Source organism: Nocardioides sambongensis (assembly GCF_006494815.1).
Taxonomy (GTDB): Bacteria; Actinomycetota; Actinomycetes; order Propionibacteriales; family Nocardioidaceae; genus Nocardioides; species Nocardioides sambongensis.
Genome location: NZ_CP041091.1, coordinates 1,515,001 through 1,745,686, shown reverse-complemented (window position 1 = coordinate 1,745,686; position 230,686 = coordinate 1,515,001). Strand labels below are relative to the sequence as shown.

215 protein-coding genes, 2 tRNA genes and 11 pseudogenes (2 of these 228 running past the window's edge) are annotated in these 230,686 nt (G+C 69.8%); 126 read left to right on the top strand and 102 right to left on the bottom strand.

All coding sequences use genetic code 11. The annotated features are described in order from the left end of the window. Positions 1-842, bottom strand: the 5' portion of a protein-coding gene (gene cobT / locus FIV43_RS08150) for a nicotinate-nucleotide--dimethylbenzimidazole phosphoribosyltransferase (protein WP_141013721.1). It extends 217 nt beyond the left edge of the window; the window shows 842 of its 1,059 coding nt (coding positions 1-842); it begins with the start codon at positions 840-842; the stop codon falls past the left edge of the window. Between the two features lie 85 nt (positions 843-927). On the opposite strand from cobT, the gene FIV43_RS08145 reads away from it, so the two are divergent. Further along, complete coding sequence (locus FIV43_RS08145; protein WP_196781014.1) at positions 928-1,461, top strand: 2'-5' RNA ligase family protein; 534 nt, start codon at positions 928-930, stop codon at positions 1,459-1,461. Here the strand turns inward: FIV43_RS08145 and FIV43_RS08140 are convergent. From FIV43_RS08140 to FIV43_RS08100, 9 genes are all read right to left on the bottom strand, one after another. Then, the gene (locus FIV43_RS08140; RefSeq protein ID WP_141013720.1) at positions 1,427-1,987 is read right to left on the bottom strand and encodes a GrpB family protein; all 561 of its coding nucleotides are present in this window, start codon (positions 1,985-1,987) and stop codon (positions 1,427-1,429) included. The genes FIV43_RS08145 and FIV43_RS08140 overlap by 35 nt on opposite strands. Before the next feature lie 9 nt (positions 1,988-1,996). After that, entirely contained in the window at positions 1,997-3,538 is a 1,542-nt protein-coding gene (locus FIV43_RS08135) for a succinic semialdehyde dehydrogenase (protein ID WP_141013719.1), read from the bottom strand. Beyond that, positions 3,535-4,221 (bottom strand): TetR family transcriptional regulator, encoded by a 687-nt coding sequence (locus FIV43_RS08130; RefSeq protein ID WP_141013718.1) that lies wholly within the window; start codon positions 4,219-4,221, stop codon positions 3,535-3,537. Before FIV43_RS08130 ends, FIV43_RS08135 begins: the two co-directional genes overlap by 4 nt. Then, on the bottom strand, positions 4,221-5,336 hold the full coding sequence (locus tag FIV43_RS08125) for a thiolase C-terminal domain-containing protein (protein ID WP_231123831.1): 1,116 nt from the start codon (positions 5,334-5,336) through the stop codon (positions 4,221-4,223). The genes FIV43_RS08130 and FIV43_RS08125 overlap by 1 nt, the downstream gene beginning before the upstream one ends. 85 nt (positions 5,337-5,421) lie before the next feature. Next, positions 5,422-6,195 (bottom strand): enoyl-CoA hydratase-related protein, encoded by a 774-nt coding sequence (locus FIV43_RS08120; protein WP_141013717.1) that lies wholly within the window; start codon positions 6,193-6,195, stop codon positions 5,422-5,424. Between the two features lie 25 nt (positions 6,196-6,220). After that, complete coding sequence (locus tag FIV43_RS08115; RefSeq protein WP_141013716.1) at positions 6,221-7,393, bottom strand: thiolase domain-containing protein; 1,173 nt, start codon at positions 7,391-7,393, stop codon at positions 6,221-6,223. 1 nt (position 7,394) lies between these two features. Beyond that, positions 7,395-8,480, bottom strand: coding sequence for a thiolase C-terminal domain-containing protein (locus tag FIV43_RS08110; protein WP_141013715.1), 1,086 nt, complete (start codon positions 8,478-8,480; stop codon positions 7,395-7,397). After that, positions 8,473-8,985 (bottom strand): Zn-ribbon domain-containing OB-fold protein, encoded by a 513-nt coding sequence (locus FIV43_RS08105; RefSeq protein WP_141013714.1) that lies wholly within the window; start codon positions 8,983-8,985, stop codon positions 8,473-8,475. The genes FIV43_RS08110 and FIV43_RS08105 overlap by 8 nt, the downstream gene beginning before the upstream one ends. Next, positions 8,982-9,461 (bottom strand): Zn-ribbon domain-containing OB-fold protein, encoded by a 480-nt coding sequence (locus FIV43_RS08100; protein WP_141013713.1) that lies wholly within the window; start codon positions 9,459-9,461, stop codon positions 8,982-8,984. The genes FIV43_RS08105 and FIV43_RS08100 overlap by 4 nt, the downstream gene beginning before the upstream one ends. A gap of 312 nt (positions 9,462-9,773) precedes the next feature. Between FIV43_RS08100 and FIV43_RS08095 the strand changes: the two genes are divergently transcribed. From FIV43_RS08095 to FIV43_RS08085, 3 genes are read left to right on the top strand one after another with little or no spacing between them, the layout of a single operon-like run. Next, entirely contained in the window at positions 9,774-10,805 is a 1,032-nt protein-coding gene (locus tag FIV43_RS08095) for an MFS transporter (RefSeq protein WP_141013712.1), read from the top strand. Beyond that, positions 10,802-12,124 (top strand): DUF2252 domain-containing protein, encoded by a 1,323-nt coding sequence (locus FIV43_RS08090; protein ID WP_141013711.1) that lies wholly within the window; start codon positions 10,802-10,804, stop codon positions 12,122-12,124. Before FIV43_RS08095 ends, FIV43_RS08090 begins: the two co-directional genes overlap by 4 nt. Further along, a complete protein-coding gene (locus tag FIV43_RS08085; protein WP_141013710.1) occupies positions 12,121-13,122 on the top strand; it encodes an FAD-dependent oxidoreductase in 1,002 nt (333 codons plus the stop codon). Before FIV43_RS08090 ends, FIV43_RS08085 begins: the two co-directional genes overlap by 4 nt. On the opposite strand, the gene FIV43_RS08080 is transcribed toward FIV43_RS08085, so the two are convergent. After that, positions 13,043-14,215, bottom strand: a complete 1,173-nt coding sequence (locus FIV43_RS08080; protein ID WP_196781013.1) for a YibE/F family protein — start codon at positions 14,213-14,215, stop codon at positions 13,043-13,045. The genes FIV43_RS08085 and FIV43_RS08080 overlap by 80 nt on opposite strands. Positions 14,216-14,366: 151 nt before the next feature. On the opposite strand from FIV43_RS08080, the gene FIV43_RS08075 reads away from it, so the two are divergent. After that, positions 14,367-15,068 (top strand): hypothetical protein, encoded by a 702-nt coding sequence (locus FIV43_RS08075; protein ID WP_141013709.1) that lies wholly within the window; start codon positions 14,367-14,369, stop codon positions 15,066-15,068. 21 nt (positions 15,069-15,089) lie between these two features. Here the strand turns inward: FIV43_RS08075 and FIV43_RS08070 are convergent, their stop codons facing one another. Further along, positions 15,090-17,315, bottom strand: a complete 2,226-nt coding sequence (locus FIV43_RS08070; RefSeq protein ID WP_269204071.1) for an arylsulfatase — start codon at positions 17,313-17,315, stop codon at positions 15,090-15,092. A gap of 259 nt (positions 17,316-17,574) precedes the next feature. Here FIV43_RS08070 and FIV43_RS08065 point away from each other — a divergent pair, with 259 nt between their 5' ends. Next, entirely contained in the window at positions 17,575-18,087 is a 513-nt protein-coding gene (locus FIV43_RS08065) for a hypothetical protein (protein ID WP_141013708.1), read from the top strand. Positions 18,088-18,173: 86 nt separating this feature from the next. Beyond that, complete coding sequence (locus tag FIV43_RS08060) at positions 18,174-18,740, top strand: dihydrofolate reductase family protein (RefSeq protein ID WP_141013707.1); 567 nt, start codon at positions 18,174-18,176, stop codon at positions 18,738-18,740. Positions 18,741-18,744: 4 nt separating this feature from the next. Here the strand turns inward: FIV43_RS08060 and FIV43_RS08055 are convergent, their stop codons facing one another. From FIV43_RS08055 to FIV43_RS08035, 5 genes are all read right to left on the bottom strand, one after another. After that, positions 18,745-19,710, bottom strand: coding sequence for a hypothetical protein (locus FIV43_RS08055; RefSeq protein WP_141013706.1), 966 nt, complete (start codon positions 19,708-19,710; stop codon positions 18,745-18,747). 142 nt (positions 19,711-19,852) lie between these two features. Next, positions 19,853-20,338, bottom strand: a complete 486-nt coding sequence (locus FIV43_RS08050; protein WP_141013705.1) for an HNH endonuclease — start codon at positions 20,336-20,338, stop codon at positions 19,853-19,855. After that, positions 20,308-21,288, bottom strand: a complete 981-nt coding sequence (locus FIV43_RS08045) for a DUF222 domain-containing protein (RefSeq protein ID WP_141013704.1) — start codon at positions 21,286-21,288, stop codon at positions 20,308-20,310. The genes FIV43_RS08050 and FIV43_RS08045 overlap by 31 nt, the downstream gene beginning before the upstream one ends. A 90-nt stretch (positions 21,289-21,378) precedes the next feature. Then, positions 21,379-22,578: a pectin acetylesterase-family hydrolase gene (locus FIV43_RS08040; protein WP_181407721.1), complete on the bottom strand. Its 1,200-nt coding sequence runs from the start codon at positions 22,576-22,578 to the stop codon at positions 21,379-21,381. A gap of 90 nt (positions 22,579-22,668) precedes the next feature. Then, the gene (locus tag FIV43_RS08035; protein WP_231123830.1) at positions 22,669-23,955 is read right to left on the bottom strand and encodes an MFS transporter; all 1,287 of its coding nucleotides are present in this window, start codon (positions 23,953-23,955) and stop codon (positions 22,669-22,671) included. A 271-nt stretch (positions 23,956-24,226) separates the two neighbouring features. Between FIV43_RS08035 and FIV43_RS08030 the strand changes: the two genes are divergently transcribed. Further along, on the top strand, positions 24,227-25,036 hold the full coding sequence (locus FIV43_RS08030) for a LuxR C-terminal-related transcriptional regulator (RefSeq protein ID WP_141013701.1): 810 nt from the start codon (positions 24,227-24,229) through the stop codon (positions 25,034-25,036). A gap of 53 nt (positions 25,037-25,089) precedes the next feature. Here the strand turns inward: FIV43_RS08030 and FIV43_RS08025 are convergent, their stop codons facing one another. From FIV43_RS08025 to FIV43_RS24045, 4 genes are all read right to left on the bottom strand, one after another. Continuing rightward, positions 25,090-26,667: an AMP-binding protein gene (locus FIV43_RS08025; protein WP_141013700.1), complete on the bottom strand. Its 1,578-nt coding sequence runs from the start codon at positions 26,665-26,667 to the stop codon at positions 25,090-25,092. 100 nt (positions 26,668-26,767) lie between these two features. Then, positions 26,768-27,517, bottom strand: a complete 750-nt coding sequence (locus FIV43_RS08020) for an SDR family NAD(P)-dependent oxidoreductase (protein WP_141013699.1) — start codon at positions 27,515-27,517, stop codon at positions 26,768-26,770. 81 nt (positions 27,518-27,598) lie between these two features. Continuing rightward, a complete protein-coding gene (locus FIV43_RS24050) occupies positions 27,599-28,330 on the bottom strand; it encodes an acyl-CoA dehydrogenase family protein (RefSeq protein ID WP_456237758.1) in 732 nt (243 codons plus the stop codon). Continuing rightward, a complete protein-coding gene (locus tag FIV43_RS24045) occupies positions 28,288-28,743 on the bottom strand; it encodes an acyl-CoA dehydrogenase family protein (protein ID WP_456237757.1) in 456 nt (151 codons plus the stop codon). Before FIV43_RS24045 ends, FIV43_RS24050 begins: the two co-directional genes overlap by 43 nt. Positions 28,744-28,822: 79 nt before the next feature. On the opposite strand from FIV43_RS24045, the gene FIV43_RS08010 reads away from it, so the two are divergent. Further along, a complete protein-coding gene (locus FIV43_RS08010; protein ID WP_141013698.1) occupies positions 28,823-29,410 on the top strand; it encodes a TetR/AcrR family transcriptional regulator in 588 nt (195 codons plus the stop codon). A 156-nt stretch (positions 29,411-29,566) separates the two neighbouring features. Next, entirely contained in the window at positions 29,567-30,268 is a 702-nt protein-coding gene (locus FIV43_RS08005; protein ID WP_181407720.1) for an MBL fold metallo-hydrolase, read from the top strand. 358 nt (positions 30,269-30,626) lie between these two features. Here the strand turns inward: FIV43_RS08005 and FIV43_RS07995 are convergent, their stop codons facing one another. After that, complete coding sequence (locus FIV43_RS07995) at positions 30,627-31,706, bottom strand: alpha/beta hydrolase (RefSeq protein WP_141013696.1); 1,080 nt, start codon at positions 31,704-31,706, stop codon at positions 30,627-30,629. Positions 31,707-32,293: 587 nt separating this feature from the next. On the opposite strand from FIV43_RS07995, the gene FIV43_RS07990 reads away from it, so the two are divergent. The 3 genes and pseudogenes from FIV43_RS07990 to FIV43_RS22175 all read left to right on the top strand — a co-directional run bounded on the left by FIV43_RS07990 (position 32,294) and on the right by FIV43_RS22175 (position 33,660). Then, a complete protein-coding gene (locus tag FIV43_RS07990) occupies positions 32,294-32,521 on the top strand; it encodes a helix-turn-helix domain-containing protein (RefSeq protein ID WP_141013695.1) in 228 nt (75 codons plus the stop codon). Positions 32,522-32,530: 9 nt separating this feature from the next. After that, a pseudogene (locus tag FIV43_RS23755) lies at positions 32,531-32,983 on the top strand (tyrosine-type recombinase/integrase); the annotation flags it as partial. Between the two features lie 32 nt (positions 32,984-33,015). Beyond that, on the top strand, positions 33,016-33,660 hold the full coding sequence (locus FIV43_RS22175; protein WP_231123829.1) for a tyrosine-type recombinase/integrase: 645 nt from the start codon (positions 33,016-33,018) through the stop codon (positions 33,658-33,660). Positions 33,661-33,688: 28 nt separating this feature from the next. Here FIV43_RS22175 and FIV43_RS07980 read toward each other — a convergent pair whose 3' ends face one another. The 4 genes from FIV43_RS07980 to FIV43_RS07965 all read right to left on the bottom strand — a co-directional run bounded on the left by FIV43_RS07980 (position 33,689) and on the right by FIV43_RS07965 (position 36,459). Beyond that, on the bottom strand, positions 33,689-34,894 hold the full coding sequence (locus FIV43_RS07980) for a hypothetical protein (protein WP_141013694.1): 1,206 nt from the start codon (positions 34,892-34,894) through the stop codon (positions 33,689-33,691). Positions 34,895-35,090: 196 nt separating this feature from the next. After that, on the bottom strand, positions 35,091-35,411 hold the full coding sequence (locus FIV43_RS07975) for a hypothetical protein (RefSeq protein WP_141013693.1): 321 nt from the start codon (positions 35,409-35,411) through the stop codon (positions 35,091-35,093). A gap of 107 nt (positions 35,412-35,518) precedes the next feature. Further along, on the bottom strand, positions 35,519-36,022 hold the full coding sequence (locus FIV43_RS07970; protein ID WP_141013692.1) for a hypothetical protein: 504 nt from the start codon (positions 36,020-36,022) through the stop codon (positions 35,519-35,521). A 5-nt stretch (positions 36,023-36,027) separates the two neighbouring features. After that, entirely contained in the window at positions 36,028-36,459 is a 432-nt protein-coding gene (locus tag FIV43_RS07965; RefSeq protein WP_141013691.1) for a single-stranded DNA-binding protein, read from the bottom strand. Positions 36,460-36,752: 293 nt separating this feature from the next. On the opposite strand from FIV43_RS07965, the gene FIV43_RS07960 reads away from it, so the two are divergent. From FIV43_RS07960 to FIV43_RS20900, 5 genes are all read left to right on the top strand, one after another. Then, positions 36,753-41,492, top strand: coding sequence for a DNRLRE domain-containing protein (locus FIV43_RS07960; RefSeq protein ID WP_141013690.1), 4,740 nt, complete (start codon positions 36,753-36,755; stop codon positions 41,490-41,492). 35 nt (positions 41,493-41,527) lie between these two features. Beyond that, complete coding sequence (locus FIV43_RS07955; RefSeq protein ID WP_141013689.1) at positions 41,528-41,740, top strand: hypothetical protein; 213 nt, start codon at positions 41,528-41,530, stop codon at positions 41,738-41,740. Positions 41,741-41,796: 56 nt separating this feature from the next. Then, on the top strand, positions 41,797-41,940 hold the full coding sequence (locus FIV43_RS20905; protein WP_181407719.1) for a hypothetical protein: 144 nt from the start codon (positions 41,797-41,799) through the stop codon (positions 41,938-41,940). Positions 41,941-43,311: 1,371 nt separating this feature from the next. Beyond that, positions 43,312-43,542, top strand: a complete 231-nt coding sequence (locus tag FIV43_RS07950) for a hypothetical protein (RefSeq protein WP_141013688.1) — start codon at positions 43,312-43,314, stop codon at positions 43,540-43,542. Between the two features lie 358 nt (positions 43,543-43,900). Beyond that, positions 43,901-44,065: a hypothetical protein gene (locus FIV43_RS20900; protein WP_181407718.1), complete on the top strand. Its 165-nt coding sequence runs from the start codon at positions 43,901-43,903 to the stop codon at positions 44,063-44,065. A 15-nt stretch (positions 44,066-44,080) separates the two neighbouring features. Here FIV43_RS20900 and FIV43_RS07945 read toward each other — a convergent pair whose 3' ends face one another. Genes FIV43_RS07945 through FIV43_RS07935 form a run of 3 tightly spaced genes read right to left on the bottom strand, consistent with a single transcriptional unit; the run spans position 44,081 to position 47,279 of the window. Beyond that, on the bottom strand, positions 44,081-45,844 hold the full coding sequence (locus FIV43_RS07945; RefSeq protein WP_141013687.1) for a type IV secretory system conjugative DNA transfer family protein: 1,764 nt from the start codon (positions 45,842-45,844) through the stop codon (positions 44,081-44,083). Beyond that, on the bottom strand, positions 45,841-46,374 hold the full coding sequence (locus tag FIV43_RS07940; protein WP_141013686.1) for a hypothetical protein: 534 nt from the start codon (positions 46,372-46,374) through the stop codon (positions 45,841-45,843). The genes FIV43_RS07945 and FIV43_RS07940 overlap by 4 nt, the downstream gene beginning before the upstream one ends. Next, on the bottom strand, positions 46,371-47,279 hold the full coding sequence (locus FIV43_RS07935) for an ImmA/IrrE family metallo-endopeptidase (protein ID WP_141013685.1): 909 nt from the start codon (positions 47,277-47,279) through the stop codon (positions 46,371-46,373). The genes FIV43_RS07940 and FIV43_RS07935 overlap by 4 nt, the downstream gene beginning before the upstream one ends. A 930-nt stretch (positions 47,280-48,209) precedes the next feature. On the opposite strand from FIV43_RS07935, the gene FIV43_RS07930 reads away from it, so the two are divergent. Beyond that, positions 48,210-50,402, top strand: a complete 2,193-nt coding sequence (locus tag FIV43_RS07930) for a DNRLRE domain-containing protein (RefSeq protein WP_141013684.1) — start codon at positions 48,210-48,212, stop codon at positions 50,400-50,402. Between the two features lie 1,665 nt (positions 50,403-52,067). Here FIV43_RS07930 and FIV43_RS07925 read toward each other — a convergent pair. Together FIV43_RS07925 and FIV43_RS07920 are read right to left on the bottom strand one after the other, a co-directional pair. After that, the gene (locus FIV43_RS07925) at positions 52,068-53,558 is read right to left on the bottom strand and encodes an ATP-binding protein (RefSeq protein ID WP_141013683.1); all 1,491 of its coding nucleotides are present in this window, start codon (positions 53,556-53,558) and stop codon (positions 52,068-52,070) included. Continuing rightward, positions 53,555-53,998, bottom strand: a complete 444-nt coding sequence (locus FIV43_RS07920) for a hypothetical protein (protein ID WP_141013682.1) — start codon at positions 53,996-53,998, stop codon at positions 53,555-53,557. The genes FIV43_RS07925 and FIV43_RS07920 overlap by 4 nt, the downstream gene beginning before the upstream one ends. A gap of 320 nt (positions 53,999-54,318) precedes the next feature. On the opposite strand from FIV43_RS07920, the gene FIV43_RS07915 reads away from it, so the two are divergent. Further along, complete coding sequence (locus FIV43_RS07915; RefSeq protein WP_141013681.1) at positions 54,319-54,579, top strand: hypothetical protein; 261 nt, start codon at positions 54,319-54,321, stop codon at positions 54,577-54,579. 44 nt (positions 54,580-54,623) lie between these two features. Here FIV43_RS07915 and FIV43_RS07910 read toward each other — a convergent pair whose 3' ends face one another. The 5 genes from FIV43_RS07910 to FIV43_RS07895 all read right to left on the bottom strand — a co-directional run bounded on the left by FIV43_RS07910 (position 54,624) and on the right by FIV43_RS07895 (position 58,063). Further along, on the bottom strand, positions 54,624-56,084 hold the full coding sequence (locus FIV43_RS07910) for an SCO6880 family protein (protein WP_141013680.1): 1,461 nt from the start codon (positions 56,082-56,084) through the stop codon (positions 54,624-54,626). Positions 56,085-56,090: 6 nt separating this feature from the next. Next, complete coding sequence (locus FIV43_RS22170; protein ID WP_231123828.1) at positions 56,091-56,597, bottom strand: hypothetical protein; 507 nt, start codon at positions 56,595-56,597, stop codon at positions 56,091-56,093. 35 nt (positions 56,598-56,632) lie between these two features. Beyond that, positions 56,633-57,397 (bottom strand): hypothetical protein, encoded by a 765-nt coding sequence (locus FIV43_RS22165; protein ID WP_231123827.1) that lies wholly within the window; start codon positions 57,395-57,397, stop codon positions 56,633-56,635. A gap of 16 nt (positions 57,398-57,413) precedes the next feature. Continuing rightward, positions 57,414-57,716, bottom strand: a complete 303-nt coding sequence (locus FIV43_RS07900; RefSeq protein ID WP_141013679.1) for a DUF6112 family protein — start codon at positions 57,714-57,716, stop codon at positions 57,414-57,416. 71 nt (positions 57,717-57,787) lie between these two features. Then, the gene (locus FIV43_RS07895; RefSeq protein ID WP_231123826.1) at positions 57,788-58,063 is read right to left on the bottom strand and encodes a DUF6112 family protein; all 276 of its coding nucleotides are present in this window, start codon (positions 58,061-58,063) and stop codon (positions 57,788-57,790) included. Positions 58,064-58,390: 327 nt separating this feature from the next. Between FIV43_RS07895 and FIV43_RS07890 the strand changes: the two genes are divergently transcribed. Both FIV43_RS07890 and FIV43_RS07885 read left to right on the top strand, forming a co-directional pair. Beyond that, positions 58,391-60,424 carry a DNRLRE domain-containing protein gene (locus FIV43_RS07890; RefSeq protein WP_141013677.1) on the top strand — a complete coding sequence of 678 codons (2,034 nt, stop codon included), beginning with the start codon at positions 58,391-58,393 and terminating at the stop codon, positions 60,422-60,424. A gap of 6 nt (positions 60,425-60,430) precedes the next feature. Further along, on the top strand, positions 60,431-60,706 hold the full coding sequence (locus FIV43_RS07885) for a hypothetical protein (protein ID WP_141013676.1): 276 nt from the start codon (positions 60,431-60,433) through the stop codon (positions 60,704-60,706). 7 nt (positions 60,707-60,713) lie between these two features. Here the strand turns inward: FIV43_RS07885 and FIV43_RS07880 are convergent, their stop codons facing one another. The 5 genes from FIV43_RS07880 to FIV43_RS07860 all read right to left on the bottom strand — a co-directional run bounded on the left by FIV43_RS07880 (position 60,714) and on the right by FIV43_RS07860 (position 66,040). Continuing rightward, on the bottom strand, positions 60,714-62,315 hold the full coding sequence (locus tag FIV43_RS07880) for a M23 family metallopeptidase (protein WP_141013675.1): 1,602 nt from the start codon (positions 62,313-62,315) through the stop codon (positions 60,714-60,716). A gap of 3 nt (positions 62,316-62,318) precedes the next feature. Next, complete coding sequence (locus FIV43_RS07875) at positions 62,319-62,678, bottom strand: hypothetical protein (protein WP_141012954.1); 360 nt, start codon at positions 62,676-62,678, stop codon at positions 62,319-62,321. 354 nt (positions 62,679-63,032) lie between these two features. Further along, on the bottom strand, positions 63,033-63,974 hold the full coding sequence (locus FIV43_RS07870) for a ParB N-terminal domain-containing protein (protein WP_231123825.1): 942 nt from the start codon (positions 63,972-63,974) through the stop codon (positions 63,033-63,035). Between the two features lie 52 nt (positions 63,975-64,026). Further along, positions 64,027-64,872 (bottom strand): serine/arginine repetitive matrix protein 2, encoded by an 846-nt coding sequence (locus FIV43_RS07865; protein WP_141012956.1) that lies wholly within the window; start codon positions 64,870-64,872, stop codon positions 64,027-64,029. A gap of 343 nt (positions 64,873-65,215) precedes the next feature. Next, positions 65,216-66,040 (bottom strand): bifunctional DNA primase/polymerase, encoded by an 825-nt coding sequence (locus tag FIV43_RS07860; RefSeq protein WP_231123824.1) that lies wholly within the window; start codon positions 66,038-66,040, stop codon positions 65,216-65,218. 359 nt (positions 66,041-66,399) lie between these two features. Here FIV43_RS07860 and FIV43_RS07855 point away from each other — a divergent pair, with 359 nt between their 5' ends. Then, positions 66,400-66,915 (top strand): hypothetical protein, encoded by a 516-nt coding sequence (locus tag FIV43_RS07855; RefSeq protein WP_141013674.1) that lies wholly within the window; start codon positions 66,400-66,402, stop codon positions 66,913-66,915. Positions 66,916-67,117: 202 nt separating this feature from the next. Here the strand turns inward: FIV43_RS07855 and FIV43_RS07850 are convergent, their stop codons facing one another. From FIV43_RS07850 to FIV43_RS07795, 12 genes are all read right to left on the bottom strand, one after another. Further along, the gene (locus FIV43_RS07850; RefSeq protein ID WP_181407716.1) at positions 67,118-70,021 is read right to left on the bottom strand and encodes a LysM peptidoglycan-binding domain-containing protein; all 2,904 of its coding nucleotides are present in this window, start codon (positions 70,019-70,021) and stop codon (positions 67,118-67,120) included. Positions 70,022-70,182: 161 nt separating this feature from the next. Further along, on the bottom strand, positions 70,183-70,602 hold the full coding sequence (locus tag FIV43_RS07845) for a TadE/TadG family type IV pilus assembly protein (protein WP_231123823.1): 420 nt from the start codon (positions 70,600-70,602) through the stop codon (positions 70,183-70,185). Then, on the bottom strand, positions 70,599-71,033 hold the full coding sequence (locus FIV43_RS07840) for a TadE family protein (RefSeq protein WP_231123822.1): 435 nt from the start codon (positions 71,031-71,033) through the stop codon (positions 70,599-70,601). Before FIV43_RS07840 ends, FIV43_RS07845 begins: the two co-directional genes overlap by 4 nt. After that, complete coding sequence (locus FIV43_RS07835) at positions 71,030-71,434, bottom strand: TadE/TadG family type IV pilus assembly protein (protein WP_141013672.1); 405 nt, start codon at positions 71,432-71,434, stop codon at positions 71,030-71,032. Before FIV43_RS07835 ends, FIV43_RS07840 begins: the two co-directional genes overlap by 4 nt. After that, on the bottom strand, positions 71,403-71,612 hold the full coding sequence (locus FIV43_RS07830; RefSeq protein ID WP_141013671.1) for a hypothetical protein: 210 nt from the start codon (positions 71,610-71,612) through the stop codon (positions 71,403-71,405). Before FIV43_RS07830 ends, FIV43_RS07835 begins: the two co-directional genes overlap by 32 nt. A gap of 52 nt (positions 71,613-71,664) precedes the next feature. After that, entirely contained in the window at positions 71,665-72,567 is a 903-nt protein-coding gene (locus FIV43_RS07825; protein WP_141013670.1) for a type II secretion system F family protein, read from the bottom strand. After that, entirely contained in the window at positions 72,564-73,427 is an 864-nt protein-coding gene (locus FIV43_RS07820; RefSeq protein WP_141013669.1) for a type II secretion system F family protein, read from the bottom strand. Before FIV43_RS07820 ends, FIV43_RS07825 begins: the two co-directional genes overlap by 4 nt. Beyond that, positions 73,424-74,935 carry a CpaF family protein gene (locus tag FIV43_RS07815; protein WP_141013668.1) on the bottom strand — a complete coding sequence of 504 codons (1,512 nt, stop codon included), beginning with the start codon at positions 74,933-74,935 and terminating at the stop codon, positions 73,424-73,426. The genes FIV43_RS07820 and FIV43_RS07815 overlap by 4 nt, the downstream gene beginning before the upstream one ends. Next, a complete protein-coding gene (locus FIV43_RS07810) occupies positions 74,932-75,705 on the bottom strand; it encodes a P-loop NTPase family protein (protein WP_141013667.1) in 774 nt (257 codons plus the stop codon). Before FIV43_RS07810 ends, FIV43_RS07815 begins: the two co-directional genes overlap by 4 nt. Continuing rightward, positions 75,705-76,379: an SAF domain-containing protein gene (locus tag FIV43_RS07805; protein WP_141013666.1), complete on the bottom strand. Its 675-nt coding sequence runs from the start codon at positions 76,377-76,379 to the stop codon at positions 75,705-75,707. The genes FIV43_RS07810 and FIV43_RS07805 overlap by 1 nt, the downstream gene beginning before the upstream one ends. Positions 76,380-76,407: 28 nt before the next feature. After that, the gene (locus tag FIV43_RS07800; protein WP_141013665.1) at positions 76,408-77,367 is read right to left on the bottom strand and encodes a hypothetical protein; all 960 of its coding nucleotides are present in this window, start codon (positions 77,365-77,367) and stop codon (positions 76,408-76,410) included. Then, the gene (locus FIV43_RS07795) at positions 77,352-78,110 is read right to left on the bottom strand and encodes a hypothetical protein (protein WP_231123821.1); all 759 of its coding nucleotides are present in this window, start codon (positions 78,108-78,110) and stop codon (positions 77,352-77,354) included. Before FIV43_RS07795 ends, FIV43_RS07800 begins: the two co-directional genes overlap by 16 nt. On the opposite strand from FIV43_RS07795, the gene mobF reads away from it, so the two are divergent. After that, positions 78,065-81,793 carry a MobF family relaxase gene (gene mobF, locus FIV43_RS07790; RefSeq protein ID WP_231123820.1) on the top strand — a complete coding sequence of 1,243 codons (3,729 nt, stop codon included), beginning with the start codon at positions 78,065-78,067 and terminating at the stop codon, positions 81,791-81,793. The genes FIV43_RS07795 and mobF overlap by 46 nt on opposite strands. Before the next feature lie 99 nt (positions 81,794-81,892). Then, positions 81,893-82,246: a hypothetical protein gene (locus tag FIV43_RS07785; protein ID WP_141012961.1), complete on the top strand. Its 354-nt coding sequence runs from the start codon at positions 81,893-81,895 to the stop codon at positions 82,244-82,246. Positions 82,247-82,729: 483 nt separating this feature from the next. Here FIV43_RS07785 and FIV43_RS07780 read toward each other — a convergent pair whose 3' ends face one another. The 4 genes from FIV43_RS07780 to FIV43_RS07765 form a co-directional block, all read right to left on the bottom strand. After that, positions 82,730-83,827, bottom strand: a complete 1,098-nt coding sequence (locus FIV43_RS07780) for an IS630 family transposase (RefSeq protein WP_141013664.1) — start codon at positions 83,825-83,827, stop codon at positions 82,730-82,732. A 31-nt stretch (positions 83,828-83,858) separates the two neighbouring features. Then, positions 83,859-84,083, bottom strand: a complete 225-nt coding sequence (locus tag FIV43_RS07775; protein WP_141013663.1) for a hypothetical protein — start codon at positions 84,081-84,083, stop codon at positions 83,859-83,861. Between the two features lie 29 nt (positions 84,084-84,112). Beyond that, positions 84,113-84,328 carry a hypothetical protein gene (locus FIV43_RS23750; protein ID WP_407938875.1) on the bottom strand — a complete coding sequence of 72 codons (216 nt, stop codon included), beginning with the start codon at positions 84,326-84,328 and terminating at the stop codon, positions 84,113-84,115. Between the two features lie 488 nt (positions 84,329-84,816). After that, entirely contained in the window at positions 84,817-85,569 is a 753-nt protein-coding gene (locus FIV43_RS07765) for an SDR family NAD(P)-dependent oxidoreductase (RefSeq protein ID WP_181407714.1), read from the bottom strand. Between the two features lie 55 nt (positions 85,570-85,624). Between FIV43_RS07765 and FIV43_RS07760 the strand changes: the two genes are divergently transcribed. The 3 genes from FIV43_RS07760 (at position 85,625) to FIV43_RS07750 (ending at position 88,871) form a co-directional block, all read left to right on the top strand. After that, on the top strand, positions 85,625-86,413 hold the full coding sequence (locus tag FIV43_RS07760; protein WP_141013661.1) for a tyrosine-protein phosphatase: 789 nt from the start codon (positions 85,625-85,627) through the stop codon (positions 86,411-86,413). 87 nt (positions 86,414-86,500) lie between these two features. After that, the gene (locus FIV43_RS07755; protein WP_141013660.1) at positions 86,501-87,829 is read left to right on the top strand and encodes a PucR family transcriptional regulator; all 1,329 of its coding nucleotides are present in this window, start codon (positions 86,501-86,503) and stop codon (positions 87,827-87,829) included. Next, on the top strand, positions 87,798-88,871 hold the full coding sequence (locus tag FIV43_RS07750; protein WP_196781011.1) for an NADPH:quinone oxidoreductase family protein: 1,074 nt from the start codon (positions 87,798-87,800) through the stop codon (positions 88,869-88,871). The genes FIV43_RS07755 and FIV43_RS07750 overlap by 32 nt, the downstream gene beginning before the upstream one ends. Positions 88,872-88,889: 18 nt before the next feature. On the opposite strand, the gene FIV43_RS07745 is transcribed toward FIV43_RS07750, so the two are convergent. Further along, positions 88,890-89,609: an SDR family NAD(P)-dependent oxidoreductase gene (locus tag FIV43_RS07745; RefSeq protein ID WP_196781010.1), complete on the bottom strand. Its 720-nt coding sequence runs from the start codon at positions 89,607-89,609 to the stop codon at positions 88,890-88,892. A gap of 202 nt (positions 89,610-89,811) precedes the next feature. Between FIV43_RS07745 and FIV43_RS07740 the strand changes: the two genes are divergently transcribed. After that, complete coding sequence (locus FIV43_RS07740; RefSeq protein WP_196781009.1) at positions 89,812-90,762, top strand: phosphotransferase family protein; 951 nt, start codon at positions 89,812-89,814, stop codon at positions 90,760-90,762. A gap of 119 nt (positions 90,763-90,881) precedes the next feature. On the opposite strand, the gene FIV43_RS07735 is transcribed toward FIV43_RS07740, so the two are convergent. Together FIV43_RS07735 and FIV43_RS07730 are read right to left on the bottom strand one after the other, a co-directional pair. Further along, the gene (locus FIV43_RS07735; protein ID WP_141013658.1) at positions 90,882-91,865 is read right to left on the bottom strand and encodes an NADPH:quinone oxidoreductase family protein; all 984 of its coding nucleotides are present in this window, start codon (positions 91,863-91,865) and stop codon (positions 90,882-90,884) included. 10 nt (positions 91,866-91,875) lie between these two features. Continuing rightward, on the bottom strand, positions 91,876-92,328 hold the full coding sequence (locus FIV43_RS07730; RefSeq protein ID WP_141013657.1) for a MaoC family dehydratase: 453 nt from the start codon (positions 92,326-92,328) through the stop codon (positions 91,876-91,878). Positions 92,329-92,513: 185 nt separating this feature from the next. On the opposite strand from FIV43_RS07730, the gene FIV43_RS07725 reads away from it, so the two are divergent. Beyond that, positions 92,514-93,755 carry an acyl-CoA dehydrogenase family protein gene (locus tag FIV43_RS07725; protein ID WP_141013656.1) on the top strand — a complete coding sequence of 414 codons (1,242 nt, stop codon included), beginning with the start codon at positions 92,514-92,516 and terminating at the stop codon, positions 93,753-93,755. Here FIV43_RS07725 and FIV43_RS07720 read toward each other — a convergent pair. Continuing rightward, positions 93,744-94,301 carry a TetR/AcrR family transcriptional regulator gene (locus tag FIV43_RS07720; RefSeq protein WP_141013655.1) on the bottom strand — a complete coding sequence of 186 codons (558 nt, stop codon included), beginning with the start codon at positions 94,299-94,301 and terminating at the stop codon, positions 93,744-93,746. The two genes, FIV43_RS07725 and FIV43_RS07720, sit on opposite strands and share 12 nt — an antisense overlap. Before the next feature lie 54 nt (positions 94,302-94,355). On the opposite strand from FIV43_RS07720, the gene FIV43_RS07715 reads away from it, so the two are divergent. The 6 genes and pseudogenes from FIV43_RS07715 to FIV43_RS07695 all read left to right on the top strand — a co-directional run bounded on the left by FIV43_RS07715 (position 94,356) and on the right by FIV43_RS07695 (position 100,505). Next, positions 94,356-95,384: a GAF domain-containing protein gene (locus FIV43_RS07715; protein WP_181407713.1), complete on the top strand. Its 1,029-nt coding sequence runs from the start codon at positions 94,356-94,358 to the stop codon at positions 95,382-95,384. 29 nt (positions 95,385-95,413) lie between these two features. Further along, entirely contained in the window at positions 95,414-95,578 is a 165-nt protein-coding gene (locus tag FIV43_RS07710) for a response regulator transcription factor (protein WP_141013653.1), read from the top strand. 116 nt (positions 95,579-95,694) lie between these two features. Further along, positions 95,695-96,848 (top strand): annotated as a pseudogene (locus FIV43_RS21405) (AMP-binding protein); the annotation flags it as partial. Beyond that, positions 96,837-97,355 (top strand): AMP-binding enzyme, encoded by a 519-nt coding sequence (locus tag FIV43_RS23745; protein ID WP_407938888.1) that lies wholly within the window; start codon positions 96,837-96,839, stop codon positions 97,353-97,355. The pseudogene FIV43_RS21405 and the gene FIV43_RS23745, both read left to right, overlap by 12 nt. Next, the gene (locus FIV43_RS07700; protein ID WP_141013652.1) at positions 97,355-98,551 is read left to right on the top strand and encodes an acyl-CoA dehydrogenase family protein; all 1,197 of its coding nucleotides are present in this window, start codon (positions 97,355-97,357) and stop codon (positions 98,549-98,551) included. The genes FIV43_RS23745 and FIV43_RS07700 overlap by 1 nt, the downstream gene beginning before the upstream one ends. A gap of 16 nt (positions 98,552-98,567) precedes the next feature. Next, entirely contained in the window at positions 98,568-100,505 is a 1,938-nt protein-coding gene (locus FIV43_RS07695) for an AMP-binding protein (protein ID WP_141013651.1), read from the top strand. A gap of 34 nt (positions 100,506-100,539) precedes the next feature. Here the strand turns inward: FIV43_RS07695 and FIV43_RS07690 are convergent, their stop codons facing one another. Then, a complete protein-coding gene (locus FIV43_RS07690) occupies positions 100,540-101,319 on the bottom strand; it encodes a FadR/GntR family transcriptional regulator (RefSeq protein ID WP_196781006.1) in 780 nt (259 codons plus the stop codon). Between the two features lie 125 nt (positions 101,320-101,444). Between FIV43_RS07690 and FIV43_RS07685 the strand changes: the two genes are divergently transcribed. From FIV43_RS07685 to FIV43_RS07590, 20 genes and pseudogenes are all read left to right on the top strand, one after another. After that, positions 101,445-102,539 (top strand): acyl-CoA dehydrogenase family protein, encoded by a 1,095-nt coding sequence (locus FIV43_RS07685; RefSeq protein WP_141013650.1) that lies wholly within the window; start codon positions 101,445-101,447, stop codon positions 102,537-102,539. Positions 102,540-102,624: 85 nt separating this feature from the next. Further along, complete coding sequence (locus FIV43_RS07680) at positions 102,625-103,791, top strand: acyl-CoA dehydrogenase family protein (protein ID WP_141013649.1); 1,167 nt, start codon at positions 102,625-102,627, stop codon at positions 103,789-103,791. Beyond that, positions 103,791-104,549, top strand: coding sequence for an SDR family oxidoreductase (locus FIV43_RS07675; RefSeq protein WP_141013648.1), 759 nt, complete (start codon positions 103,791-103,793; stop codon positions 104,547-104,549). The genes FIV43_RS07680 and FIV43_RS07675 overlap by 1 nt, the downstream gene beginning before the upstream one ends. 1 nt (position 104,550) lies before the next feature. Beyond that, entirely contained in the window at positions 104,551-105,723 is a 1,173-nt protein-coding gene (locus FIV43_RS07670; protein ID WP_141013647.1) for a thiolase family protein, read from the top strand. 7 nt (positions 105,724-105,730) lie between these two features. Then, complete coding sequence (locus tag FIV43_RS07665) at positions 105,731-106,978, top strand: acetyl-CoA hydrolase/transferase family protein (protein ID WP_141013646.1); 1,248 nt, start codon at positions 105,731-105,733, stop codon at positions 106,976-106,978. Then, entirely contained in the window at positions 106,975-107,937 is a 963-nt protein-coding gene (locus tag FIV43_RS07660) for a hydroxymethylglutaryl-CoA lyase (RefSeq protein WP_141013645.1), read from the top strand. Before FIV43_RS07665 ends, FIV43_RS07660 begins: the two co-directional genes overlap by 4 nt. A 27-nt stretch (positions 107,938-107,964) precedes the next feature. After that, positions 107,965-108,726: an SDR family NAD(P)-dependent oxidoreductase gene (locus FIV43_RS07655; RefSeq protein WP_141013644.1), complete on the top strand. Its 762-nt coding sequence runs from the start codon at positions 107,965-107,967 to the stop codon at positions 108,724-108,726. Between the two features lies 1 nt (position 108,727). Then, positions 108,728-109,576: a 1,4-dihydroxy-2-naphthoyl-CoA synthase gene (gene menB / locus FIV43_RS07650; protein WP_141013643.1), complete on the top strand. Its 849-nt coding sequence runs from the start codon at positions 108,728-108,730 to the stop codon at positions 109,574-109,576. Positions 109,577-109,619: 43 nt separating this feature from the next. After that, positions 109,620-110,396, top strand: a complete 777-nt coding sequence (locus FIV43_RS07645) for an enoyl-CoA hydratase/isomerase family protein (RefSeq protein WP_141013642.1) — start codon at positions 109,620-109,622, stop codon at positions 110,394-110,396. Then, a complete protein-coding gene (locus FIV43_RS07640; RefSeq protein WP_141013641.1) occupies positions 110,393-111,352 on the top strand; it encodes an EamA family transporter in 960 nt (319 codons plus the stop codon). Before FIV43_RS07645 ends, FIV43_RS07640 begins: the two co-directional genes overlap by 4 nt. A 130-nt stretch (positions 111,353-111,482) precedes the next feature. Beyond that, complete coding sequence (locus tag FIV43_RS07635; RefSeq protein WP_141013640.1) at positions 111,483-112,760, top strand: ABC transporter substrate-binding protein; 1,278 nt, start codon at positions 111,483-111,485, stop codon at positions 112,758-112,760. A gap of 37 nt (positions 112,761-112,797) precedes the next feature. Then, a complete protein-coding gene (locus FIV43_RS07630) occupies positions 112,798-113,652 on the top strand; it encodes a branched-chain amino acid ABC transporter permease (RefSeq protein WP_141013639.1) in 855 nt (284 codons plus the stop codon). Continuing rightward, the gene (locus FIV43_RS07625; RefSeq protein WP_141013638.1) at positions 113,649-114,689 is read left to right on the top strand and encodes a branched-chain amino acid ABC transporter permease; all 1,041 of its coding nucleotides are present in this window, start codon (positions 113,649-113,651) and stop codon (positions 114,687-114,689) included. The genes FIV43_RS07630 and FIV43_RS07625 overlap by 4 nt, the downstream gene beginning before the upstream one ends. Then, complete coding sequence (locus tag FIV43_RS07620) at positions 114,686-115,387, top strand: ABC transporter ATP-binding protein (protein ID WP_141013637.1); 702 nt, start codon at positions 114,686-114,688, stop codon at positions 115,385-115,387. The genes FIV43_RS07625 and FIV43_RS07620 overlap by 4 nt, the downstream gene beginning before the upstream one ends. Before the next feature lie 95 nt (positions 115,388-115,482). Beyond that, positions 115,483-116,085: pseudogene (locus tag FIV43_RS07615) on the top strand (ABC transporter ATP-binding protein); the annotation flags it as partial. Between the two features lie 49 nt (positions 116,086-116,134). Beyond that, positions 116,135-117,420: pseudogene (locus FIV43_RS07610) on the top strand (CaiB/BaiF CoA transferase family protein). Beyond that, positions 117,407-118,219, top strand: coding sequence for an enoyl-CoA hydratase/isomerase family protein (locus FIV43_RS07605; RefSeq protein ID WP_141013635.1), 813 nt, complete (start codon positions 117,407-117,409; stop codon positions 118,217-118,219). Before FIV43_RS07610 ends, FIV43_RS07605 begins: the two are co-directional and overlap by 14 nt. Before the next feature lie 5 nt (positions 118,220-118,224). Then, complete coding sequence (locus FIV43_RS07600; protein ID WP_181407776.1) at positions 118,225-119,064, top strand: enoyl-CoA hydratase/isomerase family protein; 840 nt, start codon at positions 118,225-118,227, stop codon at positions 119,062-119,064. Positions 119,065-119,068: 4 nt separating this feature from the next. Beyond that, positions 119,069-120,130 (top strand): phosphotransferase family protein, encoded by a 1,062-nt coding sequence (locus FIV43_RS07595; protein WP_141013634.1) that lies wholly within the window; start codon positions 119,069-119,071, stop codon positions 120,128-120,130. Then, the gene (locus FIV43_RS07590) at positions 120,127-121,155 is read left to right on the top strand and encodes a DUF7064 domain-containing protein (RefSeq protein WP_141013633.1); all 1,029 of its coding nucleotides are present in this window, start codon (positions 120,127-120,129) and stop codon (positions 121,153-121,155) included. The genes FIV43_RS07595 and FIV43_RS07590 overlap by 4 nt, the downstream gene beginning before the upstream one ends. A 57-nt stretch (positions 121,156-121,212) precedes the next feature. Here the strand turns inward: FIV43_RS07590 and FIV43_RS22155 are convergent, their stop codons facing one another. From FIV43_RS22155 to FIV43_RS07575, 4 genes are read right to left on the bottom strand one after another with little or no spacing between them, the layout of a single operon-like run. After that, a complete protein-coding gene (locus FIV43_RS22155) occupies positions 121,213-121,356 on the bottom strand; it encodes a hypothetical protein (RefSeq protein WP_231123819.1) in 144 nt (47 codons plus the stop codon). Between the two features lie 5 nt (positions 121,357-121,361). Next, the gene (locus tag FIV43_RS07585; protein ID WP_231123818.1) at positions 121,362-122,072 is read right to left on the bottom strand and encodes an alpha/beta fold hydrolase; all 711 of its coding nucleotides are present in this window, start codon (positions 122,070-122,072) and stop codon (positions 121,362-121,364) included. Continuing rightward, the gene (locus FIV43_RS07580; protein ID WP_196781004.1) at positions 122,002-123,339 is read right to left on the bottom strand and encodes an acyl-CoA dehydrogenase family protein; all 1,338 of its coding nucleotides are present in this window, start codon (positions 123,337-123,339) and stop codon (positions 122,002-122,004) included. The genes FIV43_RS07585 and FIV43_RS07580 overlap by 71 nt, the downstream gene beginning before the upstream one ends. A gap of 10 nt (positions 123,340-123,349) precedes the next feature. Next, positions 123,350-124,144 carry an enoyl-CoA hydratase-related protein gene (locus FIV43_RS07575; protein WP_141013632.1) on the bottom strand — a complete coding sequence of 265 codons (795 nt, stop codon included), beginning with the start codon at positions 124,142-124,144 and terminating at the stop codon, positions 123,350-123,352. Positions 124,145-124,254: 110 nt separating this feature from the next. On the opposite strand from FIV43_RS07575, the gene FIV43_RS07570 reads away from it, so the two are divergent. Both FIV43_RS07570 and FIV43_RS23740 read left to right on the top strand, forming a co-directional pair. Then, on the top strand, positions 124,255-125,019 hold the full coding sequence (locus FIV43_RS07570) for a PaaI family thioesterase (protein ID WP_141013631.1): 765 nt from the start codon (positions 124,255-124,257) through the stop codon (positions 125,017-125,019). Between the two features lie 137 nt (positions 125,020-125,156). Then, a pseudogene (locus tag FIV43_RS23740) lies at positions 125,157-126,596 on the top strand (class I adenylate-forming enzyme family protein); the annotation flags it as partial. Positions 126,597-126,770: 174 nt separating this feature from the next. Here the strand turns inward: FIV43_RS23740 and FIV43_RS23735 are convergent. Further along, the gene (locus tag FIV43_RS23735; RefSeq protein WP_407938887.1) at positions 126,771-127,181 is read right to left on the bottom strand and encodes a thioesterase family protein; all 411 of its coding nucleotides are present in this window, start codon (positions 127,179-127,181) and stop codon (positions 126,771-126,773) included. Between the two features lie 251 nt (positions 127,182-127,432). Between FIV43_RS23735 and FIV43_RS07555 the strand changes: the two genes are divergently transcribed. Further along, the gene (locus FIV43_RS07555; protein ID WP_269204070.1) at positions 127,433-127,819 is read left to right on the top strand and encodes a MaoC family dehydratase; all 387 of its coding nucleotides are present in this window, start codon (positions 127,433-127,435) and stop codon (positions 127,817-127,819) included. Between the two features lie 93 nt (positions 127,820-127,912). Here the strand turns inward: FIV43_RS07555 and FIV43_RS07550 are convergent, their stop codons facing one another. Next, entirely contained in the window at positions 127,913-128,674 is a 762-nt protein-coding gene (locus FIV43_RS07550) for an SDR family oxidoreductase (RefSeq protein ID WP_231123817.1), read from the bottom strand. Further along, positions 128,671-129,684, bottom strand: a complete 1,014-nt coding sequence (locus FIV43_RS07545; RefSeq protein ID WP_141013629.1) for an LLM class flavin-dependent oxidoreductase — start codon at positions 129,682-129,684, stop codon at positions 128,671-128,673. Before FIV43_RS07545 ends, FIV43_RS07550 begins: the two co-directional genes overlap by 4 nt. Before the next feature lie 171 nt (positions 129,685-129,855). Between FIV43_RS07545 and FIV43_RS07540 the strand changes: the two genes are divergently transcribed. From FIV43_RS07540 to FIV43_RS07485, 12 genes are all read left to right on the top strand, one after another. Next, complete coding sequence (locus tag FIV43_RS07540) at positions 129,856-131,523, top strand: AMP-binding protein (RefSeq protein WP_141013628.1); 1,668 nt, start codon at positions 129,856-129,858, stop codon at positions 131,521-131,523. An 82-nt stretch (positions 131,524-131,605) separates the two neighbouring features. Next, positions 131,606-132,541, top strand: a complete 936-nt coding sequence (locus FIV43_RS07535) for an LLM class flavin-dependent oxidoreductase (RefSeq protein WP_196781002.1) — start codon at positions 131,606-131,608, stop codon at positions 132,539-132,541. Then, on the top strand, positions 132,538-133,521 hold the full coding sequence (locus FIV43_RS07530) for a quinone oxidoreductase family protein (RefSeq protein WP_141013627.1): 984 nt from the start codon (positions 132,538-132,540) through the stop codon (positions 133,519-133,521). The genes FIV43_RS07535 and FIV43_RS07530 overlap by 4 nt, the downstream gene beginning before the upstream one ends. 15 nt (positions 133,522-133,536) lie before the next feature. After that, complete coding sequence (locus FIV43_RS07525) at positions 133,537-134,316, top strand: enoyl-CoA hydratase/isomerase family protein (protein ID WP_141013626.1); 780 nt, start codon at positions 133,537-133,539, stop codon at positions 134,314-134,316. Between the two features lie 10 nt (positions 134,317-134,326). Further along, entirely contained in the window at positions 134,327-134,617 is a 291-nt protein-coding gene (locus FIV43_RS07520; protein WP_141013625.1) for a hypothetical protein, read from the top strand. Further along, on the top strand, positions 134,614-135,792 hold the full coding sequence (locus FIV43_RS07515) for a thiolase family protein (protein WP_141013624.1): 1,179 nt from the start codon (positions 134,614-134,616) through the stop codon (positions 135,790-135,792). Before FIV43_RS07520 ends, FIV43_RS07515 begins: the two co-directional genes overlap by 4 nt. An 81-nt stretch (positions 135,793-135,873) precedes the next feature. After that, positions 135,874-136,935, top strand: coding sequence for a LuxR C-terminal-related transcriptional regulator (locus FIV43_RS07510; protein ID WP_141013623.1), 1,062 nt, complete (start codon positions 135,874-135,876; stop codon positions 136,933-136,935). 103 nt (positions 136,936-137,038) lie between these two features. After that, positions 137,039-138,370: a cytochrome P450 gene (locus FIV43_RS07505; protein ID WP_141013622.1), complete on the top strand. Its 1,332-nt coding sequence runs from the start codon at positions 137,039-137,041 to the stop codon at positions 138,368-138,370. Further along, positions 138,367-139,599, top strand: a complete 1,233-nt coding sequence (locus FIV43_RS07500) for an NAD(P)/FAD-dependent oxidoreductase (RefSeq protein WP_141013621.1) — start codon at positions 138,367-138,369, stop codon at positions 139,597-139,599. The genes FIV43_RS07505 and FIV43_RS07500 overlap by 4 nt, the downstream gene beginning before the upstream one ends. A gap of 18 nt (positions 139,600-139,617) precedes the next feature. Continuing rightward, positions 139,618-139,938: a 2Fe-2S iron-sulfur cluster-binding protein gene (locus FIV43_RS07495; protein WP_141013620.1), complete on the top strand. Its 321-nt coding sequence runs from the start codon at positions 139,618-139,620 to the stop codon at positions 139,936-139,938. Positions 139,939-139,965: 27 nt separating this feature from the next. After that, positions 139,966-141,069: an NAD(P)-dependent alcohol dehydrogenase gene (locus tag FIV43_RS07490; RefSeq protein WP_141013619.1), complete on the top strand. Its 1,104-nt coding sequence runs from the start codon at positions 139,966-139,968 to the stop codon at positions 141,067-141,069. Positions 141,070-141,083: 14 nt separating this feature from the next. Continuing rightward, the gene (locus FIV43_RS07485) at positions 141,084-142,544 is read left to right on the top strand and encodes an aldehyde dehydrogenase (RefSeq protein ID WP_141013618.1); all 1,461 of its coding nucleotides are present in this window, start codon (positions 141,084-141,086) and stop codon (positions 142,542-142,544) included. Positions 142,545-143,327: 783 nt separating this feature from the next. On the opposite strand, the gene FIV43_RS07480 is transcribed toward FIV43_RS07485, so the two are convergent. From FIV43_RS07480 to FIV43_RS07450, 7 genes are all read right to left on the bottom strand, one after another. Continuing rightward, a complete protein-coding gene (locus FIV43_RS07480; RefSeq protein ID WP_141013617.1) occupies positions 143,328-144,173 on the bottom strand; it encodes an ABC transporter ATP-binding protein in 846 nt (281 codons plus the stop codon). 1 nt (position 144,174) lies between these two features. After that, the gene (locus tag FIV43_RS07475) at positions 144,175-144,951 is read right to left on the bottom strand and encodes an ABC transporter permease (RefSeq protein WP_196781001.1); all 777 of its coding nucleotides are present in this window, start codon (positions 144,949-144,951) and stop codon (positions 144,175-144,177) included. Positions 144,952-144,956: 5 nt separating this feature from the next. After that, positions 144,957-145,778: an ABC transporter permease gene (locus FIV43_RS07470; protein ID WP_141013615.1), complete on the bottom strand. Its 822-nt coding sequence runs from the start codon at positions 145,776-145,778 to the stop codon at positions 144,957-144,959. Further along, positions 145,778-146,734, bottom strand: a complete 957-nt coding sequence (locus FIV43_RS07465; RefSeq protein WP_141013614.1) for an ABC transporter substrate-binding protein — start codon at positions 146,732-146,734, stop codon at positions 145,778-145,780. Before FIV43_RS07465 ends, FIV43_RS07470 begins: the two co-directional genes overlap by 1 nt. A 65-nt stretch (positions 146,735-146,799) precedes the next feature. After that, positions 146,800-147,426, bottom strand: coding sequence for a cytochrome P450 (locus FIV43_RS21395; protein WP_196781000.1), 627 nt, complete (start codon positions 147,424-147,426; stop codon positions 146,800-146,802). Positions 147,427-148,023: 597 nt separating this feature from the next. Continuing rightward, the gene (locus FIV43_RS07455; RefSeq protein ID WP_231123816.1) at positions 148,024-149,010 is read right to left on the bottom strand and encodes a PDR/VanB family oxidoreductase; all 987 of its coding nucleotides are present in this window, start codon (positions 149,008-149,010) and stop codon (positions 148,024-148,026) included. Between the two features lie 75 nt (positions 149,011-149,085). Next, complete coding sequence (locus FIV43_RS07450; protein ID WP_141013613.1) at positions 149,086-149,844, bottom strand: IclR family transcriptional regulator; 759 nt, start codon at positions 149,842-149,844, stop codon at positions 149,086-149,088. 152 nt (positions 149,845-149,996) lie between these two features. Between FIV43_RS07450 and FIV43_RS07445 the strand changes: the two genes are divergently transcribed. The 5 genes from FIV43_RS07445 (at position 149,997) to FIV43_RS07425 (ending at position 155,663) form a co-directional block, all read left to right on the top strand. After that, complete coding sequence (locus FIV43_RS07445; protein ID WP_141012569.1) at positions 149,997-151,118, top strand: S-(hydroxymethyl)mycothiol dehydrogenase; 1,122 nt, start codon at positions 149,997-149,999, stop codon at positions 151,116-151,118. A 290-nt stretch (positions 151,119-151,408) separates the two neighbouring features. Beyond that, positions 151,409-152,140, top strand: a complete 732-nt coding sequence (locus tag FIV43_RS07440; protein WP_181407712.1) for a hypothetical protein — start codon at positions 151,409-151,411, stop codon at positions 152,138-152,140. After that, on the top strand, positions 152,137-153,501 hold the full coding sequence (locus FIV43_RS07435; RefSeq protein ID WP_141013612.1) for a glutamate decarboxylase: 1,365 nt from the start codon (positions 152,137-152,139) through the stop codon (positions 153,499-153,501). Before FIV43_RS07440 ends, FIV43_RS07435 begins: the two co-directional genes overlap by 4 nt. Before the next feature lie 329 nt (positions 153,502-153,830). Further along, on the top strand, positions 153,831-154,589 hold the full coding sequence (locus FIV43_RS07430; RefSeq protein ID WP_231123815.1) for an alpha/beta fold hydrolase: 759 nt from the start codon (positions 153,831-153,833) through the stop codon (positions 154,587-154,589). 108 nt (positions 154,590-154,697) lie between these two features. Next, entirely contained in the window at positions 154,698-155,663 is a 966-nt protein-coding gene (locus FIV43_RS07425) for an AraC family transcriptional regulator (RefSeq protein ID WP_141013611.1), read from the top strand. Between the two features lie 15 nt (positions 155,664-155,678). Here the strand turns inward: FIV43_RS07425 and FIV43_RS07420 are convergent, their stop codons facing one another. After that, the gene (locus FIV43_RS07420; RefSeq protein ID WP_231123814.1) at positions 155,679-156,173 is read right to left on the bottom strand and encodes an Lrp/AsnC family transcriptional regulator; all 495 of its coding nucleotides are present in this window, start codon (positions 156,171-156,173) and stop codon (positions 155,679-155,681) included. Between the two features lie 162 nt (positions 156,174-156,335). Between FIV43_RS07420 and hppD the strand changes: the two genes are divergently transcribed. From hppD to FIV43_RS23125, 4 genes and pseudogenes are all read left to right on the top strand, one after another. Then, the gene (hppD, locus tag FIV43_RS07415) at positions 156,336-157,553 is read left to right on the top strand and encodes a 4-hydroxyphenylpyruvate dioxygenase (RefSeq protein ID WP_141013609.1); all 1,218 of its coding nucleotides are present in this window, start codon (positions 156,336-156,338) and stop codon (positions 157,551-157,553) included. Positions 157,554-157,636: 83 nt separating this feature from the next. Further along, positions 157,637-158,653 (top strand): annotated as a pseudogene (locus FIV43_RS07410) (cupin domain-containing protein); the annotation flags it as partial. 196 nt (positions 158,654-158,849) lie between these two features. Further along, the gene (locus tag FIV43_RS23130; protein ID WP_269204069.1) at positions 158,850-159,716 is read left to right on the top strand and encodes a fumarylacetoacetate hydrolase family protein; all 867 of its coding nucleotides are present in this window, start codon (positions 158,850-158,852) and stop codon (positions 159,714-159,716) included. Further along, the gene (locus FIV43_RS23125) at positions 159,713-160,045 is read left to right on the top strand and encodes a fumarylacetoacetate hydrolase family protein (RefSeq protein ID WP_269204083.1); all 333 of its coding nucleotides are present in this window, start codon (positions 159,713-159,715) and stop codon (positions 160,043-160,045) included. Before FIV43_RS23130 ends, FIV43_RS23125 begins: the two co-directional genes overlap by 4 nt. 10 nt (positions 160,046-160,055) lie before the next feature. Here FIV43_RS23125 and FIV43_RS07400 read toward each other — a convergent pair whose 3' ends face one another. Beyond that, entirely contained in the window at positions 160,056-160,589 is a 534-nt protein-coding gene (locus tag FIV43_RS07400; protein WP_141013608.1) for a chromate transporter, read from the bottom strand. Positions 160,590-160,721: 132 nt separating this feature from the next. On the opposite strand from FIV43_RS07400, the gene FIV43_RS07395 reads away from it, so the two are divergent. Continuing rightward, entirely contained in the window at positions 160,722-162,851 is a 2,130-nt protein-coding gene (locus FIV43_RS07395) for a PhoX family protein (RefSeq protein WP_141013607.1), read from the top strand. A gap of 74 nt (positions 162,852-162,925) precedes the next feature. On the opposite strand, the gene FIV43_RS07390 is transcribed toward FIV43_RS07395, so the two are convergent. Next, positions 162,926-163,696 carry an SDR family NAD(P)-dependent oxidoreductase gene (locus FIV43_RS07390; protein WP_141013606.1) on the bottom strand — a complete coding sequence of 257 codons (771 nt, stop codon included), beginning with the start codon at positions 163,694-163,696 and terminating at the stop codon, positions 162,926-162,928. Between the two features lie 156 nt (positions 163,697-163,852). Here FIV43_RS07390 and leuS point away from each other — a divergent pair, with 156 nt between their 5' ends. The 5 genes from leuS to holA all read left to right on the top strand — a co-directional run bounded on the left by leuS (position 163,853) and on the right by holA (position 171,746). Then, the gene (leuS, locus tag FIV43_RS07385; protein WP_141015801.1) at positions 163,853-166,399 is read left to right on the top strand and encodes a leucine--tRNA ligase; all 2,547 of its coding nucleotides are present in this window, start codon (positions 163,853-163,855) and stop codon (positions 166,397-166,399) included. Positions 166,400-166,417: 18 nt separating this feature from the next. After that, positions 166,418-167,266, top strand: coding sequence for a DegV family protein (locus tag FIV43_RS07380; RefSeq protein WP_231123812.1), 849 nt, complete (start codon positions 166,418-166,420; stop codon positions 167,264-167,266). 109 nt (positions 167,267-167,375) lie between these two features. Then, complete coding sequence (locus FIV43_RS20895; RefSeq protein ID WP_181407711.1) at positions 167,376-168,311, top strand: ComEA family DNA-binding protein; 936 nt, start codon at positions 167,376-167,378, stop codon at positions 168,309-168,311. A 53-nt stretch (positions 168,312-168,364) separates the two neighbouring features. Then, entirely contained in the window at positions 168,365-170,725 is a 2,361-nt protein-coding gene (locus tag FIV43_RS07370; RefSeq protein WP_141013604.1) for a ComEC/Rec2 family competence protein, read from the top strand. Positions 170,726-170,798: 73 nt separating this feature from the next. Beyond that, complete coding sequence (gene holA / locus FIV43_RS07365; RefSeq protein ID WP_141013603.1) at positions 170,799-171,746, top strand: DNA polymerase III subunit delta; 948 nt, start codon at positions 170,799-170,801, stop codon at positions 171,744-171,746. Between the two features lie 114 nt (positions 171,747-171,860). Here holA and rpsT read toward each other — a convergent pair whose 3' ends face one another. Both rpsT and FIV43_RS07355 read right to left on the bottom strand, forming a co-directional pair. Next, the gene (rpsT, locus tag FIV43_RS07360; RefSeq protein WP_141013602.1) at positions 171,861-172,121 is read right to left on the bottom strand and encodes a 30S ribosomal protein S20; all 261 of its coding nucleotides are present in this window, start codon (positions 172,119-172,121) and stop codon (positions 171,861-171,863) included. A gap of 192 nt (positions 172,122-172,313) precedes the next feature. Continuing rightward, a complete protein-coding gene (locus FIV43_RS07355; RefSeq protein ID WP_141013601.1) occupies positions 172,314-173,243 on the bottom strand; it encodes a protein kinase family protein in 930 nt (309 codons plus the stop codon). 83 nt (positions 173,244-173,326) lie between these two features. Between FIV43_RS07355 and lepA the strand changes: the two genes are divergently transcribed. The 6 genes from lepA (at position 173,327) to FIV43_RS07325 (ending at position 180,656) form a co-directional block, all read left to right on the top strand. After that, positions 173,327-175,213: a translation elongation factor 4 gene (lepA, locus tag FIV43_RS07350; protein ID WP_141013600.1), complete on the top strand. Its 1,887-nt coding sequence runs from the start codon at positions 173,327-173,329 to the stop codon at positions 175,211-175,213. After that, positions 175,213-176,103, top strand: a complete 891-nt coding sequence (locus FIV43_RS07345; protein ID WP_141013599.1) for an aminoglycoside phosphotransferase family protein — start codon at positions 175,213-175,215, stop codon at positions 176,101-176,103. Before lepA ends, FIV43_RS07345 begins: the two co-directional genes overlap by 1 nt. Positions 176,104-176,213: 110 nt before the next feature. Next, complete coding sequence (locus FIV43_RS07340) at positions 176,214-176,915, top strand: MOSC domain-containing protein (protein WP_141013598.1); 702 nt, start codon at positions 176,214-176,216, stop codon at positions 176,913-176,915. A 59-nt stretch (positions 176,916-176,974) separates the two neighbouring features. Next, positions 176,975-178,804, top strand: a complete 1,830-nt coding sequence (locus tag FIV43_RS07335) for an AMP-dependent synthetase/ligase (RefSeq protein ID WP_141013597.1) — start codon at positions 176,975-176,977, stop codon at positions 178,802-178,804. 156 nt (positions 178,805-178,960) lie between these two features. Then, complete coding sequence (hemW, locus tag FIV43_RS07330; protein WP_141013596.1) at positions 178,961-180,175, top strand: radical SAM family heme chaperone HemW; 1,215 nt, start codon at positions 178,961-178,963, stop codon at positions 180,173-180,175. A 58-nt stretch (positions 180,176-180,233) separates the two neighbouring features. Beyond that, positions 180,234-180,656, top strand: a complete 423-nt coding sequence (locus FIV43_RS07325; RefSeq protein WP_141013595.1) for a TM2 domain-containing protein — start codon at positions 180,234-180,236, stop codon at positions 180,654-180,656. A gap of 23 nt (positions 180,657-180,679) precedes the next feature. Here FIV43_RS07325 and FIV43_RS07320 read toward each other — a convergent pair whose 3' ends face one another. The 3 genes from FIV43_RS07320 to FIV43_RS07310 are packed head-to-tail and all read right to left on the bottom strand — an operon-like array spanning position 180,680 to position 183,211. Then, positions 180,680-181,543: a DUF3097 domain-containing protein gene (locus FIV43_RS07320; RefSeq protein WP_196780998.1), complete on the bottom strand. Its 864-nt coding sequence runs from the start codon at positions 181,541-181,543 to the stop codon at positions 180,680-180,682. A 53-nt stretch (positions 181,544-181,596) separates the two neighbouring features. Continuing rightward, entirely contained in the window at positions 181,597-182,442 is an 846-nt protein-coding gene (locus tag FIV43_RS07315) for an MBL fold metallo-hydrolase (RefSeq protein WP_141013593.1), read from the bottom strand. A 31-nt stretch (positions 182,443-182,473) separates the two neighbouring features. Next, positions 182,474-183,211 carry a hypothetical protein gene (locus FIV43_RS07310; protein WP_141013592.1) on the bottom strand — a complete coding sequence of 246 codons (738 nt, stop codon included), beginning with the start codon at positions 183,209-183,211 and terminating at the stop codon, positions 182,474-182,476. A gap of 168 nt (positions 183,212-183,379) precedes the next feature. On the opposite strand from FIV43_RS07310, the gene hrcA reads away from it, so the two are divergent. From hrcA to FIV43_RS07295, 3 genes are read left to right on the top strand one after another with little or no spacing between them, the layout of a single operon-like run. Continuing rightward, positions 183,380-184,396 carry a heat-inducible transcriptional repressor HrcA gene (gene hrcA / locus FIV43_RS07305; protein ID WP_141013591.1) on the top strand — a complete coding sequence of 339 codons (1,017 nt, stop codon included), beginning with the start codon at positions 183,380-183,382 and terminating at the stop codon, positions 184,394-184,396. Between the two features lie 17 nt (positions 184,397-184,413). Further along, entirely contained in the window at positions 184,414-185,580 is a 1,167-nt protein-coding gene (dnaJ, locus tag FIV43_RS07300; RefSeq protein WP_141013590.1) for a molecular chaperone DnaJ, read from the top strand. A 34-nt stretch (positions 185,581-185,614) separates the two neighbouring features. Continuing rightward, complete coding sequence (locus tag FIV43_RS07295) at positions 185,615-186,358, top strand: 16S rRNA (uracil(1498)-N(3))-methyltransferase (protein ID WP_141013589.1); 744 nt, start codon at positions 185,615-185,617, stop codon at positions 186,356-186,358. Positions 186,359-186,382: 24 nt separating this feature from the next. On the opposite strand, the gene FIV43_RS07290 is transcribed toward FIV43_RS07295, so the two are convergent. The 3 genes from FIV43_RS07290 to FIV43_RS07280 all read right to left on the bottom strand — a co-directional run bounded on the left by FIV43_RS07290 (position 186,383) and on the right by FIV43_RS07280 (position 189,086). Beyond that, positions 186,383-187,363, bottom strand: coding sequence for a Gmad2 immunoglobulin-like domain-containing protein (locus FIV43_RS07290; protein ID WP_141013588.1), 981 nt, complete (start codon positions 187,361-187,363; stop codon positions 186,383-186,385). Between the two features lie 55 nt (positions 187,364-187,418). Then, positions 187,419-188,303, bottom strand: a complete 885-nt coding sequence (locus tag FIV43_RS07285; protein ID WP_141013587.1) for a Gmad2 immunoglobulin-like domain-containing protein — start codon at positions 188,301-188,303, stop codon at positions 187,419-187,421. 153 nt (positions 188,304-188,456) lie between these two features. Continuing rightward, a complete protein-coding gene (locus FIV43_RS07280) occupies positions 188,457-189,086 on the bottom strand; it encodes an RNA polymerase sigma factor (RefSeq protein ID WP_231123811.1) in 630 nt (209 codons plus the stop codon). A 75-nt stretch (positions 189,087-189,161) separates the two neighbouring features. Between FIV43_RS07280 and FIV43_RS07275 the strand changes: the two genes are divergently transcribed. From FIV43_RS07275 to FIV43_RS07255, 5 genes and pseudogenes are all read left to right on the top strand, one after another. Then, on the top strand, positions 189,162-189,509 hold the full coding sequence (locus FIV43_RS07275) for a histidine triad nucleotide-binding protein (protein WP_141013586.1): 348 nt from the start codon (positions 189,162-189,164) through the stop codon (positions 189,507-189,509). Between the two features lie 174 nt (positions 189,510-189,683). Then, positions 189,684-190,739, top strand: coding sequence for a PhoH family protein (locus tag FIV43_RS07270; RefSeq protein WP_141013585.1), 1,056 nt, complete (start codon positions 189,684-189,686; stop codon positions 190,737-190,739). Beyond that, a pseudogene (gene ybeY, locus FIV43_RS23730) lies at positions 190,736-191,193 on the top strand (rRNA maturation RNase YbeY). Before FIV43_RS07270 ends, ybeY begins: the two are co-directional and overlap by 4 nt. Positions 191,194-191,200: 7 nt before the next feature. Next, entirely contained in the window at positions 191,201-192,487 is a 1,287-nt protein-coding gene (locus tag FIV43_RS07260; RefSeq protein WP_141013584.1) for a hemolysin family protein, read from the top strand. After that, positions 192,487-192,831 (top strand): cytidine deaminase, encoded by a 345-nt coding sequence (locus tag FIV43_RS07255; RefSeq protein ID WP_141013583.1) that lies wholly within the window; start codon positions 192,487-192,489, stop codon positions 192,829-192,831. Before FIV43_RS07260 ends, FIV43_RS07255 begins: the two co-directional genes overlap by 1 nt. Here FIV43_RS07255 and FIV43_RS07250 read toward each other — a convergent pair. Beyond that, positions 192,816-193,877: an ECF transporter S component gene (locus FIV43_RS07250; RefSeq protein ID WP_141013582.1), complete on the bottom strand. Its 1,062-nt coding sequence runs from the start codon at positions 193,875-193,877 to the stop codon at positions 192,816-192,818. The genes FIV43_RS07255 and FIV43_RS07250 overlap by 16 nt on opposite strands. A 131-nt stretch (positions 193,878-194,008) precedes the next feature. On the opposite strand from FIV43_RS07250, the gene FIV43_RS07245 reads away from it, so the two are divergent. The 5 genes and pseudogenes from FIV43_RS07245 (at position 194,009) to FIV43_RS20890 (ending at position 199,384) form a co-directional block, all read left to right on the top strand. Further along, positions 194,009-195,391, top strand: a complete 1,383-nt coding sequence (locus FIV43_RS07245) for an FAD-binding oxidoreductase (RefSeq protein WP_141013581.1) — start codon at positions 194,009-194,011, stop codon at positions 195,389-195,391. Further along, positions 195,388-196,682: pseudogene (locus FIV43_RS23725) on the top strand (class I SAM-dependent methyltransferase). The gene FIV43_RS07245 and the pseudogene FIV43_RS23725 overlap by 4 nt, the downstream one beginning before the upstream one ends. Positions 196,683-196,707: 25 nt before the next feature. Continuing rightward, entirely contained in the window at positions 196,708-197,505 is a 798-nt protein-coding gene (locus tag FIV43_RS07235) for a siderophore-interacting protein (RefSeq protein ID WP_141013580.1), read from the top strand. Then, positions 197,502-198,590: a GTPase Era gene (era, locus tag FIV43_RS07230; RefSeq protein WP_181407710.1), complete on the top strand. Its 1,089-nt coding sequence runs from the start codon at positions 197,502-197,504 to the stop codon at positions 198,588-198,590. The genes FIV43_RS07235 and era overlap by 4 nt, the downstream gene beginning before the upstream one ends. A gap of 269 nt (positions 198,591-198,859) precedes the next feature. Next, the gene (locus tag FIV43_RS20890) at positions 198,860-199,384 is read left to right on the top strand and encodes an endo alpha-1,4 polygalactosaminidase (RefSeq protein WP_181407709.1); all 525 of its coding nucleotides are present in this window, start codon (positions 198,860-198,862) and stop codon (positions 199,382-199,384) included. 30 nt (positions 199,385-199,414) lie between these two features. Here FIV43_RS20890 and FIV43_RS07220 read toward each other — a convergent pair whose 3' ends face one another. Genes FIV43_RS07220 through FIV43_RS07210 form a run of 4 tightly spaced genes read right to left on the bottom strand, consistent with a single transcriptional unit; the run spans position 199,415 to position 201,624 of the window. Beyond that, positions 199,415-200,272 carry a septum formation family protein gene (locus FIV43_RS07220; protein WP_141013579.1) on the bottom strand — a complete coding sequence of 286 codons (858 nt, stop codon included), beginning with the start codon at positions 200,270-200,272 and terminating at the stop codon, positions 199,415-199,417. Further along, positions 200,265-201,083 (bottom strand): septum formation family protein, encoded by an 819-nt coding sequence (locus tag FIV43_RS07215; protein ID WP_141013578.1) that lies wholly within the window; start codon positions 201,081-201,083, stop codon positions 200,265-200,267. The genes FIV43_RS07220 and FIV43_RS07215 overlap by 8 nt, the downstream gene beginning before the upstream one ends. Before the next feature lie 50 nt (positions 201,084-201,133). Next, complete coding sequence (locus tag FIV43_RS22135; protein ID WP_231123809.1) at positions 201,134-201,304, bottom strand: hypothetical protein; 171 nt, start codon at positions 201,302-201,304, stop codon at positions 201,134-201,136. After that, complete coding sequence (locus tag FIV43_RS07210) at positions 201,283-201,624, bottom strand: flavodoxin family protein (RefSeq protein ID WP_231123808.1); 342 nt, start codon at positions 201,622-201,624, stop codon at positions 201,283-201,285. The genes FIV43_RS22135 and FIV43_RS07210 overlap by 22 nt, the downstream gene beginning before the upstream one ends. A 174-nt stretch (positions 201,625-201,798) precedes the next feature. On the opposite strand from FIV43_RS07210, the gene leuA reads away from it, so the two are divergent. The 4 genes from leuA (at position 201,799) to FIV43_RS07190 (ending at position 206,097) form a co-directional block, all read left to right on the top strand. Beyond that, positions 201,799-203,538, top strand: coding sequence for a 2-isopropylmalate synthase (gene leuA, locus FIV43_RS07205; RefSeq protein ID WP_141013577.1), 1,740 nt, complete (start codon positions 201,799-201,801; stop codon positions 203,536-203,538). A gap of 180 nt (positions 203,539-203,718) precedes the next feature. Beyond that, positions 203,719-204,462: an alpha/beta fold hydrolase gene (locus tag FIV43_RS07200; RefSeq protein WP_181407708.1), complete on the top strand. Its 744-nt coding sequence runs from the start codon at positions 203,719-203,721 to the stop codon at positions 204,460-204,462. A 49-nt stretch (positions 204,463-204,511) separates the two neighbouring features. Beyond that, positions 204,512-205,264: a DNA repair protein RecO gene (gene recO / locus FIV43_RS07195; RefSeq protein ID WP_141013575.1), complete on the top strand. Its 753-nt coding sequence runs from the start codon at positions 204,512-204,514 to the stop codon at positions 205,262-205,264. A gap of 14 nt (positions 205,265-205,278) precedes the next feature. Further along, the gene (locus FIV43_RS07190) at positions 205,279-206,097 is read left to right on the top strand and encodes an isoprenyl transferase (protein WP_231123807.1); all 819 of its coding nucleotides are present in this window, start codon (positions 205,279-205,281) and stop codon (positions 206,095-206,097) included. 52 nt (positions 206,098-206,149) lie between these two features. Here FIV43_RS07190 and FIV43_RS07185 read toward each other — a convergent pair whose 3' ends face one another. The 3 genes and pseudogenes from FIV43_RS07185 to FIV43_RS07175 all read right to left on the bottom strand — a co-directional run bounded on the left by FIV43_RS07185 (position 206,150) and on the right by FIV43_RS07175 (position 208,924). After that, entirely contained in the window at positions 206,150-207,154 is a 1,005-nt protein-coding gene (locus FIV43_RS07185) for a metal ABC transporter permease (protein WP_141013574.1), read from the bottom strand. Continuing rightward, positions 207,154-207,957, bottom strand: coding sequence for a metal ABC transporter ATP-binding protein (locus tag FIV43_RS07180; protein WP_141013573.1), 804 nt, complete (start codon positions 207,955-207,957; stop codon positions 207,154-207,156). Before FIV43_RS07180 ends, FIV43_RS07185 begins: the two co-directional genes overlap by 1 nt. Beyond that, positions 207,954-208,924, bottom strand: a pseudogene (locus FIV43_RS07175) (metal ABC transporter substrate-binding protein). Before FIV43_RS07175 ends, FIV43_RS07180 begins: the two are co-directional and overlap by 4 nt. Before the next feature lie 70 nt (positions 208,925-208,994). Between FIV43_RS07175 and FIV43_RS07170 the strand changes: the two are divergent. From FIV43_RS07170 to FIV43_RS07140, 7 genes are all read left to right on the top strand, one after another. After that, positions 208,995-209,309 carry an antibiotic biosynthesis monooxygenase family protein gene (locus tag FIV43_RS07170; RefSeq protein WP_231123806.1) on the top strand — a complete coding sequence of 105 codons (315 nt, stop codon included), beginning with the start codon at positions 208,995-208,997 and terminating at the stop codon, positions 209,307-209,309. Between the two features lie 59 nt (positions 209,310-209,368). Then, a complete protein-coding gene (locus tag FIV43_RS07165) occupies positions 209,369-210,766 on the top strand; it encodes a glycine--tRNA ligase (protein ID WP_141013572.1) in 1,398 nt (465 codons plus the stop codon). A gap of 19 nt (positions 210,767-210,785) precedes the next feature. Further along, the gene (locus FIV43_RS07160; protein WP_141013571.1) at positions 210,786-211,532 is read left to right on the top strand and encodes a hypothetical protein; all 747 of its coding nucleotides are present in this window, start codon (positions 210,786-210,788) and stop codon (positions 211,530-211,532) included. Further along, positions 211,529-212,653, top strand: a complete 1,125-nt coding sequence (dusB, locus tag FIV43_RS07155; RefSeq protein ID WP_269204068.1) for a tRNA dihydrouridine synthase DusB — start codon at positions 211,529-211,531, stop codon at positions 212,651-212,653. Before FIV43_RS07160 ends, dusB begins: the two co-directional genes overlap by 4 nt. Positions 212,654-212,785: 132 nt before the next feature. Further along, a complete protein-coding gene (locus FIV43_RS07150) occupies positions 212,786-213,484 on the top strand; it encodes a hypothetical protein (protein ID WP_141013570.1) in 699 nt (232 codons plus the stop codon). After that, the gene (locus FIV43_RS07145; protein ID WP_141013569.1) at positions 213,481-213,675 is read left to right on the top strand and encodes a hypothetical protein; all 195 of its coding nucleotides are present in this window, start codon (positions 213,481-213,483) and stop codon (positions 213,673-213,675) included. Before FIV43_RS07150 ends, FIV43_RS07145 begins: the two co-directional genes overlap by 4 nt. Before the next feature lie 47 nt (positions 213,676-213,722). Then, positions 213,723-215,006: a deoxyguanosinetriphosphate triphosphohydrolase gene (locus tag FIV43_RS07140; protein ID WP_141013568.1), complete on the top strand. Its 1,284-nt coding sequence runs from the start codon at positions 213,723-213,725 to the stop codon at positions 215,004-215,006. A 47-nt stretch (positions 215,007-215,053) separates the two neighbouring features. Here FIV43_RS07140 and FIV43_RS07135 read toward each other — a convergent pair whose 3' ends face one another. Next, on the bottom strand, positions 215,054-215,995 hold the full coding sequence (locus FIV43_RS07135; RefSeq protein WP_141013567.1) for a choice-of-anchor P family protein: 942 nt from the start codon (positions 215,993-215,995) through the stop codon (positions 215,054-215,056). 70 nt (positions 215,996-216,065) lie between these two features. Then, complete coding sequence (locus FIV43_RS07130) at positions 216,066-216,875, bottom strand: L,D-transpeptidase (RefSeq protein WP_141013566.1); 810 nt, start codon at positions 216,873-216,875, stop codon at positions 216,066-216,068. A 158-nt stretch (positions 216,876-217,033) separates the two neighbouring features. Here FIV43_RS07130 and dnaG point away from each other — a divergent pair, with 158 nt between their 5' ends. The 3 genes from dnaG (at position 217,034) to FIV43_RS07115 (ending at position 219,679) form a co-directional block, all read left to right on the top strand. Then, positions 217,034-219,010 (top strand): DNA primase, encoded by a 1,977-nt coding sequence (gene dnaG / locus FIV43_RS07125; RefSeq protein WP_141013565.1) that lies wholly within the window; start codon positions 217,034-217,036, stop codon positions 219,008-219,010. Positions 219,011-219,230: 220 nt separating this feature from the next. Further along, positions 219,231-219,509: a hypothetical protein gene (locus tag FIV43_RS07120; protein ID WP_141013564.1), complete on the top strand. Its 279-nt coding sequence runs from the start codon at positions 219,231-219,233 to the stop codon at positions 219,507-219,509. A gap of 97 nt (positions 219,510-219,606) precedes the next feature. Further along, a tRNA-Asn gene (locus tag FIV43_RS07115) sits at positions 219,607-219,679 on the top strand. A gap of 64 nt (positions 219,680-219,743) precedes the next feature. Here the strand turns inward: FIV43_RS07115 and FIV43_RS07110 are convergent. Continuing rightward, positions 219,744-220,286 carry a GNAT family N-acetyltransferase gene (locus FIV43_RS07110; protein WP_181407707.1) on the bottom strand — a complete coding sequence of 181 codons (543 nt, stop codon included), beginning with the start codon at positions 220,284-220,286 and terminating at the stop codon, positions 219,744-219,746. Between the two features lie 142 nt (positions 220,287-220,428). Between FIV43_RS07110 and FIV43_RS07105 the strand changes: the two genes are divergently transcribed. The 6 genes and pseudogenes from FIV43_RS07105 to FIV43_RS07080 all read left to right on the top strand — a co-directional run bounded on the left by FIV43_RS07105 (position 220,429) and on the right by FIV43_RS07080 (position 226,481). Continuing rightward, on the top strand, positions 220,429-221,151 hold the full coding sequence (locus tag FIV43_RS07105; protein ID WP_141013562.1) for a response regulator transcription factor: 723 nt from the start codon (positions 220,429-220,431) through the stop codon (positions 221,149-221,151). Positions 221,152-221,280: 129 nt separating this feature from the next. Beyond that, a pseudogene (locus FIV43_RS07100) lies at positions 221,281-222,620 on the top strand (sensor histidine kinase). Between the two features lie 242 nt (positions 222,621-222,862). Continuing rightward, positions 222,863-223,762, top strand: coding sequence for a hypothetical protein (locus tag FIV43_RS07095; protein ID WP_141013561.1), 900 nt, complete (start codon positions 222,863-222,865; stop codon positions 223,760-223,762). After that, positions 223,756-224,502, top strand: a complete 747-nt coding sequence (locus tag FIV43_RS07090; protein WP_141013560.1) for an LCP family protein — start codon at positions 223,756-223,758, stop codon at positions 224,500-224,502. Before FIV43_RS07095 ends, FIV43_RS07090 begins: the two co-directional genes overlap by 7 nt. Positions 224,503-224,552: 50 nt before the next feature. Then, positions 224,553-224,626: transfer RNA gene (locus FIV43_RS07085), tRNA-Ile, on the top strand. Between the two features lie 19 nt (positions 224,627-224,645). After that, the gene (locus FIV43_RS07080) at positions 224,646-226,481 is read left to right on the top strand and encodes a sensor domain-containing diguanylate cyclase (protein ID WP_141013559.1); all 1,836 of its coding nucleotides are present in this window, start codon (positions 224,646-224,648) and stop codon (positions 226,479-226,481) included. 18 nt (positions 226,482-226,499) lie between these two features. Here the strand turns inward: FIV43_RS07080 and FIV43_RS07075 are convergent, their stop codons facing one another. The 4 genes and pseudogenes from FIV43_RS07075 to FIV43_RS23720 form a co-directional block, all read right to left on the bottom strand. After that, on the bottom strand, positions 226,500-227,246 hold the full coding sequence (locus tag FIV43_RS07075) for a PIG-L deacetylase family protein (RefSeq protein WP_141013558.1): 747 nt from the start codon (positions 227,244-227,246) through the stop codon (positions 226,500-226,502). Between the two features lie 24 nt (positions 227,247-227,270). After that, complete coding sequence (locus FIV43_RS22130) at positions 227,271-228,776, bottom strand: family 43 glycosylhydrolase (protein WP_231123804.1); 1,506 nt, start codon at positions 228,774-228,776, stop codon at positions 227,271-227,273. A gap of 212 nt (positions 228,777-228,988) precedes the next feature. Further along, positions 228,989-229,600, bottom strand: a complete 612-nt coding sequence (locus FIV43_RS22125; protein ID WP_231123803.1) for a hypothetical protein — start codon at positions 229,598-229,600, stop codon at positions 228,989-228,991. A gap of 73 nt (positions 229,601-229,673) precedes the next feature. Next, positions 229,674-230,393, bottom strand: a pseudogene (locus tag FIV43_RS23720) (serine/threonine-protein kinase); the annotation flags it as partial. Between the two features lie 81 nt (positions 230,394-230,474). Here FIV43_RS23720 and tyrS point away from each other — a divergent pair. Beyond that, positions 230,475-230,686, top strand: partial view of a tyrosine--tRNA ligase gene (tyrS, locus tag FIV43_RS07065; protein ID WP_141013556.1) — the 5' end (the start) only. The gene runs 1,057 nt beyond the window's last position; only the first 212 of its 1,269 coding nucleotides appear in the window; it begins with the start codon at positions 230,475-230,477; the stop codon falls past the right edge of the window.

Sequence of the window (230,686 nt, the reverse complement as noted above, 5' to 3'; positions counted from 1 at the left end):
GCGATCCGCTCCGCGGTGAGCGCGCAGGCCACCGACATCAGCCCGTCCAGCAGCACCGGTACGCCGCGCTCGGCGGACTCCAGCAGGTAGCCCACCGTCGCCGCGAGGTCGGCGCTGCCGACCGCGGTCAGGGTCTCCACCGGGTCGACGAGCCGGTCGCCGGCCCGGTCCAGGGCCTGCTGCACGACGGCGGTCTTGTGGGCCAGCGCTGCGTCGTCGACGCCGGTGCCCCGGCCGACCACGTCGGCGGCCGGAAGTCCCAGCGCGGCCGCGATCATCGCCGAGGCGGGCGAGGTGTTCCCGATCCCCATGTCGCCGCTGATCAGGACCTGTGCGCCGGCGGCGATCTCGGCTTCCGCGACCTCCCGGCCCGCGGCCAGCGCCTGCGCGGTCTGCTCCGGCGCCAGCGCGTCCTCCAGGTGGATCGCGCCGCTGCTGCGCCGGACCTTGTAGGCACCGACCTCCGCCGGCACCCCGTCGGTGCCGGCCAGGTCGGCATCCACCGCGATGTCCAACACCCGGACCCGCACGTCGTGCGCCGCGGCCAGCGCTGACACCCCGGCCTTGCCGGCCACGAAGGTGCGCACCATCGCGGCAGTGATCTCCGGTGGATAGGCCGACACCCCGTGCCGCGCGACCCCGTGGTCGCCGGCGAAGATCGCCAGCCGCACATCGGTGAGCGGCGGCGGGACGACGGCCCCACGCGCCGCCGCCAGCCACACCCCGAGATCGCCCAGTCGCCCGAGCGCACCGGCCGGCGTGGCCAGGCCGGCCAGCCGCTCCTCGGCGGCGGCCCGGATCGCGGGGTCGGGGGGAGCGAGGGGGGAGGACGCGGTGCTCATGGCTCGAAAACTAGTCCGGGTCGCCGGCGCACCGGGCATCCGCCCCGGTGTCGTCGACGCCGGGACCGCACTAGCCTGCACGCCCGTGGGACATTCCGTGCTCGTCGTACCGGTGCCGGAGCTGGAGCAGGTGGTGCGTGCGCACTGGCAGCGGCACGAGCCGACGTGGGTCTCCGCCGACCCCGGGTTCACCCACGCCCACATCACGGTGCTGGCGCCGTGGCGCGCGGCGCCGACGCCGGGCCAGCTCGACGAGGTCGCGGCGATCGCCGGCACGGTTCCACCGTTCGACTACGACCTGGCCGAGGTGGCCCAGTTCCCGAACGGGACGCTGCACGCCCCTCCGACGCCGGCCGCGCCGTTCCGCACACTGACCGGCGCCGTGCTCACCGCGTTCTCCGACTGCGTCCCCTACGACGGTCAGTTCGGAGCGGTGGACGACCTGGTGCCGCACCTGACCCTGGACCACCGCCTCACCGGTGCCACCGTCGCCTCGGTGCGCGCCGACCTGGCCGACACCCTGCCGCGACGTTGCCGCGCCGAGCGCCTCGAGTGGCACTGGTACGACGAGGGCGGCTGCGCCCTCAAAGGCCGCTGGCCGCTCGGGCGCGGCTCTTGATCGCCTCGATGACGTCGGTCTTGGCGTCGGCGTAGGCGTTCATGTCCGGCCAGTCCTCGGCGATCAGCCGCCGCTTGGTCGACTCGTAGAGGGCCCGGTCGTCGGCGTCGGTGCGCAGCCGGTCGCGCAGCAGGAAGTAGTCGGTCACCGCGGGGTGGTCCGGCTCGAAGACGTGCACGTGCACGTCCCGCTCCGGGGTGCGCACCATCCGGTGCCCTGGCTCGCGGACCCGGAGCGGGTAGCCGGCCTCGACCAGGGGCCCGAGGTAGTCCTCCTCGGCGGTGATGTCGGGGACCGTGACCAGGATGTCGATGATCGGCTTGGCCGCCAGGCCGGGCACCGAGGTCGACCCGATGTGCGCGATGGCGACGGCGGCGTCACCGAGCGCTGTGCCGATCCGGCCTGCGTGCTCGGCGTAGCGGTCGGCCCAGGCGGGGTCGTGGTCGGCGAGCGCGAGGTCGCGTTTCTCGACGCCCCCGATCAGCTCGGTCTCGGTCACGTCGGGGCGGTGCGGGGGTGCGGGCACCGCGCGACGCTAACGCAGCCGCAGCCGCCGCATCCAGCGCAACGAGGTGACGGTCCGCGACACGAAGTCCGCATAGGGCGCGTCGGGCGGCGCCCCGAGCACCTGCTTCTTCAGCGTCGCGACCGTGGTGGGGTAGGTGAACTTCAACAGCCCCTCGTCGCCGTTGCGGACGCCGAGCCCCGACGCCTTGGCGCCACCGGAGGGCGCCGACTTGGTGGCGTAGCCGAGGGCCGCGCTGTCGTTGATGTTCACGTGCCCGGTCTCGAGTCGCTCGGCGATCCGCATCGCGGCCGCCGGGTCGGCGGTCCAGACGCTGGCGTTCAGCCCGTACTCGGTGTCGTTGGCGAGCCGCACCGCCTCCTCCACCCCGGACACCCGGTAGAGGCAGGCGACCGGGCCGAAGGTCTCCTCGTGGTGTACCCGCATCGCCGGGGTGACGTCCGCCAGGACCGTCGGCTCGTAGAAGGTCGGCCCCAGGTCCGGGCGGGCGCGCCCGCCGGTCAGCAGCGTCGCCCCGGCGGCGACGGCCTCGTCGACGTGCGCGGACACCCGGGCGAGGTGGGCCGCGTCGGCCAGAGCACCCATCTCGGTCTCCAGGCCGTAGTCGGCGCCGAGCCGCAGCCGTCGTACCCGGTCCAGGAACCGGGCGCGGAAGTCGTCGTGGACCTCCGCGTGCACCAGCAGGCGCTCCATGTGCAGGCAGAGCTGGCCGGCGTTGCCGAAGACGCCGAGCACGGCACTGGCCACGACGGCGTCCAGGTCGGCGTCGGGCAGCACGATCATCGGGTTCTTGCCGCCCAGCTCGAGGCAGCTGGGCACCATCCGCTCGGCGGCGCGGGCCGCCACCGTGCGGCCGGTGGCCAGCGACCCGGTGAACATCACGAAGTCGGCGGCGTCCACCACGGCGGGTCCGGTCACCGGCCCGTCGTCACACACCAGCTGGACCAGGTCGTGGGGGAGACCCGCCTCGCGGAGCAAGCGCAGCCCCAGCGCCGCCGAGAGCGGCGTGTGCGGGTCGGGCTTCACCACCACGGCGTTGCCGGCCATCAGCGCCGGGACGGCGTCGCAGAAGGCGATCGCGAACGGGAAGTTCCACGGGGAGATCACCCCGACCACGCCGAGCGGCTTGCGCAGCTCGACCGCGCTGGTCACCCCGGGGATCGCGCCGGGGCGCCGGCGCGGCGCCAGCAGTCGCGCGGCGCGGCGCAGGTAGTGGCTGGTGAGGATCGGCAGGTCGCACATCTCCTCGAACGCCATCCGCCGGGCCTTGCCGGTCTCCACCTGGATCACGTCGGCGATCTCCTCGTGGTGGTCGAGCAGCGCGGCGTGGAACCGCTCGAAGACGGCGAGGCGCTCCTTCACCGGGCGCGACGCCCACTCCCGTTGGGCCGCCCGGGCGCGGCCGAACGCCGCGGTCACGTGCGCGGGGCCGGCCCGCGGCACGCGTGCCACCACCTCTCCGGTGAACACCTCGACCACGTCGAAGCGGTCCTCGCGATCACCGTTGAAGAGCGCCGCGAGCGCGGCGAGATCACGGTCGGGCCGGCTCATCGCGGGCCCTCCGCGCCGACCGGATCGCTGAGGATCGTGGTGACCAGGTCCAACAGCTCGGCGACCACCTCGTCGCGCTCCATCGCCGCCGACGAGAGCTCCTGCAGGTCCTGCACCCCCTCGATGTCGCCGAGCACGGCGAACGTGGTGGTCATCGCCTGCGCCAGCCGGAACCGCACCTTCGCCGGCGACCAGTCGGGATGCAGCTCCTGCAGCAGGTCGGTGAAGGTGATCGCCTGCGTCCGGAACCCGTCGACGACCACGCTCAGCGAGGGGTGCCGACTGGTCATGATCTGGCCGATCAGGCGCACCCAGTGCCGCCCGTCGGAGAGCGCCATCGCGGCGACCGGCTCCACGAACGCGCGGGCCAGCGCGCCGGCGGTCAACGCGCCGGGTCGTGCGGCGTCGGCGAGCAGTGCGGTACGACGCGCCGCCACCTCGCCGCTGCGCTCGGTGATCAGGGCGGCGACGAGTGCGTCCTTGGAGCCGAAGTGGTAGTGCACGGACGCCACGTTGGTGCCCGCGGCGGCCATCACCGCCCGCAGCGAGACGGCGTCGATGCCCTTCGCGGCGAAGAGTCGCTCGGCGGCCAGCAGGATCCGGCGGCCGGTGTCCGCGGTGTCGCCGCCGTTGCCGGTGCCGGTGCCCGTGGAGATGGCCGCGGGAGCCTTGTCGCCGGCCATCAGGTCCCCGGTGCGCCGTAGACGGTGACCACGCAGGCGCCGCCCAGGCCGAGGTTGTGGGCCAGCGCGCGGGCGGCGCCGTCGACCTGACGCGGACCGGCGTCGCCGCGCAGCTGCCAGGTCAGCTCGGCGCACTGGGCGAGGCCGGTCGCCCCCAGCGGGTGGCCCTTGGAGATCAGGCCGCCCGAGGGGTTGACCACCCAGCTCCCGCCGTAGCTGGTGACCCCGTCGGCGACCAGCGCACCCGCCTCGCCCGGGTCGCAGAGGCCGAGTGCCTCGTAGGTGATCAGCTCGTTGATCGAGAAGCAGTCGTGCAGCTCGATGACGTCGATCTCCTCGATCCTCACCCCGGCGGCGCCCATCGCCCGGCGCCCGGCCTCCGCGGTCATCGGCGCCCCGACCACGTCGATCATCGAGCGAGAGGAGAAGCCGGCGTCGGTGTCGGTTCTCAGCGCCTGGCCCAGGATCGGCACCGCCCGCGCGGCCAGGCCGTGCGCCGCGACGAACTCCGGGCTCGCGATCACCGCGGCCGCGGCGCCGTCCGACATCGGGGAGCACTGGGACCGGGTCAGCGGCCCGTGCACCGGCTTGTCGGCGAGCACCTGGTCCAGGGTGTAGGCATCGGTGAACTGGGCCAGCGGGTTGCGGGTGGAGTGCTCGTGGTTCTTCACCGCGACCGCGGCGATCTGCTCGACCGTGGTGCCGTAGCGCCGCTGGTGCTCGAGGGCGGCGCTGCCGAAGAACTGGGTGGTCACCGGAGCCGCGGCGAGGCGGTGCTCGGACAGCATCACCTCGAGGTGGTGGTCGATCGTGGTCACCTTCGGCGAGGCCCCGTCGCCGCTCATCGCGGCCCTGGTCATCTGCTCGAACCCGACCGCGAGCACCACGTCGGCCACTCCGGTGGCGACCCACTCCTGCGCCAGCGCGAGCGCGGTGGAGCCGGTGGCACAGTTGTTGTTGACGTTGACCATCGGGATGCCGGTCAGGCCCACGTCGTACAGCACGCGTTGGCCGGCGGCGGAGGGCTGGAACACGTAGCCGACGGCTGCCCGCTGCACCTCGGAATAGTCGATCCCGGCGTCGGTGAGGGCGGCCCGGACCGCCTCGCCCGCCATCTGGGGTAGGTCCAGGGCTCGGTCTCGATCCGGGTGAACCGGGTCATCCCGACGCCGACGACGTACGGCGTCCTCAGGTCGGCCATCAGCGTCCCTCGAAGTTCGGCGTCCGCTTCTCGCGGAACGCGGTGATGCCCTCACGTGCGTCGGCCGACCCGATCACCTCGGTGACCAGTCGGCGTTCGACCGCGCGCGCGGTCTCCTCCTCGAGCCAGCCGGAGGCGATCACGGCGGCCTTGGCGTTGCGGACCGCGAGCGGTCCGTTGGCGGCGACCCGCTCGGCCAGGGCGCGGGCCCGGTCCATCCCGCGACCGTCCTCGACGAGGTGGCCGACCAGGCCGAAGTGGTAGGCCTCCTGCGCGGTGAGCGGCTCGCCGGTCAGGATCATCTCCATCGCCTTCGTGTAGGGGATCTGGCGCTTGAGCCGGACGGTCGACCCGGCTCCGGCGATCAGTCCGATCTTCGCCTCGGGGAGACCGAAGGTGGCGCTCCGCTCGGCGACGCGGATGTCGGTCTGCTGCAGCATCTCGCAGCCACCGCCGAGGCAGGGTCCGTTGACCGCGGCGATCAGGGGCTTGCTGACCGACCGGGTCATCAGCAGCGCCTCGGTGACCTGCACCTTGCGCTCACCCTCGCCGGGCACCCGCACCATCCAGCCGTCGGAGAGGTCGCCACCGACCGAGTAGTCGCTGCCCGCCCCGGTCAGGATCGCGACCCGGATCGCGTCGTTGCGGTCGATCTCGTCCCACGCCTCGTGGAACCCGCGCAGCATCTCCAGGGTGAGCGCGTTCTTGCGCTCGGGGCGGTTCATGGTGAGCACGGCGGTGGGTCCCTCGCGCTCGAACAGCAGGTCGCTCATCGGTGGTCCTCTCTGCCGGGTGGGGTCATGGTCGTTCGGCTCCGACGACCCAGATGGCGTGGAACTGGGAGGCTCCGCCCATCGCGTGGCCGACCGCCCGCCGTGCCCCGTCCACCTGGTGACCGCCGGCCAGGCCGCGCACCTGCTGGGCGGCCTCCGCGAAGCGCACCAGCCCGGTGGCACCGGTCGGGTTGCCCGACAGCACGCCGCCGGACGGGTTCACCGGGAGGTCGCCGTCGAACGCGGTGCGGCCGTCGTCGACCATCCGCCACCCGTGCCCGATCCCGGCGATGCCGATGTTCTCCAGCCAGATCGGCTCGTACCAGCTGAACGGGATGTAGAGCTCGGCGAGATCGAGCTCGTCGGCGGGCCGGGTGATGCCGGCCTGTGCGTAGGCGTCGGCGGCGGCGTCGGCCCCGGCCTGCGGGTTCACCTCGTCCCGGCCGGCGAAGTGGCCGGTCTCGGTGCGCCAGGCCATGCCGTGCACCCACGCCGGCGGGCGTCCGGTGCCGGCGCTGATCCGATCCGCCTCGTCCTCACCGGTGACCACGACGGCGGCGGACCCGTCCGAGGTCGGGCAGGATTCCAGGAAACGCACGGGGTCCCAGAGCATGGGGGAGTCGCGGACCTTCTCGACGGTGATGTCGGGCATCTGGACGTGGGCGAGCGGGTTGCGGGTGGCGTTCAGCCGGTGGTTGACCGCGACCTGCCAGCCGATGTGCTCCGGTGCCCCGGAGCGGTGGATGTACTCGCGGATCACGGGCGAGAAGTGCCCGCCGGCACCGGCGCCGAGCGAGACGTGGAACGGCAGCGGCCGGGAGAGTGCCCAGGTGAAGTCGCCCTCGGACTCCTTGCTGTAGGCGACCACGAGCACCCGCTCGGCGAGGCCCGCCTGGACCAGGTGGGCGGCGTAGATCGCGGCGTGCCCGCCGACGCTGCCGCCGGTGAAGACCCGGGTGACCGGCAGGTTGACCGCGCCCATCGCGTCGGCGAGGTAGAGCTCGGGCTGCATCACGCCGTCGAAGAGGTCGGGGGTCTTGGACAGCACCACCGCGTCGATGTCGCCGAAGCCGAGGCCGGCGTCGGCCAGGGCGGCGTCCACCGACTCCCGGACCAGCCCGGCGATCGAGGTCTGCCGCTGCTTGGCCTGCTGGGACTGGCCGACGCCGACCACCGCGATGCGTTCGTGACGGCTCATCTCACTCCTCGCCCTCGAGCAGGCTGACCATGTTGTGCTGCAGCGCCGGGCCGGAGGTGGCGTGCGCCAGCGCGCGACGCGCCGAGCCGTCGGCGATGCGGTCGGCCGCCTCACCCAGCCGGATCAGCCCGGTGGCCGTGGTCGGGTTGCCGGCCAGCGGCCCGCCGGACGGATTGAGCGTGGTGCCGACGGGCAGGCCGAGCGCCTGCACCAGCATCGGCTCGGCGTGGCTGTACTCGGTGTGCAGTTCGGCCACGTCGACGTCGGCCGGCGCGAAGCCCGCCATCCGGGTCGCGCGCTGCGCGGCGACCTCCACCGTCTCCAGGCGGGTCAGGTCCCGGGAGCCGGGGTAGTGGGTCGCCATCCGGTGGTCCATCGCCCGGATCCAGGCCGGTCGTCGACCCGCCCGTGCGGCCAGCTCCCGGGCCCGGTCGCCGGCCGCCAGCACCAGCACGGCGGCCGCGTCGCCCAGCGGGGCCGCGTCGTGTGCGCGCAGCGGGCTGGCGACGTAGGGCTGGGCCAGCAGGTCGTGCACGGCGTGGCTGCCGGACCGTTGCGCGTGCGGGTTGCCGAGGGCCGCGGCGAGGCTGCGTGCCACCACCTGGGCCAGGGCGGCCTCGGTGGTCACGCCGGCGGCGAGCAGTGCCTGCGCCTGCAGCCCGGCGATGGCGTGCCGGTGGGGGTGCAACGGCGCCAGGTAGTAGGGGTCCAGCAAGGTGTGGCTGACCTGGTCCGGGTCGGTGGCCAGCGAGCCCCGGCCGATCCCGTAGACCAGCGCGACGTCGCCCTCGCCGAGCTGGAGCCACGACCACGCCTCGTTGACCGCCCACGCGGCGTCCATCTCGACGTGGGACTCCGAGATCGGTGGCCAGGCACCCACCGAGTCGAGGGACTCGATGTAGGCGAAGGTCCGGCCCTCGTGGAAGTCGTGGCTGCCGGAGCAGAAGAAGTCGATGTCGCTGCGCTCGATGCCCAGCGAGGCGACCGCCTCCGCGATCACCGGCGCCAGGATGTCGGCCATGTCGTCGCCCCGGTTGGCGGCCAGGCAGTCTGACTGGGCGAAGGCGACCACACCCACCTCACGCATCGTGGCCCCCGTCCCGCAGCGCCGGGTCGGCCGGCCGGAAGTAGCGCACGCTGGCCAGGGACGGCTCGAGTCGGTCGTCGTCGGTCCAGACCGGCTCGACCTGCATCCCGACGGCGACGTCGCCGGGCGCGACCTCCAGGACCCGGTGCTGCAGCTTGTTCCCGGTGCCGTCCAGGTTGATGTAGGCGACCACGTAGGGCGGCTCGACGAGCTGACCGGGAAAGGGCAGGTTGACGATGCAGAAGGTCGAGACGGCGCCCGTGCCGGGGATCTCGAAGGGCGGGTCGAGGACCTGGAGGCAGCGTGCGCAGTGCTGGGGGGCCGGGAAGTAGACCTGGCCGCACCCGGGGCAGCGCCGGGCCAGGAACCTCCGCTCGGCCATCCCGCGCAGGTAGACCGATCGGCCCACCCCGGCCACGTAGGTGTAGTCGACGTGGAACGGTGCGCTGATCGTGCGCACCGGGGCCGGCAGGTCGGTCGCGGTCGACGGGCGGACGCTGCTCACGGTGCGCTCCCGCTCGGTGCGCTCCCGGACGGCTCGTCGTCCGTGACCGGCTCGAAGCAGACGATGTCCTCGATCGATCCCACCGTCTCGGCGGCCCAGCGCACCCGCACCCGCAGGCCGGACGACAGCAGGCTCGGGTCGCCGCCGGTGTCGACCCGGTGGAAGAAGGAGTCGTCCGCCCCGTCGATGCGGACCAGCGCCCAGGCGAAGGGGGAGTCGAGTGGATCGGCGGGACGCGGATCCACCCAGGTCCAGGCGGTGACGGTGCCGACCGGGTCGAGCTCGACGTAGTCCCCGGTCGCCTCGGCCGTCACCGGGTCGAACTCCGCGACCGGGCAGAGGACGCGACCCCGGGAGCCGCGCACCCCCAGCAGCCGCCGCTCTCGCAGGCCCGCCAGGAAGACCCCGATCCGCGGTCCGACGGTCCGCTCGAAGTCGAACGCGGTCGTGTACGGCGCGGTCAGACTCGTGCTCATGGCCGCGGAATCTATCAGGTGATTCTATCGAGTGATAGAGCCGCGACGGAGCGAGCGGTCGAGCCCCGGGCGCACTTCCGCCCGCTCCGCCGCGACCGGGTAGGTTCACCCGGTGCTGCGCTCCCACCCGACCCCCGGACGCGCCCGCGTCGGGGTCTCGCTGATGTTCTTCACCAACGGGGTGCTGTGCGCGATGCTCCTGCCGCGCTACCCGGAGATCAAGGCGGCCTTCGACCTCAGCAACAGCCAGTTCGGCCTGCTGGTGATCTCCGTGCCACTGGGCGCGGTCGTCGCGGCACCGGCTGCGGGGCCGTGGTCCGCCGGTACGGCGCGGTGGTGGTCACCGCCGCCGGCTCGGTCGCGATCGCCGCGGCGCTGGCGGTGGCCGGTGCGCTGGGGACCGCGGGCGGCGCGCTGGTCTGGCTGTTCGCGGCGACGATGGTCCTGGTGGGTGCGTTCGACGCGATCGTGGACACTGCGCAGAACGTCCAGGGTGTGGTGGTCGAGCAGTGGCGCGGGCGGTCGATCATGAACTCGCTGCACGCGGTGTGGAGCATCGGTGCCGCCAGCGGCGGCCTGATCGGGGCCGGCTGCGCGGCCGCCGACGTCGGGCTGGGCGCCCAGATGCTGGTCAACGGCGTGGTCTGGGGTGCGCTGGCCGTGGTCAGCAGCGCGCTCGCCGTGGTGCCGAACGCCGTGCGCGACGACCTGCGCGACCGGCACCAGCAGGAGCACGCCGACGCCCACCCGGCGGGCAGCCGCCAGGCCCGGCGCCGGGCCTGGCGACTGCTCGCCCCGCTGGTGCTGCTGGCGATCTGCGGCGCGCTGGTCGAGGACGTCGCCAACAACTGGGTGGTGCTCTTCCTCGGGCAGGAGGCGGGTGCACCGGCCGAGCTGGCCGGGTTGGGACTCACCGTGGTGCTCGGTGCCCAGTTCGTCGGGCGCCTCCTGGGCGATCCGATGACCGACCGGTGGGGTCGCGACGTGGTCGCTCGCGCCGGCGGGTTGCTGATCGCCGCCGGCTCGGCGCTGGTCATCGTGGCGCCGGTCTATCCGCTGGCGTTCCTCGGCTTCGCGCTGGCCGGTCTCGGCTGCGCCACCCTGGTCCCCGCCGCCTTCGCCGCGGCAGCCCGGATCCCCGGTCTGCCGGAGGGCACCGGGATCGCGGTGATCGGCTGGCTGATGCGTCTGGGCTTCCTGTTCACCTCGCCCGCCATCGGGGCGCTCTCCGACGCCACCAGCCTCACCGCGGCGATGGCGGTGCCGCTGGTCGCCGGCCTGGTCGCCGCCGTCCTGGCGCACGCGGCGGCGCGGACTCCGCGCCCGACTAGGGTCGGAGCATGAGCACGGCAGACGTCGAGCGTCGGCGCCGGGTGGTCGACGCCCTGACCGAGGCCTTCGCGGATCTCCTGGAGGCCGATCCTCGCGGGTTCCGCACCAAGTTCCGCAAGATGGCCGCCGATCCGTTCGCCTTCTTCCGCGGCTCCGCCTGCGTCTTCTTCGCCGACGTCGCCGCGGAGGAGGACCCCTGGGCCGACGACCGGACCGGCCGGGTCTGGATCCACGGAGACCTGCACACGGAGAACTTCGGCACCTACATGAACTCCGAGGGCGTCCTGGTCTTCGACGTCAACGACTTCGACGAGGCCTACCTCGGCCACTTCTCCTGGGACCTGCGCCGGTTCGTGGCCAGCCTCGCGCTGATGTGCTGGCAGAAGGCCTTCCCGGAGGACCGGATCCGGCGGCTGGCCACCGACTATGTGGAGGCCTACATGGACCAGGTCGACCGCTACGCCCGCACCGACGACGACCTCGGCGAGTTCGCGCTGCGCCTGGACAACACGGACGGACCGGTGCACCGGCTGCTGCAGCAGGCGCGCGGGCGCACCCGGTTCGCGCTCCTGGACCAGATGACCGAGGTGCACGACCACGAGCGTCGCTTCAGGGACAGTGACAAGGCGCGGCACCTCGACGCCGCGCAGCGTTCGAAGGTGGTGGCGGCGTTCCAGCGCTACCTGGAGACGATCCCGCCGGCCCGACGCTCCACCCGGGCGGTGTTCTACGACGTCAAGGACGTGGTGGCCACCACCGGGTTCGGCATCGGCAGCGCCGGCCTGCCCGCCTACAACGTGCTGATCGAGGGGTTCGACCAGGCGCTGGAGAACGACATCGTGCTGAGCCTCAAGCAGGGCAACCGGCCCGCGGCCAGCCGGGTGGTCGACGACCCGCGCGCCGCCGGCCTCTTCGAGCACGACGGACACCGCACGGTGGTCAGCCCGCGGGCGCTGCAGGCACACACCGACCAGTTCCTGGGATGGACCACGATCGACGACGTGGGCTTCGTGGTGGCCGAGCTGTCGCCGTACGAGAGCGACCTGGAGTGGGCCGAGATCACCGAGCCCGAGCAGATGGCCCCGCTGCTGGCTGATCTCGGTCGTGCCACGGCGAAGGTGCACTGTGCCTCGGACGAGGACAGCGACGAGGACCTGGTCGACTTCCAGGTCGAGGAGGCGATCCTCGCCGTGATCGGCGACCGGCGTGCGGAGTTCGTCGCCGATGTCGTCGACTTCGGCGTGGCCTACGCCGAGACCGCTCGCCACGACCACGCGCTCTTCGTCGAGGCGTTCCGGGCGGGAGAGATCGCCGGGCTGGCGGCGACGTGACCACCGGCCCGGGCGAGCGTGTCTGCGTCGTGGGCGGGGGAGTCGTCGGACTCAGCGTCGCGCACGAGCTCGCGCAGCGGGGCGTCCCGGTCGTGCTCGTCGCCCGGGAGTCGGCCGCCGACACGGTCTCCGCCGTCGCCGGCGGGCTCTGGTTCCCCTACCGGGTCGACGGCGCCGCGGACGGCGAGCGCCTGCTGGAGCGGTCACTGCGCCGGTTCGAGGAGGTGGCGGCGGCCGAGCCGAGTGCCGGGGTCGACCTGCGCGAGGGGCTGGTCGTGGAGCGCACCGCCGAGCCCGACCGCGCGTGGACCCGCGTCGTCACCGAGCACCGCGAGGTCGCTGAGCGCGACCTTCCGGCCGGGGCCAGCGGCGCGGTCCGCACCCGGCTGCCCCTGGTCACGATGCCGGTCTACCTGGCCTGGCTCACCGGGCAGGTACGACGAGCCGGCGTCGAGATGCGCACGGCGGAAGTGGACTCCCCGCACGCTGCGGCCGAGCTCACCGGTGCCGGCACGGTGGTCGTCGCGGCCGGGGGCGGCTCGGGCCGGATCCTCGGCGACGACGCCTCGGTGGTGCCGGTGCGCGGCCAGGTGGTCCGGCTGCGCAATCCCGGGCTGCGGGAGTGGATCGTCGACGACGACCATCCCGACGGCCTCACCTACGTGCTGCCGCGCCGGACGGACGTGGTCTGCGGCGGCACCGCCGAGGAGGGGCTCACCGACCTGCACTGCGACCCGGAGACGGAGGCCGCCATCCTGCGCCGGGCGGTCGAACTGGTCCCCGGGCTCACCGGAGCGGAGGTGATCGGGCGCTCGGCCGGGCTGCGCCCGACCCGGCCCACGCTGCGGGTCGGGCCGGTCGCCGCCGAGGGGAGCCGGCTGCGGGTGTACGCCTGCTACGGCCACGGCGGTGCCGGCGTCACGCTCTCCTGGGGGAGTGCCGAGCGGGTCGCGGAGCTGATCGTCCGCGCAGCGCGACCGCGGCGAGACCGGTCGTGATCGGCACCGCCGCGATCAGCCCGATCGTCGCCACCACGCTGCGCACCATCTCCTGCGCGACGTACTGGTCGGTCACCATCGAGCCGAGCGAGTCGTTGCTGGCGATGGTGAGCACCAGCAGCGGCAACGAGGCGCCGGCGTAGGCCAGCACGATCGTGTTCACCACGGAGCCGATGTGGGAGCGGCCGATCCGGATCGCTGCGGCGTAGACCTGGCGCGGCCGGTACTCCTGGTGGGCCTCGGCGAGCTCGGCGACGGTGACGGCCTGGGTGACGGTGACGTCGTCGAGGACGCCCAGGGATCCGATGATGATCCCGGCGAGCAGGAGCCCGGTCATGTCCACGCCATAGCTGCTCCCGACCGAGGAGGAGACGTCGTCGGTGATGCCGGTGAGGTGGAGCCCGACGGTGGCCGCCGCGCCGAGCAGCCCGGTGAGCACCAGACTCGTCAGCGTGCCGAGCACGGCCAGGGTGGTGGTCAGCGAGAACCCGTGGGTCAGGTAGAGGACGGAGAGCACGATCGCGGACGACCCCACGATCGCCACCGCCACGGGCGGGTCGCCGGAGAGGATCGCCGGCACCACGAAGAGGAGCAGGATCACGAAGCTGACGCCGAGGCCGATGAGTGCGGTCAGGCCACGCCACCGGCCGAACGCGAGCAGCGCCAGCACGAAGGCGAGCAGCAGCAGCCACAGGCCCGCACCCCGCTGGTGGTCCACGATCCCGTACGTCGCCCCGTCGGGCGACTCGCTGTGCACCAGGACCACGTCGTCGCCCTCGGCGATCTCGGGCGCGCCCGACCCGTTGGGCAGCGGGACCTCGACGTCGTCGCCGTCGTCGAGCCGCACGGTCGCTGCGCCGCAGCCGTTCACGTCGTCGGGCAGCTGCTCCGCGCAGGGCTCCGGGTCGATCGACGCGACGGTGCCGGTCACCTCGTCGGCGGAGGTGGGCGCGTCGGTGCGGAAGTCCTGGGACGGCCACATCCAGATCAGTGCCACCAGGGTCAGCACGGCGACCGGTGCGATCACGGCCAGCGCGGCTCGTCGTACCGCCCTGGACTCCGGGGCCGGCTGTCGGTGATGACCCGCTCCCACGCGCGCTCCTCCCGACGTCGACGGTGTCCCCAGACTGCCACGCTGCTCGACCCGCCGGAGAAGTGCGTGCGCGCCGGGGCCCGGAGGAGTCATCATGTCCTTCCCGCAGCTGCACAGCCACGGGCTTGTCGTGTCGATGCGAGGAGGACCCGTGACCACTGCAGATGCCCCTGCCGAGCCCCCGGCCGGCGGTCCCGGGGCGACCGTCCACGCACCGGCTCCGGTGGAGAAGCCGGCCAGCACCACCGACTGGCGCGAGTTCACCGCCGTCGTCCTGCTCGCGGTGACCGCGATCGTCACCGCCTGGACCGGGTTCCAGGCCAGCAAGTGGGGCGGGGCCATGTCGATCTCGTTCTCGCAGGCTTCGACGGCCCGGATCGAGGCCGCGCGGCTGGAGGCGGTCGCCAACCGCAAGCAGTCGGTGCAGGTCTCGTTGTTCGGGCAGTGGCTGGCGGCCTACCAGGCCGACGACGAGGTGCTGGCCGACTTCCTCGCCGCACGCTTCCCGGAGCCGCTGGCGACCACGTTCCCGGTGTGGCTGGAGTCCAAGCCGCTGAAGAACCCCGACGCGCCCTCCACGCCGTTCGAGATGGAGGAGTACGCGATCCCCGAGCTGGCGGACTCCGCCGCCGCCGACGCCCGCGCCGACTCCAAGTACGCCGAGGCGCTGCGCAACAACCAGCGGGGCGACAACTACACGGTGCTGACCGTCGCCTTCGCCACCATCCTGTTCTTCGGCGCGATGTCGGGTCGGATGCGGAACCCGCGGGCGCAGTGGGGCTTCATCATCATCGGCGCGATCGGGTTCGTGATCTGCGCCGGGCTGCTGCTCTTCTACCCCAAACTCGTCTGACCTGCCCCTTGCTCCGAGAGCTCACTGGCGCGACAGCGCGACGCGCAGCCGCTCGGCCGGGTCGATGTAGTGGTCGTGGTCGTCGGCGCCGACGTCGAGCTGCACCCAGTGCAGCCGGCCGGTGAATCGGCTGCTGGCCGAGGTGTAGTCCGCGGTCACCGTGGTGCCGGACTCGTAGCCGATGTCGGTGGTCTCGTCGGCGGAGAAGACCATCGGCTGGGTCGCCCCGATCCGGCCGGAGCCGACCGGGTCGCCGTCGTGGAAGAGCGTCAGCGTGCCGCCCTTGGCGAGCCCGCCTCCGTCGTAGGCGAACTCGGCCCGCAGTTGGTGCCGGCCCGCCGCCACCGGCTGCTCGGCCGCGACGCTGAACTCCTGGATGCCGAGGACGTTGTAGACGAACGTCGTGCACCCGTCCTTGACGTAGAACGTCCATCCGCCGAAGCGGCCACCCTGTGCGATCAGGACCCCGTTCAGCGGCCCGTCCGGCACGTCGACCTCCGCGGTGACCGCGAACGAGCGGTTCTTGATGCTGATCACGCTGTTCTCCGAGAGGCGTCCCATGCCCGGGAAGAACAGTTGGGAGTCGCCCCGGATCAGCGTGGGGCGCCCGGCCATCGACGGCTCGAGACGCTCGGAGGTCCGGTCGTCCATCGGCAGCACCTGGTACTTGGTGGCCTCGATCAGCCACAGCCGCTGCAGCTTCGCCAGCAGCTCGGGGTGCTCGGCGGCGAGGTCGTGCGCCTGGCTGTAGTCGGTGGAGCCGTCGTAGAGCTCCCAGACGTCGTCGTCGAAGGCGGGCAGGGCACCGCCGACCATCACCCACGGGGTCCGGTGCTTGGTGACCGCGCTCCAACCGCGGTGGTAGATGCCCCGGTTGCCGAACATCTCGAAGTACTGCAGGTCATGGGCCTCCGGCGCGGCGGCGTCCCGGAACGTCGGGAGCATCGAGGTGCCCTCGATCGGGGACTGCTGGACGCCGTTGACCATGGTCGGCTCGGGCAGGCCGGCCGCCTCGAGGATGGTGGGTGCGACGTCGATGACGTGGCTGAACTGCGACCGTACGGCGCCGGGCTCGTCGATCCCGTTCGGCCAGTGCACGATCGTCCCGTTGCGGGTGCCGCCCCAGTGCGAGGCGACCTGCTTGGTCCACTGGAACGGGGTGTTCATCGCCCAGGCCCAGCCGACCGAGTAGTGGTTGTAGGAGGTCGGTGACCCGAACTCGTCCATCTTGCCCAGCATGAACTCGGTGGTCTCCAGCGCGGCCATGCCGTTGAAGTTCGCCATCTCGTTGAAGGCGCCGTTGACGGTGCCCTCGGCGGAGGCGCCGTTGTCGCCGACGATGTAGTAGATGAGCGTGTCGTCGAGGATCTCGAGTTCGGCGAGGGTGTCGATCAGACGTCCGACGTGGTGGTCGGTGTGCTCGAGGAATCCGGCGTAGACCTCCATCTGCCGGGCGAGCACCGGCTTCAACGCGTCGTCGATCTCGTCCCAGGCGGGGATCTCGTCGTGGCGTGGGGTCAGGTCGGCGTCGGCGGGGATCACGCCCAGCTCCTTCTGACGCGCGAAGGTCCGCTCCCGCTGGACGTCCCAGCCGTCGTCGAACGCGCCGGCGTAGGGCGCGATCCACTCCGGCGGCACGTGGTGGGGCGCGTGCGTCGCACCCGGCGCGAAGTAGACGAAGAACGGCTTGTCCGGCATCAGCGCCTTCTGCTGGCGCATCCAGCCCACCGCGTGGTCGGCCAGGTCCTCGGTGAGGTGGTAGCCCTCCTCGGGGGTCGCCGGCGGCTCGATCGGTGTGGTGCCCTGGTAGAGCGCTGGGTCCCACTGGTTGTTCTCCCCGCCGATGAACCCGTAGAAGGTCTCGAACCCGCCGCCGGCCGAGGGCCAGGCGTCGAACGGTCCCATCGGTGAGGTCTGCCAGACCGGCACCTCGTGGCACTTGCCGAACTGGGCGGTCGAATAGCCGTTGAGCTTGAGCGTCATCGCCAGCGGAGCCTTGGTGTTCGGCCGCAACGAGCTGTTGCCGGGGGCCGACGTGGCGGTCTCGGTGATGCTGCCCATCCCCACGGAGTGGTGGTTGCGCCCGGTCAGCAGCGCCTGACGGGTGGGTGCGCAGAGCGCGGTGGTGTGGAACCGGTTGTAGCGCAGCCCATCGCCGGCCAGGCGTTCCGCGGTCGGGGTCCGGCACGGTCCGCCGAACGCGCTCGCCGCGCCGAAGCCGACGTCGTCGAGCAGGATCACCAGCACGTTCGGGGCACCCGCAGGCGGAGTGAGTGGCTCGATCGGGGGTACCGGGTGTCCGGGTCCTTGGCGTCGTACGTCGTCAGGCCGGCCGGGGGCCGGTCGGGGATCGGCAGCATGGAACGGGAGTGACGATCGACGGGCATGGGGTACCTCCCGGATGGGGGCCGATCGGGTTCGTCACACTACGACCCGGTGGCCATCCGCGCCATCCCTCATCTGGGAGACGTATCGCGACGCCGGGCGGTCGCACTAGCCTGAGCCGGTGACCGACAGCCGCGACCTCAGGCGTACCCGCTTCTCGGCCTGGATCGCACGCTCCGGTGCCGGCGGCCTCCTCTACGGCGCGGTGGTGACCGCCGCCGTCCTGGTGGCCGCGGGCGGACACGACTCCTCGACCCGTCGGGTGGTGGCGACCTGGGCCTTCGTCCTGGGCACCTACTGGCTCACCCACGTCTACGTCCACGCTGCTGCCGCCCAGTTCCACGGCGACGACCGCAACCTGCTGCGCCGCACCCTCACCAGCGGCCGCGGGGAGAGCAGCGTCCTCCTCGGCGGGGTTCCGGCGATGGTGGTGTTCGTGATCGCCGCCACCGCCGCGGACGGGACGCTCGCCGCCGAGCGGATCGCGCTGTACGCCACCGTCGTCCTGCTGGCGGGAGTCGGCTTCCTCGGCGGCCGCGCCGCGGGCCGGACGGTGCCGGCGTCGTTGGGGGAGGCGTTCGGAGCCGGGATGCTCGGGGTCATCATGGTCGCCGCGAAGACCCTGCTCCACTGAGTCGCGAGCGATGAGTTCGCGGGTCGTTGCCGGTCTGCATCAGCGTGTCCGGACGAGGGCCGGACCGCGACCGAACGGAGCGCATGATGCCTGAGCTTGTCGTCGACTTCATCACCTCGCTCGACGGGTACGCCTCCGCCGAGGGGTGGCCGGGCTGGTGGGGACTGGAGGGCCCGGAGTATCTCGCCTGGCTGGGCGAGAGCCCCGAGGCCGACCACCTGGTCCTGATGGGCGCCACCACCTACCGGCTGATGCATGGGTTCACCGAGGACGGCGAGCCGGGCACCGACGTGCTGGGCGGCATGGACAAGGTGGTCTTCTCGCGCACGCTGACCGGGCCGCTGGAGTGGCAGAACTCGACGCTCGTCGCCGGGGACGCCGCCACCGCCGTCCGGGAGATGAAGTCCCAGGGCGACCGTTCGATGCGCACCATCGGCAGCCTCACCCTCTGCCGCTCGCTCTTGGAGGCCGGCCTGGTCGACCGCTTCCGGGTGGTGATGTTCCCGGTGATCACCGGTGCGACCGGTGCCGAGCGCATCTACGACGGCTATCCGGACGTCGGCCTGGACATGGTCGACAGTCGCACGTTCGACGGACAAATCCAGCTCGTCGAGTACGTCCCGACGATCCTGGACGGCCCTCCGGGGACCTAGGGCGTCAGCAGCCGTCGAACGCGTAGCCGAGCCGGGGCCTGAACGAGCGGGTGACCCAGAGCGCCTTGACCGGGGTACTGGCTGAGGGCCGCTGCTTCGGGTGCTGTGTCTCCAGGAGCAGGATCAGGCTGCCGCGCTTGTCGCGGACCCGGACGACGTACGCCCGGGCGCCGGCGACCAGGTCCTTGGTGCGCACGATCTCGGAGGTGCGATAGCGCCCCCGTACGTCGCGCAGCATCGACCCGACCCCGACGCCGCGGGTGCTCTGGCTGTCGGTGTGGACGTTCGCGAGGACGCTGGCCAGCCGCCGCTTGTGCCAGGTCAGGTAGATGCTCCTCCCGTAGCGCGGTTTCAGCTGGGGGTTGCCGCAGACCGGCTTCCCGAGGTGGCCGGTCCGCTTGGCGCGCTTCACGGTCATGCCGATCCGGACCTTTCCGATGCCGGACGGGCTGATGGTCCTCCTGGCCGGTGGTCGCAGATAGGTCAGCGTCGCCGGCGTCAGCCGGAAACCGCGCTTGGAGCTGGTGTCGCGGCAGGCGACGCCCGGGTCGAGCACGGTGCAGTGGATCGTCCCGCCGCTGACCTGGGTGCCAGGCTCGAGATCGTTGCCGGAGTCGAGGGTCGCGCCGACGCAGGCACCCCACGCCGGCACGTCGTCCCTGATCATGGTCGCGGACTTCGCCCACGTCCGATGGCACCCCGGCGGACGCGGCGGAAGTGCCACCGGAGTCGCCGCAGTGAGCAGGTCGCAGCGCACCTCGTCGTAGTAGGCCGTGCCCTCGCCGGCAGGGACGATCCGGCACGCGACGGTGCCGCCGGCATCGGTGAACCGGACGGTCGCCAACGCTGTTGCCGGCGATGTGGCGGAGACCAGGATCAGCACCGAGGCCAGCGCACCGACCACGGTGACCACCGCGATGGCCGTCCTGGTCCGTCCGCGGCGGTGGTGGGGGATCACGGGTGTGGTCATCGGGACTCCCTCGTGGCGCGCCAGCGTGGCGGAGCTCGGACGGTTGGGGTGACCGACCCTTGCTCACCGGGGGAGACGGCGGTGCCGGTGAGCCCGGAATCGCCCGATTTGGCGAGGGCCGAGGTGCAGCCGCGTGGTCCGGTCAGACGGCGGGGGTGAGGTCCCAGGTCTGGTGGCCGTGGGTGTGGAAGTGCTGGCCGTGGGGGCTTCGCCAGAAGTAGTGGCCGGGGTCTGGTCCGGGGGTGTAGGTCCAGCCTCCGGTGGTCTTGGCGCGGTGGTGGCCGCGACACAACGGAGCCAGGTTGGCCGAGCTGGTCGGTCCACCGCGGATGCGGTGGTCGGTCGGTGCGCCGGGGTCGGCTGGTGTGGCGCCGTCGACGGGGGAGTAGGGGCGGATGTGGTCCAGGTCGGCCGCCCCGGCGGGGCGGGCGCAGTAGGGGAAGGCGCAGACGCCGTCGCGGAGCCGGATCTGTTCTCGGACCCGTGGTGGGATGGCGTAGCCGTGTGCGGTGAGGGTGGTGCGGGTGTCGATGACCGGGGTGACCCGGACGCTGGTGCCGGGGGTCTGGCACCACTCGGCGACCTGGTCGGTCGCGATCAGCGTTGCAGGTTTGCGGCCGTGGACCACTTCAGCCCATTGGGTGGTGTCGAGCTGCCCGACGGCGTCGGCGTGGAGGTGGACGTAGATCTGGATCTGCCGCGTCGGTGGTGTCGGAGTCGTCGGTGCGGGTGCTGGGTCGTCGGTCGTGGCGGTCCCGGTGGGGAGTGGGTCTCGCCGCGGGCGAGCAGTCCCAGTGCGGTAGCGCGGCGTTCGTCGAGACTGTCGGGTGAGCCTGCGTGGCGGAGCTGTTCGGCGATCTGGGCGATCGTGTCCTCGAGTGCGGTGGCGTCGGCGTGGTCGAGGGTGGCGTCGACGAAGACGAGTCCGTTGAGGCTGTTGAGGCTGTTGAGTGCGTTGAGGCCGGTGGCGGCGTCGTGGAGGCGGATGTCGACGTGGCGCGAGGGTAGGGAGGCGAGGCGGCGTTCCTCGGCCTGGTCGGGGTCGAACGCCGCGAGGGCTTGGGCGATCAGCCGGTCGAGCTGGACCGGGCCGATGGAGTCGGCGAACGGGGCGACCTGCCGGTCCACCCAGGTCGCGCCGTCGGGTGGCAGGCACAAGGTGGCGTGCGCGATACGGCGGGCGCGCCAGGCCAGCACCTCGCCGGCCACCAGGCGGGCGTAGGTGCGGGGCAGGCGGTAGCGCAGCTCGATGGCGTCGGAGAGGAATGCCCGGCCGGAGGCGGTGGAGACGCCGAGCGCGGCGGCGAGCTCGGTGACCGCGAACTCCGCGACCGCCGGTGCGCCCTCCCCACCCATGGGGAGCTCCTGTTCGTGCCAGGTGTCGCTGGGGCCGACGATCGTGTCGGAGGAGTGGATCGCGGCCCAGTCCACGCACGCGACCAGGGTCTCGCGCGCCGCCCGGGCCTCGGCCTGCTTCGCCGATCGCACGCGGTCGAGCACCGTGGGTGCGGTCAGCGTCTCGGTGGCGGGCGGGCTGGCGTCGTACGCAACCGTGGGCTGGTCACCGGTCCGGAGCATCCGCACCCTCCACCTCTTGGACGACGTCGATGCCCCGACCTTGCCAACCACCTCCGACAGAAATCTTCCTGCGGCGAGGCTCTCGCGGCATCAAGCTGCGTGTGGATCGAGCAGCTCGAGCCCGTGGCTGGTCACGTTGCCGGAGACGGCCTCGCTGACCCACTCCATCGGTGTGATGTTCCCGGCGAGCCTGTCGGCGGTGTCGTCGCCGATGGTGTGCTGGGTCAGCCCGGTGTCCTCGTCGGTCTCGCCCTGGAAGATGTAGAGGCCGATCTCCGGTACTTGCTCCTGGAGTTGGTGCGTCATCCGGGTCAGGTCGGCCTGATATTGCACGCCATCCTGGGGTGTCACCTCGAACTCCCCGCCGTCGAGGTAGGACTGCATCCGTGCCAGGGACTCGTCTCTGATCGAGCTGGCGAACAGGACCTTGACCGAGGGGCGGTCCGCTTTCAGGGCCGTCAGGGCGTCGAGCGTGAAGTCATCGGTGGTCAGCACGTTCGAGATCTCCGCGGGTGATTTCCACACGTTCCTGCTGGCGGCGTTCCAGTCGTAGAGCAGCAGCGAGCTGTCGACCATCGTGGTGACGTTGGGCGTGTCGGGAAAGAAGTCCATCACCCGGTCGGCGTTGATCGCCGCGCCGAAGCCGCCCGCTGAGCCGCCGGTGATCAGGAGCTGGCTCGGAGTACCGGTGACCTCTTTCACGCTGTCGAGCACGAGCTCGAGGTTGGTGTAGCCGGCGTGGTGGACGGTCATGGGTTCGCCGTCCAGCCCCGTCACTTCGTTGATACCGGCCCCGGCGTGGAAGTCTCCGGTCGAGTAGGGCAGCTGAACAACCGTCCAGTTTCTGAACGGGTTCGCCTTGTCATCGGAGGCGAAGCCGGTCCTGGCGAGCTGGTCGAGACCGTCGATCACGGTGTAGAAGCCGTCGGAGAGGATGCCCGTGGCAGGGCGTGCCTCGGTGTAGTCGTCGACGCTGACTCCGCCCCCGCTGAAGACCACCATGACCTTGTTCTCCGAGCCCACGCGGACGTTCGCGTGGTACGGCTTGCCCTCGGCGTCGACCGCGCCGACTGGTTGGACGCGGTACCACTCGCCGGCTTCTGCGGTCGCCAGGTCGAGGGCGGGAACTCGGACGTGAGCCAGTGGCGGACGACGAAGAAGCCCGTTGTCCCCACGATCAGGAGCGCCCCGGCCACGACCCCTGCGATGGTCACGATCCGCCTGCGCCGGGACCATCGTTTCTTCTCGGTGCCGACGGCTGGGGCACTGGCATTGTTCATCACTGCTCAAGCCAATCGCTGAAGGTGTTCGTTGTCGACCCGACCTGCGGCAGAGGTGCGGCACAGCCCGCGCCTCTGCCGCAGGATCGTCCATGCGTGGTCAGAGGTCGGTTCGGGCCATCCGGCTCCGGCTGCCCAGCGCCACTGTGCATCCGATGCTGATCGTCGCGAGCACGGCGAGCATCACGCCGACGGCGATGCTGCCATAGGCATCGGTCAGTCCGGGCGCGATCAGCGGTGGCACAGCGCCACCGATGACGCCCCCCAGGTTGTAGCCCGCGCCGGCGCCGGTGTAGCGGAATCGCGTCTCGAAGAGCTCCGGCAGGTAGGCGCCGACGGGACCGAAGGCGAGGCCGAAGATCGAGAGCGTGACGACGACGCCCGCGCTGAAGGCCAGCGGAGTGCCAAGGTCGAGGATCGGGAACAGCGCGAGCGCCCAGATCAACGCCGCGATCCCGGAGGTCACGATCACAGGGCGTCGGCCGACTCGGTCGGACCAGATGCCGCCGAGCACGGTCGTGGCGCCGAGGGCGAGTGCGCCCACGATTCCGGTCTGCAGCACGAACGAACGCTCCAGCCCGGCACCGTCGGGGTTGGTGCCGTAGGAGGTCAGGTAGGCGGTGCCCATGTAGAAGAAGCCGAACAGCACGCTCATCAGGCCGGCGGAGAGCAGGATCTCCAGCGGCTGCTGCCGCACGACGTCCACGAAGGGCATCGAACGGCGCTGACCCTCGGCAGGGGTGGCGGCGTCGACCTCCGCGGTGAACGCCGGTGTCTCCTCGATGTTCATCCGGATGTAGAGCCCGACGATGACCATGAGCGCGCTGGCGATGAAGGGGATCCGCCAGCCGTAGTCCATGAACGCGGAGTCCGAGGTGCCCAGGATCGCGTCGCTGGCGAGGAAGGTGGCGCTGGAGAGCGCGAAGGCGAGGGCGGGGCCGAGTTGCGGGAACACGGCGTAGAAACCGCGCTTGTCGGCCGGTGCGTATTCGGCCGTCAGCAGGTTGGCGCCTGCCCATTCGCCGCCCACGGCGAGCCCCTGCAGGAAGCGGAGCACGACCAGTGCGATCGGAGCGAGCACGCCGATCGCGGCGGCGGTGGGCAACAGACCGATGGCGACCGTCGTCAGCCCCATCAGCAGCAGCGTGCTCACCAGGGTGCGCTTGCGCCCGAGGCGGTCGCCGTAGTGACCAAAGAGGATCGCGCCGATCGGACGGGCGATGAAGGCGACTGCGAAGGTCGCGAAGGAGGCCACGGTGCCGGCTGTGGATCCCAGGGCGGGGAAGAAGACAGTCGGGAACACCAGGGCCGCCGCAGTCCCGTAGATGAAGAAGTCGTAGTACTCGATCGTGGTGCCGATGCAGCTGGCGATCGCGACGCGACGCATCGTCGGTTGCGGCGTCTCTGTGGGGGGTGGTCCGACTGGACTCGTCGACATGGTGGTCATCAGGTGCCTCTCGATCTGCTCTGCGCGGCGGGTCGCCGCTCGAGGAAAGGCTGTGGCCCAGAACACATCTCGCCTACCCCCGGAAGTGGGTGGGGCGGTTCGACGGGTGGGCGCTCGGCGACCTACCCTCTTTGGAGGGTGGTGACCTCGATCACTCGGGCGCAGGATCGGGGATCCATACTCGTACCCGATCTGACCAGAGGAGCCCGTCATGGGGACAGCCACCACTGTGAGTCCGGGCGCCGTGCTGGACCGCGGGCTCGCGGACACCCTCCGACTCACCGGCGTCCCGGTGGGCTTCGCCGGACTGGTCCATCCGGACCAGCAGCGTTTCCAGATCACCACCCTGCGCGGAACGCTCACCAACTCGCTGTCGAACCTGACGGTGCGCGCGGGCGAGGGACTCGGCGGCAAGGCGCTCGCATTGCTGCGGCCCGCCACGGTGAGTGACTACCACTCCGCGCGTGGGATCACCCGGCGCTACGACCACGCGGTCAGCCCGGAACGGCTGCGCTCGATCATCTGCATGCCGGTGGCGCTGCCGGGCCGCCCGCCGCTCGCCGTCCTCTACCTGGCGGAGCGGGACCTGGCCGACTTCGGCAACGTCATCAGCGAGCGTCTCCGCCCGGCCGTCTCGCGGCTCGCGCACGACCTCTCGGTCGAGCTCGAGATGCAGCGCAGGGCGGTGGATGCCGAGCCCGGGCCTGGTCTGGACCCGGCGGTGCGCGCCGAACTGGCAGCGCTGATGTCGGCCACGACCGATGAGGCGACCCGGGAGGGTCTGGCCCGACTGCTCGGCGAGGGGCGGCCCGAGCCCGCGGACGACTGCCCGCTCACGCCGCGTGAGCTGCAGGTCGTCGGCGGCGCGGCCGACGGGGCGAGCAACGCGGAGATCGGGGTCGCGCTGGGCCTGACCGAGGGCACGGTGAAGTCGTACCTGAAGGCCGCGATGGCCAAGCTCGAGGCGAAGAACCGCGTCCAGGCGGGCCTGATAGCGCGCCGCCGCGGCTATCTCGCCTGACCCGCCGGCACCCCATCGGGTCCTGCCGGCTCCCCGGCAGGACCCGATCGCGGTCAGGGCTGACGCAGCAGGAACCGCTGCACCTTGCCGCTCGGCGTCTTGGGCAGCGCGTCGACGAAGTGGACCGTGCGCGGATAGGCGTGCTTGGAGTAGCCGTCGCGCACCAGGCGCTGCAGCTCGGCCGCCAGGTCGGGGTCGCCGTCGACGCCGTCGGCCAGTACGACGAACGCCTCGACGACCTCGCCGCGGATGCCTTCGGGGTCCGGCCGGCCGACCACCGCCACGTCCACGACGGCGTCGTGCGTGATCAGCACGCTCTCCACGTCGAACGGCCCGATCCGATAGCCGGCGGCCAGGATCACGTCGTCGTCGCGTGCGGTGAAGTAGAAGAACCCGTCCTCGTCGACGCGACCGGTGTCCGCGGTGAGGTACCACCGGTGGTCGGGGGTGAACCGCTCAGCGGACTTGACCGGGTCGTCGGAGTAGCCGGTGAACCACAGCAGGGGGCTGTTGGGGACGTCGATGGCGATCTGCCCGTCGACGATCCCGGCGGCGTAGCCGGGCATGGGGCGGCCCATGGACCCGTCCCGCAGCGGTTCGCGGACCGCGTCCGCCCAGTGGTTGTTGATCACCATGCCGAGCTCCGTCTGGCCGTAGTGATCGCGCACCTCGGTGTCGAGGTGCTCGCGCGCCCACGCGACGACGTCCGGGGTCAGCGGTTCGCCCGCTGAGGAGGCGCGCCGCAGCCGGATCCCCTCGACCAGGCCGCTCTTGCTCATCGCGCGGTACATCGTCGGGGCGCCGGCGAAGTTGGTGACACCGAAGGCGCGCATCACGGCGACGGTCGACTCGGGGGTGAACCCTGCGCCGAGCATCAGGTTGCGCCGCCCGGCGGACATCGGGCCGATGATCCCGTAGTAGAGCCCGTAGGCCCAGCCGGGGTCGGCGGCGTTCCAGAAGACGTCGTCGTCGGAGACGTCCATGCCGAGCTCGACGTAGCAGCGGAAGGCCGCCATCGCCCGCGCGGGCACCGGGACGCCCTTGGGCTTGCCGGTGGTGCCGGAGGTGAAGAGCTGCAGCATGGTGCCGTCAGCGCCGACCGCGACGGAAGATGTCACCGGCGTCGCCGCAGCGATGCGCGCCTCGAGCTCGGTGCCGACCTCCAGGACGCTGAAGCCGCTCAGCGCGTCCAGCTTCACCCGCTGATCGGGCTCGGTGATCACGAGCCGGGCTCCCGACCCCTCGACCCGGACCTGGATCGCCCCGGTCGCGAAGGCGGTGAACAGCGGCACGTGCACGGCGCCGAGTCGCCAGATCGCCACCAGGGTGACCACCAGCTCGGGCCGCTTGCCCATCAGCACCGGGACGCGGTCGCCACGCCGTACGCCCTCCTCGGCCAGGACCGCGGCCATCCGACGGGAGCGCTCGGCGAGCTCGCCGTAGCTGAGGTCGTGCGCGTTCAGGTCGGCGTCGATGAAGGTGAAGGCGATCGCTTCGGGGTCGTGTCGGTCGCACAGGAGGTGGGCGACGTCCGCGTCCTCGCCGCCGAAGGTGGTCAGCCACTCGTCGACCAGTCGTTGCACCTCGGGGGCGATGTCCGCGCGCTCGGCCGTGGTCACGATGCTGGTCATGGTTCTCCTCCAGGTACGCCGGCTGTCCGCCGGACAGTTGTGGTCCACGCCACTGTGTGGGGAGGGCGCCGGTGCCGGTACCCCCGAAAGTGGGGGGGGCTCAGCGAGGGGCCATACGCAGCGCGCCATCCATCCGGATCGTCTCGCCGTTGAGGTAGTCGTGCTCGGCGAGCATGGTGACCAGCTGGGCGTACTCGGCCGGGTCGGCGAGGCGCTGCGGGAACGGCACCCCCGCCGCGAGGCCGGCACGGAACTCCTCGGAGACAGTGGCCAGCATGGCCGTGTCCACGATCCCCGGAGCGATCGTGTTGACCCGGATGCCGTGCTGGGCGAGATCGCGCGCCGCGGGCAGGGTGAGGCCGACGACCCCGCCCTTGGACGAAGCGTATGCGGCCTGGCCGATCTGTCCGTCGTAGGCGGCGATGGAGGCGGTGTTGACCACCAGGCCCCGCTGGCCGTCCCGGAGCGGTTCGGTACGCGCAATGGCCTCGGCCGCGAGCGCCATCACGGTGAACGTACCGACGAGGTTGACATGGACCACCTTGGCGTAGAGCGACAGGTCGTGCACGCCGCCTCGACCGAGGATGCGCGAGGACGGTGCGACCCCAGCGCAGTTGACCGCCAGGCGCAGCGGCCCCTGGTCGGCGGCGACCGCGACCGCAGCCCGCACCTGAGCCTCGTCGGTGACGTCTGCGGCGATGTACGTGATCCCGTCGACATCCGCCGCGGTATCGACGGCGAGATCGATGCCGACGACGCGGGCCCCGCGCTCGACAAGGGTGCGCGCGGTGGCGGCGCCGAGGCCGGACCCAGCGCCGGTGACGACGGCCGAGATGTTGGTGAGCTGCATGAGGTCTCCTGGTGGGTGACGGGTGGGCGCGTCCTTCGGTCTGGTGACACGCCGTGGGTGGGATGGGCGGGCGGCCAGCCCTCAGCCGCGGGCGAGGTGGCGCCCGATCACCATCCGCTGGATCTGGTTGGTGCCCTCGAAGATCTGCATCACCTTGACCTCGCGCATGAAGCGCTCGACCGGGAAGTCCCTGGTGTAGCCGGCGCCGCCGAGGACCTGCACGGCGTCGGTGGTCACCTTCATGGCGTTGTCGGTGGCGACCAGCTTGGCGATGGAGGCCTGGCGGCCGTAGGGGCGGCCGGCGTCCTTGAGCCGGGCGGCCGCGAGGTAGGTCGCCCGGGCCGACTCGACCGCGGCGGCCATGTCGGCGAGGAGGAACCCGAGGCCCTGGTGGTCGATGATCGCCTTGCCGAAGGCCTCGCGCTCCTTGGCGTAGGCGACGGCATGGTCGAGGGCGGCCTGCGCGACACCGGTGGCGACCGCGGCGATCCCCAAGCGGCCGGCGTCGAGGCCGGCGAGTGCGATCGGCAGCCCCTGGCCCTCCGCGCCCAGACGTCGCTCGGCGGGCACCCGGACGTCGTTGAGCAGCATGGTCGCCGTGGTCGACGACATCAGCCCCATCTTGTCCTCGGGGTTGTCCGCGACGAGCCCGGGGGTGTCCGCGGGGATGAGGAAGCAGGAGATGCCTCGCCCACCGTCGTCGGAGGTGCGGGCCATCACCTTGTAGAAGTCGGCCTCGCCGCCGTGGGTGGTCCACGCCTTCGCCCCGTTCAGGACGTACTCGTCGCCCTCGCGGACCGCACGGGTGCGCATCGCCGCGGGGTCGGAGCCCGCGTGGGCCTCGGACAGGCAGTAGGCGCCGAGCAGGTCACCCCGAGCATGTCGGGGAGCCACTGCTGCTTCTGCTCCTCGGTGCCGGCATGGAAGAGTCCGAAGCAGCTCAACGCGTGCACGCTGGTGCCCACCCCGACCGCCGCCCAGGCGGTGGCGATCTCCTCGACCACCTGCAGGTAGACCTCGTAGGGCTGGTCGCCGCCGCCGTACTCCTCCGGGTAGGGCAGCCCGAGGAGGCCCGAGCGGCCCAGCGTGCGGAACGCCTCGCGGGGGAACGCGTGGTCGCGCTCGGCCTGCGCCACCAACGGCAGCAGCTCCCTCTCGGTGATCGCGCGGGTGAGCTCGATCAGGTCCTCCGACTCCGGGGTCGGCATCAGGCGCTCAGCAGGCATCGGACATCTCCTTCTCGACGGCGATACCGATCACAGTACGCAAGTTGCGTGAAAAGTACATTCGACTACCGTTGGTGCCGTGCCCACGTCTCGCGCCCGCCGACCGTCCTCCCGGCGCGAGGGCATCGTCGAGTCCTTGATCGACCTCTATCTCGAGGAAGGATTCGCCGCTCTCGGCGTGGGTGACCTGGCCGTTCGGCTGCGCTGCTCCAAGTCGACGCTCTACGCCGTCGCTCCGAGCAAGGAGCAGTTGATCGCCACGGTCGTGCGCGCCTTCTTCCGCCGCTCGACGGAGCGGGTCGAGGCCGTGCTGGCAGCCGAGTCCGACCCGGTACGACGCATCCGGGCCTACCTCGACGCCATCGCCACCGAGCTGGCGCCCGCCTCGACCGACTTCTACCGCGACGTCGAGGAGTTCGGTCCCACCCGCGAGATCTACGCGACCAACACCGCGGTCGCCGCGGCCCGCGTCCGCGACCTGGTCGCGGACGCGGAACTGCCGGGGCGGCCGGTCGATGCGGCTTTCGTCGGCGTCGTCGCGGCCGAGACGATGGCCGCGATCCAGCAGGGCCGGGTGCAGTCGCTCACCGGGCGCGACGACGCTTCCGCCTACCGCTCGCTCGCAGACCTGATCACCGCGGGCCTCGCAGGAGCCTCCGCGCGCTGACTGGCGGGCGGAACCAAGCGACCTAGTTGCCGACACGTCGAGAATCAAGCCCGGAAGGCAACATGAAGAAACCTGCCATCACTGCAATTTTCTTCGCCTGTCTGATCGCAGCAGGCTCCATTCGGACTGAACGCCTGGCGTCATTCGCTCGGTGAGGTGAAGATCCCGGAGGCCACCCAGCTGAACGAGTCGACCTACCGATTCTCGAACGGCCTGAACGTCGCGCAGCAGTACCTGATCGTCGGCGCTACCGGAGCGCTGCTGATCGATACAGGAAACGGCCTGAACGACCTTCCGGCCGCGATCACCCGGATCACCGACCTTCCTGTCACTGTCGTCAACACGCACGGACGCTACGACCACACCCACGGGAATCACTACGTCGAAGAGGTCTATCTCTCCGAGCAGGAGGCGGAGGTCTATCGCGACTACAACCGGCCGGAGACGATCGAGTCGGTCCTCGCAGACTTGCCTGCGCCGGTGCGCTGGCTCAACAAGTACGCCGACGACACCACCATGTCCATGCCGACCAGCGACGACTTGCTCCCGCTCCCGGAGGCCGGCTACTTCGACCTGGGCGACCGCCTTATCAGCATCGTGCCGATCCCGGGCCATACGCCGGGGTCCATCGGGCTGGTCGATGAGAAGGAGAAAGTGCTCTTCGCCGGCGACATGGTGGCGAAGGCAGGTGTGCTGCTGAATCTTCCCGAGAGCCTCAGCGTGAGCATCCTCCGGGACTCGATCCGCCACCTCGAGCGATTGGCCGACGAGGGCAGGGTGAGCGACGAGGTCATCGACAGCGGTCGCTATGCACTCGACGGCGCCACCCTGTCGTTCCGCCCATCGAGTATCGACTGAGAGCATCACGATGGTCGTTCAGCAGTCCGTTGTTCACCATCGACCGGGGTGACTGGGACTGCCACGAGTTCGGTTGACACCTTGACCTGCCGCGCTCGAGCTCGTTGATCCGCTGCGCCTCGCTCCTGACGACGCCCGGCTGCGGTAGTCGCGACCTTCACGACCTGCCCGGTCCCCGAGACCGCGTGGCTCGGAAGCACGTTGAGGCGCTGGTCGACGGCGTTCCTCGCCTACTTCGACACCGGCCGCTCGAACAACGGTGGCTCCGAGGGTCGACGCGACGCGCGACTTCCCGTCTGCGAGTGGACGAGGCCCCTCAGGGCCGGCAGTCCGAACGTGAGGGCTCTTGCGGCGCAGGTCAGGGATCTGGCGACGTGGCCGGGACCGAGTCGAGGAACGCCATCATGTCGTCGAAAGCGTGCTTCGCGATGGGGTCGCCGGAGGACAGCCCGCCGAGAAGTCCGTGATGCGGCTCGCTGCCGTCGTTGTAGCGCTCGTAGAAGAAGTCGTGTTCCACGCCCTTCGCTTCAAGCGCCGTGCTCAGCAGTCCCATGTCGTGTGCGTATCCATCGCCGTCGTAGTTGCTGCCGATCAGGAAGGACGGCGGATACGAGCCCGTGACATCGTCAATGGGGTCGTATCGCGCCCGGTCCTCCGCGCTGGGATGCATCGTGCCGTCGATGTAGTTGCCGACCAGAAGCATGATCGAGAAGCCGAAGTCGTCAATCGCGAGGGGAGCGTCGTCAATGATCAGGGCGCGCACGCTGTCGATGTCGAGTGACGGCATCACGCCGAGATCCTTCGCGTAGTCGACATTCGAGAGCGCCGCTCCATACTGCGCTGTCATGATGGCACCTGCCGACGATCCCATGATGATGACGTTGTCCATGTCGAGCTGATAGTCGGCCGCGTTCTCCTTCAGGAATGCGAGTGCCTGGTCGAGTTGCTCGACGGGGGTCGGGAAGTGGTACTCGGGAACGAGGGCGTAGTTCACGTTGACGAACGCGAATCCCTGCTCCAGAAAGCGGTCGAAGAGGAAGTTGACGTCGCTGTCGATCGCCAGTGGGTCTGCGAGCACTTTGTCGCCAGCGAAGAATCCTCCTCCGTGGGTGAAGACGATTGTCGGAAGCGGTCCGTCGGGAGCGTCTGCGGGATAGGAGATATCGAGGTGGCTGTTCGGGTACTCCGTGCCGTATTCGAGGTCGTTGACGTACCTCACACCGTCGGCGCGCATCTGGTCGGACGGGGGGTTGCGTGGCTCAAACGAGTTCTTCGACTGGTATCCCTGGAATGCCCCGACGAGGATCTGCGTGTTGTAGGACAGGACAGCGCCTGCAGCCACGACCACTGCGACAGCAATCGCTGCGCCGATGAGTAGCCTGCGGAGCCACCGGCGTCGGGGCTCAGGACGCGAGTTGGGCGCCTGAGTCTCACTCATGAATCCATGACATCACATAGATGTCCCTCCCATGGGCGCCCCCGGTTTTCTGGTCCAGGCGTTGTGAGAATGGGCCGGCCGCACGAACTGACCTGCCCTACAGACTGGGCTCACGCTCAGCATCGTGGGCCTCTTCCCGATGACCCACCGAGTCGACTGCCGTTGCATCGGGGCAGCGTCCGCGTGGGTCCACCTCGACGTCGCGACTGTTCTTGCGGATTGTGTGCGGACTGTTCTGAACAGAAAAGTGAGAGTCCGCAGGTCAGCGTGTCGGGGCGGACGGGCTGGCCTGTAAGCCGGGGACCCATCTCGCAGGACTGGCAGTGAGCGACCGGTTGCGGTAAATGCGGGCTGACCTGCGAAGACAGTGTCATTCGGCGTCAGTCGGTGGCAGTCGTCGCGGGCTTCTTGCGGACTGTGTGCGGACTGGAGCGCGCGGGATCCGAGGGTCTCGCAAGCCGCTTCTGAACGAACGCGGGTTCTCTCTCACACCTCGGAGTGGGTGCCGTGGCGCTAGCAACGACCGTGAACAGGCGAATCGTGCTCGTGCCGACGCGGTGCTCTCCGACCAAGTGAAGGAGAACCGTATGTCCATGATGAACCATGCCGGCCTGACCGACCTGGGCGATGACGATCTGCTGACTTTGATGGAGGTCGCCGAGATCCTCCGTGTTCCTGTCAGCACTGTGCGGTGGTGGCGCCAGATGGGGGAGGGCCCGGAGTTCTTCAAGCTCGGGCGTCACCTGCTGACGACTGCCGCCGACGTGCGTCGCTACATCGAATCGGCGCGCGGCGACGCGATGCCGTCCAACTGAGCCAGGGCGATGGCCAGCATTCAGCGCCGCCCGAACAAGCTCTGGCGTGCGCGCTATCGAGACGCCGCGGGCAAGGAGCACTCGCGGCATTTCCAGAAGAAGATCGACGCGCAGCGATGGCTCGACGAGGTCACCGCGTCGATCGTCACCGGGCAGTACGTCGATCCGAATGCAGGGAAGATCCGGTTCCGGGAGTACGCCGAGCAATGGCGCACTGCGCAGGTTCACCGCCCCAGCAGCGTGGCGCACGTCGAGACCATGCTGCGGCGTCACGCGTATCCCTACCTGGGGGATCGTCAGATCGCCAGCATCCTGCCCTCCGAGGTCCAAGCGTGGGTCAAGCGGTTGGGGACGGACGACAAGGTGCACAAACGCAAGGCGCTGGCTCCCGCCACGGTGGGGGTCATCCACGGCATCGTGTCTGGGATTCTGCGAGCCGCTGTCCGAGATCGGAAGATCATGGCGAACCCGTGCGAGGGACACGGCTACCACGCGTGGAGAAGAAGCGGGTTGTTCCCATCACGACGGAGCAGGTCGAGGCATTGCGCGATGCGATGCCGACCGAGTTGCGGGCGCTCGTCGTCTTCACGGCAGGCACCGGCCTCCGGCAGGGCGAGGTGTTCGGGGTCACCAGAGACCGGCTGCGGCTCCTTGGGCGGAATCCGGTTGTCACTGTCGATCGTCAACTGGTCTATCGGCACCGCCGGCCGCCTGATTTCGGACCATTGAAGACGAGAGCCAGCCACCGCACTGTGCCTTTGCCTCAAGTGGTTGTGGCCGCATTGAACGAGCATCTCGCGCGTTTCGAGGTGGCCGAGGACGGCCTGGTGTTCACCCTCAATGGAGAGCCGCTCGCGAGGGGCGCGTTCGGGCACATCTTTCGGCCAGCGGCGCTCAAGGTGGGGATGAACGTGGCGACCGGAACGGGCATGCATGCCCTGCGTCACTACTACGCCTCGCTCCTGATTCGGTACGGCGAGTCGGTCAAGACTGTCCAAGTCCGGTTGGGCCACGCGACAGCAGCAGAGACGCTGGACACCTACTCCCACATCTGGCCCGACTCTGACGATCGGACGCGCGACGCGATCGATGCGGTGCTGGGAACGAACAACGCTGGCGAGCAGCCGATCGCTCGCTGACGGCCTACGGAGACTCGCGTGTCGCGCTCTACATACCCGGGACGGGTGGCGCCGTCTGACCGAGGCGGCGGGTGAGCGCGGTGCCGAGGGCGGCTCTGCTCGGGTCGTGGGAGTCACGTACCGCGGGTGGAGAGGTCTCGGGTCGAAGTTGTTCGCGCACGATCTTGACGGCTTCGACCGTGGCGGGGTCGTTGATGGGGGTGTAGCGCTCGCGGGGTCGGTGGACGGGCCCACCTGTGGGCTCGAGTTGGTCGAGGGTGGTGCGTTGCAGGAAGGTGCCGCCGGCGACGGCTTGTTCGACGATTTCGGCGACGCGGGCGTCGAAGCGGGCGAAGAGGGTGTGGAACGCGGCGAGGCGGCGGGGCTCGACGGTTTCGTGGCCGGTGAGGTTCTTGGTTCGTGCGGTGAGGGTGGCGGCTTGGGCGACGGCTGCGCTGCCGTGGCCGAGGAGGCCTCCGATGTCACGCAGTGCGCGGTGGAGGTCGGCGTAGGTGCCGGCGCGTTGGGTGAAGGTGTCGTGGAGGCGTTGGCCGACGGGGACGGCGAGTGCGGCGAGGGCGCTGGAGACGCGGCGTTGGGAGTCGACGATGAGGCGGAGGTCGGTGGCGGTGGGGAGTGCTTTGAGGGTGTACAGCAGGTTGTGTTCGGCTTGTAGTACACCGAGGAGCCCGGGTTTCGCGGGGCCGCGCATGAGCCGGGCGTGGGGGCGCCAGCCGAGGTCGTCGATGGTGTAGTCGGGTTGTCCGAGGCTGGTGTCGAGTGCGGAGGCGAGTGCGGTCCACCCGAGTTGGTGGGGGTTGGTCAGGGTGGGCCAGCCGGGGGCGCGGTGGTAGCGGCGGTCGAGTACGACGAGGGCTTGGGTGATCGTGGCGACGTCGCCGACGAGTGCTTGGGCTTGGGGTGTGGTGAGGGTGCCGTGGGTGTCGGTGCCGCCGATGTCGTGCTCGGCGAGTGCGGCGGCGCGGGCGGCGGTGCGCCAGTGCTCGACGACCGGGTTGGGGTGCTCGGTGGTGAGTTCCTCGAGGGTCGGCAGCCGCACAGCCCGGTCGCTGCGCTGGTCGTTGCTCTGGGCGTTGGTCGGGTGGCGGGTCTGGTGCTCGTGGGCGTTGTGGAGCGCGGTGCGGAGGGCGTGGACGACGGCTCCTGCGGTGGGGTCGTCGCGGAACGGGTTGGTCTGGGCGGGGGTTGGTTGCTGAACGCGACGGGTTGGGCCGCGGTGGTGGCTTCGATGCACCAGGTCAGGATCGAGAGCCGGTATCTGGCGATCAGCTCGCAGGCCTGGGTGACCTGGGTGACCTGGGTGACCTGGCTGGTTTGTACGGCATGACTGGCTGGTTCGGTGGCTGGGCTGCGGAGGCGGTGCTGGATGCGGTACTGCTGAAGCAGGGCGGTGAGCTCGTTGCGGAGCATGGTCCCGGTCTCGCCGTACATCAGCACTCGGGGCTCGTGTCGGAGCTGGATTCGTGGGCGCGGGCCTCGTTGAGTAGGGCGTGGAGCAGTTCGACCTGCAGTGGGTCGAGGCCGTGGTCGGCGAGGTCGGTGATCGCGTCTGTGGCTTGGTTGTGGAGTGTTTCGGGGTTGACGGGCTGGAACGCGGTGTCGAGGGCGGGGACGTTGTCGGCGTAGGCGGTGTCGAGGTAGAGCAGTGTGTGTTCGTAGGCCAGGGATGCGTCGAGGTTGGTGGCGGTGTCGGCGAGCGTGGCGAGGTGGGTTCTGGCGTTGCTGATGGCGGCGGCGTCGGCGGTGTGCATGAAGGGCTCCTCTCGGCGCGTAGGACGGGTTCTCAGCCTCTGCGCTTAATGCAGAGGCGGTGGGGCGTGGTCGTGGTGGTGTGGAGAACGCGCGGGGATCGGGTGGTTCAGGCCCGCGTTTGGTGACGGGCGAGGCGTTGGGCGTGGTCTTCGGTGAGGAAGGCCTGGAAGTCGGCTGCGCGGTCGGTGATGGCGACCTCGGGGCTGACTGGTGGGGTGGGTTCGCCGGGCCAGGTGGTGGTTCGGGTGGGGCGGTCGCGGTCGAGGCGGGTGCCGTTGAGGGCGACCCAGTCGCGGAGCCGGGTGCGGGCGAGGGTGAAGTCGTGGTGCCAGTTGATCGGCGCGGACAGCGGGGCGTCGGGGGCGTAGCTGTTGAGCCAGTGCAGGTGGAGTGCGGACAGTTCCCAGATCAGTTCGTCGTGGCGGTGCCAGTAGGGCGGCAGGATCGTGGGTGGCAGTCCGTAGGTGATGCGGAGGAAGTCGACCCAGCGGTCGAGGTCGATGAGCTCGTTGCGCGCCTCGTCGGGGGTGAGGGTGAGCCAATTGACCGGGCTGGCCGGTGTTTCGACCTCGTCGGGGTGGTACTCGGCTCGCGGGCTTGCCGGTGGCATGACGGTCAGAGACCGACGGCCGGTCTCTGCTGCGCCGGATGGTGGGGTGTCCGTGTGGGTTGGGGTGCTTGGCGGTCGGTGGTTCGCCGTTGCACGTCGTACCGAGTGCGGTTGGTGTCGTGTCCGATCTTGTGGGCGACGAACTGTTCCTTGATCCGGGTGGTGTCGCCGGCGGGGACTTCGTATTCGTGGATGTAGCCAGAGGCGAGGAACGCGTCGCCCTTGCGGAAGCGTTCGTAGGCCTTCAGGGCGGTGTCGCCGAAGACGACGAGGTCGTGGAAGGTCGGGTCGAGCTTGGTGAACGACCCGTCGGTCTCTTTGCGGTAGTGCTCGCACCCGATGCGGGCGTGCATCCGGGCGGTGCCGGATTCGGAGAAGTGGATCTCGGGCGGGCTGGCGATGAAGCCGGTCAGGCTCATCTGGGTGGGGATCGACATCGGCGGGCTCCCAAGGAGGTTAGCGGCAGCTGGGTGCTGGCCGCTTCGTGCCTTGCAGGTGTCGAATCGGCACCGGGTCGTAGCGAGTTTTGTTCAAAGCGCTGCGGGGTGCCGGGTCGTCGTGTTTGGGTGCGGGGACGAGTGGTCGTCTTGCATCGGGCAGGGCGGGGTTCGACGGGGCCTGGGAGCTGGCCGTGTCCGGCTTTGGGGGCACTCGTTCTGGGGGTCTCGTGGTGTCTGTTCCTACCCGTTTTCGCGCCGGCGGTCGTGTTCGTCGTGGTGCAGGTGTGGCCGTGTGCGCCGCGGCCGTTGTGGTCTCGCAGTTCGTGGGCCTGCCGGGGCAGGCTGGCGCCGCTCCGAGCCCGGTGCAGGCACCGGGTTCCGTTCCGGCGGGTGAGCCGTCGGAGGAGGCTGTTGCGTTGGCCGAGTCGCGGGCAACCGGCGAGCCGGTGGAGGTCGAGGAGGCGGCGACGCCGACGGAGACGGTGACAGCGAATCCGGATGGGTCGTTGACGGTCTCGGTTGCGCCGGCGCCGGTGCGGACCGTGGACGAGTCCGGTGACCTGGTGCCGATCGACACCACGCTGCAAGACACCCAGGGTGATCTGGAGACGGCGGCGACGACGAACGAGGTCACGCTGGACGGCGACGGCACCGTTGCCGGTGACGGGGTTCTGGCACGGGTCAGCGACCCCGAGTCCGGCGTGTCGGTCGGGTTGTCCTACGACGGTGACCTGGCTGCTCCGACGGTGGCGGGCGCGACCGCGGTCTATGAGCAGCAGGACGAGCCTGGTCTGACGTCGGTGCGCGTGTCTGCCACCGACTCCGGTTTCGCAGCACATGTGCTGCTGGACGCCAACCCCATCGCCACCGACCCGACCGAGCCGACCGAGCCGACCGAGCTGACCGAGCCTGAGGACCCGGTGTATCGGTTCCCGATCTCGGTGGGTGAGGGCTCGGTGCGGCTGGTCGACGGCGTCTTGGAGGTGCTGGACGCTGCGGGCAATGTCGTGGGGTTCTCCTCCACGTTGCGGATGTGGGACTCCCAGACCGATGTCTTCGGGGACCCCTCGAACATTCGGTCGGTTGACGCCGTACTGGACGACACGCCGAGCGGTCCGGTGCTGGAGCTGCGCCCGGACCCGGCGTTCCTCTCCGACCCGTCCACGGTGTACCCGGTGACGGTGGACCCGGACATTCAGGTGCCGCCGTTGGCGCCGATGATGGCGACCTACGTCACCAACCAGACCCCGAACTCCCAGTACGTGGGTGACTGGAGCCTGCGGGTCGGCTCGAACGACGGCACGTATCAGAACGAGTCGTTCGTGAACTTCGGCACCGACGCCTTGGCTGGGTCGACGGTGACGGATGCGAAGCTGCGGCTCTACCAGTACGGGTCGGGGGTCTGCGCGGCGCGGCAGATCCAGGCGCGGATGGCGACCAGCGAATGGGTGGACGGTCCGGGTGTGATCCGGACGTGGGCCAAGCGGGGGACGCGGTCGGGCGAGGGGTCGCGGTACACGACCTCGGCGTCCTTCAACGCCGGTACGTCGGGTGGTGGGACTCCGGACTGCGGGGGCTCGGCCTGGCAGAGCATCGATGTGACCGGGCAGGTCTCGTCTTGGTCCGGGATGAACGCCAAGCGGTATGGGATCTATCTCCAGACTCCGTGGGACCAGCGGCTCAACACGGCGTTCGAGAAGCGGTTCTGCTCCGATGACCGCAACACCACCGGCGCCGGCCGCTGTCAGGACGCCGGCCTGGGGCCTGAGCTTCGGGTGACCTATGTTCCGCAGATCGGGGATCAGAGCTGGTACTCGGTCAGCGAGCACTCCCTCGATGAGCGCACAACGTTGAAGGTCAACCACTTCTCCGGCAACACCTACCTGGCCGCGAACGACGTCCAGGTCAGCTCGCTTGGGATGAACCTGCAGCTGGGGCGCCGCTACAACTCGCGCTCGGAGAACCCCGGCCAGTTCGGCCCGCGGTGGAGCCTGACCGGCGGTCCGGACGTGTGGTTGGAGAAGATTGATCAGTGGCGCTACGTCTACCACGCGCCGGACGGGACCGCGTTTGGTCCGTTCGTCCGCAAGGACGACTCTCCCGGCAGTGGCGGCAGCAGTGGTGAGGACTATCGGAGGTTCTTCACCCCGGCCAGCGGCGTCGGTGCCCGGTTGAAGGACAACGCGACCGGCAGCGGTACCGGAGGTGGGAGCACGTTCACCCTGACGTTCAACGCCTCCCAGACCAAGTACGAGTTCACCCAGATGGGCACGGCGGGTCACCTGTACCAGACCAAGCAGACCGACCGGTCGGGCAACGCGATCACGTATCGCTACGTGTCCGGTACGCGTCGGCTTGCCTCGGTCGAGGACACCGCCGGCCGCACATATCAGATCGGGTACGGCAGCGGAACGACAGCGGACGTGATCACCCAGATCACCGACACCAACGGGCCCACCACTCGGACCTGGAACTATGACTACACCGGTGAAGATGCTGGTGGCCTGCTGAGCGGCTACACCGATCCCGAGGGCGATGTCACGACCTATGAGTGGGCTGATGCGGAGCAGACCCAGGGCAAGGTGATCGAGAGGATCATCGACCCGGTCAACGCATCGGGCCAGGCGCCGACGACCCGTCTGGTCACCCGTGCCGCGGAGACCACCAGGGTCACCTACGGCGAGGACACGACCGCGGGTGACGCCTCCTACTCCTTCACCTACCAGGACTCCCCGGTCACGACCTGTACCAATCGGGTCAGCGGCACCGACCGGTCCGCGGTGGTGACCAGCAGCGAACCCTCGATGGGTGTGACCACCTACTGCTTCAAGGACCGCGACAACGGCGACCTGAACCACAATCCCAACAACGTGTCGACGACCGTCATCGACGGGAAGGGCGACAAGAACTCCACCTCCTACTCACCCGACAACCAGCCCGAGGAGTCCACCAACGACGCCGGCACCACCGTGAACACCTACGGCGACCCGGGTGCCGAACTCGGCGATCGGTTGGAGTCGACCGAGCAGCCCGACGGCAGCGGTAATGGGTCGGGGGTGCAGACCCACTACAGGTACGGCAACAACTCCTCGATCCAGGGACATGACTACCTGCCGTCCTCGGTCACCGATGGCGAGGGCAACTGCACCTTCTACCAGTACGACGGGCATGGGCGCCTGACAGATTCCTGGATCGGTCGCGCCGCGGGCAGCAACAACCGCTGCGACCAGCCCAGCGACAACGGCGGCTTCCACTACAGCGCCGAGTACAACAGCGACGGCACCCTTGCGTGGGTCGCCGACCCCAACGCCACGGCCAATGTGGACGCGCAACGGACTGCCTACACCTATTGGGCGGCTGGGCAGCCTGGGTTCGTGCCCGGCACCAAGGGTCAGTTGAAGTCGGTTCGCCGTCCCGGCGGCGACTGCAGCAGCGACACGGGTGGTGCTGGTCGCAGCCTGTGCACCTCCTACACCTACGACGGGCTGTCGCGCACCCTGACCGCGACCGATGGTCGTGGTGAGACCACCACCTCGGTCTATGACGTGATGGACCGCACCATCGAGTCCCGCGTCGAGGGCGACACCAGCTGTGACACCGCGGCCGGGACGTGCATCAGCTATGACTACGACGCTGCCGGCAACCTGGTCGAACGAGTCGACGCGCTCGGGATCACCAGCTTCGGCTACGACCGGCTCAACCGGCAGACCAGCCAGGGCACCCCCGACGGGGTCGAGGTGGACTACGGGTACAACCGCGACAGCCGGCTGGCCAACTTGACTCAGACCCTGCCCGGTATCGCCGCGGACACCGTGGCCTATCACTACGACACCGCCGGGCTGCTCAATGCCGTGGTCGACGCGGCGGGCACCATCAACCTGACGCACGACTCCAACCAGCGGCTCACCCAGACCGTGTTCCCCACCAGTCCCGCCTCGAGCATCATCGAACGCGGCTACACCGCCTCGGGACGCACGAAGTCGATCACGGTCTGGTCCGGAGTCTCGGTCAACGACCAGATGACCGACTACACCTACACCTGGACCAAGGACGGCAAGGACACCAAGCACCTCCGCAAGATCCAGGCCACCAACTCACCCGCCGCGGTCACCTACCAAGGCGAGTTCAGCTACAACAGCCGTGGCCAGCTCACCGGCGAGGACCGCAGCAACGGCGGCGGACCCGACGTCTCCTACACCTACGACGACGCCGGCAACATCGCCACCGCTCAGACCGGCACCGGAACCGGGAGTACGGCACGGTTCGGCTACGACTACGCCAACCAGCTGTGCTGGACCGGCACAGCGGCCGGCACCACACCGGTCGCGTCGTGTCCGAGCAACCCGCCCGGCCCGCCGGTGCGAACCAGGTCGTGCCCCGCGACCAGGCCGGCAACAGCCAAGGCGACCCCAACAGTCCGATCGACTACAACAGCCGCAGCCAGGCCACCAGCATCGACGGCCAAGCCCAGGACTACCACGACCAAGGCAACGACCTGCGTGTCCAAGCCGGACCCAGCCACCTGGTCAACACCAAACCCGGCATCACCGCCCGCACTACCAACAACGGTGGCGGGAGCGGTGGTGGGTCGGAGACCACGTTCTTCACCCGGATGCCCAACGGACGATTGCTCTCGATGCGCACCACTCCATCCGGTGGCAGCGCTGGGAGCGTGCACTACTACGTCACCGACCACAACAAGACCGTCCTCGGACTCATCAACAACAACGGTCAACGCGCCGGGACCTACCGCTACACCCCTACGGCCAACCCACACTGGTCGAGAACACCCCGGCCGAGCACGCCAACCCGTTCCGCTGGCTCGGCGCCTACCAACATCCCGACGACCAGCCCGGCGGCTACATCCACCTCGCCGCCCGCTACCACAACCCACCACCGGCGCCTTCACCCAACCCGACCCCCAACCCGGCAACATGCGCGAACCGCTGCGCCTCAACCCTACCTCTACGCAGCCGGCGACCCCATCAACAACACCGACGCGACCGGACGAAGTTGGGAGGAAGCGCTAACGGAATGCGCGGTCGGCGCAGCTTTCGATGCAGCGGTGACGCTCGCAGTGGGGGGCATCATTACAAGGGGAAGCCCGGCTGTTGTTCCGGCCGCCGCGATCAACGGAGGTGTCGGTTGTATAGAGAGCGTCACGGTGTACTACGTTGGGGAACTGGTCAGTTCTACCGCCGGTGACGTGTTAGAGCAGGTTGGGTTGAGCGTCGGATTTACGACCGAAGCGCTTAAATGGGTGGGGTATGCCTTATGAGTGCCGCCCTTCCCTTTGTCGTGATACTTATTGGGGTCGCCACTATCGTCGCCTCAATGCTCGGCAAGCCGAAGTTCAACGTTGGAATCACCGAGATTCTGCTGGCGAAACTTCCGGACGGCGTCTGGCGTGTGGTGATGTTACTGATCGGCATGTCCATCATTGCCCTGGGCGTGGTTGGCTTCGTTGAGACTCGATGACAAGTTCACGGACGACGGCTCGCCAGTCGAATGATGCGCGTCCAAGCCGGACCCAGCCACCTGGTCAACACCAAACCCGGCATCACCGCCCGCACTACCAACAACGGTGGCGGGAGCGGTGGTGGGTCGGAGACCACGTTCTTCACCCGGATGCCCAACGGACGATTGCTCTCGATGCGCACCACTCCATCCGGTGGCAGCGCTGGGAGCGTGCACTACTACGTCACCGACCACAACAAGACCGTCCTCGGACTCATCAACAACAACGGTCAACGCGCCGGGACCTACCGCTACACCCCTACGGCCAACCCACACTGGTCGAGAACACCCCGGCCGAGCACGCCAACCCGTTCCGCTGGCTCGGCGCCTACCAACATCCCGACGACCAGCCCGGCGGCTACATCCACCTCGCCGCCCGCTACCACAACCCACCACCGGCGCCTTCACCCAACCCGACCCCAACCCGGCAACATGCGCGAACCGCTGCGCCTCAACCCCTACCTCTACGCAGCCGGCGACCCCATCAACAACACTGACCCAAGCGGTCGTTACTGGGGAGAGGATGTCGTTGACTCGGTCACTGAATGGGAAGGCTGGGACGAAGTTTGGGAGACTGTCGGCTTGCTCGGGTCATGCGTTGGGAGCGGAGCATTCGGTCTGGCCTACGGAGGAGCCGTTGGCAGCGCTATTCCGGGGGTTGGCACTGCCGCCGGAGCGGCAGTCGGTGCCAGTTACGGCTGCATGGTCGGAATGGTTTTCGAAGGGGTAGCCGGATATAATCCGATCGGCGACCCGCAAGGAGTTTACTAGCATGTTTGACAGCGCTGCGAACTGGTCACGGTTCAGGTTTCTCGCGACAGTTACGTTCGTTCTGCTTGGTGCATACATTTCCTTCTCTGCAGCGCGTACGGCCGACTTGCCAACCCTTGTGCGGATAGGCGCAGGATTACTGTGGCTGTTGTTGGTCTCGTCTGGGATTGCCATTGCGCTCAAATGGATCCGTGCCAACTGAATCGCGACTCGATCGTGGCGTAGGCGACGCGTTATGGCGGCAGTCGGATGCGGCGCAGTGGGTGAGCTTTCAGGCGATGGGTCTCGAGGCAAGGGTAGTCAAGTGTTGCGCATCGCATATATTTCCGGACTGATCGTCGGGATCATTGTACTGTTGGTTGCGGGATCTTTTCGACGAAGTTCCGCGGATGCGCCGGCCTGGTTTTTGGTTGGCGGCCTAGTTGGGGCCTTGTTTCTAATATGGTTCGACATTTGGGTACAAGGAAAGTGGGAAGGAATGAGCGACAGTCGGGGCTCCGGGCCGCGTAGGAATAGCCTCCGTTGCCGGGGCTAGCGTGCCTAGCACTACTGATGGAATGAATGTCGGATGAGGAACTTGGGCTTGTGAGTGCCGCGCTTACAATCTTCGTGATTCTAATTGGATTGATCGGCATTGCTGCGGCGGCATTCGACAAGCCCAAGCTCAATGTTGGGCTAACGGAGATCTTGTTGTCCAAGTTGCCAGACCTTGTGTGGCGCGTGGTGATGTTGGTGATCGGGATCGCTGTAATTGCGCTCGGTGTTGGTGGACTCCTCGCGGGTCAGAGATGACCTCACGAAGTGTCAGTTCCGTTCGAGACAGAGGCCGCTGGAGTATTGATGAAGGACAAGCATCGCAACAAGTTGGTGGGTCTGTTCATCGGACTCTGTGCGCTCGGGTGGGTGGTGTTGACCTGGGCTCGGCGAGTGGTCGATGTCCACATACCGCTGTGGGTGAGCCTCCTGCTGTTAGTCCTCGTTGTTGGCGGGCTGGTCATGATGCTCCGAAGCATGCGACGTCGCTAGGACCTCAGAATGTTGGTGTTGGGATGACGTCGTTACCGACGCGAGCCTGGCGGGCACCTTGAGTAGGGCACCTGGGCTGGGTCCTGACCCGCGGCGCCGCCTGGTCGCGGGAGGGGTTGTCGTCGTGCTGGTGTCGATCGCCTTCTTGGGCGCGTTTCTGTTGGATGACGGCCCGGCGGCTCCGCTGGCACTTTTGGCGGCGATCTTCGGGTTCGGTCTTGCCGGGTTCTTGTTCTACCTGGGCGCGCTTCGGCGCAGCGGTTCCAGCGGTGGTTCCGGACGGGGGTAGTGGCGGCGAACGCGACTAGCCTGCCCGCCGCCCCGACCTCACCGTTGAAGTCCGAGCGGCATGGGTGCTCGGAGTGGAGCGGGTGGTCCAGGGCCGCAACGTGGTGATGATCGGCGGCGTGCTCCTCAGCAGCGTGAGCCCTGTGCCGAACGGCAGGGTCCGGATGGTTTCGGGGGTCATGATCGGTACCCGTCGGAGGGAGCGTTGGTGGGTGTGGGTGCCGTGGCCGTCGGTGGAGCTGCTGTGGGTGGGTTCGTCGCGTTCGCCGATGAGGGTGGTGAGGTCTTGGAGGTCGCGGGTGGCGGTGGAGCCGCCGAGGATGATCTTGACGATGGCGGCGTCCCAGATGGCGTTGGCGGCGTGGTTGCCCCATTTGTCGCGTGCCTGGGCGAGGGATTGCAGGACGGGCATGGTGGTGATGCCGGTGCCGCCTCCTTCGGCCATGAGGACGGGTAGTGAGGGGAGTGGGGCGAGGTTGCCGATCTCGTCGAGCGCCAGGAGTAGGGGTGGGTCGAGCCGGGAGCCGGGGGATGCGGCGGCGAGGTGGCGGGCGGTTTCGACGAGGTCTTCGATGAGCGCGGCGACCAGGGACCAGGACGCTCCGGCTCCGGCGCCGGTGGCGAGGAGGTAGAGGGTGCCGTTGTTGGTGAGGAACTCGGTGGGGTCGAAGGCTTCGTCGGGTGCGGGGCTGACGGCGGTGAGGACGCGGGGGTCGGCGAGGCTGGCCAGGGCGAGGGAGATGCCCATCCAGATGGAGTCGCGGGTGCGGGGGTCGGCGTGGACCATCGATTCCAGGGCGTCGCTCCAGCCGGGTGCTGCGTCGGGGTGGCTGGCGAGGATGGCGACGGCGTCGACGGCGGCGGTGGGGTTGAGGGTCCAGTCGAGGAGTTCGCGGGGGCTGCGGTGGTCGAGGGCTGCGGCGTGGAGGAGTGCTTGGAGGGCGGTGCGGGTCTTGCCTTCCCAGAAGCTGCCGGACTCGACGCCGCCTTGGCCGAGTCCGGTGGCGGAGGCGAGGCCGGTGGCGCGGATCATCGCGGTGAGGGGTTCTTGGCAGCCGCGGATGGGGGACCAGCGCAAGCCGGCGGGGGTGTTGCCGGCGAGGTGTTGGGGGTCGAAGACCGCGACGGGGCCGCGTTGTTGGCGCGCGTGGAGGGTGGCGTGGAGGTTGTCGGGTCGGGTGGAGGTCGTGATGGCCGGGCCGGGGGCGTCGAGGATGGCGTTGATGACCAGGTGCAGCCCTTTGCCGGACCGGGGTGGGCCGATGATGAGGGTGGAGTCTTCGACCGAGGACCAGACCTCGATGCCGTGGGCGTTCCCGAGCAGGTAGCCCACATCGGCTGGGCGTGGTTGCTCGAGGCTGGGCCGGAGGGTGCGGGCGCGTGCGAGGAGTGCCTTCTTGGAGGCTGTCTGTACGACGTCGCGGCGGGTCGCGGTCCCTGGGATGCGCCGCGGGTCGCGTGAGCGGTGATGGCGGCTCCGGTCGATGACCCGCCAGGCCCCGTAGGCGATGCCGGCGACGAGCCCGAGTGCTGTGGCCACGATGAGCCAGTAGGTGATGGGCGGGAGGCCCGGTGTGCCGAGAGCCGTGCCGGGGTCGGTTGGTTCGAGCAGGACGCGGACGGTGCTGTCGGGTCCTCGGGTTGGTTGGGGGTGGCCGGTGAGCCAGGCGGTCGCCTGGCCGGCGACGTGCAGCAGCATCGCGAGCGTTCCGAGGGCGCTGATGGTGGCGAGTGTGAGGTTGATGAGGTGGTCGTTGACCGGTGCCCCGCGCGGGTTCATCTGCGTGCTCTTGGGCGGGAACAGACTGCGGTGCGGCCAGAGGTCGTTCCGACCAGGAGGAGGTGCGCGTCGGGCCGGGTGAGGACCGAGGCGGGCAGACGCATCTGGACCGAGCCGTCGCAGTCGGCGGTGTCGGTTGCGATGACCAGGGCGAGGTGGACTTCCTCCTCGGGCAGCAGTCCGCTCCCGGTGATCCCGGCAGCCAACGCTTGGCCGGTTGGTGGCGTCGGGCCTGGCGCGTGGTCTTCCTCATCGACGTCCTGCGTGTCGGTGTTCTCGCCGGAGGGATCGGGGGGATGGGGGAGGAGGATGTCGGTGAACTCGGTGCCGTCGTTCTCGGTGACGTGGACCCGCACTGGTCCGTGGTCGGCGGCGATGTCGCCGACCACCTGTTGGATGCCGCTGCGATCGAGGTCAGTGGCGTCGCCGTACGGCTGACCATCGAGGGTGAGGTTGGCGTGCCCCTCCTCGTCGACGGTGACCTCGATGAGGGGGAGGACGACCGGGACCTGCATTGCTGCGGTGTTCATAGGTGCACCACGTCGGGCGTGGCGACGGCGGCTGCCCGGCTTGAGATCTGTCCCGTGCGGGGAGGCTGGCGGTGGAGTCCGGGTGGGTCGCCGCCACCGGCTTGGAGGGTGTCGAGGGCGTCAAGGATCCGTATCGCGGTCGACCGGACTCGTTCGGCGGTGGACTGGACGACCTCGGTGGGGGTCTTGTCGGGAACGCTGTGCGCCCAGGTCGAGACGTAGGGGACGGTGTAGGTGGTGGTGTCCATGCCGTGGGCGGCACCGACCATGAGTGCGACACTCTCGGCCTCGACTTCCGCGATACCTCGATGCAGACGTCCATCGCTGTTGCCGTTGCTGATGGTCAGGTTGGCTGGGTCGTGCAGCAGGACGTGGGCAAGTTCGTGCGCGAGCGTCTTGGTTCGCGCTGCTGGATCCATGTCGGTGCGGACAGAAACCACCCGGTGGGCGTGGTCGGTGAGCCCGTTGGCACCGCCGATCGGCTGCGCCTCGGGAACGCGGCGCAGTTCGAAGCCCGCTGCCGAGATCTGCGCCGCCAAGCTCTCCAGTAGACCCTCGGGCGCGGCCCCGTTCAGGACGCGTGGTCTCGGCCGCTTCGGGATCGGCTCACCACTGGTCTGCGAAACGTCCCACACGTACGCCGGCCGCAGACCGACCAGCTTCAACCGGACTGTCTCACCCAGGCCCAGTCGCTCGCCCCTCCTGAGCCGGCGCCAGGAACCGCCAGCATCCGGCTGACCTGAGGCGTAGCGGGCGGTGACCGGGGCGAGGATCCGGTAGCCGGACTGCCTCTCGTCCACGGTCCGGCCCAGGCTCTTCCACTGCTTGAACCCCGCGACGTAAGACGGCACCGGATCCGGGAGCTTCGTGGGGCGGTCCGTCGGTGTGGCCTGCAGCTTGCGCATGCGGCATCGCCTCCTCGGTCACCACGGAGGTGCGTCTGCACGCCCAGCGCTGCCGGGTCTCCAGTCCGGTGTTCGTACGTTCGGCTGCGGCCCGGGGCCAGCCGATAGCAGAATGCGGCGTGCCGACGGAGCCAGAACAGGGGCAGATGGACGAACGCGGACGTACGTGGTTGCCCGCGGCCTCTGGGGTCGCGCTGGTGATATCGGCAACCCGCCGCGTGGACGGCCTCCTCAGTTGTGACGATCTCATCCCGGACAGCCTGAGTTTGCTGAGATTGTGGTGGTCCGGGTCGAGCAGTCGCCGCGGCCGGCGGCACGGGTGCTGACCGTGTCAAGGCCGGTTCTGCGGTCGGCTGCCCACGTCGACGTCGTCCTGGCCTAAGTAGGTCAGTGATGTTGGCGTAGTCCCCGTCGACGAAGGTCTGGAGTCCTGGGGGCGGTTCGGTGCCCGGTAGGTGGGCAGCGAACCGCGCGTTTGGGCAGCCTGAGGTCGTCGACCTCGACCGAAGCATCCCTCCAGCTTCGAGACTTACACACTTGCTGAAGCCGATGGACCTGATGTCAGCCAGATCCGTCGCATTGTTGCGGACCGTCGGTGGGACTGGACGCTGTTTGCGCGTTCCGAGGACAACGAGCATAGGGACCTGTCATGCTCCGGCGACTCAGTAACTGGAAAGAGGGGGACGAGCTATGGCGACATGGCGAAGGATGGGTGGGCGGCGCAGGTGGGCCGGTTTGGCTGCGGTGGCGTTGGCCACGATGGCAGCCGCGAGTCTGAGCGTGGGGGGTGAGTCTGCGAAGGCAGCGCCAGCGGCTCCCGCTTCGCCGCCAGGTGCAGCCACGGGTCGGGTTGCGGAGTTGTCGACGGCGACCTCTGATGTGTTCACGCAATCGGATGGTTCCTATTAGTACGTCGGGTATGCCGCGCCGGTGAACTACCGGGATGCCGATGGTGTGTGGCAGCCGATCGACAACGATCTGATCGACGCGGCCGGGCAGGCCTTTGCTGTGGAGAATGCGGCGAACAGCTACACCGTCAAGCTCCCGGAAGACGCCTCCGCGGATCCGGTGAAGGTGGTTGACGGCGGCCATTCGGTGTCGTTCTCGATGGCCGGTCTGGAGGGTGACCCGTCGGTCGACGGTGCGATCGCCACCTACGAGGTCAGCGACGACGCCGAGGCCACCGCCGCCGAGGTGACGTATGAGGCCACCGGCCAGGGCGTCAAGGAGTCGATCATCCTCGACAAGGCACCCGCCGAGCCCGTGGTCTATGAGTTCGAACTCGAGATGAGTGCGGGGCTGAGCCCAGAACTTCGGGCGACCGGTGAGATCGAGATCCTCGACTCCAACAACCGGGTTGCTTTCACGATGCCGGCGCCGTTCATGACGGATGCAAACGAGGCCTTGTCGACCGCGGTCACCTACGATCTCGAGCAGAGCACCGGGCGCGGGTGGTCGTTGAGCGTCACCCCGGACCTCGCGTGGCTCCAGAGCACCGACCGCGCCTACCCGGTCGTCGTCGATCCGACGCTGAACACCAGCCCCACCAGCGACGCATGGATCAGGGAGGAGGAGCCCACCACGAACTCCTCGACCGGGGCCCACATGCGGGTCGGCGGCATCGCCGGCCGGCAACGACGAGCGCTGCTGAAGTTCGATGTCTCCAACCTGCCCGCTACGGCAACCGTAGACAGTGCGAGCCTTGACCTCTACGTCGATTCCACCCAGACCACCGGGTCCGGAAACCACGACTTCACCGCCCGTCGAGTGAGCGAGGCGTGGAACGACTCGGCCGTCACGTGGAACAAGAGGACCGCCTCGCAGACCTGGAGCACCCCGGGTGGCGTGTGGAACAGTTCGAGCCCGGTGGTGAACATGAACGGCGGCACCAGCGGCTACCGGTCCTTCGAGGTCGACGGCATCGTCAAGAGCTGGGTCAACAACGGGGTCGCGAACCACGGATTCCTCGTCAAGCAGAACGAGGCATCCGACCGCGTCATCTGGTTCCGATCCGTTGACAACGCCACCAATCAACCCCGCCTTAAGATCCAGTACTCGCTCCTGAGCAACTCTGACGCTCCTGTGATCGGTATCGAACCGTCCGCCGGTACCACGATCAACGACGTGGATTCAGTCCTGGCATCTGCATTATCTCCGGTTGACATTGTCACGCAAGTCCGCAATGGCGACGACTGGCTGACCATCGGGACCACCTGGAATCCAGGCGACGACCTGAGTTCCGTGGTGCAAGGGGTATTCGACAAGGTAGCGGCCGATCCTGACAACTCAACCGCCACCCTTGGCATGTTTCAGACTGGGCTGACCAACGGCGACTTGGCTGTCGTTGGACTTCAGTCCTCGGGCTCCGATGAGGATGTTCTTTTGCCGCTATCAGACGGTCCATCGGTTGATCTCGCGTCGGTCGCTGACGACAATGTGCTAAGCCCGAGCGACGACGGCCTGTCGACGCCTGCTGATCCAGACGACGCAAATCAAGGGAACCTTGAGGATCCAGACTATTCGGCTGCGCCCATCACGTTGGACGGAACGCTGGTTGGCGACACTGAGAGCGCTGATGCTGCATGCAATCCTAATGGGTGGTTCTCACCGCGCTCGCGTATGATTAAGGGCTACCTCTATTGGTCCACGCCAGATTACAGAAGTGGCTACATCGGACTTCGGTTGACCTGGACCAAGAAGCATCTGGCAAATCTGAAATGTCAGAGGTCCAACGTCACCTACGAGCATGACTTCAAGACCAACAACTACGACAACAAGCACATGTTCAAGAAAGGGGGCGCTGCGGACTGGGCTTCAAACTTGCCGAACGCATACCGGGACACAACCTTCGGCGATGGTGACGATGAACTGTACTATACGATCGGCACCAGTGACGCGCTCAAGTTAAAGGCGGGCAAGCTGTATCGTATCCGCATGTGGACAGATCCAGGAAACTCTGAAACAGACACGGCGGCGCTCTATGGGCAGCGCGGGCATCGCTCGCCTTCGATTTGTCACTCGACGTGGTGCATCTTCAGTGATGGCTCCTCCAACAAGATCGTGAAGGCGTGGAAGATTAGTTTGCCAAAGGGTGTGCCAGGCACGGTCGAAACCGGCGGATAGATTTGTCGCTCCCGCCCAAGCGCCGCAAAGGTTGCAGCTTTGCGGCGCTTGGCGGACCTTGCAAGCGCAGTAGCGACAGGTGGCTAACTCGAGTATGCGTGGGCGAAGGATTGCGAGGGCCACGTATTCAGCGAGGTCCAATCTGTCGGCCCTGGCGTGAGACCGACACGCGCCAGGGAGGCGTGAGTTCTTCCCAGGCGGCGCCTCAGTCGCTGAGTGCAGGTTCTGGTGGGCGTCGCGGCGTTGGTAGAGGCTCTGACCGACCGATACCTTCCCGAGAAGTCAGTCGTTGCGGTCGGTTAGCGGTGTGCCTTTGCTCGGATCAGGCGCGGGATCTGCCCATTGGTGCTGTCCCTCCATCGTGGAACTACGATTGCCGAACGCGACGGCCCAGCTCCTTTGGATGGGCCCGTGACTGGGACGGACTAAGTCCTGTTGTTGTGAGTCACCGGGAAAAGTGTTTGACGTGGGCCATTGAATCTTGTCAGGGCAGTTCGTGAGAAGTGACGAAGGATTAGTTCGAGTTCCGGTTGTCCGGTTCGGGTTGGGCTCAACTCCCTCCACGCGCCTGGTATTAAGTCAACACAATAGTCACCGGGAAGCCTAGGGTGGGTGGTATTGCGGCATTAATTGCGCAGGCGAAATTTGTGAAGAGTATCGCGTTCGCCTACGCCCGTGGCCACCTCAACGTAGCCCGGATGGTTGCGTGCGTTGGCCCTGATGCCGCCGGCTGCCGAGGTTTGAATGAGTATCTCCTCGATAACCACAGGTCCCGGAACGCCGTTCGATTCTTGCGCGAAGAACTCCCGTTTCGATGTCTCGCCGCTTCGGCTATGTTACTCGGCGGATGATATCTGACCTTCACGGGTTTGGAAGCGGGCCAACAACTGCCGCGATATTGGGCTCTCGCGAACGGCTTGGGACATAGTGACGCTCGGCGTGGAAACGGGCAGGTCGCTCCCGATTTGATTAATGTCATGTGAACCCGGCGGCCCTGAACGCCGCATGGGATAGCCGAACCCCTGTATATAAGGGATAGGTGTGGACCGCAGTTCTGTTACATGAGTTGCATTGAAGCTCAATAGGTGCGTCGCCGTCGGTGAGCGCTGTCTAGGAGGAAGAGGAGAATTCCGGCGGCCAGAACGGCGAGGGCAACTGTTGCAAGTGCTTCTGGCCAATGAATCGACACGGGAAACTCCCAAGGCGACAGCAGTTTGACCGGCTCATTTTCAGGAGGGTCTAGTGATCTCTGATCTTGGGTGAGCCAATGAAATGGCCAGCCAAACTGAATGAATTCCCCATCGCGAGATCTTGAGTCATGTCTCCCGAGCGTGAAAAGAGGAACAATGAGGAACAGGATAGCGAGTATTGCGCTAACGCGAGCGAGTCTTGCCACGCGGCGCCGACCGTTCCGTTGGAACAGTGTCTGCGCTTCACTGTCGAACCCGCTCAACGGGACCTCAGCTTCGCTCTTTGACTCGAAGCTGTCGTGCTATATCGAGATGTTGACAAAAAGCAGGTCATTTCTCTAAAGTTTCCGATCCGTATTTGGGCCTAGCGTGGGTAGATATTCTGCATTTGGTGCGTTCTGGGAGCGCTTACGAGAAGATCCCAGTGGAACCGATGGAGCAAGCATACTGCGGCTGGATCGCTGCCTTGGTTGGATCAGGCGAATGTCGACATGCGAGCTCCGGTGTCGAACAGTTCGAGTTCTGCGGGGTGGAGCTGGTGCTGTACGACGAAGGATCGGTGCTTGATCCGCCAGAGTCCCTGGCCCGTGCCGAGGGCCGGAAGCAGATCCTGCTCGGTACGGGTCAGCCCGAGGGCTGTCGCGGTGGTGCCGAGTTGGTCGGATTCTTGGCGGTAGACGATGCGGGTTTCGGCGTTGGCGAGTAGGGATGTGGCGAGGGCGCGCATGGCGGAGCCTTGGTCTCCGACGTTGTCGAGGTCGGTGAGCTTGTGGAAGATCAGCATGTTGGCGATGCCGTAGGTGCGGGCGAGGCGCCAGTGGGCGTCCATGCGTCGTAGTAGTGCGGGGTGGGACATGAGGCGCCAGGCTTCGTCGTACACGACCCATCGTTGGCCGCCGTTGGTGTCGAGAAGCGCGGACTCCATCCAGGCGGATGCGCACGTCATCAGCACGGAGATGAGGGTGGCGTTCTCGGTGACGCGGGAGAGGTCGAGGGAGATCATCGGCAGGGTGGGGTCGAACCGGACGGTGGAGGGTCCGTCGAAGAGGCCTGCGAGGTCGCCGGCGACGAGCCGTCGCAAAGCGTGGCCGACGAGCCTGCCGTCCTCGGCGAGGCGTTTGTCGGGGTCGTCGGCGGGGTCGGGTGTGAGGAGGCGGTCGACGACGAGGGGGAGGACTGGTATGTCGCTGGCGTGGACGACGCCGGCAAGTGCGATGTCGATGGCGGTGTGTTCGAGTGGAGTGAGTGGTCGGTCGAGGACGGTTTCGGTGAGTGCTCCGATGAGGTCGCGTCGTCGTGCGGTGACTTGGGCTGTCCATTGTGTGTCGTCGAGTCCGCTGGGTCGGTGGCCTTCGTCGAGTGGGTTGAGTCGTGCGGTGAGGCCGTGGCCCAGCGCGATGGCTTTGCCGCCGACGGCTTCGGCGACGGCGGTGTGTTCGCCTTTGGGGTCGCCGGGGACGTAGACGCGGCGGCCGAACGGGATGGAGCGGCTGTAGAGGCTCTTGGCGAGTGCGGACTTGCCGGAGCCGACGATGCCGGCGAGGACGACGTTGGGGGCGGTGATGGTGCCGCGGGTGTAGAGGACCCAGGGGTCGTAGACGAACGAGCTGCCTGAGTAGAGGTCTTGGCCGACGAAGACGCCGTCGCTGCCGAGTCCGCCTTCGGCGAGGAAGGGGTAGGCGCCGGCGAGGGTGGCTGAGGTGTCTTGGTGGCGGGGGAGCTGGAGTCGGCCGGGCGTGCGGAGAGCAGCCGGGCCGTGTTCGCCTGCGCGGGGGAGTAGTGGTGTGGCGCGGCGTTCGGCTTTGAGGAGGTCGGCTTTCGCCTTGGCCGTGGCGCGTTGGTCTGCCTGGTCGGCGCGCACCAATTGGCGTGCGGCGGCGCGTCGTGTCTTGCGGTCGCGTCTGCTTTCTCGCCCGGGTGAGACCAGGACGGTGGAGTGCAGGCGACTGTCTGGTCGGTTGCTCACAGCGACAGGTTCGGCGTGGGCGGTTCGCCGGCGGGTGTGCGGTAGGCGCTGAGGATCGGGTGGACGTCGTAGGTCACTCCTGCTTGGAGCTCGTGGGCGCGTTCGACGACTGCGGTGATCTGGTGTGTCATTTCGGCGGCGCGGTGGAGTTCCCACGCGACGCGGTACGACGCAGCCCGACCAGTTCGATCAGCCTGCAGATGCTGGCCGAGTCGACCGCCACGGTCCGTGACGGCTTTGTCAGTGGAGGGTTTGTCGGAGTCGTGGAGGGAGCCGAGTTGGTGGAGGGTCTGTTCGATCGAGGCCAGACCACGGCAGAGTTCGCCCAGGATCGGATAGACGTCGTCTGGCGCGTCGAATCTGCCGACGGCGGTAGCCAGGTTGCGTAGGGCATCTGCGGCGTCGTCGGCGTGGCCGACGGCATCGGTGTACGTGGGCATCGGAGTTCTCCTCGCCGGTGGGATGCCGGTGAGGTGCGCGGGATAGCCCGTGTTGCCGTCTTAGGCTTGGGGTATGGCGGATCTGACGGAGCCGTGCCCGAACTGCGGAACCATGTTGCGGTGGGAGACCTCCCACGAGCGGTGCGACGGGTGCGGCTGGATCCGACCGTGCTGCGAAGGTGCACCCTGCAACTGACGCCCCTCGCCCCTCGCTCTGTGCCGCCCGGCGAGAGCGGCCGAGGATGCCGTACCGCCGCCCCGGGTGCACCGGAACTCACGAACCACGCAACGCCGAGCACTAGCAGTGGTTTCATTGCCGGATGGCTCCAGCGTTGGTCGCGAAGCTCACGGCTCGCATGCTGTTGTTCGGTGTCGGAACTGTGGCGATGTCGTTCGGCGCGCTCGAGTTCGTGTGGTACGTGTTCATGGAGATGGACCCGCAGAACGACCGATCGTTCTGGCCCTATCTCTGGCTCGCGCTCGCTGGCTGGGTCGTTGTGCTCTCCGCATGTGTGCCGTGGCGCTGGCCGAGCTTCGACGGGGTGGCGGAGGACTTCTGGACCCCGACTGACAGCACCTGACAGTTCTTGTCAGAGCGCTGTGCGGACCTCGCCGACCCGAGGTGTCAGGTCGGCCGGCACAGCGGTAGCGCCGCCGTGGCGAATGCTTGTGCCTGCTGGCCCCACAGCCGTCGTGTCTCGCATGAGGCTTGGATCGCGGCTTGTTCGATGGCGGCCACGTTGCGTTCGAGTTCGTCGGGGTCTTTGGCGCTGACGGTGATCAGTCCGGTGACGCGGAGGAGGCCGTGGCCGGCGGTGAGGTCGGCTTCTTGCTGCAGCACGTCGTTGTACTCGGCCGATTGTTGGGCGTCTTCGATCTGTCCCATCCGTTGGCGTTGGGCGGCGTCGGAGATGTACTCGGTCTTCTTCCTCCGGATGTCTCGTGCGGCGTGGTCGGCTCGGAGCGGGGTGTAGAGCAGGGTGAAGGTTCGCCGGATCCCGGACGAGAGGAGGACGGGTGCGAGGAAGCCGGGGAAGACGGGCGAGCGTGGCCATTCGCTGATCCACAGGACGCAGTGGTGGGCCGAGTCGCTGCGCAGGCTGCCCCATTGTTCGTTGACGGCGACGGGCCCGGCGGTGGCGAGGTCGTGGCCGAGGTTGCCGTGGCGGTCGAGTGCTCCGGCGACGGCGGGGTCGTAGGCAGAGCGGAGCAGCAGGGCGAGTTCCCCGGACCCGAGCCAGTCGGTGGGGGCGAGGTCAGCGGACCTGAGTGCGGCCTCCAGTGTGGTCATCTCCTGGCGCAGTACGGCGGCAGCACCGCTGTTGCCACCGCCGGCGGCACGGATCGCCCGTCCGCCTGCCTTCATGTCGAGCGTGATGGAGATCGTGCTGGCGTGCCGCTCACCGGCGGGACCGGCACGTTCAACGAGCTCCCCGTACGTCGTGGATACCCACGACTTGTCCTGGATGCCGTGTTGGTCCCACCACTCGGCGAGTCCCTTCCCCGAGTCGGGCAGAGTGCGTTCGAGGACCTGGAACGATGCGATCCGTCCCGACCGGCACGCGGTGGCGAGCACGCGGCCCCAGCCGAGAACACGACGTTCCTGCTCGGCGGGGTCGAGCAGGATGAACGCGGGGTGGGCGACCGCGATGACCGCCGTCAACGTTGCCGCGTGCGGATCGTGCACCATCACCGCGTTTGTCTCAGGATCGAGCCACTGACGCAGCCGCGCGGCGTCCCCGGGCAGCGCCAGCGTCCCGGCAGGGCGCGGACGCAGGAGTCGCCGGCGATAGATGAGCTGTCCCGCCAACCAGCGGCGCACCCACCGACCCGCGACCGGAACCCACTCGACCAAAGTTCTGCCCGCGACCCGCAGCCAGACGAGCACCGCGCACACCGCGACAACCGGGAATGCCACGAGGAGCGCCGAGCCGCCGCCGACGTACAAGCCGACCACCAGCACACCGGCGGCGATCCCGACGACCACGAGCTGCGCACCAGACAGCCCGAGGATCACGCCCCTCCTTGCCAGCCGCGAGAACTTCACCGGCCGCAGCTCGTGCTCGCCCCGGTCAACAGCCGCCATGCGGGATCACCGTTCCCGCGAGCCAGTGCCGGTCAGCGTGGGATCGCTGGACTTGGGCAGCGGCATCTCCGGTGCCGACCTGCTGCCCTCCGGCGATCCGCTGGCACCGTCGGACTGTGCGGCGGCCGCGCCGGCGACGTACCCACCAACCTTGGGGCCAGCGGCAGCTGCCTTCCTTGCGACCATCGCAGCAGCCGCAGCCCCACCTGCCGCCGCAGCGGCCCCGACGCCCGCGCCGCCGGAGCCGGCGCCACCACTGCTGCTGGACGGCGCCGCCACACCCGGCGTCGAAGCGCCTCGACCGGACGTTCCACCGCCCTTCCCGCCGCTGCCACCGGCGAGTCCGTCGAGGACCTTGCTCGGCTGCGTGCGGCCACGGCCGTTGGGGATCGGCATCGGCCGGTTGAGGGCGCTCTTGGCCTCCTGCTCGGTCGACATGGCGTGGTACATGTCGAACCCCATGAAGCTGATCGCCTTGTAGGCGATGTACGGCGCGAAGCCGGCGATCAGCATCAGGACCACCCCGGCAAGCGGCTCACTGACCGACTTCAGATCCGCATCGATGGGGCGGAGACCTGGGCGGTGGCAAGCAGGAAGATCACCACGATCACGACCTTGGACAGGATCATCGCGAGCACGAACGATGCCCACCGGCTCACCCATGTCCGGGTGTGGTCCCAGCTCGCGCCGGCGAGCGCGATCGGAGCGAACACGATCGCGATCAGCAGCAGTGCCTTGCGCACCAGCAGGCTGATCCACACCAGGACCGCGGCGCCGATGGCGAGTCCGGCGATGAAGATCGTCACGATCGCGCCCGCGCCGGGTTGGGCGATGGTGAGCGCGGTGAGGCTGGCCGCGAGCAGAGCGATCCGGTCGCCCATCTCGTCCATGTTCGTGCCGGCGGCCTTCACGATCCCGATGCAGAGCTGGTCGGTGATCTCGAGTGCCGCGGCCAGCAGCGTGAGCGCCACGCACGAACCCAGGATCGACTTGGCAAGACCGAGCGCAGCACGGGTCAGGGCGGCGGGCTCGCGGCGGATCATGCCTCCGATGACCTGCAGGATGAAGAAGCCCAGCATGATGAGGACCGCGACGCCGAACAGGATGCTGTAGACCATTCGGAACTCCCCGCTGGCGACGTCGACGAACGTGGTGGAGTCGAACACCTGCCACACGCTGATGAACATCCACTCCGCAGCGTTGCCCATCGCCTCGGCCAGCCAGTCGAACGGCGCCTTCACCAGGCTGCCAGCCGCGTCGCCAGCCGAGCTGCACACCTTGGAGATGACCGGAAGGTCACACACGTCAGCCATGTCGATGCCCCGGTGGTCAGACGGCCTGGCCGACGTTCCAGAAGAAGTTCACCAACGCCACCGACGCGCCACACACGATCGCAGCGACCAACCCGGCGAGTACGCCGACCTTCCCCCGGCCCGCCAGGTGCGGGTTGGAGGAGTTCGCGCCCAACGCCCACACGATCGCCGAGATCACCAGAGCCAGGACCGCGAGGATCAGCCCGACCGTCATCGAAGCACCGACGATCGAACGCAACTGGCTGATCCCCGGCAACCCACTGCCGTTCGGCTTGATCTTGATGTCCAGCGGCAGAAGCCAGACGAAACGCGTGATCATGACGGACTCCTCGGCAGCGGGGCGGTCGTACGACATCCCTCAGGTACGACGACCCGCCCGGACGCGGGTCGTCAGAGAGAAGCGCCGAGGTCGAGCAGCCAGTTCGCCCAGATCAACGCTCCACCGAGCAGTACGACGCCGCCCAGCGCCACGATCAGACCCGTCTTCGCGCGAGCGGCCGTCTGCCAGCTGCCGTGGGCGGACGCTACCGCCCAGGTGCTGGCGCAGATGATGAGCATCAGTACCGCGATCAACAGCCCAAAGGTCAGCAGAGCGCCGACGATCTCGCGCAGCTCCGGAGAGCCGTAAACCGCGTCCAAGTTGGGACGGATATCGAGGCTGTCCACGACCGGTTCCATGCGAACGAGGTGCCTACGGCACCCCTGACTGGAGTTCACCGCGTGAAGTCACCCTGCCGGTATGTGGCAGGGACCCGAATACGTCAAAACAGATCCGCGTCTGGCGATGCCGCGCTACGTCAGCCTCAGAGCAGTGTCGGCGAACCAAGCTGAACCTGCGCACCGTCGCCTCTGGTCGCGTGCCCGGTCAACCACCGTCGGCTCTTTGGGACTATGTCCCGATTCTGCATGGGGGGATTCCGAACTGGAGCCAGTGCGGTCCACTATCAGCATGTCGGACTCCGCCGATGCTGAGTCGAAGCTACTGGAGTGTCGATGACCAACCGAGGCAACCCGCTATTGAATGGGCGCAACACGTGCCTCCTGCTACTCATCGCCGCTGCGTTGGTTCTCCCGTTAAGAAGCGCACAAGGCGCGCCCCGTGACGGCGTGGTCTCCGACGCTGCCCCTGGAGGGCAGACGGCTGCCCTGGTTCAGCACTTAACCACAGAAACTGTTAGTGCGTACGAGACTTCGGATGGCAGTTATCGACTGATATCGGACGGCACACGGGCAAACTACAACGACAGTGGTACCTGGAGGCCGATCGACAGCTCGTTTGTTCGGTCGGGAGAGAACGGTGTAGCGGTCGAGAATGCCGGAAACTCGTTCGACCTTGAACTCCCTGAAGATGGCGGCGAAGAGCCGGTAAGGATAGCCTCCGGCAGTTCGCAGGTTGAGTTTCAAATGGATGACCTTCTCGGTGCCCCTTCGGTCGACTACAACATCGCCACCTATGAAACTGCCCGAGATGCGCAGGCTGTATACGAAGTGACGCCAGACGGCCTCAAGGAGTCAATAACACTGCAGTCCGTTCCAAGTCGGGCTGCGTCTATCTGGTCCTTCTCCTTGGAGCTAAGTGACGACCTTCACCCAGAACTGACTGAAAATGGTGCCGTCGATATTCTCAGCGGGTCTGGTCAGTTGCGGTTCTCGATACCGCCGCCGTACATGGTCGACTCTGCATCACCCAGGCCAGGGACGAGTAGCGCCATCAAGTATGACCTCGATAGGACCGAGGATGGCTGGAGCCTGCGTGTTGTTCCCGAGTATTCATGGCTGGTCGATCCTGATCGCGTCTATCCGGTGTTGATTGATCCGTCTGTGACGTTACCGGCGCCATCCGCTGACAGCTGGATTGGGGAGAACAGCCCAACCGAAAACTTCGCCGGTGGCGACTATGTCCGGGTCGGTGGCGCAACTGGTCAGCAGAAGCGAGCGGTTCTTCGGTTCGCGCTCCCTGCCCTTCCGTCAGATGCGTGGGTCACGAATGCGACGTTGCAACTCTACTTGGACTCAGCTCACTCTGCGGGATCTGGTAGTGGGGAGTTCGTCGCTAGGCGTCTCACAGAGAACTGGACTCCGGCCGAAGTCAGCTGGAATCGGAGAGTTGCCGGCGCTACTGGATTGTGGTCGTCGCCGGGCGGGTCCTGGCAGACCTCTGGACAGGCGGGACTTAGCCTTTCGGGCAGCTCGTCTGGATATAAGACGTTCGACGTGACAGCCATTGCTGCAGAGTGGGTGCAGGGCGGCAAGGCAAATCATGGCGTTCTTGTTCGTAAGAAGACCGACGGCGTCAATCGAACTGTGCGTTTCTATACGTTGAATGCCTCCGTGGCGAAGCGTCCGGTACTCGACATCACGTTCGACGTGGGTGTGTCCGAGGATCCGTGTGCGTCCGATCCAGCCGGCCCGTCGTGCGCCGACGGCGTGTTGCTCAGTGAGAATGCCCAGATCGCATACGAGGACCTTCCGGTCGATGTGGTTGCGACGAGTTTCAGTGCCGATGGTTCAGTTGATATCGAGGAGACTATCGCTGACTTGGAGACCTTGTATGAGACGGACGCCAACTATCAGGACCTCAGTGCAGAGGACGTGCAGGGAGCCCTCTCGGCGGCCGAGCAGATGCTGCAAGATCCACCGCCCGCTTCGTTGCCAGAACTCGATCCTGCGGGTTCTGCCGACGAGGTTGCTGCGGCCTGGCGCTGCTCATATTCGACAAAAGTTAGCTGGATTCGAAAGAAGAGACTCGGATTCTGGCCCTATGCGGCCGATATTCACGTTTCCGCGGCGTCTTCCTGCTCAGGTGTTAGACTTGCGGCCTGCAGTGTGATTGCAGCTGTTGCCACGGGATCGCCGCCGTACATTACCGATTTTAGCTGGCGAGGCCCGTCGGGTGGATGCTTCAACGACACAAATTCTGCTTTCAGTCCAGTTCGTCCCACGGGCGGGTACTTCATGGTTCAACTACTGGGTCCAGGTAGGATTCATCTGGTCACGACCCGTCCGCGGTACTTCACGGTGAGCTGACACTTCATGTTTCGTCGTCGTAAGGCTCGCGCGGCTCAAGCGTCCAGATTGATTTCGGGCAATCTGGATGATGCCATCAGTACGCAGATGCACGTGGATTCCGATGGCTTGGTCGATGTCGAAGCCACCTTCGTGGCATTTCGCAAGGAATTCAGAAAACAGGTCCGATGGTTTCCGGGTCGCGGAAGGTTGCTGCGGGGCGTGCACGCGAATCTGGTCTTAATGAGGGCGCGGCAGTCGGGCCGCGACGTTGTCGAATCGGACTCGGGTGACGAAGTCTGAGGTGTCGTCAGCTCACGGAGAGGTGCAGGTGGTCCCAGTGGCCGCCGGTGACGTCGGCTGGGTTGTACCGCCCGCCGCCGTCGTAGCTGCGCCAGCCTTCGTCGGCTCGGGCGACCGACCAGATCTTTCCTTGCCAGATGAGGTAGGCGACGCCGAGTGTGCGGGCGTTGGTTTGGAGCCAGTTCGTGACGCGCCAGCCGAGGTCGAGGGCGGGGCCGGTGGCGCGGGTGCCGATGGGGTTGCCGAAGGTACCGTCGCAGGCCCGGCCGTGGGGGTGGTCGGAGACGGGGTTGTCGGAGCGCCAGCATGACCACTGCGAGGTCGGGAACTGACGTCGGGCCTGGCCGAGGACGTAGGCCATGCGGGCGGTGATCCGACCGCCGGTAGTGGGGTCGTCGACGAGGCGGTTGGGGTTGCCGCCGGGGAAAGGTAGTGCAGGGCGTGCGGGGGAGTCGGGGGCGCACTCTGCCGTGTCGCCAGATGACGCGGGTGGTCCTTCGGCGGCGTCGTGGTGGGCGAGCCAGGGCTCCGGATTGATGGTCGAACCGTTGGGGCCGCCGACCCGGATCTCGAAGTGGAGATGAGGGCCGGTGGCCTTGCCGTCTGCGCCGACGACGCCGATCCGTTGACCTGCGGTGATGGTCTGGCCTTTCCGTACGTCGATGCCGTCGGCGTACATGTGGGCGTAGCCAGAGACCAGCTGACGCCCGCCGATCCGGTGTTGGATCAGGATCAGGTGTGCGTAGCCGGAGGAGACGGCGCCGGCGAAGAGCACGGTGCCGTCGGCGATGGCGAGGATGGGTGTGCCGGCGGGCGCGGCGTAGTCGACGCCGGTGTGGACGGAGCGGTCGCCGGTGATCGGGTCGATCCGTGGGCCGTAGGTGGATGTCTTGTGCCAGGTGCCTTGGGGGAGTGGGAAGACGACGCGTGAGGTGGGCGGCAGGTTGGTGGCCCGTGGTGATGTGGATGTCAGCCGGTCGAGGATCGTGAGGGCGAGGGGCATCGTGTTCGTGTAGCGGTCGGGGTACGCCGAGACCTCGACTGCCTGCGCTGCCGCGCCCTTGGACATTGCTCGCCATCCGGGGATATCGAGGAGGCCGCGCGGAGAGCCGTGGTTCGGGCCGTTGGCTCCGCCGTAGAAGGCGCGTGCCTGGTAGGTCGGGTCCATCAGTTCCGGAACGGTGCCCCATCCGGCAGTGGGGCGCATCTGGAAGATGCCGAGCGAGTCGCTGTCGGCGCCGCTGCCGTCGTTGGGATAGCGCGTGGACTCGGGGTACGCCGTGGGGTTGGCGAGCATCCTGAGCCAGGACTCGGTCAGCCCGGCCATCAGCGCGACGGTGATGCCGTCGGAACCGACGCCGGCAGTCTGGCTGCCGATAGCGATGATGATGGCCGCGTGCCGTAGCTGTTGGCGGCCGAGCGTGACGCGGGTGCCGTCGGCGAGGCGGCCGGTGAACTGGTTGGGTACCGGGCCGATCGAGACATTGCCGACCGGAGTGGGGCAGGTGGCCTGCGCAGCGGGGTTGAGGAGCACCCCGATCCCGATCAGGACTGCCGCCGGCCCCAACAGCAGCCCGGTCAGGCTGAGCCCGACCACGACCTTGATCACCGCTCACTCCAGCGGCTCGTCGAGTCGAGACAGCCGCAGCAGGTGACACTCGGGATAGCTGGGTCCGCAGACGACGAAGACGGTGAAGGCCACCGAATGCTCACTGCTCACTGCTGCGCCCTCCCAGACGCCGCTGCGGTGGCGGATGCCCTGGATCGTGTAGGCGACGGTGCCCGGTGCCAGCCCGCTCGGGCCGGCCTCCTCGAGCGCCTGCGCCCATAGCGAGGGGACCTCGGAGGAGGTGATCTCGAGCCATTGCCGCGTCGCGTAGGCGCGCAGCATCGCCCACGCCTCGTCGGTCGGCAAGTACGCCGCCACGTCGGCCACCAGACCGGGTGCAGACTCACCGGTGGGGTCGGCCACCCCAACCAGCCGCCCCGCGTACCTCGCCGGGGGCACCTGCGAGGTGGTGTCCCACGAGAACAACGCTTCGGCCACGGAGCGCGCAAAGACTTCCGGGTCACTGGTCGAGTCCAACGGCGGAAGCTCATCAGCCGTCGCGTGCGGTGGCCCCTCCCCGTGGTTGTCGCCAACCTCCGGCGCGGACGCTGTCGGTTGACTGCCCACCTGGCCCGGCGGGTTCGACCCACCCCCGTGTGTGGGGGTGAGGAAGATCCACGCACCGATAGCCACCAGCAAGAGGAGTCCGCTGACCACGGCGATGACCAGGCGCCGGCGTACGAGCGACTCCGGGCGTTGCACGAGCATGACGATCTCTCAGCTCGCCGCGACGGTACTCGTCACCCGCGCCGACCGCGCGTCCGCGGCCGCACGGTGAAACGCAGCGGTCTCGTCGACAACGCGCTCGAACAGCGCCCACTGTTCGTCATCGAGCAGGACGCCGATCTCCTCGGCGTCGTACCTGGCAGACCATCCGTTCATGTCGGTCCAGGTGTGAACGAAACCCCGGACCGATCGCTTGCGCTGGGCCACCTCCTTGGAGACCTTGCGACGAGACCGCGGCTGTTTGACCCGTTCGAGCGCCTCCCGCGCGAGCCGGTCGAGCTCGGCCTCGTCCTCCTCCCGCTTCAACGCCATGACGTGTTCGTAGATCGGGGCGACGGGCTTGCCGGCATCGATCTCGTCCAGCCCGGCCTGGGCCACCTCTCGGATCTTGAGCGCCACGGCGGTGTCGCTGGCGAGGTCGGCGAGGTCGTTGATGCGCTCCAGCCGCTGATGGGAATCCACTCCGGTGACCGCCCGAGCCGCCTGGGAGCGTGTCTTCCCGGCCAGCGACGACGGTGGTGTTGACTCAACACCACCGTCACCTCTGCCGCTTTCAGTTTCACCTTCGGAGGTCGCATCGGTCCGGTCTTCGGTGTCCATGGAGCCTTTGAACTGGGTGGCTTCCTGGCGGCGCTGGCTGTCCTCCTTCATGGCCGCGTTGAGCTCTCGGAAGAGTCGAGCTGCTTCGAGCTCGGTCAGCGGCTTGTGCAGGGTGTTCTCGTCCTGCCACGCCAGCAGGCTGTGCAGCCGGTCGGAGAGCCCGGTGCGCACCCAGACCTTCACCGTCGTCCATCCGAGTTCGCGGATGGCTTCGAGGCGTCGTCGACCGCAGATGAGCGTGCCGTCGGGCGCGATGGTGATCGGCTGGAGGAGGCCCAGTCGCTCGATCGACGCCTTCAGCGGCTCGAGGTCTCCGATGTCGGTGCGGTGCACGACCCCGACAACGATCGAGGCCACCGCGCGTTGAAGCTCGATGTGACCCTTGTCAGGCATGGGAGCTCCGGGCCCGACCGGGGATGGCTCTGATGATCGCGAGCACGAGGTCGTCATCGCGCAGGAGCTCTGCCTGCCGCTCGTCGCACAGGATTCGCTGCAGTACGCCGTGCCCGACGCGGGTGTGAGCGAGGTGGGGCTCGGGGCTGCCGAGGACCACCCGCAGGAGCGCGGCCCATCCGCGGCGGTCGAGGTCGAGCTGTGCCAGCGCGTGGTAGTCGCGGCGGAGGTACTCGTGCGCAGTGGAGCGGCTGCCCGCCAGCACCAGGCGGGTGCAGATGTACTCCAGCGCGAAGCGAGCGGTCTGCGGGGGCCACCCGAGACGGACGAACAGAGCGACTGCGATGTCGATCGCCTGGAAGGCGTTGGTCGGCTCGTCTGCCGTGCTTGCAGGTGTGTCGTCGGGGTCGAGTTCGGCCTCGTCTTCGGCGGCAGGCAGCTGGAAGACGGGGTGGTAGTTGCACAGCAGGTCGTCGCGGTCGAAGATCCGTCGGGCGTCGTGGCAGTCGTGATGGACCAGGTGGCGCGCGGCCGCGGTGGAGCACACCAGTCCAGCGGCGCGTTCGTCCGCGATCAGCGTCACCTGCACCGCACGGGTGACCACGGCCCACGGGTCCTCGGCCCGTCGGACGGCCGGAGTGCGCAATACCTCGAACGCTGCATAGGCGGCGTCCTCGGCCTCCATGCCGTGGCGGTGCGCCAGGGCGCCGTACTTCTCCATTGCGAAGCACATCAGGTCGCGTGCCTCCCGGTCGTCGCGCCACGCGTCCGCGCCGTCGGCGTCGAGGCGCATTAGCAGCGCTCGGAGGCCTTCAGAGGTTCGGTAGTCGGTGCTCAACGTTCCAGACCTTCCTGTCGTGGGGTGGTATGACGACGCGCGATCGCGGCGCGGGCGATGTGTGAGGGAGCGCGGCGCACTCCACGGATGGCCGCCTCCTCGACGGCTGCGCCGCGTGCCACCGCCGGCGAGCCGACCGTGGTCGGCAACTCGCTCGGTCGGACCCATGCGATCGACCGCCCGCCCGGGGACGACTGGGTGGGCTGGGTGGGCAGGCCAGGTGAGAGATGCAATGACGGATCGCGGTGGCGCGCCAGACGATCGGAGTCGGCGTCGAGAGCGGTCGACTCAGCAGGGTCGGACGCTGGAGTCGCAGACCTGCGCTCGTAGTGGGCGTCGGTGTTCACAGCGTCACCGCCGTCGACTGAGGCGCGACGGTGCGACTCGTGGAACCTGGTTGGGCGATTCGGTACGCCGACCGAATCGTCGACTCGGTCTCGCGCTCGGGCAGCCCCGCAGACCGCGCGGCATCACCGAGGATCGAGCGGGTCGTGTCGAACCCGTGGCCCTCCTCCACCATCCGGCATGCCGCCCAGAACAACCCTCGGTTGCGTTCGCCCTCGGGACGTGAGGCGACGTAGTTCGCCAGACCCTCCGGACTACCCAACGCCCGGGTAGGCGCTCGCGGGGGAGCCGGTCGTGGCGGTTCGAGAAGATTCCGCAGACGTTGAGCGTCGAGCGGACGGGCCTCGTGGGTCGCGGTCGCGATCACCGCATAGGCGGTTCGGACGCCGTCGATACTCAGGCGCGACGGCGGGGCGACGACGTATCCACCGTCGCCTCGGAAGTCGACGTGAGCCGACGGCGCTTGCCACGACCTCTGCTCGCCGCCTCTGACAGCGTCACCCCGGGCGGAGCGGAGGTAGTACGCATGCATTCCGCCCGACGGAGTCCGAACCAGCCAGGCCCACCCATCAGAAATCCCCGCCGCACGAGCACGCTCGAACGCCGGATACCCACTTCCGGATCCATGAACATCGACATCCACCACATCCATTCCCGACAGCCGTCCCGTCGGGATGCCGATGTTCGCCTCGGGCGTACGACGCCACCACTCGGCTACCGTTCGTGCAGATGTGGTTGCGTCGTGGAATCCGCTCTTCGTAAGCGGCCGTTTGGCTCCAGGCGCACAAGGAAAGACCGGGAGATCGGCGGTTGCGTATCGCATGGCGGCCGTCGACAGATCTAGTCCGGCCGCCATCGTGGGCGTTCCCCATGTTGTATCCATGCCAGCCACGCTGGCGGGAGAACGTGTCTGAGATCGTTCCCCCTACCGTCTGGTAACTGAATGGCAAGCCGTGTCCTTGCAGGTCAGGCCCGTTCCCTAGTCCAGACCTTCTGGACGCGCTGGGTGTCTCGCTCACAGTGAGCCGGGTGGGCGTTCCTGCTGTCCGTCACTCCCTGGCAACGCCGTCCCCTCCGGTGGCAAGAGATTGGTGGGCGCGGTCGATTTGCCGTGAATCACGGAGAATGGTTGGCAGAGCCCAGTGGGCGACCGCGATGACAGACAGCACACGGAGGCTAGAGATGGATGTTCGCGATGTGATCTCACTTGGGTTGCTGGTTGTTGCATTGGCGGCGGCCGCGGCTAGCTGGACCTCGGCAATCGCAGCGAACCGATCGGCCAACGAGGCACGGCGCCAGCGGAACGAAGCCGCCGAAGACCGTCGAATCGAGCGAGGTCGCGGCCTGTCCATCGGGGTGACCTGGACCGTGCTTGGTGAGGAGGGGTTCGCGCAGCGGTACGTCGAGCCCGTTCTCGAATGCATCAACGCGAGCGCTGCCTCTGTATACCGAGACATCGAGGTGGTTCTGAGGGAGTTCCAGCCCGATCCGCTCAACTTGCTTACAGCCGAACGGACCTTCCGCGTACGGGAGTTGCTACCCATGGGCTCGCAGAGGTGGGCACTTGCTCCTCGTGGCACCGAAGTGATCTATACCCCAGACGACGTAGGGCGGTTGACGCCGGTCTGGGAGGCACGCTTCTCCGATGGACATGGCGAGCGCTGGACGTTGACATCGTCCGGTGAGTTGAGCGGTTGAACATCGACACGAAGCCATTCCGGGCATTGCGGCCACTAGGTAAATCGGGTGACCTTGGCCGGAGACTCCCATGCGTCAGGTCAGCTCCGCAGGACAGCACCCTTAGGGAGTGGGGGGTCTGCTCCTGGGTCGACGTCGATGAGGAGTTGAACCGGCCGAACGAGTTGCGCTGCGGTGGCTTCGCATCGATTCTCGCCACGCCTCAGGATGCGGAAGCAGCGCCTGGGTGTTCCAGCACGGCGCGAGTGCGTGAGGACGTCTCAACCGCGCCGAGTATGTCGTCAGCTCGGTTGAGGATGCGCTCCGCGACCACCCGGTCTGCGATGTCGACACGCCCGGACGCTCGGGCGACTTCGATCCGGTCGAGCTGGGCGACCTCGTCGTCCGGCGCGGCAAGGTGAGATACGTCCGTAGCGAACCGGGCGAGTTGGAGGTCGTTGGTGGCGAGGGCATGGGTGGTGACGATGTGGGCGACGTCGACGATGGCGCAGGTCATGATGTGGTCGAGGCGGTCTTCGTCGAGGAGCCAGCTCCATCCGGCGGGGCGGGTGGCGGTGAATGGTTCGCCGGAGACCAGGCGGAGGGCGGTGGCGAGGTCCTCGATCCCGGCTCCACCACGGGCCTGGCCGCGGGCGCGGAGGCGGCGGAAGATGTCGACGTCGGTGAGGACGCCTTCGAGCCGGTAGATCGCGCCGCCTGCAGCGCCGCGTCGTTGCTGTGATCGTGCACTTGGTAGGAACTGCGTACCGGTGGTGGGGTTGGTGCCGAGCCAGCGGCGGATCATGGCGAGGTCGGTGCGGGCGCGGTCCGGGCGGATGCCGAAGGCATCGCCGACTTGGCTGCTGGTGACGCCGTGCGGGTGGAGGGCGAGGTAGGCGAGGAGTTCGACGTAGTAGGGCTTGCGTCGTGCGACGGCTTTGGCGTCGCCGGTCCCGCGGGCGTTGACGGGGCCGAGGAGCATGAGCCGCGGCACTGGCTCGCCCGCGTCGAACCAGCGGGACACGGCTGCATCCAGAGTCGGGTCCTTTTCGAGGACTACTTTCTTGACCGCTGCGGGGACGACGGGAGCGAGCCTTTCGATGTCGTCGGAGGTGGTGGCTGCCTTTTGTACGTAGGCCTCGGTGGTGTCGGGCAGCAGTGATTCATCGCCCGGCGGTTCGTGGGTCCGTGGTTCGGTGACTTCGTTGCGTAGCGCGCCGGATTGGTCGGTGAGTCTGCCGCTGTCGTTGGTGTCGACGGGGATGGGTGCGTCGTCGACATCGCGCGTGAGGTCGACGATGGCGGCGCATGCGGCGGCTTCGTCAGCGCTCAGTCCGGCCGCGGTGAAGGTGAGGTCGAGCCGGGGGAGTGAGGCTCGTCCTTCGCTGTCGACCGTCAGCTGTACGTCGTCCACGAGCGGCACACGTCCGATGGCCATCACCGCGGTTGCGGGGCGACCGTCGCGGTTGCTGACGATCTTGGCGATGCGTCGTACGCGGTCGGGGTCGTTGTGGGAAGTGGTGGCGACGAGGGCGCGGAAGCGGTCGGGTTCGATGTCGGTCGCCTCGGACTCGAGCTCTGCGGTGAGTTGTTCGAGGAAGTGTGCGTCCTCGGCTTCGTGGGTGTGGAGGCGTAGCGGGTCGATGGTGGCGAGTTCGGTGCCCAGGCCGAGTGTGTCGATCTCCACGAGGGTCGCCCAGGGGTTGAGGGACAGTTCGGCGGCGATGTGGCGTCCGAGGTCGAGGCAGCGCGACGGCTGGCCGGTGAGGGAGGTGCAGCGCAGTTCCTCGAGGTTCACCAACACCAGCCGACCTTCTGCGGCGCCGACGCTGACGAGCAGTGGATACGGCGGGTCTGTGCCGTCGGCGCGCGTGAAGTCCGCGGTGAGCGGCACCTTCCAGGACCGTCCGGCCCCAGTCCAGGGTGGTGGCAGGGCCTGTTCCTGGGCGAGGGACAGCGAGATCAGGTCGTCGTCGAGGAACGCGATCTCGACCCGTGGGGCAGGACCTGCGGCTGCGAGATCGCGCAGCGCGCGGTCGAGGACGTCGACCTTCGGTGCGCTGACGCTTCCGGTGACCTGGGCCGTCTTCTCCGCTGGTCTGAGTTCGTCGGGCGGCGGGGCGACGATGCGGCCGGGGCGTCGGTAGCGGAGTTGGGTACGGCGGTGCTGGCGCAAGACGAGGAGGAGCGAGCCGGCGAGGACGGCGCCGGTGCCGGTGAGGCCTGGCAACACCCAGCCCGGTACGACGTCGGAAGTGGCCTCCGACGACGACGGCGGCGATGTCGGCGCATCGGCAGGATGAGCGCCAGGAGCAGGGGGCGGGGCTGGAGTTCGGGTGGCGTCGCCGCGGCCTGGCCGGGGAGGCACGTTCTGTGTGGCTGATCCGCCATCAGGCTCCGTCGTCGATGGTGGCCCGTGGTGCGGGATGGTGAGGTTCCATCCAGGTCTGATCAGGTCCGGATCACGGAGTCGTGCGCCGTCCGGTTGCACGGTGTCGTCGGAGGCCTCCACGATCCGCGGGTAGGCAGCCGCGTCTCCGATGCGCTCTTCGGCGATCTCGGAGAGGGTGTCGCCCTGCTGCACCACGTAGGTGCTGCCGTCTGGCTGCTCGGCGGCGGGGAGCCGGAGGACGGTGCCCGGTGTGATGAAGTCGGGTTCGCCGTTGAGGAGCTGGCCATTGAGGGCGACGATCTCGTCGTATCTGCGGCCGTTGCCGAGGTGCTGTTCGGCGATGCGCCACAGGCTGTCGCCGCGCTTGACGACGTAGGTCTGGGTGGGTCGGGTGGGTCGGGTGGGTCGGGTGTCGGGCGCAGCGCTCGGGGCAACCTCCGCGGTGGACGGCTTCGACACAGGCACGGGGGCCTTGGTCGGTGCGGCAGCCGGGGCGGCAGTTGCTGCGGAAGTGGTGAGGTCGGTCGGGGGCACTGACGCTCGGTTCGCAATGGGCGCGGGGAGCGATATGAACAGCAGCGCGGAGAGCGTGATGAGGCGTCCGGCGGTGAGTTGCGGGAGCAGGAGACCTGGGATGCGACGGACCGATGTCCCGTTGATGCGGGCACCCAGGTCGAGGACGACGCAAGCAGCGATCACCGCCCACGCGCACCATGCCACGATCCCGAGCACCACCACGGCGAGGCTGCCGTCGTCGGGGCCGCTCAGAGTCTCGACGGTGAAGTCGTCACTAGCGGGCACCGCGCCGAGACGCCACAGCGTGACGGGCGGCCCGATCAGGATCAGGGCGAGGGTGACGACGGCGGCGAGGCCGATGGTGCGTTGCCGGATTGTCCTCATTGTTCGGACCCTCCAAGGGTGCGAACCAGACGTGCAGAGGCGGTCGCGCCGACCTCGAGGCGACGGACGCCGATGATCGGGAGGAACTGCGTGTCGTAGGTGTCGCGGACGGTGACCGTGATGGTGTCGCCGGCGGTGATGGTGACGGTGCCGCTCACGCCGGCGGCGCGGAGGTACTCCTGAGCGGCGGACCGTGCCGATCCGGCGTCGATCCTCACGTATCGACCTTGGACCGCTGGTGCTGCCTGCACCTGCTCGCCGCCGGCGCGGGCGGCCTGGGCGGCGACGTCGTGGACTCGCTGGCGGGTGTGGACCTGTCCGCCGAGATCAACGGCCAGGCCGACGAGCACGATCATCGCGACCGTGGCGGTCGCTACCCACACGCTCACCGAGCCGCGCTCGTCGTCGCGGTTCACGACCGTTCCCGCCAGGTGTCGATGGGGCTGGATATCGATGCGGTCAGCACCCGGCTGCCGGGCACCCCGGGGACCGCGAGGTCGGAGAGGTCGAGGCGGCAGGAGACGGTGACGTCGAACGTCGCGTCGGTGCCGACCGGGGTGCGGAACCCGGACAGGTCGGAGGTGACGTGAACGGTGACGCAGGGGATGTCTTGCTTCGCGATGCTCGTGCGGGCGGCCGCCTCCGCCGCTCTGGCGGCTTCAGGGGCGGATCGTTCGATGGAGCCCGAGCGTGCGGCATTGCTCGCGGCGGTTTCGAGGGACTGATGGGTGATGGCGGTGCGTCCGCCGTACACGATCAGACCGACCAGCAGGAGGAAGGCCGGTACGACGAGCGCCGCCTCGACTGCCGCGGAGCCCCGCGCGGGACGTGTTCCGATACGGCTCACGGCGCGGTGACCTGTTCGATCGGCGCGCTGGCGCTCTGCCGGATCAGGGGGTTCCAGCCGGGGATCACGCTGAGGCTTCTCCCGGTGACGGTCACGGTGACGGTCGTGGGTGTGCGTGAGGCGGATGCTGAGGAGTGGGGCAGTACGTCGTTCCCGCCGGCTTCGGCGATGAAGGACTTCGCGTCGCGCACGCCGTTCGTGGCGGTTCCGTGCTCGGCTGCCGCCGCGCGGGCACCTTCTTGGGCCGCCGCGATGGCGACGGTGCGGGCGTGGTGGTAGAGCGCGGCCTGCATGCCCAGGAAAAGGATGCCGAACAGTGCCGGGAGCAGGATGACGAGCTGGATCGACGCGGAGCCGCGCTCGTACCGCCTACTCCAGCGCCCCGGCCTGAGCTTTGACATAGGCCCGGACGGCTGCGATCACGATCCCGGCGATGGCCAGGACAGCGACTGCCCACAGGACGTGTTCGGTGGTGACCGATCCGCGTTGACTGGCGGCTCGGGCGGCTCGGGCGGTTCGTCGGCCGCGTGACTCGAGCGCGAGTCTTGCCGCCAGCAGGACGGCGAAGAGGCGGGTCATGTGCGTTCCTTTCGGCTGGGGCTCGTAGAGCCGGTGTGGAGTTGGTGGGTGGTCAGGTGTGTCCGAACATCCGGAGGAGCGAAGGCGCGACGAGGAGCGCCATGAAGATCACGCCGAGCAGTGATCCGGGCAGCGTCATGCGCTCGCCGACAGCGTTGGCTTCGGCGATCTCGTCGGTCAGCATGGCCGTGCGCATCGCGCTCGCTCGGGCGCGCAGGCTGTTGTAGACCCCGGCGCCTTCCTCCCCGGAGAGGCGCATGATGTCGGCGAAGTCGTCGAGCTCGGGGAGTCCGAGCTCGTCCGCGAGCGTGTGGAGCGCGTCCCAGGGCGGCAAGCCCGACCAGCGCGATCGGGCGAGTTCCTCGCTGAGGCGGGTGAAGACCCAGGAGTCGCCGCTGGCTGCCGCGGCCTCCATCGCCTGGCGTGCACCGGACCCGTTGTTGCGTTCCAGTGCAACGAGCTCGATGTAGGCGCTCAGCGCGCGGCTGAACTCGACGCGGGCTCGCCGGGCGTCGTCGATCGCGTTGTAGTTGGGCACGAAGAACATGACCGCGGCCAGCGCCAACGACCCGAACGCCGGTACGACGAAGGGGAACCCCAGGCCGAGCAGGCCGAAGAACCACGCCAGCAGGGGTGGGATGAGGAGCCCGAGCGCCGCGAACGTCAGTTTGTCGCCGTAGAAGTGGGCCAGCGGAATCCGGAGCAGGGCGAGCTCGCGATGGGGAGTGCGGAACCACAGGCCGGGCGGCAGCACCTGCATCGCCCACCTGCCCACGCGCTCCTTGCCGTGAACTTTGGTAGCAGGCGGGCGTATCGGTGTCTGATGGGAGGCCCCCAGCCTGGCCAGCGCATCGACGAGGTCGGGCTGTGCCGGCGCCAGTCGCACGATCAGGAGCGCGACGCCGAGGCCCACGAGACCGCCGGCGAGGAGCATGAGCTGGAGGCCGGTGGTCATGGCGTTGCCTCAGCGGCAGTGCGGAGGAAGCGGGGGAGAGGACGCCCAGCTGCCATTCGGCGCATCCAGACGAGCGTGGCGACGTACATGGTCAGGAGAAGGACCAGGACGATCTGTCCGAGCGGGTCGCGGTAGGGGTCCACGTAGGACCCGGACAGTGCGAGCACCACCAGTACCGAGGCGCTGATCAGCGTCACCCACCGTGCGGTGGCTCGTGGCTTGGCCCAGTCGGCCTCGATCTGACGGCGTGCCCGCACATCGGCCGAGACCGACTCGGCGAGCCCTTCCAGCACGCTGGAGAGGCCGGACCCGCGCCGCCGCGCGCCGAGGATCAGGTTCGCGGCGATCAGATCGCCGGTGGCGTCGTCGAGGTCGTCGGCGAAGGCGCGGAGCGCGTCCTCGGTCGACCAGCGCGCCCGAATCCGCGCGACGAGGGTGGTCACCTCGGTGGCGATGGGTGCTGGGCAGGAGCGCAGGGTGGCGATGAGTGCTTGTTCGAGTCCGACGCCGACGGTGAGCACGCCGGAGAGTGCACGTGTCCACTCCTCCATCGCTTCGAGCCGTTCGATGCGGGCTGCGCCGTTGGGCGGCGCGAGGAGCGCGGGTATCCCGACGGCGGCGATCGGGCCGAGGACCACCGCGAGGGGGATGCCGGTGATGGTCCAGGCGAGGACGCCGCCGGCGACGCCACCGATCAGCATCAAGCGGGTACGACGCGACATGGACCGCCAACTCGCACGTCGCGGGGTCGAGCGTCGTGGGGTGCCTTCGTCGACGGGTGTGCGGCGTAGACCCGCGACCAGACCGAGCAGTCCTGCGACGAGGAGTGCTCCCGCGAGTGCCGGGATGAGCGGGATCACGACGCACGCTCCTGTCCGGCCTCTCCGCCCCGTCCGGTCAGGTAGCCGGAGAGGTCGAAACCGTGGCGTGCGAGCTGGCGATAGGAGTCGGGGAGCACACCGGGTGTCGCGGGACCGTCGTCGAGGGCTCGGAAGACGTGGGTAGTGGCGAACCCGGTCTCCTGCTCGCCGGGTTCGAGGGCGACGATCTCGGAGACTCGGCGCCGGCGTTGGGATGCGTTGTCCTCGCGCGTGGTGCTCATCTCGAGGTGGACGATGAGGTCGACCGTGGCAGCGAGTTTGCTGGTGGCGAGCCCGTGGGTGACGTGGGGGCCTGCCTCCATGGCGCAGGTGACGAGCTTGCGGACGGCGGCGATGGCGTCGGATGCGTGGGTGGTGGAGATCGAGCCGGTGCCGGACTCCATCGCCTTGATCATGGCCCAGATCTCCTTGCCACGGACCTCGCCGACGATCTGGCGCGACAGGTTGAAGCGGAAGGAGTCGACCAGGGCTTCGTCGAGGGTGAACTCCCCGGCCTGGCGTCCGTCGGGTCCTCGTTCACCGGTGCCGGGGCGCGCCTCCCAGGCGTGGATGATCTCGTGGTGGCCGAGCTGGTCGAGGTGCAGCTCGTACTCGGTCTCGAAGGTGCCGAGCGCTTCGTGGCTGTCGATCTCCGCGCACAGTGCTCGCACCAGCGTGGTCTTCCCGGCTCCCTGGCTTCCGGAGACGACGATGGAGCGACGTGCGCGAACGGCTGCTCGGAGGAACGAGGCTGCGACGGGGGTGAGGAGGTCGCGTCGTACGAGGTCCTCCAGGCTCACCTGCATCAGCCGGTGTCGACGGATGACGACCGAGGGCCGCGGCGTCACCCAGGCGGCGGCCGCGAGGCGGGCACCGCCGTCGAGCCGGAGATGAAGGCGTGGCTGGGACTCGGAGAACCCACGGGCGTTCACCTCACTGCGCGAGGCGAGGAAGATGAGGAAGTCGATGAGCTCCTCGTCCGACTCCGCCACCGGTGGACCCGGGATCACCGAGCCGTCGACGAGCTCGAGACGCACCTTGTCGTGCCCGGCGATGATGATGTTCTCGACACGGTCGTCATCGACCAGCGGTTGGAGTCGGCCGAGCCGGAACAATGCATCGAACACCGCGCGTGCCAGCCGTTGCTGGTCGGCGACCGACCAGGTGCCGTGCCCGTCGTTGACCGAGTCCGCCATCGCGGTCTCGACCAGGTCCAGCACGATCGAGCGGCCGAGTTCTTGCTGGGCGGTGCGGTCGAGGCGGCCGTGGTCAGCGGCGACGGCCTGGCTGAGCTGCTCCGAAGCCTGCGCTCGGAGGGCGGCGACCAGCGTCCAATCCAACGCATCGTCAGTCGTCGCGGACTCGACCCGCGGGTCCTCCGCGAGAGTTCTCGGGGTTGCGGGTGGCTGTTGGCGAGGGTCCTCTCTGGCGAACAGCGGCAGCTGGCGAAGGTCGGTGGGCTCGCCCCACTTCTCACTGTCGACCCACGTACCTTGCTCGAGCCTCATCGCGCCGCCTCCGCCGTCAATGCGGTCAGTGCGAGACGGCTGCGGCCGACCTGTGCCCGCAGTCCCGCGATCGTCGCCTGCAGCGATCGCAGGAGCGGGCCGGTGTCGAACCCGCGGCCCGGCGCGACGCCGCGCGAGAACACCGAGGCGTGGTCGGGGGCGTCGGCGATGGTGGCGATCACCGGCAGCTCAAGGGCTCGGCTGACGTCGGGTGTGCGGTAGGGCTCGCCTTCCCCGACCAGGACCACCGCCGGGTTCGACCACGCCCGGTCCCGTCGTACGGCGTCGACGTGGGAGCGTGCGGCCGCCAGCGCAGGCAGCGTGGTGCGCGTGAGCAGCGCGGTGACATCGGCACGGCCCAACAGGGGGAGGGGAGAGCCGAGCAGGCCCAGTCGGCCGGCATCGATGATGACGTCCTGGCCCTGTTCGTCGAACTCAGCGAGCACGTCCGCGAGTGGTTCCCACAGATCCCGCAGTGCCGGCGCCTGGGTAGTGGAGCGCGGTCCGGCGACGAACGAGACCGTCGTACCGGGCCAGGGCACGACCACCTCGCGTAGCGCTTCGCGCGTGTCGGCGGGGGAGAGGGCGACCTCGATCAGACCGCGGGGCGTGTCGAGGGTGCCGCGAAGGTACCCGGCCAACACCCCGGCTGCGCCCGTCGGGTCGGCGTCGACCAGCACCACGGGCCGCGGCCACAGCAGAGCCAGACCGACTGCCGTCGTGGTGACGCCCGGGGAAGCGGAAGCGGAGGTGAGCGCGATGACGGCCATCACTCAGCACCCGAATCGAGCACCAACGCGACGTTCCCGGTCGCCACGCGTGCCGCCAGGACAGCGGCGTCCGCATGGGGCACGAGCAGATCGACCACCAACGCACCGGTGAGGTCGTCTACATGGGTTCCCACCACGTCGGCCTCGTTGGTCTGGGGCGCACCCGACGGCGGACCTTCGCCACCGGCGGGGGTGACCACGATCCGCACACGGTCACCGCTCTGGAGCTGCACCCCGGGGACCTGCGCCGCGGTGAGCGCGACTCCGACCACGGACATGCCCTCAGAGGGCAGGACGTCAGTGGCCGTCGAGTCCGAGGTCAACAGGCTGCCGGAGGCGATGTCGAGCGCCGCGCGCTGGCCGACGACCTCATCGATGGCACTCGCCGCGACAGGTGTCAGTGCAGGGTCGGCGTTCACGCGTACGCGCTGAAGGTCGTCGGCCGAAATCACCGCACCGCGCGGGATCGTGCCGCGCGCCGCCAGGACCTCTTGGGTGCTCGTGGTCGTCGTCCATGCCCACGCTCCCAACAAGGCGCCAAGGCAGATGGCGAGGACCGCGGCCGCGACGAGCGCAGGCCGGCGCCGCAGCTTGGGTGGCGGCAGGAGCGGGCGGGCGGCGGGGTTCGGCTCGTGGTCGGTTGCCCTGTCGTCTCGCGTGGGTGTGTACGTCATCTCTGCCGCTCTCACGCCGTGGTGCTCGCTATCGGCCGAGCACCTGCGCTTCTCCGACGGCGATCTCGACCGAGCGGACCAGCCCGTCGAGTCGGATCGTGCCGGTCTGTCCCGCCCCGGACCAGGTGACCACCCAGTCCGAGGTCGCTGTGACGGTGTAGGTACCGCCTTGGTTGTGCGCGCTCGAGAGCGCATACGTGTGCCCGCAATCGGGAGAGTCCTGGGCGCCGAACCTCGGCGCGTACGGCGTCCCGGCCGTAGCGCAGATGACCTTGGTGCCATCACCCATCGACCAGGTGACCTGCTCGACCTTGGCCGTTGCCGTGACCGTGATGCCGCCTGCACTCGCCGACGCCGTGTTGGGGCCAAAGGTCTGCTCGTCGGGATGATCAGCCCACATCCACACCGGCATGCCCACGAGTCCGACGCTGTCCGGTCCGGGCTCGGGTGCGATGCCGATGTCGATCGCCTCAAGGTTCATCGAGTCGATCGCGATCTGCGCGACCTCGCGCGGGGATGGCCCGGCTGCGGCTCCAGGCGGAGCGTCCTGCGCCCAGAACCAGAGCAGGATGCCGGTCTGCGGCTGATAGCAGTGGTAGACCGCACCATCGCCCGGCTCGTGACCCTCCCACGCCGGATCGCCCGCCGGCGGTTGCGGCTTCGCGAGCTCGACGTAGCAGTTGTAGGCGTTGGACCAGTAACCCTCAGCCGAGGTGCACGGCACCGGACCGGCCGGTGGCCGGTCGACGCCCTGCTTACGGGGATCCCAATAGCAGGAGACGCCGGAACCCGTGTCGTCCGGCAGGTCGCCGACCGGACTGTCTCCACCGCTGCCGCCCGGTGCTGGGACCTGGACCCACACCACACACTTCCCGGTCAGAGGGTCGGTGACCTGGCACGTCGTGTCGGCGCTCGCTGTCGGCGCGCTCCCGGCGACGCTGGCGCCGATCAGGACCAGACCGAGGATCAGCGTCACGAGAGGTCGCACGGCGCCTTCTCCAGGTCACGGCTGGTGGCGACACGCCACCCGTGTTCGGGGTCCTTCTTCCACCGGTAGTTCGCCACCGTGTACTGGGTCCAGCCGGCGTCGGGACGATCCGGGCTGATGACGGACTGGCCAGAACGGTCGAGCACGTCGGCGTCTCGAACGTCCCAGCAGACGTTGACCAGGACGGTCGGCACCTTGCCTGCCTTGGGGTCGGAGTTGTCGAGGTTGACCGACTCGATCTCCAACTCAGCGAGCGCGATCTCGCCCTCCTGGTGCTGTCCCTGTTCTCTTTCGGCTTCGATGAACTTGGTCTGGGCCGTGAGTTCGCCGCTCGTCGCCACCGTCTTGAGCTCCGACAGCGGTACGTCGGAGTCCTGCCGCAACTCGTCCCGGACGGCGTAGTAGTCCCGGACGAGACGCTCCCCCTGCGCGGCCGCGCTCTCCGTCGGGCTGGTCGCCGACTCCGTGGCATCGGGGCTCGACGTTGCAGTCGACGAACTCTCGGCTGAGGGCTCAGGATCGCCCGCCGCGCCCTCGTCGGCGCACCCGGTGCCTGCGGCCAGCAGGAGTGCTGCAGTCGCCGAGATCAGCAGTCGTCGTACGTTCGTCATGCCCGAGTCTTCCCTCTCCGACCGGGCTGGCCAGGTTGGGACGCGAACGACGATCGAGAACAGCCCCCGAGCGCCGTACCTGCCTATTGAGTCACCGATCACCAACTTCCGCAACGTCCTCTCCACAGCCACGACACATCACCGTCCTTCCGACAACCCAGGTACGCAGCCGTCCCCAGGCCAGGTTCCGACCACCTGCGTATGCCTCTGCCTACCTCCCCTCGGCGCTCACACGGGGTGCAGATCGAGGGGTCTGTGGAGAACGGCGCACACCTGAGCCCTGTGGAACGGAAACGGCAATGACCGTGTCGATGCGCCGGATGTCCGCAGGCAGTGGATACCGGTATCTGCTGCGCAGCGTCGCCGCGGGCGACGGGCAGCGTGCGCTGTCGACGCCGCTCACCCGCTACTACGCCGAAGTCGGTACCCCACCTGGCCGGTGGATGGGGTCGGGTGTCGGTTTGTTCGGGGACGGTCAGATCGAGTCCGGGATGCGCGTCACGGAGGAACAGCTCGCCCTGCTGATCGGGATGGGCCGGGACCCGATCACCGGCGACCAACTGGGCCGGGCCTATCCCGCCTACAAGAGGCTCGCGGACCGCATCGACACGCGGATCGCGGCCCTCACCCCCGACATGACCGCAGACGACTGCGCAGCCGAGACCGCCCGGATCGAGGCCGAGGAAACCGCCACAGGGATGCGGCACGCGGTGGCGGGGTTTGACCTGACGTTCAGTGTGCCGAAGTCGGTGTCGGTGTTGTGGGGTCTGGCCGACGCCGCGATGCAGGAGCGGATCGTGGCCGCGCACCACGGCGCGGTGGCGGATGTGATCGGGGTGTTCGAGCGTGAGGTCGCCGCCACCCGTGCTGGTTTCTCCGATTCCGATGGTGCGGTGGCCCAGGTCGACGTGGTCGGGGTGGCGGCGGTGGCGTATGACCATTTCGACTCCCGCGCCGGGGACCCGCAGCTCCACACGCACGTGGTGGTCGCGAACAAGGTCCGCACCGTGATGGATGGTCGGTGGCGCAGCCTGGACGGCCGTCCGGTGTTCGCCTCGCGCACCGGGTTGTCGGCGCTATATGACGCGCTGCTCGCGGACCGGCTGTCGCGCGACCTCGGCATCGAGTGGGAGTTGCGGCAGAGGGGGCCGGATCGGAACCCGCGGTGGGAGATCACCGGCGTGACCGATGACCTGATCACGGAGTTCTCCAGCCGAACGCGCGAGATCGAGGTGAAAAAGGACGAGCTCATCGCCGACTACCTCACCCGCCACGGACGCCGACCCTCAGCCAAAACCATTGTGGAGTTGCGGGCGCAAGCCACGCTGGCTACGCGTCCGGCGAAGGAGGTCCGGTCGCTCGCCGACCTGACCACCGAGTGGCGTCAGCGGGCTGCCGAACGGTTGGGCACCGACCCCACGAGGTGGGCACAGACCCTGGTCGGGCGCGACCCCGATGCGTTGACGGTGGACGACGTCCCACCGACCGCGATCCAGACGATCGCCGATGACGTGGTCGCGGCGGTGTCGGTGAAGCGGGCGGTGTGGACGCATTGGAATCTGGTGGCCGAGGCGGCGAAGCAGACCATGGACCTACGGTTCGCCACCACCACCGACCGCGAGGCCGTCGCCGGCCTCATCGTGGACGCGGCCCAGGCACGCTCAGTAGTCCTCACGCCGCCGGAGCTCGCGAGCACCCCGACAAGGCTCCAGCGCGAGGACGGCACGAGCCGGTTCCGACCCCGGCATGGCGAGAAGTACTCCTCGACCGCAGCGCTTGAGGCCGAGGCGCGATTGTTGGCACGCGCCGAGAAGGTGACTGCGCCAACGGTGGCAGCCAGGGCCGCGGGGCGAGCAGGTGGTGGTGGCACGGTCCCGCTGACTGACGAGCAGCGGCGTGCGGCTGAGAGCATCTGTCGCTCAGGGCGCCAAGTGGACGTGTTGGTCGGGCCCGCTGGGGCTGGGAAGACCACCACGATGAGGGCGCTCCGCGCGGCCTGGGTCAGCGAGCACGGGCGGGGGAGTGTGGTCGGCCTGGCGCCGTCTGCCGCCGCAGCCCAGGCGCTGGCCGATGACCTCGGCGTCGCCTGCGAGAACACCTCGAAGTGGCTTCACGAGTACGACCACGGCCGAACCGAACTGCGCCGCGGTCAGCTGGTGATCGTCGACGAGGCGACTCTGGCTGACACGGTGACGATCGATCGGCTCACGGGAATCGCCGCTGGCGCGGGCGCCAAGGTCCTGCTGGTCGGTGACCCTCACCAGCTTCAGTCCGTCGATGTCGGCGGAGCCTTCGCACTCCTGGTCGATCGGCGTACGGACGCTCCGCGGTTGAACGAGATCCACCGGTTCGCCAACGAGTGGGAGAAGGAAGCCTCACTCGCGCTGAGCCGCGGAGACGTCCAGGTCATCTCGACTTACGGCCGCCACCAGCGGATCCGCGAAGGGCTCACTGAGGAGATGGTCGACGCCGCATACGGCGCCTGGCGCTCCGACTGCGCCGCCGGGCGCGCCAGCATCCTCGTGACGGAGTCGGCTCGCGACGTCCGCTTGCTCAACGAACGCGCCCGGGCCGAGCGGCTGCTCTTGGAGGGTGCGGTCGACCACCGCGAGGTCGACCTGATCGACGGCTGCCGAGCCTCGGTCGGCGACGTCGTCATCACGCGCCAGAACGACCGCCGGATCCGGACCACGCGAGGCGGGTGGGTGAAGAACGGCGACCGGTGGCTGATCACCGACATACGGCGGGACAGCTCTGTCGTCGTCAAGCGCCTCGGAGGCGACGGCCGGCGAACAGTCCTGCCGCCGCAGTATGTTGCCGAACACCTCGACCTCGGGTTCGCCGTCACCGCGCATAGAGCCCAGGGCGTCACCGTCGACACCGCGCACGTCGTCGTGACCGCATCCACGACCCGCGAGAACCTCTACGTCTCGATGACCCGCGGCCGCGAGTCCAACATCGCGTACGTCGCCCTCGATCAGCCCGACGACAGCCACTCCACCCCCGGGGCGGATGACGTCACTGCCAGGACGGTTCTGTATGGCGTCCTGCAGCACAGTGGCGCCGACCTGTCGGCCACCCAAACGATCGAGGCCGAGTACGAGCTCCACGGGGGCATCGACCGTCTCGCGGCCGAACTCGAGACGATTGCCGCCGAAGCTCAGCACGACCGCTTCGCCGACCTGCTCAGCCGCTCCGGGCTGACCGCCGGGCAGCACGCCGCGGTCGTCGAGTCGACAGCCTTCGGCCCCCTCGCTGCGGCACTTCGTCGCGCCGAGGCATACCACCACGACCTTGAGCGTCTTCTGCCTCGAGTCGTCGGGCGGCACGGTCTCGAGGACGCCGACGACATCGCCGCGGTGCTCCGCTACCGAGTCGACAAGCTTGCAGCGACTCCGCCGCGCGGCTGCCGGCTCCGTCCACGACTGATCGCCGGCCTGATCCCCGAGCCGCTCGGCCCGATGTCAGCTGAGGACCGGGAGGCGATCGACGAACGGAAGGAGCTGATCGAGTCGCGTGCTCGCGCCCTCGCCAACGACGCAGTCTCCAGCAATGAGGCGTGGACGCGGCGGCTCGGATCTCGTCCGCGTGGCCCGGGTCCTGACGAAGCCTGGCTCAATGCGGTGTCGACGGTCGCGGCATACCGGGACCGCTACAAGATCATCGCTGATCCGCCGGTGGGCGGCAGCACCAAAAATGACGCCCAACGGGCGGATCGTCAGCGTGTGTTGGCCGCCCTCCGTCGGGCTGGGTCGGCGTTCGAGCGCCCCGCTGCGTCGCCGTCGATGGAGTCTCGAGCCATTCCGGTTCCATAGGCGGCCGCGGGGTGTTGTTGTCCACAAGGGACATGGGACGTCCTCCGCGCAATGGGTGGCGCGGCGTATCGAGAAGGTCTCGACCACCTGGAGGGACCTGTGCTGATCTTGATCGCGTTGCCCGTCCTCGTCGCCGTCGCGGCGGTCCATCGCTACCTGCAGTTCTACGCGCCCACGAACGTGCTCGCGCGTCGAGTCCGCACGGCGTTCCCGACGTTTCGCATGGTCTTGGCGCTGTTGGCGTTCGCCGCCGTGCTGCTGGTGCTGATGCACGTCATCGCTGGGTCCATCGCGGCCGGTGCCCCTGGTTGGCTCAACCTGGTCGTGCTCGTTCTCGCATGGGACACGCTCAAGGTCGGATGCCTTGCCCTGGCCGTCGGTCTCCGTAGGATCTCCGTCGCTGCGCGGCGGGCCGCGGGCGCACGTCACCGGGTCGCGCTGCCCGCTTCGTAGGATTGCCCCGTGTCTGACGATCTCTCCCTCTTCGGCGATGACCCAGCGCCGACGCCCGCTGCGTGCGGGTGGGGCACGTCGCCGTCGCGACTCGCTCGGTGCCGACTGCCGTGGCTGGTTGGCCGCAGTCGGTGACGACCGTAGCGACTTTTCTTGCGGACTGTGTGCGGACTACACTCAACAGAAAAGTGAGAACCCGCAGGTCAGAAGTGGTTTTGTGGACGGGCTGGCCTGTAAGCCGGGCAAGATTCCCGCGGGGATGCCATTGACGGTAGTTGGTGGCAAGTGCGGTCTGACCTGCGGTTATGCGATTTCAGAGAACGGTCACCAACGGCAAAGAGTGAAAATCTTGGGCACAGTATGGGCACAGTAAACCGGTGCTGGACCGTCTCCCGCGGCTCGTCCCGCGGTCGGTCTGGCCGGTCGATCCGGACTCGCGGGCGGGTCAATTGCCGTGGCCAACATTGTGGCGCCATGAGCGGCCTAGTGGCGCGCATTTGAAGTAGTTGGACGGTTGGCCTTTGCGAGGATCTGGTCAGCTGTCTTGGTCCAGACGAACGGGTGGGAGCGGTCGTTCCAGCTGTCGATGAAGGCGCGGATCTTGGCGTTGAGGTCCTTGACGGACTTGAAGACGCCGCGGCGGATGGCTTGTCGCTCGACGATGCCGAACCAGACCTCGACGAGGTTCATCCACGAGGCGTGGGTTGGGGTGAAGTGCACGACGAACCGCGGGTGCTCGGCCAGCCAGGCGCGGACGTTCGCGTGCTTGTGCGCGGCGTAGTTGTCCATCACCAGATGCAACTCCACCGGGACGCCGTCGGCGTCGACCACGTGGCGGTAGGTCCGCTCGATCTGGCGCAGGAACGCCAGGAACTCTTGGTGGCGGTGTCGCTTCTTGAGCGCCGCGGCGACCTGTCCGGTGGCGATGTCGAGAGCGGCGAACAGCGTCGAGGTGCCGTGGCGATAGTAGTCGTGCGACCTGCGTTCGATCCGGCCCTCTTGCATGGGCAGTATCGGCACGGTTCGGTCCAGCGCCTGGATCTGGGACTTCTCATCGACGCACAACACGATCGCGTTCTCCGGCGGGGCCAGGTACAAGCCGCAGATGTCGGTGACCTTCCCGACCAGTTCGGGGTCGGTGGAGAACCGGAACGACTCGGCCTTCCACGGCTTGATCCCGTACGAGCGCCAGGCCCGCTGGATCGTCGAGGCGCTGACCTTGATCCTGGCTGCAAGCAGGCTGCTCGACCAGTGCGTCACGCCGAGCTTTTTCGGCGGCGGCTTCAACGTCTCGGCCACGATCGCTCGGTGGTCGAGCTCGCGCGGGCGGCCGGGCTTGGGTGCGTTCGCCAAGCCGGCAATCCCACGCTCCTCGTAGCGACCGCGCCAGTTCAGCACCGTCGTCACTGTCGCGTCGGTGAGCTCCGCGATCCTCGTGTTCGCCTCGCCATCGGCCGCGAGCAACACGATCCGCGCCCGCTTCGCGGCCGCGGCTCCGAACCGGTCCGATCGAGTCCTCTGCTCGAGCTCTTCCCGATCACCATCACGTAGGACCAAAGCCGGAGCAGCACGATTCGCCATACCGCATGATTTCAGATCACGAACCATCTAACTACATACGACGCGCGACACTAGCCACCACGTTGCTGATGGCGACTATGTCGATGAACTGCACCCCGTAGACCGCCACGAAGACGGCAGCGTCGCGGACGTCGGGGAGGGGCACCCAGGTCGTGGGCAGGGGCAGGCTCCAGTCCCAGCCCATGCCGTCCGTGCCCTCGTTGACCACGATCGCGATTGGTGCGGCGATGTCCCACATTAGGTGCAGGGCCGCCACGCCGGCCCAAGTGAGCACTACGGGCGCGGTCAGGTAGCGGCCGGTCCGGGTCGCGGAGGCGAAGAGCGCTCCGCCGAAGGATGGCTGACCAGGTGATGTGGGCCAGGGGTGCGATGCATGCGCGGGCGATGGTGACGGTTGCGGCGGCCAGGAGGGGCTTGTCGCTGCCGTCCACCAGGGCCGTTGAACGCGTAGCCCATGCTCTCGAACGCCGTGAACCCGGCGCCGACGACCGCGCCGAGCACGACCCGGACGCTGGGCTCTCGCGTCGCCACGTGGCGGGCGAGGAGGACGATGAGGATCGCTTGACGAGCTCCTCGATCGTCGCGACGCCGAGGCTGGAGTGGGCTTCGGGAAGCAGGGAGAACCGAACATGGCTGCGGTCAGGAGGCCGATCATGGCGCCGTCCAGGAAGCCTGTGAGCACGGTCAATCCGTCGAGGCTCTTCGGATCGACCAGGTCGAGAGCGAAGGCGACCGACGCGACGGCACGGTGAAGGCCCCCAGCACAAGCACCGACGGCACGAGGTACTCGTTGCGGTTGACGGCGCCGGCGGCCAGGTCAGGGCCCAGAGGCCGGACCCGACCAGCAGGTCGCGGAGCCAGCAACGGCGACCGCGCGGTACGCCGGCTGCAGTTGCCGCAACGCCCGGCCGGGCGTCGACCAGATGTCATCCGACCAACTCCCGTCCGTTGGTCGTGTCAGCGGTCGAGGCCGACCCGCTCAGGCAGCATCAGGATGGTAGATGGACGAGCATTCCGCCGTCGACTGGAAGCACTTGCCCGGTGATGAAGGAGGAACGCGCGGAGGCCAGGAAGAGGTAGGCATCGGCCAGTTCCTCGGGGCGGCCGAAGCGGCGCAGCGGGGTGTTGTTCCGGACCGCGGTCGCTCGGTCTTCGGGGAACCGTTCGAGGGCGCGCGGTGTCGCAGTGACCCCGGGGGCGACGCAGTTGCACCGCACGCCCTGCGGGCCGTACTGCGTTGCGACGTAGCGGGTGAGCGCCTCGACGCCCGCCTTGGCCACGCCGTACGACGCCCAGGCCTCGTCGGCGGCACGAGCCTGTGTAGACGACGTCATCACCACCGCACCTGATCCGGACGCGGCCAAGTGGGGGAGCGCGCGCGCTGTCAGGTGGGTGCTGGCGCGCAGGTTGACGTCGAGGGTCAGGTCCCACGTCTTGCGGGTGCTGTCCTCGACGCGGCCCTCGGACCCGACGAACACGCCGGCGATGTTGACCACGACGTCGATCCGACCGTGGTCGGCGACGACCGAGTCGACGAGCGCGTCGATGGCAGTTTCGTCTCGCAGATCAAGAGCGCGTGCGTCGCCGCCGATCTCGTCGGCAATCGCACGGAGAGGTCCTTCGTCCCGGTCGACGAGGATCAAGGATGCTCCCTCTTGGGCGAACCGTCGCGCGGTTGCACTGCCGATGCCGCCTCCTGCGCCGGTGATGATGGCGATCTTGTTCTCGAGCTCTAGGGCCATTGTCCGAAGGTAGGTCGCGATCGGTCCCGCCGCGCGTCGGGCCGACCGCGTGGATGTGGACATCGACATCTTGCGCGCCGACCGTCACCGAGCTGCGGCCGGCGCGCTGGGGCATCGTTGCGCCATGAACTCCCTGTCGCCCGCCGAGCGAGTCCGGATCCACGACTATCCGAGAGCGCACAACCTGCGTGATCTCGGTGGGCTGGTGACAGCGGGCGGTCAGCGAGTCCGCACCGGAAGGATCTACCGCAGTGACTACCCGGCGTTCGTCGAATCACACGCGGACCCTGCCGGTCAACTCGGGATCGTCTCGGTCGTGGACCTGCGTCGCGGCAATGAATCTGAAGTGGAGTGTGTCGACTGGCGCGCGCGCGGCATCGCCTATCGCCGTTGGCCGCTGACTGCTGGACGGGAGGACTCTTGGCACGCGCGCTACACGTCCTACCTCACCGGCAAGCCCGAGACTGTCGTGGGTGCGGTGCGTGAGGTGATGCGTCCGGAGGGGCATGCCGTGCTCTTCCACTGCGCGGCCGGCAAGGACCGCACGGGTGTGGTGGCGGCCCTGTTGTTATCCGTCCTCGGAGTTTCCGTCGAGGACATCGTGGCCGACTACATGCTGTCGGCCGACAGCGTCGAGCCGGTGATCACGCGCCTTCGCGCGATGGCGCTGTACGCCGAGATGCTGGCCGACAGCACGATCCTGGACCAGGCGCCTCGGCCCGAGCACGTCGCCCTGCTGCTCGATTGGCTGGGGCAGCAGGGCGGGGCGCAGGCGTGGCTCCTGGCGCGCGGCGTCCCGGGGGAGGAGTTCGACGCGTTCCGCGCAGCGATGCTGGAGGACTGAACAGCCCGGCGCGCCCTCTTGTGCAAACGGTCAGACCATTCTAATCTCGGATTGATGTGACCGTCATCTCCAGCGAGAGGGAGCAAGATGACTGCGCCCACCACACTCACGGCTGATCCACGCCACAGGCTCGAGGAGCTGAATCGACGCTACGCCGTCGAACTGCGGTTCTCCGAGGTGTCGGCCGCAGGCGGAGGCATCAGTGGTCTGGTCGCTGCGATCGCGGACCTCACGGCCAATCCGGTCTGGCTCATCGACCCGCAGCGTCGGGTGGTGTCGCGCTCGATGCACGCGCGAGGTTCTGACTTCCGACCGCCTGCGGTGGACGAGCTCCTTGCCCACTACGGCCCGGTTGACCTCGCCGGCGCCCAGCCGATCCTCGTGCCGGCCCAGCCCGCGCTGGGCGTGGTACGCCGCCACCTCCTCATGCCCGTGCGCCGTGACGACTGCCTGTTCGCGTGGCTGGTGATGGCCGAGGTTTCGGGGCGCTTCGGGCGCGATGAGACAGCGCTGGTGAACCGAGCAGGTTTCCATCTGGCAAGTGAGTACGCCGTGCAACGCCGCGTCGCACGCGCCTCGTGGAATGCCCGCGCCACGCTCGCCCGCCAGCTGGTGCGAGGCCACAGCCGGGACGACGACATCGCGGATGCTGCCGACTACCTCGGAGTACAGGCCGACGCCGACCGGGTGCTCGTCTACATCGGGGACAGCCCCGGCGTCGCGGCGCACGACGAGGAGGTGCTGGCGTCGCAGGTGGCGACCGATCTGGGCGTCGAGGTCCTTGCCACCAGGGGTCGCGAGGGCATGATCCTCCTGATCGAGGCACCCGACTCAGAGGTGCCGGTCGCGTTTGTTCACCACGTCAAGAGGGCCATGCGCCGGCTGCTGGCCAGTGTGGGCCAACCTGACACCACGGTGGGTGTGTCCGGGGTGACACGTCCGGCGGGCCTGCAGCGCGCCTACCGTGAGACACGGGAGGTCGTCCTGTGCGTCGACCGGTTCGCACGCACGACCGAGCGTGTGATCGCAGTCGACGACCTCGGCCCGGCTCGCCTCTTCGTGGCTAATGGGGACCTGGGCGCCGTACGTCGTTACGTGCAGGATGTCGTCGGCGCGCTCCTCGACGGCGGGCCCGGAACCTCAGATCTCCTGCGAACCCTCCAGTGCTTCTTCGACACCGGACGTAGCGTCCGCGAGTCGGCGGCCCGATTGGGAATCCACGAGAACACGGTCCGCCTGCGGATGGCCAAGGTCCACGACCTCACCGGACTCGACGTCGCGTCCGACGCCAACGACCAACTCTCTGCGCAGACTGCCCTCCTCGTTCTGAGGTTGGAGGGCCACCCCGCCATCCCGGCCTTCGACGAGCGCCACGCCTTCGTCGTTGGCGCCGACCGGGGGAAGGACTCGGCATGAACACGACGCTGCAGGCAGTCGCAGCGCGGGCATCGGCGACGGTTCGACGCTGATGCGCGGACTGGTCGTCTCCGAAACCACCGGTCCCGACGCAGTCGAGCTGCGTGACGGACTTCCCGAGCCGGCGGGGGCCCACCCGTGGGCTGAGGGGGAACGGCTCCTGGTCGATGTCCGGGCAGCGGCAGTTGCCTTTCCTGACCTCTTGCAGAGCCGCGGTGCGTACCAGCACGGCACGCCGGCACCGTACATCACCGGAGGCGAGTACGCCGGTGTGGTTCTCGAGGCGCCCAAGGGTTCGCGCTTCTCTGCGGGTGACCGGGTCGCCGGGCTGAGTGTGTGGGGCTCAGCAGCCGAGCGGGTCCTCGCCATCCCTCGCTACACAGTCCGGATCCCCGACCAGATGAGCTGGGCCGACGGGGCAGCCTTCTTCCTCAACTACGCCACGGCATGCTTCACGCTGCACCGCGCCGGGTTCGCCGATGGGGAGTCCGTGTTGGTGCACGGCGCTGCCGGCGGCGTGGGCACCGCCGCGCTCGACCTGTTGCGCGGGCGGGCCAAGCCGGTGATCGCTGTGGTGTCCTCCGACGACAAGGCGGCCGTGGCCGAGGCATGTGGCGCCGACGTGGTGCTGAGGACCAGCGAAGGCTGGGCGGAGCAGGCTCGGGAGGCGACCGGCCACGGGGTGGAGATCGTCATCGACCCAGTCGGTGGAGGCCGCTTCACCGACTCGCTGCGAACCCTCGACGTCGGTGGCCGCCTCATGGTCGTGGGGTTCGCCGAGGGCTCGATCCCCGAGGTCAAGGTCAACAGGCTCCTGCTGCGCAATCTCAGCGTCGTGGGTGTGGCGCTCGACCCGTGGGAGCAGCGGTTCCCGGGCTACGCGCCCGAACTCGTCGCCGGACTGGAGGCCGCGGCTGTTGAAGGTCGGGTGCGGCCCTACATCGGTCACCGACTGGCGATGTCCGAGGCCACGGATGCGCTCGGCATCCTAGATCGCCGCGAGGCTCAGGGCAAGGTCGTGATCGAGGTCGCGGGGGGCTGATTTTGCGCGACCGGGGGGTCAGAGCAGCAGCACGCCGCCGTCGACCGGGATGCCGACCCCGGTGACGTACGACGCGGCATCGGAGGCAAGGAAGACCGCCGTGCTGGCGATCTCCACGGGGTCACCCAAGCGACCTGCCGGGACACGGGCGTCGATGATCTTCTGCTGGTAGCGCGGGCTGTAGTTCGCCGTGGCTTCGGTGAGGAAGACGCCCGGGAGGATCGCGTTCACGCGGATGCCTCGGCCGCCCCACTGCGCGGCGAGATCCCGGGTCATGCCGAGCACGCCGGCCTTGGCAGCACTGTAGCCAGCAGCGGGCATCTTGGCGGTCGTCACCGCCATGACGCTGGAGATGTTGACCACCGCGCTACCGGGAGGCATGACCCGACCGGCGGCCTGCGCCATCCAGTAGGAGCCGAAGAGGTTGACGTCGACGACCGACCGAAAGTGCTCAGGCGGGTCCTCGGTGGCAGGGTTGTAGTCGCCGCCGATGCCGGCGTTGTTGACCAGGACGTCACAGCCGCCGAGCTCGCGGACCGCTGTGGCAACCAAGCGGTTGCAGGACTCCACATCGGTCACGTCGGTCTCGACCGCGACGCACCTGCGGCCCAGGCTCTCCACCAGTGCCTTGGTGTCGTCGAGCATCCCGAGGCGGCGCGCACCGATCGCGACATCGGCCCCGGCCGCAGCCATGCCTTGCGCGATGGCGACCCCGAGTCCGCTCGAAGCTCCGGTCACGACAACCACCTTGCCGTCGAGGCGGAAGCGCTGGCGCCATCCGGCGCCTGAGTACGGGTTGTCCGCGAGGTCTGTCACAGAGGGGAGTCTTCTCGGGATGTGCCCGCACATCGACTGCCGAGTGTGGTGGTGCTGTGGGTCTCTCCAGCAGTTGCCGGTCGGTCCGTTGTCACGTCTGCCGAGCAGCCGCAGAGTGGGTGTCGTGCAACCCATCGACACTGATCACCTGTTGGACCGCGCGACCGCGGCCGCGCGTCGACGGACGCCGGATGCGGAGTTGCGCGGGCTGCGGCGCCTCGAGGGGGGAGTGTCGAGCCTGACCTTCGCCTCGACACTGGTCGGTGACCGTGAGGACAAGCCGATTGTGCTGAAGGTCGCGCCCGCTGGCCTCGCCCCGGTGCGCAATCGCGACGTCCTGCGCCAGGTGCAAGCCTTGCGGGCGGTGGGTCGATTGCCCGGCTTCCCGGTCCCTGACGTGCTGTTCAGCGACAACGGGAACCCACCGGAGGAGCCGCCGCTGTTCGCGATGACGTTGTGTCCGGGTGAGTCCTACGAGCCGCTCCTCGACGTCTCCGACAATCCACCCGATGCCTCGACGGTCGCTGAGCGCGCGCGTGCAGCAACTCGCGCACTGGCCCGCCTCCAGGCCTTGACGCCGCATGCGTTGGGACTGGGCGGAGAACCGGTCGCGGCGGTCGATGACGAGCTCGAGCGTTGGCGACGACTCTTCGAGACGGTGGACCCCGACATCGCACCCGGTCAGGAGAAGTTGCACGCCAGACTGGTCGAGCGGGTCCCGCGGAGCCTGGCTCCGCGCCTTCTCCATGGTGACTACCGGTTGGCCAACATGCTGTTCGAGGGCCCCGAACTGGCCGCCGTCATCGACTGGGAGATCTGGTCGGTGGGGGACCCCAGGTCCGACCTCGCCTGGATGCTGATGCATCTGGAGCCCGCCACGTTTTCCACGAGGAACGTTCGGCCGCCAACCGGCAAGCTGGGGCCCTGCTACCGAGCCGTGATGACCTCCTGCAGGAGTATGCCGCCGTGCGGCGAGCAGCAGGAGCCGACGAGCGGGCCCTGGCGGCGATGGGGAAGGACCTCGCCTGGTTCCTCGGGGTCTGCTACTACAAGACGGCCTCGACCATCTCCGTGATCTGGAAGCGCGAGCGGAAGCTCGACGTGCCGGACCCGAAGCTCGTGACCGCCGCCCGCCATCTCGATGAGGTGCTGGCGGCGGGTCACGCAGCTCTCGACCGCGGCTGAGCCTCGAGGTCAGCGGACCTCGACCACGACCTTGCCGACTGCCGTGCGCTCGTCCAGGGCGGCCAGTGCGTCGGCGGCCTGCTCCAGCGGATACACCGCGCCGATCGCCGGTGTGAGTCGTCCCTCGTCGAGCAACTTCTGCACGCCGTGCCGGACTCGCTCGAGTGTCCCCGGATGCTCGGTCTCCATGACGTCCATCGTGATGCCGGTCAGCGTGAGGTTGCGGAGCAGGAGTCGGTTCATCTTGAGCTCGGGGATCGAGCCGCCGGCAAATCCGACGATCACGCCACGGCCGCCGATGCGCAGTGAACGGACGGTGTCGAGGAACTGCTCGCCACCGACCATGTCGACGAAGACCTCGACGCCGCGGCCTCCGGTGAGGTCGCGGACCGCAGTGAGCCAGTCCGTGTCGGTCCGGACCGCGTGCGTGGCGCCGGCCGCCTTGGCCATCTGCTCCTTGGCAGTGCTGGAGACCAAGGCGATGGTCTCGACGCCGAAGGCTGGGCCGAGGTCGAGGACGCAGGTGCCGACCCCGCCAGCCGCGCCGGTCACGAGGACGGTCTCGCCGGGCTGGGCGCCAGCCCTGTCGAGGGCATACCAAGCCGTCGCGTAGTTCATGTAGATCCCGGCGCCCTCGGCATACGACATCGTGTCGGGCAGCTTGACCACGAAGTCGTCAAGAGCGAGGGCCTGTTCAGCCATCGCGCCCTGCCAGACGATGCCGGAGATCCGGTCGCCGGGGATGAGCCACGAGTCATCGGGTGCCTCGGCGACGACCCCGGACACCTCGGACCCGCAGACGTAAGGGGCGGCGACCCCGCCCTGGTAGCGTCCCCAGGTCTGCAGGGGGTCGATGAAGGACAGACCTACCGCGTGGACGTCGACCAGCACGCGGCGCCCGCCGGCGCGGGGATGGGCACCGGTCGGCGCGGGGATGTCCCTGACCACCGCCGAGCGGGGCCCGTCGAGACTCTCGACCACAACAGCACGCATGGAAATCTCCTCAGTCGAAGTAGGCGAAGAGGGACTCGGCGACACACGCCGGCTCGTCCTGTCCCTCGATCTCGAAGGTCTGGCGGGTCCGGAACTTGGAGCCACCGTCGAGCGGTTCGGCCGCGATCAGGTCCAGGGTCATCCGCAGCCTGGAGCCGACCTTGACCGGCGTTATCCAGCGGACCTTGTCGTAGCCGTAGTTCAGGGCGAGCGAGTGCCCGTTCATCTCGAAGATCTCGTACTGGAACTTGGGCCCCAGGGAGAGCGTGTAGAGACCGTGGGCGATGGTGGCGCCGAAGGGCGACGCCGCGGCGCGGACCGGGTCGACATGGATGCGCTCCCAGTCTTCGGTCGCGTCGGCGAACCCCTGGATCCGTCCCTGGGTGATGTCGTGCCACGAACTCGTGCCGAGCCGTTCGCCGACCAGGGCACGGAGTTCGTCGACGCCGTTGAGGATCTTCATGCTGCCATCGTCGGCGGCCGAACTGGTGAAGGCGATGCGCCTCAGTCAGACGGCTGGAGATCTCCACAGCCCACACGGTCCGGGGCGTCCGCGATGGCCGGAACTCGGACCTAGCGTCAAGGTCAGCGTGCACCGCCTCCCGCGTTGCACCCACACCCGCCCGCGGGCCCACCCCAGGAGACGACATGGACTGGACCATCCCCGAGGACGTGGCAACCTTCCTCACCAACCTCGATGACTTCATCGACACCAAGATCAAGCCGATCGAGGAAGCCAACCCCGAGTACTTCGACCACCGGCGCGAGTTCGCCCGCACAGACGTCGAGCGCGGCGGCATCCCGACCCGCCGCTGGCGGGAGATCATGCACGAAGCCCGCGTCCTCGCCGACCAAGCCGGCTTCTACCGCTACCCGCTCCCCAAGGCTCTCGGCGGAAAGGACGGCACGAACGTCGCCATGGCCATCATCCGCGAGCACCTGGCCCACCGCGGACCGGGCCTGCACGCAGAGCTCAGCCACGAGGCGTCGATGGTTGCGAACCTGCCGCTGGCACTGGTCCTCCACGAGTACGGCACGCCAGAACAGAAGGAGCAGTACCTCGAGCGCCTGGTGTCCGGTGACATGGAGATGGCCTTCGGGCTGACCGAGCCGAACCACGGCAGCGACGCCACCTGGCTGGAGACCCGCGCCGTGCGCGACGGCGATGACTGGATCATCACGGGCGCGAAGCGGTGGAACAGCGTGGTCGACGTCTCGGAGATCGACCTCGTCTTCGCCCGCACCAGCGGCGAGGACGGCAAGGCCGAAGGCATCTCGGCCTTCCTCGTGCCGACGGACGCCACGGGATTCGAGGTGCCGTTCTACTGGTGGACCTTCAACATGCCGACCGACCATGCCGAGGTCCGGCTCAACGGCGTGCGTGTGCCTGCCTCGGCGATGATCGGTGAGGAGGGCCGCGGCCTGGACTGCGCCCAGCTCTTCGTCCACGAGAACCGCATCCGCCAGGCAGCCAGCTCGCTGGGAGCTGCACAGTTCTGCATCGACAAGGCCATCGACTACACCGAGGAGCGCTCGCTCTTCGGCAAGGCGATGCGCGACTACCAGGGCGTCCAGTGGCAGCTGGTCGAGCTCCAGACCGAGGCGGAGCTGGTCCGCAACACCATTGCCAAGGTCGCGTGGGAGATGGACGTGCACGGGAAGACGGCCGTGAGTGACAAGGTGGCGATGGTCAATGTGCGCGGCAACCGACTCGCCTGCGACGCGGCCGACCGGGCCATGCAGGTGCATGGGGGAGTCGGCTACAGCCGGCACTACCCGTTCGAGCACATCTACCGCCACCACCGGCGCTACCGGATCACCGAGGGCTCCGACGAGCTGCAGTACCGGCGCATCGCTGCTGGGATGTGGAACTTCCGCTCAGGGAGCTGAGTCTACCCCGACCAGTCCGTGCAGGACGAGGTCCACGATCGCGTCGGCGGCGCGCGGGACGGCCAGGGTCCGTTCCGGCCAGCCTGGGACCGAGAAGACCAGTCCAAGGCAGCCTTGGGTGACCGCGCCGATCGTGGCCTCGTCGAGGGCTGGCCTGGCTCGTGAGACCAGTCGCTCCCACGCTTTCGTGTACTCCTTGCGGCGTACGGCGAAGGGGGCGGCCCACGGGTCGGCCAGCGACCGGACCTCCCGCTGGTAGAGCGCGACGAGCGGCCGATTGACCAGGGCGAAGTCCACGTGGTGGCGCAGCGCACGCTCGAGATCGCCGCGGGGGTCGGGATCGGTCGGCTCCGTCGCGGTCAGCAACTCGTCCATCGCCTCGTCCAGCAGCTTGGCAAGGATCTCGTCCTTGCCCGAGAAGTAGCGGTAGAGCGACGGACCACTGAGCCCGGCGCGGGATCCGAGCTCGTCCATCCCGACACCATGGAACCCCTTCTCGTGGAAGGCGACCGCGGCGGCGTCGAGAATCCGTCGGTCGCGTGCCACGGCGTGAGACTATCATCGACCGGAACGATCGTTCACGGATAGGTGATGAGGTTCATGGAGCCTGGCAGTGCCGCCTCCGCGCGACGACGCGCGGAACTCCTTGCTCGCGGAATCGAGGTCCACGGCGCCGCCGTCGCGCTGCTTCGTGGCCTTCCCGCCCCCGACCGGGACGTGGACACCACCGACGACGTCGCGGAGATCAACCAGCCGGCCTCGAGTGAGCTGCGCCTGCTCGACGGTCAGTTGGCCATCCTGGGCGGCATGATGCGCGAGTGCCTGGTGACGCCCGAGACCGCTGTTCGCCCGCAGGACGTCGTGGCGGTGAGCCAAGCCCTCCACGACATCCACGCCGTTCGGTTCGCGATCCACGACCACCTTGGGCACGACCGGTTGCGACGCCTCGGTCACCTCGACCACGGACTCAGCGAGCTGCGTCAGGTGACCGACCAGGACAAGCTCCTCGACGAGGTCTGCGAGGCCGCCGGCCGTGCCGGTGGATTCGAGCGCGTGATGCTGTCCCGTGTCGACGGCGACACCTGGCGCCCGTGGAGGAGCTGGGCCCACGAGGTCGGCTCCACGGAGCTCACCTTCCGCGACTGGATCCGCGAGGTGCCTGCGATCGAACTGTCACAGATGCTTCTCGAGAGCGAGATGGTCAGGGACCGGCAGCCCGCCCTCGTGGCGGACGCTGGTGAGGATCCCCGCGTCCACGCGCCCATGGCTCACGCGTCTGGCCTCACCTCGTACGCCGCCGCGCCTATCCTCGCTGGAGATCGAGTCATCGGCTTGCTGCACGCCGACAACGCGGGCGCCGAGATGGTCGACCTCGATCGCGACATCTTGTGGTTCTTCGCGATCGGCTTCGCCCAGATCTTCGAACGCGCCGTCCTCCTCGACAGGCTGGGGGAGCAGCGGTCGCGGGTTCTGGAGGCGATGCGCGACATCGAGGCCGCGCTCGACGATCTCGCGACCAGCACGATCGACCTGACCCACCGTGACGACGCCACGGCCGTCGGAGTCAGCCGGACCTTCGGCCCCGCCCCGTCGACAGCGAGCGCTCGCGGGCGCTCGAGGAGCTCCTGACGGCCCGCGAGCTGGAGGTGCTCGCACTGATGGCCACCGGTGCCACCAACGATCGGATCGCGCAGGCGTTGGTGATCGCGACCGGCACCGTCAAGTCCCACGTGAAGCAGGTCCTGCGCAAGCTGCGCGTCGAGAACCGCGCCGAGGCGATCTCGCAGTACCTGCGGCTCACCATCGGCTCCCGGGAGGACTGACGGCCACCGCCACCTCCGTTGCCTAATCGGTCTGACCATTGTAATGTGGGGACCAGTATCGAGCGACGTGCGTCACGCTCTCGATCTCCTGGAGCAGACCGACCTGAGGAGTTGCCATGGCGTTGGCCACGGTGCACGACCGTTACAGCGACGACGAGATCGCCCGCTTCTACGACGAGGGCCTGTGGACGTCCGACACCCTCTTCGGACTCGTCGAGAAGCAGGCGGCCACGCACCTCGACAAGGTCTTCGGCACCGACGCGGTCACCTCGGTGACCTATACGGAGCTCCGTGACCGGGGGCGGGCCTTGGCGGTCGGGCTGAGGCGCCGAGGCATCGGTCCCGGCGACAGGGTTGTCGTGCAGATGCCCAGCTGGACCGAGTTCTTCGTCATCGCAGCCGCGGTCGCCCGGATCGGTGCGATCCTCGTCCCGGTCATGCCGATCTACCGTGACGACGAGGTCGGCTTCATCGTCGAGACTGCCGGCGCGAAGGCAGCCTTCACTGCGCTGGACTACCGCCGCTTTGACCACGCACGGATGTTCACAGAGCTCGCGGCGGCCAGCCCGACGCTCGACCTGGTGATCGTGGTGCGTCCCGACGGCGAGCTGCCGGCCGGCGCCGTCGCCTTCGACGAGATCCCGGTCGAACGTGCCGCTGACGAAGCGGACGCAGAGATCGGCCCGGGTGTCGGTCCGGACGAACCCTTCGTCATCGTGTTCAGCTCGGGCACCACGTCACGGCCGAAGGGGTGCCTGCACACCTTCAACACCATGGCCTGCGGTGCGAGGCTCCTCGGCCGCGGTTGGGGCTACACCGAGGACGACGTGCAGTTCGGCCCTCGCCCGTCACGCACACGACAGGACTGGTCACCAGCTTCATCCTGCCGATGGCACATGGCGCGGCAACTCACCTGATGGAGCAGTGGGAGCCGAGGGAGGGGCTGGAGCGGATTCGGAAGTTCGGTTGCACGGCCTGTGTCAGCGCCACGACCTTCCTCCAGATGCTGATCGACGTCTACGACCCGTCGGTCCATGACGCCAGCACGATGCGGTTCTGGACCGCGGCTGGAGCACCGATCCCGGCAAGCTTCGTCGAGGCGGCCCGTTCGGCGCTGCCGAACATGGCCGTCCTCAGCCTCTACGGACGCACCGAGAACATCACCACCACGATGTGCACCATCGACGAGGATCCCCAACGGTCGATGACATCTGACGGCAGGGCCCTTCCCCTGCAGGAGGTCCGCATCGTCGACGGGATGGGCAACGAGGTGCCGCGCGGCGAGGAGGGCGACATTGCCTACCGAGGCGCGATGAACTGCCTGGAGTACATCGGCCAGCCCGAACTGACCGCCGCCGGGTACACCCATGACGGGTTCCACCTCTCCGGCGACCTCGGTCGAATGGACGACGACGGTTTCGTCCGCGTGACCGGCCGGACCAAGGACATCGTGATCCGAGGCGGGATGAACATCAGCGTCCGACAGGTCGAGGACGCGCTCACAGGACACCCGGCCGTCGCCGCCGTCGCCCTGGTCGGCATGCCCGATCGCCAGTTGGGCGAGCGCGTCTGCTGCTACCTCGTCCTGCGTGAGGGCCACGACCTCACCCTGGAGGCGATCCGCGAGTTCCTGCTCGGTCAAGGCCTCGCCATCCAGAAGGTGCCCGAGCGGCTCGAGATCGTCACCGAACTGCCCATGACCGCGACCGGCAAGGTGCAGAAGCACGTCCTCCGGGCGGAGATCGCCGAGAAGCTGGAGAAGGCGGGGGCAGCCTGATGGAGCTGGCCGACGCACCCGACGAAGCCGACTTCCGCGCTCGAGTGCGGACGTGGCTGGCCGAGGCCTTGCCTCAGCTGCCGTGGCCGGAGCCCGAGGTCCTCGAGGCGAAGGCGCCGTTCTGGCGCGAGTGGCAGCGCATGCTGTTCGACGCAGGCCTGGCCGGTCTGACCTGGCCGGTGGAGTACGGCGGGCAGGGGCTCGACGAGCGGATGCGGGCCATCTTCGGCGAGGAGTGCGACCTGGCGGGTGCGCCGGAACGGCTCAACATCATCGGTGAGGACTTCTGCGGTCCGACGATCGCGCACTTCGGCACGCCTGACCAGAAGGAGCGGCTCCTGGAGCCGATCCTGACCGGCGCTGAGATCTGGTGCCAGCTGTTCTCCGAGCCCGGCGCTGGCTCCGACCTCGCGAGCCTGCGCACCAAGGCCGTCAAGGTCGACGGCGGTTGGCGGATCACCGGGCAGAAAATCTGGACCAGCCGGGCCCAGATCGCCGCCCACGCCATTCTCCTGGCCCGCACCGGTGGTGCGGACCCTGCCAAGGCCCGACACCGCGGCATCACGTTCTTCCTGCTCCCGATGGACAGCGAGGGCGTCACCGTCCGGCCACTGCAGCACATGCTGGGGGAGGCCGAGTTCAACGAGGTGTTCCTCGACGACGTCTTCGTCCCCGACGCCAACGTGGTCGGCGAGGTCGACGGCGGCTGGGCCGTGACGATGGGGACCCTCGCCTTCGAGCGGGTCGCCATCGCGACGGGCCGGGTCAACACCACGAAGGCCGTCACCGACATCATCGATGACGTCCGTTCCATGACAGATGGCGACGGGCAGCCGCTCGGCGCCGACCCGAAGGTCCGCCAGAGAATCGCCGACCTGTGGGCGCGGGCGTTGATCCACAAGACGATCAGTCAACGCGTCATCACGGGCGCCGCGGCCGGTGCGCCGCCGGGGCCTGTGACATCGATCGGCAAGCTCTACTTCTGCCCCCTGGTTGAGGACCTCGCTGACTTCCGGCTCTCACTCGCACCCCTCGGAGGGCAGTTCGACCCGGCCGAGGACGATGACGAACTCGCCGCAACGCGGTCCTGGCTTCGCCTGGCCAACCAGAGCCGAGGCACCGCCATCGCCGGCGGGTCGACCTTCATCCAACGCAACATCGCGGCCGAGCGCATCCTCGGCATGCCGCGCTCATGACCCAGGAGCCACCGAGATGACCTACGTCTGGCGCCCCGACGCCGACTACCTGCACAACTCCAATGTCTCCCGGCTGATGCGAACGCTCGAGGTCGACTCCATCGACGCCCTCCGGGCTCGTTCGGTCGAGGACATCGGCACCTTCTGGGGCGCCGTGGTCGACGACCTCGCCATCCCCTTCCGCCGACCGTTCACCGCCGTGGTTGACCAGAGCCGCGGCGTGAAGTGGCCGGAGTGGTTCGTCGACGGCGGGCTCAACGCCGTCGATGCCTGTCTGGGTGCGTGGGCCGAGCGCACGCCGGACGCGGTCGCCGTCGTCCATGAGGCCGAGAACGGAGCCGTCACCCGGCTCAGCTACGGCGAGCTGGCCGACCGCGTCGCACGGGTTCGCGCCGGGTTGCGCGCCCGAGGGATCGCCAAGGGCGATGCCGTCGCGATCTACCTGCCGATGACACCCGAGGCCGTCGTCGCGACGTACGCCGTGGCCAGCATCGGCGCCATGCTGGTGCCGCTCTTCTCCGGCTTCGCTGCCCCTGCCATCGCCAGCCGGGTGCAGGACGCCGCTGCCAAGGCGGTCATCACCGCCGACGGCACGATCCGTCGACGGAAGCAGGCGACCATGCTGCCTGCGCTCCGAACGGCGCTCGCGGAGTGCCCGACCGTCGAGACCGTGGTCGTCGTGGACAACCTCGGAGGGGTCCTCGATCTCACGGATGGGGAGGTCGCCTGGAGCGACCTTCTCGCTCACGAACCCGACCCGGTCGTCGAGGACACCAACGCCAGCGACGTGCTGCTGCTCGCCTACACCTCCGGCACGACCGGCAAGCCCAAGGGCGCCGTGCACACCCATGCGGGCTTCGTGACCAAAACCGCCTCCGAGGTCGCCTACGGATTCGAGATGGCCCCGGGACGGACCTTCTGCTGGATCACCGATATGGGCTGGATCATGGGTCCGCTGTCGATCTTCGGCACGCACGGGACCGGCGGCACCCTCCTGCTCTACGAAGGCTCCCCGGACGTGCCCGACACCGGCCGCCTGTGGGAACTGGTCGAACGGCACGGCGTCTCGATGCTCGGGGTCAGCCCCACGCTGATCCGCACCCTCCGTGCCGCCGGCGACCTCCCCTCAGAGGACCTGGGCAGCGTCCGGGTCCTCGGCTCCACCGGCGAGCCGTGGGACCCGGAATCCTACGAGTGGCTGGCGCGCGACGTGTTCGGCGGTCGCGTCCCGATCATCAACTTCTCCGGAGGCACCGAGGTCGGCGGCTCGTTCCTGTGCCCCTACCCGGTCGAGGAGATCCGCAGCTGCTCCCTGGGCGGCCCCGCGCTGGGCATGGACGTCGACGTCGTCGATGACCAGGCGTCCTCGGTGCGCGACCAGATCGGCGAGCTCGTGTGTCGCCAGCCCTGGCCGTCGATGACGCGAGGGATCTGGAACGACGACGCCGAAGGGTCGCGCTACCACGAGGCGTACTGGTCGACGTTCGACGGGATCTGGCGCCATGGCGACTTCGCGCTCGTCGACGACGCGGGTGACTGGTTCATCCTGGGGCGCTCGGACGATGTCATGAACGTCGCTGGAAAGCGCGTCGCACCCGCAGAGATCGAGTCGGTCGTAGCGATCGACGCCGATGTGGCCGAATCGGCCGTCGTCGGGATCCCCGACGCCACCAAGGGCGAGGCGGTGTGGGTTTTCTACGTTGCCCGGGACTCCGCGGCCGATCCAGTGGAGGTCGCGACGCGTGTGCGGGGCCTCGTGGCGTCAGGTGTGGGCAAGCCGTTCGCTCCCAGTCAGGTCGTCCGCGTCGAGCGACTGCCGAAGACCCGCTCTGCGAAGATCCTGCGTCGCGCGATCCGGGCCGCAGTCCTCGACGCCGACCCCGGCGACCTCTCGGGAGCCGAGAACCCGCAGGCGGTCGAGGAGATCCGGGAGCTCGTCAAGGAGCTGCGGTGAACTCGACCACTCGCTCCGCGGCTGAGGTCCCGGCTCAGTCGCCCGGGACCTCGATCTCGGTCCGCTCCTCGACCTCGAGCACGGCGGATGCGTACTCGTGGACGTGCCGGGTCATCCGGCGTACGGCGGCCGCACCGTCCCGCTTGCGGATGGCGTCGGTGATGTTGCGGTGGGCGCGCGCCGTCGTCTCGCGGACGACCGCGTCGATGAACCCCTGGTTGTCGGTGGAGGCGTAGATGGCGCGCGACAAGGCACCCATGAAGCCGATCAGCAGCTCGTTGTGCGACGCCATCGCCACCCCGACGTGCCAGTCGACGTTCGCCTGCAGGAAGTCGGCCAGCGACCCCTCCGCCTCGATCGCGGCATTGGCCCGGTCCAGGACTGCGAGGTCGATGTCTGTGCGGTATTTGGCAGCGAGCTGCGCGCACGCGGGCTCAATGGCCTCGCGGGTCTCGAGCAATGCGGCCAGGCGGACCTGTCGCCCGCGGATGATCAGGCTGACCGTGCTCGCGATCGACTCCTCGCCGGGGCGCTGCACAAACGCTCCTCCGGCACGACCCGTCCGAATCTGTACGAGCCCCTGCACCTCAAGGATGCGCAACGCCTCGCGCACGGTGGTCCGACTCATCCGGGTCTGGGCGACCAGTTCGCGCTCGGGCGGAAGGGCAGTGCCCTCGGGGAACTCGCCGCGGAGGATGCGTTCGCGCAGGTCGTCAGCCAGGACGTCCGAGGCCTTCGGGACCTGCATCGGAGTGAGCTGGACCGGGTGCCGGATGCTGCCCGAGGTGGCCTCGGCGCCGATCGATTCAGTCATGTCATCCCGTTTCCTCGCGGATGGATCCGCACATTTGGTCATACCCAATCTAACAGCCGGAAGCTCGGCGGTGCGGTCTCACGCGCACCGCCGGCTGGACGAATACACAGTGGAAGGGCAGCAGCATGCACTGGAAGTTCTCTGAGGAGCAGGACGCCTATCGCGAGACGTTGCGTGGCTGGTTGGGTGATGTGGCCGGCTCGGACCAGGTTCGAGCGTGGCTCGGCCTCGACCCAGCCGGGCCCGGACGCCCTGCGGCGGACCCGACGGAGTTCGAGGACCGCTGGGTCGCCGACGGCTTGTGCGGGGTCGGATTCCCCGAGGAACTCGGTGGTCAGGGCGGGGGCGTCGTCGAGCTCGCCATCACGGCTGAGGAACTGGCGAGGGTTGCGGCGCCCAGCGCGGCCTGGCTCGCCACGACACTGGCGATGCCCGCCCTCGAGACGCGACCGGATCTCGCGAAGGCCGCCCTCGAGGGCAGTCACGCCGCGGTCGCCATCGCCGCCGAGTCGCTGCCAGCGGCGCCGGGCCACGTCACTGCTGATGCAGACGGTGCGCTCACCGGTGTCGTGCCACGGGTCCTCGGCGCTGATCGCGCGGGCCTGCTCGTCGTGCCGGCCGGCGGGGCGAGCGGACCACGGTTGTACGCCGTCGACACCGCGCAGCCGGGCGTCGAGATCACGCCCCGGAGGCTCCTCGACCGGTCACGATCGGTCGCCGACGTCCGGTTGTCCGGAGTGGTCGGCCAACCGCTCGACGTCGACGCGGCGACCGTGCTCAGCGCGACGACCGACCTGGCCGGCGTACTCCTCGGGGCCGACGCGCTGGGGGCGATGGAGCGAATGCTGGAGCTGGCGGTCGACTACAGCGCACAGCGACAGCAGTTCGGGGTGCCGATCGGCTCGTTCCAAGCGGTCAAGCACGCAGCCGCGACCATTCTCGTCGACGTCGAGGCCGGACGGTCCGGCCTCTACTACGCCGCCGCATCGGTCGCCGAGCGCCACGCTGAATCGTCCCTGCACTCCGCCGCGGTGAAGGCACAGGTCACCGCGGCAGCTGGGCGAGCGGCCGACAGTGCGCTGACGATGCACGGCGCGATCGGCTACACGTGGGAGCACGACCTGCACCTCTTCTTCAAGCGCGCGCGCCTCGACGAACAGCTCTTCGGCTCGGTCGAGGATTGGAACGAGCGCATCTCGAGCGGCCTGACCTTGGCCTAGGTATTGGTCGTACCATTTGTTATAGTCGCTCCATTACGCCTCTCTCCGAGCATCTCGGACCAAACCGATCAGGACGGACCAGACCGTGGATTTCGAGCTCACCGAGGACCAGCAGACCATCCGCAAGGCGGTGGCGGAGCTGGCAGCCCGGTTCGACGACCAGTACTGGATGGACAAGGACGCCGACCACGAGTTCCCGACCGAGTTCTACAACGCCTTCGCCGAGGGCGGCTGGCTCGGGATCACGACCCCCGAGGAGTACGGCGGGCACGGCTTCGGCATCACCGAGGCATCGATCCTCCTCGAGGAGGTGGCCGCATCCGGCGCGGGCATGAACGGTGCGAGCTCGATGCACCTGTCCATCTTCGGGATGCACCCGGTGATCGTGCACGGTTCGGAGGAGATGAAGAAGGAGAACCTGCCCCGCATCGTCAACGGTGACCTGCACGTCTGCTTCGGTGTGACCGAGCCGGGCGCCGGTCTCGACACCACGCGCATCACGACCTTCGCCAAGCGGGACGGATCCGACTACGTCGTCAACGGACGCAAGGTGTGGATCTCCAAGGCCGTCGAGTCCGAGAAGATCCTGCTGCTCACCAGGACGGCCAAGTTCGATGACTCGCCCAAGAAGACCGAGGGACTCACCCTCTTCCTCACCGACCTGGACAGGGCCCAGGTCGACATCCGGCCCATCAAGAAGATGGGCCGCAACGCGGTCACCTCGAACGAGCTCTTCATCGATGACCTCCGCATTCCTGAGGAGCACCGCATCGGCGAGGAGGGCCAGGGCTTCAAGTACATCCTGGACGGACTCAACCCGGAGCGAATGCTCGTGGCATCGGAGGCGCTCGGCATCGGCCGGGCCGCGCTCCGGCGGGCCGTCAGGTACGCCAACGAGCGCGAGGTCTTCGGCCGGCCCATCGGCAAGAACCAGGGCCTGCAGTTCCCGCTCGCGGACTCCCTGGCCCGGCTGGACGCCGCCGAACTGGTGCTGCGCAAGGCGACGTGGCTCTACGACAACGGCCGCCCCTGCGCCCGCGAGGCCAACATGGCCAAGTACCTGTGCGCCGACGCTGGCTTCGATGTCGCCGACCGGGCGCTGCAGACGCACGGGGGGATGGGGTACTCCGAGGAATACCACGTCGCCCGCTACTTCCGTGAGGCCCGCCTGACCCGGATCGCACCGCTCTCGCAGGAGATGGTCCTCAACTACATCGGCGAGCACGTTCTCGGACTTCCCAGGAGCTACTGATGACCACACCCTTCGACCTGACCGGGCGAGCCGCCCTCGTCACCGGCGCCGGTAACGGGATCGGCGCCGCGGTGGCGCGGGCTTTCGCGCGAGCCGGTGCCGCAGTGCTCGTCACCGACCTCGACAAGGACGCCGCGGCCGCCGTCGCGGAGCAGATCGTGCAGGCCGGCGGCCGAGCCGAGTCGGCAGCGCTCGACGTCCGCGACGGCGACGGGGCCGCCGCTGCCGCCCAGCAGGCCGCCAACCTCGCCGGCGGCACCCTCCACGTCGTGGTGAACAACGCCGGCGCGATCTCGCCGGCGATGTTCCCGAAGATGACCGCCGAGCAGTTCCGATTCGTCGTCGACGTACACCTCGGCGGAACCTTCACCGTCAGCCAGGCCTCAGCACCCTTCCTCGCCGAGGACGGAACGGGACGGATCATCAACGTGACCTCGGCGGCAGGCCTCGTCGGCACCATCGGCCAGGTCAACTACAGCGCCGCCAAGTCCGGCATCATCGGCGTCACCAAGTCACTGGCCAAGGAGCTCGCCCGCCGCAAGATCACCGTCAACGCCGTCGCGCCGCTCGCTGCGACGAACATGACGGAGAACATCCGAAGCAACGAGAAGCTGGCCGAGATGACCCTCGCGCGGATCCCGCTGGGCAGGTGGGCAGATCCCGACGAGATCGCGAGCACCTTCGTCTTCTTCGCTTCCGATGCCGCGTCCTACGTCACCGGCCAGATACTGGCCGTCGACGGCGGGACGGTGATCTGAGATGGCGCTGACCGGCCGTGACGCATGGATCGTGGAGGCACTGCGGACACCGATGGGCAAGGCCCATCCCGACCGCGGCTGGTTCCGCGACGTTCATCCCAACGTGATGCTCGGCGCGGTCTACACCGCGCTGCTCGACGCGACCGGGATCGCGCCGGGCGACGTCGAGGACCTCGTCGTCGGCTGCACCGCACCGTTCGGCGAGCAGTCTCGCAACGTCGCCCGCAACGCCTGGCTCCAGGCCGGCTACCCAGCCGAGGTCCCCGCCACCGTACTCGACCGACGGTGCGGCTCCGCACAGACAGCCGTCGAGATGGCCGCGGCGCTGATCGCCTCCGGCACCCACGACCTCGTCCTCGCCGGCGGCGTGGAGAACATGGGCCACGTCCCGATGGACGCCGTGGTCAAGATCGAGGAGCTGTACGGCGCCGCGTGGCCCGCCGAACTCAAGGAGCTCTACGACTTCCCGACGATGGGGGAGAGCGCCGAACGCATCGCGGAGCAGTGGGGCATCAGTCGACACGAGATGGACGACTTCGCCGTCCGCTCCCACACGCTGGCCGCGGCTGCCATCGAGGCGGGACGGTTCGACCGCGAGATCATCGCCATGGAGCTCGACGGTGCCGTACGCACCAGCGACCAGAGCGTCCGCCCCGGAACGAGCCTCGAGAGCCTTGCAGAGCTGAAGACCATCTTCCGCCCGGACACCGGCGTCGTCACTGCCGGCTCGTCCTCGCCGCTGACGGACGGGGCCGCCGGAGTGCTGCTCGCCTCAAGTGAGGCTGTCGAGCGCCACGACCTCACGAAGCGGGCGCGAGTCCTCGACCAGACCACCGTTGGCGTCGATCCCTTGATCATGCTGACCGGCCCGATCCCGGCCACCCGCAAGCTGCTCGAGCGCAACGGGATGGCCATCGACGACATCGATCTGTTCGAGGTCAACGAGGCGTTCAGCTCGGTGGCGCTGGCCTGGGAGCGCGAACTGAAGCCGGACATGGACCGCGTCAACGTCAACGGCGGCGCCATCGCACTCGGCCACCCGGTCGGAGCCTCCGGCTCCCGACTGTTCGCGACCCTGCTCGCCGAGATGGAGCGCCGCGACGTCGAGATCGGTCTGGTGACCATGTGCTGCGGTGGCGGGCTGGGCACCGCGACCCTGGTCCAGCGGGTGTGAGGCCGCCATGTTCGACGTGGCCGACTTCCTGGATCCAGGAGACGGCGTGTGGTGGGGACAGGGCAGCGCCGAGCCGGAGCCCCTCGTCAACCAGGTCCTCGATGCCGTGGACCGGGTCGGCCCGATCCGGGCATTCTCCGGACTCACCTGGAACGAGCGCCTCGCAGGCGACCTCCCCGAGAAGCTGACCGTCCTCTCCTACGGCGGACTCGGCCAGCTCCGCTCCCTCAGCCGACACGGACGGCTCGACGTCGTCCCGTGCCACTACTCCGCGATCCCGCGGATGTTCGCCACGGGCCAACTGCCCAACGACCTGGGTCTGGTCCAGGTCTCTGCGCCGGGCCCGGACGGTCTGGTCTCCCTCGGCACGGGCGTGGAGTACGTCGCCGACGCACTGCGCCACACCCGCACCCTCATCGCCGAGATCAACCACCAGATGCCCCGAACGGTCGGCGGCCCGCAGCTCCCGATCTCGACCTTCGCCGCCGTGGTGGAGACCGACCGACCCCTGCGCGAAGCTCCCTCCAGGCCCGCCGACGCCGTCGACCGGGCGATCGCGGCCAACGTGGCCAGCATCGTGCGCGACAGGTCGACGATCCAGATCGGAGTCGGCTCACTCCCGGCCGCCGTACTCGACGCGCTGGCCGGCCACACCGACCTGGGCTTCCACAGCGGCATGCTCACCGACGGGGTGCTGACCCTGGTGGAGAAGGGCGTCATCACCGGCGCCCACAAGGAGATCGATCCTGGAATCGCCGTCACGGGCGCCGCGCTGTGCAGCACCGAGGGCTACCAGCGCATCGCAGACCAGCCCGTCGAGTTCCGACCGGCCAGCTACACCCACGCCCCAGCGGTTCTGTCTCGCCTCGGGTCACTCGTCTCGATCAACTCCGCCATCGAGGTCGACCTGCTCGGCCAGGTCGGCGCCGAACTCGCCCGCGGCGTCCACATCGGCGCGGTCGGCGGACAGGTCGACTTCAGTCGTGCCGCCTCGCTGACCGGTGCCCGGTCGATCATCGCGCTCCGATCGACGGTTGGAACGGGGGAGAGGTGCCACTCCACCATCGTTCCGACGCTCGCCAGCGGCGTCGTGACGACCGCGCGCGTCGACGTCGACGCCGTCGTCACCGAGCACGGCGTCGCCATGCTGACCGGCTGCACGGTGGCCGAACGTGCCCTGCGCCTCATCGAGGTGGCGGCCCCCGAACACCGTGAGCACCTCCAACGAAGCATCGCAGAGCAGGAGACCCCATGAACCACCCCACGACCAACGCGGCGTTCCCGAACAGCTCGGAGGGCGAGGCACGCACCGTCCACATCCGTGAAGTCGGGCCACGCGACGGCTTCCAGAACGAGCCCGAGACCATCGCCACCGACGACAAGATCCGCCTCATCAACGCTCTGGGCCGCGCGGGCCTGAAGCGGATCGAGGTCGCCAGCTTCGTGCGTCCTGACGTCATCCCGCAACTCGCCGACGGCGTGGCCGTGCTCCAAGGGATCGACGTCCCCGACGACGTCGCACGCATGGTCCTGGTCCCCAACAGCCGGGGCCTCGACAACGCCCTCACCCATCGCGACCTCTTCGAGGAGGTCGCCCTCTTCGTCAGCGCCAGCGAGACCCACAACAAGCGCAACATCAACCGCACCGTCCAGGAGACCATGGACGACGTGCGTCAGATGGGCAAGCGCATCGTCGACGAAGGACTCACCTACTGCGCCGTTGTCGCGACGTCCTTCGGCTGTCCGTTCGAGGGCGCCGTACCGATGGACCGGGTGCTCGACCTCGCCGAGCAGTTCGCCGAGTCCGGGGCCACCGAGATCGGCTTCGGCGACACGACCGGCATGTGCAATCCGTCGTACGCCTCGCGGTTCTTCGCCGCCGCCGTCGCGCGCCTCCCCGAGGTCGAGATCACTGCCCACTTCCACAACACCCGGGGCCAAGGCCTGGCCAACGCGTACGCCGCCCTCGAGGCCGGTTGCCGCAGCTTCGAGTCCAGCTTCGGTGAGCTCGGTGGATGCCCGGTCCCAGCAGGTTCCACCGGCAACATCGCGACCGAGGACCTCGTGTCCATGTTCCACGAGATGGGCGTCGACACCGGCCTCGACCTCTACGTCCTCATCGAAGCGGCCAGGGACGCCCAGAGCACGCTCGGACGCAAGCTGACCAGCCACTCGATCGTCGCCGGGCCCGTCATCTGGTCCCCGAGCGTCTGACCACCACCCACCAAGGAGAGAACAACCATGAGCAACCGCGTCGCACTCGTCACCGGCGGTGCCCAGGGCATCGGCAAGGGCATCGCCACCACCCTCGGCCGCGACGGATTCCGCGTCGCCGTCGCCGACCTCAACCTCTCGGTGGCGGAGGAGACCGCCAAGGAGATCAGCGCCGCGGGCGGCGAGGCCATCGCTGTCCAGATCGACGTGACCTCGACCGAGTCGGTCAAGGCGGCCGTCACTGCGATCGAGAACGAGCTCGGCCCGATCGAGGTCGTCGTCAACAACGCCGGGTGGGACGACTTCATGCCGTTCGTGAAGACCACCGAGGACTTCTGGGACAAGATCCTCGACATCAACTACAAGGGTGCGCTCCGCGTCATCCACGCCGTCGTTCCCGGCATGATGGAACGAGGTTTCGGCCGCGTCATCAACATCGGCTCCGACGCCGGTCGTGTCGGCTCCTCCATGGAGGCGGTCTACTCAGGCGCCAAGGGCGGCATCATCGCGTTCACCAAGACGCTGGCCCGTGAGGTCGCTCGCAAGGGCGTCACGGCCAACACCGTGTGCCCCGGCCCGACCGACACGCCGGCCCTGCGCAAGTTCGCGGACGGCGCGGGCGGCGGAGACGCCGAGAAGGTGATCGCGGGGATGACGAGCGCGGTCCCGATGAAGCGCCTGGGCACCCCCGAGGACGTCGGCCCCGCCGTGTCGTTCTTCGCCTCCGACGGCGCCGGGTTCGTCACTGGCCAGACGCTGTCGGTCAGCGGCGGCCTCACGATGGCCTGACGTGGCCCTCACGAGCACTCCCGCCGCGGCCGTCGACTGGACCGCGAGCGGCAGCTACGACGACATCGTCTATGAGACGAGCCCCGACGGCATCGCCAAGATCACGATCAACCGGCCCGAGGTGCACAACGCCTTCCGGCCACAGACCCTGGTCGACGTCGACCGTGCCCTGATGGCAGCGCGTGAGGACGAGTCCGTGGGCGCGATCATCCTGACCGGGGCCGGCGACCGCGCCTTCTGCTCCGGCGGTGACCAGCGCGTCCGCGGGGACTCCGGCTACAAGCTCGACGACGCCGCGACCGGCCGCTTCCACGTCACCGACCTGCACGTCGCGATGCGCCGTTGCCCCAAACCGATCGTCGCGATGGTGGCGGGGTGGGCGATCGGGGGTGGCCACGTGCTGCACCTGGTGTGCGACCTGACGATCGCCGCCGACAACGCGGTCTTCGGACAGGTCGGGCCCAAGGTCGGCTCCTTCGACGGCGGATACGGATCGAGCATCCTGTCCGACCTCGTGGGCCCGAAGAAGGCCAAGGAGATCTGGTTCCTGTGCCGTCAGTACGACGCCCACGAGGCGCTCGCAATGGGACTGGTCAACACGGTCGTGCCGCTGGCCGACCTGGAAGCAGAGACGGTCCGGTGGTGCCGGGAGATGCTCGAGCTGTCTCCCCGCGCCCTGCGAATGTCGAAGCTGAGCTTCCATGCCCACGAGGACGGCTACGCGGGGATCCAGCAGCTGGCCCACGATGCGAACCTCCTCTTCTACGGCACCGAGGAGGCCCAGGAGGGGCGGGAGTCCTTCAAGGCCCGTCGAACTCCCGACTTCACCCGCTTCCCTCGGCGCCCCTGACCTGGCGTCACGATCCATCACCCACTCTCCGAAATGAGCACCCATGTCTGAGACCTCTGTCGTCACCTGGACCACCGAATCGCCCGGCGTCGTCGTGGTGACGATGGACCGCCCGCCCGCGAACGCCCTCGGCATCCCCCTGCTGGACGGCCTGCATGCCGCCATCGACGCCGCCGAGACGGCCGGCGACGTGAAGGTCATGGTCCTCACGTCGGGCCGAGAAGGCTTCTTCGCAGCTGGAGCCGACATCAAGCACATGTCGACTATCGACGCTGGCTCCTTCCTCGCCTACGGCGACAAGATGCGCGCCGTCAACGACCGGCTCGCAGCGGCGGGGTGGATCTCGATCGCTGCGGTCGACGGCGTGGCGCTCGGCGGCGGACTCGAACTCGCGATGGCCTGCACGATGCGGGTGGCCGGTCCCCGCGCCCGGCTCGGCCTGCCAGAGGTGAAGCTCGGTCTGATCCCTGGCGCGGGTGGCACCCAGCGGCTCCCGCAGTTGGTGGGACGCGGCCGCGCGCTCGACATCATGCTGACCGCCCGCCAGGTCGAGCCCGAAGAAGCGCTCCGCATCGGCCTCGTCGACCGACTCACGGACGGCGACGCCCTCAAGGCCGCCCTCGACCTGGCGGCTGACCTCGCCGGCTCCTCGCTCCCGGCCCAGTTGGCCGTCGTACGCACCGTCGACGCTGCGTTCGAGATGCCGCTCGAGGAGGGCTTCGCGTTCGAGGCCAAGCAGGAGCAGGGCCTCTTCGAGACGGGGGAGGCGGCCGAGGGGATCGCGGCCTTCGTGGCGAAGCGCCCGCCGAACTTCGCGTGAGCGGCCGGCACTCCCTCGCGCCCTCGCGCAGCGGTGGGCGTGCCACCCTCGTGTTCTGCCTCGGCGCCGTCTGGCTGCTCTGGGGCTCGGTGTACCTCGCGATCCGACTGGTGGTCAACGAGGTGGACCCGTTCCAGGCCATGGCCCAGCGCTATGTCGTCGCAGGGCTCGCGCTCGCCGGCCTCGCCGTCGCGATGCGCGGCCCGGCCGCCTTGCGGGTGACCCGCGCCGAGGGCCTCGGGCTGCTGGTCACCGGCGTCCTGCTCCTCGGCTTCGGCAACGGGTTCCAGGCGCTCGCCCAGGTCGGCGGCCTGCCCTCGGGCGTTGCTGCACTCATCGTCGCCACCGTGCCTGCGTGGGCGGTCCTCATCAGGCTCGCCACCGGCGACCATCCGCCGAGGTTGACCCTGTGCGGGGTGGCCGTCGGCTTTGCTGGCCTGGTCGCTCTGGTGGGGCTCGGTCAGCGGACCGGCGAGGCGGTGCCGCTGCTGGCCGCCTTCTGCTGCCTGCTCGCCAGCCTCAGCTGGACGGTCGGATCCTTCCTCCAGGGGCGGATGGCCATCCCGAGCGACATCGTGGTGGTGGCTGCCTACCAGCAGCTGGTTGCTGCCGGAACGTCGACGACCCTCGCCCTGTCGACGGGCGAGACCTTCAGCATGGACTACTCGACCCGAGGCTGGCTCGCGCTTGCGTGGCTGGTGGTGGCGTGCTCGATCGTCGCGTTCCTCGCCTTCGCATGGCTGCTGGCCAACGTGCCGATCTCACTGACCGCGACCCACGCCTACGTCAACCCGGTCGTGGCCGTCTTGCTGGGCTGGTTGGTGCTCGCGGAGCCCGTCGGGGCCGGGGTGCTCGTCGGCGGCGGTGCGGTGGTCGGCGCGGTGGTGCTCATCATCAGCTCAGAGCGGCGCGCTGTCGTCGAGGAGCGCGTCCCGGAGAACGTCGCACCGGGCTGAGCGAGCCAGCCGCTTCTCCGGCCCAAGTGTGGCGGGCACCACTATCTCCAAAGGGGTAGGCCGAAACCCCCCTAAGTAGGGTCGTATTGATCTAACTGTCGGACCATAATCAGTGACGTGAGACACACCGATGGTCGGTGTTCCCGACACCCGAGGGATCATTCGCATGAAGCGACGACTGCTGGCGGCCACGAGTGCCGTCGCCTTGGCAACAACGATGGCCGCCTGTGGCTCGGCCAGTGACAGCTCGGGGGGAGAGGGTGAGGGCGGCACGATCAAGGTCGCGCTCATCCCGCCGACCAGCGGCGCCCTGGCCCAGTTCGGCACGGATGCAGTCAAGGGCTGGGAGACCGCCGTCCGACTTGTCAATGAGGACGGCGGCATCGACGGCCGCGAGGTGGAGCTGGTCGTGAAGTCGACCGACGCCGACCCTGCGACGACACTTCGCGTCGCTCGCGAGGCAGTGACCCAGGATGGTGCGCAGTACATCGGCGCTGTGATGACATCGCCCGAGCATGCGGCGCTCAATGCACAGCTCGAAGGCCTCGGCGCGATGTCGTTCAACTCGCTCGGCAAGGACGACGCTCTCATTGGAGAGCAGTGCTCGCCATACGCGGTGCACGTCGTGCAGAGCAGCAGCATGGACATCAACGGCCTGGCCAACTCCCTCGACGAGCTGCCCGGTGAGAAGTGGGCGATCCAGGCGGTCGACTACGCCACCGGACATAGTGCCGCCGAGAAGTTCCGCGACGCGGCTGAGGCGGCCGGCAAAGAGATCGTCCTCGAGCAGTTCGCGCCGCTCAACACGACTGACTTCGGCTCCTACATCACTAAGATCAAGAGCAGTGGTGCAGACGCCGTCTTCGCCGTCGAGTACGGCGCCGACGGCGTGGCCTTCGTCCAGCAAGCCGACCAGTTCAACCTCGACAAGCAGCTCGAGACCGTCCTCGGGTTCAACATGGTCTCGGAGCCGCTTTTCGAGACCCTGGGCGACACCATCGTGGGTTATTACAACAACGTGGGCTACGACGTGGCCGGTGACAACGAGTCGAACCAGGAGTTCGTCGAGGCCTACACGGCGGATCACAGTGAAGCGCCGTACTACGTGCCGGCCGACAACTACCTCGCCGCCCAGACTCTGTTCGCCGCCATCGAGGAGGCGGGGTCGGCCGATCCCGCGGACGTCTCCGAGGCGATCGCTGACCTGAGCCTCGACAGCATCGTCGGCGAGGTCACCGTGCGGGCCGAGGATCACCAGGTCCTGCGCGATTCCTACCTCGGACAGGTCGCCGAGGGCGACGGCGGACTGGCATTCGACGTGCTGTCGAACTCCACGCCCGACGTCACGACCCCCAGTCCAGCTCGGACTGCTCCTTCTGAGTCGTCCACGGTGCGGGCGGCGCCCTGAGCGCGCCCGCACTGTGGACCCCACGAGAAGAGGAAACGTGGACGCAGCGCAACTGCTCAATGGAGTCGCTCTCGGCTCCCTGCTAATGGTGCTCAGCTCCGGACTGGCGATGATCTATGGCCTTCGGGGCGTGGCCAACTTTGCCCACGGAGCCCTTTACATGTCGGGGGCGTACATCGCCTATTCCGTCTCTGACAAGGTCAGCTTCTGGCTGGCGCTGATCGTCGCACCGCTCGTGCTCGCGGCAGTCGGCGCGGTGCTTGAGCTGGTGTTCTTTCGCCCGCTGCAGCACCGGTCTCACATCGAGCTCGGGTTGATCACCTTCGGTGTCGCCCTAGTGCTTGAGCGGGTCGTCGTTCTGATCTGGGGCGAGCGGACGCACCGCGTCACGCCACCTGAGTTTCTGCAGGGCACAACGTCTCTCTTCGGCATCGAGTATCCCAGCTACCGGTTGGCGATCATCGTGATCGCGCTCTGCCTGGCAGCGGGCCTTGTGTTCTGGCTCCGGAACACTGAGACCGGCCTGCACATCCGTGCGGCCAGTCAGGATATCGAGACCGCCTCGATCATGGGCATCAATGTGGACCGGGTCAGCACGGTCGTCGTGACCTTGGGGTCGGCGCTTGCCGGACTCGCCGGAACCCTCGCAGCGCCGTATGTCGCGCTCGACCCGGGGATGGGCAACGCGTTCTTGATCGTCGTCCTGATCGTCGTCGTCGTCGGCGGCATCGGCAGCATCGGCGGGGCGATGATCGCCGGCATGGGCCTCGGCGTGATCCAGACCGTCGCAACCGTGTGGTCCCCGGCCTTTGCGGTCATCGTGCCCTACGCCGCCTTGACCATCGTCCTGCTGTGGCGGCCTACCGGACTCGCCGGAAAGAGAGTGTCATGACCATGACGACCACCACAGACGACGTCACCGAGACGATGATGGAGGCTCCGCTCACCAAGCCACGGCTGCGTGGCACCCTGATCGGTGCTGGCGTGGGCGTACTTGTCCTCCTAGCCGGCCTTGCTGTGCCCTACATCGTCACCGACACCTACCGGATGGGCATCCTGGTCGAGGCCACGATCTTGAGCCTGATGGCAATCGGCATCGGCTTCCTTGCTCGGCACCTTGGTCTGATCAGTCTGGGCCACGGTGCGTTCTTCGGGGCATCGGCCTACGGCGTGGCGATTGCCACGACCAACTGGGGGTGGGCGCCGGGCGCCGCTGTCGGGTTCGGCATCGCAGTCGGAACCGGGTTCGCCCTCGTGATGGGGATCCTCGTCGTGCGTGCCTCGGGATTCGGGTTTCTGATGCTCACGCTGGCGCTGTCTCAGGCTCTCTACGCCCTCAACGTGCTCACCTCGATGCGTTCGCTGACCGGCGCCCACGATGGAAAGCTGCTCACCTACGACCGCGATGCGACCTTCCTCGGCCTCACCCAGGCAGACGTGATGAACCCTGGGCTGTTCTGGCCGATCGCCTGGATCGCGCTGACTGCCTGCACGACCTTGCTGTGGGTTATCGGCCGCTCACGATTCGGCACCACCTTGGAGGGCATCCGCGAGAACGAGGAGCGTATGCGCTTCTCTGGCTACGACACGTTCCTGCCGCGCCTCCTGGCCTTCGTACTGTCTGGTGCGGTCGCCGCGCTGGGCGGAGCGCTCTTCGCCATCAACGCGGGCTACGTCTCGCCCGACATCCTGGGCTTCGGGCGTGCTGGCGACTCGCTGATCGCCGCCCTGATCGGCGGGTTCGGCATCGTCATCGGTCCGATCGTCGGCACCTTCCTTTTCGTCTACGCCCAGGCCAACTTCAACTTCGGCGGCAACCTGCACCTCTACACGGGCCTAACCCTGATCCTGGTCCTGGTGTTCATGCCGGGCGGGATTACGGGTGCGATCCAGAAGCTCTATCACCGCATCAGAAAGGCACGCCGATGACGATCTTCGAGGGCCGCGGCTTGACTGTCAGGTACGGCGCCCACGTGGCGCTGGACACGGTCGACATCGAACTCTTACCCGGGGTAGTGCATGGGGTGATCGGCCCCAACGGCGCCGGGAAGTCCACCTTCATCGATGCGCTGTCGGGCAGGAAGCGTCCGACCACCGGGACCGTTACCTTCGAGGGGGACGACATCACCCGCCGCTCGGCGCGGTGGCGCCGGCGCAGGGGGCTGGCGCGGTCGTTCCAGCGCACCAGTGTGTTCGGGTCCATGACAGTAGGGGACCAGTTGGAGATGGTCGCGCGTCGCAATGATGAGCCCGATCTGGGCGGAATCATCTCGACCCTTGGCCTGGACGCCGTCCGTGGCCAGGTCTGCTCGGAGATCGCCTACGGCACGCAACGCTCCGTCGACCTCGCGATCGCCCTCATCGGAAAGCCGAAGGTCGTCCTGCTCGACGAGCCGTGCGCGGGCCTTGTCCACGACGAGTCGGTCCGGATGCTCCAGCACGTTCGCGACATCTGCCAGGAGCGGGACGTCGCCGTCCTCCTCGTCGAGCACGACGTCGAGGGCGTGTTCAGGACGTGCGACACCATCACGGTGCTGGACCTCGGCAAGGTCCTCGCCAGCGGCACGCCCGACGACGTGCGCGCCGACGAGAACGTCATCCGTGCCTACCTGGGGAGTGCAGCATGACCTCCACCGTGCCCGTCCTCGAGTTCCGTGGGGTCACCGCCGGCTACGCCGGATCGGTCATCCTCCAAGACGTCTCCTTCTCGATCGCAGCCGGTGAGACCGTCGGCCTGGTCGGCCGCAACGGCGCCGGCAAGACCACCACGCTGATGTCGGTCTACGCGGTGCCGACCGTCACGGGTGAGATCCTGGTCGACGGCGAACCGATCGGTCGCAAGGCACACGTACCGACCGCCCGCGGGGTCTCGCTGGTGCCGCAGGGCAAGCGGATCTTCAGCAATCTCACCGTGGAGGAGAACATCCTGCTCGGACGGGCATCCGGCCGGGAAGCGTCGTGGACCCTGCCGGACCTCTACGAGCTGTTCCCGAACCTCGCGCGCGGCCGCAAACGCCACGGGACCTCGCTCTCGGGAGGCGAGCAGCAGATGCTCGCGATTGCGCGGGCGCTGATGTCAGGGCCGTCCCTGCTCATGCTCGACGAGCCGACCGAGGGTCTGGCCCCAGTGATCATCGACGCCATCATCGACGCACTCAAGGAGATCCGGTCCCGCGGGACGGCCCTCCTGCTGGTCGAGCAGCACATCGGCATGATCCAGAAACTCGCCGACCGCTACCTGGCCCTGCGCAAGGGCCGTGTCGTGGGCGAGGGGCCGGTCTCCCAACTTGGTGACCGGGCTGTGCAGGAGCTGATCGCACTCTAGGAACGACAGGAGCGGGTTCGCTGGAGATCTCTCCAGCGAACCCGCTCCTATGTTATGGTCAGACCATTCAACCGATGTTTGGATTCCCGTGGAGGTGGTGGAGATGACGTCGACAACGACGGAACGGACGCTCACGGGACCCTTGGTCGGTCTCAAAGTGGTGGAGATCGGCAGTATCGGTCCGGGACCGTTCTGCGCGATGCTGCTCGCAGACCTGGGCGCGGACGTGGTGCGCATCGACCGCACGAGCGGTGCTGCGCTGGTCGGCCCGAATGCCGACTTCCGCACGGAAGTCATGCACAGGGGACGACACTCGATTGCGGTGGACCTCAAGAATCCCGCGGGGCAGAGGTCGTCCTCGATCTCGTCGCGAGCGCCGACATACTGATCGAGGGCTTCCGGCCCGGCGTCACCGAACGACTCGGCATCGGCCCCGACGACTGTGCGGCCGTCAACCCACGACTCGTCTACGGCCGGATGACCGGCTATGGGCAGGACGGGCCGCTGGCCCAAGCGGTCGGGCACGACATCAACTACATCGCCCAGAGCGGACTCCTCGCCCTGGTCGGCCGCCACGGACAGCCGCCGACCCCGCCGCTGAGCCTCGCCGGTGACTTCGGCGGCGGCGGCATGATCCTCGCACTCGGTGTGCTCGCGGCGGTCTGGGAGGCACAGCGCACCGGGCGGGGGCAGGTGGTCGACGCAGCGATGGTGGACGGCTCCGCCCTGCTGGCCGCAGCCTTCCACGGCTTCGTCAGCAACGGGACCTGGGACACCGAGCGTGGCACGAACATCGTGGACTCGGGCGCTCCGTTCTACGACACCTACGAGACCGCCGACAACAAGTGGCTCGCGGTCGGCGCGATGGAGCCCCACTTCTACACCGACCTCCTCGAGATCCTCGAACTCGACCCCACGACGCTGCCGGACCAGAACGACCGCAGCGCATGGCCGCAGACCAAGAAGGTCATCGCGGACGTCGTCCGCTCACGCACCCGGGACGAGTGGGTGGAGCGCGCGGCAGGACGCGGCTGCATCTCGCCCGTGCTCGACGTGCGCGAGGCGTGGACCGATACCCACAACACCGCGCGACGCACGTTCGTCGAGATCGCCGGTGTCGTCCAGCCGGCGCCGCAACCACGATTCAGCAGGAGTCCCGCAGAGGTCGACGGCCCACCCCGGCACCCGGTGAGCACACCAGACACGCCCTCGCGGCGTGGGGCGTCACGACCGACCGCATCGTCGAGTGGGAGGCGGTCGGTGCGATCGCCCAGATCGACCCGACCCGTTCCGAGGAACCACAGAAAGGCAGCCAGGCCCGATGAAGAGCCTTGATCGACAGTTCGAGACCCTGACACTCGAGGAGGTGACTCCGGGGGTCGTGGTGATGACCCTCAACCGCCCCGATCGCTACAACGCGATGACGAACCAGATGTTCGACGAGCTGGAGCGTGCCGCCCTGGACCTCGACCAGGAGGACGACCTCCGGGTGATCGTGATGACCGGTGCCGGCGCGGCATTCTGCGGCGGTTACGACCTCGCCGACGCGGACCACCTCGCTGACCTCGGGGCAGTGGAAATGCTCAACCAGCAGGAGCGCGCAGCTCGAGCGTTGCAGGCCATCCGGGCCGTCCGCGTCCCGGTCATCGCCGCGATCAACGGTGCGGCCGCCGGCGGTGGCCTGGCGCTCGCGCTCCAGGCAGACATCCGCCTTGCCGCGCCCGAGGCGAAGTTCAACGCCGCCTTCGTCCGGATCGGGCTCACCGCAGGCGACCTCGGCACCTCATGGCTGCTCACCCGGCTGGTGGGCCCCGCCGTCGCCAGCGACATCGCCTTCACCGGCCGGATGATCCACGCCGAGGAGGCGGTGCGCATCGGCCTGGCCAACGACCTCAGCGCACCCGGCGAGCTGATGGACGACGCCCTCGCGCTGGCCCGCCGCATCGTCGACAACAGTCCTGGCGGCGTACAGCTCTCGAAGCGGGCCCTGCACGCCAACATGGAGGTCGGCTCCTATGCCGCCGCCATCGAGCTGGAGAACCGCGGCCAGGCGCTGCTCACCCGCAGCAGCGACATGCCCGAAGCTCTGGCGGCCTTCAAGGAGAAGCGCCGCCCCGTCTTCAAGGGGGAGTGACCACGATGACCGTGACCGAGGAGAGCCCGACCGTGCAGATCGACTTCCCCGAGCTCGAGGAGCTCACCTTCGAGGTGCTGCCCGGCGACATCGGCGTGCTGCGGATCAACCGTCCCGACCGGATGAACAGTCAGACCATCCGGATGTTCAGCGAGTACGGCGAGGCCGCCTTCGCGCTGCGCGACGCGCCCTTGCGGGCACTGATCGTCACCGGCACCGGCACCCGGGCCTTCTGCGCCGGATTCGACCTCGACGAGATCCACCAGATCACCGAGATGGGCGTGCGCGAGTTCCTCAAGTTCCAAGAGACCGCGACCGGCGGCATCCAGGGAATCCACTTCCTCCCCTTCCCCGTCATCGCCGCCATTCACGGTCCCGCGACCGGAGGTGGCCTGGCACTCGCGCTGGCCGCCGACATCCGGCTCTGCGATCCAGCCGCGAAGTTCAGTGCCGCCTTCGTCAAGGTCGGCCTGTCCGTCGGCGAGCTCGGCACCTCCTACCACCTGACCCGCCTCGTCGGGCCCGCCAAGGCGGCGGAGATCGGCTACACCGCCCGGATCGTCGGCGCAGACGAGGCCGAGCAGATCGGCCTCGTCAACCGCGTCGTGCCGACCGACGAGCTGTTCGAGGCCGCCCTCGAGCTGGCCCAGCAGATCTCCCGCAACTCACCGGCTGGCGTCCGGATGTCGAAGCGTGCCATCCAGCGCAACATGGAGATCACCTCCTATGCGGCGGCCCTCGAGCTGGAGAACCGCGGCCAGGCGCTGATGACCCGCACGGCCGACATGCCCGAGGCGCTGGCTGCCTTCAAGGAGAAGCGCGCGCCACGCTTCACGGGGGAGTGACCTCATGAGTGACTGGGACTGGAGCCCGGAGGAACGCGCTCGGCTCGGCGCGTTCCTCGAGCAGCGAGGGATCACGTCTGGTGACATCGTCACCAAGGCCATCGGCGACGGGCACTCGAACCTGACATTCCTCGTCTCGGACGCCGAGGGCAGTCAAGTCGTCGTACGTCGTCCACCGCCGCCGCCCACGCCGCCGGGTGCACACGACATGCTCCGCGAGGCACGTCTCATCGGCGCGCTCGGGGACACGGCCGTGCCGGTCGCCGACTTGCTGGCAACCGCAGAGGCGGGCGAGGTCATCGACGTCCACTTCTACGTCATGAGCTTTGCGTCTGGCCCCGTGGTCACGACCTCGACCCCGGCGCCACTCGACGCGTCCACGACGCGCCGCGCCATCGGCGAGATGCTCGTCGACACCCTCGCCGACCTCCATGCCGTCGACTGGGTCGCCGCCGGACTGTCCGACATTGGCAGGCCCGAGGGCTTCAACACCCGGCACCGCGCTCGGATGGCGCGTCTGGTGGCCGATGCGGACGGCAACCCGCCACCACACTTCGCGGTCGTCGACGCCTGGTTGCAGGAGAACGTCCCGGCCGAGTCGGGCGCGACGATCGTGCACAACGACTTCCGGATCGGCAACGTCGTCCTTTCCGCCGACCGACCGGGTGGGGTCGAGGCGGTCCTCGACTGGGAGTTGGCGACGCTCGGCGACCCACTGTTCGACCTCGGCTACTTCCTCGCGTCGGTCCCAGGCCTAGCGCCGTACAACCCGACCCAGCGCTTCGGACTGGCCATGCTGGAAGAGGGATATCCGAGCCGCGACGAGCTCGCAGCGCGGTACGCCGCCCGCACGGGGGCCGACCTCAGGAACCTGGACTGGTACACCACCCTTGCGCTGTGGAAGCTCGCCGTGCTCTACGAGTACGGCCGTCGCCGCGCGGTGCGCGGCGTCGGTGATCCCTACTACGCCGACCAACGTCTCGTGCAGGCCTTCCTGGACGACGCGCACCGATCGGCGGGCCTCCCGCCGCCACCTCCAGCACCACAATCCGAGGAGTCCCGTTGAGCAACCGTTCCTACGAAGAGTTCCACGACGAGGTCATCCGGCCCGAGGAGGCCGACGGCCTGCCGGAGCGCTTCTTCGACCGCTTCGTCTTCAACGTCCACCGCACCGACGCGACCACGCCATCCATCATCTTCGGACTGGGACTCCACCCGGTGCGCGACACCGTCGACGGATTCACGATCCTCTCCACGGCCACCGAGCAACGCAACGTCCGCTACTCGACCGAGCTCTCAGCCACCGAGCGGGGCACGTGCGGCCCGTTCAGCTATGCCGTGCTTGAGCCCAACAAGACCTGGCGCGTGTCGCTGGCGGACAACCCCACCGGCCTGACCTTCGACCTGCAGTGGGAGGCCCGCACACCCGCCTGGTGGGGCGACATCGACGTCACCAACAGCTCCGGGGAGACCACCTCCTTCTCCCACCTCTTTCAGTCCGGCTGGGTGTCCGGAACTGTCAACATCGACGGCGAGGAGCAGAAGGTCGAGCGCTGGTACAGCCAGCGCGACCGATCGCGTGGTGTGCGCACCATGGCGGGCGGACAGGGGCTCCACATCTGGTACCAGGCCCAGTTCGAGGACCGCTCCGTCGGCTTCCTACTGGTCGAGTCGCGCGATGGTGGCCGGATCCTCCTCGAAGGAGCCGTCATGCACGCCGACGGCACGCTCGACGAGATCGTCGACGTGCGCCACGCCCTCGCCTTCGACGACCAACTCGACCTCCGCTCCGGCCGGGTCCAGGTGACCACGGCGTCGGGGGCGGTCTACCCGATCGACACCGACGCCTCGGCCGGCGGCGGCTACATGGCCGGTGGCGGCTACGGCGGCCACCACGGCAAGGCCCTGGGCCGCGACCACATGGAGAGCGACGTCTACCCGCTCGACGGCACCGTCACCCAGCGAACGCTCGACTCCTCGCTCACCGACCGTTTGTGTGCGTTCGACTGGGACGGCCGCCCGGGCTCGGGGATCTTCGAGTTCGCGCTGACCCGTTCGTCGTCGTACGCCTATCGGGCGACGCTCGACTGACCCGTTGGGGGCCAGCGGGAGGCGTTCTGCGGGCCCCCAGCTGTGGGCCCAGCGACCCTAGGAACGCGCCTCGAGCCAGGCGATGACGTCGCCGGTCACGGCATCGCGGTTGGTCTCGTTGAAGATCTCGTGGCGTGCCTCGGGGTAGAGCGTGACCGTGACATCGACCAACCCCGCCTCCCGGTAGCGCTGGCCCAGCAACTCGATCAGCTGCCCGCGCCGGAGATCGGGTCTGCGTCCCCTGAGACCAGCAACACTGGCAGGTCCCTGCGGATGCCGGCCAGAGCCTCCGGGTCGCCGAGCCGGGAGGCGCCGCCGAACAGCTGGGGGACAGCGCTGTCCGGCAGCTCGAACCCCGACAGCGGATCGGCAACGTAGGCATCGACCTCCGCCTCGTCGCGCGAGAGCCACTCATACCCGGTGCGGTGCTCGAAACCGGCGTTGAAGGCATCGAGACCCACCGGTCCCTCGGCCTTGGCGAGCTCGGCACCGAGGACGTCGAGCGCCGTCGAACCGGACAGCACCGCGCCGGCGTACTGGTCGGAGTGGTCCAGGATGACCTCCTGTGCGGCGAACGACCCCATCGAGTGGGCGATGAGGAAGAGTGGAAGGTCGGGTGATCGGTCGGCCAGGTCCTTGCCGAATGCCGCGACATCCGCCACCAGGGCAGCAAAGTCGAAGTTGCCGAGTTGGTCGGCCGAGTCGACGGACTGGCCATGTCCACGGTGGTCCACCGCATGGACACGGTAGCCGGCGGCGACCAGCGCCTCGGCGAGGCGGCGATAGCGGAGGCCGTGCTCCGCAATGCCATGGGCAATCTGGACAACGCCACGAGGGGCGGACAGATCATCGCCCCAAGTGTGAGTAGCGATAGACGTGGCGTCGACTGGCGAGATGAACGGGGCGGTGGTCGGCATGTGGGCCTCCTCGTCGGTGAGTGCGGCTCATGCTCCCACTGTCGACGTCCTTGGTGCGGACGCGGAACTGGAGAATGCGACAGTGCCGGCGGACCTCCGAGGTCCGCCGGCACTCGTGTGTACGGCGCCGATCAGAAGATCGACTTGGCGATGATCTCGCGCTGGATCTCGTTCGTCCCGCCGAAGATCGGCGGCGCCAGGGCCCGACGGACCTGGAACTCCATGCCGTACTCGCGGGCGTAGCCTGCACCCCCATGAGTTGCATGGCCTCGAGTGCGGCGTTCTTCGCGACCTCGGTGGCGCGCATCTTGGCCATGGCGGACTCCCTATTGAGGGTGTCCTCGCGGCCCTCGTCGATGGCCTGGGCCACGTCGTAGACGAATGACCGGGTCACGGCGATGTCGGTGGCGAGGTCGGCGACGCGGTGCCGGAGCGCCTGGAAGCCGCTGATCGACTGGCCGAACGCGTCGCGCTGCTGCATGTAGGCGATCGCATCCTCGACCGAGCGCCGTGCGGCACCGATGCTGAAGGCGGCAATGATCATCCGCTCCACACTGAGGCCGCGCATGAGCTGCTTCCAACCCTGCCCGGCTTCGCCGACCACGGAGGACGCAGGCACCCGCGCCTGGCTGAAGAAGACGTCGTTGCAGGTGCGGGCCTCCATCGTCCGCACCTCCCGCATCTCGATGCCCGGGGTGTCGGTGGGCACCATCAGCAGGGTGAGGCCGTCGTGCTTCGGGCCGGAGGCGTCCTCCCGCACCAGGACCAGCATGTGCTCGGCGATGTGAGCGACCGAGATCCACGTCTTCTGGCCGTCGATCACGTAGGCGTCGCCGTCACGGACGCCCTTGGTGCGCACTGCGCCGAGGTCTGAGCCCGTGCCTGGCTCGGACAGCGCGATGGCCTCGGTTCGGCCGGCGACGAGGTTGGAGACGATTGTCTTCTTCTGCTCGTCGCTGCCCCACTTGAGGTAGGTCTGTGCGGCAGTCAGGCCCGTCGTGTAGGCGAGGATCCCCGGGGTCAAGCCACGGTGTGCCTCCTCGATGAACACGCACTCGTCGACGAATCCGGCACCCCCGCCGCCGTACTCCTCGGGCAGCGAGACGCCGAGCCAGCCGAGGTCGGCCATCTTGTCCAGGATCACCTGGTTGGTCGCGACGGTGTCGTTCTCCGTCAGTTCGTTCCACTGGGCGGGGGTGCCGTACTCGCGCTGGCAGAACGCCTCGATGGCGTGGGCGAACTCGACCCGGTCGTCGTCCAGGTGCATCGGAGTTGCCTCAGTTGCCGCGGTACTGGGAGAAGTCGGGCTGACGCTTCTCGTTGAAGGCGGTGATCCCCTCCTGGGCCTCTGGGGTCTCGCCGAACATCTTGAGCGTGGTGATCGCCATCTGCCCGACAGCGACGAAGTGCTCGGTGTCGCTATTGAAGGACTGCTTGAGGACCTTCAAAGCGGTGGGGGAGTAGGAGTTCATGGTGTCGGCCCACCGCCGGACCTCGTCCTTGAGCTCGGCCGCGGGCACCACCTTGTTGACCAGACCCCAGTCCTCGGCCTCCTTCGCCGAGAGGCGGCGCAGCATGAACCAGATCTCACGCGCGCGCTTCTCGCCAACGACGCGAGCGAGGTAGCCCGATCCGAGACCGGCGTCGAAGCTGCCGACGCGGGGGCCGTTCTGGCCGAAGCTGGCGGTGTCCGCGGCGATCGTCAGGTCGGCGAGCACGTGGAGTACGTGGCCGCCACCGATGGCGAGGCCGTTGACCGCAGCGATGACGGGCTTGGGCACGTCACGCATGACGCGGTGGAGGGCCTCGACCTCGAACAGTCCGCTCTGCGAGGGACCGTAGTCGCCGGTCTCCATCCGCTGCTTCTGGTCGCCGCCGGCGCAGAACGCCTTGTCGCCGGCGCCGGTCAGGCAGATGGTGCCGACCTCGGGGCTCGCCCACGCACGCTTGAAGGCCAGCACCAGCTCGTCGACCGTCTGGGCACGGAAGGCATTGAAGCGCTCCGGGCGGTTGATGGTGATCCAGGCGAGGCCGTTCTCGACCTCGTAGGTGATGTCGGTGAAGTTGTCCATGCTGGGTTCCTCGTCGTCGTGCCGTCATTGGCGGGTATACGTGATCATTGGCCTGACCATTTGTAACAATAGGCCCGTGAACGATCGTTCACAACCCCTGAGGAGACAGAGTGCAGCAACTCCAGATCCAGGCGAGTCGGCCGGAAGCGATGTTTCGGGTCGACGGCATGCGCCAGTGCTCCGACGGCGTGGGTGGCCGGATGACCCTGGGAGCCTGGGCGACGGGCCCGGACGGGCGTCCGGCGCTGGGCGCCACGGCCGTGCTGGCCGACGAGGTGCTCGGCTATGCCCTGATGGCGTCGCTGCCCCATGGGTCGTGGTCGATCAGCACGGAGATCTGGCTCGACCTGGTCGGCGAACTTCCGCGCGCAGGTGAGAGCGTCGTCGGGCATGCGGTCCCCGTCCAGGCCGGGTCGTATGCAGCGGGGGAACTGCGCGACGGCGCCGGGCGCCTGCTCGTGACGTGTCGCCAGCGCGGTAGGCACGCCGCTCCGCCCGATCGCCACGTGGCGTCGCCGGCAGCATCGGGCGCGCCGCCGGGACATGACCTCGAGTCGGTCCTCGGGATGCGGCGGGCCGACGGCGGCTGGGTGCTCGCCGTCACCGACGACATCGCCAATCCCCTCGGCATGCTGCATGGCGGCGTGTCGCTTGCCGCCTCCGAGGTCGTCGCGATCCGCAGCCGGCTGGCCGCAGACTCCGATCTGCGCACGACCTCCGTACACATCGTCCACACCCGCGGCGTACCAGTGGGCGCGGACATCGCCTTCAGGTTCGACACTCGGTACGCCGGCCGTAGCCTGTGGGTCACCGACGTCGTGGGCGCGGTGGAGGGCAAGGTCTGCACGACGGCGACCATCACGGCTGAGGCATAGCCGTGCGGCTCGCTGTCGAAGTCCACAGTGCGGCCGGCGCTGAGCCTTCTCGCCCGTTCGCCGTCGATGAACACTCGCACGGTGACTGCGTTCGAGTTCGACGTCGAGACCCTCCGCGGCCGCCGTGCCGACCGGCGATGGAACCGGATGTCCGTCGGCGACATCTGGGAGCGCGTCACCTGGGCCACCCCGACAAGGTGGCTCTGGTGGGCTGGGAAGGTGCCTTCTCGTCGCCGCGCTTCGAGCGCATGACCTACCTCGAGGCAGATCTCGCAGCCAATCAGGTCGCGCATGCCCTCCTTGCCGCCGGGCGACAGCCGGGAGACCGGATTCTTCTCTACTGCGACAACTCGGTCGAGGCCGTGGTCGCCATGGTCGGCATCGCGAAAGCGGGCATGGTGGTGGTGCCCGTGAACTCGCTGCTGGCCCCGGACGTGCTGGCCTGGGCCGTCGAGCACGTCGGCGCGTCGTACGTGATCGCCGACGCTGCGCTCGCCCCACGCGGAGCCGAGGTGTTCGCAGCCGCGGACCTCGAGCCGGACGTGGTCATCGAGATCGGCGGCACCGCCAGTGGCGGGGCCGCCGCCTTCGACCGCTGGATCGATGAGATGCCAACCCACGAGGTGGACGTCCGGATCCACAGTGACGACATCTGGGCACTGCTGTTCACCTCGGGCACGACCTCGATGCCCAAGGCCTCGATGACCGCGCACTCGTACTCCTACCTCAGCGGCTACACGTACGCGATGTCGTTCTCCCGCGGCTTGTCCTACGAGACCGACCTCGTCGTCGGCACGTTCCTGCCGATCGTCTATCACTGCGGCCACAACGCCACCGTGGTGCCGGCGGCACTGAGCGGGGGAACGTGTGTGATCGGGCGGCGCCCTGATGACGTCGCGCTCGCCGAGGCGATCACCAGAGAGCGGATCACGACCGTCTGGGCCGGATCGCCACTGTGGGTGCGCAAGCTCGTCGAGGTGGCCGAGGAGCGACCGGCTGACATCGACCTCACCTCGGTGACCGTGGCTCTCTTCTCCTGGGGTGCGATCACCCCCGACCTGTTCCCACGTCTTCGAGCCGTCGCTGGCGGCGATGTCCAGCCGGTCGAGGTGTTCGGGCAGACGGAGTCGCAGTGCTGCTTCCGGTTCTGGCCGGATGCACACCCCGACCGCGCGACCGAGTCGTACCGGGGCGTCAACCACGTGGGCCTCCCGGTCCCGCTCCTGGCCGCCGACATCCACGCACCCGACGGGCGGAGTCTCGCCGGGACCGTGGGGGAGGCGGGCGAGGCGGTGTACCGCAGCCCGGTGATCACGCAGGGCTACTACCGCAACCCAGAGGCGACCGCCGAGGCCTTCCGCGACGGCTGGTTCCACTCTGGCGACAGCTGCGCGTACGTCGGCGGACCGGATCGATCGCAGGTGATGCTCGATCGCCTCAAGGACGTGGTGAAGACGGGCGGGGAGAACGTGTCGAGTGTCCGCGTGGAAGGCGTGATCGCCGCCCACCCATCGGTGGAGAAGGTCGCGGTGATCGGACTGCCGGACGACGCCTGGGGCGAGTTGGTCACTGCAGTCGTGCTCCCTGTGCCCGGCGCCGAGGTCGTCGAGTCGGAGTTGATCGGCTGGGCCGCGAACGCCTCGCGGGATTCGAGACGCCGAAGCGGGTCGTTGTGGTCGATGCGATGCCGGAAACTGTTGGTGGCAAGATCCGCAAGCATGAGCTTCGCGAGAAGCTCGGGTGAGTTGAAGTCAGCTGCGCCGGATCCCCATCGCCCCGGACAGGGGGAGTTCCCAGGTGAGCTCGTTGGTCGCGTCGATCAGCTCGTCGAACTTGGCGGCGATGTCGTCCGGAAACGGGGCCGGACGGCGCGTGTCCATTCCGACGCCGACGAGCACGATCTCGACAGTGCACGCCAAGCGTTGGTCGGTCCGGTCGAGGATGAAGGACAGCACGTGGCCAGCCTTGGCGGAACGCTCGACGACGACCGTGTGCGTCGAGTACTTCCCGCCCAGGTGCATCTCGGAGAAGTAGCGGATGTGGTGCTCTGCCGTGAACACGCCCAACCTGCGCATCGCACGGTAGTCGTCGTCGATGCCGATCCGTCGGCAGATCACGTCGGCGCCCATCGCACCGGCATCCAAGTAGTGGCGGATGTTCATGTGACCGTTCGCGTCGATGAAGTCCGGCGTCACCTCGCCCTCGAGAACGCAGGGCAGCGCGAGAACCTGGTCGTACGACGGAAGGGTCGTGGAGCTCATGTCGGAAACCTAGGCCGTGGCTCGAGTACGGGGGAGTCGGCCGGCCGGGACCACTGTGGGCCGCGACAGTGGGGCCTCGTCGCTGCGTTGACCGGCGACGTGACGATCGGCGACGTTGGGGCTCCACGGTCGAAGGATGAGAAGGAGTGTCGATGACGCTGGAGATCACGGTCGCTGAGTTGGCCGATGCGAAGGACCTGGATCTCGGCTCGTCGCCGTGGCAGCCGGTCGAGCAGGTGCGGATCGACACCTTCGCCGACGCCACTGACGACCACCAGTGGATCCACGTCGACCCCGAGCGTGCTGCCGATGGGCCCTTCGGCCGCACCATCGCCCACGGCTACCTGACCCTCTCACTGGTGCCCTCGATGCTGAAGAAGCTGATGGTCATCACCGACCACGGCCGCGGCACGAACTACGGCCTGGAGAAGGTGCGGTTCACCGCACCCGTTCCGGTCGACGCCGAGATCCGGTTGAGCGCCTCGATCCCGAGGGCGTGCGTCGTGAGGACGGTGGTGTGCAGTACCGCGTCGCCCTGAAGGTCGAGATCCGTGGGCAGAACCGACCCGCGATGGTGGGGGAGTCGATCTACCTGACCTATGCTCGGGCCTGACCCGGTTGCCCGGAGTTCGTCAGACCTGATCGGTCGGGCGTACGACGACCTCGGCGAGTGCCACGCGACGTGGGGCGGTGACGATCGTCGCCACGACGTCGGCCACGTCCTCCGGGCGGAGGCGCTCGACGCCCGCGAAAAGTCGGTCGTAGTGGTCCCTGACGGGCTCCTGCTGGTGGTCGAAGAGCTCGGTCTCGACGACACCCGGCTCGACGACCGACACGCGCACGCCCCGGGGGGAGAACTCCTGGCGCCACGACTCCGACATCGCGGTGACACCGAACTTGGTGCCGTTGTAGACGGCGACGTTGCGGTTGGCGAAGCGGCCCGCGATCGAGGAGATGTTGACCAGGTCGGCCACCCGGCGTGGCCCGGAGGCTGTGGCGTCGACGAGATGGGGAAAGGCCGACTTCGCGACGTACATGAGGCCCTTGAGGTTGAGGTCGACCATCGCGTCCCACTCGTCGAGGTGGGCATCGGGCGTCGGGCCGTTGAGCATGACGCCGGCGCTGTTGACGACGATGTCCAGACGACCCCACGTGTCCACCGCAGACTCGACGGCGCCCGCCGACCCCGAACGGGAGGTGAGGTCGGCAGGCACCGCCAAGCAGCTCTCGGGCCCCAGACGCCGAACCAGGTCCTCGAGGCGATCCTGGCGACGGCCGACGGCGGCGATCCGGGCTCCGCGGTCCGCCAGTGCCTGCGCGACTGCGCGGCCGATCCCGCTGGTGGCGCCGGTGACCAGTGCAACGGTGCCGGTCAGGTCACCCGTGGCGGTCACCGACGGAATGCCTCGATGATGGCGAAGGTGTTCTCGGTGACCCGCTCGGGGGCCATGGTGAAGCTGGGGGAGTAGAGCGCCGCGTGGTCATAGCGCTTCTCGAGCAGTGCGACCCGGTCCCGCACCTCGTCCAGCGTGCCCGCGGCCGCCATCTCGTCGATCATCCGGTCCGACACCGCAGCGACCATTGCGTCGTGGTCCTTGGCGCGGAAGGCGTTCTGGATCGCTGCTGTCTCGTCGCCGAAGCCCGATGCCTCCATGACCGGGCCGTAGGCCCTGGGGGCGACGTAGAAGGCGATCTGGGCGGCGGCCTCGCGCCGCGCCACCGCCGGGTCGTCGTGGATGGAGGTGATGATGACGCCCTTGAGCCGGACGTCCGAGGCGTTGCGGCCGGTCTTGGCGGCGCCCTGCTCGATGGCCGGGCGGGCGATCTCCTCGAGATAGCGGTCCGTCAGGGTCGGGTGGCAGATCAGGCCGTCGGAGACACGCCCCGCGACCTCGATCATCCGAGCGTTCACGCCGGCGGTGTAGATCGGGATGGTCGGCCGCGTGGGCGGCTGGATGTCCGCGGTCGGTGTGATGTCGCACGAGTAGAAGCGGCCCTCGTGCTTGACGGGCTCCTCGTGGAGGTGCCACAGCCGCCGGAGCAGGGGGATGAGCTCCTCCATGCGGGTCGCTGGGCCGTCCGGGTCCTTCACGCCGTGCCAGCCCACCATCATTCCGCGCGTTCCGGTGCCGAGGCCGAGGGTGAGGCGACCTCCACTCATCTCGTCGAGGAAACGCGCGTCGTTGGCCAGCACGAGGGGTGAGCGTCCGACGGCGTACGCGATCGCGGTGCCGACACCGATGTGCTCGGTGGCGGCCGCCATCGCGGCCACCGACACGACCGCGGACCGGTTCAGGAACTCTCCTGACCAGGCGCCGTCGAATCCGGCACGGTCGGCTGCCTTGGTGATCTCAACCGTCTCCGCCAGCCCGCCGGCCAGCACGGTGATGCCTCGTGTCGTCACCGCGCCACTGTCGCCCACCGCGAGATCACCCGCAACGGCCGGACCGGTGGCGAGATGGAGATTCCACCATCGACGTCATTGAGCGAATCCCGCGTTCCTCTTGATTGAAAGGACTGACCATTCTATTGTTCGACGAGCGTGACCTACGTCTCATCAAGGAAGGCAAGTGGGATGGTGGATGTGTTGAAGTCGGTGCGCGATCGGTACTCCGAGATCGAGATCGCGTCCTACTACGACGAGGGCTACTGGCAGCCCACGTCGTTCTACGACCTGGCGGCCGCGCAGGCGGAGGCGACGCCGGACGCGCCGTTCCTCGTCGATGCCACCATCTGCCTCTCGTACGCCGAGTTCGCCGAGCAGGTCGTGCGGCTGGCCGCGGGTCTCGCCCGCGCCGGCCTACAGCGAGGGGAGCGGATCGCGGTCCAGCTGCCCAACTGGGTCGAGTTCCCCGTGATCGCCGCCGCGGCGTCCCGACTCGGAGCGATCCTCGTGCCGATCATGCCCATCTACCGGGGCGACGAGGTCGGCTACGTCCTCCAGCACTCCGGCGCCTCGTTCGCTGTCACGTGTGGTGACTTCCGCGGCTTCGACCACGCCGCGATGTTCGCCGAGCTCCGATCCGACGCGCCGGAACTGCGCGAGCTGTTCGTCGCGCGCGCCGACGCGAGTGGCGATGGCACCGGCCGGCCGCTCGCTGAGCTCTTCGTCGCTGGCGACCTCGGGGAGCTCGAGGCCGAACTCGGGCCGGACTCGTCGCCCGACGACCCGTTCCTGATCGTCTACACCTCCGGCACGACGTCACGACCGAAGGGCTGCTTCCACACCTTCAACACGATCAGGGCGAGCGCGGCCGCCATTGCCAAGAGCCTCGACTACACCGCAGCCGACGTGCAGTTCGGGCCCTCGCCCATCACCCACAGCACCGGCCTGGTCACCAGCGTCCTCCTCCCGCTGCTGGCAGGCGCCAAGTCATATCTGATGGAGGCGTGGGACCCCGCCGCCGGTCTGGACATCATCAAGGAGCACGCCTGCACTGCGGCGGTGACGGCAACACCGTTCCTGCAGATGCTCATGGGCGCCTACGACCCCGAGCGGCATGACGCCTCCAGTCTCCGGCTGTGGGTCTGTGCCGGATCCCCGATCCCCGGGTCCGTCGTCGAGGCGTCGCGCGAGCTGTTCGCCGGCTGCCAGACGCTGTCCCTCTACGGACGGTCCGAGAACTTCCTGACCACCATGTGCACGGTCCGCGACGACGCCTCGCGCTCGGCGACGTCGGACGGATCTGCTCTCGACGGCGCCCAGGTGCAGATCGTCGACAGCGCGGGCCGCGAGGTTCCGCGAGGCGAGGAGGGTGACATCGCCTATCGCGGACCAAGTCACATGATCGAGTACTTCCACAACGACGAGGAGACCGCGGCGCTCTTCACGCCCGACGGCTTCTCTCGCTCCGGCGACCTCGGCCGCATGGACGGGTCCGGATTCGTCCGGGTCACGGGGCGCCTCAAGGACATCGTGATCCGCGGCGGCATGAACATCAGCGCGCGCGAACTGGAGGAGCACCTCCTCGCACACCCTGACATCGCGAACGTGGCAGTCGTCGGTATGCCCGACGAGCGACTGGGGGAGAAGGTGTGCGTGTACGTCGTCCCCACGAGCCCCGATCGGCTCGTTGTCCTCGACGAGATCACGAGCTACCTGCGTGAGCACGAGGTCGCTACCCAGAAGTTGCCCGAGCGGGTCGAGATCGTCGACTCGTTGCCCATGACGGCCACGGGCAAGGTGCAGAAGCACCTGCTCCGCGCCGACATCGCCGCGAAGCTCGAATCCGCCAACGGCTGATGCGGAAGCAGGCTGGAGACATCTCCAGTTCTGGTCTGACCAATAGTTGTGGGGAGAGATCGGCGTGACGGAGCATCGTGAGGTGAACACGAACATCGAGGTCGGCATCGCGCTCAACGACCACTTCCTGGTGCCCGATACCGGGCGCCGCCGTGCACTTCTGGCGGGCATGGAGGAGGTCGGCCTCGACCACCTGACCGTGGGCGATCACATCAGCTTCCACGGCGGGGTCGGGTTCGACGGCTTCGTCGCGGCCACCGCGGCGCTCACGGCCAGCGAATCCCTCAAGGTCCTGATGGGCGTCTATCTGGCGGGCCTGCGACACCCGATGGGCACGGCCCGACAGATCGCGACGCTCAGCCAGTTGGCGCCCGGCCGGCTCATCCTGGGGGTCGGCGTGGCGGGGGAGGATCGCCGCGAGGTCCTCAACATGGGCGTCGATCCGGCATCCCGCGGACGCCGGATGGACGAGACCCTGGGCCTGCTCCGCCGCCTGGCTACGGGCGACGTGATCGACCACTCCGGTGAGTTCTTCACCTTGGACGGGGCCAGCATCCTGCCGGCGCCGGAGGTCCGCGTGCCGATCGTCATCGGCGGTGGCGGCGATGTCGCGGTCCGGCGGACAGTTGAGTACGGCGACGGCTGGCTCGGCATGTGGTGCTCCGCGCGACGCTACGCGGCCACCCATCAGTCGATCGTGGACGGCTTCGCTGCCGCAGGCCGGGAGGGGCCGGCCTTCGCTGGTCTCAACATCTGGGTCGGTCTCGGGGAGGACGCTGCCTCCGCCCGCGCCGCACTCGGGCAGCAGATGTCCTCGCTCTACAACCTGCCTCCGGAGAAGTTCCAGCACATCAGCGCGGCGGGGACGCCCGACGACGTCGCGGACTTCATCGCGCCGTACGTCGAAGGCGGCGCGCGGACCATCACCCTGATCCCGGTTGCCGAGTCACCGGAGACGGCGATCCAACTCTCGGGCCAGGTGCGTGATCGGCTGACCTCACTGGTCCCCGCGTCGTGAAGGCCGTCCTGCAACAGTCCTACGGCGGGCCCGACGTACTGCGCCTCGGCGGCCGACCTGACCCTGTGCCCGCGCCGGGATGGACCGTGGTGGAGTTGCGCGCCGCTGCGCTCAATTGGCACGACGTGCTCGTGCGCCAGGGCACGTACTCCTCGCCCCTTCCACACACGCCGGGCGCCGACGGCGCAGGGATCGACACGGCCACCGGCGACGAGGTCGTCGTGCTCCCCTCCCTCGACTGGGGTGACGACGAGGCCGCTCCCGGAAGCAACTGGGAGATCCTGGGCGATCACCGCCCCGGCACCTACGCGGAGCGCGTCGCAGTGCCGACCGAATGCATCGCGCCCAAGCCCACAGGGTTCAGTTGGGCGCAGGCGGCCGCGCTGCCTCTCGTCGGACTGACGACCTATCGCGCTCTCTTCTCGAGGGCGCGACTCGGGCCCGGCGAGAGTCTCCTCGTGCTGGGCGCCGGGGGAGGCGTGGCCACGATGGCCGTCACCCTCGGCCGCGCGGTGGGGGCGCGGGTCGTGGTCACCTCGTCAGCCGACGCGAAGATCGAGCAGGCCGTTGCGCTCGGCGCGACCGCAGGCGTCCGCTACGACGGACCCTCAACCACCACCTGGCCCGAGGGTGCACGTGCAGCCAACGGAGGCAACGGCTTCGACGTCGTGCTCGACGCCGTCGGGTCCTGGCCCGAAGCGATCCGAGCCCTACGGCCCGGCGGACGACTCGTCGTCCTGGGCGCCAACCGCGCCGAGCAGGCAACCCTCGACGTGCGCCCCTTCTACTTCGGCCAGTACGACCTCCTCGGCACCACGATGGGTAGCCCCCGGGACTTCGCCGGCCTGCTGAAGTTCATGGCCGAGCACGACGTGCCTCCACCGGTGATCGACCGCACGTTCCCTCTGGACAGTGCCGCCGACGCCCACACCCACCTCGAGTCCGGCGCCGGCTTCGGCAAGGTCGTCCTCGAGATCTGACGACGAGGAACCACGATGAGTCTTGTCCGCTATGAGACCGACCAGCAGGGCGTCGCCTTCGTGACGCTCGACTCGCCGGAGACGCGCAACGCGCTCAGTGACGAGCTCCTCGACCAGTTGATCGCTGCCATCGAGCGCGCGGGAGCCGACGAGGCGATCCGCGTCGTCGTGCTGGGCTCCTCCCATGAGCGGGTGTTCTCCGCCGGCGGCGACCTCAAGGCGTTCGCCAGCGACGCCCCCACGGTCACCAAGTACGCCGGGCTGGACCGCTTCCCGCGGCTCTATGCGTTGCTGGGCAGTCTCGGCAAGCCAGCGATCTGCGCGGCGGGCGGCGACGTACTGGCCGGCTCCTTCGGCCTCGCGCTCGCCTGCGACCTCATCATCGCCAAGGAGGGTGTGCGGTTCGGCTGCCCGGAGATCAACGTCGGGGTCTTCCCCTTCATGATCTCTGCACTCATCTACCGCAATGTGCCTCGGATGCGCGCCAACCAGATGATGATGCTCGGCGACCCGATCGACGCCGCCGAGGCCGAGCGCCTCGACATCGTCAACGCCGTGGTGCCGGCGGAGAGGTTCGATGACACCGTGCGCGAGTGGGCCCACCGCCTGGCGGCCAAGTCGCCCCTGCTCATGCGACTTGGTAAGGACGCGGTCGATGCAACGCGGGACCTACCGCTCACAGGCGCCCTGGCCGCGCTGCAGTCACAGCTGGCACTGGCCTTCACGACAGAGGACATCAAGGAAGGCGTTGCGGCCTTCCGGGAGAAGCGCTCGCCCCAGTGGCAGATGCGGTGAGGAAGGGACCATGACGATGACTCAACGGCCCGTGACGGCGGGGCGGCGACGGCTCGGGCGCGCACGTCGCTGGTACGCCACCGCCGCAGCGACCGAGGAACGGATGACCGAGGACGGGATCGTGCTCTGGCCGACGTCCGTGGCCCATGCCAAGGAGGCCGGCACGACGCACACGGCCTGCGGGCTGTGGACCTACTCCTGGAGGACCATGATGGACCTGCCCTTCCCGTTGCGCCGAGGCCGAACGCAGGCCGCGATGTGTCCCGCCTGCCTCCTGCTGGTGAAGGAGGGCGGGCGGTGAACAGCCAGCGGATCGTCCTGGTCGACGGCGCACGCACGCCCGTGGGGAGCTTCGGGGGCGCCTTCCGCGACGTCCCGGGCTTCGAGCTCGGGGCGACGGCAGTCACGGCAGCACTCGAACGCTCGGCGGTCGCCGCCACGGACGTCGGAGAAGTGGTCATGGGGTGCATCGGCCAGGTCGGCCCCGACGCCTACAACGCCCGTCGTGTGGCGGTTGCTGCGGGGCTGCCGGTCAACGTTCCTGCCTACACGGTGAACAGGCTGTGTGGATCCGGACTCCAGGCCATCTGGTCCGCTGCCATGGAGATGCGCTGGAACGACCTGGACATCACGGTTGCGGGTGGAGACGAGTCGATGTCCCGGATGCCGTTCTACGACTTCGGGGCGCGCAACGGATACAAGCTCGGCGACAGGTCGCTCGTCGACGGCACCGTGATGATGCTGACCGACCCGTTCCACGGCTTCCACATGGGCGTCACGGCCGAACGAGTGGCGCAGAAGTACGGCGTCTCCCGCGTGGAGCAGGACGAGTTCGCGGTGGAGTCACAGCGCCGGGCCGCGAGTCCGGAAGCCAAGGCTGTGTTCGCGGAGGAGATCACACCCGTCGAGATCGGTGGCCGCCGCCCGGTCACCGTCGCCGAGGACGAGCACCCGAAGCCGGGCACCACCTTGGAGACACTGGCCGGACTGCGACCCGCCTTCCAGCAAGGCGGCTCGGTGACGGCAGGCAACGCGTCCGGCATCAACGACGGCGCTGCCGCGGTCGTGCTGGCAACCGAAGCGGCCGCCGCCGAACGTGGACTCAACCCGCTCGTCGAACTGGTGGCCGTCGCCACCGCAGCCATGGAGCCCGAACTGATGGGGTACGCGCCAGTCCTCGCACTGCGGTCCCTGTTCGAGCGAACCGGGACGGCAGCCACAGACATCGGCACCATCGAACTCAACGAGGCGTTCGCCTCCCAGGCGTTTGCGGTGATCCGGGACGCCGGCCTCGACCCGGCGCGCGTCAACCCCTGGGGTGGAGCGATCGCTCTCGGTCACCCGGTCGGCGCGACCGGCGCCATCCTCTCGCTCCGGGTGGCGCGTGACCTCGTGCGCCGCGACCTCGAGTTCGGGATCGTGACGATGTGCATCGGTGGCGGCCAGGCGCTCGCTGCGCTCTTCCGACGAGCCTGAATGGCACTCGGGCGGACCACTAGGATGACCGAAATGTGACCTCCGCCTCACGGCGCGAGGGCGGTGGTTGAAGGTGGGGGAATGACCGACGAGCAGTCCCGTGACGAAGCCTGCGAAGTCCTGAAGCGTGCAGGCGATCTGCTGGGTACGTCCGCGATGGCGGGATCCCGGGCACAGGTCAACGACCTGCTCGACAGCGCGGACACCTCGTTGAGCCAGTGGCGTGACCAGCACCCCGAGCGAGTCGCCGAAGCGACTGAAGTCATCACCGAGTTACGTGCCGCGCGGCTGCGTCTTCGCACCGAGGAGGTCGTACGGCGGCGCGACGTGACCGAACGACTGCAGCGAGCACTGCGCAACCTCCAGCAGGTCGAGAGCACCGCCGACCTGGTCAGCCAGGTGCCCGACGAGGTCGCCGCCCTCGGGTTCAGGCGCGTGCTGTTCTCCTGGGTCGACCAGGCGCGATGGGTCCCGGTGTCGTTCCACACCGAGACTGGCCCAGAGGAGGCGCGCGCGGTCATGGAGGCCGGGCAGCCGCCGTACTGGGACCTGCACCGGCTGTTGGAGGGCGAGATGATCACCCATCGCCGACCGATGCTCGTGCGCAACGCACTCGACAACCCACGCGTTCACCAAGACATCCAGGCCGTGATGCACTCCCACTCCTACGTCGCCGCACCCGTGATCCGTCGGGCGCAGGTCGTCGGCTTCGTCAGCGCGGACCAGAACGTCGAGCTCGATGTCGTCGACGAGGTCGACCGAGACCTGATCCACTTGTTCGCCGAGGGGGTGTCGCTCGCGCTCGACCGCGTCGCCGTCCTCGAGGAGCTGGGTGAGCTGCGTCGGCGCATCGGCGAGCAAGCCGCCGCCATGAGTGGTCTCCTCGGCGACGAGGCCGATGTCGTGCGACGGCGCCTGAGGCCGGACGTGGCGCCCGAGCCGTCATGGCGCCGAGCCCTCACCCGTCGGGAGGAGGACGTCCTCGCCCTGGTGGCAGCCGGGATGACCAACGCGCAGATCGGGCAGCGCCTCTACGTCACGGAGGGGACGGCGAAGACCCACGTCAAGAACCTGCTCCGCAAGCTCGGGGTCGACAACCGCGCGCATGCCGGCGCGCTCTACCACCAGCACTGGACGGGGTGAGGGGTAGAAACCTCCCTCTCGCGGCAGATGAGTGACCGGCGTCACTCGGAGAACGATGGGACCACGCAGTTCGTGACCGCCATCACAGATCCGGGAGACCGTCGTGACCCTCACCTCCACACCCACCTCGACCGTCGAGGTGCCGCAAGAGATCGCCCGTCGCATCGTGCTCCCCGAAGGGCACCGCGAGGACGAGCCCCTGTTCGAGGCCTACCGCTGGATGCGAGAGAACGCCCCGCTCGCCCAGGTCGCAGTCGAGGGGTACGACCCCGTCTGGCTGCTGGTCAAGCACGCCGACATCATGGAGGTCGAGCGACAGCCGCAGATCTTCACCAGCGGCGGGGGCGACGAGCCGGGGTCCCACAACCCCATCCTCCAGAACCAGGCGGGCGACGCCTTCACCCAGTCGCTGACCGGCGGCAGCCTGCGGATCCTCGAGACCCTCACCTACCTCGACCCGCCCGAGCACACCATGGTCAAGGACATCGCCGCGGAGTGGTTCCGGCCGGCCTCACTGAAGAAGTGGGAGGACCAGATCCGTGACCTCGCGCGTGAGTCGATCGCGCACCAGTTGCACGTCGGCCCCAACGACCTCGACGCCGTCAAGGACTTCTGCCTGACCTACCCGCTCCACGTCATCATGACGCTCTTCGGCGTGCCCGCCGAGGACGAGCCCAGGATGATGGCGCTGACGCAGGAGTTCTTCGGCACGGCCGACCCCGACACCCAGCGCGTGGACGTCGAGCCGCTGACCCCCGAGGGCGCCGCACAGCAGTGGTCGGCGACCATCCAGGACTTCTACGCCTACTTCGACGCACTCGTCGAGGCGCGCCGCAAGGAGCCCCAGGACGACCTGGCGACGATCATCGCGCGGGCCAAGAGCCCGGAGACCGGTGAGTATTTCCCGAAGGAGGTCGCCTACGGCTGGTTCATCGCCATCGCCACCGCCGGTCACGACACGACCTCGAGCACGATGGCCAGCATCCTCGAAGCACTCGCGCTGCACCCCGAACAGCTGGCACTGGTCCAGAGGAGGCCCGAGCTGATCCCGGACCTGGTCAACGAGGGACTGCGATGGGCCTCGCCCGTCAAGCAGTTCACCCGCAAGGCACTCGAGGACTACGAGATGCGGGGCCAGACCATCAAGGCCGGGGACCGGATGATGCTGCTCTACCAGTCGGCCAACCGCGATCCCGACGTGTTCGACGCCCCGGATGAGTTTCACCTCGACCGCAGGCCCAACCGTCACATCGCCTTCGGGTACGGGCCGCACATGTGCATCGGGCAGCACCTGGCGAAGCAAGAGCTCCGGATCATGCTCGAGGAGCTCCTTCCCCGGATCGCGGCGCTTGAGGTGACCGGAGAGCGCAAGGTCGTCCAGACCAACTTCGTCGGCGGCCTCCGGAAGCTGCCAATGCGTCTGGAACTCCGGTGAACCACACCGCCCAGCGGGTCGTCGTGGTCGGAGCCGGCACCGCCGGCGGCACGTTCGCGGGCCTGCTCCGTCAGGCGGGCTACGACGGCGACGTCGTCATGCTGGGCGCCGAGCCGGACCCGCCGTACCACCGTCCACCGCTGTCGAAGAAGTTCGCGGACCCGGCAGCCGACGCCAGTCGTTGGCTCCGCGAGGCAGCCTTCTACGACGAGCAGCGGATCACCCTCGCTCTCACGGAATCGGCGGTGGACCTCGATCCGGTGGCACGGGTGGTGCGCACCGACCGCGGGCGGGAGCTGCGCTACGACGTCGTCGTCCTGGCGACCGGCGCTCGGCCCCGTCCGCTGATCGCGCCTGGCGCCCATCTCGACGCCGTCCTCACGGTTCGCACCCTGAGTGACGCGAACCGGCTCCGCGACGAGGTGGCAGCGGGAAGGACCATGGCCGTCGTCGGTGGCGGGTTCGTCGGGCTTGAGGTCGCCGCGGTCGCTCGTTCGCGTGGGCTGCCGGTGACGGTGGTCGAGCGGGAGGAGAGGTTGCTGGCTCGGGTTGCCAGTCCGCCGCTGGCGCGGGTGCTGGCCGAGCACCACGGTCGCCGCGGCACGGTGGTCCGCACCGGAGTCGAGGTCGTCGCAGTCGAGGGCGCCCGGGGAAGGGCCCAGCGGTTGTTGCTCTCCGACAACACCCACGTCGCAGCGGACGTCGTGGTCGTCGGGGTCGGTGCGCAGCCGTGCGACGAACTCGGCCGTCGTGCGGGACTTGTCTGTGCTGCCGGAGGGGGCGTCGTCGTCGACGATGCGGCGCGGACGTCGATGGACGGGGTGCTGGCAATCGGAGACGTCACCGTCCGTCCCCGCCTCGGCGGGGATCCGATGCGGATGGAGAGCATCCCCTCCGCGACTGAGCAGGCGAAACAGGCCGTGGCCACCATCTGCGGGGCTCCTCCGCCAGCCCCGGAGGTTCCGTGGTTCTGGTCCGACCAGTTCGACCTGAAGCTGAAGATCGCAGGGATCCTCGCCCCGCCGTACGACACGGCGCTTCGCGGTGACCCCAGGGCCGGGTCGTTCGCTCTGCTGCACCATCGCGACGGCACACCTGTCGCCATCGAGACCGCCAACGCCAACGCCGACTTCATGGCGGGACGACGCCTGCTCGCATCCGGCCACCTGGTCGACGCAGAGCGGTGGGCAGATCCGGCCGTCCCGCTGCGCGAACTCGCGTTTGCCTGAGAACCCAAGGAGAAGCAGATGCCTCAGATCACCTACGTCCTGCCGGACGGTCGCGAGGAGACGGTCGACGTGCCCGTCGGTCAGTCCGTCATGGACGGATCCGTCCGCAACAACCTGCCGGGGATCGTTGCCGAGTGCGGCGGTGGCTGTTCGTGCGCGACCTGCCACGTCTTCGTCGACGACGCCGCGGTCGGGCTGTTCGACGAGCCGATGACCGAGGAAGCCGACCTGGTCGAGTTCCTCGAGGGTGCGTGCGACCGCTCGCGCCTTTCCTGCCAGCTGATCGTCTCGGAGGCCTGTGCGGGCGTCCGAGTCGTCGTCCCGGCCACCAACGGCTAGTTCACCACCAAGAAGGAGTACGAGCACATGGAGATCACCGCAGCAGTCCTGGAGGGTCTGGGGCAGGACTTCGTCATCCAGAACCTGACACTCGACGATCCGGCCCCCGATGAGGTGGTCGTGGAGATCGCCGGGGTCGGGCTCTGTCACACCGACCTGGCAGTCCAGCACGGACACCTGCCGTTCCCGTTCCCCGGCGTCGTAGGGCACGAGGGCAGCGGCACCGTGGTTGCCGTGGGCTCCGCGGTCACGAAGGTCGGCGTCGGAGACCGCGTCTCGGCCACGTTCAACAGCTGTGGCGCGTGCACGCAGTGCACCAGCGGCACCCCGTCGTACTGCGCAGAGTTCATGGCACGCAACTTCGGCGGCGGCCGGCCGGACGGATCGAGCACGCTGCACGAAGGCGCGACGGCCTACGGCAGCTACTTCTTCGGGCAGTCGACGTTCGCAACCCACGCGATCGCCCGGGAACGCAACGTCGTCAAGGTCGCCGAAGGCATCGACCTCGCCATCGTCGGCCCGCTGGGCTGCGGCATCCAGACCGGCGCCGGCGCCGTCATGCGGTCGATGTCGTGCCGGGCAGGCTCGTCACTGCTGGTGACTGGCGGCGGCTCCGTCGGGCTCTCCGGCGTTCTCGGCGCGGTCGTCCGCGAACTCGCCACGATCATCGTGGTGGACCCGATCGCGTCGCGCAGGGACCTCGCGCTCGAGTTGGGCGCCACCCACGTGATCGACCCGGCCGACGGCGCCGTCTCCGAGCAGGTGCGCGCCATCGTGCCCGAGGGCGTTGACTACGCGCTCGACACCACCGCGATCGACGCAGTACTGACCGAGGTGCTCGCATCGCTCGCCCAGTTGGGCACGCTCGGCATGGTCGGCGTCCCCAGCAACCCTGAGGCGGTGCTGTCGGTGGGCCTGATCGAGATGCAGGCACGCGGGCTGCGGTTCATGGGAATCGTCGAGGGGGACAGTGACCCGGACACGTTCCTGCCCGAACTGGTCCAACTGCATCTGGCGGGTCGATTCCCGTTCGACCGGCTGATCACCACCATGCCGTTCGCCAAGATCAACGACGCCGTCGAGGCGCAAGCACGTGGGGAGGCCGTCAAGGTCGTCCTCGTCCACGAGTGAGAGGTAGGAACTCCATGACCACCATCGACTACGAGCAGCTCTACCTGGACGGCTCTTGGTCCGCGCCGGCGACCGGACAGCGGATCGAGGTCGTCTCGCCGACCACCGAGCAGGTGATCGGCAGTGTCCCGGAGGGCACCGAGGCCGACATCGACGCCGCCGTGCTGGCTGCGCGCCGCGCGTACGATGACCCGACCGGATGGTCGACCTGGAGCCCTGCGCGGCGCACCGCGGTGCTCGAGCGCTTCGCCGTCTGCCTGGAGGCGCGTGGCGAGGAGACAGCACGCCGCGTCACCATCCAGAACGGAATGCCGATCTGGTTGGCGCAGCAGTTCGAGGCAGGATTCCCGGCGGTGCTGCTGCGCTACTACGCAGGTCTGGTCGAAGCCGGGCAGGAGGAACGTCGGCAGGGAATGCTGGGCAAGCAGGCGGTCGTCCTGCGCGAACCCATCGGCGTCGTCGCGGCGATCGTCCCGTGGAACGTCCCGCAGGCCATCACCTTCCTGAAGCTGGCCCCGGCCCTCGCAGCTGGCTGCACCGTCGTCCTCAAGCCGGCTCCCGAGACCGTGCTCGACGCGTTCCTGATGGCCGAGGCCGCCGCCGAGGCCGGTCTTCCGCCGGGCGTGCTGAACGTTGTACCCGCCGGTCGCGAGGTGGGTGCCTACCTCGTCGAGCATCCCGGCGTGGACAAGGTGTCCTTCACCGGGTCCTCGGCTGCGGGTCGATTGATCGCCTCCACGTGTGGTCGGCTCCTCCGGCCAGTCACTCTCGAGCTCGGAGGCAAGTCCGCGGCCGTCGTCCTCGATGATGCCAACCTGTCGGAGACGATCGAGTCGTTCTTCGCAGCAACACTGCTGAACAACGGCCAGATCTGCTGGCTCGGGACCCGCGTACTTGCTCCAAGGGCGAGGTACGACGAGGTCGTCGACACCGTTGCCGGGCTCGCGGGCTCGCTGGTCGTCGGCGATCCGCTGGTCGAGTCGACCCAAGTCGGTCCCCTCGTTTCCGAGCGGCAGCGTCAGCGCGTGGAGGGCTACATCGAGAAGGGGATCTCCGACGGTGGCCGCCTGGTCGTCGGTGGCGCTCGCCCGGCGGATCGCGACAGCGGCTGGTTCGTGCAGCCGACCGTGTTCGCAGACGTCGACCGCAAGGCGACGATCGCGCAGGAGGAGATATTCGGCCCCGTCCTCGCTGTGATCCCCTACGAGGACGAGGACGACGCCGTCGCCATCGCCAACGACACCGACTACGGACTGGGAGGATCGGTGTGGACCGCTGACCCCGACCGCGGCGAGCAGTTCGCCCGCCGCATCCGCAGCGGCACCATCGGGGTCAACCACTACAGCAACGACCCGTTCTCCCCGTTCGGCGGCATCCGGGCCAGCGGCATGGGCCGTGAGCTCGGTCCGGAGGGGCTCGTCGCCTTCCAGCAGCTCAAGACGATCTATCTGGACAAGGCCAACGAGGACGCCTGACGACCGCGGATCGGTGTCGGGACGCTGCGCCCGGCATCGATCCGATGGCTCCACCATGATTATCAGCCCGGCGGTGACCACCAGCGGTCACCGACAGCCACCGACTGCAAGCGAAAATCGCGGGCACAGTTTGGGCACAGTGCGGGGCAGATTGAGACCCCAACAGATATTTTTCCGCAGGTCAGAGCGGGTTTTGGGGGACGGGCTGGCGCGTAAGCCGGGAAGATTCCTGCCCAGTCGCGTGACATCTTGCCTTGAGATCCCTCCGTTCCCAGACGCGTGGTCCACGCGGCTGAGGCCGCGGACGGCTTCGTGGCGTAGGGCGTGGGCCGTGAGGTTGGTGGGGGCCGTGAGGTTGGTGGGGCCAGTGGGGGAGTGGGCGACGACGGCAGCGCGGCTCAGGCGCACTTATGGCGCAGTTTGACGTCAGAATCGGGCCTAGTGCAGCCGAGGTCGGCCGACTTTCGTCGTACCCTGGACGTCGACGATGTTCACGACCCAGCGCGTCGTCCCAGGTCAGACTGGATGGAGCCGAGGTAAGGCGAGATTCACCGGTCGATCAGACCCCGGTGGGCCCGTAACAGAGGGTCAGGGGTTCGAGTCCCCTCAGCTCCACCGAAGATGCAGGCCAGGGCCATGATCCGGCTCCTAGAGATAGGTGCAGGATCATGGCCCGGCGGCATTTGTGCGGCCTTCACCCGGCGGGATCGTCCGTGCAGGCGATGATCCGCGCCGACCGACGAGCTGCGGTCGACAGCGACGCGCGGACCCGCCGCAGGAATCTCAGGAGGTTGCGGCGTGCTGAGCGCTGAGCTTGGCCTCCTGGACCCGCTCCCACACGTGCGTGCGCAGTTCGCTGAACCGGGGGAGCGCCCTGGTGGTGAGTTGGTCGCGTTCGGCCGGCAGGTCGATCTCGACCTCCTCGAGCACCACCGTGGGGGAGCTGGAGAGAACGATGACGCGCTCGGCCAGGTAGACGGACTCGTCGATGTCGTGGGTGACGAAGAGCACGGTGACGCCCAACCGTTGCCACAGCGAGCGGACCAGGTCCTCCAGGTCGGCGCGGGTCTGTGCGTCGACGGCGGCGAACGGCTCGTCCATCAGCAGGACATGCGGCTCGTAGGCCACTGCCCGCGCGATCGCGACCCGCTGTTGCATGCCACCGGAGAGCTGCCAGGGGTACTGGTCGCCGGCATGAGCGAGTCCCACCGCCTCCAGCGCTTCGTCGACCAGACGACGCCTCTCGTCACGAGCGAGCTTCTTCTCCTTGAGAGGAAGCTCGACGTTCTGCCGCACGCTCATCCACGGGAAGAGACTGCGTCCGTACTCCTGGAAGACGACGGCCATTCCGGCGGGTGGCCCGCTGACCGCCGCGCCTTCGAGTACGACCGCGCCGGCAGTGGGTGCCATCAGTCCGGCGATGCAGCGCAGCAGCGTGGTCTTCCCGCAGCCCGACGGGCCGACGATGCACACCAGCTCGCCCGCTCGGATCGAGGCGGTGATGTCGCGGACGGCCTGGACCGGGCCGGACCGAGCTGTGTAGGTCTTGCCGAGCCCGGTGATCTGCAGGATCACCGTGTCCTGGGCGTTGGTGTTCGCGGCGTTGGTCGCGGGGGTCTCGACAGTCATGTCATGCCTTTCGCTGGGACGCGCGGTGCCCGTGGTACCACGCGAGGACCCGGATCTCGACGAGCCGGAACAACAGGGACAGAGCGACGCCGATGAGGCCGAGCAGCAGCACGCCGGACCACATCTGGGGGATCGCGAAGCTGCGCTGGAACTGCACGATGGTGAAGCCGAGGCCATTGGTCGCGGCGAACATCTCGCTGATGACCATCAAGATGATGCCGATCGCAAGGGCCTGACGGGCACCGGCGACGATCTGGGGACTCGCCGCGCGCAGCAGCAACGAGGTGATCCGTCGACGGCGGCCGAGCCGATAGCTGGTTGCGGTCTCGCGGAGCACAGGATCGATTCCGCGCACGCCCTCCACTGTGTTGAGCAGGACCGGCCAGACGCAGCCGGAGACGATGACGGCGATCTTCATCCCGTCGCCGATGCCGGCGAAGAGCATGATGACGGGCACCAGCACGGGGGGCGGGATGGCCCTCAGGAACTCCAGCGGGGGTTCCAGCGTCTCGCGCAGCCAGTCGGAGCTTCCGATGGCAAGCCCCATCAGGACACCGATCACCACGGCGAGGGAGAACCCGACCAGCAGTCGCCCGAGGCTGGGCAGCACGTCCTGCTGCACTCGGTCGAGGGTCCACGTGTCGACGAAGGCCTCCAGAATGCTCTGCAGCGACGGCCAGTAGAAGCTGGTGCTGTCCGCCGTGGCGAACCACCACGCGGTGACCAGCAGGAGCGGAAGGGCGATCGCGTACGCCGTGCGGCGCGCCACCTCGGTCACCGTTCTCATGCCGTCACCCCCCGGACCGAGGGGTGCCAGTGCAGCGCCCGGTGCTCCACAGCGCGCGCGAGCAGGTTGACGGTGACGCCGAGGAGACCGGTCACCAGCACCAGCGCGTACATCGTGTCGACTGCACCGGCGGACTGGGCCAAAGCGATGTCGTTGCCCAGGCCCGGTGAGCCGATCACCAGCTCGCCGGTGACCTCCAGGATGAGCGCCACCGCTGCCGCCAGCCGGAAGCCGGTGATCGCATACGGCAGGGTCGTCGGCCACACGACATGCCGGGTCCGGCCGATGCGGCTGAACCTGTAGGAGCGAGCAGTCTCGGCGGCGACCGGGTCGATGTCCTGCACGCCGTACATCACCTGCACCACGATCTGCCAGAAGCTCGCGTAGACGACCAGCAGCAGTGTGGAGACCATGCTGGTGCCGTAGAGGAGCACGACCACCGGGATGAGCGCGACCGACGGGATCGGGCGGAGGAACTCGATCGTGGTCGCGGTGGCCGCCCGAAGGAACGAGGACATGCCGATGACCATGCCGACGGCACATCCGGCGATCACGGCAATGGCGAGGCCGAGAGCCCAGCCACGGACCGTGTCGCCGAGGGAGGACCAGAAGCTCGACGTCGCGGCCTCCTCGCGGAGGGCGGACAGCATCTCGGTGAAGGGCGGGAAGTACGCAGCGTCGACGACACCGAGGCGGGGAAGTCCTTCGATCAGGAGCACGAGACCCAGCAACCCCGCGGCGCCGCGGGCCCCAGCGGTGGTCGGCAGTCGCAGACTGAGCCGGGTGCCCGCGGCGGCTGAGGTGGTCGCTGCCGCCATCAGGGCATCATCGTCTCGACGTCGAACTCCTCGGCGATGACGCCGTACTGCTCCATCAGGTCGGTCATCTCCTGCAGGACCTCGGCGTCGAGCTCGCTGCTCCACTCCGGCAGCGCCACGCTCTCGACAACGGCCGCATCCATCTCGGTGTAGGTCGGCACGAGCTCGACGATCTGCTCGCGGTCGTCGCGCAGGTCGTCGGCAGAGGCGGCCAGAGCGTCCTGTACCGCGGCGACGGCGTCGGGGTTCTCCTGGGCGAACTGCTGGGTGGTGACCCAGCCAGCAACGGGCATGTCGGCGACGGGTCCGGTGAACAGGTCTGCGATCTTGCGCATCCCCGCGGCCTCAGCGCTGGCCTGGAACGGTTCGACCTGCCAGATGGCGTCGACGTCGCCGCGGTCCAGCGCGGCCTGCATGTCGGGGTACGGCATCTCGACCAGTTCGATCGACTCGGGGTCGGCGCCGGCCTCTTCGAGCTGCGCCTTGATCGCGACGGTGCCGATGTTCTGGAGGTTGTTGACGGCGAATGTTCCGCCCTCGAGGTCGGCAACGTCCTTGATCGGAGAGTCTGCGGCGACGAAGATGCCGTGGTCGGAGGCGCCGACGTCGTTGCCGGCGACGAACACGATCGGCAGGCCCTGCTGAGCGGCGAGGATCGCCGAAGAGTAGTTCGTGTAGGTGATGTCGTAGTCGCCGGCCATCAGTGACGGGATGGCTTGAGCTCCGCCGGCGGACGGAAGCAGTTCGACCTCGACCCCCTCCTCCTCGAACAGGCCGGACTCCTCGGCGTTGACTGCGGTGGCCGTGTGGACCAGCGGGAAGTAGCTGATCTTCACCGTCGGGTCGGCAGCTTCCGCATCGTCGCCGCCGCACGCGCTGAGCGTGCTGGTGAGGGCGACGGCTGTGAGTGCGAGTGCTCCCTTGCGGGCGGAGGAGGGCAGGGTGAAGCGCATCATCGTTGATTCCTTCTCGAGGTTGGGCGTGAATGTGACGTCGCCGGACGGCAGGCGAGAGTCGGTGGTCAGTCGGTGATCAGTCGCACGGGAAGCGACTGCCAGGCACGCAACGTGTTGTTGAGGTGGCGTCGCGGTTCGCCCGCGGGCTCGATGGCACGGACCCGCTCGGCGAGTGCACGCAGCACGCACTCGGCCTCCAGGCGCGCGACGTGCTGGCCCACACACTGGTGCAGGCCCATCCCGAATCCGACGTGTCCCGACGGGTCGCGGGAGAGGTCGAATCGATCGGGCTCGGACCAACGACGAGGGTCGCGGTTGGCGGCGCCGAGGAACATCAGGATCTTGTGGCCGGCGGGGATGACGGTGTCGCCGAGCGGTACGTCGGTGGTGGCCGTGCGGAAGAAGGTCTGGACCGGGCTGGCCCAGCGGATCGCCTCGTCGAAGGCGATGCGCGCCCGGCCGGGATCCCGGCGCAGCACGTCCCACTGCTCGGGAGCGCTGAGGAAGCCTTCGATCACGGCCCCGAGCGCGTGGACAGTGGTGTCCACCCCGGCGGTCAGCAGGGATCGCACGATCAGGGGTGCCTGTTCGTGGGTGATGTCGCCGCGGTCCGCGGCCTCCCAGATCCGCGCTCCGAAGCCATCGGCGGTGAGCATGTCGCGGGCGCACTGGTCGTTGACCCATCCCGCCACCTCCGGCAGGGTCGCCTTGCCTCGTTCGACGAGGTGGTTGTCCGGGCCGAAGGCATTGAAGGTGTGGTCCCCGTAGGGCAGCAGATTCTCCCGGCCCTCCTTCGGGATCCCGACCGCATCGGGGAAGACACGGAGGGGGAAGGTCTCGGCGAGGTCGGCGATGGCGTCGACGGTGCCACGGGCGATGAGCTCGTCGACGAGTTCGGCGGCCTCGACCTCCCATGACTCGCGCAGGCGACGCAGAGCCCGGGGGCCAGGATCGGCTCCAGCACGTGACGAGGTGCGTCGTGGCGCGGCGGGTCCGTCTCGAGCAGGAGGCTGGGCGGACGCCAGGGCTTCTCCTTGCGGAAGTTGCTGATGCCGACCCCGGCACCCGACTCGAACCGTTGCCAGTCGACCAGTGCGGCATGGACCTCGGAGTAGCGGCCCATGGCGTAGACGTCGTACCGATCGAGGTGAACGACCGGACCCGCCTCGCGGAGGTCGCGGTGGAACGGGTGTGGGTCGGCCAACACCTCGTCGCCGAAGGGATCGGCGTCAGTGCGGGGGATCGGGCTCGGAGCGATGGTCATCGGTTTCTCCTGGGAGTGGCGGGGGTCAGATGTCCAGGACGAGGCGGTCGCTGGCAGAGCGCGAGACGCAGGGGTAGAAGAGGTCCCCGCGCTGTCGCTCGTCGTCGTCGAGCATCGAGTCGCGGTGGTCGGGGGTGCCCTCGAGCACGTCGGTCTCGCAGGTTCCGCAGATGCCCTGACGGCAGGAAGCGAGGATCGGGGCGCCGGCCTCGGCGGCGGCCTCCAGAATGCTCTGTCCGGGGGCCACGGTGACCGTCACGCCGGAGCGTGCCAGCTCCAGGTCGAACGACGTGGTGCGCACCGGGGCGGGCATGGCGGCTGCGACGAACCGTTCGGTGCGCAGGCTCCCCGAGGGCAGGTCCACGGCGGCGGTCCGCACGGCTGCCAGCAACGGTTCCGGACCGCAGCAGTACACCTTCGTCCCCGCCTCCAGCCGGCCGAGCACGTCGAGGTCGAGCAGTCCGCTCTCGTCCTGCGGGCAGACGTCGACGCGGTCGCCCCAAGGCGTGAGTCGGTCGAGGAACGCCATCGAGGTGCGGGTTCGACCGCCGTAAAGCAGCCGCCAGGGCTTGCCGAGCATCTCAGCCTGCTCGAGCATGGGCAGAATGGGAGTGATGCCGATGCCGCCGGCAACGAAGAGGTAGGCGTCGGCAGGTGCCAGCGGGAAGTTGTTGCGCGGACCGGCGATGTCGATCACGTCGCCTTCGCCGAGTTCGTCGTGGACGAAGGCCGATCCGCCACGCCCGTCCGGTTCGCGCAGGACGGCGACCTGGTAGCTGTGCGCATCCCATCGGTCACCGCACAGTGAGTACTGCCGGTTGAGGCCGTTGGCGAAGGTCAGGTCGATGTGCGAACCAGGGGTCCAATCGGGAAGCCGACCGTCGTCGGGCGCGACCAGCTCCAGGCCGCAGACCCCGTCAGCGAGGGCGAGCTTGCGACGGACGCGGAGGCGGACCTTGCCGCCGACGGCGGGGGAGGCCGTGTCGCTGGCGGCCGTCATTGTTGTGCTCATGGCGCGAGAGCATGCGCTTCGTGTGATGCCACTCACGACGCCTGCTCCATTCAATGGGCGAGAATGTTGCGGCGGTCACACCGGGCGGGGGCGGTGCAGCGTGCGCTCGAGTCCTCGTGCAGCGGTGCGCAGGACCGGAACGTGGGCGTGTGCGTTGCCGTCGTTCGGCACCACGAGTGCGAGCGAGGCGATGACGCGGCCGCGCGGATCCCGGACCGGTACGGCGATTCCGGTCGCGCTGGGGTCGATGGCTCCCGGACAGAGTGCGAAGTCCTGGCGGCGGATCTCGGCCAACACCTTCCGGAGGGTGCCGGCGTCCGTGATGGTGGTGTCGGTATAGCTCCGCAACGGACCGGCGAGCACCGACTCGCGTACGGACGCCGGCGCATGGGCGAGCAGCACCTGGCCCGCCGACGAGGCGTGCAAGGGGAGGCGTCCGGCCACCTTGGTGACGTTGATGACAGCGTGGCGGGTCGAGAGGCGTTCGATGAACAGGACTTCGGTCCCCTCGCGGACGCCGAGCTGGGTGTGGTGGCCCACGATGTGTTGCAGGTCCTCCATGAACGGCATCGCGACCTCGCGCAGGGCCAAGGTCGGCGACGCGCGTGCCCCGAGCTCCCAGAGGCGGACACCGATGCGGACGCCGCCGGAGGGGTCACGACGCAGGAGTCCGTGGGAGACGAGCTGGTCGACGAGGCGGGAGGTCGTGGAGCCGGGGAGACCGGCCCGGGCGGCCAGTTCTCCCACCGTGAGGCTCGGCGTGTCGGGGTCGAATGCCTCCAGGATGCGCACCACCCGCTCGATCAGCGACTCCCCTGACGGTGACCTGGCCATGGGCGACAGTCTGGCATTCGCCCTGTCGTCCGAGCGTGGCCCATTGAATGGTTCTGAGGTGTCCCTGCCTGCGCCTGTGCGCGAAGGTGCGTGACCGGCGCCACAGCCAGGTCGGCCCCGAAGGGGGCGGCACCCGTCGACGAGGAGGAACCATGCAGCAGGTCAGGGCCGTTGTGGCCCGCGCCAAGGGCGCACCGGTCGAACTCACCACGATCAATGTCCCGGACCCGGGGCCGGGGGAGGCGGTGGTGAAGGTCCAGGCGTGCGGGGTGTGCCACACCGATCTGCATTATCGCGAGGGTGGGATCAACGACGAGTTCCCGTTCCTGTTGGGTCATGAGGCCGCGGGCGTGGTCGAGGCGGTGGGTGAGGGGGTCACCGATGTGGCGCCGGGCGATTTCGTGGTGTTGAACTGGCGTGCGGTGTGTGGTGAGTGCCGGGCGTGTAAGCGGGGGGAGCCGAAGTACTGCTTCGCCACGCACAACGCGACCCAGAAGATGACGTTGGCCGAGGGGCCCGATGCCGGGACCGAGTTGTCGCCGGCGTTGGGGATCGGTGCGTTCGCGGAGAAGACGCTGGTCGCTGCGGGGCAGTGCACCAAGGTCGACCCGCAGGCGCGTGCGGCCGCGGTCGGTCTGCTCGGTTGTGGTGTGATGGCCGGGATCGGTGCGGCGATCAACACCGGTGGGGTCACTCGGGGTAGGTCGGTGGCCGTGATCGGTTGTGGCGGTGTGGGTGTGGCCGCGATCGCGGGGTCGGCGTTGGCGGGTGCTTCGCCGATCATTGCCGTGGACATCGACGCCAACAAGCTCGCGGCCGCGAAGCGGATGGGTGCCACGCACACGGTGGATTCCTCTGCCGGGTCCGGTCTGGATCCGGTCGAGGAGATCAAGCGGATCTGTGCTGAGACCTATGAGGGTGCCGAGGGTGCGGACGTGGTGGTCGAGGCGGTGGGGCGTCCGGAGACGTGGAAGCAGGCCTTCTACGCCCGTGACCTGGCCGGGACGGTGGTGCTGGTCGGTGTGCCGACTCCGGAGATGAAGGTGCCGGAGCTGCCGTTGATCGATGTCTTCGGTCGTGGTGGGGCGTTGAAGTCGAGTTGGTACGGCGACTGCCTGCCCTCTCGTGACTTCCCGATGCTGGTGGATCTCTATCGTCAGGGTCGGTTGGATCTGGATGCGTTCGTGACCGAGGAGATCGGGATCGGTGACATCGAGGCTGCGTTCGAGAAGATGCACCACGGCGACGTGCTCCGCTCGGTGGTGGTCCTCTGATGGCCGCGGCGCTCGGCCGCTGAGGCGCCCCCTCCGTCTGCCCACGCCATGCTCGACCGGGGCCGGGCGGCGCTTGCCTCGTGACGAGACGTTGGCGAGATCCTGCCGCCAACCGTCCACCCTGGTCGGGTGGGCGTCGTCCCGATGGTCGGAGTCGGATCATCTGCCCAGCTCGGCCACCCTGCGGAAGCGGGCGTCACCCGTTCCGCGCCGACTCTGGCGCGCCGCGCACCGCCTGTGGTGTGGTGAAGGGTCCGCGTCCCGGGAGGTACGCAATGCGGCTCGCGCCTGTGACCGTCACCCGATGGATCAGCGCGCTCTTCGCGATCGGCTCTCTTCTGTTCGTCGTCGGGTCGGTGCCGGCCTACCTGGACGCCGTCGGGCCGCGGGCCGTGGCCGCGACCTACGCCGTGGGATCGATCTGGTTCACCGCAGCGGCGTTCGTGCAGCTGGTCCAGGCGCAGGACCCGCGACTGACGCAGGTGAGCGCAGCCACCCAGCACGACCGTCTCGGTGTGCCGCAGTGGCGGTGGGGGTGGCACGACCCGGCATGGTCGGCGGCCGCGAGCCAGTTCCCCGGCACGCTGCTGTTCAACGTGAGCACCTTCGCTGCGCTGATCGGAGACCTCACCGAGCAGCAGCAGGACCGCATCGTGTGGCGCCCCGACCTCTACGGGTCTGTGCTGTTCCTCGTGGCCAGCACCTTCGGCCTCCTCGCCGTGGGCCGACTGCTGTCCCTGCGCCCCCGCTCCTGGGCGTGGTGGGCGGCCTGGCTGAACATGGCCGGGTCCGTGGCGTTCATGGCCTCCGCGCTCGGCGCCTACGTGTTGCCCTCGGGCAGCCTGACCGACGCGGTCGTTGCCAACGGCGGCACGCTCGTCGGCGCACTCTGCTTCTTCGCCGGAGCCATGCTCCTCCTCCCGGCGTGGCGACAGGACCTGCTGCCGGCGCGACCCGAACAACCACCATCGGAAGAGTCGACGGTTTCCCGTCACCAGGCATTCGGAGAAGGAGCACCATGAACGCACAGCAGCCGCACGACCTCTACGGCACCGGGTTCAGCGCCCGCGAGGTGCCCAGCGCCGCCTTCCCTGTCGAGGGCATGCCGGCGTACGCCGCGCGGTACCTCATCGAGTCCGACCTCGCTCTGGAGGGCGACCCGGCGCGCAACCTCGCGACGTTCGTGACGACGTGGATGGAGCCCGAGGCGCAGACGCTGATCAGCGAGAACCTGCACCGCAACTTCATCGACCATGCGGAGTATCCGCGCACCGCCGAGATCGAGCAGCGCTGCATCCGGATGCTGGCCGATCTCTTCCACGCTCCCGGCGAGACCACCGGCGCCCGCACCCAGGGGTCCTCGGAGGCGATCATGTTGGGCGCGCTCTCGCTGAAGTGGAAGTGGCGGGAGCGCCGGAAGGCGGCCGGGCTGCCCGCCGACCGACCCAACCTGATCTTCGGTGGCGACGTGCACGTGGTCTGGGACAAGTTCTGCCGATACTTCGACGTGGAGCCGCGGACGGTGCCGCTGCGACCGGAGAAGTACACGATCGGCCCCGAGGACGTCGAGCCGCACATCGACGAGAACACCATCGGCGTGGCCGCCGTCCTCGGCACGACGTTCACCGGTCACCGCGACGACATCGGCGGGATCAACGACCTGCTGGTGCGCCTCAAGGCCGAGCGCGGGCTCGACGTACCGCTCCACATCGATGCCGCCAGCGGCGGCTTCGTGTGGCCCTTCCTCTACCCCGACACGGCGTGGGACTTCCGGCTCGAGCAGGTGCGCTCGATCAACGTCTCCGGCCATAAGTTCGGCATGGTCTATCCCGGCATCGGCTGGCTGGTCTTCCGCGAGACAGCCGATCTCGCGGACGACCTGGTGTTCGAGGAGAACTACCTCGGCAAGACCGACCGGACCTTCACCCTGAACTTCTCCACCGGATCGGCGATGGTCGTCGCGCAGTACTTCACCCTGATCCGCTACGGGCGCGCCGGATACGAGTTCGTCATGCGCAACATGCAGTCCAATGCCGAGGCGCTGGCCGACAGGATCGAGGCGTTGGGTCGTTTCGAGATCATCGGCCGGCACGATGAGCAACTGCCCCTGGTCGCCTTCAAGCTGCGCGAGGAGCAGGACTACGACGAGTTCGACATCGCCTGGCAGCTCTCGGCCGAGCGCGGCTGGATGGTCCCCGCGTACACGCTGCCGCCGGACGCCCAGGACGTGAAGATCATGCGCGCCCTGGTGAAGCGGACGATGACCCTGGAACACGTGGAGACCCTCGCCGCCGACATCGACGGCGCCTGCCGCACCTTGGAGGCCAAGGGCGGCGCACATCCACGGGAGCGGCAGCAGGTGGTCACCGGTCCCGGCCACTGAGCGCCGGTCAGCGCGGATCGTGGAGCAGGTGCTGATCGAGCCGCCCGGTTAGCGACGGTGAGCTGCAGGGCGTGGAACCTGACAACGCCGGTGGTACGACGGCGGCCGGACGTCCCTCGCAGTGGGAGTGGGCCCGACGACTGCACGGTCGGGCAAACACCGTGCAGCGTGACGCAAGCCGGACCCGCCGGAGGCTGGCAGCGTGGCGCCAGACCCGTCGAGCTCCGTCGCCGAACCGACCGAGAGGACCCAGCCGTGAACGCTGCCACCCCCGACACCGTCGTCCTCGTCCACGGCCTGTGGATGACCCCCGGAGCTGGGAGGAGTGGGTGCCCCACCTGGAGGCGAAGGGGCTGCGGGTGCTGACCCCGGCGTACCCGGGATTCGAGGTCGAGGTCGAGGCGCTTCGCGAGGATCCGCAGGTCATCGCGGACCTCACCGTCAACGCCACGGTCGATCACCTGGCGTCGGTGGTGGAGTCGGTCGCCACGCCGCCGGTGATCATCGGTCACTCGTTCGGCGGCACGCTGACCCAGCTGCTGCTCGCCCGTGGTCTCGGATCGGCGGGTGTGGTGATCGACTCGGCGCCCACCGAGGGTGTCCGGGTGAACCCGGTCTCCCAGGCACGATCCCTCTTCCCGGCGCTGAAGAATCCGGCGAACCGCCGTCGGGCCGTCAGCTTCACCCCGGAGGAGTTCCACTACGCCTTCACCAACACGTTGACCGCGGAGGAGTCGCAACGGATCTGGGAGCGCTATGCGATCGGCGCCCCTGGCAACTGGGTCTGGGAGCACGGCCTCTTCGCCAACTTCAAGCCCGGGCACCAGGACACCTGGGTCGACTTCAAGGCGGACCGGGCTCCGCTGCTCTTCATCGCGGGCGGGAAGGACCACATCATGCCGCCCTCGGTGAACCGTTCGAACGCCAAGCACTACCGGCACTCGCCGGCAGTGACCGACTACCACGAGTTCGAGGAGCGCGATCACTGGACGTGCGGTGCTCCCGGCTGGCAGGAGGTCGCCGACCACGCCCTGCACTGGGCCCTCGACCACGCCCAGCCCGCTCGCCCCTGGCTGACCAACGCCTGACCTGATACCCGACCCGCCACCCGACCCGAGCGCTTCCCCTACCCGGGGTATTGCCTTCCGCCCGCCGCCGTCCGCAGACTCTGACCACGGCGCACGGGAGGTCGGGCGATGCTGGTGCTGGACAGTGGCACGGTGGCGCCTGCTGAGCGTGCCGACTTCGTGTCCTGCGCCATGGCCGACGCCGCCTACGCCAGCCACACGCTGCCGCTGGGCGCGGCCCCGCCGCAGCTCCGCATGGAGCGCTGGGAGCTCGGGGTGGTCGGTGTCTTCCACACCCGGATCTCGCCGATGGTCTCGGCGCGCACCGAGCGTCAGGCACGCGCCGACGAGGCGCCGGTGCTCGCGCTGGTACTGGGCTTCACCACCGCCATGTGCCGGGAGCAGGACGACCTGGTGATCGCCGAGCAGGCCGGCGCCGTGGACCTGATCGACCTGAGCCGGGCGTACCGCACGGTGATCCCGGGAGGCACCGACGGCTGGTGCGCCGAGGTGGCGCTGGCCGAGCTGCGTCTCGACCCCGGCACGATACGACGCGCCCGCCCCCGGCTGTCGGCCTCGCCGGTGGCGGGTGTCTTCGCCCAGCATCTGCGTGAGCTCCAGCGCTACGCGGCGGCCCACGGCGAGGAGATCGAGCTCGCTCCCGCGGCGGCCGCGCTGCTGGGCAGGACCACCGTCACCCTGGCGCGGGCGCTGATCGCCTCGGCCGCCGGCTGCCGGGACGCGGGCGACGCACTGGAGGAGAGCCTGCTGCTGCGGGTGCAGTCCTATGTCCGCACCCATCTCGGCGATCCCGACCTGGACATCGCCCGGATCGCGGCGGTCCACAGCGTCTCCGTGCGCCACCTCTTCGCGGTCTTCGCCGCGGCGGGCCTTCGTCTGGAGCAGTGGGTCATCGCGGAACGGTTGGAGGCGGCGCGGCACGAGCTGGGTGGACCCGCGGGGCGCCACCGCACCATCGGTGCGGTGGCCCGCCGCTGGGGCTTCCGCAGCCACGCGCACTTCACCCACCGGTTCCGCGACACCTACGGGATGTCCCCGCGGGAGTGGCGCGAAGCCGCCCGCCGCGTCGAGTGAGCCGGTCCGGCGGGCTCACCGATGAGCCGGAGCGCGGCTGGCTCGGGTCGCGGCGGCGCGCTCCAGCACGGGCAGCACCCGCGGCGGCACCACCGTCCCCAGCACCACCACGCTGGTCGAGCGCACCACCGCGGCGGAGTGGTTCAGCTCCAGCAGCGTGGCCTGCAGGTCGGCGTGGTCGGCGGCCGCTACCTTGCACAGCACGTCGGCCGAACCGGTCGTCATGTAGGCCTCCAGGATCGTCGGGATCGCAGTCAGCTCGGAGGCCACCTCTTCCAGCGCCCCCTGCGCGATCTCCAGGGTCACGAAGGCGGCCAGCGGGTGGGCGGCGGCCTCCAGGTCGATGTCCGGGCCGTAGCCGGTGACCACGCCCGCCGTCTCCAGGCGCTGGATCCGCGCCTGGACGGTGGCGCGGGCGACCTTCGTCAGCCGGGAGAGCTCGAGCGGGCCGGCACGGGGATGGTCCCGCAGCGCGGTGAGCAGTGCGAGGTCGAGCTGGTCGAGGTCCACGAGAGCATCTCCTTCGCCAAACGGTAGTCCCACAGCATAGATAACCGCCGGTTCGGCTGCGCGGTCTGTGCAGTGCGAGCAGGAGATCGTGCCCCGGTTGTCCACCTCGGTCCGGCCGGGTTGGCTGGTGACCCGGACCACATCCCTCGACGAAGGAGTCCCATGACCGTCGCCGACCATCTCACCGACGCCGAACGCCTCGCCGACCTCGACCTCGACCAGCTGCGCCAGCTCGTCGGGCTCGTCGCCTACGACGACGCCACCGACCCGTTCCCGGTCACCGGTTGGGACGCCGTGGTGTGGGCCGTGGGCAACGCGGTGCAGACCAGCCACTTCTTCCAGAGCGCCTTCGGCATGGACCTGGTCGCCTACTCCGGTCCGGAGACCGGCAACCGGGACCACCACGCCTACGTGCTCACCTCGGGTGCGGTGCGTTTCGTGATCACCGGGGGCATCGCGCCGGACAGCCCGGTGGCCGCCCACCACGCCCGGCACGGTGACGGGATCACCGACATCGCCCTCGAGGTGCCCGATGTCGACCGCTGCATCGACCATGCCCGCGCCGAGGGCGCGACCGTGCTGGTCGAGCCGCACGACGTGAGCGACGAGCACGGCACGGTGCGAATGGCCGCGATCGCGACCTACGGCGAGACCCGGCACACCCTGGTCGACCGCAGCCGCTACCGCGGGCCCTACCTGCCCGGGTACGTCGCCCGCACCTCCGGCCTCGTCCGCCCGGCGGCGGCCGACGGTGCCGACGCGCCGCGGATCTTCCAAGCGCTGGACCACGTGGTCGGCAACGTCGAGCTCGGCCGGATGGACGAGTGGGTCGACTTCTACGGACGGGTGATGGGCTTCGCCAACATGGCCGAGTTCATCGGTGACGACATCGCCACCGACTACTCGGCGTTGATGAGCAAGGTGGTCGCCAGCGGCAACCACCGGGTGAAGTTCCCGCTGAACGAGCCGGCGATCGCCAAGAAGCGCTCCCAGATCGACGAGTACCTCGAGTTCTACGGCGGCCCCGGTGCCCAGCACCTCGCCCTGGCCACCGAGGACATCCTCGCGGCGGTCGACGCGATGCGCGCGGCCGGCATCGAATTCCTGGACACACCCGACTCCTACTACGAGGACCCCGAGCTGCGTGCTCGGATCGGCGAGGTGCGGGTGCCGATCGCCGAGCTGCAGCGCCGCGGGATCCTGGTCGACCGTGATGAGGACGGCTACCTGCTGCAGATCTTCACCAAGCCGATCGGCGACCGGCCGACGGTCTTCTTCGAGATGATCGAGCGGCACGGGTCGCTGGGATTCGGGAAGGGCAACTTCAAGGCCCTCTTCGAGGCGATCGAGCGCGAGCAGGACAAGCGCGGCAATCTCTGAGACGGTGATCGGGAGGCGGGGCCCGCGGTGCCAGGAGCGCCGGTGACGGGCCGCGCAGCCCTCCACGAGCGGCGGTGATCTGAATGGCGCACTACCAGCGGATGGGAGACGTGCCCCCCAAGCGGCACACCCAGCACCGGGGCCCCGACGGCGGCCTCTACCGCGAGGAGCTGATGGGCGAGGAGGGGTTCTCCTCCGACTCCTCGTTGCTCTACCACCGGGGCGTTCCGTCCGCGCTGGTCGACGCGCGGGCATGGGAGCTGCCCGACCAGGCCACGGTGCCGAACTCCCCGCTGCTGCCGCGCCACCTCGCGCCGCACCAGCTCTTCGCCCACCTCGATCCCGGCGGGGTCGACGCGGTGACCGGCCGCCGGCTGCTGCTCGGCAACGGCGACGTGCGGTTGAGCTATGTGGTCGCCGGGCGCACCTCGCCCTACTACCGCAACGCCACCGGTGACGAGTGCGCCTTCGTCGAGTCCGGGCAGGGGAGGCTGGAGACGGTCTTCGGGGATCTCGAGGTCGGCCCGGGTGACTACGCGATCATCCCGCGCGCCACCACGCACCGCTGGGTGGTGGCGGGGGAGCCGTTGCGCCTCTACGCGATCGAGGGCAACAGCCACATCTCGCCGCCACGCCGCTACCTGTCCCGGTTCGGGCAGCTGCTCGAGCACGCGCCGTACTGCGAGCGGGACCTGCGGGTGCCGTCCCCGCCCCGCCAGGTGGAGGGGGCCGACGTGGAGGTCTACGTCAAGCACCGCGGCTCCGGTCCCGGCGCGAGCGGAGGGCTGGCCGGCACGGTGCACGTCCTGCCGGAGCACCCGTTCGACGTGGTCGGATGGGACGGGTGCCTCTACCCGTACGTCTTCAACGTCGCGGACTTCGAGCCGATCACCGGCCGGGTGCACCAGCCTCCGCCGGTGCACCAGGTCTTCGAGGGCCACAACTTCGTGGTCTGCAACTTCGTGCCCCGCAAGGTCGACTACCACCCGCTCGCCGTCCCGGTGCCCTACTACCACTCGAACGTCGACTCCGACGAGGTGATGTTCTACGTCGCCGGGGACTACGAGGCGCGCAAGGGCTCCGGCATCGGGATCGGGTCGATCACGCTGCACCCGGGCGGTCACGCGCACGGTCCGCAGCCGGAGGCGATCGAGGCCAGCCTGGGGCCGAGCGGTTCGACGAGCTCGCGGTCATGGTGGACACCTTCCGGCCGCTGGACCTCGGCGAGGGCGGTCGCGCCTGCGACGACGGGGCCTACGCCTGGACCTGGGCCGGCGGACGTCGGTGATGGCGGCGGTGACCCCGGAAGCCGCGGCCACCCCGCGTCCGGTCGGCTTCGGGGTCTTCCGCACCCCCGACGCGCCACGCGTACGACGACTGGGCTGGCGTACCAGCGGAGGTGTGCTCGACCTCGGCGCCCTGGCCGCCTCCCGCGCGCCCGGCCTCGCGTCGTACCTGGGGGTGGGGCGGCTGGACCCGCTGCTGGCCGCCGGCCGGGCGGTGTGGGACCAGGTGCTCGACGCGGTGCTCTCCTGGGAGCGGAGCGTCGAGCCGGTGCCGATGGACCGGGTCGACCCGGTGCTCGGGTTCTCCGTCGCCGACTACGTGGACTTCTACGCCTCCGAGCACCACGCGGCGCGGGTGGGCGCCCTCTTCCGACCGGACGGGCCGGCGCTCCCGGCGGCCTGGAAGCACCTCCCCATCGGCTACCACGGACGGGCCGGGAGCGTGGTGGTCTCGGGCACGCCGGTGGTGCGGCCGCGCGGTCAGCAGCAGGACGGCGAGGGCCGGATCTCGGTCGCGCCGACGCGCCGGCTCGACCTGGAGGCCGAGGTGGGGTTCGTCGTGGGTGCCGCCTCGCCGCCCGGGATGCCGGTGCCGATGGAGGCGCTGCCCGACCATGTCTTCGGCGTGTGCCTGGTCAACGACTGGTCGGCCCGCGACATCCAGGCATGGGAGTACGTGCCGCTGGGCCCGTTCCTGGGCAAGTCCTTCGCCACCTCGGTCTCGCCCTGGATCGTCCCGCTGGCGCTGCTGGACGGCGCCCGGGTCCCGCCGCCCCGGCGCGACCCGATCCCGCCGGACTACCTCGACGACACCCGGGGGACGGGCGGCCCTGGGGCCTGGACCTGCGCCTGGAGGTCCGGCTCAACGACCGGGTGATCAGTCGGCCGCCGGCCGCCGCGCTCTACTGGACCGCGGCCCAGCAGCTCGCCCACCTGACCGTGAACGGCGCGGCGCTGCGCACCGGCGACCTCTACGCAAGCGGCACGGTGAGCGGTCCGGACCGGGCCGAGAGCGGCTGCCTGCTCGAGCTCACCGAGAACGGCACCCACCCGCTGCGGCTCGCCGACGGCGCCACCCGAGGGTTCCTCGAGGACGGTGACGAGGTGGTCGTCGCGGGCACCGCGCCGGCGGCCGACGGTGGTCTGCTCGACCTCGGCGAGGTGCGCGGCCGGGTGACCCCCGCCCCGGGTGATGCCGGCCGGTGACCGGCCGGTCTCACCACCAGGTCAGCAGAACGCCGGTCGCCCCTCCGGCGACGATGAACCAGGCGCTGTTCCACCGGGTGCGCCACAACCCCAGCAGGGTCAGCCCGAAGAGCGCCAGCGTCACCAGATCCACCAGTCCGTCGCCGGCCAGCCGAGCCAGCACCCCGGCCATCAGCGCCACCGACGTGGCGCCCAGGCCGTCCAGCGCCGCTGCGGTCCACCGCCGGCCCCGCAACCACCCGGTGAGCCGGGTCAGCAGGCCGACGAAGACGAACGACGGCGCGAAGATCGCCACCGCCGCCACCGCGATCACGGTCGACAGCCGGCTGCGCAGCACCGTCGGCGCGAGGCCGACCACGGCCCGGGCCACGATCGCCAACACCACCGGCACCATGCCGTACAGGAGACCGTCGAAGGCGGGCGTGGTGCCCTTCTCGACGTAGGGCCGGGCCAGGGCGGTGACCATCAGCGCGGCCGGCACGATGAAGCAGACGCCCGCCGCCAGCATCCCGCGCCAGCGCGCCCTGTCGTGGCCGAGGTGGATCGCGAGCTCGGTGGAGTTCGGTCGTGGTGGGTGGAGGTGGCCGGCGAGTGAACGCTCCGTCCCGGACGCACTTCACCGGCCGGACACCTGGTCGCGGGCGTGGATTCACCTGCCGCTGGTGGGGTGACGGCCATGACCTCTGCGCCCCCCGAGCCCCGCCGTCTGCTGCCGATCACGCCCGTGGAGCGTGACGGGCAGCGGCACGGCTCGCGTTCCTACCTGACCTGCCTCTACCGCTGCGGCAACGCCTGCGACCACCCCGAGCCCAACACCACCGACAACGCCCACGTCCGGGACGTGATCGGCTCGGCGCTGCGTCGTCGTGCGGTGCTCCGGGGCGCCGCCGTGGGCGGCGGTGCGTTGGTCATCGGCGCCGGCAGCCTCGGCTCGGCAGCGGCGGACCCGACCGACCTGGCCGGCAAGAAGGGCAGGGGCAACGGCAAGGACCGGCTCGACAAGGGCGTGCTCGGCACGGCGGACTTCCGTGCCGTCCCGCCGAACAAGCGCGACGCGGTGGTCGTGCCCGACGGCTTCGACCACAACGTGATCATCCGCTGGGGAGACCCGGTCGTCGCCGGCGCCCCGGCCTTCGACCCGGCGAACCTGACCGTGAACGCGGTCAAGAAGCAGTTCGGCTACAACAACGACTACGTCGGCGTGGTGCCGACCGGACGCAACACCGCGCTGATGGTGGTCAACCACGAGTACGACGACCCGGGGCTGATGTATCCGGCCGGGCGCTACTCGCAGGCCGAGATCGCCGAGCTCGGGCTCTACACCCACGGTCTCTCCGTGGTGCAGATCAGGCGTGGTGAGGTGGACGGCTCCTGGTACCGCGAGCGCAACCTGTCCAAGGCCCGGAAGAACCGTCGGATCAACGTCGACACGGGGTTCCGCCTCACCGGACCCGCCGCCGGGCACGAGCTGCTCAGGACCGGCAAGGACGGCTCGGGCCGACGGGTGATGGGCACGCTGAACAACTGCGCCGGCGGCCTCACGCCGTGGGGGACGATCCTCTCCGGCGAGGAGAACTTCAACCAGTACTTCAACGTGTCCGGCGAGATGCCGGCCGGGCCGACGCTCGCGGACGGCACCGCCCTGGAGACGTCGTACAGCCGCTACGGGATCGGCGCCAACCCGAGCGACCCGCGCCAGTGGTACACCGTCGACGACCGGTTCGACATGACCAGCGAGCCCAACGAGCCGCACCGGTTCGGGTGGATCGTGCAGGTCGACCCGAACGACCCCGACTCCGCGCCGCGCAAGCACACGATGCTCGGCCGCTTCAAGCACGAGGGCGCCAACATGACCCTCTCCCGCGGCCGCGCGGTGGTCTACATGGGCGACGACGAGCGGGGCGACTACCTCTACAAGTTCGTCTCCGCCGACCGGTACGACCCGCGCGGGTCGAAGCGGGCCCAGCGCCACAACATGGCGCTGCTCGACCGGGGCACCCTCTACGTCGCCAAGCTCACCGGCGACGGCACCGAGGACGGTGTCAGCGACGGCACCGGCGAGTGGATCAGGCTCTGCACCGACACCCGTTCCTTCGTGCCCGGGATGACCGTCGCCGAGGTGCTGATCTTCACCCGCCACGCGGCCGACAAGGTCGGCCCGACCAAGATGGACCGTCCCGAGGACGTCGAGGTCAACCCGGTCAACGGCAAGGTCTACGCGGCGCTGACCAACAACTCCAACCGCGGGTCGGCCTTCCCGGCCGACGAGGCGAACCCGATCACCTCGTCCCAGGTCCGCTCCGGTCCCGCCAGCGAGCTGACCACCGCGAGTGGCAACCGCAACGGCTACGTGCTCGAGATGACCGCCACCGGCGGCGACCACACCCGCCCCACGTTCCGCTGGGACCTGTTCTTGATCTGCGGCGACCCGGACGCGCCGGAGACCTACTTCGCCGGGTTCCCGAAGGAGTCGGTCAGCCGGATCAGCTGCCCCGACAACCTCACCTTCGACGCCCGCGGCAACCTGTGGATCTCCACCGACGGCAATGCGCTGGGGGCCAACGACGGGCTGTTCCGGGTGCCGGTCTCCGGCCCCCGGCGCGGCGAGGTCAAGCAGTTCCTCTCCGTGCCGCGCGGCGCGGAGTGCTGCGGCCCGTTGATCTACGACGGCGACCGGTCGCTCTTCTTCGCCCCGCAGCACCCGGGCGAGGTGTCGGGCGCGACGTTCGAGGAGCCGGCGAGCACCTGGCCGCACTCCGACGACTTCCCGCGACCCTCGGTCTGCGTGGCCTACCGGCAGCGCTGAGCGAGCAGAACGCCGAGTCGGCAGAAGTTGTCTACCGACTCGGCGTTCGTGCGCTGGTTCGTGCCCGCTCGGGCTCAGGTGATGGTCATCCCGCCGTCCACCGGCAGCGTCTGCCCGGTGATGTAGCCGGCGGCGTCGGAGGCGAGGAAGACCACGGTGGCCGCGAGCTCGGCGGGGTCGCCCTTGCGGCCCATCGGGATCCGGCCCTGCTGCTGCTCCAGGTAGCCCGGCGGGTACTCGTCGGTCATCTCGGAGTCGAAGAAGCCGGGCGCGATCGCGTTCACCCGGATGCCCTTGCGCCCGGTCCACTGCTGCGCCAGGTCGCGGGTCATCCCGATCAGCCCGGCCTTGCTCGAGGCGTAGGCGGCCTGGGGGAGTCCGGCGGTGGTGATGCCGAGCACGGAGGAGATGTTGACGATGCTGGAGCCCGGCTGCATCACCCGGCCGCAGGCCTGCGCCATCCAGTAGCACCCGTTGAGGTTCACGTCGATCACCTGACGGAACTGGTCCGGGGTCTCCCGGGTCGCCGGGACCGCGGTGCCGATCCCCGCGTTGTTGACCAGGACGTCGACGCGGCCGAACTCCTCCATCGCGGCCTCGACCAGGGCGCTGCACGAGTCCGGGTCGGCCACGTCGGTCGCCACGCTCACCGCGCGTCGGCCGGCGGCGGTGACCAGCGCGGCGGTGTCGGCGAGACGCTCGACCCGGCGCGCGCCGAGGGCGACGTCGGCCCCGGCCTCGGCCAGCGCTCGGGCGAAGGAGACGCCGAGGCCGGAGGACGCACCGGTCACCACGGCGACCTTGCCGTCCAGGCGGAACAGGTTGGACTGGTTGGAGTCGGTCATGGGGCGAGGGTAGAGGCTGGACGGGGTATCCTGGCCAGGTGACCACCCGGACCCTCCTTAGCTAGCCGCGTCGAGCCCCCTCGACGCGGCCGCCCCTCCTGCGTGAGGGGCTTTTCCATGTCCGGCGCACACCCCTGGAGCACGAGAGAGAGCACCATGCGCGAGCAGACCCATCAGCCCACCGACGCCGACCGGGCGTCCGACGAGACCGCCCCGGCGTCGTACGACGCCCGCTCGGTCGAGGACAAGTGGCTGCCGGTCTGGGACGGGCTCGACCCCTTCCGCGCCGACGACGCCGCGGTGCTGGCCGGGGAGCGGCCGAAGCGCTACGCGCTGACGATGTTCCCCTATCCGAGCGGCGACCTGCACATGGGCCACGCCGAGGTCTTCGCGCTGCACGACGTGATCTCCCGCTACTGGCGGTTCCGTGGCTACGAGGTGCTCAACCCGATGGGCTGGGACTCGTTCGGGCTGCCCGCGGAGAACGCCGCGATCCGCAACGACGAGCACCCGGCCACCTACACCTACGCCAACATCGACACCCAGTACTCCTCGATGAAGCGGTACGGCGTCAGCTTCGACTGGTCCCGCCGGCTGCACACCTCCGACCCGGAGTACTACAAGTGGACGCAGTGGCTGTTCCTGAAGCTGCGCGAGCAGGGGCTGGCCTACCGGAAGAACTCCCCGGTCAACTGGTGCCCGCAGGACCAGACGGTGCTGGCCAACGAGCAGGTGCTGGCCGACGGCACCTGCGAGCGGTGCGGTGCCGACGTCACCAAGCGTGAGCTGACCCAGTGGTACTTCCGCACCACCGTCTACGCCCAGGAGCTCTACGACAGCCTGGACGGGCTGCAGGACAGCTGGATCGGCAAGGTCGTCAACGCCCAGCGCAACTGGATCGGGCGCTCCGAGGGCGCCCACGTGACCTTCGAGATCGAGGGCGGGGCGACCGAGCACGACCCGATCACGGTCTTCACCACCCGCCCCGACACCGTCTTCGGTACGACGTTCATGGTGGTCGCCGTCGACGCCAAGCTGGCCGACGCGCTGGTGACCGACGAGCAGCGCGCCGAGTTCGAGTCCTACCGCGACGAGATCCGCAAGGCCAGCGACATCGACCGCCTGGCGACGGACCGTGCGAAGACCGGCGTCTTCCTCGGTGTCCACGCGGTCAACCCGGTCACCGGCGACCGGATCCCGGTCTGGGCCACCGACTACGTGCTGGCCGACTACGGCACCGGGGCGGTGATGGGGGTCCCCGGCGGGGACCAGCGCGACTGGGAGTTCGCGACCGCGTTCGACCTGCCGATCGTGCGGACCACCGAGCCGCCCGCGGACTTCGAGGGGGAGGCCTACGCCGGTGAGGGCCCGACGATCAACTCGCCCGCCGAGGGCGTCGCGTGCGGGCTCACCCTCAACGGCTTGTCGGTGGACGAGGCCAAGCGCGCCACCATCGACCACCTGGAGCAGCTCGGCTCCGGCAGCGGCACGGTGAACTTCCGGCTGCGCGACTGGCTGCTCTCGCGGCAGCGCTACTGGGGCGCGCCGATCCCGATCATCCACTGCGAGAAGTGCGGTGAGGTGCCGGTGCCCACCGACCAGCTGCCGGTCGAGCTGCCCGAGCTGCGCGGTGCGGACCTGAAGCCGAAGGGGAGCTCGCCCCTGGGGGCGGCGACCGAGTGGGTCGAGGTCGACTGTCCGGAGTGCGGCGGTGCCGCGCGTCGGGACACCGACACCATGGACACCTTCGTCGACTCCTCCTGGTACTTCTTCCGCTACCTCTCCCCGCACGACGACACCCAGGCGTTCGGCCCCGCGCTGGCGGAGGCGTGGGGGCCGGTCGACCTCTACATCGGCGGCGACGAGCACGCGGTGCTGCACCTGCTCTACGCGCGGTTCTTCACCAAGGCCCTGCGCGATGCCGGGTTGATCACCTGGGACGAGCCGTTCTCGGCGTACCTCTCCCAGGGCAAGGTGATCAACGGCGGCCGGAAGATGAGCAAGTCGCTGGGCAACGGCGTCAACCTGGGCGAGCAGCTGGAGGCCTTCGGTGTCGACGCGGTCCGGTTGACCCTGGTCTTCGCCAGCCCGCCCGAGGACAACATCGACTGGGCCGACGTCTCCCCGACGGGCGCGGCGAAGTTCCTGCAGCGGGCGTGGCGACTCTCCGGCGACGTCGCCTCGGCCCCGGGGGCCGACGTCACCACCGGCGACCTGGCGCTGCGCAAGATCACCGCGCGCACCGTCGCCGACGCCGAGAAGCTGGTCGAGTCCTACCGCTTCAACGTGGTCGTGGCCCGGATGATGGAGCTGGTCAACGCGACCCGCAAGGCGATCGACGCGGGCTGCGGTCCGGCCGACCCGGCGGTACGTGAGGCGGCCGAGGTGGTCGCGATGCTGCTGTCGCTGGTCGCCCCCTACACCGCGGAGGAGATGTGGGAGCGGCTCGGGCACGCCCCGACGGTCGCGCACGCCACCTGGCCGGTCGTGGACCCCGCCCTGCTGGTCGAGGACGCCGTGACCGCCGTGGTCCAGATCCAGGGCAAGGTCAAGGCGCGGCTGGAGGTCTCGCCCGAGATCACCGCCGAGGAGCTGGAGGCGGCAGCGCTCGCCGACGACACCGTGGTCCGGGCTATCGACGGCCGGGCGGTGCGCAAGGTGATCGTGCGCGCGCCGAAGCTGGTCAACGTGGTCGTGGGCTGATCGGATACCCCTGTGTCCGTGGCACTGGTGACCGACTCGACGGCCGAGCTCGGCCTCGAGCGCGCCGCCGGTCTCGGCGTCACCGTGGTGCCGCTGCAGGTCGTCGTCGGCGACGAGTCCTACCAGGAGGGTGCCCCGGAGGTCACTCCGGAGCGGATCGCCGAGGCGCTGCGGCACAAGCGCCCGGTCAGCACGTCCCGTGCGGCACCCGCCCACTTCGCCGAGCTCTACGCCCGGCTGGCCGAGGAGGGCGCCGGGTCGATCCTCTCGGTGCACGTCTCCAGCCAGGTCTCGGGCACCTTCGAGTCCGCCCAGGCCGGGGCGCGGCAGGCACCGGTCCCGGTGCGCTGCCTGGACAGTCGGCAGATCGGTCCGGCGACGGGGTTCGCGACCGAGGCGGCCGCCGCCGTCCTCGCCGACGGGGGCAGCCTCGACGACGCCTACGACGCGGCCCTCGCACGCGCTGCTGCCTGCCGGACCCTGCTTTACGTCGACACGCTGGAGTACCTGCGGCGTGGCGGCCGGGTGAGCAACGCGGCCGCCCTCTTCGGCGGTGCCCTCGCGGTGAAGCCGCTGCTCGGCGTCGAGGACGGCCTCATCGTCCCGGTGGCCCGGGTGCGCACCTCGGTGAAGGCGATCGCCCGACTGCAGGCACTGGCCGTCGAGGCGGCCGGGGAGCAGCGGGTGGAGGTGTTCGTGGCCCATCTCGCGGCCACCGAGCGTGCCGAGGCGTTCGCCGCCTCGCTCGCCGAGGAGCTGGGGGAGCGCCTGGTCGGCGACGTCCGGTGCCGCGAGATCGGTGCGGTGCTCGGCGCCCACGTCGGCCCCGGCATGCTCGCCACCTGCATCGCCCCCGTCCTCACCTGAGCCCCGGGACGGACCGGTCCGTCTCCCCAGCGGAGCTGCGGCACCACGCTGTCCACAGTCCCGGAACAGTCGGCCGGACGCCGGGGCTCCGGCTCCCTAGCGTGCTGGCATGTCGTCCCGACCCGATCCCGCCGGTCGCTCGCCACGGTCCGACGTCGCGGCCCGACGGCTGGCCGCCCTGGCCGCCGACCTCGCCTCGCACCGGGACGGCGCCACGGTCCCGGGAGAGCCGCCGGAGGAGCAGTGGTGGGCCGACCACACCCGGGTCGCGCCGCGACGACAGCCGTCCGATCCGAGCACGCCACCGGCGTCGGCACCCGCAGCGCCCCCGCCGCTGCCCGTCCCCGGCCGCCACGCCGCCCGGCGGCGCGTTCCGCTGCTCAGCCGGGTCCCGCTCCCGCCGGCGATGACCGGGTTCACCTGGGGACCGGCCCACCTGACCGTCGTCGCACTCCTCATCGCCGGCGGTCTCGCCGCGACCGCCTGGTGGGTCGGCAGGGACGCCGGCGCCGAGCAGGTCGCACCCAGCGCGCTGAGCGACGCGCCCGAGGCGCTCGCCCCGACCCTGGCCGGCGAGACCCTGGTCGGCGCCGAGGCGACGCCGGACGGCCCCGAGGGCACCGGGCAGGTGACCGTCGACGTGGCCGGCAAGGTACGACGCCCCGGCATCCAGGTGCTCGACGCGGGGTCCCGCGTGGTCGACGCCCTCGAGGCCGCCGGCGGCGCCCGCGCCGGGGTGGACCTGAGCTCGATCAACCTGGCCCGGCCGCTCACCGACGGCGAGCAGATCCTGGTCGGACTCCCGGCCGGGGTGGCGGCGCCGGCTCCCTCCGGGGGCGGGTCGACCGCGACCCCGCTGGTCAACCTGAACACCGCGACCGCCGAACAGCTCGAGACGCTGCCCGAGGTCGGCCCGGTGACCGCTGCCGCGATCGTCGCCTGGCGCGAGGAGCGGGGCGGGTTCACCAGCGTCGACGAGCTGATCGACGTCGACGGCATCGGAGAGAAGACCCTGGAGACGATCCGACCCCACGTGTCGGTGTGACCACCGCGGCGACGCCGCCGCCCGCGACGGCCTCCCCGGCGCACGACCCACGGATGGCCCTGCTCGGGGCGTCGGCCTGGGGCGGAGCGCTCGCGGCCCAGCTGGCGGGAGTCTGGGCGCTGGCGGCGACCGCGATCGGCGTGCTGGCCCTCGGGCTCGTCTCGCGGCGACCCGGGCACGCCCGTGGACGATCCGGTGAAGGTCCCCGGCGACCGGCCGGCGGACGTTCCGCGCCGGGAAGGTCGGCGCTGGGCTGGACCGCCGCGATGGTCGTGGTCGCGCTCGCCGTGGGCGGCGGCGCCCTGCTGCGCGAGGAGGCGGTGGCGCACGGCCCCGTGCGCACCCTGGCCGAGCAGCGTCTCAGCGTCGAGGTGACCGGGACGGTCGCCGGCGACCCGCGCCTGGTGCGCGGGCCCTTCGACGATCAGGCCGTGGTCCGTCTGCGCGTCACCGGGGTCGAGGCTCGGGGCAGCGCCTACCAGGTCGGAGCCGCCGTCGTGCTTCTCGGCGACCCGGCCTGGCTGGAGGTTCCGTTGGGGGCGCGGGTCCGGGCGGAGGGTCGTCTGGCGGTGCCGGACGACCCCGGCACCGCGGCCCTGCTGACCGGCGCCGACGTGCCGACGCTGATCCAGGGACCGGACCCCTGGTGGCGGGCCTCGGGGGCGGTCCGCGCGGCGATCCGCGCTGCCGTCGCCGACCGGCCCGCGGCGCAGCGCGGTCTGGTGCCGGCGCTGGTGGACGGCGACGACGCCGACCTTCCGCCGGAGGTGGAGCAGCAGTTCCGCACCACGGGTCTGACCCACCTGACCGCGGTCAGCGGCACGAACCTCACGCTGCTGGTCGGCTTCCTCCTGCTGGCGGCGCGGCTCGCCGGTGTGCGAGGGCGCTGGCTGCGGCTGGTGGGCCTGTTCGGCATCGTCGGATTCGTGCTGCTCGCCAGGACCGAGCCGAGCGTGGTGCGGGCGGCCGCGATGGGCACGGTCGGTCTGTTCGCGCTCGGCACCGACGGGCGGCGCCGCGGCCTGCGCGCGCTGGGCGCTGCGGTCGTGGTGCTGCTGCTGGTCGCGCCGGGCCTGGCGGTGACCGCCGGTTTCGCCCTCTCGGTGCTGGCCACGGGCGGGATCGTGCTGTTGGTACCGGGGATGCAGGCCGCTCTGACCCGGTGGATGCCGGCCCCCGTGGCGATCGCCCTGGCCGTGCCGCTGGCCGCCCAGCTGGCCTGCACGCCGGTGGTGGCCGCGATCTCCGGGGAGGTCAGCCTGGTCGCGGTGGCGGCCAACCTGCTGGCCGGGCCGGCGGTCGGACCGGCCACGGTGCTGGGCCTCGCCGCCGGACTGGTCGGTCTGATCTGGCCCGCGGCCGGGGCGTTTCTCGGCACGCTCGCCGGGTGGTCCGTGGCCTGGATCGTCGCCGTGGCCGAGCACGGAGCCGCTCTCCCGGCGGCCGCCCTCGGGTGGGGCACCGACCCGTGGTCGATCCTGGTGCTCACCCTGCTCTGTCTCGCCGCGATCCCACTGCTGCCCCGGCTGCTGCGCCGGCGCCGTCTCGGCGTCGCGGTGGCGCTGGTGCTGATCCTGGTCGTGCTCGGCGTGCCCGCACGGCTCCCCGGGTGGTTCCCGGGCGCGTCCGCCTGGCCGCCGACGGGTTGGGTGCTGGCCGCCTGCGACGTCGGTCAGGGTGACGCGCTGGTGGTCGCCACCGGTCGTCCGGAGGAGGCGGTGGTGATCGACGCCGGTCCGGACCCGCGGCCGGTCGACAGGTGCCTGGACGGGCTCGGGGTGCGACGGGTCCCGCTGGTGGTGCTGACCCACTTCCACGCCGACCACATCGACGGTCTCGGCGGCGTGCTCGGCGGCCGAGCGGTGGGGGTGGTCGAGGTGACCGCGGTGCTGGATCCGCCGGAGGGGGTGGCGCAGGTGCGGGAGGAGGCGGCGGAGGCGGCGGTGCCGCTGCGACTGGCCCCGTTCGGCAGCGCCCGGGAGGTCGGCGAGGTGCGGGTCCAGGTGCTGGCGCCGGAGCTGGCCGAGGCCGTGCCCGGTGCCGGCGACGGATCCTCGGCCAACGACGCCAGCGTCGTCCTGCTGGTGGAGGTGGCCGGCCTGCGGGTCCTGGCCACCGGCGACCTGGAGCCGCCGGGCCAGACGGCGCTGGCGGCGGCGGTGCCCGGGCTGCGGGTGGACGTGCTCAAGGTGCCCCACCACGGGAGTCGGCACCAGGACCACGCCTGGCTGGCCTCGCTGGAGCCTCGGGTGGCGCTGGTCTCGGTGGGCGCGGACAACGACTACGGGCACCCCGCGAGCCAGACCGTGCAGGCCCTGGAGCAGGCCGGTGCGCAGGTGGTGCGCACCGACCGGAGCGGTTCGATCGCGGTGGTCCCGCGGGCTGACGGGATCGACGTGCTCACCGAGCGGTGAGCACGCGTGGGCGGCTCTTGGACGGTGCTCCACCCGCGCCGTTCGCGTCGGAGGGGTGTGGAAGGCTGAGCGCATGCGAGCCCACGACGTCCTCGGCCGAGTCGTGCTGATCACCGGCAAGGAGGAGTTCCTCGGGGCCCGGGTGGTCGGCGAGGTCAAGGACCTGGTGCGGTCCCACGACCCGGAGTCGGAGTTCTCCGAGGCCGCGGCCTCCGAGCTCACCCTGGCCACGCTGGGCGAGCTCGCCGCACCGTCGCTCTTCTCCTCCGTCCGCTGCGTGGTCGTCCGTGGGCTGGAGGACCTCCCGGACGAGTCGGTCGCCGGCCTCCTCGACTACGCCGCGGCGCCGGCCGAGGACGTCGCGCTGGTCCTGGTGCACGGCGGCGGTCCCAAGGGGAGCGGCGTGCTGACCAAGCTGCGCAAGCAGGCCAACGTCACCGAGCACAAGTCCGGCGAGGTGAAGCCGTGGGAGATGGCCGACTTCGCGGTCGGCGAGGCGAAGCGTCGCGGGGTGCGGCTGGACAAGCCGGCCGCACAGGTGCTCGCCGAGGCGGTCGGCAACGACCTGCGCTCCCTGGCGGCCGCGGTCGACCAGCTCGTCAGCGACTTCCCGGACCAGCGCCTGGACGAGGCGAAGATCCGGCAGTACTTCGGCGGCCGTGCCGAGGTGAAGAACTACGAGATCGCGGATGCGATCCTGGCCGGGCAGCGCGAGCGCGCCCTGGGCGAGCTGCGCTGGGCGCTCGAGGCGGGGACGTCGGAGGTCTACATCCTCTCGGCGGTGGCGGCGCAGACCCGCACGCTGGCCAACCACGTCGGCGGCAACCGCGACCAGGGCATGCCGTCCTGGAAGGCCCGCAACCTGGGGAAGCAGGCCGCGGGCTGGACCGCCGACGGGCTCGGCCGCGCGCTGCAGGAGATCGCCCGCGCGGACGCCGACCTCAAGGGCGCGGCGAGCGATCCGTCCTACACGCTGGAGCGGCTGGTGCTGACCGTCGCCTCACTGCGCGGCCGACGCTGACCGATCCCGCCCGGACACCCGACCCGGGAGCAGGAAAAACACGAGTCGGCAGGTCCTCACCGAGGTGAGTTCCTGCCGACTCGACGGGTGACTCCGGACCGGAGCCAGGAAGACTCAGAGAGAGGCGGCCTTCTTCATGATCGCCGACTTGCGGTTGGCGGCCTGGTTCTTGTGGATGACGCCCTTGGAGACGGCCTTGTCCAGCGCGCGGGTGGCGTCGCGGCCAGCGGTCACCGCGGCCTCCTTGTCGCCGGCCTCAGCGGCCTCGCGGAACTTGCGGACAGCCGACTTCAGACCGGTCTTGACGGCCTTGTTGCGCTCGTGGCGCTTCTCGTTCTGCTTGTTCCGCTTGATCTGGCTCTTGATGTTCGCCACGGTTCTGTCTGCCTCTTGGAAGTTCGGGATCCGCGTGGGATCGAGGGATCTGGTCTGGTCCGGATGGGCGCTGGGCGCACCGAGAAGGCACGTCCATGACGCGACGGACAAGGCTAACAGCGGCGGGGGAGCGGCCCCAAATCGGCCGGGTGCTCGGTCTTCCGGCGCTCCTCCCCGGCGCTCCGCTGCGGCTCAGCCCCACCCGCGCCGCTCGGCCAACCAGTCGTGGAGGACGTCCCGCTGCCAGGCCTGGGCATCGCGCACGAAGGGCGAGTAGCGAGGCACCGGCAGCCGTGCGGAGGTCTCGAAGTGCCCGAGGATCAGCGCGATCACGATGTCGATATGCTCGGGCTCGACCGCGGCGAGCAGTGGGTGCGCCGCGATGTGCGCCTCCACGTCCAGGCCGTCGCCGCGGGGGCCGATGAGCAGGAACAGGGAGTCCAGCCAGGCCGCCCCCGCCACCGGCCAGTTCCAGTCGCACAGCGCCACCGAGCCGTCCGGGCGCAGCAGCAGGTTGTCGTCGCGGACGTCGGTGTGCACCAGGGTCTGACCGTCCACCACGGCGGCATAGCGCGCGGCCAGCGCGCCGCAGTCGGCCGCCCGCGGGTGGTCGGAGGCGTCCCAGTACGCCGGCCAGGTGGCGAACTCCTCCACGGCGCTGTCCAGCCCGGGTGGCGCGGGTGTCAGCACGGCGGCCGCGTCGACCAGGGCGGCCGAGGCCGCGGCCAGGTCGTCCGGCTCCCACGGTCGGTACGGCGCCCGCGCGTCGACGTACTCGATGCCGAGCACCACCCAGTCGTCGGCGTCGTGCAGCCAGCGCAGTCGCGGAGCCGGCGCGTCGGGTGGCAGCATCCGCAGCTTGCGGGCCTCCACCCGGTAGGCCTCGGCGAAGCCGCGCTGTGCCTTCGTCGACGCCGCCTTGACGAAGTGTCGGCTGCCGTCGGCGCAGGTCAGCACGGAGGCGAAACCGGGGGTGAACCCGGCCCGCTGGGAGTCGGCACGGACCACCGGGGACCCGCAGCGCTGCTCGATCGTGCGCCGGATCGGGGACGGCAGGTGCACCCAGTCCAGGCGCCGGGCGGTGCGCCCGTGCGGCACGGGTGAGGGGATCGCGGTGCTCACCGGGCACAGTGTGGCCGATCGGGCGTCCGCGCGGGCACGGGGGATTCGCGGCAGCGTGGGGTCGATGGAAGGATGGCGGCACCATGCCCGCAGTCCCGCTCTCCGCCGCGCCCCAGCCCGGTCGCACCGACCCCGCGATCATCCGCAACTTCTGCATCATCGCGCACATCGACCACGGCAAGTCGACGCTCGCCGACCGGATGCTCCAGCTGACCGAGGTGGTCGACGCCCGCGCCGCCCGCGCGCAGTACCTCGACCGGATGGACATCGAGCGCGAGCGCGGCATCACCATCAAGAGCCAGGCCGTCCGGATGCCGTGGGGCGTCGCGGAGGGCAACGAGCAGGGCGCCGAGCCGGGCACCTACGTGCTCAACATGATCGACACGCCCGGCCACGTGGACTTCACCTACGAGGTGTCCCGGTCGCTGCAGGCGTGCGAGGCCGCGATCCTGCTGGTCGACGCCGCCCAGGGCATCGAGGCGCAGACCCTGGCCAACCTCTACCTGGCGATGGGTGCGGACCTGCACATCATCCCGGTGCTCAACAAGATCGACCTGCCCAGCGCGGAGCCGGAGAAGTACGCCGAGGAGCTGGCCGGCATCATCGGCTGCGACCCCGCCGACGTGCTGAAGGTCAGCGCGAAGACCGGCGAGGGCGTCGAAGCGGTCCTCAACGAGATCGTCAAGCAGACGCCGGCCCCGGTCGGTGACGCCGACGCGCCGGCCCGGGCGCTGATCTTCGACTCGGTCTACGACACCTACCGCGGGGTGGTCACCTACGTCCGCGTCGTCGACGGCAGCCTGACCCACCGCGACCGGATCAAGATGATGTCGACCAATGCGACCCACGAGATGCTCGAGATCGGCGTGATCAGCCCCGAGCAGGTCAAGGCGCGCGAGCTCGGCGTGGGGGAGACCGGCTACCTGATCACCGGTGTGAAGGACGTGCGCCAGTCCCGCGTCGGTGACACCGTGACCACCCAGCACCACGGTGCGACCGACCCGCTCGGCGGCTACCAGCACCCGAACCCGATGGTCTACGCCGGTCTGTACCCGATCGACGGGGACGACTACCCGGTGCTGCGCGAGTCGCTGGAGAAGCTGCAGCTCAACGACGCCGCCCTCGCCTACGAGCCGGAGACCTCCGGTGCCCTCGGCTTCGGATTCCGCTGCGGCTTCCTCGGCCTGCTGCACATGGAGATCACCCGGGACCGGCTGGAGCGCGAGTTCAACCTGGACCTCATCTCCACCGCGCCCAACGTGGTCTACGAGGTGCAGATGGAGGACGGCACCGAGCACGAGGTGACCAACCCGAGCGAGTTCCCCGAGGGCAAGATCGCCGAGGTCCGCGAGCCGGTCGTCAGGGCCACGATCCTGAGCCCGTCCGACTACATCGGCACGATCATGGAGCTGTGCCAGGAGAAGCGCGGCAACCTGCTCGGGATGGACTACCTGTCCCCGGACCGGGTCGAGCTCCGCTACACGCTGCCGATGGGTGAGATCGTCTTCGACTTCTTCGACCAGCTGAAGTCGCGCACCAAGGGCTATGCCTCACTCGACTACGAGCGCACCGGCGAGCAGGCGGCCGACCTGGTCAAGGTGGACATCCTGCTGCACGGCGACCCGGTCGACGCGTTCAGCGCGATCGTGCACCGCGACGCCGCCTACGCCTACGGCGTGATGATGGCCGGCAAGCTCAAGGAGCTGATCCCGCGGCAGCAGTTCGAGGTCCCGATCCAGGCCGCGATCGGTGCGCGGGTGATCGCCCGCGAGACCATCCGCGCGATCCGCAAGGACGTGCTCGCCAAGTGCTACGGCGGTGACATCAGCCGCAAGCGCAAGCTGCTGGAGAAGCAGAAGGAGGGCAAGAAGCGGATGAAGATGGTCGGTCGCGTCGAGGTGCCCCAGGAGGCCTTCGTGGCCGCGCTGTCCACCACCGGTCCCACCGGCGACAAGGCCGCCAAGAAGTAGTGCGCCTACCGGCTCCCTTCCTCGGGTACGCCGCGCGCGGCCCGGAGTGGGTGGCCTTCCTGGACCGCCTCCCGGGACTGCTCGACGACCTTCTCCGGGAGTGGGAGCTCACCCTCGACGGTGCCCCGACCCATGGGTCGTGCGCCGTCGTGGTGCCGGTCCGCATCCGCGCCGGCGGACCGGCCGTGCTGAAGGTCGGCTGGCCGCACGAGGAGGCCGAGCACGAGCACCTGGCCCTCCACCACTGGCACGGACGAGGCGCTGCGCGTCTGCTGCGGGCCGATCCGCGCCGGTTCGCCCTGCTGCTCGAGCGGCTGCACGCCGAGGACCTCGGGGACCGGTGGGACCTCGAGGCGTGCGAGGTGGTCGGTGGCCTCTACGCACAGCTCCACATCCGGGCGCCGGCGCAGCTGCACACGTTGTCGTCGTCCGTCGAGCGGTGGGTCGCCGACCTGGCGGCGCTGCCGCGCGAGGCTCCGGTGCCGCGGCGGCTGGTGCAGCAGGCCGTGTCGATCGGCCGGGACCTGGCGGTCGACGACGACACCGACGGTCGGCTGATCCACACCGACCTGCACTACGCCAACGTGCTCGCCGGCGATCGCGCGCCGTGGCTGGCGATCGACCCCAAGCCACTCAGCGGCGACCCGCACTACGAGGTCGCGCCGATGCTGTGGAACCGCTGGGACGAGCTCGCCGGCGACGTCCGTGGCGGCCTGCGCCGCCGCTTCCACACCCTGGTCGACGCCGCCGGGCTCGACGAGGACCGCGCCCGGGACTGGGTGATCCTCCGGGTCGTGGTCAGCGCGATGCGGGGGATCGGCGAGGCCGAGGCCTCGCCCGCCGAGGACGTCACCACCTGCGTGACGATCGCCAAGGCGGTCCAGGACTGAGCCACGGCCTGGCCAGGGCCGGCGTCGGCCAGGGCTCGGGTGCGGACTCCTGACGGCCCGAGCGGCGCACGGCGCTCCGCGTCGTGGCGGCGGTTGCCACAATGTCTGCCATGGCGCACCTGGAGTCGGTCAACGTGGCAACCCCGGTCGAGCGCGCGTTCGCCGATCGCACGATCCGCACCGCGATCGGCAAGCTGCCCGTCGACGGCCCGGTGCACGCGCGGGCCCTGGGACTCGTCGGGGACCAGGTCGGCAACAGCCGGCACCACGGCGGGCGTGACCAGGCCGTCTACGCCTACGCCCGGGAGGACCTCGCCTGGTGGGCCGACCAGCTCGGCGGCGACCCGCTGACCGCCGGCTTCTTCGGCGAGAACCTGACCACCGTGGGGGTCGACCTGAACCGCACCGTGGTGGGCACCCGCTGGCGGATCGGCACCACCGAGCTCGAGGTGGCATCGGTGCGCACCCCCTGCAACACCTTCACGGGCTGGCTGGGGGCCCACGGGTTCGACACCACCCAGTGGGCACGTCGCTTCACCCGCGCCCGGCGCCCCGGACCGTATCTGCGGGTGATCGGCGAGGGGGAGCTCACGGCGGGTGAGGAGATCGTGGTGGTCGACGTACCGGACCACGGGGTGAGCGTGGAGGACATGTTCGTGGCGCTGACCACCGATCGCGCCCGGCTGCCCGAGCTGGCCGTGATCGCCGACCTCGCCGACGTCCCGCGACAGCGGGTGGAGCAGCATCTGGCCAGGACCGGCGCGGGATCCGGCGATCTCGACGCAACCGCGCGACAGGCCCCGCTAGGGTGATCTAGGTTACTCACACGTAGCGACCCCCATCGGTTCCGGACAGCGCACGCAGGAGCGTCATGGCCATCATTCGTGACAGCAGTTTCATCGACCACATGCCCGCCAACTGTGCGGTGCAGTTCCTCGACCGGGTGGAGGTGAGCCCGGACTCCGAGGCCTTCCGCTTCCCGGTGGGCGACGACGCCTGGGAGTCGGTGACCTGGCGCCAGGCAGGAGCCCGGGTGCGCAGCCTCGCCGCCGGTCTGCTCGCGCTGGGCATCGAGGCCGAGCAGCGCGTCGGCATCGCGTCGAACACCCGCTACGAGTGGGTGCTCGCGGACCTGGCGATCATGTGTGCGGGCGGCGCCACCACGACGGTCTACCCGTCGACGAACGGGGACGACACCGCCTTCATCCTCTCCGACTCCGAGTGTCGCGTGGTCTTCGTCGAGGACGGCTCCCAGCTGGCCAAGCTGCGCACGCACCGCGACGAGCTGCCGAGCGTGGGCAAGGTGGTCTCCTTCGACGCCGCGGACGCCGACGGCGACTGGGTGATCTCCCTGGACGACCTGGCCGCGCTGGGCGAGGGCCACCTCGCCGAGCACCCGGGCGCGGTCGACGACGTGGCGAAGGGCATCCGGCCCGACCAGCTCGCCACCCTGATCTACACCTCGGGCACCACGGGCCGCCCCAAGGGCGTCCGCACGCTGCACCGGGCCTGGGTCTTCGAGGGCGAGGCGATCAAGGCGCAGGACATCCTGCACGCCGACGACCTGCAGTTCCTCTGGCTGCCGATGGCCCACTCCTTCGGCAAGGTGCTCCTCTCCACCCAGCTCGCCTGCGGCTTCGCGACCGCGATCGACGGCCGGGTGGACAAGATCGTGGAGAACCTCGGCGTGGTGAAGCCGACGTTCATGGGCGCCGCGCCTCGCATCTTCGAGAAGGCGCACGCCCGGATCGTGATGATGCAGCAGGCCGAGGGCGGGCTGAAGGAGAAGATCTTCAACCGGGCCTTCGCCGTCGGCCAGGAGGTCGACCGCCGCAACCTCGCGGGGCAGTCGATCCCGCTGGGGCTCAAGCTCCAGCACGGCCTCTTCGACAAGCTGGTCTTCTCCAAGGTCCGGGAGCGCTTCGGCGGTCGGGTGAAGTTCTTCATCTCCGGCTCGGCCGCGCTCAACGCCGACATCGCATCCTGGTTCCACGCCGCCGGCATCCTGATCCTCGAGGGCTACGGGATGACCGAGAACGCCGCCGGCGCCACGGTCAACCACCCCGACCAGTACAAGATGGGCAGCGTCGGCCTGCCGTTCCCCGGCACCGAGGTCCGGATCGGCGAGGGCGGCGAGGTCCAGCTGCGCGGGCCGCACGTGATGGCCGGCTACCACAACCGCGAGGACGCCTCCGCCGATGCGTTCACCGAGGACGGCTGGCTGCGCACCGGCGACAAGGGACAACTGGACGACGACGGCTTCCTGACCATCACCGGGCGGATCAAGGAGCTCTTCAAGACCTCCGGCGGCAAGTACGTCGCGCCGCCGGCGATCGAGGCGAAGTTCAAGGCGCTGTGCCCCTACGCCAGCCAGTTCATGGTCTTCGGCGCCGAGCGGAACTTCGTCTCCGCGTTGGTCACCCTCGACCCCGACGCCCTGGCCGGGTGGGCCGAGGAGAACGGCATGTCCGGCTCCTCCTACACCGACCTGGTGCGCTCGGAGAAGGTGCGCACGATGATCGGCGAGTACGTCGACAAGCTCAACGCCCAGCTCAACCGCTGGGAGACCGTGAAGAAGTGGGAGCTGCTCGACCACGACCTCAGCATCGAGTCCGGCGAGCTGACCCCGTCGATGAAGGTCAAGCGTGCCGTGGTGGAGACCAACAACAAGGAGCTGCTGAACTCGTTCTACACGGGCTGAGCCCGGACCAGGACCCGTCGCGAGGGCCCGCCGCCGAGCCGGTGGCGGGCCCTGGTGCGTCCGGAACCGCCGGATCGTGGCGGACGCGGCCGAGCGCGCCCCGCGCGCGACCTGCCGGGATGAGCCGCACCGAGCCCGCTCTGAGAGACTCGACCGGTGCCGTCCGCGTTGCCCGAAGGTGAACCCGTCCCCGACGACGGGGCGCTGCCCCCGGCCGCCCTTGCCGAGCTCGGCCGGCGGCCGTTCGGCTTCTACGTCCACGTCCCGTTCTGCACCGTGCGGTGCGGCTACTGCGACTTCAACACCTACACGGCCGAGGAGCTCGGCGCCGGCGTCACCCGCGCCGCCTACGCCGACCAGGCCGTCGCCGAGGTACGACGCGCCCGCACCGTGCTGGGGGACCGGACGCCGCCCGTGCAGACCGTCTTCGTCGGTGGCGGCACGCCCACCCTGCTCGCGCCGGAGGCCCTCGGGTCGATCCTCCGCGCAATCGACGAGGAGTTCGGACTCGCGCCGGACGCGGAGGTGACCACCGAGGCGAATCCCGACTCGGTCGACCTCGACCGCCTGGTCCGGCTGCGCGAGGCCGGGTTCACCCGGGTCTCGTTCGGGATGCAGTCCGCGGTGCCGCAGGTGCTGGCGGTCCTGGATCGCACCCACGACCCGGAGCGGGTGCCCGGGGTGGTCCAGGCCGCCCGCAGCGCCGGCTTCGACCAGGTCAGCCTGGACCTCATCTACGGCACGCCGGGGGAGAGCGCCGAGGACTGGCTCACCACGGTGGACGCGGCGCTGGCCTGCGAGCCGGACCACGTCTCGGCGTACTCCCTGATCGTGGAGGAGGGCACCGCGCTGGCGCGACGGGTGCGCCGCGGCGAGCTGCCGATGCCCGACGAGGACGACCTGGCCGACAAGTACCTGGCCGCCGACGAGCGGTTCGCGGCCGCCGGGCTCGGCTGGTACGAGGTGTCCAACTGGGCACGTGAGGAGGCCGCGCGCTGCCGCCACAACATCGGCTACTGGACCGGTGGCGACTGGTGGGGCATCGGACCCGGTGCGCACAGCCACGTCGGCGGTGTGCGCTGGTGGAACGTCAAGCATCCGGCCGCCTACGCCCGACGGCTCGCGGCCGGCACCACCCCGGCCCACGGGCGCGAGGTCCTCGACGCCGAGACGCGGCTGATGGAGCGGGTGCTGCTGGAGACCCGGCTCGTCGACGGGATCGCGATGGACGTGGTGCCGGCGCCGAGCGCCGCGGCGGACCTGGTCGCCGACGGGCTGATCCTCGATCCGGGGCAGCACGGTGACCGGGTCGTCCTCACGGTGCGCGGCCGGCTGCTGGCCGACGCCGTGGTGCGCGCGCTGCTCGGGTGAGCGGGAGGGACCGCTCGGCCGCGACGGATCCGTCGAGGGTGCTCCCTAGGATGGGCGCATGACGCAGCAACCGCCCTGGGGCGAGCCCGGGGAGGACCGGCACTACGAGCCCTACGAGCCCTACGACCCGACCGCGCGGGGCCCGCACGTCCCGCCGCCGGTGGGCTACCCGGTGCCCGGGTGGCAGTACGGTCTCGACCCGGCGACCGGGCTCCCGCTCTCGGACAAGTCGAAGGTGGCGGCCGGCCTGCTGCAGATGCTGCTGCCGCTGATCGGGATCGCCGGCGTCGGTCGCCTCTACGCCGGGCACGTCGGGATCGGGCTGGTCCAGCTGCTGGGGGTGCTGGTCGGCTACCTGCTGATCTGTGTCGTGATCGGCATCCTGGTGGTGCCGGCGATGCTGCTGTGGTCCTTCGTCGACGGCATCGTCATCCTCGCCTCGAGCCATCCCCGCGACGGCTCCGGCCGGGTCATGCGCTGAGCTGATCCGCCCCGGACGCCGGATCAGGGCACGGTGACGAAGTCGATCAGCTCCTCGACCCGACCGAGCAGCGCCGGCTCGAGGTCGGCGTAGGAGCCCACCTTCGACAGGATGTGCTTCCAGGCTCGGGCGATGTCGGCCTGGTCGCGGTGCGGCCAGCCGAGCTGTTGGCAGATGCCCTTCTTCCACTCGATCGACCGCGGCACCGTCGGCCACGCCTCCAGGCCGAGCCGCTGCGGCTTGACCGCCTGCCAGACGTCGACGAAGGGGTGCCCGACGATCAGCACGTCCTTGCCGTGCGGTCCACGGGCGATGGCGTCGGCGATCCGCGACTCCTTCGACCCCCGGACCAGGTGGTCGACGAGCACGCCGACCCGACGCTGCGGACCGGGCTTGAACGAGACCAGGTGATCGGCCAGGTCGTCGACACCGCCGAGGTACTCCACGACCACGCCCTCGATCCGCAGGTCGTCGCCCCACACCTTCTCGACCAGCTCGGCATCGTGGCGGCCCTCGACGAAGATCCGACTCGCCCGTGCGACCCGCGCCTTGGCGTCGTGCACCGCGATGGAGCCGCTCGCGGTGCGGGTCGGCTTGGCCGGAGCCGTGGTCCGGACGGGTGCGGTGAGGACCACCGGCCTGCCCTCCAGCAGGAACCCGGGCCCGAGCGGGAAGGTACGGCGCTTGCCGCGCCGGTCCTCCAGGGTGACCGTGTGCAGGTCGCGGTCGACGCCGACGATCTCGCCGCACCAGTCGGTGGTGACCTCCTCGACCACGAGCCCGTGGTCGGCCGGCGCCTCGGTCGCGCGGCCGCGCTTGGGCACTTTCCAGTCGCCGGCCAGGACATCGGTTCCGTATCGATCCACCACGACGTACGAACCTCTCATCGACCGAGCGCGCAGCGCCGCATTTCGCTCGGCGGGTGGTGAAACGGTCGGCGCTACACCAGCGGCAGGCGCCGCTGTGAGCGCGGCAGCTGCTCGTAGCCGCGGGCGATGGCCTGCCCGAGCGCCTCGGTGGGCAGCGGCCAGGACGCCGCGGCGAGGGCCTCGTCCTGCGGCACTCCGCGTGAAGCCAGGTCGCGGATCGTCTCGGCGACGGTGCCGAGGTCGCCGCGCTGCTCCTCGACGAATGCGGTGTCCACCACCGCGCCGTGTCCCGGAACCACCACCGACGCCGGCGTGGTCAGTCCGAGCAGCAGGTCCAGCGTCAACGGCCAGTCCAGGGGCCAGGAGTCGGCGCCGTACGCCGGTGGGGCGGACTCCTCGACCAGGTCGCCGGCGAGCAGCACGTCCACGTCGGGGATGCGGACGACCAGGTCGCCGGCGGTGTGGCCCCGGCCCGGGTGGACCAGCTCGACCTGCCGGTCGCCCAGATCGAGCACCGCGGCGCTGGAGAAGGTCCGGTCGGCGGGCCGGATGCTGGTGGCGACGACCTCCGCGCCCCGCGGGTCCGTGGAGTCGCGGTAGAGCGCCTGGATCCGCTCGCCGGCCGCGACGGTCCGTTCGGCGGCGACCTCGTGGGCGTGCACCGGGAGCTCGCCGTACTGCTCGATGAAGGTGGCGTTGCCGAAGGTGTGGTCGAAGTGCTCATGGGTGTTCACCACGGCGACCGGCCCGCCGCGGTCGAGCGTGCGCAGGGCGTCGACCACCTCGAGGGCGGCGACGCCGGACCCGTGGGTGTCGACCACCACCAGGCCGCGCTCGCCACCGATCGCGGTGACGTTCAGGTCGAGCCAGGGGTGTCGCAGCACCCAGACCCGGTCGGCGATCTCGGTGAAGCTCACCTCGACGACGCTACCGCGCCGGCCGCACCTGCTAGCACAGACCGGCGTGCAGACCGTCGCGGAGCATCTCGCCGAGCTCGTACGGCGAGGCCGCGCGCTCGGGGAAGTCGATGCGCCGGCGGTGCGCGCCGTTCGTGTCGACCCACTCGAGGTCGACGCCGGCCGGGTCGAGGTCGCGCAGGGCGACGCCGATCACGTCGGCCAGCCGGGTGTCGGACATGGTCGCGACGGCGCGGCGCAGCTCGTCCTGGTGCGAGGAGTTGGTGTGCTCGACCGAGCGCTGGAGGTAGCCGCGGTTGAGCGTGTGCGCCGGGGAGTCGAAGGCCGGCAGCGGGACCCGGAACTGGCTGCCCGGGGCGTCGTCGCGGGAGAGGAGCACGAAGTTGACGTGCAGGGTGACCACCGCCTGCACCTCCTCGCAGCAGCCGCAGGTCTCCTGGCCGGTGGTCTCCAGCCGGCCGGACAGGGTGAGGCTGGCGGTCCGGGAGGCGGCGCCGGGCCGGCCGAGGCCGCTGGCGACGGTGAGCAGTGCGCTGCGGCCCTCCATGCCGGCCATCGCGAGGGCGGACCCGGTCGGGCAGGCGAAGACCGGCCGGCCCTCGGCGTCCTCCATGGTGAGGACGGCGCGGTCGGCGTCGTCGATGCCGGCGGTGATGTCGTCGACGCCGTCCACCACCAGCTGGACCTCGGCGGGGCACGCGAGGATGCTGCGTGCTGCGGCCGCCAGGCGGTCGGCGTCGACTCGGGTCGCGTTCTGCTCGACAGTCACCGTTACCTCCGATTGGTTTAGGTGAGCCTAACCTACAGACCGGGCCGGGGTCACCCAAACGCCCGTCCCGCTGGGTGGACCGGCGCCGCCGACGTGGCGGCTGGTGGACGCGGCGCTAGACTTGGCACTCAGTCGGGCGGAGTGCCAACGCGAACGCGGGAGGTGGGCATGCAGGAGGACCGCAGGCTCGCTGTGCTCCGGGCCATCGTGGAGGACTACGTGGCCACCGAGGAGCCGGTGGGATCCAAGGCGCTCGTCGAGCGGCACGGCCTCAACGTCTCGCCCGCCACGATCCGCAACGACATGGCCGCGCTGGAGGACGAGGGATACCTGACCCAGCCGCACACCAGTGCCGGCCGGGTGCCCACCGACAAGGGCTACCGGCTCTTCGTGGACCGGCTCACCACGGTGCGCCCGATGAGCACGGCCGAGCGCCGGGCGATCTCGGCGCTGCTGGACGGGGCCGTCGACCTCGACGACGTGATCAACCGCTCGGTGCGGCTGCTCGCCCAGCTCACCCGGCAGGTGGCGGTCGTGCAGTATCCGGTGCTGTCCCGCTCGACGGTCCGGCACGTGGAGATCGTGGCGATGACGCCGACCCGGCTGCTGACCGTGCTGATCCTCTCCACCGGCCGCGTCGAGCAGCGCCTGGTCGAGCTGGTGGAGGAGATCGGCGACGAGGGGCTCACCCGCCTGCGCTCCCGGATCAACCTCGCCGCCACCGGCGAGACGATCGGGGAGGCGATCACGGCGCTGGGCGACCTCGCCGACGCCGCGGAGCCGGCCGATCCCGCGACGACCGCCGTGGTCGCCGCACTGGTGGAGGCGATGAGCGACCACCGCTCCGACGAGCGGATCGTGGTCGGCGGCACCGCCAACCTGGCCCGCTTCGGCGACAGCTTCGACACCGCGATCCGCCCGCTGCTGGAGGCGCTGGAGGAGCAGGTCATCCTGCTCAAGCTGCTCGGCGAGGCGAACTCCGGCGGAGCCCTCACCGTGCGGATCGGCGCCGAGGGGCCCTTCCAGGAGCTCGCCGCGACCAGTGTGGTCGCCACCGGCTACGGCCCCGGCGACGGACTGGCCTCCCTCGGTGTGGTCGGCCCCACCCGGATGGACTACCCGAACACGATGGCGGCGGTCCGCGCCGTCGCGCGCTATGTCTCGCGCATCCTCGACGAGAGCTGAAAGGCTGATTCCCGACCGTGTCCCAGGACCTCTACGAGCTCCTCGGCGTCGACCGTGACGCCGACGCCGACACCCTGAAGAAGGCGTACCGCAAGCTGGCCCGCCAGCTGCACCCCGACGTCAACCCCGACCCCGAGAGCCAGGAGCGCTTCAAGCAGGTCTCCGCGGCCTACGAGGTGCTCTCCGACCCGCAGAAGCGTGCTGCCTACGACCGCGGCGGAGACCCGTTCAGCGGTGGTTTCGGCGGCGGCCAGGGCGCCGGCTTCTCGTTCACCGACATCATGGACGCGTTCTTCGGCGGTGCCGCCGGCGGCGGCGCCGGCGGACGGGGACCCCGATCCCGGGTACGCCGCGGCCAGGACGCGCTGATCCGTCTGGAGGTCGACCTCGCCGAGGCCGCCTTCGGCGTCGCGCGCGAGCTCAAGGTGGACACCGCGGTCCGCTGCACCACGTGCGGGGGCGAGGGAGCGGCGCCGGGCACCGAGCCGGTCGGCTGCGAGACCTGCCACGGGAGCGGTGAGATCGCGCACGTGCAGCGCTCTTTCCTCGGTGAGGTGCGCACCCTGCGGCCCTGCCCGTCGTGCCGTGGATACGGCTCGGTGATCGCCGACCCGTGCCGCGACTGCTCCGGCGACGGCCGGGTCCGCTCGCGTCGCACGCTGACCGTGAAGATCCCCGCCGGTGTGGACACCGGCACCCGGGTCCAGCTCACCGAGCAGGGCGAGGTGGGGCCGGGCGGAGGACCCGCAGGCGACCTCTACGTCGAGATCCACGTCGCTCCGCACGACACCTTCACCCGGCACGGCAACGACCTGCACTGCACGGTCACCGTGCCGATGACCGCGGCGGCGCTGGGCACCGAGCTGACCCTGCCCACGCTCGAGGCGGACATCGAGCAGGGCGCCGGCTCCGGGGTGGAGACCGAGTTCCAGCTCGACATCCCCGCCGGGACCCAGTCCGGGCACGAGGTCGTGCTGCGCGGCCGCGGAGTCCCGGGTCTGCGGGGCGGGCGCGGCGACCTGGTGGTGACCGTGGGCGTGGAGACCCCGACCCGCCTCGACGACCGTCAGGAGGAGCTGCTCCGCGAGCTCGCCGGGTTGCGCGACGAGGAGCAGCCCACCGGGGACGTGCGACCGGCCCACAAGTCGGTCTTCGGCCGCCTGCGCGACGCGTTCAGCCACTGAGGCCCACCGGGCCGCGTCAGGATCGGAGCCTCGGGTGACCCTCCCGCAGCACCTGGTGCCCGACCTCGCGAGCGCCACCGTCGGTGGCGAGATCGAGATCGACGGCGACGAGGCGCACCACGCCGTCGTCGTACGACGTCTGCGGGTGGGCGAGCGGGTCCAGCTCTGCGACGGTGTGGGGCGGGTCGCGACCGGCGAGGTGGCGCGGACGGCGAAGCGCTCGTTCGCGGTGACGGTGACCGGCATCGTCGACCATCCGGAGCCGACCCCGAGGATCACCGTCGTCCAGGCCCTCCCGAAGGGCGAGCGGGGCGAGCTGGCGGTCGAGGTGCTGACCGAGATCGGGGTGGCTCGGATCGTGCCGTGGGCGGCGGCCCGCAGCGTCGCGGTGTGGAAGGGCGAGCGCGCCGTCAAGTCGCAGGCGAAGTGGGCCGCGACCGCGCGCGAGGCCGCGAAGCAGTCGCGGCGCGCGTGGCACCCGGTGGTCGAGCCGCTGGCGAGCACGGACCTGGTGGCCGGGCTGATCGCCGCCGCGGGCCCGGCCGTCGTGCTGCACGAGGACGCGACAGCACCGCTCGCCGCGGTCGAGGTCCCGGCGCAGGGGGAGGCGCTCGTGGTGGTCGGCCCCGAGGGTGGGCTGACGGACCCCGAGATCGCCGCGTTCAGCGCCGCCGGGGCCGTGCCGGTGCGGCTCGGAGCCGAGGTGCTGCGCACCTCCACTGCCGGCGTGGCCGCGGTCGCCGCGCTGCTGGCCCGCACCGGTCGCTGGGGCGGCTGACGCAGCGCGCCCCGGCGACCCGGCTCACTCGACGGTGATCGCCTTGCTGTCCTCGGTCGGGCCGCCGCCCTCGCCGCCGGAGGGGTCGTCGGTGCTGGCGATCAACGTGTACTCGCCCGGAGCGACCCCGCTCAGGTCGATCGGTGCCGTCCACGGGTAGAGGCCGCCCATCCACCCCTCGGCCGTGGCGTTGGACCGGACCACCACCGCGCCGCCCGCGGTGACCAGCCGCCACGGCACGTTGGCCTCGAACGAGCTGGCCATCCCGGTCACCTCGAAGCCCCGCCCCGAGACCGGTGCGTCCACGCCGCCGATGATGTTGACCGACGCGAGGATCCGCAGCTCCGGCCGCGCCGTGGCCCCGCTCGGCACACCGAGGTAGTCCACCCGTTCTCCGTCGACCACGAAGTCCACCGGCGCCGCGGTGCGCTGCGTGGGGTCGTAGGAGTCCCCCTCCTGCACGGTCTGCAGGGTCCAGACCAACTGCTGGACGGCGAGCCGGGCCTGGGCCGCGGTCATGTCGCCGGGCCGGTCGGTCCAGGACCCGTCGGCGAGCTCGACGGTGAAGGTGCCCTTCTTGCCCACGCCGTCGAACGAGGCGCCGGCCAGGCTGTCCGTGGGCACCAACGTGCGGTAGTCGGGGTCGGTCGGCCCGTCCATCAGGGCCGTCACCGCGCCGTCCAGGGATGCCTCGGTGATCAGCTCGCGGTAGAGCCGCTGACCCTGCGGGGTGCGACCGACGAAGAACGGGGAGGCGATCTGGTCGCCCGCGGCCCGGTCGGTGGTGTCCTCGGTCCCGGCGGTCTCGGTCGCCGCCGGGGTGGTCGCGTCCGCCGTGGTCGTCTCCTCGGTGGGACTGGACTCGGCGGCGGGCGACGTCGCCGGGTCGTCCGCGTTCTCGCTGTCGTCACCACAGGCACTGAGCGCGCCGAGGGCGAGGACGGCAGCAGCGAGCCCCGGCACGGTGCGGCGCAGGTGCTGGCTGACGGAACGGTGGGGGCGCATCGGAACACTCCTTGGTGGTCGGGCGGTGGGTCGGTGCCGGCGACGCCGGCGGTGGTCAGGGAACGATCACGTCGCGGTCGTCGCGGAAGCGTGCGCGCACCGAGGTGGTCTCCCCGTCGTCGCGCACCTCGGCCACGAACCGGTAGGTGCCCGAGCCCAGTGTGGACACATCGATCGGCTCGGTGGACCAACCCGGTGCGCTCGGCGTGCCGCCGGCGCCGCCGGCCAGCACCTTGGTGGCCCGGCCACGTCGGACGATCCGTCCGTCGGCGTCGCTGAGCCGCCACCGGACCTGCTGGATGTAGGTGGCGACGGTGCCGGTGGCGCTGAAGCTCCCGCGGACCGCCTGCCCCTGGACGGGGTCGCTGACGTTCACCGGTGTCGTGACGCTGTAGCGCCGATCCCGCTCCACCGGTGCGGGCGCGGCGACACCGAGCACCGACCCGGCGCTCACGCCCCCGTGCTCGAAGCGCACCGGGACCGCGCGTCCCAGCGCGGCCTCCGCGGTGTAGACGGCCTGCTGCAGCCCGAGACGGGCCTGCTGCGCGGTCGCTCCGCTGGGTCTGGCCAGCGCGGCCTCGCCGATCTCGACGACCACCTCGTCGTCGGCGACCACGGCGGTCGAGAACGAGTCGGCCGGCCACAACGTCCGGTAGTCCGGGTCCGCCGGGCCCTCCTCGGCGGTGATCGCGCGCAGCGCCCCCAGGACCGCCTCGGACCCGCCGGTCGCGGGCACCGTCGCGAACTCGCGGTACAGCCGGTCGCCGGTGGCGCTGTCGGCGACGAAGTAGACGGCCTCGGCGGACGTCGTCGCCTCCCGGTCGCCACCGTCGCTGCCGGCGGCGGGGGATCGGCCGGTGTGCCCAGGTCGCCGAGCGCGACGCCCAGCGCCACCACGGCCGCGGTCAGCGCGCCGGCGCCGGCGACCACCGGCAGCCACCGCCGGCGCGCGGGCCGGGTCCGGGGTGCGGCGGTGCGGCGACGTACCTCGCCGAGACGGTCACGCGGGGTGACGTCGGCGACGGCATCGAGGAGGGCGGCGCGCAGCTCCCGGTCCTCGGGAGTCGGTCGGTCGTCGTCGGAGGTGGCCATGTCACTCCTCCCTCAGGTCGGCGTCGATGGTCTGCAGGACGGTCCGCAGCGCTGCGGAGCCACGCGAGGCGTGGCTCTTGACCGCCCCCTTGCTGATCCCGAGCGTCGCGGCGATCTCGGCCTCGGAGAGCTCGAGGTAGTAGCGCAGGGTGAGCACCTCGCGCTGCCGGCGCGGCAGCCGGTCGAGCGCGTCCAGGACCCGGCGACGGCGGTCGGCGACCAGCAGCGGCACCTCGGCCGAGGGCGCCGTCGTCGGCGTGCTCTGCCGCTCGAGGAACCGCTGCACCACCGACCGGTGCCGCAGCGCGGAGCGCGACCGGTTCATCACCGACTGGCGCAGGTAGGCGACCGCGTGGGCGTGGTCCTCGAGCCGGTCCCAGCGCTGGTGCAGGGCGACCAGCGAGTCCTGCACGATCTCCTCGGCGCGGCCCAGGTCGCGGACCATCAGGTACGAGACGCGGACCAGCTGGTCCCAGTGGTCCAGGTAGAGCCGCTCGATCGCCTCGTCGGCGCTCCGCCGGTCACCGGTCATCGTCGCGCCGGACCCGGCGGGCGCGGTCCACGGGCTCGCCGCCCGGGCCCGGTGTGTGCCCGGGGCAGGGGAGAGGGACAGCGCGGCATCGGTGCTCACGCTAGTTGGACGCCCGCCCGGCGCCGTCGGTTGACACGCGTGGCCGGTGGATCGGGTATCTGGGAGGCTGGAGGTGTGACTGCTGACACCGACTGCCTGTTCTGCAAGATCGTGACCGGGGAGATCCCCGGCGACGTGGTGCACCGCACCGAGCGCACCGTGGCCTTCCGGGACATCAACCCCCAGGCGCCCCTCCACGTGCTGGTGGTGCCCCGCGAGCATCTCCCCAACGCCGCCGCACTCGCCGAGGCCGATCCCGTCGCCACCGCCGAGCTGGTCACCGCGGCCAAGGCCGTCGCCGCCGCCGAGGGGTACGACGACTACCGACTCGTCTTCAACACCGGCGCGGATGCCGGGCAGACCGTGTTCCACGCCCACCTGCACGTGCTGGCGGGCCGCGGGCAGACCTGGCCGCCCGGCTGAGCCACCTCGATGCTGTGCCGTGATCAACGGCGGACCCAGCTCACGCCGGGCCTCGCGCCGGCCCGAGCCTGACCGCGGCGCATTCTCGGTGGGCGCGATCGGGCCCCGGGCCGTAGCATGGAGGAGTCCACGGACACGGGTGCACCGTGCCGCCGCCACTCACAGATTGACCGGATGACGAACCAACACGCCCCTTCCCACGTCAACGGCTCCCGCCACACCGTCGTCGTACCGAACAGCATCGACATGGTGAGCCTGTTCGGGCCCGGGGACGAGCACCTCGGTCTGTTGGAGCGCAGCTTCTCGGTGAGTGTCCACGTCCGTGGCAACCGGGTCACGCTCGCCGGCGAGCCCACCGAGGTCGCCCTCGCCGAGCGGCTGCTGGACGAGCTCGTCGCCATCCTGCGCACCGGTCAGGGCCTCAACGTGGAGACGGTCGAGCGCGTCGCGGGCATGCTGCGCCGCGAGGACGGCGGCGCCGACGAGCGGCCGGCGGACGTGCTCAGCCTCAACATCCTCTCCAACCGCGGGCGCTCGATCCGGCCCAAGACGCTGAACCAGAAGCGCTACGTGGAGACGATCGACCAGCACACCATCACCTTCGGGATCGGTCCGGCCGGCACCGGCAAGACCTACCTGGCGATGGCCAAGGCCGTGCAGGCGCTGCAGGCCAAGCAGGTCAACCGGATCATCCTCTCCCGGCCCGCGGTCGAGGCCGGGGAGAAGCTGGGCTTCCTGCCCGGGACGCTCAGCGAGAAGATCGACCCCTACCTGCGGCCGCTCTACGACGCGCTGCACGACATGATCGACCCCGAGTCGATCCCCAAGCTGCTGGCCGCCGGCACCATCGAGGTCGCCCCGCTGGCCTATCTGCGCGGTCGCAGCCTCAACGACTCCTTCATCGTGCTCGACGAGGCCCAGAACACGACGCCGGAGCAGATGAAGATGTTCCTGACCCGGCTCGGGTTCGGCTCCAAGATCGTGGTGACCGGCGACGTCACGCAGGTGGACCTGCCCACCGGGACCAACTCCGGGCTGCGGGTGGTCGAGGGCATCCTGGACGGGGTCGAGGACCTCGCCTTCGTGCGGCTCACCAGCCACGACGTGGTCCGGCACAAGCTGGTGGGGCGGATCGTCGCCGCCTACGACGACTTCGACGCGCGCCAGGAGGCACGGCGCGCCTCGGTCGTGCGGACGAAGGACGCGCAGGGGCAGGTGAGCGACCAGTGACCATCGAGATCCTCGACGAGTCCGGCAGCGGGATCGACGTCCGCCACTTCTCCGCCCTGTCCCGGTTCGTGATGGACCGGATGCGGGTGCACCCGCTCGCCGAGCTCTGCGTCAAGGCCGTCGACGAGGACACCATCGCCGAGCTCAACGAGAAGTGGATGGAGAAGGAGGGGCCGACCGACGTGCTCGCCTTCCCGATGGACGAGCTGCGTCCGGGCAAGGTCAACGAGGACCCCGAGGAGGGTGTGCTCGGCGACCTGATCCTCTGCCCGAGCGTCGCCGAGCGGCAGGGGCGGAGGCCGGACACGGCACGCTCGCCGAGCTGGAGCTGCTCACCGTGCACGGCATCCTGCACCTCCTCGGCTACGACCACGCCGAGCCGGAGGAGCACCAGGAGATGTTCGGCCTCCAGGACCAGCTGCTCGCCGAGTGGCGATCGCAGCCGCGCGACTGAACCGCCGATGAGCAGCGGGGATATCTGGCAGCTGGTCACGGCTGCGCTCCTGGTGGTCCTGGCCGGCCTCTTCACCGCCGCCGACGCCGCGATCGCGTCCTTCTCCCGGGCGCGCGCCCTGGAGCTGGCCCAGGAGGGGCGGGCCGGCGCCCGTCGCCTGGTCGCGGTGCTCGACGACGCCCCCCGGCACCTGAACACCGCGCTCCTGCTGGAGCTGCTCAGCGAGGTCTCGGCGATCGTCCTGGTCACCCTCTTCGTCTCCGAGGAGGTCGACGGGTGGTGGCAGAGCCTCGCCGTCGCGATCGGCGTGATGCTGGTGGTCTCCTTCGTCGCGATCGGGGTCGCACCGCGCACCCTGGGCCGCCAGCACCCGGAGACGGTGGCGCTGGCCTCGGCGTGGCCGCTGTCGGCGCTCACCTCGGTGCTCGGGCCGATCCCGCGCCTGCTGATCGCGGTCGGCAACGCGATCACGCCCGGCAAGGGCTTCCGCGAGGGGCCGTTCTCGTCGGAGACCGAGCTGCGCGAGATGGTCGACATCGCCGAGGCGTCGGAGCTGATCGAGGCCGAGGAGCGCCGGATGATCCACTCGGTCTTCGAGCTCGGCGACACCACCGTCCGCGAGGTGATGGTGCCGCGCGGCGACGTGGTCTTCATCGAGCACTACAAGAACCTGCGGCAGACGCTCTCGCTGTTCCTGCGCTCCGGCTTCTCCCGGATCCCGGTGATCGGTGAGAACCTCGACGACATCCGCGGCTTCGTCTACCTCAAGGACGTGGTCCGCCGCGACTTCGAGCAGCCCGAGGTCGAGACCGTGCTGCGGGTCGAGGAGATCATGCGGCCCGTGCACTGGGTGCCGGAGTCCAAGCCCGTCGACGCGCTGCTCCGGGAGATGCAGGCCCGGCGCCAGCACGTGGCCGCCGTCGTCGACGAGTACGGCGGCACCGCCGGCCTGATCACCATCGAGGACCTGCTCGAGGAGATCGTCGGCGAGATCACCGACGAGTACGACGCCGCCGAGATCGAGGTGGAGGAGCTGGCCACGGACGTCTACCGGGTCTCCTCGCGCTATCCGGTCGACGACCTGGACGAGCTCTTCGGCGCCGACATCGAGGAGGAGGACGTCGACTCCGTCGGCGGGCTGATGGCCAAGCACCTCGGCCGGGTGCCGATCCCCGGCTCGGTGGTGGAGGCGCACGGCCTACGCTTCGAGGCCGAGCAGACCTCGGGCCGACGCAACCAGATCGGCACCCTGCTGATCAGCCGCACCGAGACCGACGAGACCGAGGACGAGTGATGAGCGACCTGACCACCGAGGACAAGAAGCTCGTCACCCTCGCCCGCGCGACGCGCGTGCGGATCGGTGCCGCCGAGGGTGCCGCGGTCCGCGACACCGACGGACGCACCTATGCCGCGGCCTCGGTGGCGCTGCCCTCGCTCGGCCTGACCGCCGTGCAGGCCGTGGTCGCGATGGCGGTGGCGTCCGGCTCCTCGGGGGTGGACGCCTGCGTGGTGCTCGGCGACTCCGGGACCCTGGCCGACGGCGACGCCGCGGTGCTCGGCGAGTTCGGCGGCGCGGACGGCGTGCTGGTGCACGTGGGCGACCCGCGCGGCTCCATCGCCGTTCAGCGCAGGATCTGAGCCCGCACGGTCCATTGGACCGGCCGCGGCGCGCTCCGGTACCACCCCGGGTGGCGTGAGCCCACCACGTCGAGCACGGTCAGCGCGACGAACCCGCTGATCAGCTTGTCCGAGGTCGAGGTCAGCATGTTCGACGACAGCACGGCCGAGGCCATCTGGCCGGTGTGCGCCTGGAGGGCGGCGACCACGCCGTCCGAGCCGTGTCCGGTCGAGCCGCCGAAGACGAGCAGCAGGATCGGCACGGCGACCGTCGTGCAGGCGACCGCGACCAGCAGGTTGAGGCCGAGGAACCGCAACATGCTGCGACCCATCCCGAACCGGCGCACCCCGTAGCCCCACAGCAGCGCGCCGACGACCTGGACCGCGGCGAACGGGATCGATGCGGGACCGTTGACGGCGACGCCCAGCAGGTTGGTGCCGACGCCGACACCGACGCCCCACCAGGGGCCGAGCACGATCGCCGCGACCGCGGTGCCCACCATGTCCAGGTAGAGCGTCATCGAGAACTCGCTGACCATCACCGTGCCGAGCAGGTTCACCGCCAGGCATGCGGCGAGCAGGCCGAGCACCCGGCGGCGGCGCCCGGCGGCGGGTGTCACGTCGGCGACGTCGACGACGTCGACCACGGGCGTGCGCTGGGTCTCGGGCTGGGTTTCGGGCTGGGCCTCGGGCTGGCGTCCGGGCTGGGTTTCGGGCCGGACCTCCGCGGACGGCGTGCCGGCCGGGGCGGGCACCGCTTCCCGGCAGCGCTGCAGCCAGCGCTCCGCGGCCGCCGGGTCGGTGCCGAGGGCGAGCGCCAGGTCGCGGACCAGGGTGGCGTCGAGGCGTCGGCGGCCGGACCGGAACGCGTCGTAGACCGTGCTGCGGCCGGGGCGCGCGGCCTCCGGGGTCAGCCCGCGGTCGACCCGCAGCGCGCTGACGCGACGTACCAGCTCGGAGTAGGAGGGGCTGCCGGCCTGCGCGCGCAGGCGGGCCAGATCGGCGGCGATGTCGTCGAAGGTCTCGACCGCCCGCCCCCGGCCGTCCCCGCTGTGCTGCGCATCCACCCGCGGACGGTATCCCCGGAACCGGCCGTCCGGCGCGAGGATCGGAGAACTTCCTCGGGTCGCCGCGCCGCGCCGGGGCGCGTCACGGGGGTGAAACCTCGCTGTCGCCGATCCGGAGTAGATTGTTCCGCATGACCCTCCGCGCTCCGGAGCAGCACCGGCGGGCCGTGGCTCGGCTCGCAGCCTCCTACGACGCCATCGAGGCCGGCAGACCCGTCCGGCTGGCCAAGCGGACGACGAACCTGTTCCGTGCCCGCAGCGCGGTCAGCTCCCCGGGTCTGGACGTCTCCGGACTCGACGGGGTGCTCTCGGTCGAGCGGGACGGTCCGGACGGGCCGGTCGCCGAGGTGCAGGGAATGTGCACCTACGAGGACCTGGTGGACGCCACGCTCCCGCACGGTCTGATCCCGCTGGTGGTGCCGCAGCTGCGGACGATCACCCTGGGCGGTGCCGTCACCGGACTGGGCATCGAGTCCACCTGCTTCCGCAACGGCCTCCCGCACGAGTCGGTCCTGGAGATGGACGTGTTCACCGGCGCGGGGGAGGTCGTCACGACCCGGCCCGGCGACGACCTGTTCGACGCCTTCCCGAACTCCTACGGCTCCCTGGGCTACGCCACCAGGCTGCGGATCCGGCTGGAGCCGGTGCCGGCGTACGTGGCGCTGCGCCACGTCCGCTTCGACGACGCGGCGCTGCTCGCCAAGACGATGGCGGAGGTCACCGAGACCGGGGAGTACGACGGCCGCCCGGTGCAGGGCATGGACGGCGTGGCGTTCGCACCGGGGGAGTACTACCTGACCTTGGCGCGGTGGACCGACGACCCGGGCGTCGTCCCGGGCCTCGACGGGCCCAGCGACTACACCGGGCAGCAGATCTACTTCCGCTCGGTGCAGGAACGCGAGCAGGACCTGCTGACCGTCTACGACTACCTCTGGCGCTGGGACACCGACTGGTTCTGGTGCTCCGGCGCCTTCGGCGCGCAGCACCCGCTGATCCGGCGTGCCTGGCCGCGCCGCTGGCGGCGCTCCGACGTCTACATGCGACTGCTCGGCCTGGACCGCCGCTTCTCCATCGCCGACCGGCTCGACCGACGGGCGGGCCGGCCGCTGCGCGAGCGCGTGGTGCAGGACATCGAGGTGCCGGCCGAGCGGATCGGGGAGTTCCTGGACTGGTTCGACGAGGCCGTCGGGATGCGCCCGGTGTGGTTGTGCCCCCTGGTCTCGGGTCGGCCGTGGGCGACGTACCCGCTCGAGCCCGGCCGGCTGTACGTGAACGCCGGCTTCTGGGGCACGGTCCACGTCGGGCCGGAGGCGACCGAGGCGCCGGTCAACCGCGCCATCGAGGAGCGCGTCCACGCCCTGGGCGGGCACAAGTCGCTCTATTCCGAGGCCTTCTACGACGAGTCCACGTTCGCGACCCTCTACAACACCGAGAACCTGACGGCGGTGAAGCGCCGCTACGACCCCGACGACCGATTGACCAACCTCTACGACAAGGCGGTGCAGCGTCGATGACCACAGGTGGGATCGCTCCGGCGATCGCGTCCCTCTTCCCCGGCGGCATTCCTCTGGGAATCAGTGCGTACGACGGTAGCGAGGCCGGTCCGCCGGACGGTCCGTACCGCGTGGAGCTGGTCAACGAGCGAGGTCTGTCCTACATCCTCAGCGCTCCGGGCGACCTCGGGCTGGCCCGCGCCTACGTGAGCGGCGACCTGGTCCTGCACGGCGCCCACCCGGGCGACCCCTACGCGGCGTTCTCGCTGCTCAAGGACCACACCGACTTCGGGCTCCCGGGTCCGGCCGAGCTGGTCCGCATCGTGCGCGAGCTGGGGGTCAGCCACCTGCTGCCGCCGCCCCCGCCGCCCCAGGAGCACCTGCCCGGGTGGCGGCACCGCCTGGAGGGCCTGCGCTCCTTCGCGACCTGGGGTCGCCACTCCCAGGAGCGGGACGCGGACGCGATCCACCACCACTACGACGTCTCCAACACCTTCTACGAGCACGTGCTCGGGCCGTCGATGACCTACACCTGCGCGCTCTACCCGACCGCGGACGCCACCTTGGAGCAGGCGCAGGAGCACAAGTACGACCTGATCTGCCAGAAGCTGGGCCTCGGGCCCGGCGACCGGTTGCTCGACCTGGGCTGCGGCTGGGGCGGGATGGTCCGGCACGCCGCCGCGCACTACGGGGTCCGCGCGCTGGGGTCACCCTCTCCCGGGAGCAGGCGACCTGGGCGGGCGAGGAGATCAAGCGCCAGGGCCTCGACGACGTCGCCGAGGTGCGGTTCTCCGACTACCGGGACGTGACCGAGGGCGACTTCGACGCGATCAGCTCGATCGGCCTCACCGAGCACATCGGCGTGGCCAACTACCCGGCGTACTTCGGGTTCATGCGGGACAAGGTCAAGCCCGAGGGGCGGATCCTCAACCACTGCATCACCCGCCACGACAACCCGCGCAAGGCCAGCGCCGGGGCGTTCATCGACCGCTACGTCTTCCCCGACGGTGAGCTCACCGGCTCGGGGACGATCGTGCGCGCGATCGAGGACGCCGGCCTGGAGGTGCAGCACCACGAGAACATCCGGGTGCACTACGCCAGGACGCTGGCCGGGTGGAGCCGCAACCTCGTGGAGAACTGGGACGCCTGTGTGGCCGAGACCGGCGAGGCCACGGCGCGGGTCTGGGGCCTCTACATGGCCGGGTCGCGGATCGCGTTCGAGCGCAACGAGATCCAGCTGCACCACGTCCTCGCCACCCGCACCGTCGAGGGGCGCAGCGGCTACCCGCTGCGCCACGACTTCGGGGTCTGAGGCCGGTGCCCGCTAGCCTGGGCCGGTGAGTGTCCGGGCAGCGCAGTACACCGCCGACGTACTGGGGCGGGAGCAGGTCAGCCCGCACCTGATCCGGCTCACCCTGGGTGGGCCCGGCCTGGCGGGCTTCGCCTCGACCGGCATCCCCGACGAGTGGGTCGGACTGGTGGTGCCCGGCCAGTTCCAGTCGCGGTACTACACGGTCCGCTCGTTCGCCGACGGCCGGCTGGTGCTGGACGTGGTCGTGCACCCGGTCGGCCTGGTGACCGAGTGGGCGCTGGGCGCCTCCGGCGACCCGGTCGGCCAGCAGGTCACCATCACCGAGCCCAAGGGGTCGTTCCTCGAGCCCGACGACGCCGCCTGGCTGCTGCTGGTCGGCGACCTCACCGCGCTGCCCGCGATGGCCCGGATCGCGGAGACCCACCCGGACCTGCCGGTGCACGTGTACGCCGAGGTGCCGGACCTGCCCGAGGAGCTCGGGTCGTACCTGCCCGCCGCGGCGCGGGTGACCTGGGGTGCGCCGGGGCAGACCGGGTCACGGCTCGCGGAGGTCGTCGAGGACCTGGACTGGCCTGAGGGCACCGGCTACTTCTGGATGGCCGGCGAGTCCGCCCAGATGCGGGCGATCCGCAAGCACCTGATGCGGGTACGACGGATGCCCAGCACCCACTACGACGTGATGGGCTACTGGCGGGCGGTCAAGGAGCGCCAGCCGCGCGCGGTGGACCCCGGGCCGATCTGGCGGGCCGGCAAGGCCGCCGGCAAGAGCGACGAGGAGATCTGGGCCGACTACGACCAGGCTCGGACGGAGGCAGGATCATGAGCGGTCCGCAGGAGAACGACGAGCAGGACCCGGTCGACGAGCAGATCGAGGAGCTCGACGAGGACGCCCAGGAGGACGACCTCGACGACACCGACGAGGACGACTTCGACGAGGACTTCGGCGCGCTGCCGGCGCCGGCCACACCGGTCTTCGGCGACCTGGACCTGCCGGAGGGCTACCGCAGCGGCTTCGCCTGCTTCGTCGGCCGCCCCAACGTCGGCAAGTCCACCCTGACCAACGCGCTGGTCGGGCAGAAGATCGTGATCACCTCGGACAAGCCGCAGACCACTCGGACCGTGGTGCGCGGCATCGTGCACCGCGCCGACGGCCAGCTGGTGCTGGTCGACACCCCCGGGCTGCACCGACCCCGCACGCTGCTCGGCGAGCGGCTCAACGACCTGGTCAGGACCACCTGGTCCGAGGTCGACGTGGTCGCCGTCTGCTTCCCCTCCGACGAGAAGATCGGCCCCGGGGACACCTTCCTGGTCAACGAGCTGGCCAAGGTGCGTCGTACCACCAAGATCGCGGTGGCGACCAAGACCGACCTGGCCACGCCGGAGCGGATCGCCGAGCACCTGCTCGACATCGCCGAGCTGGGCCGGACCACCGGCACCGAGTGGGCCGAGATCGTGCCGGTCTCCTCCGTCGGCGGCGACCAGATCGACCTGCTCGGCGAGATCCTCGTCGGGCTGATGCCCGAAGGACCACCCCTCTACCCCGACGGCGACCTCACCGACGCGCCCGAGGAGGTGCTGGCAGCCGAGCTGATCCGGGAGGCCGCGCTGGACGGCGTCCGCGACGAGCTGCCGCACTCGATCGCGGTGGTGGTCGAGGAGATGGGGTTGCGCGAGGGGCGGCCGGACGACAAGCCGCTGCTCGACATCCACGCCAACCTCTACGTCGAACGCGACTCCCAGAAGGGGATCGTGATCGGCCGCAAGGGCGCGCGGCTGCGCCAGGTCGGCACCGTCGCCCGGCAGCAGATCGAGGCGCTGCTCGGCACGCCGGTCTACCTGGACCTGCACGTCAAGATCGCCAAGGACTGGCAGCGCGACCCGCGTCAGCTCCGGCGGCTCGGCTTCTGAGCGTGGGGCGCCGCGGAGCCTGCTCGGCGCCATCGCCGTGGCGCTCCTGCTGCTCGGCCCGCCGGCACTCGGCGCCGGCCCGGCCGCCGGGACCGCGGAGCTGCCGACTCTCCCGGCCGACACCGACGTCGACTACCAGCTCGGCGGTGAGCGGAGCGTGCCCGCCGGGGTGGGGTCATGGTGCGCGACCGACGGGCGACGCCGGCGCAGGGCCTCTTCAACATCTGCTACGTCAATGCCTTCCAGACCCAGCCCCAGGCGAGGCGGTGGTGGCGCCGACACCACTGGGCACTGGTGCTGAAGCGGGACGGACGTCCGGTGGTGGACTCCGCCTGGGGGAGTGGCTGCTCGACCTGCGCACACCGCGCAAGCGTGCCCGGCTGGCCGCCGTCGTCGAGCGCTGGACCGACCGGTGCGCCGCCGACGGGTTCGCGGCCGTGGAGTTCGACAACCTCGACTCCTTCACCCGCAGCCGGGGCCTGCTGCGGCGCAGTCACGCCCGCGCCTTCGCGCGGCTGATCGTCGCCGACGCCCACGACGCGGGTCTTCCGGCGGGGCAGAAGAACCTGGCGGGCTTCGACGGCACCACCGTGGGCTACGACTTCGCGGTCAGCGAGGAGTGCGGCCAGTGGCGCGAGTGCGCCGCCTACGCGGAGGTGTACGGCGACCAGGTGGTCGCCGTGGAATACCGGCGCAACGGCTTCCGTCGTACCTGCCGGACCCATGGTGAGCAGTGGCCGGTGGTGCTGCGCGACCGTGCCCTCGCCCCCGACGGCCGCCGCCGCTTCTGCTGAGACCGGCCGCGGGTCGCGCGTCCCGGAGGCTCAGCCCGTCGGCGCCCAGCAGCGGCCGAAGGTCTGACCGGCCTCCCACTGCTCCGCGGTGGGCCACTCGTAGCCCCACTCGAAGTCCAGCGGGTCCGCGGCCTGCTGGTTGGCGGCGTCCTCGCAGGGCGCGGCGCCCCGGTCGCGCGCGGCCGCCTCGCCGGGGTAGTCCCCGCCGGGGAAGGTGACCACCGAGATCGCCCGCCAGGTGTGCTCCTCCGAGCAGGGCACCCGGGTGAACTGCTGGTCGTCCGGCGCGGCGGTGCCGCACATCGCGACCGCCTCGCGATCGTCGTCGCGGTCCAGGATCCCGGCGAGGCTGCCGGTGGTGGCGACCAGCGAGGAGGAGCCGTTGACCACGACCGCGTCGCAGCGGTACCAGTCCGCGCCCAGGTCCGATGCCTCCACGGACGGGGTGAACCAGACCGGGCGGATCATGCTCAGCCGGAGGTCGTCCTCGGTGCCCCCGACGAAGTCGCCGAGGCCGGTCGGGCAGGTCCCGGCGACCTGGTCCTGCACCGCAGCGGAGTCCACGGCCAGCAGGTGTCCGTCGACCACGGTGTCCAGCTCACCGACGGCGTAGGTCTCCGAGGTGTGCGCCTTCGCGCAGTCCCGCGCCGCCGCCTCGGACGTGGGTGCGACCGCGGCACGGAACCGGAGTCGATAGCAGTCGCCCCGCTCGGGAGCGGCCGGCGGGGCGGGAGCCGCGGACGGGGAGACGGCCGGGCTCGACTCCGGCTCGTCGCCCGGCTCGTCGTCCCCGCTGCACCCGGTCGCGACGAGCAGCAGCCCGGCCAGCAGGGTGAGGATCGCCACGGTCGTCCGCGGGCGTTCCGGTCGGCCGGCGGCGTCACTCATCGGTCTGCGCCCAGCACACCGACCGGCGGTTGCCGGCGTCCCACTCGGCCTCGTGGAAGTAGGTGTAGCCGAAGTCGAAGACCGAGGGGTAGTTGAGCCAGGCCTCCACGGACTTCTGGCAGTAGGAGCGGGTCCGGGACTCGGCCACCTCGTCGCCGGGGTAGGGGTCGTCGGGCTCGCCGAGCTTGATCGTGGTCACTGCGCGCCAGTCGTGGCGCTGGTTGCAGGCGACCTTGGTCCCCTCGGCGACCGACGGCCCGGCGGCGCAGGTCATCCACCGGTCCTCGGGCCGCCCGGCGAGCAGGCCCGCCGTCGTCTCCGGCAGCGGGCGGTACTCGTCGGACTCGCCCTGGTGCTCGATGCGCCCGCCGACGACGTCGCACCGATACCAGCGGGCGCCCTCGTCCCAGGCCTTCTCCGAGGGCCGGAACCACGCCCAGGTCAGGATGGTCCGCAGCACGGTGCTCTCGTCGGCCTTCATGTGCTCCATGAAGGCGTCCGTGCAGGCCCGGTAGGCGAACGAGCTGAGGTCCTTCGAGGTGTACTCGCTGTCGTCGAACTCGGCGGGCAGCTCGTCGACGGCGAACGTCTCGGCGGTGTGCGGCTGACCGCAGTCCACCACCTCGGTGGCGTTCGCGGGCATCTCGACGTCGGCCGGATCCAGGTTGCGGCAGACCCCGTTCTCGGGTGCGCTGACCGCGTCCACCTGGTCGGGGTCCACGTCGCTGCCCTGCGGCTGCTGACTGCAGCCGGTGAGCGCCACCGTCAGTGCCGCGACCACCCCCATCACCGCGCGTCGCGGCAGGCCCATCCGACCCTCCTCGGTCCTCGTCGTCGCCCGTGCCGGTCGGACGCGCTCCGTCACGCCAGCAGTGCCGCGATCGTAGCGCCCAGCTCGTAGGCGCCCTGCTCGGCGGCTTCGTCGACGGGGCCGAGCACCTCGAGGACGTCGTAGGACTTCCGCCAGCCGAGGGCGCCGACGATCGAGGTGACCGCGCGCACCGCTCCGGTCAGGTCGTAGCGACCGTGCACCCAGAGCCCGTACGGCCGCCCGGAGGTCTCCCCGCCGCTGTCGCCGCCTGCGCTGCCGGAGTCGTCAAGGGCGCCCCAACGGCCAGGAAGGTGGAGTCGAAGAAGTGCTTGAGCGCGCCGCTCATGTAGCCGAAGTTCGCGCTGGTGCCGAGCAGGTAGCCGTCCGCGGCCAGCACGTCCTCGGCGGTCGCCTCGAGCGCGGGCCGCACCACCACCTCGACCCCCTCGATCGCCTCGTCGCCGGCGCCGGCGACGACCGCGTCGGTCAACGTCCGCAGGGAGCGGGTGGGCGAGTGGTGGACCACCAGGAGCCGAGCCATGACTCCAGGCTAGGCGCAGGTGCGCTAGAGTGGCTGCCGTCATGATGCGCACGCTCCTCCTTAGCGGCCGCAGCGAGGTCTGACCGCCGGACCCCTCGCTGCGGAGTGAGTCGCGTGCCCGGCGCCCACCTTCACGAATCGACGAGCATCGTCGAGGAAGCAGCCGAGGAACTCATGACCACCATCCCTTCCCAGCAGCCGAGCGGCATGCCGTTCGAGCGCTACACCGCCTTCGAGCCCGTCACCGTGCCGGACCGCACCTGGCCGGACCAGCGGATCACCCGCGCGCCGCGCTGGCTCTCCACCGATCTGCGCGACGGCAACCAGGCGTTGATCGACCCGATGAGCCCGGCCCGCAAGATGAAGATGTTCGACCTGCTGGTCACCATGGGCTACAAGGAGATCGAGGTCGGGTTCCCGTCCGCGAGCCAGACCGACTTCGACTTCGTGCGCCAGCTGATCGAGGGTGACCGGATCCCCGACGACGTGCGGATCTCGGTGCTGACCCAGGCCCGTGAGGACCTGATCGAGCGCACGGTGGAGTCGTTGATCGGGGCCGACCAGGCGACCGTGCACCTCTACAACGCCACCGCCCCGCTCTTCCGCCGCGTCGTCTTCGGGGTGACCGAGGCCGAGTGCATCGCGATCGCCACCCGCGGCACCGAGTGGGTGGTGAAGTACGCCGACCAGATGCTGGCCGGCACCGACTTCGGCTACCAGTACAGCCCGGAGATCTTCACCCAGACCCCGACCGACTTCGCCCTCGAGGTCTGCGAGCGGGTCTCCGACATCTGGCAGCCCGAGGCCGGCCGGGAGATCATCCTGAACCTTCCGGCCACGGTGGAGATGTCCACCCCGAACACCTACGCCGACCAGATCGAGTACTTCGCCCGCGGCCTGACCCGGCGCGAGCACTCCGCGATCTCGCTGCACCCGCACAACGACCGGGGCACCGCGGTCGCCGCCACCGAGCTCGCCCTGATGGCCGGCGCCGACCGGGTCGAGGGCTGCCTCTTCGGTCACGGCGAGCGCACCGGCAACGTGGACCTGGTCACCCTGGGCATGAACCTGTTCAGCCAGGGGATCGACCCGCAGATCGACTTCGCGCTCGGCGGGCAGGGCATCGACGAGGTCCGCCGCACCGTCGAGTACTGCACGCAGCTGCCGGTCCACCCGCGCCACCCCTACGCCGGCGACCTGGTCTACACCGCCTTCTCCGGCTCCCACCAGGACGCCATCAAGAAGGGCCTGGAGGACCTCGACCGGATCGCCGCCGAGCAGCAGCGTCCGGTCTCCGAGATCCCCTGGGACGCGCCGTACCTGCCGATCGACCCGAAGGACGTCGGCCGCACCTACGAGGCCGTGATCCGGGTGAACAGCCAGTCCGGCAAGGGCGGCGTCGCCTACGTGCTGAAGGCCGAGCACAGCCTCGACCTGCCCCGCCGGGCACAGATCGAGTTCAGCCGGGTGATCCAGCAGCACACGGACACCGAGGGCGGCGAGGTCACGCCGGAGAAGATCTGGGACATCTTCCGCGCCGAGTACCTGGAGCGGGAGGCGCCGTACAGCCTGGTGAGCTTCACCTCGACCACGGACGAGGAGGGCGACGACCGGCAGGAGGTCGACCTCGTCGTCCGCGGCGAGGAGCGCAGCTTCACCGGGCTGGGCAACGGCCCGGTGGCCGCCTTCGTCGACGGGATGGGGCAGGCCGGCGCCGACATCCGGGTGCTCGACTACGCCGAGCACGCGCTCTCCTCCGGCGGCGACGCGGTGGCGGCCGCCTACGTCGAGTGCGAGATCGCCGGTGAGATCGTCTGGGGGATCGGCGTCCACCACAACATCGTCACCGCCTCGTTGCGGGCGGTGGTGTGCGCGGCCAACCGGGCGCAGGCGGTCACCATCCCGGTGGGCTGAGCGCCCCGACGATCCCGACGAAACCGACACGGACGAGACGGAGCACCAGATGGCGGAGCGGATCCTGGCCTCGGAGCAGGTGGGGCAGTTCTTCTGGACCACGCCCCGGGCCGGGACCGCATCGAGTTCACCGAGTACGGCGCCGGCGACTCCTGGGTCGTCCTGGTCCCGCCGCTCCTGGTGCCCCGGGCGTTCCAGGACCGGCTGGCCCACGTGCTGGCCTCGGCCGGCCTGCACGTGGTCGTGCCCGACCTGCTGGGACATGGTCGTTCGGACCGTCCCGCCGACCCGATGGCCTACTCGGTGACCGCCTTCGCCGAGCAGGTGGTCGGGCTTCTCGACCACCTCGGCGCGACCCAGGCCGTGGTCGGCGGGACCGGGATCGGCGCCAATGTCGCCCTCGAGGTCGCCGTCGAGGCCGGCGCCCGCGTGCGCGGGCTGCTGCTCGACGGGCCGGTGCTCGAGGACGCGCTGACCACCGAGGTGGGCACCCTCACCCCGCTGCTGTACCTGGCCCGCTTCGCTCCGCTCGGGGTCCGCGCGGCGGGATGGGCGGCACGACCGGTGCCGCGCCGCTTGCTGCCCGGGCAGGCGCGGGTCGGCGTCGACATGCTGGAGCAGCAGCCGGCTCCACTCGCAGCCCTGGTGCACGGCGTGCTCTTCGGGAGGCTCGCGCCCTCGCTGCTCGAACGGCAGGCGATCACGACACCGGCACTGGTCATCGCGCGGCCCGGCGACCCGTTCCGCCGGGTCTCCGATGCGGAGGCGCTCGCCGAGCAGCTGCCGACCGCCTCGCTGGAGCGGGTCGAGGTGCCGTGGCGGCGCGACCGGGCTCCCGAGCAGCTCGACATGGCGGTCTCCCGGTTCGTGCTCGACGCCGCGCGGCCGAAGGGCATCCGGCGCAGCAGACGCGGCGGCGCCTGACCAGCGCGCCGCCGGGTTCCTGTCGGTCCACGGCGGCAGAATGGGGACCGTGGTCCTCTACCGTGACGAAGCGCTCGTGCTGCGCACCCACAAGCTGGGTGAGGCCGACCGCATCATCACGATGCTGACCCGCTCCAACGGGCGGGTGCGTGCGGTGGCCCGCGGGGTGCGCCGGACGAGCTCGCGGTGGGGAGCGCGGTTGGAGCCGTTCACCCACGTCGACCTCCAGCTCGCCGAGGGGCGCAACCTGGACACCATCACCCAGGCGGAGACCCGGGCCGCCTTCGCCGCCGAGATCGGTTTCGACTACGACCGCTACACCGCCGGCACGGTGATGCTGGAGACGGCGGAGCGGATCGTCGTCGAGGAGCGTGAGCCCGCGGTGCAGCAGTTCTCGCTGCTGGTGGCGGCGCTGCGGGCGATGGCCTCGGGGCAGCGCGCCCCCGGGCACGTGCTCGACTCCTACCTGCTGCGGGCGCTGGCGGTCGCCGGCTACGCCCCGTCCTTCGTCGACTGCGCGCACTGCGGCCGGCCCCCGGTGCTGCCCACCGGTGAGCTGACCACGCACCGGTGGTTCAACCCGTCGATGGGAGGGGTGCTCTGCTCGACCTGCCGGATCCCCGGCTCGGCCACCCCGGCGCCGGAGACCGTGCGGCTGCTCGGTGGTCTGCTCTCCGGCGACTGGCCGGTGATCGAGGCGGCGGAGGTGCGCCACGTGCGCGAGGCCAGCGGACTGGTGGCCGCCTTCGTCCAGTGGCAGTTGGAGCGGGGGCTGCGCTCGCTCGCCTACGTCGAGCGCTGACTACCCTTGGCGGGGTGAGCCGATCCTCCCGACGTGTCCGCTCGGTGTCCTCGGCGCCGCGTACGGTGCGCCCGCCGACCCCCCATCCCTCCGGCGCGCGTCCGCCGGCGATCCCGGCAGAGCTGGTGCCGCACCACGTGGCCATCGTGATGGACGGCAACGGCCGGTGGGCCAAGGAGCGCGGGCTGCCCCGGACCAAGGGCCACGAGCAGGGCGAGTCGTCGCTGTTCGACGTCGTGGAGGGTGCGATCGAGATCGGCGTGAAGGCGATCTCCGCCTACGCGTTCTCCACCGAGAACTGGTCGCGGAGCCCGGAGGAAGTGAAGTTCCTGATGGGCTTCAACCGTGACGTGATCCGCCGCCGCCGCGACGAGATGAACGAGCTCGGCGTTCGGGTCCGCTGGGCGGGCCGGAGGCCTCGGCTGTGGAAGTCGGTGATCAAGGAGCTGCAGGTCGCCGAGGAGCTCACCCGCGACAACGACGTGCTCACCCTGACCATGTGCGTCAACTACGGCGGCCGCTCCGAGCTCGGCGACGCCGCCCGCGCGCTCGCCCAGGACGTGGCCGCCGGACGGGTCGACCCGAACCGCGTCGACGAGAGGACGCTGGCCCGCTACCTCTACGTGCCCGAGCTCCCCGACGCCGACCTGATCTGGCGCACCTCCGGCGAGCAGCGCCTCTCCAACTACATGCTCTACCAGGCCGCGTACGCCGAGTTCGTCTTCAGCGACGTGCTCTGGCCGGACGTCGACCGTCGCGACCTCTGGGACGCCGTCGAGACCTACGCCCGCCGCGACCGTCGCTACGGCGGCGCCGTGCCCAACCCGGGCTGACCCTGCCGGCAGTGTGGCAAGCGGAGCGCCGCCACGCTGCCGCGCCATCCAACTAGTGTTCGTCGTAGTGGGCGCCGTGGGCGGCGTGACGATGGCCGTCGTGCACGTAGTCGACGTGGTCCTCGTGCGGCACCGCGAGGTGACCGCAGCGGGGACCGTGCTCGTGCGGATGCTCGTCGATCGGCTCGTGGGTCAGTGCCTCGATCTCCGGGAACGGCTCGCGCAGCCGCGCCCGGCGCCGCAGCCAGAGTCCCACCGGCCAGGCGAGCAGGTAGCAGGCCAGCGCGGTGAGCACGATCGCCGGTCCCGGGGCCACGGTGGCTCGGTAGGACGCGAACGTGGCGATCACCAGGCCGCCGACCGAGGCGAGGACGCCGAGACCCATCGCGGCGTAGATCGTGGTGCGGAAGGAGCGGGTGACCTGCTGGGCGGTGGCGACCGGCACGACCATCAGCGCCGAGACGAGAAGCAGGCCGACGGTGCGCATCGCGACGGTGACGCTGACCGCGGCGAGCACGGCGACCAGGACGTTGTAGGCCCGGACCCGAAGCCCGGAGACCCGGGCGAACTCCTGGTCCTGGGCGACCGCGAAGAGCTGCGGGGCGAGCCCCAGGCAGGCGATCAGCACGGTCGCCGCCAGCGCCATCGTCACCAGCACGTCGGCGGGCGAGAGCGTGGTGATCGAGCCGAACAGGTAGGACTGCAGCGTCACCGCGCTCTCGCCGCCGATGCCGCTGAGCAGGATGCCGCCGGCGAGGCCGCCGTAGAAGAGCAGGGCGAGCGCCACGTCGCCGTTGGTGGTGCCGCGCTCGCGGACGATCTCGATGGTCACCGCGCCGGCGATCGCCACCAGCACGGCCGTCCAGATCGGCGAGGTGCCGGTCAGCAGGCCGAGCGCGACACCGGTGACGGCGACGTGACCGATGCCGTCACCCATCAGCGAGAGGCGACGCTGGACCAGGAAGGTGCCGACGGCGGGGGCGGCGAGTCCGGTGAAGAACGCCGCGATCAGGGCGCGCTGCAGGAAGGGGAGTGAGAAGAGCTCCCAGGGAGACATCAGGCCTCCTCGGTGCGGTCGACGGGAGCGGTCAGGTCCGGCGCGTGGGTGACGGCCGGGCCTGAGACCGGGGTCCCGTGGTGGTGGTGGGCGTGGTCACCGACGCCCTGCAGGTGCACGGCCTCGTGGTCGAGCGGCGCGCCGTCGTAGGCGATCCGACCGTCGCGCATCACCACGGCCCGGTCCACCAGCGGCGCCAGCGGGCCGAGCTCGTGGGCGACCAGGACCACGGTGGCGCCGCGGTCCTTCAGGGTGCCGAGGGTCTCGGCGAGGATCCGCTGGTTGGGCAGGTCGACCCCGGCGGTCGGCTCGTCCAGGAAGAGGGCGTCGGGCTGCCCGGCGAGCGCCCGTGCGATGAGGACGCGTTGCTGCTGCCCGCCCGAGAGAAGGCTGACGGTGTCGCGCCGCCGGTCCGCGAGTCCGACCAGCTCGAGCGCCTCGTCGATGCAGACCCGGTCGGTCCGGCTCAGCGGCCGGAACAGGCGGCGGTGGGCGAGCCGTCCCGATGCGACCACCTCCCACACCGAGGACGGGATCCCCGAGGCCGCCGTGGCGCGCTGCGGGACGAACCCGATCCGGCCCCAGTCGTGGAACTCCTCCAGCGGCGTGCCGTAGAGCCGGGTGCGGCCCGCGTCCACCGGACGAAGCCCGAGGAGAGCCCGCACCAGGGTCGACTTCCCCGAACCGTTGGCACCGAGCAGTGCCAGGAACTGGCCGACCGGGACGGTCACGTCGATGCTGCGCAGGACCGGACGTCCGCCGAGGACGACACCGACGCCGGATGCTTCGACCGCCGGACTCATGCACACCCGTTCGCGGTCCGCAGCGCCTCGAGGTTGGCCCGCATCAGGCTCAGGTAGTCCTCGTCGGCGGTCTCCGAGGTGAGTCCCTCGACCGGGTCGAGCACCGCGGTGGTGACGCCGGCGTCACGTGCCAGGCTGTCGGCCAGCTGCTGCGGCGCCAGCCGCTCGCTGAAGACGGTGGTGATGCCGTCGGACTCGATCAGGTCGTGCAGCTCGGCGAGGTCGGCAGGCGTGGGCTCGGCGTCGGGGAGAGGCCGGCGATCGGTGCCACGTGGACACCGTACTTCTCGAGGTAGCCGAAGGCGTTGTGGGACACCACGATCGTGTCGCGCTCACACTGCGCCAAGCCGGTGCTGAACTCCTCGTCGAGGGTGGTGAGCTCCTCGCGCAGCCCGGCCGCGTTGTCGGCGTACTCCTCGGCGTGGTCGGGGTCGATCTCGGCGAGCTCGTCGGCGACCGCGTCGGCGAGGGTGGCCACCCGGGCCGGATCCAGCCAGAAGTGCGGGTCGAGGTCCCCGTGGTCGTGGTCGTGGCCGTCGTCCTCGGCGTGCTCGTCCTCGGCGTGCTCGTCCTCGGCGTGCTCCTCGTGGTCGTCGTGGTCGTGCTCCACCGCCGGGAGCAGGTCGACCACGTCGGTGACGTCGACGGTCGCTCCGGTCGCGTTCTGCTCGACGGCGGCGTCGACGGCCGGCTGGAAGTCGGCCTGGTAGACGACCAGGTCCGCGTCGGTGACCATGGCGGTCTCGGCGATGGTCAGCTCCAGGTCGTGCGGCTCGGTGCCCGGCTGGGTGAGGACGTCCACACGGGTGCCGGTGCCCTCGGTGACCCGCTCGGTGGCGAAGGCCAGCGGATAGAACGCGGCGGCGACCCGGGTCTCGCCGTCCTCGTCGGTGCTGCTGAAGGCGGAGCAGCCGGTGGCGAGGAGAGTGAGGGAACCGAGCGTGGCGACCAGGGAACTCAAGCGCATGAGAATCATTCTCATCTGATCGTGAGGTCGGGTCAAGTTCTGGTCGGCGGTGCTGGCTAGGGTTCGGTCCGTGCTGGTGGTGAACAGGTTCCGGATGGACGTGTCGGTCGAGCGGACGCGGGCGGAGCTGGAGTCCGCTCACGCGTTGCTCGCCGCCTGCCCGGGCTATCTGGACGGACAGGTGGGACGCAACCTGGACGAGCCGGAGCTGTGGGTGCTGGTCACCCGGTGGGAGAGCGTCGGGGCCTACCGGCGGGCACTGTCGTCCTACGAGGTGAAGGCCGGGGCCGTGCCGATCCTCAGCGCGGCCATCGACGAGCCGAGCGCGTATGAGCCGGTGGAGCCGAACTCGGTGCTGAACGTCGCCGCGGCCCGCGTAACCTGATCCTTCGCACTTGCACGTCCACCCGGCAGCCGGCCGGGCGGTCCCAGAAAGGAACCATTGTGGCCAAGCCGCCTCCGTCCGTCGTCGACCAGGTCGTCTCCCTCGCCAAGCGCCGAGGTTTCGTCTACCCCTGCGGCGAGATCTACGGCGGCACCCGCTCCGCCTGGGACTACGGTCCGCTCGGCGTCGAGCTCAAGGACAACATCAAGCGCCAGTGGTGGAAGTCGATGGTGCAGGCCCGCGAGGACGTGGTCGGCCTCGACTCCAGCGTGATCCTGCCGCGGCAGACCTGGGAGGCGTCCGGGCACGTCGCGACGTTCACCGATCCGCTGACCGAGTGCCAGTCCTGCCACAAGCGCTTCCGGGCCGACCACCTGCAGGAGGCCTACGCGGAGAAGAAGGGCATCGACGACCCCGACACGGTCCCGATGACCGACATCGCCTGCGCCAACTGCGGCACCCGCGGTGCCTGGACCGAGCCGCGTCAGTTCTCCGGCCTGCTCAAGACCTACCTCGGTGTCATCGAGGACGAGTCCGGTCTGCACTACCTGCGTCCGGAGACGGCGCAGGGCATCTTCCTCAACTTCGCCAACGTGGTCACCAGCCAGCGGATGAAGCCCCCGTTCGGCATCGCCCAGATCGGCAAGAGCTTCCGCAACGAGATCACGCCGGGCAACTTCATCTTCCGGACCCGCGAGTTCGAGCAGATGGAGATGGAGTTCTTCGTCAAGCCGGGCGAGGACGAGGAGTGGCACCAGTACTGGATCGACGAGCGGACCCGGTGGTACACCGACCTCGGCATCGACCCCGACAACCTGCGTCACTACGAGCACGCGCGGGAGAAGCTGTCGCACTACTCCAAGCGCACCGTCGACATCGAGTACCGGTTCCGCTTCGCCGGCTCGGAGTGGGGTGAGCTCGAGGGCATCGCGAACCGCACCGACTTCGACCTCTCCACCCACGCCGAGGCGTCCGGTGCCGACCTGCGCTACTACGACCAGGCGGCCAACGAGCGCTACACGCCGTACGTCATCGAGCCGGCGGCCGGCCTCTCCCGGTCGCTGATGACCTTCCTGGTCGACGCCTACCACGAGGACGAGGCGCCGAACACCAAGGGCGGCGTCGACAAGCGCACGGTGCTGCGCCTCGACCCGCGGTTGGCCCCGGTGAAGGTGGCCGTGCTCCCGCTCTCGCGCAACTCCGACCTGTCGCCGAAGGCGAAGGCGGTCGCCGCCGAGCTGCGCACCAACTGGAACGTCGACTTCGACGACTCCGGCGCGATCGGCCGTCGCTACCGCCGCCAGGACGAGATCGGTACGCCGTACTGCGTGACCGTCGACTTCGAGACGCTCGAGGACGACGCGGTGACCGTTCGGGAGCGCGACACGATGAACCAGGAGCGGGTCTCGCTCGACGGCGTCACCCGCTATTTCGCCGAGCGCCTCCTCGGCTCCTGATCGCTGTCAGAATGGTCGGGTGAGCGACGTCACGACACCCGGGCCCCGTCGGCGGCTCCCTCGGCCCACCCGGGTCGCGGGAGCCCTGACCGCCGCGCTGCTGCTCGCCGGCGGCGTGCTCGCGGGATGCGGTGGGGAGGCGGCCACCGACGAGCAGGCGGAGCCCTCGGCGACCGCCACCGAGGAGACCGGCTACCTGGACACCCCGGACGGGGTCACCTTGACCGAGCCCGGGACGGAGCTGAGCCTGGGGGAGACGGCGACCGTGGCCTGGGAGCCGCGGGAGGGCACCACGGCGGTGCTCGACCTGACCGTCGACCGGATCGAGCGGACCACCTTCGACGAGTCGTTCCAGGGCTGGCAGATCGACGACGCGACAGCGGCGATGACGCCGTACTTCGTGCGGGCCACGGCGACGAACGTCGCGGAGCAGGACCTCGGCGGGATCCAGGTGCTGCTGTGGGCGCGGGACGACAGCGGCACCCTGGTCGCGGTGCAGCGGTTCACCGACAAGGTCTTCCGGCCCTGCCCCTCGGCCGACCTGCCCGCGAAGTTCCCCGCCGGCGAGACCACCCAGGTCTGCTTCGTCTACCTGATCTCACCGGGCCGGGCGCTGACCGCGGTCGCGTTCCCGCCGCCGCAGCAGGCCGACGAGGTCCTGTGGAGTGGCAAGGTCAGCACCCAGGTGCGGCCACCGGCGGCCGAGAAGTCGCAGGAGAAGCAGAGCAAGAAGAACGAGCAGCAGAAGAAGGACAAGGACGAGTGACCCTCACCCTCGGACCGCTCACGGTGCCCACCCCAGTGGTGCTGGCGCCGATGGCGGGCATCACCAACGCCGCGTTCCGCCGCCTCTGCGCCGAGTTCGGCGCCGGGCTGTACGTCTGCGAGATGATCACCAGTCGCGGCCTGGTCGAGGGGGACGAGACCACCAAGAAGATGCTGGTCTTCGACGAGGCCGAGGAGGTCCGGTCGGTCCAGCTCTACGGCACCGACCCGGTCTACGTCGGGAAGGCCGCGGCCATCCTCTGCGAGGAGTACGGCGTCGCCCACATCGACCTGAACTTCGGCTGCCCGGTCCCGAAGGTGACCCGCAAGGGCGGCGGCGGCGCGCTGCCCTGGAAGCGGGGGCTGCTCGCGCAGATCCTGGAGCGGGCCGTCGCGGCCGCGGCGCCGTACGGGGTGCCGGTCACGATGAAGACCCGCAAGGGGCTCGACGACGAGCACCTCACCTACCTCGACGCCGGCCGGATCGCCCAGGAGTCGGGCTGCGCGGCGATCGCGCTGCACGGCCGCACGGTCGCCCAGGCCTACTCGGGCGCCGCGGACTGGGAGGCCATCGGCGAGCTGGTCGCCTCGGTCGACATCCCCGTGCTGGGCAACGGCGACATCTGGGAGGCCGCGGACGCGTTGCGGATGGTCGAGCAGACCGGCGCTGCCGGCGTGGTCGTCGGCCGGGGGTGCCTGGGCCGCCCGTGGCTGTTCCGGGACCTCGCCGACGCGTTCGCGGGCGGCCAGACGACGGCCCTGCCGACGCTGGGCGAGGTGCGCACCATGATGCGTCGGCACGCTGAGCTGCTCAGCGAGCACATGGGCGAGGAGCGGGGCTGCAAGGAGTTCCGCAAGCACGTCACCTGGTACCTGAAGGGGTTCCGTGCCGGTGGCGAGCTACGCCGCTCGCTCGGCCTGGTGGACAGCCTGGCCGACCTGGACCGGATGCTCGCCGACCTCGATCCGGACGAGCCGTTCCCGGTCTCCGAGCTGGGCGCACCGCGTGGGCGTCAGGGCTCGCCACGCTCCCGGGTGGTGCTGCCCGAGGGCTGGCTGGACGACACCGACGGCACCTCCATCCACCTCACCGAGGACGTCAGCGAGACCACCGGCGGGTGAGCGGGAACACGGTCTCGCTGACCGGCCACGATTCCGACCTGTGGAAAGTCCTGTGGTTTAGTCGCTGACCATGCCGTGGGCAAGTAGGTTGACACGGCATCGACCCTGAACGCGAGAGCAAAGGATCAGCGCGTGGCCACAAGCCACAAGCGGGAAACCGCGCGACGCAAGCCCCGAGCCGCTGCCATCGCCGGCCCTCTGGCCGTGCTGGCCACCGGCGCCGCCGTCACCATCGGTGTGCTGGCCAACGGTCCGTCGAGCTCCCTGACCGCCCTGGACTCCACGAAGGCGGCCGCCGATCTCGGCTCGGTCGCCGGCGATCGGCAGGCAGCCGAGAAGGACACCACGCACGAGCGCGAGGTGGTCTCGCGCGACGTGGTGGACCGAACGCCGCTGGTCGCCCTGAGCCCCGTCGAGCAGCTGATGACCGACGATGCCGTCGCCAAGGCCATCAACAGCGCGAGCACCAAGCTCTGGACCACCGAGGTGCTGAACCTCTGGTCGCGCCCCGACGACCAGGCGAAGAACACCGGTGAGGTCGACGAGGCCGAGCGCGTCCTGGCCACCGGCCGCAGCTTCGGCGACCGGGTCGAGATCGTGGTCGACGACAAGGCCTACTGGGTGACCGCGGGCTACCTCGACGACGAGAAGCCGGCGATCGCCAGCGTCGACGGCCAGTGCACGAACGGCACCACCGTCGACAGCGGCGTGAGCGCCTCCATCGTCAAGATCCACCAGGCCGTGTGCAGCGGGTGGCCGTCGATCAGCACCTACGGCACCCTGCGCGGGGCGGCGGCGACCACGGCTCCGGCCGGGCCGTCGACATCATGACCTCCGGTGGCACGGGCTGGGAGGTCGCGGAGTTCCTGCGGGAGAACTACTCCTCGTTCGGCATCAGCTACATCATCTACGAGCAGCAGATCTGGTCCGTGGAGCGCAGCGGCGAGGGTTGGCGCGGCATGGAGGACCGTGGCTCGGTGACGGCCAACCACTACGACCACGTCCACGTCTCGGTCTACTGAGCACGTCGCGCCCGCGGCCCGGCCTCGGGCCTCGGTAGGGTCTCCGCGTGGACGAGGTCGAGCGCTGGTACGACGACGCCGCGCGTGAACGGATCGTCCCCGAGCCCCCGAAGCGGGTCGACGCGCCCGAGCGTCTCCCGTTCGAGCGTGATCGGGCGCGCGTGGTGCACGCCGCATCGTTCCGACGGCTGGCGGCCAAGACGCAGGTGGTGGGCCCCCAGAGCGACGACTTCGTCCGCAACCGGCTCACGCACAGTCTCGAGGTGGCCCAGATCGCGCGCGACCTCTCCCGGGCGCTGGGCACCCACCCGGACATCGCCGAGACCGCCGCGCTGGCCCACGACCTCGGCCACCCGCCGTTCGGGCACAACGGCGAGCGAGCCCTGCACGCCCTCGCCGGAGCCTGCGGCGGGTTCGAGGGCAACGCCCAGACGCTGCGCCTGCTGACCCGCCTGGAGGCGAAGACGGCCGACGCCGCCGGTGACTCGGTCGGTCTGAACCTGACCCGCGCCACGCTGGACGCCTGCACCAAGTACCCCTGGCCGGCCGAGGAGTCGCCCCCCGCCGGTGGGGTGCACGCCGACGGCGTCGCGGTGACCACCACCAAGTTCGGCGTCTACGCCGACGACCGGCCCGCCTTCGACTGGCTGCGGACGGGTGCCCCGGCCCGGCGCCGCTGCGTCGAGGCCCAGGTGATGGACCTCGCCGACGACGTGGCCTACTCGGTGCACGACGTCGAGGACGGGACGGTCGCCGGCAAGCTCGACCTGACCCGGGTCGACACGGCCGCGGTCTGGGAGACGGTGCGCTCCTGGTACGACGCCGGCGCCGACGACGGCACCCTCGACGCGGCGTTCGCCCGGTTGCGCGCGGTGGGCAGTTGGCCGCGCACCCCGTACGACGGCAGCCGGGCCAGCCTGGCCGCGCTGAAGAACCTGACCAGCGATGTCATCGGACGGTTCTGCGGTGCCGTCCAGCAGGCCACCTTCGCCGAGCGACCCCGGCCCTTCGTCCGCTACCGCGGCGACCTGGTCATCCCCGCCGGCACCCGGACCGAGATCACCGTGCTCAAGGGGATCGCCGCGCACTACGTGATGCAGGACCAGCAACGGGTCACGCTGCAGGAGCGGCAGCGTGAGCTGCTGACCGAGCTGGTGGCCACTCTGCGGGAGCGGCCGGCGTCGTTGGACGAGGCGCACCGCAGCGACTTCGCCGCGGCCGGAGACGACGCCGCGCGCCTTCGGGTGGTGATCGACCAGGTCGCCTCGTTGACCGACGCGAGCGCGGTCTCCTGGCACGCGGAGGTCGTCGGGACACGACAGCGGGGCTGAACCCGGAGGTCCAGCCCCGCTGTCGCCTCGGTCCGGCCGGGGGACGATCAGCCGGTCACCGGGGCGTTGGTGGTGACGGGGTCACTCGGGGTGGGCGCGTCGGAGGGGTCGGTCGGGTCCGACGGGTCCGGCGTGCTGCGGGTGACCTCGCCACAGGTCGAGGAGGCGACGGTCAGCTCGACCTGGTCGAACAGGTTGAGGTAGAGCGCGTCGACGGTGAAGGTGCCGTCGGAGTTGTCCGTCTGCCGGTTCACCGTCAAGGTGAGCAGCCCGGGGATGGAGACGGACCTGTTGGGCGCGTTGGTGTCGATCCGCGGCTCCAGACCGGCGACGGTGAGGTCGGCGATCGCCACCGTCCCGGAGTCGCCGTTGCACTGGGAGGTCACCGCGTCGGCCTCCACCAGATCGCTGCCGGCCGCCAGGTCGCACAGGTCTCCGAGCTGGTCGGGGAGGAGCTCGGAGAGGTCCAGCGCGGTGAGCAGGCTCAGGTCGAGGCCGGCCTGGCTGGCGCCGTTCACCACCTGCTCGAGCACCATCGGCAGCAGGGTGCCGGTGGCCGGGTCGATGATCTGGTCGGTGATCGTGCCGAGCGGCACCTGGTCGAGTGCGTCGCAGACCGGCTGCAGCTGGGTGAACAGGTCGGCGAGCTGGGGAGCCTGCTCCAGCAGGCCGCCGCCGATGCCGAGGTCGGTGACGCTGGAGCTAGCCCTTCCGTTGCGGGCACTCACGTTGACCACGCCACCGGTGAGCAGCGGGTTCTCCGGGATGGCGATCAGGGAGTCCTCGACCTGCTTGCCGTCCTTGGAGGTGACCGCTGGGATCCGGTCGATCACCGCGGTGCCGGCGCCGGTGAGCTCCAGGCCGAAGGCCGAGGACGGCTGTCCTGCCGCGCTGGCGGTCCCACTTCCACCCACCAGGGCGACGGACGCGCCGGCGACGACGAGCGCGAGGGTGCTGCCCGTGGCGGCGATGAGGCGGGTGAACTTCATGGTGTTCCTCTCGTGGTGGAGCGTCGTGCTCTGCAACTGGGGGATACGTGGGATCGGAGCGGTCGGGGGGTCAGGCGTCGTCGATCAGGACGGCGGTGCCGAAGGGGACGGTGCGCAGGGCCTCGAGGGCCTCGTCGGGGACCCGGATGCAGCCGTGGCTGATCGCCTGGCCGAAGACGCTCGGGTCGGTCCAGCCGTGGATCGCCACGGTGCCCGGCCCGCCGCCGTAGGTGTCGAGGGTCTGGCTGTGTGTCCCCAGCGGCACGATGTAGGGGGAGAAGGACTGCTGGTCGTCGACGAGCTGTCCCAGCACGAAGGTGCGACCGGTGGGCGTCGGGGTGTCGGTGGCACCGACAGCGACCGTCCAGCTCCCGGTGGACACGTCGTCCTCGAAGAGCTCGAGCGTCCGCGACCCGAGGTGGACCCGGATCAGGAACCTGCTCCGGGCCTCGTCCAGGCGCCCGCTGCGCAGCCAACCGCTGGACCCGTTGGGCCGGGACGGCAGCAGCACGCGGACCCACGCACCTCGCTCGGCGATGACCGGCAGCCAGGTGTCGCCGAACTGCTCGGGACCGATCTTGGCGATCGCCGCACCGTTCGGGGCGTCGAACACGGGAACGACCATGCGCGGGTGCACGACCACGCCGGACGGGACGTCGGTGGCCGAACGGTCGCGCGGTGCGTCCTGGACCCGGGTGGCGGTGGTCGCCGGGGTGAGCTTCTTCAGGTTCACCGGGGTCACCGTCACGGTGTCGGCGACCGGCTCGGGGTCGTTGCCGTAGGACTTGACGGCGACCACCAGGGCGGCGCAGGCCAGGAGCGCGATCACGACGGCCGTCAGCCGGTGGCCCCGGCCCGGCGCGTCCTCCGCCTCCGGCATGTCGTTCCTCCCCCGTCGTGCGGCGTCTCCCCGCGCCGCTTCACCCCGACCAACGACGCAGCGTGGCGGTGGTCACGCGTCGGGTCACGAAAATCTCCACCTCGGGTACCGGGGCAGGCGCGGCGGTGTCCGAGCGGCCGCTCAGTAGGATCGGCGCCATGGCAGGCCGGATCCGCGAGGAGGACATCGCCACGGTCCGGGAGAAGGCTCGGATCGACGAGGTCGTCTCCGCCTACGTCACCCTCCGCAACGCCGGCGGCGGGTCGCAGAAGGGCCTGTGCCCGTTCCACGACGAGAAGACGCCGTCGTTCAACGTCAATCCGAGCCGGGGCTTCTTCCACTGCTTCGGCTGCGGGGAGGGCGGCGACGCGATCGGCTTCCTGATGAAGATCGACGGCCTTGGGTTCAGCGACGCGGTGGAGCGGCTCGCCGACCAGTACGGCGTGATGCTCCGCCGCGAGGAGGGCGGACCCGACGACCGTCCCAAGGGCCCGCAGCGGCGACGGCTGATCGAGGCGCACGCGGTCGCCCAGGAGTTCTACGCCGAGCAGCTGGGCTCGCCGGAGGCGCTCGAGGCTCGCCGGTTCCTGGACGAGCGCGGCTTCGACCGGTCCGCGGCGACGACGTTCGGGATCGGGTACGCGCCCCGGGACGGCGAGGCGCTGTGGCGGCGGTTGCGCGAGGCGCGGTTCAGCTCGGAGGAGGTCATCGCGGCGGGTCTGGTGGCGATGGGACGCTCCCACTACGACCGGTTCCGGGGCCGGCTCCTGTGGCCGATCCGGGAGGTCTCCGGCGACACCATCGGCTTCGGCGCCCGGCGTCTCTACGACGACGACAAGATCAGCGCCAAGTACCTCAACACCCCCGAGACCCCGATCTACAAGAAGAGTCAGGTGCTCTACGGCATCGACCTCGCCCGGCGCGAGATGGCGCGGTCCGCCCAGGCCGTCGTGGTCGAGGGGTACACCGACGTGATGGCCTGCCACCTCTCCGGCGTCGGCACCGCGGTCGCCACCTGCGGCACCGCCTTCGGCGACGACCACGCCCGGATCCTGCGTCGCTTCATCGACGACCGGCGGGCGTTCGGCGGCGAGGTGATCTTCACCTTCGACGGGGACTCGGCGGGCCAGCAGGCCGCGCTCAAGGCGTTCGAGGGGGACCAGCGGTTCGTCGCCCAGACCTACATCGCCGTCGCCCCCGCCGGTCAGGACCCGTGCGACCTGCGGATGAGTGCGGGCGAGGAGGCGGTCCGCGACCTGATCACCGGCCGCCGGCCGCTGTACCGGTTCGCCCTGGAGAGCGTGATCAACCGATTCGACCTGGACCGTGCCGACGGGCGGGTGGACGCGGTGCGGGAGGCCGCGCGCCTGGTGGCCTCGGTGCGGGACCAGTCGAAGGTGACCGCCTTCGCCCAGGAGGTCTCGAAGATGGTCGGAGCCGACATCGACACCAATGCCGTGCTCGCCGAGGTGCGCCGCGCGGCGAGCCGCGGGAGCCAGCAGCGTGGTCAGTCGCGCGGGCAGCAGGGCGGTGCTCCGCAGCCCGGTGGCGGACAACCCGGTGGACACGTCGGTGGCCAGCAGCGCGGCGACGCGCCGGACGGCTCGCCCGCAGGCGCGGTGGCGGCACCGGAGCGGCCCGCGTTCGTCGTACCGGAGCCGTCGGACCCGCGCTTCGCGATCGAGCGGGAGACGCTGAAGCTGGTGCTGCAGCATCCGATGGCGATCGGGCGTACCACGGCCGAGATCAGCGTCGACGACTTCACCCATCCGACCTACGCGGCGGTGTGGCAGGTGGTCGCGGCGGCCGGGGGGCCGGCGGCCGGCAGCGGTGACGACGGCTGGGCGGCCACGGTGCGGGCCGGCGCTGAGGACCCCACGATCGCCTCGACCATCACCGCCCTGGCGGTGGAGCCCATCCGCACCGCACGCGAGCCCGATGCCACCTACGTGGCCGGTCACGTCTTCCGCCTGCTCGAGCTGACCGTGCAGCGTCGGATCGCGGACCTGAAGTCCAAGCTGCAACGCACCGACCCGCTCGCCCAGGCCGAGGACTACCGCACGCTCTTCGGCCAGCTCGCCGCGCTCGAGCAGCACCGGCGCACGCTCCGCAACCGGATCGTGGGCACCCCGTGAGGCCCCGGCCCGGGCGCACGCCCCGCCCCGGACGGACGCGTCGTCCCACGGTGCCCGTGGACCCTGGGGAGCGACTGCTGGCCTGGGCCGAGGGCGCCGGAGGCGTGGTCGGCGGCACCCGGGAGGCGCTGTACCTGCCCGAGCGGCTCCCGTGGGAGCGGGTCGGGGCCGCAGCCTGGGACGACGAGGAGGGCCTGCTCCGGGTCACCGAGGTGGCCGCGTGGGGGAGGTCCCGCCCCTGCACGAGGTGGCCCTCGATGACGCGGTGCGTCTGCTGCAGCTGGTGCGCGAGCGGGTCACCGCGACGATCGTGCTGCAGCGGCACGTCACGGTCCGCGGTCGTCTGGGGGCGCGGGTCTTCGCGCGCCGATCGCCGCACAGCACCGGTCCGCTCGCCTGGTTCGTCGAGTACGACGAGGGCCTGGACCCCGCCGATCCGACGGTCCGCGAGCCGGTCGATGCCGCGCTGGCGGCGGCCCGCGGCGACGTCGGGGAGTGAGGGCCGGCCCGGCCGTCCGCGGAGCCCGGGCCGATTTCATCTCCGGGTGCCCGGGTTGCTACTGTTTCCGCGCCGAAGCGACGCAGCGCGTCGCTGATCCCCCGTAGCTCAACTGGCAGAGCATGCGACTGTTAATCGCAGGGTTGTTGGTTCGAGTCCAACCGGGGGAGCAGACGCAACAGGGCCTCCGCCGGATCGATCCGGCGGAGGCCCTGCGGCGTTCTCGGCCCGGATTCACGGAGCCTCGTCGATGACCGCCTTGCCGGTGATCGGCAGGTTCACCAGCATCCGCTGATACCACTTCACGTCGATCCACTGATCGAACTTGCGGCCCACCTGCGAGAGCTTGCCGACCTCCTGGAACCCGCAGGCCCGGTGCAGCGCCTCGCTCGCCGGGTTGGGCAGCGCGACCAGGGCGACCGCGGTGTGCACCCCGGAGATCGAGAGGGTCTCCAGCAGGGCCTCGTAGAGCAGTCTGCCGACGCGCCTGCCGCGGACGGACTCGTCGAGGTAGATCGAGGTCTCCCGGGTCATGTCGTAGGCGGGACGCGGACGGTAGGACCAGGAGTAGGCGTAGCCGACCACCTGGTCGGTGGCCTCGTCGACCGCGACGATCAGGTGGTCCCCGGGGTGCTCGCCGTCGAGTCGCTCCCGCCAGTAGTCGCGATCGGGCGGCTCCAGGTCGAAGGTGGAGATACTCGTCTCGACGGCGTGGCTGTAGATCCGCGAGACGTGCTCGAGATCGGACTCGACGGCCAGCCTGGTGGCGTACGACATCCCCCCAGTCTCCCAACCCCGTCCCGGGACCGTTCGGCCCGGGTGCTCCGAGGGGCCCACGGGAGACTCACCGTGGAGACTCACAGCGACGCCACAGCACGTCGCACAGCAGATCCACAGGGTCCTGGGTGAGGGTGGACCCATGGCCGAGACCCGCACCGAGACCCGCCTGGACGGCACCCCGCTGCGCGCCCTCGTCGTCGACGACGAGGTCAACATCGCCGAGCTGGTCGCGATGGCCCTGCGGTACGAGGGGTGGACGGTGGAGACCGCGCACACCGGCGCGGACGCCGTGTCCCGGGCGAAGGCGAGCGACCCCGACGTGATCGTCCTCGACATGATGCTGCCGGACTTCGACGGCATGGAGGTGTTGCGCCGCACCCGTGCTGTCGCGCCCACGGTGCCGGTGCTCTTCCTCACCGCCCGCGATGCCGTCGAGGACCGGGTCGCCGGGCTCACTGCCGGCGGTGACGACTACGTCACCAAGCCGTTCTCGCTGGAGGAGGTGGTGGCTCGGTTGCGCGCCCTGGTCCGCCGCGCCGGGGTGGCCGCCGAGCGGACGGACTCCACGCTGGTGGTCGGCGACCTGACCCTGGACGAGGACAGCCACGAGGTGTTCCGGGCAGGGGAGCCGATCAGCCTGACCGCCACCGAGTTCGAGCTGCTGAGGTTCCTGATGCGCAACCCCCGGCGGGTGCTCAGCAAGGCGCAGATCCTGGATCGCGTCTGGAACTACGACTTCGGCGGCCAGGCCAACGTGGTGGAGCTCTACGTCTCCTACCTGCGCAAGAAGATCGACGCCGGACGGGAGCCGATGATCCACACCATGCGCGGCGCCGGTTACGTCCTCAAGCCCGCGGGCTGACTCGTGGCCGCCCTGACCCGACTGAGCGGCGTGTTGCTGCCACGGAGCCTCACCACCCGCCTGGTGATCACCGCGGTGGCGCTGGTCGCGATCGTCTCCCTCCTGGTCGCCGCGGCGACGGCCGTCGCGATGCGCTCCTACCTGACCGGTCGCCTCGACAACGAGGTGCGCGAGACCCTGGACCGGGCGACCAGGCCGGTCCCGGACGGCTTCCCGACGCCCGGCAGGTTCGACGCTCCCGACATCCGCGGGCAGCAGATCGGGACCCTGACGGTCTACCTGGGGGAGTGCGGCGAGACCGGGTCCGTGCTCGCCGACGTGGGCTCGGGGCAGGCCGTCCAGCGCCAGGTGTCCCAGGACGTGGTCGACGAGATCGGCCGGCTCCCGGCCGGCGACGCCGCCCACACGGTCGATGTCACCGGGTGGGGCGACTACCGGGTCGTGTCGGGCACGGATGCCGACGGGTGCTCGATCGCGGTCGGGCTGCCGCTGCAGGACGTCGATGCGGCGGTCGGCTCGCTGGTGCGCTGGGAGCTGGCGCTGGCCCTGCTCGGCGTGATCGCCGCGGGGGTGGCCGGCACCGCCGTCGTACGGCGTCAGCTGCGGCCGCTGCGTCAAGTGGCCGCGACCGCGCACGAGGTGGCCGAGCTGCCGCTGGCGGCCGGCGAGATCGAGATCGGGGCCCGGGTGCCGGCCGAGCTCACCGACCCGGCGACGGAGACCGGCCAGGTCGGTGCCGCTCTGAACACCCTGCTCGAGCACGTGGAGACGTCGCTGGCCGCCCGGCACCGCAGCGAACAGCAGGTCCGCCAGTTCGTCGCCGACGCCTCCCACGAGCTGCGCACCCCGCTGACCACGATCGCCGGGTACACCGAGCTGGCCCGCCGGCGCGGCGACGCGGAGACCGCGGCCACCGCGCTGGCCAAGGTCCAGGAGGAGTCGACCCGGATGACCGCGCTGGTGGAGGACCTCCTGCTGCTCGCCCGCCTCGACGCCGGCCGCCCGCTGGCCGAGGACGAGGTGGACCTCACCCGGCTGCTCCTGGAGGCGGTCGCGGACGCCCGCGTGGTGGCGCCCTCCCACCGCTGGCGGGTCGAGCTGCCCGAGGACGGCGTGCCGCTGGAGGTGACCGGGGACGAGCTGCGGCTGCACCAGGTGGTCACCAACCTGCTCACCAACGCCCGCAGGTACACGCCGGAGCACACCACGGTGACGGCCCGGCTGCTGCCGGACGGCTTCGAGGTGAGCGACGACGGCCCCGGCTTCCCGTCCTCGGTGCGCGACACGGCGTTCGAGCGTTTCACCCGGGGGACACCGCTCGCCAGCGAGACGGCGGTGCCGGCCTCGGACTCGCCCTGGTGCGCGCGATCGTGCACGCGCACGGCGGAACGGTGAGCCTCGACAGTCGGCCCGGGGAGACCCGGATCCGGGTTCGGCTCCCGCAGAGTCGGCCACCCACAGCGTCCTGACCGCGTCGGGGACAGCCCGCACCGCGGTCGCGGCCAACCTCAGCGGCATGGTGACTGCGGAGCACCGCCGCACGCCGGACGGGCTTCACCGGAGGCGACGGCCCTCGGGGTCGGTAGCAGAACCGTCACCACACCGGCACGGCGGGATCGCTTGCGATGCGGACGGTGCTGGAACTGCTGGGTACCCTCGTCCCGGCGGCGGCCCCGGCGAGGTCGGAGCCGCCCTTCCCTGAGAGGTCGGAATGACGGAACCGGACGTGCGACGCCCGGGCGGCGCACGGCGCGCCTCCCGGTCCGTCCGCATCTCCGCTCGCGAGCGACGCCGCCTGCAGAAGGCCCGTCGACGTGGCGGCCGGCGTGCCCTCCGCCCCTCCGAAGCGGAGCAGACCCCGGCCGGCCCGGCGCGAGGCGGACGGCGGGCGCTGCGGCCACGCCGGCGTCGTACCCACGGCCTGCCCGGCACCCTCGGGATGACCTTCCTGGGCGCCGTCGTCCCCGGCACCGGGTTCCTCTACGCCGGCCGACGCGCGCTGGGCTGGCTGGTCATCCTGGGCTGGGCGGCGGCGGCCGGCGGCCTGCTCTGGTACTTCGGCCGGGACTGGCGTCGCGCCCTGGACTTCGCCTTCAACCCGAACGCGCTGAAGATCGCAGCCGCGGTGCTGGCCGTCCTGCTGCTGGTCTGGCTCGGCGTGGTGTGGATGTCGTACCGGCTGGTCCGGCCGCGCGAGCGCCCGCGTTGGCACACGGTGGTCGGCAACATCGCAGTGGTGGTGATCTGCGCGGTGGTGGCCGCTCCGGTGCTGCGGGCCGCGCAGTACGCCCTGGCCACCGCCGACCTGGTCACCTCGGTGCTCGACGACAACGCCACCGCCACGGCGCCGGACCTCGACGAGGAGAACCCCTGGGTCGGCCGCGACCGGGTCAGCGTGCTGCTGCTCGGCGGTGACGGCGGTGACGGTCGTGACGGGGTGCGCACCGACTCGGTCATCCTGCTCAGCATCGACACCGAGACCGGCCGGGCGGTCACCTTCAGCCTGCCCGCAACCTCTCCGGCGCGCGCTTTCCCGAGAGCAGCCCGCTCCACGACCTCTACCCCGACGGCTTCACCAACGGCGACCCGGCCGACGGCAACTACATGCTGAACGCGGTCTACCGCAACGTGCCGGCGAGCTATCCGGGCGTGCTCGGCAAGAGCACCAACGAAGGCGCCGACGCGATCAAGCAGGCCGTCGAGGGCACCCTCGGCGTCCCGGTCGACTACTACGTGCTGGTCAACCTCGAGGGCTTCAAGGAGATCGTCGACGCCATGGGTGGCGTCACCGTGAACGTCAACGAGCCGATCGCGATCGGCGGCGACACCTCGGCCGGGGTCCCGCCGTCGGACTACCTCGCGCCGGGGCCCGACCAGGAGCTCGACGGCTTCCACGCCCTCTGGTACTCCCGGGGTCGCTGGGGGTCGGACGACTACGAGCGGATGGAACGCCAGCGCTGCATGGTCGACGCGATCATCGAGTCCGCGGACCCGGCGAACCTGCTGCTGCGCTACCTCGACCTGGTCAGGGCCGGCGAGGAGATCGTCTACACCGACATCCCGCGCCAACTCGGCTCGGCCTTCGCCGACCTCGCCCTGCGGGTGAAGGACGCGAAGGTGAAGTCGGTGGTCTTCAAGACCTCCGAGCGCTTCAGCTCGGCGGACCCGGACTTCGACTACATCCACGAGACGGTGGAACGTGCCCTCGACCCACCGCGGCGCAAGCGGGGCGGCGGTACGTCGGGAGCCGCCGACGGCGCCCCTGCGACCGAGGATCCGGCCGACGCCTGCGCCTACGACCCGACCGGCGAGACGGTGGAGGACGCGCTGGCCGCCGATGCGGCCTACTGACGGGTGCGGCCGGTATCCTTCACAGCCGCGCCGCCGCCCGGCGGCGCGGTGGGGCGTTAGCTCAGTCGGTCAGAGCAGAGGACTCATAATCCTTGGGTCGTGGGTTCGAGCCCCACACGCCCTACGACAGCGGAAGGGGGACCGTGTCGTCGTCGCCAGACACCGACCGCACCCTCCCGCTCCGTCGTACGGCCACGCGCACGCTGCTGCCGAGCCTGGTCGGGCTGGGCGCATCGCTGCTGATCCTGGTCGCCGTGGTGGTCGGCCTCGGCGTCTCGGTCAGCCCTCGGATCGGGGACCTGCGGGCCGCGGCCGACGCCGCACAGGACGCCCACGACGCGATGCTCGACCAGCAGAGCGGGGTCCGCGGCTATCTCGCCACCCGGGACCCGTCGTTCCTCGAGCCCTACGAGACCGGACGCGAGCAGGGCCGGGCCGCTGACAACGAGCTGGTCACCGCGCTCAGCGGCGAGCCGGACCTCCTCGCCGACGCCCTGGCCGCCATCGACGCGCAGCAGGCCTGGCAGGAGCAGTGGGCCGCGCCGGCGACCTCCGACACCTGGTACTCGGGTGAAGGTCGGCCGACCGAGGACCGGCTGACCGAGTTCCTGGCCGGCAGCAAGGGCGCCTTCGACGACTACGCCGAGGTCGACCACGCCCTGCAGGCTGCGATCGACGACGAGTTGACCCGAGCCGAGTCGACCTTCACCTGGGCGCTGGTGGTCGCCATGGTCACCCTCGCCGTGGTCGTCGGGCTCTCCCTCTTCGCGCTGCTCCGCGGCCGCCAGCGGCTGGAGCAGCACGTGGTGCGGCCGATCGTGCGGCTCACCGAGCGGACCGAGCGGATCGCGGCGGGGGACCTCACCGGTGAGGTCTCCGTGCGGTCACCGGTGCGCGAGGTCTCCCTGCTCGGCGCCGGCATCGCCGAGATGACTGCCGCGCTGGCCGACCGCGCCGACGAGGCGAGCACCCGCGAGTCCGAGCTGGTACGACGCAGCGAGCGACTCCAGCACGTGCTGGAGCTCAGCCGCGAGCTGTCCGAGTCGCTGAGCCTGCGCTACACCACGCTGCGACTGGTCAACGCGGTCCAGGAGCTCTCCGGCGCGGCCCGGGTGGAGCTCTGGCTGCACCGCCAGGACCGTCAGGAGCTGGTCCGCTACGACGCCTTCGGGGCAGGCACCTCCGAGACGATCGCGCTGGCGCCCGAGGAGACCACGGGTGGCGAGGTCGTCGAGGTCGGCATCGGCGCCGTGGGCCGGTCCGCGCGGTACGGCCGGGCCATCCCGCTGGACGAGCGACGCTCCTCCCAGGGCGGCGACGCGACCGAGGCGGGCGTCGCGATCCCGATGGTGATCGGCGCCCGGGTGATCGGCGTGCTCACCCTGGAGGCGGCCGACGGTGACCGACTCGACCTCGACCTGCTCGACGCCCTGATCCTGCAGGGCTCCTCGGCACTGCAGTCCGCGCGGCTGCACGGCGAGGTCGAGGAGCGTTCCCGCCGGGACGCGCTGACCGGGCTGGCCAACCGGCGCCAGTTCGACGAGGACCTCGCGGACAACGTGGCCCGCGCGGTCCGCTACCACCGGCCGTTGAGCATGGTGATGATCGACCTCGACCACTTCAAGCGGATCAACGACACCTACGGGCACTCGCGTGGGGACGAGGTGCTCCAGGACGTCGCGGCACTGATGGCGGCCGAGCTGCGCGACACCGACACCGCCTACCGCTACGGCGGTGAGGAGCTGTGCGTGCTGATGCCGGAGACCGACGCGACCGCTGCCCGCACCCTCGCCGAGCGACTGCGGGCACGGGTGGCGGGGAGCTTCCCCTGGGCTTCGGAGTCGCCGGTCAGCCTGTCGGCCGGTGTCGCCGCGCTCGACGACGCACGGGACCCGGCGTCCCTGGTGGGCGCCGCCGACCGGGCGCTCTACGCCGCCAAGCGCGGCGGTCGCAACCGGGTCGAGCTCGCGGTCGACTGAGGGTCCGCGCGGACCTGCTCAGTCGCCCCAGCCCATCGGGAACACCTCGAAGGGTGCCGCCATCGCCACCCCGAGCCGACTGCCCGCGCCACGGCCGAGCCCCTCGAGGAACTCACGGGGGTCCCAGTCCTCCCACCCCAGTCCGTCGATGTAGGCCCGGTGCGCCTCCAACGAGGCGACCCCGGCGTCGAAAGTGTCGGTGGTGTCGACCGCGTGAGCGGCCTGCGGCGAGCCGAAGGCCCACACCGCCCGCACCCCAGGCCAGGGCTCGAGGCCGTCGGTGACCTGCTCGGTGAACACCCAGCGGTTGCCGGCGTCCCGCACGGCGTCGACCACCGCACGTCCCACGGCGATGTGATCGGCCTGGTTCAGGTTGGTGCCGCCCCAGGTGTCCCGGAAGTTGCCCGTGATCACGATGTCGGGCCGGTGCCGTCGCACCTGCGCGGCGATCAGCCGGCGCAGCGGCACCCCGTACTCCACGACGCCGTCCGGCTCGTGCAGGAAGTCGACCCGGTCGACGCCCACCACGCGGGCCGACTCGATCTGCTCGGCCTCGCGGACCTCGCGGCACTCGTCGGGGTGCATCCCGTCGATGCCGGCCTCGCCGCTGGTCACCATGCAGTAGACGACCGTCTTGCCCTGCCCGGTCCAGCGGGCCACCGCAGCGGCCGCGCCGAACTCCATGTCGTCGGGGTGGGCGACCACGCACAGCGCGCGGTCCCAGGTCTCGTCGAGCGCTTCCAGGGGCTCCGGCGTGGTGCTCATGTCACGAGGATGCCGTGCGCAGCCTCACACGTCGACCATCGCCGCGCTGCCGGCCTCGGCGGAGCCGGCGACCGGCTCGACGGCGAGCCGGGTCACCACGGCGTGCCCGCTGTCCACCCGCACCCCGATGCTGCCGCAGCGATACCGCTCGTCCCGGGCCCGCAGCGTCGTGGGTACGCCGGCCGGCCGCCGGTCCTCACTGGTGAGCGAGACGGTGAGGCGGTCGCCGACCGCGACCGCGACCAGCCGGAACCGGCCCGTCGGGGGCTCCGGGACCGGTCGACGGGCCAGCAGCCGCGCCGACCGGCCGTCGGTGCGGAGGATGACCAGGGCGGCCGAGTCGGCGTCGTACCCGAGGAGGTAGCCGCGCTGTGCCGCCGGCCCGACCGCGGGCGCCGTGACGCGCAGCAGCAGTCCGACGGTGCCGCGACGGCCGCGGACGTCGACCGTGGCTCGGACCGCGACGTCGCTGTAGGCGCCGTCGCGCAGCACCAGCTTCTCCGCGCTGCGGTAGGCGTTGACCGGGGCGGGTGGTACCAGCCCGAGGTGCAGCCCGTCGGGCTCCTCGGCGAGCAGTTGGTGGTGCCCGTAGTAGTCGAAGGCCCGACCCGTCGGGGCGCCCGGGAAGTCCCAGGATCGCTGCTCCGTGACCGTTGTGCGCGGCGTGCCGGCCGGCTGGGGGAGCGGGGTGCCCGTCGGGGTGGGCTCGCCGAGCAGCGGCCACCCGTCCTCCTGCCACTCGATCGGCTCCACGTGGACCGCGCGCCGGAAGCCGGTGTCGGGGTCGACCTTCCGGTGGAAGACCAACCAGCTCTCCGGGCCGGCCCCGACGACCGTGCCGTGGCCGACCCCGGGGGTCGCGGGGGTCGGCTCGAACACGGGGAGCGGATGCTTGCGCCAGCTGTCCGGGTCGAGTGGGTCGGCACCGACGAGCTCGATCAGCCCCATCCGGTACGACGCGTGCAGGGCGTGGCTCGCGGAGTAGAGCACGAACGTCCGACCGTCACGCCGGACGACCTGGGGAGCCTCGTTCAGTCCACCGGGACGGTCCGGGTCGATCCGCTCCCAGGGGTGGTCGTCGGCATCGCTGATCCGCACCCGTGGCCCGGCGAGCCGGGTCGGCGACGCCATCGCGGCGAGGTAGAGGTGCTGGGTCGGGTCGGAGGCGTCGGGCCAGCCCGACCAGATCGCGAAGTGACCGGCGCCGTGCTCGAGCACGGTCATGTCGATCGCCCATTGCGCACCGCCGCTCGCGTCGCCGGTCGCCATCGGCCCGTGCAGGGTGTAGTCGCCGAGCGGGTCATCGGTCTCGGCGACCAGGACGAACGCCCGGTGGTTGCGGTTGTCCCCGTCGGAGGCGGCGAAGTGGATGTGCCAGCGCCCGTCCAGACGTGCCAGCTCGGGGCCCAGACCTCGGCGGACGCCGGACCGGCCGGCGGGGCGGACCAGACCACGCGTCCCTCGCCGGTCGAGGTCAGGCGGTCCGAGCGGCTGACCGCGATGGCCCGGTCGCCGATGCTCTGGACCCACAGGTACGAGCCCGCGTCGCGGATCACGAACGGGTCGGCGCCCTCGGTGACGGGGTTCACGAACCAGCCGGGTGGGAGGTCGTGATCGGTGCCCCCGGCCGCCACCGGCGGTGCCGGCATCCGGCGTCGACCACGTCGCAGTTCGTGCGCCGCCCGGCGGCGCGACCAGGCGGCGCGGGCCCGGAGCAGGCCCGCTGGCGGGAACGTCATGCGTCAGCCGGCCGGTGCGGCCGACGCGGACGCGATCCGCAGGCCGTCGTCGCTCTGGACGAGGTTCAGGGTGACCACCTCGGATCTCCTGCCCTGGCCGGGCTGGGAGTAGCTGTAGGTGTAGGTGGCCGTCATCGCGTCGGGATCGCCGCTCACCTCGCTGATCCGGGGGTTCTTGATCGAGCCCCAGAACTGGCGGTAGTCGGGGCTGGCGGCCTGGTACTCCTCGGTGAGGTAGTCGAACCCGGCATCCGGGTCCGCGCTCGCCGTCGCGACGTAGGTGCGGGCGAACTCCTCCAGCTCCTCCGCGGTGGGGGCGCCGGGAGATGTGCTGCTCCGGCTGGCCTCCGGGGTGCTCGGCTCCACGTTCCCCGGAGCCGGGCTGCCGCCGTCCCCGGCCGTGCTGTCGCCGCCGTCGCGCGTGAGCAGCAGCAGCCCGATGCCGAGCACGGCCAGCACCGCCACCGCAACGGCGCCGGCCAGGGCTGCTCCCGACCGCCGGCGTCGCCGGGACGGCGTCGTCGCGGCGAGCGTCCGGGTGGAGGTCGCCGGGTCCTCGGCGACGGGGCGGCCGTCGACGGTGCGCCATGGGCGGAGCGACCAGGGGAGCGGCACCGTGGTGCCGCAGGTAGGTCACGACCGCGCCCATGTCGGGTCGCGCCGCGGCATCCTTGGTCATGGTGGCGGTCAGCAGGGGCGCGAGCCAGTCGGCCCGGTCGCAGCGCGGCGGCTCCTCGTGCACGATCCGGTACAGCGCACCGACCAGGTTGTCCGCGACGTCGTACGGCGGTGCGCCGTCGAGCGTGTGGAAGAGCGTCGCGCCGAACGACCAGACGTCGCTGGCCGGCGTGGCGCTGGACCCGGACGCCACCTCCGGGGCGAGGTAGGCCGGTGAGCCGGTGACCAGACCGGTCTGGGTCAGCGAGACGTCGGCGATGGCCCGTGCGATCCCGAAGTCGGACAGCTTCACGTTGCCCTCGGCGGCGATGAGGATGTTCGACGGCTTGACGTCGCGGTGCACGATGTCGGCGGCGTGCGCGGCGGCGAGTGCTTCGGCGACGTCCCGCAGGAGTGGCGCGGCCTGATCCGGGGTGAGTGGCCCGTGCTCGCGGATCCGCTCCGCCAGCGTGCTCCCCTCGACGTACTCCATCACCAGCCAGTGGTCGTCCGAGGTGGCCACCAGGTCGAAGACCGCCACCACGTGGGGATGGTTGACCCGGGCGGCGAGCCGCGCCTCGCGCTCGGCCCGCACCGTGTCGGCATCGGCCGCGCCGGGCGGCAGTCCGATCCGCTTCAGGGCAACGCGACGACCCAGGAGCTCGTCGTGCGCGAGCCAGACCGGGCCGCTGCCGCCGCGCCCGATCTCACGTTCGAGCGTGTACCGCTCCCCGACTGTCCGGTTGGTCATGGCGCGGCCACCCTATCCTTGTGGTGGTTCCGACCGTCCCGCTCGGAACATCGAACGAGTGCACGACCGAAAGGCTGACCGTTGTCTGTCGACCCGACCCTTCTCGACGACCTGGAGTGGCGTGGTCTCATCGCCGAGTCCACGGACCGCGAGGCGCTGCGCGCCGCGGTGAGCGAGGGCAGTGTCCGCTTCTACGTGGGGTTCGACCCGACCGCCCCGAGCCTGCACATGGGTCACCTGGTGCAGGTGCTCACCGCGCGGCGCCTCCAGTTGGCCGGACACACGCCGTACGC

Coding starts and splice junctions, on each gene's coding strand:
- FIV43_RS07470 (WP_141013615.1), bottom strand. CDS start 145,778: ATGGCGGCAGCGACCACCTCAGCCGCCGCGGGCACCCGGCTCAGTCTG.
- FIV43_RS08090 (WP_141013711.1), top strand. CDS start 10,802: ATGAGCACGGCAGACGTCGAGCGTCGGCGCCGGGTGGTCGACGCCCTG.
- FIV43_RS07830 (WP_141013671.1), bottom strand. CDS start 71,612: ATGACCCGCCTCTTCGCCGTCCTGCTGGCGGCAAGACTCGCGCTCGAG.
- FIV43_RS08115 (WP_141013716.1), bottom strand. CDS start 7,393: ATGAGCCGTCACGAACGCATCGCGGTGGTCGGCGTCGGCCAGTCCCAG.
- FIV43_RS07260 (WP_141013584.1), top strand. CDS start 191,201: ATGAGCAGCGGGGATATCTGGCAGCTGGTCACGGCTGCGCTCCTGGTG.
- FIV43_RS07090 (WP_141013560.1), top strand. CDS start 223,756: ATGCTGAACGCGGTCTACCGCAACGTGCCGGCGAGCTATCCGGGCGTG.
- FIV43_RS07710 (WP_141013653.1), top strand. CDS start 95,414: ATGGCCACCGGTGCCACCAACGATCGGATCGCGCAGGCGTTGGTGATC.
- FIV43_RS08110 (WP_141013715.1), bottom strand. CDS start 8,480: ATGCGTGAGGTGGGTGTGGTCGCCTTCGCCCAGTCAGACTGCCTGGCC.
- FIV43_RS07290 (WP_141013588.1), bottom strand. CDS start 187,363: ATGCGCCCCCACCGTTCCGTCAGCCAGCACCTGCGCCGCACCGTGCCG.
- FIV43_RS07605 (WP_141013635.1), top strand. CDS start 117,407: ATGAAGAGCCTTGATCGACAGTTCGAGACCCTGACACTCGAGGAGGTG.
- FIV43_RS07780 (WP_141013664.1), bottom strand. CDS start 83,827: ATGGCGAATCGTGCTGCTCCGGCTTTGGTCCTACGTGATGGTGATCGG.
- FIV43_RS07215 (WP_141013578.1), bottom strand. CDS start 201,083: ATGGGCCTGCCGCGACGCGCGGTGATGGGGGTGGTCGCGGCACTGACG.
- FIV43_RS07255 (WP_141013583.1), top strand. CDS start 192,487: ATGAGCGACCTGACCACCGAGGACAAGAAGCTCGTCACCCTCGCCCGC.
- FIV43_RS07580 (WP_196781004.1), bottom strand. CDS start 123,339: ATGCACCTGGACGACGACCGGGTCGAGTTCGCCCACGCCATCGAGGCG.
- FIV43_RS07395 (WP_141013607.1), top strand. CDS start 160,722: ATGACCTCTGCGCCCCCCGAGCCCCGCCGTCTGCTGCCGATCACGCCC.
- FIV43_RS07495 (WP_141013620.1), top strand. CDS start 139,618: ATGCCTCAGATCACCTACGTCCTGCCGGACGGTCGCGAGGAGACGGTC.
- FIV43_RS07490 (WP_141013619.1), top strand. CDS start 139,966: ATGGAGATCACCGCAGCAGTCCTGGAGGGTCTGGGGCAGGACTTCGTC.
- FIV43_RS22170 (WP_231123828.1), bottom strand. CDS start 56,597: ATGCTGATCGCCGGCTTCGCGCCGTACATCGCCTACAAGGCGATCAGC.
- FIV43_RS07320 (WP_196780998.1), bottom strand. CDS start 181,543: ATGAGAGGTTCGTACGTCGTGGTGGATCGATACGGAACCGATGTCCTG.
- FIV43_RS07915 (WP_141013681.1), top strand. CDS start 54,319: ATGGCTCCAGCGTTGGTCGCGAAGCTCACGGCTCGCATGCTGTTGTTC.
- FIV43_RS07390 (WP_141013606.1), bottom strand. CDS start 163,696: ATGACCGACTCCAACCAGTCCAACCTGTTCCGCCTGGACGGCAAGGTC.
- FIV43_RS07765 (WP_181407714.1), bottom strand. CDS start 85,569: ATGGCCCTAGAGCTCGAGAACAAGATCGCCATCATCACCGGCGCAGGA.
- FIV43_RS07730 (WP_141013657.1), bottom strand. CDS start 92,328: ATGAAGATCCTCAACGGCGTCGACGAACTCCGTGCCCTGGTCGGCGAA.
- FIV43_RS07435 (WP_141013612.1), top strand. CDS start 152,137: ATGAACGCACAGCAGCCGCACGACCTCTACGGCACCGGGTTCAGCGCC.
- FIV43_RS07520 (WP_141013625.1), top strand. CDS start 134,327: ATGACGATGACTCAACGGCCCGTGACGGCGGGGCGGCGACGGCTCGGG.
- FIV43_RS07975 (WP_141013693.1), bottom strand. CDS start 35,411: ATGCACACCGCCGACGCCGCCGCCATCAGCAACGCCAGAACCCACCTC.
- FIV43_RS07990 (WP_141013695.1), top strand. CDS start 32,294: ATGTCCATGATGAACCATGCCGGCCTGACCGACCTGGGCGATGACGAT.
- FIV43_RS07935 (WP_141013685.1), bottom strand. CDS start 47,279: ATGCGCAAGCTGCAGGCCACACCGACGGACCGCCCCACGAAGCTCCCG.
- FIV43_RS07735 (WP_141013658.1), bottom strand. CDS start 91,865: ATGCGTGCTGTTGTGGTCGAGAGTCTCGACGGGCCCCGCTCGGCGGTG.
- FIV43_RS20895 (WP_181407711.1), top strand. CDS start 167,376: ATGTCGTCCCGACCCGATCCCGCCGGTCGCTCGCCACGGTCCGACGTC.
- FIV43_RS07685 (WP_141013650.1), top strand. CDS start 101,445: ATGCACTGGAAGTTCTCTGAGGAGCAGGACGCCTATCGCGAGACGTTG.
- FIV43_RS08135 (WP_141013719.1), bottom strand. CDS start 3,538: ATGAGCCGGCCCGACCGTGATCTCGCCGCGCTCGCGGCGCTCTTCAAC.
- FIV43_RS07690 (WP_196781006.1), bottom strand. CDS start 101,319: ATGACTGAATCGATCGGCGCCGAGGCCACCTCGGGCAGCATCCGGCAC.
- FIV43_RS07670 (WP_141013647.1), top strand. CDS start 104,551: ATGGCGCTGACCGGCCGTGACGCATGGATCGTGGAGGCACTGCGGACA.
- FIV43_RS07890 (WP_141013677.1), top strand. CDS start 58,391: ATGACCAACCGAGGCAACCCGCTATTGAATGGGCGCAACACGTGCCTC.
- FIV43_RS07185 (WP_141013574.1), bottom strand. CDS start 207,154: ATGTCTCCCTGGGAGCTCTTCTCACTCCCCTTCCTGCAGCGCGCCCTG.
- FIV43_RS20905 (WP_181407719.1), top strand. CDS start 41,797: ATGCTCGGCAAGCCGAAGTTCAACGTTGGAATCACCGAGATTCTGCTG.
- hppD (WP_141013609.1), top strand. CDS start 156,336: ATGACCGTCGCCGACCATCTCACCGACGCCGAACGCCTCGCCGACCTC.
- dnaG (WP_141013565.1), top strand. CDS start 217,034: ATGGCAGGCCGGATCCGCGAGGAGGACATCGCCACGGTCCGGGAGAAG.
- FIV43_RS08055 (WP_141013706.1), bottom strand. CDS start 19,710: ATGACCACACCCGTGATCCCCCACCACCGCCGCGGACGGACCAGGACG.
- FIV43_RS08020 (WP_141013699.1), bottom strand. CDS start 27,517: ATGCAGCTCACCAACATCTCGGCCGTCGTCACCGGCGCTGGGTCCGGC.
- FIV43_RS07075 (WP_141013558.1), bottom strand. CDS start 227,246: ATGAGCACCACGCCGGAGCCCCTGGAAGCGCTCGACGAGACCTGGGAC.
- FIV43_RS07910 (WP_141013680.1), bottom strand. CDS start 56,084: ATGGCGGCTGTTGACCGGGGCGAGCACGAGCTGCGGCCGGTGAAGTTC.
- FIV43_RS07465 (WP_141013614.1), bottom strand. CDS start 146,734: ATGATGCGCTTCACCCTGCCCTCCTCCGCCCGCAAGGGAGCACTCGCA.
- FIV43_RS07855 (WP_141013674.1), top strand. CDS start 66,400: ATGGATGTTCGCGATGTGATCTCACTTGGGTTGCTGGTTGTTGCATTG.
- FIV43_RS07860 (WP_231123824.1), bottom strand. CDS start 66,040: ATGCGATACGCAACCGCCGATCTCCCGGTCTTTCCTTGTGCGCCTGGA.
- FIV43_RS07455 (WP_231123816.1), bottom strand. CDS start 149,010: ATGAGCACAACAATGACGGCCGCCAGCGACACGGCCTCCCCCGCCGTC.
- FIV43_RS07965 (WP_141013691.1), bottom strand. CDS start 36,459: ATGTCGATCCCCACCCAGATGAGCCTGACCGGCTTCATCGCCAGCCCG.
- FIV43_RS23745 (WP_407938888.1), top strand. CDS start 96,837: ATGGGCAACGAGGTGCCGCGCGGCGAGGAGGGCGACATTGCCTACCGA.
- FIV43_RS08025 (WP_141013700.1), bottom strand. CDS start 26,667: ATGACCAGCATCGTGACCACGGCCGAGCGCGCGGACATCGCCCCCGAG.
- FIV43_RS07940 (WP_141013686.1), bottom strand. CDS start 46,374: ATGAACACCGCAGCAATGCAGGTCCCGGTCGTCCTCCCCCTCATCGAG.
- FIV43_RS22165 (WP_231123827.1), bottom strand. CDS start 57,397: ATGGCTGACGTGTGTGACCTTCCGGTCATCTCCAAGGTGTGCAGCTCG.
- FIV43_RS07110 (WP_181407707.1), bottom strand. CDS start 220,286: ATGTCGTACGCCACCAGGCTGGCCGTCGAGTCCGATCTCGAGCACGTC.
- FIV43_RS07835 (WP_141013672.1), bottom strand. CDS start 71,434: ATGTCAAAGCTCAGGCCGGGGCGCTGGAGTAGGCGGTACGAGCGCGGC.
- FIV43_RS08030 (WP_141013701.1), top strand. CDS start 24,227: ATGGGGACAGCCACCACTGTGAGTCCGGGCGCCGTGCTGGACCGCGGG.
- FIV43_RS07575 (WP_141013632.1), bottom strand. CDS start 124,144: ATGGACAACTTCACCGACATCACCTACGAGGTCGAGAACGGCCTCGCC.
- FIV43_RS07325 (WP_141013595.1), top strand. CDS start 180,234: ATGACGCAGCAACCGCCCTGGGGCGAGCCCGGGGAGGACCGGCACTAC.
- FIV43_RS07335 (WP_141013597.1), top strand. CDS start 176,975: ATGGCCATCATTCGTGACAGCAGTTTCATCGACCACATGCCCGCCAAC.
- FIV43_RS08100 (WP_141013713.1), bottom strand. CDS start 9,461: ATGAGCACGAGTCTGACCGCGCCGTACACGACCGCGTTCGACTTCGAG.
- FIV43_RS07885 (WP_141013676.1), top strand. CDS start 60,431: ATGTTTCGTCGTCGTAAGGCTCGCGCGGCTCAAGCGTCCAGATTGATT.
- FIV43_RS07805 (WP_141013666.1), bottom strand. CDS start 76,379: ATGACGTACACACCCACGCGAGACGACAGGGCAACCGACCACGAGCCG.
- FIV43_RS07620 (WP_141013637.1), top strand. CDS start 114,686: ATGACGATCTTCGAGGGCCGCGGCTTGACTGTCAGGTACGGCGCCCAC.
- FIV43_RS07695 (WP_141013651.1), top strand. CDS start 98,568: ATGACCTACGTCTGGCGCCCCGACGCCGACTACCTGCACAACTCCAAT.
- FIV43_RS07585 (WP_231123818.1), bottom strand. CDS start 122,072: ATGCCGACCACCGCCCCGTTCATCTCGCCAGTCGACGCCACGTCTATC.
- FIV43_RS07645 (WP_141013642.1), top strand. CDS start 109,620: ATGTCTGAGACCTCTGTCGTCACCTGGACCACCGAATCGCCCGGCGTC.
- FIV43_RS07995 (WP_141013696.1), bottom strand. CDS start 31,706: ATGAGTGAGACTCAGGCGCCCAACTCGCGTCCTGAGCCCCGACGCCGG.
- FIV43_RS07095 (WP_141013561.1), top strand. CDS start 222,863: ATGACGGAACCGGACGTGCGACGCCCGGGCGGCGCACGGCGCGCCTCC.
- FIV43_RS07425 (WP_141013611.1), top strand. CDS start 154,698: ATGCTGGTGCTGGACAGTGGCACGGTGGCGCCTGCTGAGCGTGCCGAC.
- FIV43_RS07950 (WP_141013688.1), top strand. CDS start 43,312: ATGTCGGATGAGGAACTTGGGCTTGTGAGTGCCGCGCTTACAATCTTC.
- FIV43_RS08060 (WP_141013707.1), top strand. CDS start 18,174: ATGCCTGAGCTTGTCGTCGACTTCATCACCTCGCTCGACGGGTACGCC.
- FIV43_RS07370 (WP_141013604.1), top strand. CDS start 168,365: ATGGCCCTGCTCGGGGCGTCGGCCTGGGGCGGAGCGCTCGCGGCCCAG.
- FIV43_RS07970 (WP_141013692.1), bottom strand. CDS start 36,022: ATGCCACCGGCAAGCCCGCGAGCCGAGTACCACCCCGACGAGGTCGAA.
- FIV43_RS07725 (WP_141013656.1), top strand. CDS start 92,514: ATGGACTGGACCATCCCCGAGGACGTGGCAACCTTCCTCACCAACCTC.
- FIV43_RS08130 (WP_141013718.1), bottom strand. CDS start 4,221: ATGGCCGGCGACAAGGCTCCCGCGGCCATCTCCACGGGCACCGGCACC.
- FIV43_RS07130 (WP_141013566.1), bottom strand. CDS start 216,875: ATGCCGGAGGCGGAGGACGCGCCGGGCCGGGGCCACCGGCTGACGGCC.
- FIV43_RS07665 (WP_141013646.1), top strand. CDS start 105,731: ATGTTCGACGTGGCCGACTTCCTGGATCCAGGAGACGGCGTGTGGTGG.
- FIV43_RS07510 (WP_141013623.1), top strand. CDS start 135,874: ATGACCGACGAGCAGTCCCGTGACGAAGCCTGCGAAGTCCTGAAGCGT.
- FIV43_RS07445 (WP_141012569.1), top strand. CDS start 149,997: ATGCAGCAGGTCAGGGCCGTTGTGGCCCGCGCCAAGGGCGCACCGGTC.
- holA (WP_141013603.1), top strand. CDS start 170,799: ATGCGAGCCCACGACGTCCTCGGCCGAGTCGTGCTGATCACCGGCAAG.
- FIV43_RS07655 (WP_141013644.1), top strand. CDS start 107,965: ATGAGCAACCGCGTCGCACTCGTCACCGGCGGTGCCCAGGGCATCGGC.
- FIV43_RS07210 (WP_231123808.1), bottom strand. CDS start 201,624: ATGGCTCGGCTCCTGGTGGTCCACCACTCGCCCACCCGCTCCCTGCGG.
- FIV43_RS07105 (WP_141013562.1), top strand. CDS start 220,429: ATGGCCGAGACCCGCACCGAGACCCGCCTGGACGGCACCCCGCTGCGC.
- leuA (WP_141013577.1), top strand. CDS start 201,799: ATGACCACCATCCCTTCCCAGCAGCCGAGCGGCATGCCGTTCGAGCGC.
- FIV43_RS07480 (WP_141013617.1), bottom strand. CDS start 144,173: ATGACTGTCGAGACCCCCGCGACCAACGCCGCGAACACCAACGCCCAG.
- FIV43_RS07270 (WP_141013585.1), top strand. CDS start 189,684: ATGACGAACCAACACGCCCCTTCCCACGTCAACGGCTCCCGCCACACC.
- FIV43_RS07635 (WP_141013640.1), top strand. CDS start 111,483: ATGGTCGGTGTTCCCGACACCCGAGGGATCATTCGCATGAAGCGACGA.
- FIV43_RS08120 (WP_141013717.1), bottom strand. CDS start 6,195: ATGAGCGACCTGCTGTTCGAGCGCGAGGGACCCACCGCCGTGCTCACC.
- leuS (WP_141015801.1), top strand. CDS start 163,853: ATGCGCGAGCAGACCCATCAGCCCACCGACGCCGACCGGGCGTCCGAC.
- FIV43_RS07245 (WP_141013581.1), top strand. CDS start 194,009: ATGACCCTCCGCGCTCCGGAGCAGCACCGGCGGGCCGTGGCTCGGCTC.
- FIV43_RS08035 (WP_231123830.1), bottom strand. CDS start 23,955: ATGCGTCGCGTCGCGATCGCCAGCTGCATCGGCACCACGATCGAGTAC.
- FIV43_RS07485 (WP_141013618.1), top strand. CDS start 141,084: ATGACCACCATCGACTACGAGCAGCTCTACCTGGACGGCTCTTGGTCC.
- FIV43_RS07715 (WP_181407713.1), top strand. CDS start 94,356: ATGGAGCCTGGCAGTGCCGCCTCCGCGCGACGACGCGCGGAACTCCTT.
- FIV43_RS07625 (WP_141013638.1), top strand. CDS start 113,649: ATGACCATGACGACCACCACAGACGACGTCACCGAGACGATGATGGAG.
- FIV43_RS07675 (WP_141013648.1), top strand. CDS start 103,791: ATGACCACACCCTTCGACCTGACCGGGCGAGCCGCCCTCGTCACCGGC.
- FIV43_RS07145 (WP_141013569.1), top strand. CDS start 213,481: ATGACCTCCGGTGGCACGGGCTGGGAGGTCGCGGAGTTCCTGCGGGAG.
- FIV43_RS07555 (WP_269204070.1), top strand. CDS start 127,433: ATGACGCTGGAGATCACGGTCGCTGAGTTGGCCGATGCGAAGGACCTG.
- lepA (WP_141013600.1), top strand. CDS start 173,327: ATGCCCGCAGTCCCGCTCTCCGCCGCGCCCCAGCCCGGTCGCACCGAC.
- FIV43_RS07595 (WP_141013634.1), top strand. CDS start 119,069: ATGAGTGACTGGGACTGGAGCCCGGAGGAACGCGCTCGGCTCGGCGCG.
- FIV43_RS08045 (WP_141013704.1), bottom strand. CDS start 21,288: ATGCTCCGGACCGGTGACCAGCCCACGGTTGCGTACGACGCCAGCCCG.
- FIV43_RS07340 (WP_141013598.1), top strand. CDS start 176,214: ATGGCGCACCTGGAGTCGGTCAACGTGGCAACCCCGGTCGAGCGCGCG.
- FIV43_RS07825 (WP_141013670.1), bottom strand. CDS start 72,567: ATGACCACCGGCCTCCAGCTCATGCTCCTCGCCGGCGGTCTCGTGGGC.
- FIV43_RS07660 (WP_141013645.1), top strand. CDS start 106,975: ATGAACCACCCCACGACCAACGCGGCGTTCCCGAACAGCTCGGAGGGC.
- FIV43_RS07220 (WP_141013579.1), bottom strand. CDS start 200,272: ATGAGTGACGCCGCCGGCCGACCGGAACGCCCGCGGACGACCGTGGCG.
- FIV43_RS24045 (WP_456237757.1), bottom strand. CDS start 28,743: ATGCCTGCTGAGCGCCTGATGCCGACCCCGGAGTCGGAGGACCTGATC.
- FIV43_RS07755 (WP_141013660.1), top strand. CDS start 86,501: ATGACTGCGCCCACCACACTCACGGCTGATCCACGCCACAGGCTCGAG.
- FIV43_RS07600 (WP_181407776.1), top strand. CDS start 118,225: ATGACCGTGACCGAGGAGAGCCCGACCGTGCAGATCGACTTCCCCGAG.
- FIV43_RS07700 (WP_141013652.1), top strand. CDS start 97,355: ATGGAGCTGGCCGACGCACCCGACGAAGCCGACTTCCGCGCTCGAGTG.
- FIV43_RS07525 (WP_141013626.1), top strand. CDS start 133,537: ATGAGTCTTGTCCGCTATGAGACCGACCAGCAGGGCGTCGCCTTCGTG.
- FIV43_RS07180 (WP_141013573.1), bottom strand. CDS start 207,957: ATGAGTCCGGCGGTCGAAGCATCCGGCGTCGGTGTCGTCCTCGGCGGA.
- FIV43_RS24050 (WP_456237758.1), bottom strand. CDS start 28,330: ATGCGCACCCGTGCGGTCCGCGAGGGCGACGAGTACGTCCTGAACGGG.
- FIV43_RS23735 (WP_407938887.1), bottom strand. CDS start 127,181: ATGAACATCCGCCACTACTTGGATGCCGGTGCGATGGGCGCCGACGTG.
- FIV43_RS07900 (WP_141013679.1), bottom strand. CDS start 57,716: ATGATCACGCGTTTCGTCTGGCTTCTGCCGCTGGACATCAAGATCAAG.
- FIV43_RS07540 (WP_141013628.1), top strand. CDS start 129,856: ATGGTGGATGTGTTGAAGTCGGTGCGCGATCGGTACTCCGAGATCGAG.
- FIV43_RS07920 (WP_141013682.1), bottom strand. CDS start 53,998: ATGCCCACGTACACCGATGCCGTCGGCCACGCCGACGACGCCGCAGAT.
- FIV43_RS07450 (WP_141013613.1), bottom strand. CDS start 149,844: ATGGCCAGGTCACCGTCAGGGGAGTCGCTGATCGAGCGGGTGGTGCGC.
- hrcA (WP_141013591.1), top strand. CDS start 183,380: ATGCAGGAGGACCGCAGGCTCGCTGTGCTCCGGGCCATCGTGGAGGAC.
- FIV43_RS07135 (WP_141013567.1), bottom strand. CDS start 215,995: ATGAAGTTCACCCGCCTCATCGCCGCCACGGGCAGCACCCTCGCGCTC.
- FIV43_RS07815 (WP_141013668.1), bottom strand. CDS start 74,935: ATGAGGCTCGAGCAAGGTACGTGGGTCGACAGTGAGAAGTGGGGCGAG.
- FIV43_RS07810 (WP_141013667.1), bottom strand. CDS start 75,705: ATGGCCGTCATCGCGCTCACCTCCGCTTCCGCTTCCCCGGGCGTCACC.
- era (WP_181407710.1), top strand. CDS start 197,502: ATGAGCGGTCCGCAGGAGAACGACGAGCAGGACCCGGTCGACGAGCAG.
- FIV43_RS07945 (WP_141013687.1), bottom strand. CDS start 45,844: ATGAACCCGCGCGGGGCACCGGTCAACGACCACCTCATCAACCTCACA.
- FIV43_RS08125 (WP_231123831.1), bottom strand. CDS start 5,336: ATGGCGGGCGAGGCGGTCCGGGCCGCCCTCACCGACGCCGGGATCGAC.